The sequence below is a fragment of the Chryseobacterium sp. HNCC26DJ238 genome, from assembly GCF_057180465.1.
In genome coordinates this window covers 1-169,857 of the sequence record NZ_JBXUGI010000010.1, presented here as the reverse complement: position 1 = coordinate 169,857, position 169,857 = coordinate 1, and the positions used below count along the sequence as shown (strand labels likewise).

At 37.1% G+C, this 169,857-nt stretch carries 147 protein-coding genes; 65 read left to right on the top strand and 82 right to left on the bottom strand.

Translation table 11 applies throughout. The annotated features are described in order from the left end of the window. Nucleotides 1-573 precede the first annotated feature (573 nt). Both AC2A07_RS11460 and AC2A07_RS11455 read right to left on the bottom strand, forming a co-directional pair. Nucleotides 574-1,947, bottom strand: coding sequence for a HAMP domain-containing sensor histidine kinase (locus AC2A07_RS11460; RefSeq protein WP_484050516.1), 1,374 nt, complete (start codon nt 1,945-1,947; stop codon nt 574-576). Next, complete coding sequence (locus AC2A07_RS11455) at nt 1,944-2,633, bottom strand: response regulator transcription factor (protein ID WP_484050515.1); 690 nt, start codon at nt 2,631-2,633, stop codon at nt 1,944-1,946. The genes AC2A07_RS11460 and AC2A07_RS11455 overlap by 4 nt, the downstream gene beginning before the upstream one ends. Before the next feature lie 241 nt (nt 2,634-2,874). Here AC2A07_RS11455 and AC2A07_RS11450 point away from each other — a divergent pair, with 241 nt between their 5' ends. The 3 genes from AC2A07_RS11450 to AC2A07_RS11440 are packed head-to-tail and all read left to right on the top strand — an operon-like array spanning nt 2,875 to nt 5,138. Further along, nucleotides 2,875-4,203 carry a hypothetical protein gene (locus AC2A07_RS11450; protein WP_484050514.1) on the top strand — a complete coding sequence of 443 codons (1,329 nt, stop codon included), beginning with the start codon at nt 2,875-2,877 and terminating at the stop codon, nt 4,201-4,203. A gap of 11 nt (nt 4,204-4,214) precedes the next feature. Next, entirely contained in the window at nt 4,215-4,634 is a 420-nt protein-coding gene (locus AC2A07_RS11445) for a Dabb family protein (RefSeq protein ID WP_484050513.1), read from the top strand. A gap of 15 nt (nt 4,635-4,649) precedes the next feature. Further along, nucleotides 4,650-5,138 (top strand): cupin domain-containing protein, encoded by a 489-nt coding sequence (locus AC2A07_RS11440; protein ID WP_484050512.1) that lies wholly within the window; start codon nt 4,650-4,652, stop codon nt 5,136-5,138. Between the two features lie 205 nt (nt 5,139-5,343). On the opposite strand, the gene AC2A07_RS11435 is transcribed toward AC2A07_RS11440, so the two are convergent. The 5 genes from AC2A07_RS11435 to AC2A07_RS11415 form a co-directional block, all read right to left on the bottom strand. Further along, a complete protein-coding gene (locus AC2A07_RS11435; protein WP_314490272.1) occupies nt 5,344-5,628 on the bottom strand; it encodes a hypothetical protein in 285 nt (94 codons plus the stop codon). Nucleotides 5,629-6,031: 403 nt separating this feature from the next. After that, entirely contained in the window at nt 6,032-7,597 is a 1,566-nt protein-coding gene (locus tag AC2A07_RS11430) for an ABC transporter permease/substrate-binding protein (protein ID WP_484050511.1), read from the bottom strand. Then, a complete protein-coding gene (locus AC2A07_RS11425; protein WP_484050510.1) occupies nt 7,594-8,514 on the bottom strand; it encodes an ABC transporter ATP-binding protein in 921 nt (306 codons plus the stop codon). The genes AC2A07_RS11430 and AC2A07_RS11425 overlap by 4 nt, the downstream gene beginning before the upstream one ends. Nucleotides 8,515-8,519: 5 nt before the next feature. After that, nucleotides 8,520-9,716, bottom strand: coding sequence for an ergothioneine biosynthesis protein EgtB (gene egtB / locus AC2A07_RS11420; protein WP_484050509.1), 1,197 nt, complete (start codon nt 9,714-9,716; stop codon nt 8,520-8,522). Between the two features lie 15 nt (nt 9,717-9,731). Beyond that, nucleotides 9,732-10,715 carry an L-histidine N(alpha)-methyltransferase gene (locus tag AC2A07_RS11415; protein WP_484050508.1) on the bottom strand — a complete coding sequence of 328 codons (984 nt, stop codon included), beginning with the start codon at nt 10,713-10,715 and terminating at the stop codon, nt 9,732-9,734. Nucleotides 10,716-11,094: 379 nt separating this feature from the next. Between AC2A07_RS11415 and AC2A07_RS11410 the strand changes: the two genes are divergently transcribed. The 7 genes from AC2A07_RS11410 (at nt 11,095) to AC2A07_RS11380 (ending at nt 16,531) form a co-directional block, all read left to right on the top strand. Beyond that, nucleotides 11,095-11,754, top strand: a complete 660-nt coding sequence (locus AC2A07_RS11410) for a TetR family transcriptional regulator C-terminal domain-containing protein (protein ID WP_484050507.1) — start codon at nt 11,095-11,097, stop codon at nt 11,752-11,754. An 84-nt stretch (nt 11,755-11,838) separates the two neighbouring features. Continuing rightward, the gene (locus tag AC2A07_RS11405; RefSeq protein ID WP_484050506.1) at nt 11,839-13,161 is read left to right on the top strand and encodes an ABC1 kinase family protein; all 1,323 of its coding nucleotides are present in this window, start codon (nt 11,839-11,841) and stop codon (nt 13,159-13,161) included. A gap of 1 nt (nt 13,162) precedes the next feature. Then, entirely contained in the window at nt 13,163-13,315 is a 153-nt protein-coding gene (locus AC2A07_RS11400) for a DUF2256 domain-containing protein (RefSeq protein WP_484050505.1), read from the top strand. 6 nt (nt 13,316-13,321) lie between these two features. Continuing rightward, a complete protein-coding gene (locus AC2A07_RS11395) occupies nt 13,322-14,797 on the top strand; it encodes a cryptochrome/photolyase family protein (protein WP_484050504.1) in 1,476 nt (491 codons plus the stop codon). Nucleotides 14,798-14,800: 3 nt separating this feature from the next. Next, nucleotides 14,801-15,082: a TIGR03643 family protein gene (locus AC2A07_RS11390; RefSeq protein WP_484050503.1), complete on the top strand. Its 282-nt coding sequence runs from the start codon at nt 14,801-14,803 to the stop codon at nt 15,080-15,082. Between the two features lie 52 nt (nt 15,083-15,134). Then, nucleotides 15,135-15,842 (top strand): SDR family NAD(P)-dependent oxidoreductase, encoded by a 708-nt coding sequence (locus tag AC2A07_RS11385; RefSeq protein WP_484050502.1) that lies wholly within the window; start codon nt 15,135-15,137, stop codon nt 15,840-15,842. 44 nt (nt 15,843-15,886) lie between these two features. Then, nucleotides 15,887-16,531, top strand: coding sequence for a MarR family winged helix-turn-helix transcriptional regulator (locus tag AC2A07_RS11380; protein ID WP_484050501.1), 645 nt, complete (start codon nt 15,887-15,889; stop codon nt 16,529-16,531). A gap of 146 nt (nt 16,532-16,677) precedes the next feature. Here the strand turns inward: AC2A07_RS11380 and AC2A07_RS11375 are convergent, their stop codons facing one another. The 8 genes from AC2A07_RS11375 to AC2A07_RS11340 all read right to left on the bottom strand — a co-directional run bounded on the left by AC2A07_RS11375 (nt 16,678) and on the right by AC2A07_RS11340 (nt 27,620). Next, nucleotides 16,678-18,468 carry a hypothetical protein gene (locus tag AC2A07_RS11375; RefSeq protein ID WP_484050500.1) on the bottom strand — a complete coding sequence of 597 codons (1,791 nt, stop codon included), beginning with the start codon at nt 18,466-18,468 and terminating at the stop codon, nt 16,678-16,680. A 29-nt stretch (nt 18,469-18,497) separates the two neighbouring features. After that, nucleotides 18,498-19,151: a hypothetical protein gene (locus AC2A07_RS11370; protein ID WP_484050499.1), complete on the bottom strand. Its 654-nt coding sequence runs from the start codon at nt 19,149-19,151 to the stop codon at nt 18,498-18,500. Nucleotides 19,152-19,367: 216 nt separating this feature from the next. Next, complete coding sequence (locus AC2A07_RS11365; protein WP_484050498.1) at nt 19,368-20,660, bottom strand: TolC family protein; 1,293 nt, start codon at nt 20,658-20,660, stop codon at nt 19,368-19,370. Between the two features lie 119 nt (nt 20,661-20,779). Further along, on the bottom strand, nt 20,780-23,197 hold the full coding sequence (locus tag AC2A07_RS11360; RefSeq protein WP_484050497.1) for an ABC transporter permease: 2,418 nt from the start codon (nt 23,195-23,197) through the stop codon (nt 20,780-20,782). 108 nt (nt 23,198-23,305) lie between these two features. After that, complete coding sequence (locus tag AC2A07_RS11355) at nt 23,306-24,031, bottom strand: ABC transporter ATP-binding protein (protein WP_484050496.1); 726 nt, start codon at nt 24,029-24,031, stop codon at nt 23,306-23,308. Nucleotides 24,032-24,118: 87 nt separating this feature from the next. Beyond that, nucleotides 24,119-24,892 carry a GIN domain-containing protein gene (locus AC2A07_RS11350; RefSeq protein WP_484050495.1) on the bottom strand — a complete coding sequence of 258 codons (774 nt, stop codon included), beginning with the start codon at nt 24,890-24,892 and terminating at the stop codon, nt 24,119-24,121. Between the two features lie 74 nt (nt 24,893-24,966). Beyond that, the gene (locus tag AC2A07_RS11345) at nt 24,967-26,373 is read right to left on the bottom strand and encodes a S41 family peptidase (protein WP_484050494.1); all 1,407 of its coding nucleotides are present in this window, start codon (nt 26,371-26,373) and stop codon (nt 24,967-24,969) included. Between the two features lie 5 nt (nt 26,374-26,378). Beyond that, nucleotides 26,379-27,620, bottom strand: coding sequence for an efflux RND transporter periplasmic adaptor subunit (locus AC2A07_RS11340; RefSeq protein WP_484050493.1), 1,242 nt, complete (start codon nt 27,618-27,620; stop codon nt 26,379-26,381). 233 nt (nt 27,621-27,853) lie between these two features. Between AC2A07_RS11340 and AC2A07_RS11335 the strand changes: the two genes are divergently transcribed. The 3 genes from AC2A07_RS11335 (at nt 27,854) to AC2A07_RS11325 (ending at nt 31,635) form a co-directional block, all read left to right on the top strand. Then, nucleotides 27,854-28,894: a PDDEXK nuclease domain-containing protein gene (locus AC2A07_RS11335; RefSeq protein WP_484050492.1), complete on the top strand. Its 1,041-nt coding sequence runs from the start codon at nt 27,854-27,856 to the stop codon at nt 28,892-28,894. A gap of 15 nt (nt 28,895-28,909) precedes the next feature. Then, entirely contained in the window at nt 28,910-30,253 is a 1,344-nt protein-coding gene (locus AC2A07_RS11330) for a sigma-54-dependent transcriptional regulator (protein ID WP_484050491.1), read from the top strand. 65 nt (nt 30,254-30,318) lie between these two features. Then, nucleotides 30,319-31,635: a sensor histidine kinase gene (locus AC2A07_RS11325; RefSeq protein ID WP_484050490.1), complete on the top strand. Its 1,317-nt coding sequence runs from the start codon at nt 30,319-30,321 to the stop codon at nt 31,633-31,635. A gap of 108 nt (nt 31,636-31,743) precedes the next feature. On the opposite strand, the gene AC2A07_RS11320 is transcribed toward AC2A07_RS11325, so the two are convergent. From AC2A07_RS11320 to AC2A07_RS11305, 4 genes are all read right to left on the bottom strand, one after another. After that, entirely contained in the window at nt 31,744-33,147 is a 1,404-nt protein-coding gene (locus tag AC2A07_RS11320; RefSeq protein ID WP_484050489.1) for an MFS transporter, read from the bottom strand. A gap of 3 nt (nt 33,148-33,150) precedes the next feature. After that, nucleotides 33,151-33,789, bottom strand: coding sequence for a uridine kinase family protein (locus tag AC2A07_RS11315; protein ID WP_484050488.1), 639 nt, complete (start codon nt 33,787-33,789; stop codon nt 33,151-33,153). A 56-nt stretch (nt 33,790-33,845) separates the two neighbouring features. Then, complete coding sequence (locus AC2A07_RS11310) at nt 33,846-34,967, bottom strand: glycoside hydrolase 100 family protein (protein WP_484050487.1); 1,122 nt, start codon at nt 34,965-34,967, stop codon at nt 33,846-33,848. A gap of 102 nt (nt 34,968-35,069) precedes the next feature. Beyond that, nucleotides 35,070-37,487, bottom strand: coding sequence for a TonB-dependent receptor domain-containing protein (locus tag AC2A07_RS11305; protein ID WP_484050486.1), 2,418 nt, complete (start codon nt 37,485-37,487; stop codon nt 35,070-35,072). Nucleotides 37,488-37,728: 241 nt separating this feature from the next. On the opposite strand from AC2A07_RS11305, the gene AC2A07_RS11300 reads away from it, so the two are divergent. Then, the gene (locus AC2A07_RS11300) at nt 37,729-38,700 is read left to right on the top strand and encodes a LacI family DNA-binding transcriptional regulator (protein WP_484050485.1); all 972 of its coding nucleotides are present in this window, start codon (nt 37,729-37,731) and stop codon (nt 38,698-38,700) included. Nucleotides 38,701-38,707: 7 nt separating this feature from the next. Here the strand turns inward: AC2A07_RS11300 and AC2A07_RS11295 are convergent, their stop codons facing one another. Continuing rightward, a complete protein-coding gene (locus AC2A07_RS11295; RefSeq protein ID WP_314490192.1) occupies nt 38,708-38,926 on the bottom strand; it encodes a hypothetical protein in 219 nt (72 codons plus the stop codon). Nucleotides 38,927-39,190: 264 nt separating this feature from the next. Here AC2A07_RS11295 and AC2A07_RS11290 point away from each other — a divergent pair, with 264 nt between their 5' ends. Next, a complete protein-coding gene (locus AC2A07_RS11290) occupies nt 39,191-39,541 on the top strand; it encodes a hypothetical protein (RefSeq protein WP_484050484.1) in 351 nt (116 codons plus the stop codon). A 131-nt stretch (nt 39,542-39,672) separates the two neighbouring features. Further along, entirely contained in the window at nt 39,673-41,988 is a 2,316-nt protein-coding gene (locus AC2A07_RS11285) for a TonB-dependent siderophore receptor (protein WP_484050483.1), read from the top strand. Nucleotides 41,989-42,127: 139 nt separating this feature from the next. Here the strand turns inward: AC2A07_RS11285 and AC2A07_RS11280 are convergent, their stop codons facing one another. After that, nucleotides 42,128-43,018, bottom strand: coding sequence for an alpha/beta hydrolase family protein (locus AC2A07_RS11280; protein WP_484050482.1), 891 nt, complete (start codon nt 43,016-43,018; stop codon nt 42,128-42,130). 677 nt (nt 43,019-43,695) lie between these two features. Here AC2A07_RS11280 and AC2A07_RS11275 point away from each other — a divergent pair. Then, nucleotides 43,696-44,052, top strand: coding sequence for a response regulator transcription factor (locus tag AC2A07_RS11275; protein WP_484050481.1), 357 nt, complete (start codon nt 43,696-43,698; stop codon nt 44,050-44,052). A gap of 152 nt (nt 44,053-44,204) precedes the next feature. On the opposite strand, the gene AC2A07_RS11270 is transcribed toward AC2A07_RS11275, so the two are convergent. Next, nucleotides 44,205-44,675, bottom strand: coding sequence for a nuclear transport factor 2 family protein (locus AC2A07_RS11270; protein ID WP_314498724.1), 471 nt, complete (start codon nt 44,673-44,675; stop codon nt 44,205-44,207). A gap of 254 nt (nt 44,676-44,929) precedes the next feature. Further along, entirely contained in the window at nt 44,930-45,808 is an 879-nt protein-coding gene (locus AC2A07_RS11265; protein ID WP_484050480.1) for a glycosyltransferase family 32 protein, read from the bottom strand. Between the two features lie 78 nt (nt 45,809-45,886). On the opposite strand from AC2A07_RS11265, the gene AC2A07_RS11260 reads away from it, so the two are divergent. From AC2A07_RS11260 to AC2A07_RS11245, 4 genes are all read left to right on the top strand, one after another. Continuing rightward, nucleotides 45,887-46,030 (top strand): hypothetical protein, encoded by a 144-nt coding sequence (locus AC2A07_RS11260; RefSeq protein ID WP_484050479.1) that lies wholly within the window; start codon nt 45,887-45,889, stop codon nt 46,028-46,030. A 43-nt stretch (nt 46,031-46,073) separates the two neighbouring features. Next, the gene (locus tag AC2A07_RS11255) at nt 46,074-47,438 is read left to right on the top strand and encodes an alpha-amylase family glycosyl hydrolase (RefSeq protein WP_484050478.1); all 1,365 of its coding nucleotides are present in this window, start codon (nt 46,074-46,076) and stop codon (nt 47,436-47,438) included. Between the two features lie 626 nt (nt 47,439-48,064). Further along, a complete protein-coding gene (locus AC2A07_RS11250; RefSeq protein WP_484050477.1) occupies nt 48,065-50,851 on the top strand; it encodes a SusC/RagA family TonB-linked outer membrane protein in 2,787 nt (928 codons plus the stop codon). A gap of 12 nt (nt 50,852-50,863) precedes the next feature. Next, nucleotides 50,864-52,276, top strand: a complete 1,413-nt coding sequence (locus AC2A07_RS11245; protein WP_484050476.1) for a RagB/SusD family nutrient uptake outer membrane protein — start codon at nt 50,864-50,866, stop codon at nt 52,274-52,276. A gap of 58 nt (nt 52,277-52,334) precedes the next feature. Here the strand turns inward: AC2A07_RS11245 and AC2A07_RS11240 are convergent, their stop codons facing one another. Continuing rightward, complete coding sequence (locus AC2A07_RS11240) at nt 52,335-53,354, bottom strand: T9SS type A sorting domain-containing protein (RefSeq protein WP_484050475.1); 1,020 nt, start codon at nt 53,352-53,354, stop codon at nt 52,335-52,337. A 96-nt stretch (nt 53,355-53,450) separates the two neighbouring features. On the opposite strand from AC2A07_RS11240, the gene AC2A07_RS11235 reads away from it, so the two are divergent. Beyond that, on the top strand, nt 53,451-54,617 hold the full coding sequence (locus tag AC2A07_RS11235) for a cytochrome-c peroxidase (RefSeq protein WP_484050474.1): 1,167 nt from the start codon (nt 53,451-53,453) through the stop codon (nt 54,615-54,617). 243 nt (nt 54,618-54,860) lie between these two features. Here the strand turns inward: AC2A07_RS11235 and AC2A07_RS11230 are convergent, their stop codons facing one another. From AC2A07_RS11230 to AC2A07_RS11200, 7 genes are all read right to left on the bottom strand, one after another. Further along, nucleotides 54,861-55,607 (bottom strand): T9SS type A sorting domain-containing protein, encoded by a 747-nt coding sequence (locus AC2A07_RS11230; RefSeq protein ID WP_484050473.1) that lies wholly within the window; start codon nt 55,605-55,607, stop codon nt 54,861-54,863. A 3-nt stretch (nt 55,608-55,610) separates the two neighbouring features. Continuing rightward, nucleotides 55,611-56,138 (bottom strand): ankyrin repeat domain-containing protein, encoded by a 528-nt coding sequence (locus AC2A07_RS11225; protein ID WP_314498739.1) that lies wholly within the window; start codon nt 56,136-56,138, stop codon nt 55,611-55,613. Next, complete coding sequence (locus tag AC2A07_RS11220; protein WP_484050472.1) at nt 56,135-56,680, bottom strand: YceI family protein; 546 nt, start codon at nt 56,678-56,680, stop codon at nt 56,135-56,137. The genes AC2A07_RS11225 and AC2A07_RS11220 overlap by 4 nt, the downstream gene beginning before the upstream one ends. 14 nt (nt 56,681-56,694) lie before the next feature. Further along, a complete protein-coding gene (locus tag AC2A07_RS11215; RefSeq protein ID WP_314498743.1) occupies nt 56,695-57,033 on the bottom strand; it encodes a hypothetical protein in 339 nt (112 codons plus the stop codon). A gap of 1 nt (nt 57,034) precedes the next feature. Then, nucleotides 57,035-57,877 (bottom strand): DUF5777 family beta-barrel protein, encoded by an 843-nt coding sequence (locus AC2A07_RS11210; protein WP_484050471.1) that lies wholly within the window; start codon nt 57,875-57,877, stop codon nt 57,035-57,037. A gap of 113 nt (nt 57,878-57,990) precedes the next feature. Beyond that, nucleotides 57,991-58,632: a Crp/Fnr family transcriptional regulator gene (locus tag AC2A07_RS11205; RefSeq protein ID WP_484050470.1), complete on the bottom strand. Its 642-nt coding sequence runs from the start codon at nt 58,630-58,632 to the stop codon at nt 57,991-57,993. A gap of 551 nt (nt 58,633-59,183) precedes the next feature. Continuing rightward, nucleotides 59,184-61,340, bottom strand: coding sequence for an outer membrane beta-barrel protein (locus AC2A07_RS11200; protein WP_484050469.1), 2,157 nt, complete (start codon nt 61,338-61,340; stop codon nt 59,184-59,186). A gap of 430 nt (nt 61,341-61,770) precedes the next feature. On the opposite strand from AC2A07_RS11200, the gene AC2A07_RS11195 reads away from it, so the two are divergent. From AC2A07_RS11195 to AC2A07_RS11170, 6 genes are all read left to right on the top strand, one after another. Further along, nucleotides 61,771-62,616, top strand: coding sequence for a helix-turn-helix domain-containing protein (locus AC2A07_RS11195; RefSeq protein ID WP_484050468.1), 846 nt, complete (start codon nt 61,771-61,773; stop codon nt 62,614-62,616). Nucleotides 62,617-62,652: 36 nt separating this feature from the next. Beyond that, complete coding sequence (locus tag AC2A07_RS11190) at nt 62,653-63,099, top strand: hypothetical protein (protein ID WP_484050467.1); 447 nt, start codon at nt 62,653-62,655, stop codon at nt 63,097-63,099. Between the two features lie 304 nt (nt 63,100-63,403). Then, a complete protein-coding gene (locus AC2A07_RS11185; protein ID WP_314498754.1) occupies nt 63,404-63,925 on the top strand; it encodes a hypothetical protein in 522 nt (173 codons plus the stop codon). Between the two features lie 72 nt (nt 63,926-63,997). Continuing rightward, entirely contained in the window at nt 63,998-64,801 is an 804-nt protein-coding gene (locus AC2A07_RS11180; protein WP_484050466.1) for a fimbrial biogenesis chaperone, read from the top strand. Then, nucleotides 64,794-65,828, top strand: a complete 1,035-nt coding sequence (locus tag AC2A07_RS11175) for a hypothetical protein (protein ID WP_484050465.1) — start codon at nt 64,794-64,796, stop codon at nt 65,826-65,828. The genes AC2A07_RS11180 and AC2A07_RS11175 overlap by 8 nt, the downstream gene beginning before the upstream one ends. A 35-nt stretch (nt 65,829-65,863) precedes the next feature. Next, complete coding sequence (locus AC2A07_RS11170; protein ID WP_484050464.1) at nt 65,864-68,641, top strand: COG1470 family protein; 2,778 nt, start codon at nt 65,864-65,866, stop codon at nt 68,639-68,641. A 121-nt stretch (nt 68,642-68,762) separates the two neighbouring features. Here AC2A07_RS11170 and AC2A07_RS11165 read toward each other — a convergent pair whose 3' ends face one another. The 5 genes from AC2A07_RS11165 to AC2A07_RS11145 all read right to left on the bottom strand — a co-directional run bounded on the left by AC2A07_RS11165 (nt 68,763) and on the right by AC2A07_RS11145 (nt 77,266). Further along, nucleotides 68,763-70,127, bottom strand: a complete 1,365-nt coding sequence (locus AC2A07_RS11165; protein ID WP_484050463.1) for a hypothetical protein — start codon at nt 70,125-70,127, stop codon at nt 68,763-68,765. A gap of 343 nt (nt 70,128-70,470) precedes the next feature. Next, nucleotides 70,471-71,469 carry a helix-turn-helix transcriptional regulator gene (locus AC2A07_RS11160; protein ID WP_484050462.1) on the bottom strand — a complete coding sequence of 333 codons (999 nt, stop codon included), beginning with the start codon at nt 71,467-71,469 and terminating at the stop codon, nt 70,471-70,473. 823 nt (nt 71,470-72,292) lie between these two features. After that, a complete protein-coding gene (locus tag AC2A07_RS11155) occupies nt 72,293-74,062 on the bottom strand; it encodes a hypothetical protein (RefSeq protein WP_484050461.1) in 1,770 nt (589 codons plus the stop codon). A gap of 845 nt (nt 74,063-74,907) precedes the next feature. Beyond that, nucleotides 74,908-75,906, bottom strand: a complete 999-nt coding sequence (locus AC2A07_RS11150) for a hypothetical protein (protein WP_484050460.1) — start codon at nt 75,904-75,906, stop codon at nt 74,908-74,910. 364 nt (nt 75,907-76,270) lie between these two features. After that, the gene (locus AC2A07_RS11145) at nt 76,271-77,266 is read right to left on the bottom strand and encodes a helix-turn-helix transcriptional regulator (RefSeq protein WP_484050459.1); all 996 of its coding nucleotides are present in this window, start codon (nt 77,264-77,266) and stop codon (nt 76,271-76,273) included. Between the two features lie 453 nt (nt 77,267-77,719). Between AC2A07_RS11145 and AC2A07_RS11140 the strand changes: the two genes are divergently transcribed. Next, nucleotides 77,720-78,181 (top strand): hypothetical protein, encoded by a 462-nt coding sequence (locus tag AC2A07_RS11140; protein ID WP_484050458.1) that lies wholly within the window; start codon nt 77,720-77,722, stop codon nt 78,179-78,181. A gap of 35 nt (nt 78,182-78,216) precedes the next feature. Beyond that, on the top strand, nt 78,217-79,341 hold the full coding sequence (locus tag AC2A07_RS11135; RefSeq protein WP_484050457.1) for a serine hydrolase domain-containing protein: 1,125 nt from the start codon (nt 78,217-78,219) through the stop codon (nt 79,339-79,341). 207 nt (nt 79,342-79,548) lie between these two features. On the opposite strand, the gene AC2A07_RS11130 is transcribed toward AC2A07_RS11135, so the two are convergent. Beyond that, nucleotides 79,549-81,147 carry an ice-binding family protein gene (locus AC2A07_RS11130; protein WP_484050456.1) on the bottom strand — a complete coding sequence of 533 codons (1,599 nt, stop codon included), beginning with the start codon at nt 81,145-81,147 and terminating at the stop codon, nt 79,549-79,551. A 785-nt stretch (nt 81,148-81,932) separates the two neighbouring features. Between AC2A07_RS11130 and AC2A07_RS11125 the strand changes: the two genes are divergently transcribed. After that, complete coding sequence (locus AC2A07_RS11125; RefSeq protein ID WP_484050455.1) at nt 81,933-82,391, top strand: PA2169 family four-helix-bundle protein; 459 nt, start codon at nt 81,933-81,935, stop codon at nt 82,389-82,391. A 42-nt stretch (nt 82,392-82,433) separates the two neighbouring features. After that, a complete protein-coding gene (locus tag AC2A07_RS11120) occupies nt 82,434-83,369 on the top strand; it encodes an SDR family oxidoreductase (protein ID WP_484050454.1) in 936 nt (311 codons plus the stop codon). Between the two features lie 135 nt (nt 83,370-83,504). On the opposite strand, the gene AC2A07_RS11115 is transcribed toward AC2A07_RS11120, so the two are convergent. Continuing rightward, entirely contained in the window at nt 83,505-83,990 is a 486-nt protein-coding gene (locus AC2A07_RS11115; protein ID WP_484050453.1) for a DUF4385 domain-containing protein, read from the bottom strand. 1,557 nt (nt 83,991-85,547) lie between these two features. On the opposite strand from AC2A07_RS11115, the gene AC2A07_RS11110 reads away from it, so the two are divergent. Further along, a complete protein-coding gene (locus AC2A07_RS11110; RefSeq protein WP_484050452.1) occupies nt 85,548-86,006 on the top strand; it encodes a helix-turn-helix domain-containing protein in 459 nt (152 codons plus the stop codon). Nucleotides 86,007-86,912: 906 nt separating this feature from the next. Here the strand turns inward: AC2A07_RS11110 and AC2A07_RS11105 are convergent. Further along, nucleotides 86,913-87,356, bottom strand: a complete 444-nt coding sequence (locus AC2A07_RS11105; RefSeq protein WP_484050451.1) for a ferritin-like domain-containing protein — start codon at nt 87,354-87,356, stop codon at nt 86,913-86,915. A 230-nt stretch (nt 87,357-87,586) separates the two neighbouring features. Here AC2A07_RS11105 and AC2A07_RS11100 point away from each other — a divergent pair, with 230 nt between their 5' ends. Then, the gene (locus AC2A07_RS11100) at nt 87,587-88,273 is read left to right on the top strand and encodes a DUF421 domain-containing protein (protein WP_484050450.1); all 687 of its coding nucleotides are present in this window, start codon (nt 87,587-87,589) and stop codon (nt 88,271-88,273) included. Between the two features lie 142 nt (nt 88,274-88,415). Beyond that, nucleotides 88,416-90,137 (top strand): FAD/NAD(P)-binding protein, encoded by a 1,722-nt coding sequence (locus tag AC2A07_RS11095; RefSeq protein WP_484050449.1) that lies wholly within the window; start codon nt 88,416-88,418, stop codon nt 90,135-90,137. A 16-nt stretch (nt 90,138-90,153) separates the two neighbouring features. On the opposite strand, the gene AC2A07_RS11090 is transcribed toward AC2A07_RS11095, so the two are convergent. Then, nucleotides 90,154-90,750, bottom strand: a complete 597-nt coding sequence (locus tag AC2A07_RS11090; RefSeq protein WP_484050448.1) for a Crp/Fnr family transcriptional regulator — start codon at nt 90,748-90,750, stop codon at nt 90,154-90,156. 379 nt (nt 90,751-91,129) lie between these two features. Here AC2A07_RS11090 and AC2A07_RS11085 point away from each other — a divergent pair, with 379 nt between their 5' ends. From AC2A07_RS11085 to AC2A07_RS11070, 4 genes are all read left to right on the top strand, one after another. Next, nucleotides 91,130-91,726: a Crp/Fnr family transcriptional regulator gene (locus AC2A07_RS11085; protein ID WP_314498798.1), complete on the top strand. Its 597-nt coding sequence runs from the start codon at nt 91,130-91,132 to the stop codon at nt 91,724-91,726. Nucleotides 91,727-91,853: 127 nt separating this feature from the next. Next, the gene (locus tag AC2A07_RS11080) at nt 91,854-92,261 is read left to right on the top strand and encodes a hypothetical protein (RefSeq protein WP_484050447.1); all 408 of its coding nucleotides are present in this window, start codon (nt 91,854-91,856) and stop codon (nt 92,259-92,261) included. A gap of 1,959 nt (nt 92,262-94,220) precedes the next feature. Further along, a complete protein-coding gene (locus AC2A07_RS11075; protein ID WP_314498802.1) occupies nt 94,221-95,486 on the top strand; it encodes an FAD-dependent oxidoreductase in 1,266 nt (421 codons plus the stop codon). A 143-nt stretch (nt 95,487-95,629) separates the two neighbouring features. After that, nucleotides 95,630-96,805: a cysteine desulfurase family protein gene (locus tag AC2A07_RS11070; RefSeq protein ID WP_484050446.1), complete on the top strand. Its 1,176-nt coding sequence runs from the start codon at nt 95,630-95,632 to the stop codon at nt 96,803-96,805. Nucleotides 96,806-96,995: 190 nt separating this feature from the next. Here AC2A07_RS11070 and AC2A07_RS11065 read toward each other — a convergent pair whose 3' ends face one another. The 13 genes from AC2A07_RS11065 to AC2A07_RS11005 form a co-directional block, all read right to left on the bottom strand. Next, entirely contained in the window at nt 96,996-99,233 is a 2,238-nt protein-coding gene (locus tag AC2A07_RS11065) for a xanthine dehydrogenase family protein molybdopterin-binding subunit (RefSeq protein ID WP_484050445.1), read from the bottom strand. Nucleotides 99,234-99,263: 30 nt separating this feature from the next. Continuing rightward, nucleotides 99,264-100,283 carry an FAD binding domain-containing protein gene (locus AC2A07_RS11060; RefSeq protein ID WP_484050444.1) on the bottom strand — a complete coding sequence of 340 codons (1,020 nt, stop codon included), beginning with the start codon at nt 100,281-100,283 and terminating at the stop codon, nt 99,264-99,266. Further along, entirely contained in the window at nt 100,276-100,761 is a 486-nt protein-coding gene (locus AC2A07_RS11055) for a (2Fe-2S)-binding protein (RefSeq protein WP_484050443.1), read from the bottom strand. Before AC2A07_RS11055 ends, AC2A07_RS11060 begins: the two co-directional genes overlap by 8 nt. Nucleotides 100,762-101,908: 1,147 nt before the next feature. Continuing rightward, nucleotides 101,909-102,817, bottom strand: coding sequence for a bifunctional molybdenum cofactor biosynthesis protein MoaC/MoaB (gene moaCB / locus AC2A07_RS11050; protein ID WP_484050442.1), 909 nt, complete (start codon nt 102,815-102,817; stop codon nt 101,909-101,911). Between the two features lies 1 nt (nt 102,818). Further along, nucleotides 102,819-103,259 (bottom strand): molybdenum cofactor biosynthesis protein MoaE, encoded by a 441-nt coding sequence (locus AC2A07_RS11045; RefSeq protein WP_484050441.1) that lies wholly within the window; start codon nt 103,257-103,259, stop codon nt 102,819-102,821. After that, nucleotides 103,256-104,365, bottom strand: coding sequence for a molybdopterin-synthase adenylyltransferase MoeB (gene moeB, locus AC2A07_RS11040; RefSeq protein ID WP_484050440.1), 1,110 nt, complete (start codon nt 104,363-104,365; stop codon nt 103,256-103,258). The genes AC2A07_RS11045 and moeB overlap by 4 nt, the downstream gene beginning before the upstream one ends. 2 nt (nt 104,366-104,367) lie before the next feature. Continuing rightward, nucleotides 104,368-104,595 (bottom strand): MoaD/ThiS family protein, encoded by a 228-nt coding sequence (locus AC2A07_RS11035; RefSeq protein ID WP_484050439.1) that lies wholly within the window; start codon nt 104,593-104,595, stop codon nt 104,368-104,370. Nucleotides 104,596-104,601: 6 nt separating this feature from the next. Then, nucleotides 104,602-105,099: a molybdopterin-binding protein gene (locus AC2A07_RS11030; RefSeq protein ID WP_484050438.1), complete on the bottom strand. Its 498-nt coding sequence runs from the start codon at nt 105,097-105,099 to the stop codon at nt 104,602-104,604. A gap of 1 nt (nt 105,100) precedes the next feature. After that, nucleotides 105,101-105,835: a sulfite exporter TauE/SafE family protein gene (locus AC2A07_RS11025; protein WP_484050437.1), complete on the bottom strand. Its 735-nt coding sequence runs from the start codon at nt 105,833-105,835 to the stop codon at nt 105,101-105,103. Nucleotides 105,836-105,867: 32 nt separating this feature from the next. Further along, nucleotides 105,868-107,046 (bottom strand): molybdopterin molybdotransferase MoeA, encoded by a 1,179-nt coding sequence (locus AC2A07_RS11020; RefSeq protein ID WP_484050436.1) that lies wholly within the window; start codon nt 107,044-107,046, stop codon nt 105,868-105,870. Between the two features lie 2 nt (nt 107,047-107,048). Then, nucleotides 107,049-107,630, bottom strand: a complete 582-nt coding sequence (locus tag AC2A07_RS11015; RefSeq protein WP_484050435.1) for a nucleotidyltransferase family protein — start codon at nt 107,628-107,630, stop codon at nt 107,049-107,051. Further along, nucleotides 107,630-108,610, bottom strand: a complete 981-nt coding sequence (moaA, locus tag AC2A07_RS11010) for a GTP 3',8-cyclase MoaA (RefSeq protein WP_484050434.1) — start codon at nt 108,608-108,610, stop codon at nt 107,630-107,632. Before moaA ends, AC2A07_RS11015 begins: the two co-directional genes overlap by 1 nt. A 24-nt stretch (nt 108,611-108,634) precedes the next feature. Further along, a complete protein-coding gene (locus tag AC2A07_RS11005; protein ID WP_484050433.1) occupies nt 108,635-109,735 on the bottom strand; it encodes an XdhC family protein in 1,101 nt (366 codons plus the stop codon). 1,155 nt (nt 109,736-110,890) lie between these two features. On the opposite strand from AC2A07_RS11005, the gene ccoG reads away from it, so the two are divergent. Further along, entirely contained in the window at nt 110,891-112,345 is a 1,455-nt protein-coding gene (gene ccoG, locus AC2A07_RS11000) for a cytochrome c oxidase accessory protein CcoG (protein ID WP_484050432.1), read from the top strand. Between the two features lie 128 nt (nt 112,346-112,473). After that, nucleotides 112,474-112,836, top strand: a complete 363-nt coding sequence (locus tag AC2A07_RS10995) for a response regulator (protein WP_484050431.1) — start codon at nt 112,474-112,476, stop codon at nt 112,834-112,836. Between the two features lie 77 nt (nt 112,837-112,913). Here AC2A07_RS10995 and AC2A07_RS10990 read toward each other — a convergent pair whose 3' ends face one another. Beyond that, entirely contained in the window at nt 112,914-113,270 is a 357-nt protein-coding gene (locus AC2A07_RS10990; protein WP_484050430.1) for a hypothetical protein, read from the bottom strand. A 461-nt stretch (nt 113,271-113,731) separates the two neighbouring features. Here AC2A07_RS10990 and AC2A07_RS10985 point away from each other — a divergent pair, with 461 nt between their 5' ends. From AC2A07_RS10985 to AC2A07_RS10970, 4 genes are all read left to right on the top strand, one after another. Continuing rightward, nucleotides 113,732-114,220 (top strand): hypothetical protein, encoded by a 489-nt coding sequence (locus AC2A07_RS10985; protein ID WP_484050429.1) that lies wholly within the window; start codon nt 113,732-113,734, stop codon nt 114,218-114,220. Nucleotides 114,221-114,506: 286 nt separating this feature from the next. Next, on the top strand, nt 114,507-114,707 hold the full coding sequence (locus AC2A07_RS10980; RefSeq protein ID WP_314498846.1) for an HVA1 family protein: 201 nt from the start codon (nt 114,507-114,509) through the stop codon (nt 114,705-114,707). Nucleotides 114,708-114,843: 136 nt separating this feature from the next. After that, nucleotides 114,844-115,224, top strand: a complete 381-nt coding sequence (locus AC2A07_RS10975) for a SpoIIAA family protein (protein WP_484050428.1) — start codon at nt 114,844-114,846, stop codon at nt 115,222-115,224. A 1,356-nt stretch (nt 115,225-116,580) separates the two neighbouring features. Then, complete coding sequence (locus tag AC2A07_RS10970) at nt 116,581-117,240, top strand: DUF6766 family protein (protein WP_484050427.1); 660 nt, start codon at nt 116,581-116,583, stop codon at nt 117,238-117,240. 148 nt (nt 117,241-117,388) lie between these two features. Here AC2A07_RS10970 and AC2A07_RS10965 read toward each other — a convergent pair whose 3' ends face one another. From AC2A07_RS10965 to AC2A07_RS10900, 14 genes are all read right to left on the bottom strand, one after another. Further along, nucleotides 117,389-119,536 (bottom strand): DEAD/DEAH box helicase, encoded by a 2,148-nt coding sequence (locus tag AC2A07_RS10965; protein ID WP_484050426.1) that lies wholly within the window; start codon nt 119,534-119,536, stop codon nt 117,389-117,391. Further along, the gene (locus AC2A07_RS10960) at nt 119,533-120,849 is read right to left on the bottom strand and encodes an ATP-binding protein (protein WP_484050425.1); all 1,317 of its coding nucleotides are present in this window, start codon (nt 120,847-120,849) and stop codon (nt 119,533-119,535) included. The genes AC2A07_RS10965 and AC2A07_RS10960 overlap by 4 nt, the downstream gene beginning before the upstream one ends. Then, nucleotides 120,842-122,326 (bottom strand): tellurite resistance TerB C-terminal domain-containing protein, encoded by a 1,485-nt coding sequence (locus AC2A07_RS10955; RefSeq protein WP_484050424.1) that lies wholly within the window; start codon nt 122,324-122,326, stop codon nt 120,842-120,844. The genes AC2A07_RS10960 and AC2A07_RS10955 overlap by 8 nt, the downstream gene beginning before the upstream one ends. A gap of 69 nt (nt 122,327-122,395) precedes the next feature. Further along, nucleotides 122,396-123,415, bottom strand: a complete 1,020-nt coding sequence (locus AC2A07_RS10950) for a TerC/Alx family metal homeostasis membrane protein (RefSeq protein ID WP_484050423.1) — start codon at nt 123,413-123,415, stop codon at nt 122,396-122,398. Nucleotides 123,416-123,423: 8 nt separating this feature from the next. Continuing rightward, the gene (locus AC2A07_RS10945; RefSeq protein ID WP_484050422.1) at nt 123,424-124,935 is read right to left on the bottom strand and encodes a protein kinase domain-containing protein; all 1,512 of its coding nucleotides are present in this window, start codon (nt 124,933-124,935) and stop codon (nt 123,424-123,426) included. Nucleotides 124,936-124,939: 4 nt separating this feature from the next. After that, complete coding sequence (locus AC2A07_RS10940) at nt 124,940-126,421, bottom strand: PP2C family serine/threonine-protein phosphatase (protein ID WP_484050421.1); 1,482 nt, start codon at nt 126,419-126,421, stop codon at nt 124,940-124,942. Then, nucleotides 126,422-127,465: a TerY-C metal binding domain-containing protein gene (locus tag AC2A07_RS10935; RefSeq protein WP_484050420.1), complete on the bottom strand. Its 1,044-nt coding sequence runs from the start codon at nt 127,463-127,465 to the stop codon at nt 126,422-126,424. Between the two features lie 11 nt (nt 127,466-127,476). Further along, on the bottom strand, nt 127,477-128,115 hold the full coding sequence (locus AC2A07_RS10930; RefSeq protein ID WP_484050419.1) for a vWA domain-containing protein: 639 nt from the start codon (nt 128,113-128,115) through the stop codon (nt 127,477-127,479). A gap of 2 nt (nt 128,116-128,117) precedes the next feature. Then, nucleotides 128,118-128,756, bottom strand: a complete 639-nt coding sequence (locus AC2A07_RS10925) for a vWA domain-containing protein (RefSeq protein ID WP_484050418.1) — start codon at nt 128,754-128,756, stop codon at nt 128,118-128,120. A gap of 7 nt (nt 128,757-128,763) precedes the next feature. Further along, nucleotides 128,764-129,438 carry a TerD family protein gene (locus AC2A07_RS10920; RefSeq protein ID WP_484050417.1) on the bottom strand — a complete coding sequence of 225 codons (675 nt, stop codon included), beginning with the start codon at nt 129,436-129,438 and terminating at the stop codon, nt 128,764-128,766. Between the two features lie 6 nt (nt 129,439-129,444). Then, nucleotides 129,445-130,020: a TerD family protein gene (locus AC2A07_RS10915; RefSeq protein ID WP_484050416.1), complete on the bottom strand. Its 576-nt coding sequence runs from the start codon at nt 130,018-130,020 to the stop codon at nt 129,445-129,447. A gap of 278 nt (nt 130,021-130,298) precedes the next feature. Then, on the bottom strand, nt 130,299-131,087 hold the full coding sequence (locus AC2A07_RS10910; protein WP_484050415.1) for a hypothetical protein: 789 nt from the start codon (nt 131,085-131,087) through the stop codon (nt 130,299-130,301). A 421-nt stretch (nt 131,088-131,508) separates the two neighbouring features. Then, nucleotides 131,509-134,148 (bottom strand): hypothetical protein, encoded by a 2,640-nt coding sequence (locus AC2A07_RS10905; protein ID WP_484050414.1) that lies wholly within the window; start codon nt 134,146-134,148, stop codon nt 131,509-131,511. A 79-nt stretch (nt 134,149-134,227) separates the two neighbouring features. Further along, nucleotides 134,228-134,743: a hypothetical protein gene (locus AC2A07_RS10900; RefSeq protein ID WP_484050413.1), complete on the bottom strand. Its 516-nt coding sequence runs from the start codon at nt 134,741-134,743 to the stop codon at nt 134,228-134,230. Between the two features lie 248 nt (nt 134,744-134,991). Between AC2A07_RS10900 and AC2A07_RS10895 the strand changes: the two genes are divergently transcribed. From AC2A07_RS10895 to AC2A07_RS10815, 17 genes are all read left to right on the top strand, one after another. Beyond that, nucleotides 134,992-135,477: a hypothetical protein gene (locus tag AC2A07_RS10895; RefSeq protein ID WP_484050412.1), complete on the top strand. Its 486-nt coding sequence runs from the start codon at nt 134,992-134,994 to the stop codon at nt 135,475-135,477. 166 nt (nt 135,478-135,643) lie between these two features. After that, complete coding sequence (locus AC2A07_RS10890) at nt 135,644-136,525, top strand: AadS family aminoglycoside 6-adenylyltransferase (RefSeq protein WP_484050411.1); 882 nt, start codon at nt 135,644-135,646, stop codon at nt 136,523-136,525. A 113-nt stretch (nt 136,526-136,638) separates the two neighbouring features. Next, entirely contained in the window at nt 136,639-137,610 is a 972-nt protein-coding gene (locus AC2A07_RS10885) for an aldo/keto reductase (RefSeq protein ID WP_484050410.1), read from the top strand. Further along, on the top strand, nt 137,611-138,438 hold the full coding sequence (locus AC2A07_RS10880; RefSeq protein WP_484050409.1) for a helix-turn-helix domain-containing protein: 828 nt from the start codon (nt 137,611-137,613) through the stop codon (nt 138,436-138,438). 117 nt (nt 138,439-138,555) lie between these two features. After that, nucleotides 138,556-139,176: a hypothetical protein gene (locus tag AC2A07_RS10875; protein WP_484050408.1), complete on the top strand. Its 621-nt coding sequence runs from the start codon at nt 138,556-138,558 to the stop codon at nt 139,174-139,176. A gap of 150 nt (nt 139,177-139,326) precedes the next feature. Continuing rightward, nucleotides 139,327-140,028, top strand: coding sequence for an SMI1/KNR4 family protein (locus AC2A07_RS10870; protein ID WP_484050407.1), 702 nt, complete (start codon nt 139,327-139,329; stop codon nt 140,026-140,028). A gap of 105 nt (nt 140,029-140,133) precedes the next feature. Beyond that, nucleotides 140,134-140,238, top strand: coding sequence for a hypothetical protein (locus AC2A07_RS10865; RefSeq protein WP_484050517.1), 105 nt, complete (start codon nt 140,134-140,136; stop codon nt 140,236-140,238). A 10-nt stretch (nt 140,239-140,248) separates the two neighbouring features. Beyond that, the gene (locus AC2A07_RS10860; protein ID WP_484050406.1) at nt 140,249-140,500 is read left to right on the top strand and encodes a hypothetical protein; all 252 of its coding nucleotides are present in this window, start codon (nt 140,249-140,251) and stop codon (nt 140,498-140,500) included. Nucleotides 140,501-141,063: 563 nt separating this feature from the next. Continuing rightward, nucleotides 141,064-141,597: a DUF3575 domain-containing protein gene (locus AC2A07_RS10855; RefSeq protein ID WP_484050405.1), complete on the top strand. Its 534-nt coding sequence runs from the start codon at nt 141,064-141,066 to the stop codon at nt 141,595-141,597. Between the two features lie 37 nt (nt 141,598-141,634). Next, complete coding sequence (locus tag AC2A07_RS10850; RefSeq protein ID WP_484050404.1) at nt 141,635-143,578, top strand: S8 family serine peptidase; 1,944 nt, start codon at nt 141,635-141,637, stop codon at nt 143,576-143,578. Between the two features lie 177 nt (nt 143,579-143,755). Then, nucleotides 143,756-145,282 (top strand): tetratricopeptide repeat protein, encoded by a 1,527-nt coding sequence (locus AC2A07_RS10845; protein ID WP_484050403.1) that lies wholly within the window; start codon nt 143,756-143,758, stop codon nt 145,280-145,282. Nucleotides 145,283-145,545: 263 nt separating this feature from the next. Continuing rightward, the gene (locus AC2A07_RS10840) at nt 145,546-146,562 is read left to right on the top strand and encodes an LLM class flavin-dependent oxidoreductase (RefSeq protein ID WP_484050402.1); all 1,017 of its coding nucleotides are present in this window, start codon (nt 145,546-145,548) and stop codon (nt 146,560-146,562) included. 285 nt (nt 146,563-146,847) lie between these two features. Further along, entirely contained in the window at nt 146,848-147,525 is a 678-nt protein-coding gene (locus tag AC2A07_RS10835) for a GNAT family N-acetyltransferase (RefSeq protein ID WP_484050401.1), read from the top strand. Between the two features lie 131 nt (nt 147,526-147,656). After that, nucleotides 147,657-148,226, top strand: coding sequence for a Crp/Fnr family transcriptional regulator (locus tag AC2A07_RS10830; protein WP_484050400.1), 570 nt, complete (start codon nt 147,657-147,659; stop codon nt 148,224-148,226). Between the two features lie 66 nt (nt 148,227-148,292). After that, complete coding sequence (locus tag AC2A07_RS10825) at nt 148,293-148,820, top strand: heme-binding protein (RefSeq protein WP_484050399.1); 528 nt, start codon at nt 148,293-148,295, stop codon at nt 148,818-148,820. 20 nt (nt 148,821-148,840) lie between these two features. Further along, the gene (uraH, locus tag AC2A07_RS10820) at nt 148,841-149,248 is read left to right on the top strand and encodes a hydroxyisourate hydrolase (protein ID WP_484050398.1); all 408 of its coding nucleotides are present in this window, start codon (nt 148,841-148,843) and stop codon (nt 149,246-149,248) included. Nucleotides 149,249-149,349: 101 nt separating this feature from the next. Then, nucleotides 149,350-150,219, top strand: a complete 870-nt coding sequence (locus AC2A07_RS10815) for a DUF1932 domain-containing protein (protein WP_484050397.1) — start codon at nt 149,350-149,352, stop codon at nt 150,217-150,219. A gap of 284 nt (nt 150,220-150,503) precedes the next feature. Here the strand turns inward: AC2A07_RS10815 and AC2A07_RS10810 are convergent, their stop codons facing one another. The 6 genes from AC2A07_RS10810 to AC2A07_RS10785 all read right to left on the bottom strand — a co-directional run bounded on the left by AC2A07_RS10810 (nt 150,504) and on the right by AC2A07_RS10785 (nt 156,896). After that, a complete protein-coding gene (locus AC2A07_RS10810) occupies nt 150,504-151,340 on the bottom strand; it encodes a sugar phosphate isomerase/epimerase family protein (protein ID WP_484050396.1) in 837 nt (278 codons plus the stop codon). Between the two features lie 28 nt (nt 151,341-151,368). Further along, complete coding sequence (locus AC2A07_RS10805; RefSeq protein ID WP_484050395.1) at nt 151,369-152,778, bottom strand: carbohydrate porin; 1,410 nt, start codon at nt 152,776-152,778, stop codon at nt 151,369-151,371. A gap of 4 nt (nt 152,779-152,782) precedes the next feature. Further along, nucleotides 152,783-154,027, bottom strand: a complete 1,245-nt coding sequence (gene fucP / locus AC2A07_RS10800) for an L-fucose:H+ symporter permease (protein ID WP_484050394.1) — start codon at nt 154,025-154,027, stop codon at nt 152,783-152,785. Nucleotides 154,028-154,032: 5 nt separating this feature from the next. Next, on the bottom strand, nt 154,033-154,950 hold the full coding sequence (locus AC2A07_RS10795) for a carbohydrate kinase family protein (RefSeq protein WP_484050393.1): 918 nt from the start codon (nt 154,948-154,950) through the stop codon (nt 154,033-154,035). Nucleotides 154,951-154,988: 38 nt separating this feature from the next. Further along, the gene (locus AC2A07_RS10790) at nt 154,989-155,996 is read right to left on the bottom strand and encodes a LacI family DNA-binding transcriptional regulator (protein ID WP_484050392.1); all 1,008 of its coding nucleotides are present in this window, start codon (nt 155,994-155,996) and stop codon (nt 154,989-154,991) included. Between the two features lie 699 nt (nt 155,997-156,695). Continuing rightward, nucleotides 156,696-156,896, bottom strand: coding sequence for a hypothetical protein (locus AC2A07_RS10785; protein WP_314499290.1), 201 nt, complete (start codon nt 156,894-156,896; stop codon nt 156,696-156,698). 355 nt (nt 156,897-157,251) lie between these two features. Between AC2A07_RS10785 and AC2A07_RS10780 the strand changes: the two genes are divergently transcribed. Further along, a complete protein-coding gene (locus AC2A07_RS10780) occupies nt 157,252-157,896 on the top strand; it encodes a DUF4272 domain-containing protein (RefSeq protein WP_484050391.1) in 645 nt (214 codons plus the stop codon). Nucleotides 157,897-158,140: 244 nt separating this feature from the next. Here the strand turns inward: AC2A07_RS10780 and AC2A07_RS10775 are convergent, their stop codons facing one another. After that, the gene (locus tag AC2A07_RS10775; RefSeq protein ID WP_484050390.1) at nt 158,141-158,902 is read right to left on the bottom strand and encodes a GEVED domain-containing protein; all 762 of its coding nucleotides are present in this window, start codon (nt 158,900-158,902) and stop codon (nt 158,141-158,143) included. A 414-nt stretch (nt 158,903-159,316) separates the two neighbouring features. Here AC2A07_RS10775 and AC2A07_RS10770 point away from each other — a divergent pair, with 414 nt between their 5' ends. Next, on the top strand, nt 159,317-159,703 hold the full coding sequence (locus AC2A07_RS10770; protein ID WP_484050389.1) for a Fur family transcriptional regulator: 387 nt from the start codon (nt 159,317-159,319) through the stop codon (nt 159,701-159,703). A 145-nt stretch (nt 159,704-159,848) separates the two neighbouring features. Here AC2A07_RS10770 and AC2A07_RS10765 read toward each other — a convergent pair whose 3' ends face one another. Beyond that, nucleotides 159,849-160,181, bottom strand: coding sequence for a hypothetical protein (locus AC2A07_RS10765; RefSeq protein WP_484050388.1), 333 nt, complete (start codon nt 160,179-160,181; stop codon nt 159,849-159,851). A 608-nt stretch (nt 160,182-160,789) separates the two neighbouring features. Between AC2A07_RS10765 and AC2A07_RS10760 the strand changes: the two genes are divergently transcribed. Beyond that, entirely contained in the window at nt 160,790-161,008 is a 219-nt protein-coding gene (locus AC2A07_RS10760; protein WP_484050387.1) for a hypothetical protein, read from the top strand. A 58-nt stretch (nt 161,009-161,066) separates the two neighbouring features. Here AC2A07_RS10760 and AC2A07_RS10755 read toward each other — a convergent pair whose 3' ends face one another. The 6 genes from AC2A07_RS10755 to AC2A07_RS10730 all read right to left on the bottom strand — a co-directional run bounded on the left by AC2A07_RS10755 (nt 161,067) and on the right by AC2A07_RS10730 (nt 169,603). Then, nucleotides 161,067-161,678, bottom strand: coding sequence for an alpha-ketoglutarate-dependent dioxygenase AlkB family protein (locus AC2A07_RS10755; protein ID WP_484050386.1), 612 nt, complete (start codon nt 161,676-161,678; stop codon nt 161,067-161,069). Between the two features lie 106 nt (nt 161,679-161,784). After that, nucleotides 161,785-162,810: a rod shape-determining protein gene (locus tag AC2A07_RS10750; protein ID WP_484050385.1), complete on the bottom strand. Its 1,026-nt coding sequence runs from the start codon at nt 162,808-162,810 to the stop codon at nt 161,785-161,787. Nucleotides 162,811-163,105: 295 nt separating this feature from the next. After that, nucleotides 163,106-163,984 carry a glycerophosphodiester phosphodiesterase family protein gene (locus tag AC2A07_RS10745; RefSeq protein WP_484050384.1) on the bottom strand — a complete coding sequence of 293 codons (879 nt, stop codon included), beginning with the start codon at nt 163,982-163,984 and terminating at the stop codon, nt 163,106-163,108. Nucleotides 163,985-164,001: 17 nt separating this feature from the next. Further along, nucleotides 164,002-165,405, bottom strand: coding sequence for a RagB/SusD family nutrient uptake outer membrane protein (locus AC2A07_RS10740; RefSeq protein WP_484050383.1), 1,404 nt, complete (start codon nt 165,403-165,405; stop codon nt 164,002-164,004). Between the two features lie 92 nt (nt 165,406-165,497). Next, nucleotides 165,498-168,722 carry a SusC/RagA family TonB-linked outer membrane protein gene (locus tag AC2A07_RS10735; RefSeq protein ID WP_484050382.1) on the bottom strand — a complete coding sequence of 1,075 codons (3,225 nt, stop codon included), beginning with the start codon at nt 168,720-168,722 and terminating at the stop codon, nt 165,498-165,500. A 71-nt stretch (nt 168,723-168,793) separates the two neighbouring features. Then, nucleotides 168,794-169,603, bottom strand: coding sequence for a FecR family protein (locus tag AC2A07_RS10730; protein WP_484050381.1), 810 nt, complete (start codon nt 169,601-169,603; stop codon nt 168,794-168,796). Nucleotides 169,604-169,857 lie beyond the last annotated feature (254 nt).

Genomic DNA, 169,857 nt, shown 5'->3' with positions numbered 1-169,857 from the left:
TACCCTAACTTCTCTTTGTTTATTCCTTAAATTTATTGATTTGCAAACATAGGATGACAAACTGTGTGCTGAGAGTTGAGGGTGTTTACTATTTAAATTGATTCTGTTATTTTCAAACGCAAAGTTTATTTAAGTGACACATCATTAAAGGAGCAAAGAAATGGAATCAATAAAATTGATTCTTATAAAGCAAGCTTCATCAGCGGCTACGCCGCCATTCTTCGCTCCTTAAAATTTAGCAGGTTACATCATAAAACTTTGCGTTAAGAAAATTTAATTGTACAATTTCATGATAAACCCCACTTTGAGCAGATAAACACAAAACCTCGCAAATTGCAAGTTTGTAATCTTCCCGCTGCGCAGAGTCTCCCGACTTTGATCAGATAAAGATAACCTTGCAAATTGCGAGGTGTAATATCCCCTAAAAACCGGAAAATTTAAATACAATTTTCAAATTTGAAGTCATTCTGGAAAAAATCAATTTCTGGGATTCCTCATCATCATAATATGATATCTAATATTTAAGAAATACCGAAAAATAAATCAGTTATCAAACGATGAAACACTCCAGTCCTACAAAACCAATGGTAATTTAACGATAAATACACTGCCTTGAGAAGGCTCGGATTCAACTTCCAGAGAGCCCTGATGAATATCAATAATTCTTTTTACAATCGATAAGCCTATTCCGTTTCCTTTACTGAATTTTTTATTGTTCCCCCGAAAAAACAGTTCGAATATCTTTGATTGATCTTCCCGTGAAATCCCTACTCCATAATCTATAAATCTGATTTCCAGATTTTTATTCTGCACCTCTATTTCTACGCGGCAGCTCCGTTCTTCAGAATATTTGCAGGCGTTTTCCATCAGGTTGAGAAAAGCAATCTGCAGCAGGTAGGAATTTCCGTGAAAATCATAATTACTCTCATCTTTGTCTGCTGCATTATCCATGTAGTGAATCCCTATTTTATATGCCGGATTCTGCTGTATCAGTGATACTTTTGCATCTGCCAATACCTCATCTAGACGAAGATCTGCCAGGCTGATCTGGGATACATCATAGCTTGCCCTTGCAAAATCCAGCAGTGCAGATGACAGCTGTGACGCATGATTGGCATCCTGCAGTGCATTATCAATGGACAGTTTATAATCATCCACCGTTACATTAAGGTCCTTTGCCAGCTCAAGTTCGGCAATTAATGTAGAAAGAGGAGTCCTGAATTCATGAGATATGGTAGTCACGAACTGCCTGTGGTTGCTGAATGATTTTTCCAGGCGGTTAAAGGTCGAATTAAAAGTCTCCGTCAGTTCGTAAATTTCATCCTTTGCTTTGGGTATAACAAGTCTTTTATGCAGGTTATGTTCAGAAATATCCCGGATCTGCAGAATGATATCCTTGAGAGGTTTCAGGGTATAATAGGAAAAAAGAAAGCCAATTATAAAGATAATTACAATAGAAATAATATAAATGACAATAATGTCTTTTTTAAATTCAGCAATGTGAGCTCTGCCTGTTATATCTACCGCACTTCCGATAATATAGTAATCGATATCATCAAATTCATATTTGATCGCCATATACTGCCTTTCTCTTCTCAGCCAGGTAATCCTGCTTTTACCGCTTTTAATCAGCTGATCGAGGTATCTCTGATTTTTGGAGGATGGAGGAATATCAGTAAAAAGAAGTTCTTTTTTATCATTATAAACACTGATATCAGCTTCGTTAAGTATCTTTTTATTGCGTAAATGGAGTTCTTTTATTTTTGTACTGTCGATCTTTGCATCAAATATAAACTCTGATCTCCAGGTAATTTTGTAGCCTAGTCGGTCATTGAATTCGTCTTCCCTGTTTTTCTCAGATACATAATACAGTACATAAGCAAAAATAAAGAGGATGCCTGCCGTAAGGACAGCATAGCTGAGTGCAGTTCGGGTGGCAATTTTCATGATCGTTTTGTAAAGATAAATCCTGTTCCGGGTTTCGTATGAATCAGTTTTTCATTAAAATTTCTATCAATTTTTTTTCTGAGATACGCAATATAGACGTCAATATAGTTGGTTCCGGTATCAAAATGGTTTCCCCACACATCTTCTGCGATCTCTTCTCTGCTTAAAATTCTTTCTGCATTGCTAACCAGAAAAACAAGAAGCTTAAATTCCTTTGGAGTGAGATTTATTTCCTGACCATTCCTGAATACCCGGTTAGTGTGTTTATTAATACTCAGATCATCATATTCTAACAGGTTGGATTCTTCTTTTTTTGAGGATGAAATTGATTTTCTCATGATGACGGCTTTTATCCTAGCATACAGTTCCCTGATCTCAAAAGGCTTAACCATATAGTCATCTGCACCGGCATCAAAACCTTCAATCTTCTCATCAATAGTTCCCAAAGCGGTCAGCATGATAATCGGAAGGTCAGGATTTTTCTGCTTTACCAGTCGGCTAAAGTCAATGCCATTCATCTGAGGGAGCATAATATCTGTGATAATCAGGTCAAAATTTATTCGGTCAGCCATTACCAGCCCATCCTCGGCATCTTCCGAGATATAGATCTGGTATCCCTGACTTTCCAATCCCCTTTTTAACAAACCGGAGACGCGCTGATTATCTTCTATGATCAATATTTTCATACAGACTGAATATTTAAATATGAAGTAAAATTAACTGTATTGGAGACCATTGAAAAATAATTTTCACTCGTTCTCAAAGCCTTTACAAAGGTATTGCATATTTTTATTTCTAAGTTACCGATTTATTCTTTTAATGAATTTCTATAGATTTTCTAATAGTTTTCTAACGATGTTCCCGACTTTTCAAAACTAATTTTGTCCTGTTGAAATCAACATACAGAATTAGGAAAAGAACAATATTATGAACAAAAAATCTTTTAAGGCAGTACTCGTTTTAGTGTCAATGTTAGGATTGCAATCGAACGTGAAGGCTCAGAAAAAGAATGACTTTAATAATCCGGGGCTTACCCATTATCTTAATGATGACCATACCCGTTCCATTTCTTTCAGCGGATATGCTGAATTATGGGCAAGATATGCTCAGTTAAACCCCGGAAGTCTGATCAATAATGAAGCAAAATCAGATGTTTCGGATTTATCACTTCGCAGGGTACGTGTGAAAATGACTTATAAGCCGACTGAAAAACTACTGTTTGTTTTGCAGGGCGGAACAACGAATGTCAATGTGAATGCAAAAGGCAGTAATTATTTTGATCTGCTTGATGCGTATGCAGAATATGCATTCAATGATAAGATTGCTTTCGGAGCAGGACGTTCCACATGGAGAGGCTTATCAAGATTTACCACAGGGCCGTTAAACACCCTTCTTTATGATTTACCGGCTTATGCAACCTCCAATGCCGGTGCAACAGATTATACCGTCAGAGAATTAGGGGCTTATATTAAAGGACAGTTAGGCAAATTTGACTATCGCCTGGTTGTCGCTGACCCCTATACCATGTCTACTTCTGATCCTAAATTCAATGTAGCTTCTTTCAGCAAAAATTCTCCAAATAAAGATTTTTCAGGATACTTCAGATACGCGTTTCTGGATAAAGAAAACATTTCTACACCCTTTAATTCAGGAACGTATGCAGGAAAAAAGAATGTCCTTAGTGTGGGAGCCGGTTTCGATTATATCCACAATATCATGTGGCATCAGGACATCAACAAAAATACCGTCAATGATGATATGAAAAGTTTTGCCGTGGATTTATTTTATGATGCTCCCCTTAATAAGGAGAAAGGCACATCGGTAAGTGCTTACGGTATGGCAATGCATAATGATTACGGGCCCAACTATGTACGGTATGTCGGTACCAATAATCCCGCTACTTCTGTGGATGCTGCACAGGCAAGTTTAAACGGAGCGGGAAATGCAATGCCGGTTATCGGAACGGGGAATACCTACTATATTCAGTTGGGAGGCACACTTCCCTACCTGAATAAAGAAAAGAAAAACCTGCAGCTTCAGCCTGCTGTCGGCATGCAGCTGTCTGATCTGAAAGGTCTACACGACAATGCGGTCATTTATGATGCAGGAATTTCCCTGCTTATGAACGGGATGTCTTCCAGGCTGACCTTCGATGCACAGAACAGGCCTGTTTTTACAGGAGATCCCAGTAATAATGCCGTTGTTTCTGACCGGCAGTGGCAGTTTGTTTTAAAATACAGAATTGACTTTAATTAAATCTCTATACAATGGAAAGAAGAAAATTTTTATTCCGGACAGTGCAGGCTTCAGCTTTGCTGCTGGTTTCGGGAAATATGTTTGCATCAGTTCTACCCCTGTTTAATCCAAAAAAAAATAAAAAAGTGTACGCTCACAATTTACTCTTCTGGCTCAGAAAAGATCTTTCAGCAGACGAAGTCAACGACTTTACAAATTTCTTTGAAGGTCTTAAAAAACTTCCGTATCAAAAAAATCTCCGCTATGGAAAACCTGCAGGCTCAAGTCCGAGAAGTGTTTTGGACAGCACCTACAGCTTTAACTGCACAATGGAATTCGACAGCCTCAAAGAACTGGAAGCATACGGAAAACTTCCTGAGCATCTGGCTCTTGTAAAAAAATACAAACCGTCATTCGAAAAAATGCTGGTATACGATACTGTTTACAATTAAAAAATTATATTTAAAATGAAAAATTTCATTAAAGGTGTGTGCCTGATCATGGCATTAGGTTCATTGGGAATGAATGCACAGGAAACGGAAAACAAAAACCTCAGCATTAAGATCAATAAGGAAGAATCAAAGGAATATATTCCTGCAGTAAGACTCCTGAATAATCCTGATGGTTCCTGTACTTTTGAAAAAGGCAGAATCCCTACCCTGAAACATCTGAACACCACCACATTCTGGATGAGTAACAAGACTGAAGAATGGGAAAAGAATGCACATCCGGCTCCGAGAAGACAATATGTGATCACGCTGAAAGGAAACATCAGATTCAAAGTGACCGATGGTTCTACTTTTATCATTAAGCCGGGAACCATACTTTTGGCAGAAGACCTTAAAGGGAAAGGACACAGCTGGAATATGGTAAGAAGTAAAGCCTGGGAAAGACTGTATATTCCCATCGCTGAAAATGCAGACGATTATTTTGTTTCCGATAAAGATCGGGATTAATGAATTAACATCAAGAGATCAGAGGTGACGAAGGTCAACAGTGAATTCACATCTCATCAATAATTAAAAGAAAGAGATTTGCCGGTCTGGTAAATCTCTTTTCTTTTATATATACTTCTATAAGGAATCGCAATCCCTGTTTGGGATAAAATCTTTTCTTCGAAAAGCCTAAGAAAATATAATGATCCCTGTACAAATTTTTTAACTAGACAGACTTTAGCTGTTCATCATAATACAGGATCGCATCATCAATCACAGAGGTTATTTTTGGAAAATTCTGATATCTTTCTCCAAAAACTTCAAGACCTGTAAATTCGGTCGAGACATTGCTAGAAAAAGTACTTGTTCCGTTAATGGTTCTCAGGACCTGCATAACCTGAATCAGGGTGTTGATTTTACGGTCAACCGGCAACTGCGGAGTCAGATGATGTCTTAAATCCTTAAGCTCATCCAGCTGTTCTTTTGTTACCTTCTTTTTTTTCTTTTTCATGCATTAAAAGTACAGCTTTTTAAAAAGCAATCGTGTTTTTTAATGTTAACAAATTGGTTTTGCAAATCCGTTTCGATAGTAATATAACCTCAGTTCGGGAAGGCTCTATAAAACGCAAAGCTAAACAACGATATTAATCACGTGATTTTTCAAATATTTAGGATAGACAAAGGCGTGAAATTTATCAAGGTAATACAAAATCCTTGTATAGCTTTGATAAACGAAGTGGCATTGTTTAACTTGAAAGCGTTTCAAAAGTAGAATTTCTTTGTTTTTCTTTGCGATAAAATAACATTATTTTGAAAATCAATTATTTAAAAAATTTTTTATTCCGAACTCAGGTTAATATAATAATCCAACAGTTTATTGGAAATATTAAGTGTCTGACAATCAATTTTATTATTTATCTGGAATCCATGTATTTTTTAAGATCTGATATCGTCTTTATCGACAGCTCATCAGCCTGTTTTCTTCGCATCATCAAAGCGTAAGAATTATTAAAACCGAGGGGTTTCAGCCATTGAATACCATATTGTTTTAAAAACTGAGCATTCACATAACTGTACGTTTTTTCAGGACTTTTAGAAACCGTTTTGATCGTATCTTCAGAAGGTTGCAGCAATACCAGAAGACCCGTTCCTGTATATTCAGGATAAAAATCGATGGCATCGTTCATGAGTGCATCAAAACAAATTTTTGTTCCTCCCAATCCCGTTTTGGTTTCCACTTTATAATCGGTATAGCCTTCGATGAGCATTTTATAGATTTCTGTAAGGATATACTGCTCTCCGAATATTTTGGATCCGATGCGTACTGTTCCTGAATTTCCATTTCGTGGATTTCTGTATAATTTGTTTTTTACTAAAAAATCCTTTGCTATTTTCTCCGGAGTACGGTTAAGATAATCCGATTGATAATTCAGATCAGTCATCAGGGAATCGGTGAATTTTCTGGCTATTAAATTCAGAGTCTCTTCTAATTCCGGGAACTTCATGAGCGTCTCTGATTTTACAATGGGTGCAGCAAAGTATGGGGGAAATATTTTTTTATCATCGTTGAGAACATACAGATCAAATGCTTTGATCCTGCCATCTGTAGAATATCCGCTGATGAGATCAAGATCACCTTCATAAGCTGCTTTATACATTACTGCATCATTGACGACTTTAGGTTTTATATTCAGTTGATAAACAGATCGCAATCCGAGATCACCGTCCTGTCTTCCCATAAATTCGGGTGTGAAACCCGCCTTTAGATTATTGTGTGAAATGGAAGAAAAAAAATAGGCAAATGCAACAAAAAACAAAATAACAGGAACGATATATTTTATTTTTTTATAGATCTGATATCCGTTTTTCTGAAAGACTGCAATCGTCTGATCCAGGAGAATAGCCAATAAAGCTGCTGGTATGGCACCTGCCAGGATCATATTGGTATTGTTGAGAGAAATCCCGCCAAAAATAAATTCTCCCAATCCTCCTGCTGCTACAAAAGAGGCTAATGTAGCCACTCCTACATTGATCACTGCTGCAGTTCTTACACCTGCAATAATCACAGGCATTGATAACGGAAGCTTAACTTTAAAAAGAAGCTGATTCTTATTCATTCCCATCGCTTCTGCAGCTTCTACGGTTGCCGGATTAACGCCGGTTATTCCAGTATAGGTATTCCGGATGATCGGTAAAAGGGCATAGATCAATAATGCAACGATTGCCGGTGTAGCACCAATCCCAAATGCAGGAATCATAAAACCGAGAAGTGCAATACTGGGAATTGTCTGTAAAATCCCGGCAACGCCTAAAACAGGAGCTGAAAGTCTTTTCTTCCTTGCAATCAGAATTCCCAAAGGAACTCCTATGGCAATAGCGAGAAAAAGGGAAAGAAAGGTCAGTCCGAGATGCTGTACAACCTGGGTCAATAATTTTTCATGCTGTTCGATGACAAACTGCCAGAGATTTTGTTTAGTCATTCAATCTGTAGTTTTCGGTATTCATTAAAGTCCCTGATAAGATCTTCGTAGAGCAAAGCATGCTCCCGCTGTAAGCTTAATTTTTGTAAAGCATCCCAAACTGTTGCGGTGTCGCTAAAATTAAAAGCATTCAATTTATGTTCAATATGAAACGTTGAAGCAACCTTTTTTAAAGGAGCAATCTTGTATTCAAGTAATAACCGGTTTTCTGCAAAAAAATCTCTTACAAATTCATTAATCGGATGATAAAGTATTTCATCAGGAGTTCCGTTCTGAATGATTTTCCCCTGATGCATCAGGCAGATCCGGTTTCCGAGCTCAAATGCCTCCTGTACATCGTGGGTAACGAGGATAATCGTTTTATTTTTAATTTCTTCAATTGATTTGAATTCTTTGTGGATATCAGCTTTGGTAATATTATCAAGCGCTCCGAAGGGCTCATCCATCAGTAAAATGGGTGAATTCGCAATCAATGCCCTTGCAATCCCTACTCTCTGCTGCTGTCCCCCGCTTAATTCATGCGGAAAACGGGAAAGAAGTTCCTGTGATAGATGAAGCTTGTGAAGAAGTTCTTCAGTTCTCTGTCTGATCATTTTTTCATCCCATTTCAATAATTCAGGAACTACTGCAATGTTCTGTCTGACGGTATAATGAGGAAAGAGCCCTGACTGCTGCATAACAAAACCGATTCCCATCCTCAGCTTTTCAACTTTCTGTTCACGAATATTTTTACCATCGATCAAAATCTTTCCGCTGTCGGCTTTTATAAGACGGTTGATCATTTTCAATGTGGTTGTTTTTCCACAACCGCTGGTTCCCAGAAGCACCAGAATTTCCTGATCATGTGCCTGAAAAGAAATATCGTCCACAGCAGGTTTTCCATTGAAATATTTTGAAACGGATTCTACTGTAATCATAAAATTTACTGTGCAAGTCTGATTCCGGTAAACTGCCATTTCAAAGCAGTCTGGAAAAAATTACGGTAGGTCTTTCTGCTGTGCCCTGAAGGCGTTGCTTCTGAGGCTCCGCGCAGAACCATTTGGTTAACCATGAATTTTCCGTTGTATTCTCCTACAGCACCTGCTTCTTTTTTAAATCCGGGATAAGGAAGATAGGCCGAATTGGTCCATTCCCAACGGTTTCCCCAGTTAAAATGATCAGATGCAATTTCCCATTCTTCTTCTGTAGGGAGACGCATCCCTTTCCATGAGGCAAAAGCGGCAGCTTCATAGAAGCTGATATGGCAAACCTCATCCTCAGGATCAAGTTCATGCAGACCATTTAAAGAATAATTCATCCAGTTTCCTTCAATTTCATGCCAGTATAAAGGAGATTTTGCACTGTTCTGCTTTACCCAGTCCCATCCTTCAGCGTGCCAGTAACGGAAATCTTCGTATCCGCCGGCTTTCATAAATTCCAGATATTCCCTATTGGTAACCAAACGGCCTGCAATAGAAAAATCATTTATAAATACTTTATGCCTGCCATGCTCATTGTCGAAACTGAATCCCTCACCTTTGAAACCGATTTCATAAATACCTTCTGAAAATGGAATCATTTCAAAATGGTGAGATGATGATTTTTTCTGGATATACTCCTCATTCAGGTAAGCAGGAAAAAGTGGATTATGACCTAAAATATATTTAATATCTGTTAACAGTAACTCCTGATGTTGCTGTTCATGATTGAGCCCCAATTCTACAAGTGATTCTGTTTCTTGAGTCATCAGTGTGCTTTCAAGAAACAATCTTATATGCTCATCTACATAATCACGGTACTTATAGACATCGGCAACGGAAGGACGGCTGAGATTCCCTCTGTCTGTCCGGATGACGCGCGTACCGATTGTTTCGTAATAGCTGTTAAAAACAAAATTATACTGAACGTCAAAAATTTTATAGTCCGGAAAAAAAGGAATTAGAATAAATGTTTCAAAAAACCATGTTGTATGTCCCAAATGCCACTTTGGCGGACTTACATCAATGATCGGCTGCACGACATAATCTTCGATCTGCAGAGGTCTGCAGATTTCCACAGAATGAGAACGGATCTCAGAAAATCTCTTTTCCCATCCTGTGACCACCCCTGATTCACCTTTTGTTACCCAATTTGTTTTCATTTTAGTTGTTATTAGTTATTTAACCTTCCAGACAGAATCTACAAACCATCTTTTAGAATCCATTATTTCATGATGAATATCAAAACCTGTATCCTCGGCAAGCTCAATAATATCATCGTGAGAAAATTTCTGAGAGATTTCCATATCAATGAATTCATGTTCATTAAAATGGATAATATCACTTCCGATATGTACATCCTGTTCTGCGAGGCTTACAAGAAAACTCCTGCACGCTCCGGACACGGGATCATAGGTTTGATAATGTTCAAATTCCATAACATCAAAATCCGCTTCCAATTCCCGGTTGATCCTGAGAAGAAGATTTAAGTTAAATGAAGCGGTAATACCTGCAGCATCATTATATGCATTCAATATGGTAGCCGGGTTTTTTTTAAGATCAAATCCTATAAGGATGATATCATCTTTACTAAGTTTACGGGACAGTTCTTTACAGAAATGACGGGACTCAGCAGGATCCATATTTCCTATGTTTCCACCTAAAAAAAGAACTACTTTTCTTCTTTTTGAAATTGAAGTTGCTTTGTCAAGCATATCGAAATAGTCTCCTTCTAGAGATACAATATCCAGATCAGTTATCTCATTACTCAGTCTCTCATTGAGTACCGAGAGAATATTTCCTGAAATATCAATAGGCATATAGGTAAACTCTACATTTTTGTCAACAAGATATTTTAAAAGATAGGATGATTTCATCGCATCACCTGCACCTAACTCTATCAGATCAAAAGGTGTTTCATCAGAATGAATATTTTCCGCAAGTTCCTTTGTTTGGTTTTTAAAAATATCCAGTTCACAGTTGGTTAGATAATATTCAGGCATATTCATAATCTGCTGAAACAGTTTATCGCCTGTTTTATCATAAAAATATTTTGATAACAGTTTTTTCGGCCTGCTTTTCAAACCTTCTACTATATCTGACTGAAAAATGTCCAAAACATCATTTTCAACCCTTACTTCGTGATCTAAATTTGAATTCATATTTGTTATTTTTAAAACTTCATAAGTTACTACAACTACCTTGCCGTCAGCATTGCCGTCTTATGGAAATCTGATTTTCTGTCAATCCATTAAATCTAAATTACGTATTTATTTTAAACCATACTTTATCTATTTAAAACTTTAAGCAGAATGGAAGGATCCTTTACATTCGCTTATTCACTGATAATCAAATACTTTAATACAAACGGGTCTACAGATTTGCAGTTTAAAAAATCAGCATTCAGAACTGTTAAAGATGAATTAATGATTTATAAAACTGTACGATTGAAAATATTAATGACCCTTATTGTAAAATGAAATACCTATTATTAAATAAAAGTAAAATATATTACTAATTTTGAATAGATAAAATTTAAAAATGGAAAAAGAAAATAGAATTACAGAGGATAAGATATTTGAATTATATGGTGATTACATTCTCAATCATGGAGAAAGGCCTAAGAACATTTACCGGTTTGCCAAAGATAATGAGTTTGAGGAGAAAGATTTTTACGATTATTTTTCAGGATTTGAGCAAATCGAAAAAATGATGCTGGTCAACCTTTTTGTAAAATCCGTAGAGTTAGCCTCAGAGGTTAATCATTCTGATGAAGTGACGACCAAAGAAAAACTCCTGAATGTTTATTTCATATTTTTTGAAAACCTGACGATGAACAGATCTTTGGTCCTGATGATTCTGGGAAACGACAAATTACATTCCGCTAAAGTTACCCGTCAATTGAAAGAAACTCACCGTGATTACGTTAAAACACTGGATTTTAATGACTGGGAAATGATTAAAAAATCTAAAGATGACGTCAAAAATTTTCATGAAAAAGCGAGAGAAGATGCGCTTTGGATTCACCTTGTCTCTGCTATCGAATTCTGGAAAAAAGATACTTCACCTGCATTTGAAAAAACAGATATTTTTATTGAAAAAACCATTGATACAGGATTTGAACTGATGGATAACGAACCTTTACGTAAAGTGCTGGATCTTGGTAAGTTTTTATGGAAAGAGAAATTCAGAAAAAGTTAGTCATGAAGTCAGGCTTTCAAAACAATAATTTTATAAAGTATATGGATAGGCACTCTATCTGATCTTAATCAACAAAAATTGCAGATGAAAACACTCAATAAAATACCTACAGGAAAATTAGAAAGGACGGGCAGCCTGCTGAAAGCAGGTGCAAAAGTTGGCGTTAATTATATCAAATATTACGGAAATAAAATCACAAAAGATAAAAAAGAAGATGAAGCACTTAAAATTCTGAATGAGGACAATGCCTCTGATATTTATGATTCTCTGAAAGAACTGAAAGGCTCTGCCCTTAAGGTTGCCCAGATGCTGAGTATGGAAAAAAATATTCTTCCTCAGGCGTATGTTGAAAAATTTTCGCTGTCCCAGTTTTCTGTCCCTCCCCTTTCCGTAGCATTGGTCAATAAAACTTTCAGAAAATATTTCGGTAAAAATCCTGAAGAAATCTTTGATGAATTTACACCCGAATCTGTTAATGCTGCAAGCATAGGTCAGGTTCACAAAGCAAAAAAAGGTGATAAAAACTTTGCCGTAAAAATTCAGTATCCCGGAGTAAGGGAAAGCATATCCAGTGATCTTAAAATGGTCAAACCGATTGCCATGAAAATGTTTAACATCAAAAAAGAGGGTTCAGAATCCTATTTCCAAGAAGTTGAAAACAAACTTTTTGAGGAGACAGATTATGATCTTGAGCTTAAAAGAAGTCAGCATATTTCTGAAAAATGCAGCCATCTGCCGAATATCGGTTTTCCTCAATACTATCCTGAATTTTCCTGTGAAAGGATTATCACGATGGACTGGATGAACGGAAAACACTTTTCAGAGTTTACTAAACTCAACAATTCACAGGAAGATCTTAATAAGGTCGGACAGACCCTGTGGGATTTTTATATGTACCAGATGCATGTTCTGAAAGAAGTGCACGCAGATCCACATCCGGGAAATTTTCTGATCTCTGAAGACCTGAGACTGCTTGTCATTGATTTTGGATGTATCAAAGAAATTCCGGAAGATTTCTACAGGCCTTATTTTGAACTTGCTAAAAAGCATAATCTGAATAATCCCGAAATTTTCAGTGAAAAACTGTATCAGCTTGAGATATTACGCCACGATGATTCACCACGGGAGCATGAATTTTTTAATAAACTTTTTTATGAACTCCTTGAGTTATTCACAAGGCCGTTCAATGTAGAAAAGTTTGATTTTTCTGATGAAACTTTTTTCCAGGAAATCGCAGATCTGGGACAGCGTTATGCAAAACTCAGTGATATGAAAGGGATGAATGCCAACAGGGGCTCAAGGCATTTTATCTATCTGAACAGAACGTTTTTCGGACTGTATAATATGATGCATGACCTGAAAGCAAAAGATATCGAAATCAATCATTATAAAAAATACCTTCTCTGAAATGCCTGCCAACCTGCCTTCAAAAATTTGTGAAGCTTGTGGACTACCTTTTAACTGGAGAAAAAAGTGGAAAAAAAACTGGGATGAGGTAAAGTACTGCAGTGAAAAGTGCCGTAAAAACAAAAAAGCATCAGCATCAGTCTCATTAAAATAAAAAAAGATGTCATCAGCAAAAAGGTCTGCCGCACAGTTAATCTTTCCGCATCAGCTTTTCAGAAATACAGAATATCTAGATCAACATCAGCCGGTATTTCTGGTAGAAGAATTTCTGTTTTTTAAACAATATCGGTTTCACAAACAGAAGATTGCTCTTCACAGAGCCAGCATGAAGTTCTATGAAGCGTATTTAATTAAGAATAACTTTACGGTCGAATATATAGAATGCGCTTCTCCACTTTCTGATGTCCGTAAATTAATTGAATATTTAGAAAAGGAAAGTTTTACCAAAGTTCTTATTACTGATGTATGTGATAATTGGCTGGAAAAAAGGATCAGAACAACCCAGCTTGAGCTGGAAGTTTTAGAAAGTCCTCTTTTCATCAATACGAAAGAAGATCTGAAAGATTATTTTGAAGATAAAAAAAGTTATCATCAGACTGATTTTTACAAACAGCAGAGAATCAGCAGGAATATCCTGATGAAAGCAGGAAAACCCATGGGCGGAAAATGGACCTATGATACAGAAAACAGGAAAAAATATCCTAAAAGAAAAAAAGCGCCCTCCATTTATTTTCCTGAAAATAATGAATATTACGAAGAAGCTAAAAAATATACCGAAAAGCATTTCAGCACCCATTATGGAAAACTGACCTCTTACCAGCTGTATCCGGTCACTTTTGATGAAGCTGACCGATGGCTGGCTCAATTTCTGGAAGAGCGTTTTTCAGAATTCGGAGTTTACGAAGACAGTATTGTAGAAAGGGAACATTTTCTTCACCACAGTGTACTGTCTCCCCTCCTTAATATCGGTTTACTTACAGCGGACAAAGTTCTTGAGGAGTCGATCAGCTATGCGACGGAATTTGACGTTCCCATTAATTCTCTGGAAGGTTTTGTACGGCAGATCTTAGGATGGAGAGAATTTGTGAGAGGGATGTATATCTACCAGGGAAGCTTTCAGAGAAATAAAAATTACTGGAAACACCACAACCTGCTTCCAGTATCTTTTTATACTGCTGAAACAGGGATCAGGCCCATTGACAGTACCATTCTTAAAGTTTTGGAAACCGGCTATGCACATCACATCGAACGGCTTATGATCCTGGCTAATTTTATGAATCTCTGCCGGTTCAGTCCCGATGAGGTGTATCAGTGGTTCATGGAAATGTTTATTGATTCGTATGACTGGGTGATGGTTCCGAATGTATATGGAATGAGCAGTTTTTCAGACGGTGGAAAAATGAGTACCAAGCCCTATATCAGCGGGAGCAATTATATTAAAAAAATGAGTGACTATCCTGATGGAGACTGGACAGATCAATGGAATTCGCTTTTCTGGAATTTTGTAAATGTAAACAGGGATTTTTTTAAAACGAATCCCAGGTTGGGAATGATGTTGAATAGACTGGATAAAATGACCGTTGAAAAAAGATCATCTCTTTTTACCGACGCGGTAAAAACGATTAAAAACTTATAAAAAATGCTGAAACAATTTAATTTACAGGAAACTGACAGAATCATAGAGATGGCATGGGAAGACCGTACACCGTTTGAAGCGATTGCGTTTCAGTTTGGAATACAGGAATCAGAAGTCATAGAAGTAATGCGTTCTGAACTGAAGCCTTCCAGCTTCAGACTCTGGCGAAAAAGGGTGAACTCAGGAGTCAGCCGGAAACATCTCAAAAAACGGAATCCGGAAATTGACAGGTTCAGATGCAGCAGACAGAGAACAATCAGCCATAATAAAATATCAAAGCGGTAGGTTCCCTGCTATTTCTCTGAACTGAGGAAACATCAATTATTATTTACAAAATATGTACAAAATAAAAAATATAGTCATCATCGGATGTGGAAAAGGAATTGGATGGGCCTCCGCAAAAATTCTGCCTGAAAACAATCATATTACAGGAATCTCAAGAACACAAACTCCTGAGACTGAAGCGCTCAATATCGATTTTCATCAGATGGATATACTCAGTGGAAATCTTGATGACCTTCATTTTCCTGACGTTGTTGACGGATTGGTCTATGCACCCGGAAGTATTAATCTGAAACCATTCAACAGGCTGACTGCCGATGATTTTAAGAATGATTTCGAAATCAATGTCATAGGCGCAGTAAGATGTATTCAAAAACTGCTTCCGAATTTAAAAAAATCACAGAGTGCATCTGTCGTTTTATTCAGTTCTGTCGCTGCAAAAGTAGGAATGCCTTTTCATGCCTCTATTTCAGCAAGTAAAAATGCTGTTGAGGGTTTAACTAAGAGTTTAGCTGCAGAATTTTCTGCTCTTAAAATAAGGGTGAATGCCATTGCCCCTTCCCTTACCGATACAGGTCTTGCGTCTCAGCTTCTGTCAACACCTGAAAAGCAGGAAGCTTCAGCAAAAAGACATCCGCTGCAAAGAGTAGGAAATGCAGAAGAAATGGCAAAAATGGCTGAATTTTTACTTTCAGATAATTCCTCCTGGATTACCGGACAGATCATAGGAATTGACGGCGGTATGGGTGCAGTTAAATTATAGTTCTGAGAAAAAACACAAAATTAATATCTTTACAAAAATTTATAATGCAAACGGATTTTTTTTTAGATCTTCTCCATCAGGTAAAAGAATTTGAAGACTCAGATACCTGCAGACCCCACTCTACAGTGGAGGATTTCCGTCGGTGGATGAATGATAAAAAATACAGGGAAGAGAGTTCAACCAAGCTTTTTAGAAATGAAAATCAACCGGTTTCTTTTATTGAAAACGAAATATGCAAGCAGGTTATCTTGCTGGGCCGATTTTCTAAACAGCTTATCCGTAAGGGGCTCAATGCTTTTCCCGATCTTGCGAATGAAGAATTCACTTATCTCTACAGGCTTAAAGACGAACCTTTTCTGACTAAAATACAGCTTATTGAAAAAAACGGTCATGAGAAACAGACAGGAACTCAGATTATCAAAAGGTTAAGAGAAGCAGGTCTTGTTGAGGAAAAAAATGACAAAGATGATAAAAGGATGAAACGCCTGAATCTTACAGAAGCGGGTAAAGAAGTATTCAGTAAATCGGTCGCAGATGTTAATGTTACCTCGAAACTTCTTTCATGTCAGATGACAGCTGAAGAAAAAAATGAATTTCTTACTACCCTTAAAAAACTTAATGAATTTCATGCACACCTCTACAGTCAGTATAAAAATTCTGACATCTATAATATCAGCGAAATATTTTAAATTCTTGCCCAGAACTTAAATCAATATCTCACAAAAATGATCACTGCGGACCTATCTGAATCTTTCGTTAATTATGGAAATAAAATAAATCCGCCCCACTAAATGTGAGGCGGACTCTTAAAATAAAAGAATGAACACTCTTTTAATTATTGGGTGTTTATGCCATTAAACTCAGCACGTTTTATTGCCCATGCAAAAGCATTTGCTGTGAAAACTGAATTATAAACATTATCCCTGTATGCTGATCCTCCATTTCCATATGCTGGTTTAGGTATCGGGAAATTAGATGCATTCAATCTGAATGGACAAATTGTGGTCGCCGCTGAATTCTCATTAGAATTGAAACCACCATCACCTACCCAGATGAAATTCAGGTTTCTGTGTCTGAAAGCGGTAACTCTTCCTGCGGTGGAGGAAGGATTCGCTGTCGATAAATTGGTAGCATCTGAATAGATAATTATTTCTGAACCCGGCAGGTTGGTCAGGTAGGTAGTCGAAGAGGCATCTTCACCCCATTTCATTCCCCGTACATCTCCGAATGATCCGTTGAGAATTTCATCATCAGTATATGGTAAACGATACAGAGCACCGGCATTGTTAACACTTGTCGCATTAATGGATGAGTCTGCAAATAAACTTCTGCACAGTCTCTGGATCCCGGAATTACTTTCACTGTAGGCTATTACAACTCCTCCTCTTGCCAGATATCGTGTTAAAACATCTGCATCTGCATCACTCATTGTCCAGCTGTATCCCAATACAACGACATCTACAGGATTTGCACTTAATAGCCAGTTGTTTAACTGTGCTGTGGTCGGAGCGTTTGTTCCGTTGGTAATCTGCCATCCTGCAAATTTCACAACACTGTTGGGCTGTGTCCCATAATTTGTTGCAGTAGTAATCAATCTGTTCGAAGCTGCATTTCCTGAAAAATTATATCCATAACCGTTTTCACTGGTACCTATGGTAAGAAGTCTCTTTGCAGGAATTACGACAACAACATCTACATTACATGATGTAGATACACTCCCCTGGCTGTCTGATGTAATGGTTAGTGTTTTAATTGTTGTAGAAGAAGGCGTTCCTGTACCCTGAAGGGTAATATTCTGGTTACCAATTGATGTAAATGTTCCGAAACCGCTGAAAGAAATTCCCTCTACTGTATTGGTGGTAATCGTATAGCTTCCCAGGACCGATACATTGACCGGTAAAGTAATCGTATTCGCTGCAGCCAGCGCTACGCCAACAGTATAAACACCGTTTACTGTTGCTGTACCGCATGCCATGGTATAAGTACCTGCCGCTGACATAACCGTTACTGTCCTTACAGGATTACAGGTAATATCTATACCGTTAGCATTGACAGACAGGCCGTCTGCCTGAACCAGAACGGGAGTTCCCTGTCCGACCACCTGAATCGTATATGATCCGGTGTTCAGGAAAGTTCCTGAAGTAAAAAAGCTGTAACCATTGGTTGTGGTTACGATTACAGTATACTCTCCTGCTTTGGTAACTGTTACCGGAATTGAAAGGTAATTTGAAGCGGTTAGCTCTCTGCCTTCTACATAGGTCCCTCTTACTTCAATGGCTGCACAATCAAAGGTAAATTGAGATTTTCCCAGTGCACCACAAAGACTTTTCCATTCCTGCTCAATATTATTCCAGTAGTTATAACAGTCTTCAGTTGTATTATAAATCATCAGACTGTGCTGACCTGTATTCATATTTGGAGTAAGCCGGGCATCTCTCTGAGCTTCGGTATAACGCTGGATGATAATCCCGTTATAGACATCAGGATCTGCACTGGAAGGATCTTTCTTTTCTGAAACATGCAGACCTGCCCGGGCATCCGGCTTATCCGTGTTGACCCCTACCTGCGCATTTAGTAATGATGAAAATAGAAAATTCATCACTAGTATTACTATATATTTTTTCATTTGTATTTTATTGAATTATACTCTGCTTTTTAAACGTAATGTATTTTAAAGAACAGACAGGGCGGCGGCCTGATGCTTAAATAGCATCTGTATCTCGATTTATATTGAATAATCTGACCATTCAACGGTAATTGCGGTCTGAAAAAATGATCATCCAGTTTCTTTATAAAAACCGCATAACTGTAGACCATATCGAACCTGAATCTGTGATTAAGTATCTCAAAATCAGGGTCAGATAATCTCAGATTATATTTCCGGTCAGTAGAGGTACAAAAATCAGAATAAGCAGTAATTTTCTCTGTGATTCTTTCCCGAGTTAAAACTTTGGTCTTTTTTGTTGTTTTTGAAGAGGATACTTTTGAAAACTTTTTCCGTCGTTCTGTATTTCTGATTTTTTCAGTAAACCGTAAACGGTCTGAAGATTTATCTGGATTACTCCTTCCCGGTTCAGGATTAATTCCCGAAGTTTTATAAGTGAGAGAGTCTTTTGTATTTAACTGCTGAATGTTATAGACAACCGTTTTTTCGCCGATATAGATTTGAGCATATCCTGTTAAAGAAAAAAACAGAAGCACTGTAAGGATGAATTTTCCCAGACATATATCAATCTTATGCCTGGAAAATATCCTGTCAGTATTTCTGTTTTTATTCATCATTTGTGTTGACTGCAAAATTACAGGCATACGAACAATTGATCAAATTATCAGACCCTTTTTATCCCTCGAAAGTAACTTCAAGGGTCTGTCAAAAAGGAAATTACATGAAAAAACCTAAAAACATATAAGATTTATGAAAAGAGTATTCATTAAGAAAAATGAGTAGACTATCGAGACCGTACAGAGATCTGTTTTATTTCATCAAATAAGCTGACTGTTAAAATTTTTAATTATCAGTTCATTTTAAAAATCAGGATGTGACTGAAGAACTTTTATTAATTCTGTCTGCTGCATGACTTCATTTTTACTGTTGATAAGATTATAATTTGCCTGAAGCCAGTTATTTCTTACTACAAAAAAAGTATAGGCGTCCATCAGTCCTTCTTTATATTTTTCCTCAGATTTCTGAAAAGATAATTTCTGATTTTCAAAGTTAGATTTCAACAAAATATATTTTTTTTCAGAACTCTGAAATTGAGTTTTAATAGAATTGATAGTTTGGATAATCGTATTGATAATAATTTCTTTTTCGTAACGATAATTGATGACATTGAGTTTTGCAATCTCTACATTGTTTTTAACCTGAAGTCTGTTAAATACAGGAATAGAAAGTCCGAAAGAGACCTGTTGGCTTTTATTTCTTTTAAACTGATCAGAGAATTGATCTGCAGGTTGACCTAAGTTTCTGCTGTAAAAACTGGACCAGCTGTATGCACCGTTGATGGTAGGAAGATAAGCTGATCTGGCTATGTTTATATTTTTTTCAGCAGCTTTTATTTCGTTGACTACAGTTTTGTACGCTGGATTCTTTTCCAGAAGGTCTGTTACAAACTGTGGATCATCAAAATTGAAGGACGGCAGATTTTCATCCTCCATTATAAAATCTATGGAATCACTGGTAACAGCCAGTGCACTCAATAAATTTATTTTAGAAAGATCCTTCGAATTCTTTGCCGATACCCACTGTTCCTGCAGGGTTCCGAGATTTGCCTTTATGTCATACACATCACTTTTTGGACGGTTACCTATTTCCACTTCTTTTTCGGTACGCCGGATCTGATCTTCGATTCCTGAAAGCTGTGTCTGCAAAACATCCAACCAGCTCTTACTGTTCTGATAATTGAAAAACATCTGAATGACATTAAGCCTGACCTCATTCTGAGCCTGTTTCATTCTGTAGACTGAACTTTCCCTATTTATTTTTGATAAGGAAATATTAAGATAATTCCGCCAGTTAAACAGTTCCCAACCTGCCTGTACATAGACATTATCATATTGAGTATTTACTGCTTCTCTCTGGTTGCTAGTCTGATTGATCCCCAATCCGAAATTGTAATTATGATTGCCCCCGGCTTCTACGGAAGGCAGCAGCATTCCTTTTGCTGCAGAAATCTGGTGATCATTTTTCCTGATGTTTACAATTGCCTGTTTGATCAGCGGATGATTTCTGTATGCATAATCAAGGCTTTCCTGCAAAGTCCAGTTTTGCTGTGCTGGAAAAAAATTGATTAACAGTATAAAGAATAGTTTTTTCATTTTTTTGATTTTGGTAAAAAACAGAGGTCAGAAGCATGATTTCTAAATCCTGAAATTCTGAATCATATTTAAAGCCCGGATGTAAAATCTTCCGGCATCCGACCCCCTGATTTTCAGCCTTATTCGTATTTCAGATATTTAACAAGATTCACTTTGGTCGCTTTATAGGCTTTTATGCTTACGACAGAGAATGTCAGAAAAAGTAAAATGACAAGACTGAAGATAAAAGGCCAAACCTGCATATCGATCCTGTAAGCAAAATCTTTCAGCCATTCATTCATCAGATAGTAGCTGATCGGAATACTGATCAATACAGCAGTCAGAGTGATCCACAGGAATTGTTTTGTCAGTCCGATAACGAGAATGCTATCTGATGCCCCGAGTGTTTTTCTGATGGCGACATCTTTCAGTTTCTGCTCAATCATTAATGAAGACAGGGCAAATAATCCCAACAGCGCTACCATCAGAACCATTGCATTCAGAATAGTGAAAAGGGTCTGCTGTTTCTGATATTTTTCAAACGTTTTAGCAAATTTCTGATCCAGAAAATAGTAATCGAAAGGATATCCCTGCTCTACATTGTTCTGCCAATAGGTTTTGAGTCTTTTTACAGTTCCATCAATATCATTCGGATCTATTTTCAGCTGGATATTGTAGACATTGAATTTTTTCCATTCCGTTTCCCTGTAATGGAAAAATATGATCGGTTCAACTTCTGTTCTCAGACTTCGCAGATTAAAATCTTTGACGACACCTACAATTTTATACTTTTTGTTATCAAATCCCGGTTTGATCTCGTTTTTCAGAGCATCTTCATCTTTCCAGCCGAATTTTCTTACAAAAGCCTCATTTACCAAAACATTGTTGATGGTATCTGATGACAGATGCGGATCCAGCCAGCGGCCTGTTTTCAGTTTTACATTAATGAATTTAAGATAATTATAATCCATTGATCCGTGCTGTCCCTGGATACTTTTATCCATAAAGTCCATATTGGACGAACTGCTTCTTCCGCTTCCCGGCACGGCTTCACCGTAGGAGACGTCGGTCACGCCCTGAATTGTTCTCATCTCGTTTTTAAGTCTTTCATATTTCAGCCAGGGCTTCGCATTACTTTCATTGAAGTTGATCATCATAATCTGTTTCCCACTGTAGCCAAGGTCTTTATTCATCATATATTTAACCTGCTGATTTACAATTAATCCGCCGATAATGAAAAAGGAAGAGATGATCAACTGTAACGTAAGGATTCCGTTTCTCAACCAGACGCCGTGTTTGCTTCTGGCGAAATTTCCTTTCAGAGTTTCTATTGCTTTGAAGTTTGAAAGATACATGGCAGGAATCAATCCTGAGATCAGCGTTACCATCATGACCATAGCCAGTGAATAAAAGTAGATATGCCAATCATTCATGACCATTTCTTTATCATAGAACTTGTTGAAGCTTGGTAAGAGAAGTTCCGTCAAAGCCAGTGCGAGTATATAGGAAGCGATACAGATCACAAATGTTTCCAGTAAAAACTGAAGGATGAGATTCGATCTGGTACTGCCGATTGCTTTTCTCACTCCAATTTCCTTTGCTCTCTGCGAAGCCTGTGCTGTCTTCAGATTAATAAAATTAATCGCTGACAGTACAACGATCAGAACTGAAAGTATAAACAGAATCATCAGGGTTTTAAAATCCGTATTCTCGAACCATGATGCTTTTGCATGGAGCCTCACTTCATCCAACGGCGTGAGGACACTGTCCGTCGGGCCATAAAGATCAAGATACTGTTGAATGGTCATACCTGAAGAACCTCTGTCAAGACTTGCCCGGTATTCGAAAATGTCTTTTACAAATTTTTTCTGGACCGCTTCAGGATCTGTTCCTTTTTTTAACATAAAAATGCATGCGTAATTGAAGTTCCCCCAGTTTTTTTCATCATCTTTAAATTGTTTTGCAGGAGGATTGATAATGAACTCCGGCTTTATCTGGCTGTTTTCTGTCGGTAATTCGTAAACTGCGGTGACGACGTAATTTTTATTGTCAAATTTCACACTTTCCCCTGCAACATTGGTTGTGCCAAACAGATTTTTGGCGGCTTGTGTAGAAAGTGCGATTGCGCTCTCCCCTTTCAGGGCATCTTTGTAGCTTCCTGCCACCAATCTGAAAGGAAAGAATCTGAAAAAATTTTCCGTGGCTGTCAATCCTTCTTTCTGAAAAACGGTTTTTACTTTTGTGGTCATTTTCAGTCCTATCCCGGATCCGTTGAACAAAACATAATCCTCAATTTCCGGAATTATTTCTTTAGCACGTTTTGCCATGGGAATAGAAATGTTATTTCCATAAGAATTTTGCGGTTTATGATAGGTTTGGAAATAATAGATCTGATCTTTCTTCGGATTCCATTTTTCAAATGATTCCTCATCATTCCAATGCATCATGATCAGCATAAATCCTGTTAAGCCGACAGTCAGTCCAAACAGGTTGATGATCGTGGAAAGCCAGTTTTTTTTATAGTTGATGAAGGCAATTTTGAGCCAGTTGTTTAGCATAATTGATGATTTATGATTAATCAACAGTTTTAAAAACCTCAGGGAAAAGAATACTTCTAAATCCCTGAGATCAGTTAAAAATGGTGAATGAATGTTTTTAATTAAATTTTATAATCCGAAATTCGATGCATCTGCTTTTTCAAAGACATCTTTTCTCTGGGAAGAATGTTCTTCGGAAAAAATTTCGCCGTCTTTCATCGTAACTATTTTTGATGCATAACCCGCATCATAAGAAGAGTGCGTCACCATAGCGATTGTAGATCCTTCTCTGTGAAGTTCTGCCAGAAGATTCATCACTTCGTTTCCGTTTGAGCTGTCAAGATTACCGGTTGGTTCATCGGCAAGAATCAGTTTTGGTTTTGTAACCAATGCTCTTGCAACCGCAGCTCTCTGCTGCTGACCACCCGAAAGCTGTTGCGGATAATGTTTTGCCCTGTGGGAAATGTTGATTTTTTCCATAATTTCTTCCACCTGTTTTTTTCTTTCTGAAGAAGAAATGCCGTTATAAATCAGCGGAAGCTCTATGTTTTCAAAAACCGTCAGTTCATCGATCAGGTTAAAATTCTGAAATATAAAACCTATATTTTTCTTTCTGATGTCTGACTTTTTTCTCTCATTCAGATTGACAGTCTCTGTCTCCTCAAATTGATAGGAACCGGAAGAAGCACTGTCAAGAAGTCCCAGAATATTCAGAAAAGTTGATTTCCCGCAGCCTGAAGGTCCCATAATGGCGACAAATTCTCCTTCTTTTATGTTTAAACTAACATTGTTAAGTGCATTGGTCTGTACATCTTCTGTTTTATATACTTTTGAAAGGTTTTGAATATTGATCATTGTTCTGTTTATTTAAATGGTATGGTTGGGCTTTAATTCAAGTTTTTATGAAAGTTTTATTTTCTGTCAGCAACTGCCGTACTCCAATTATAAAGTATCGATTGTTCCGCCGGAGCTCCTTTTGGCAGAAAGCCTGATTCCTGACAAAGTCCTGTACCTGATCTTAGCAAGGGAACTTGCATTTGCAGTCAGTTCTTCAGATATACTCAAGATAACAGACGAAGTTGCAGAAGCATCTGCTTTTGCAGTTTTTATTTTCATCTGTTTAGCATCCAGTGAACCTGCATTGTCAGCAGTGATCACAGCGTGATCAGCCAATCCGCTGATTTTAACGATCCCTGCAGCGTTGACATTGACTGTAAGGTTTTCTGTTTCAATTTTTCCTGAAAACCCGCCGGCGCTGTTAGTTTTAATATGTACGGATTCAGATTTGGAATCTGCAAAGATCTTTCCTGCTCCCTTACTTTCAAAAATCTGTTTACCGCCGTTAAAAATACTTTTCACTTTTACAATTGATGCCTGATCAGCTTCTACTCTTTTCAGGTCTTTTGCATAGATCACTACTTTCGTATCAGCATTCTGCAGAGAAACATTGGGTCTGTACTGCACATAAAGTATTTTATTTTTCACTTCAATCTTTACATCACTGAGATGATTACTTGTCACGACCGCTTTTTCTTTTTCTGATTTTACAATTTCCACTTCGATTGCCTGAGATGTTTTTACCGCTTCAAAAGGATCTAAATTAATAGTCTCAGTTTCGGTTTTCCGGATTTCATCTGTAAAATGTTGATCTTCTAAAATGGCCGTGTATGATGCACTGCTGATGGTAAGCGTGATTAATAACAGTAGTTTTTTCATGTTTTATCTAATTTTTAGTTTTTTATCAGAATTTAAAGGCATCTGATGGTTTTTCTTTGAAAAAAGAACTGATATTAATTTATTTTTTTCAGATAATTATCTGCTTCTTTTAGTTGAGAATCATATTTTAATGGGTAAAGTATGTCATTCAGATTCCATTGGATCATGAGATGCGGTTTAATTCCGCTTCCTACGAATTCTTCACCATTGGGCAATGTTACTTTTTTAGTGCAGATCCAGGCTGCTGCATTTCCAGGTAATTCAATCTGCAATGGCTGCCCTGTACTGCCATTGGTATAATCCCCGATCCTGGTAATATTTTTTTCACTGTACAGATAGATCAGAAAATCTTCAGCTGCTGATGCAGTATTATTATTCGTCAGGATTACGGTGGGAACCAAAAGCTTAACCTCAGAATGAACAATGGCAGGCTGGTATTCAAAATGATGAAATTTACTTCCGGAATAAGCTTTATATAAGCTGACAGCTTCCTCTTTGGTTATTCCCCACTGCGGTTTACCGCTGACTGTATCCTGGGGAGTAAGGAATGATCCTATAGCCCTTTCCGAAGGAATAATTTCCCGGCTGTAATTTCTTGCTCCGTAAATGGTATCACTTTTTGAAAAATATTTTGCAATGTTCAATGCATTTTTTCCACTTCCGCCCCCGTTATTTCGAATATCCAGAATAATTTTTTTTGCTTTTTTTAATTCTGCAAGTTTTAATTCAAAGTCTTTTACGACTGAGGCATCATCAAAAGTACGCACGGCAATATAGGCAACGCCGTTACTCATCCATTTAAATTCAAAGTTCCCCCGTTTTGGAAGCGGAACAGAACTCAATTCTTTTTCTTCAGTTTTTGAATGGATCCAGTGAAATTTTTTAAGTTCACCTTTCGGTGTTTTAAGTTCTATATCATATTCTTCTCCTTCCAGTCCTGATAATAAATTATATCCCGCCGTACTGTTCAGGTCATTTTGTGTTGAAACAGAAATATAGGGATTGACAAATCTGGTCTGGTATTCCTTCACAGGCATGCCGTTTACTTTAATAATCTCACTTCCGGCAGGAATTTCTTTTTCTTTGCTTTTATTGATATCAAAAACAAAAATTTTACCCTGCAGACTGGTCAGAAAGACCCTGTATTCTCCAAAATTTGTGGTCATTATTTTATTCTGGACAGCATCAGGAAAATACACTTTGGTATGACCGTCTTTCAGAATGGAGCACAGCTTTTGAAGTTCCCTGAAATATTCATAATCATTATCAGTTTTCTGAACATTGGTAATAGCCTCCCTATATGCATTATTCCACTTTTCCTGATCTATTTTGTACATATAGACAAAGTTGTAGTTAGTCTCGCTCCAGAATCTGGAAAGCCCGTATATTTTATCGTTTAAAGAGAGGGTATTCGGAACCTGAGCAGAAACGAAATTACTGATCAGAAAAATACAACTTACAATCAACTGCTTACTTTTCATAATTTTTATTTTTTGATATTCAGAATCTCATATTTTTTAAGCTCAGTATAATCTGAGGTAATTACTTTTTCACCGTTTCTCAAACCCGAAACGACTTCATAATACATGGGATTTTCACGTCCCAGACTGATGTTGCGTTTTTCAGCTTTATTGCCTTTCAGAACAAAGATCCATTTTCCATTCGTATCTTTGTAGAAATTTCCTTTTGGCAGCATCATACTTTGAGTATCCGCAGAAAGTTTCATCTTTACTCCGAAGGTCATCCCTATTTTCAGGTTTTCCGGTTTTGCATCAATAAAAGTCAGTTCTACAGAAAACTGCCCGTCTTTCACCTCAGGAAGAATTTTTGTGATAATAACTTCAAAAAGTTTTGCATTGCTTTCCAGACTTCCTCTGATTCCGTTTCGCAGTTTGTTGATATAATATTCATCTACTTTTGCGATGAGCTTGTACCCACCCATCAGATCTACTTTCCCTATACTTTCGCCACTCGTCAGGTTTTGTCCCAATGAAATACTGAATGATGACAGCCTTCCGGAGACCGGTGACATAATCAGGAAATTGTTTTTGTTGGAACGGAGAATCAGGAGACTTTTCTCCATCTGGCCAATGGAATTATTAATGGCAGAAAGCTGAGCGTTTCTTGAAGATCTTTCACTTACAGAACCTTTTTCTACAATTCCTTTTCTCTGTTTCTGATAGTTGAGATTTTGTAAAGCAACCTCATAATCTGTCTTTTTTCCTATTTCGGCATCATAAAGTCTTTTCTGAAGGTTAAAAGACTGCAGGGCAGTATTATAATCGTTCTGAGACTGCAGCAATTCTTCATCCTGATTAAATTCCTGATTTTTAAGCTCCAGTAACGAACTTCTCATCTGGCTGACCTGCTGCATGATCCCGGTCTCCTGATTCAGGTAATTAAATTCCGTATTCGGATTGTAAACTCTGGCAACAGGCTGTCCCTTTGTCACCATCTGACCGTCTTCTGCGAAAATTTCTTTGACAGCACCTCCCTCCAGAACATTGACTAAAGATGAATTGAGAGATTGGGTTTGTGCGGTCAGCATCAGCATGTCCTCAAATCTTCCTTTCGTCACTTCATCCACCTGAATATCTTCTGCCTTCACATTATAGGTATTTTTCTGATTCATAAAATACCATCCAAAAACTGAAACTGCCAAAGCAGAAACAGCAATGATTAATATTAATTTCAGTTTAGACTTCTTTTTTACTATTTTCGTATCCATATTTGAGATAACTAATTTACTTACAATATATTAGACAAATCAAATACCAGAGATTTAAAACTCTGTAATCAACTGATAATGTGAACTGAAATAATTTCAGTAAATATGAGACTGTTCATTATCGGACACTATTTGTGCGAAAACGGACATTATTACATCAATGTTTGAAAGTATAATAATAATTTAAAGGGTTATATTTGAAACTATAACGACTCAAATGATGATTAAAAAGTATGCTTAAAAAATTAAAAAACACAGAATCTCCTGATGATCCTATACTATTTCCAGACGAAAAACTATGGGTTGATTTATTACAATTAATAGAGAAAAATCGTCATCAGGTAGCAATGCAGGCTAACAGTACATTGACCGTTTTATTCTGGCAGGTTGGAAGACGTATTAACGATGAAATTTTGAAAAATCGACGTGCAGAATATGGAAAACAGATTTTGCCGACACTGTCGGCAAAATTGGAAAATCTTTATGGACGAAATTTTGCAGAAAAGAATATAAGAAGAATGGTCAAATTTTCTGATCAATTTTCCAATATTGAATGGGTTACCGTATTGTCACAAAAATTAAGCTGGTCTCATTTTATAGAACTTTTTTCTTTGAAATCTTACGAAGCTAAACAATTTTATGCACAACTGGCAATCAATGAAAGGCTTGGTGTAAGAGAACTTCGCAAACAAATTTCAAATAAAACTTTTGAACGAACTGAAATTGCCAATTTACAATCATTACCTAACGAAAATTTTCCGGTCAACACATTTAAAGATCCTTATCTGTTAGATTTTTTGGGATTACAGAACGGTTATTTAGAAAAAGATATTGAAACGGCAATTCTCAGTGAACTGGAGAAATTTATTTTAGAATTAGGAAAAGGTTTTGCTTTTGTTGAACGTCAAAAAAGGATGATTATTGACGGGGAAGATTTTTATCTTGACCTTTTATTTTTTAATCGCTCATTAAAAAGACTCATCGCCATAGAATTAAAGTTAGGCAAATTCCAGGCAAAACATAAAGGACAAATGGAACTATACCTCAAATGGCTCAATAAAAACGAACGTCAGGAAGGCGAAGAAACACCAATTGGATTGATACTTTGTGCTGAAAGCAGTAAAGAGCAGATAGAACTTTTGGAAATGCATAAAGACGGAATTATTGTTTCTGAGTATTGGACAGAATTACCACCAAAAAAAGAATTGGAGAAGAAGCTACACAGTGCTCTAATAGAAGCAAAAGAACTTTTTGAACGAAGAAAAATGCTTTAAATTTATTAACTCAAAATGCGAAAAAAAGAAGCTCATATTTTAATTGTTGACGATGACGAGGATATATTATTTTCGGCGAGAGTCTGGCTCAAGAAATTTTTCACTGAGGTCAGCTGTCTGAGTCAGCCGAAAAATATTTTAAAATTCTTAGCCGAACAGCAGGTTGACACCGTACTTCTGGATATGAATTTCAAAAAAGGTTTTGAAAGCGGAAAAGACGGATTATACTGGATGCAGGAAATCAAAATACTGGAACCTCAGCTGCCCATTATCTTGATGACTGCTTACGGCGAAGTGGAGCTGGCGGTGGAAGCATTAAAAAACGGAGCATCAGATTTTATTCTTAAACCGTGGAATAATGAAAAACTCTATGCTTCCGTAAATCTTGCTGTTGATATTTCACGCAAAAACAAAAAACTGAATCAGTGGGAAAACGTCAGCATAAAGACCAATCAGTATCAGCTGGATACCCAATCTTATGCAATGCAGGAAGTGATGGATCAGATTACCAGGGTTGCTCCTACGGATGCAAATGTTTTGCTTCTGGGAGAAAACGGAACGGGAAAATATGTTCTTGCAGAGCATCTGCACGAATTATCTGAAAGAAAAAACCAGCCATTTGTTCACATCGATTTGGGGAGTCTTTCCGAGAATCTGTTTGAAGCTGAATTATTCGGTTATAAAAAAGGGGCTTTTACGGATGCGAATCAGGATTATTCCGGGAAGATTGAGAACGCACAGAACGGCACCGTATTTCTGGATGAGATCGGAAATCTGCCACTCCACCTTCAGACCAAATTATTAAGCCTGATCCAAAACAGGAAATTATCAAGATTAGGCGAAAGCAAAGAGAGGCTGCTGGATGTACGTTTTATTTTTGCCACCAACGAAAACCTGAAAAAAGCGGTATCGGAAAACCGTTTCAGAAAAGATCTCTATTACAGGATCAATACCGTGGAACTGCAGATTCCGAGCTTGAGAGACCGATTGGAAGACATTCCGATGCTGGCCAAGTACTTCCTGGAAAAATACAGGCAGAAATACCACAAAACTGATCTGAATCTGAGCGAATCTCTGATAAACGAACTTACTGTATACAGCTGGCCCGGGAATATCCGTGAACTGGATCACTGCATTGAGAGAAGTGTGATTCTCTCCGGCGAAAAAAATCTTAAATTGCTGATGCCTCAGGATGAAGATTCAGAAAAGACAGTCATGAGCCTTAATATCGAAGAAATGGAGGAAATTCTCATTAAAAAAGCATTGAAAAAAAATAGGGGAAATATTTCTCTTGCTGCTGAAGATCTGGGCTTATCCAGAGCGGCACTTTACCGGAGAATGGAAAAATTTGAACTCTGAAGAACGTAAAGGTTAGATATCTATAATAAAATACCGGATCCGGTATCTCAAAATTTGAATTGCAGATGAACAGACATCAGTTAATCGGTTTACTATTTATTCTCCTGGCTGTTGTCAGCGGTATTTTCGCCTTTGATTTTTATTTACAGAGCAGGTGGATCAACTTTGGATTATTCACAGGTATAGCTGCGGGATGCATCGTTTTAGCGCAAATTTCAGCTTTATCTTTTATTCTGAAAAGCGAAAAAATATTATTGGCAATTCAAAAAAAAGACTTTTCTCTTTACCCGAAATCAGAAAACAATAACCTGTCAGATACTGCTGTAAAACTTTATTATCAAAGTAAAGAAGAACATCTCTCGCTCTCTTCGTACAAACTTCTTTATGAGGAGATTCTGAATCAACTGGAAATAGGTCTGATGATTCTTTCCGAAAAAAATAACGAATGGGAGGTCTTTTACGTGAACCCTGTCTTCCTGGAGATCCTGGAAATCCCAAAATATAATTCGTGGAATTTGTATCAGGCTAAGACGCCGGAATTCTATAAAATTATCCTACAGACAAATTTTGAGAACTCTCAGGAATTTTTCGATATTTCAATCAATGAAAATGTAAAACAGTCATTTTCCCTGAGAACTAAAAAAGTACAGAATATCAAAAACCGTTTCTGCATCATCAGCCTGGAATCTGTTCAGAAAATTATTGAGCAGAAAGAAAAGCTTGCCTGGAATAACCTCATGAAAGTAATCTCTCACGAACTTCTGAATACGCTTACTCCGGTCAACAGCCTGATTCAGAATCTGGAATACATTGCTAATCAGGAAGTGATTGAGAAAGAAGATCAGCAGGATATGAAAGAAAGCCTGACGATCATCAATTCCAAATCAAAACAACTGCTGAATTTCGTGGATGATTACCGGCAGGTTGCAGAGTTGCCGAAACCTGTTTTCAAAATCATCTCCCTGACTGAAATTGTAGAATCTGCCCTAAATTTCCTGAAACCTGAATTCAAAAAAAATAATATTACCCTTATCAATTCACTGGAAAACCACACTGTTTCTGCAGATGAGAAAATGATAGAAAGATGTCTGATAAATCTTTACCTCAATGCAATATGTGCCGTTGCAGATAATTCTGAAAAGATTATTAAAACAGATATCAGAACAGTGAACAGAAGAATTGTGGTCGGCGTTGAGGACAACGGATGCGGGATCTCCAATGAAATCAAAGACAAGATTTTTCTTCCTTTTTTCACTACCAGAATCAGTGGTTCCGGTATAGGTCTTACGCTCAGTAAAAGTATTGTTGAAGCACACAGAGGATACCTCAATTATAAGCCGCTGGAAAATGGAAGTTTATTTGAAATATGGCTGTTGGAATAAAATCAGCTTATATTAAAGCTTAAATAGTCAGGTCTGTTAATGCTTTATTTTAAAAATAATACATTAACAGACCTGACTCTGTATATTGACTAACTTAGATCTACAGAATTAATCTTGTACTCCCCTCTTTACTTTTATCAGCGTCACAGAAACAGATGCCAGTAAAAATAAAACACCTGCCATGATAATTGCATTGGAGGGATCATTCCCCAGAAAATTTTTATAGATAAAACCGAACGATACGGTCTGGATCAGCATCGGAATAACAATCATCATATTGATCACTCCCATATAAACGCCTCTTTTTTCTGCCGGTATAGATGGTGAAACCATTGAATATGGAAGTCCCATCATTGCTGCCCAGCCTATCCCGAAAAGAACCATGGGTAAGAGGATCAGAAATTCATTATGGATGAAAGGTAAGATCAACAATGAAATCCCTGTAGCAAAAAGACAGAAAACGTATACATTTTTGGAGGAATATTTCAGTGCAAAAGGGATGAGCATCAGTGCTGAGATCATGGTGATAAAATTATAAAAACCATTCATCAGTCCCGTCTGACCTACTGCTGTTTCTACTAAATTGAGAATATTCTTCGCCCATGACAGGTCATTTTGAGATACCGAAAGTCCATTTTTTGAAAGTTCGATAAAATGATTTGCTTTCTGCTCATCATTTTCAGAAACATGATAGAGGGTCTGTTTGATCATGGGCGTAGCAAACTGCCAGTAACAGAAGAGCGCATACCACTGAAAAAGATAAACCAATGCCAACTGCCAGAGTATTTTCGGCATTTTGATAATCGCTGTAAAAATATCAGCAAACGGGGTGAAAACCGTATCATTTTCTTTTTCAGCTTTCAGCTTGATGAGTTCTTCTTCTGTCGGAGGAATTTCCGGGGTTTTATAAACCGACCATACTACAGACGCGATCGAACAGAAAGATCCGAGAAAAAACGAATAGTATACCCAGGCAGGGATACCTCCTGCTGCTGAGCTCCCTCCGAAGTATTTCTGAAAAACAAATAAGGAGAGATTAGCGAGCGTGATCCCTCCCCCTACAAAGAGACTCTGCATCTGAAAGCCGTATGTCTGCTGTTCTTCAGGAAGTTTATCCCCGATAAAAGCCCTGTAAGGTTCCATAGCGGTATTGTTCGCTGCATCTAAAATCCACAACAATCCTACTGCCATCCAAATGGAAGAACTGAAAGGGAAAACGAAAAGTGCCAAACTGCAAAAAACAGCGCCAAGCAGGAAGAAAGGTTTCCGGCGCCCCCACTTCACACTCCAGGTCTTATCACTGATGGCTCCGATCAGCGGCTGAATAAGCAGTCCGGTTACGGGTCCTGCGAGATTAAGGATGGGAAGCTGATCTGCATGAGCGCCCAAAAAAGAATACAGCGGATTGACAGCAGTCTGCTGAAGACCAAAACTGTACTGGATTCCGAAGAATCCGACATTCATATTCCAGATCTGCCAAAAGCTGAGCTTAGGAATTATTTTTTTATTCATCACTTACGGCTTAATAATTTGATAATTTTTTCCCAGTATGATATCTGCCTTTTGTTTGAACTGACGGATGATGTTATGTTCGATATCCAACACTTTTTCAACAAAATCACTCTGCTCATCCCGGTTTCTTTCCATGCGTTTTTCATAGGTATCTTTATAATTACGGTCTATGAAAATACTGAAATCAAATTCATCAATACTCAACACATATGTTCCTTCAACAATAAGAACAGCAATATTGTCTGTGTCAACAGTTTCCTCAGTAACCGAATTATCCTGATAATGAACCAAAGGTTTTTTAACCGTCATGCTGCCATCTTTGAAGGCTTTTACATTTTCCTGAATGAGATCTAAATGAACTTCATGCGGTCCCACATTTTCAAAGCTTTTCAGCCGGTTCTCATGGTTACTTTTCGGAGGAAGTTTAAAATAATCATCCATCTGAATCACGAAACTTCTGATCCCGTTTTCATCAAAAACTTTTTTCAGAGCAAAAGCCGTAACTGATTTTCCACTTCCGCTTTCCCCGCAGATGCCTACAGCTATTTTTTCGGGATAAGCATCATTTTGCTTTATAATCCTGTAAATATTTTCTGCAGTATCCAAATGCTTCTGCTCTAAATTAATTACATCTCCAATCATCTTTTAATCTGTTTTAAAAATAAATAGTTTCCGTTAACAATTGATCTGTCCAGAAATTAAATCTTCATCAGAAGATATCCTGAAGCTGAAAAACACAATTGGTCTGTTCCTGACGGGATCAGCAGGTCTGTTGAATAATATTCTCTGAAACCTGAGCCTTTCTCATTGAGAAGTGTCTCATACTGGTTCAGGATTTTTAAAGGAATTTCACGGTATCCTCTTTTCTTCAGTCCCAGGCAAAGCCATCCAAGATAAATTGGCCATGACCCTCCGTTATGAAACTGATAGGGCTGATTTTTGAAATCATAACTGTAATTGTTTTCCAGTAAATTCCAGTCAGCATCCTGTGGAAATATAATGGGATAAAAGACAGGAAGCATCCAATGATTAAATTCTACATTCAACTTATCTAAAAATTGTGTAAAACCTTCCAGGTCTACATCAAATCCCAGAAAAACGGCAAGAGCATTTCCTGCAAGATCGAAACGTTCATCATAGCCGTTGGCATTCAGAGATGCCCACAGATAGGGTTTTTCTTCTGCTTTCTGATAGGCAGCCGGATGGTATTTATTTTCGTCAGAATTATTTTTCCTGAAATTGGTTTCAATCAGTTTTTTGGTGTCTTCAGCAAGATCTATCAGCTTCTTATCATCATATACTTCCGCTGCATTTTTGAAAGCCCAGTAGCGGAGAACATTATCATACAGTACATAACCGGAGGTAACATATTCGTCTGCCCAGTTTCCGCCTAACGGACTGTAAATAAGACCTCTCTGGTTAAATTCCCATGTTTTAAGACATGAAAAAGCTTTGTCTATTTTTTCCTTTAAAGTTTCTTTTAAGACCTCGTCTTTTGTATATATAATATATTCACACGCTCCGATGATCCACCAGACTGTTGCATCTGTTCTCCCGACAAGAGTACCGTAGCTGACCTTTTCCCCATCAACATTGGAAGGGATCTGTCCGTTTTCTGCCTGATAATCTGCCAGTGTTCTTATTGATTTTCCCAAACCATCCACAATCATCTGGTTTTTAATTAGGATCCCGGTAATTCCTGTCATCATAGAATCTCTTGACCAGACTCTCGCATAATTGTCTTTTCTTTCAGAAGATGCAAGAATACCCTGATCTGAAATGGCCTGCTTTATAACGTTTAAGGCTTTTTTAGTAAACATATATTTTATCAATAGGATTAAAGAAAACCAACAGCAAAAAGATGCTGTCAGTTTCTACTATAAATTTATTATTTTTCTAGGTAAGACTTTATTCATGGATGATTAAAAGTCAAACTTCACGCTCGCAGCGAAAGTTCTTCCCGGCAGGGTTCTGGCTCTGACGATTCCGTTGGTCCCCTGTAAAGTTCCTTCTTCTGCCTCTGTTACAGCCAATGCATTGAATACATTGTTTGCATTTACATTAAGTGTCAGATTTTTCAGTAATCTGTACGAGATGTATGGATTAACAATAATATAACCCGGCATGATCAGTTTGTTGCTGTCCTGCGTATATGCTTTTGTAGATCCAACTGCAAAGATACCGAAGCTCAATTTCTCAATATTCACATTCGGGTTGAAAGAATACATGACCTTTGGTGTTCTTCTCGGCATGTTCCCAATAATGGTCTGATCAATTGCATTTTTAATTTCAGCGTTGGTGTAGGTCAGCCCGGCTTTGATATCAAAATTCTTACTGATTTTATAAAAACCGTCAAGCTCTACCCCAAATGATTCATATTTATTTTCTGTTCTGAGCTGGGTGGTTGCTTCGTAATTGGCTTCAATCGTTCTTGCCTGAAATAAGGTGGTATTCAGGAAATAATTTGAACCTCTCAGTTTGTATCCTACTTCGATCTGATTAAGTTTATTCACTTTTACTGCATCTAAAGCCGGATCATCATTATTCGTATAATTATAACCTGCAAAAAGAATTCTGTCGGCAGAAGCACTTCCACCCTGGCTTACCCTTGCGAAAACCGCATTCCGGGAATTAAGGGCGTAATTAGCTCCGAATGAATATCCGAAAATACCGTATTTATAATCGACAGGAACAGTTCCGTCAACAACTGCTACTGCGAGTTCAGGCGTTTCAAGGGTCCCGTTCTGGTTAACATCGATGATCCGTGTTGTATTTTTTGTTCCTGAAAAGCTGCCCGAAACATTACCGAAATCATATCTTGCACCGAGATCAAGGGTAAGATTTTCTACAGGATTGATTTCTACCTGAGCATGCGGAGCAATCACTGAATATTTGGTATCATAATTCCTGTTCACCCCTCCGAAAGCCGGAACTCCGTAGTTAAGAAGCCCGTTATCTGTAATTTTAGTTCCGGTATTGCTTACAACATCCACCAACCGGGCATTATGATCAGACACTTCCATCAGGTAAGTATTCCAGTTCCATGAAAGATTGATGTTCTGGGTACTGTTATAAACACCGGTATTCATCTTCACTTTATTCCATTTTTTACTGATGTTGACATCACTGAAAAAATTGTTCAGATTATTCAGTTTCGTATTAAACAAGACTGTTTTCATATATTTTGCATTGCTGTCAACTGCCGTATTGGTTCCTGCATAGACTGCGCTTCCATATCCCGCAACAGATTCCAAAATTTCAGATTTACTGCCGACTGCGGCAGGAAACGGTGCTAAAAACTGACCGTCATTTGCGGCATATCTTGCTTTGGCATCGATCTTCCAGTCTGCACCAAGATCATAATTAAATTCCAATCCCACTGTTTTTGATACGGAATGCATTCCATCACGGATATCACTTTTCAGGATCTGCCCGTTGTCGCCAAAAGTAACGTCATTTCTAAAATTAGAAGACTGTAGAGCACCTGTCAGAATATTATAACTGCTCAGAGAACTGTAGTCCGGATTTGAATCTGATCCTGAAACCGCTACAGGCATCGGCATATAGGCAGCTGTGCGGTCGTCGAGGTATTTACCATAAACCCGGATACTTCCCCTCTCAAATTTCTTCAGTAAAGACAACCGGAACTGCCCTCCGTTATTGGATGTATATCCTGTTTTTCTAGGACCGTCACCTCCTCTGTAGAAACCGCCTACCCCAATATAAAAATCTTTACCCAGCGGAGTTCCATAATCTATATCTGTCCTGAAATTTTTATAGTTCAATCCTACCTGCTGGGTAATGCTCCCTCCTTCTTTCTCGCCCGTTTTAGTGATAAAATTAATGATCCCTGCCGGTGAGTTTGAGGCAAATACAGATGCAGAGCCTCCTCTCAGCGCTTCCACCCGGGAAACAAAGGAATCAAATCTTGTAAACTGATCCTGGGTTCCGAACGCAATATCTCCAAACTGCATGACCGGAAGACCGTCTTCCTGAATTAAAAGATATCTTGAACCTCCTGCAGAAACAGGAACTCCCCTCACTGTAATATTTGAATTTCCTTCACCTCCGGAAGATTCTGCACGTATCCCGGGAATAGTCCTGAAAATTTCAGCTGTTGTTCGCGGGGCAGCATTGATAATATCTGCTGACTTTAAAGTGGAGATTGAAGTACTGGTTTTAATCGAAGCTTTGGGATTGGAATTCCCGGTAATGACTACTTCATCAATCGTCTTATCTCTTATTGATACGGTATCGGTTACAGCAGTCTGGGAAAACATAAATGCTGCAATATTCATTGTCCCGAAAACCAGTAATTTCTTTACTACCTGTGAGTCCATAATTTTTTGAGTTTTTTGTTATGTCTCAAAAGTATTTTTTTTGTGGTATCAAAAAACAGATTTAAACAAATTGTTAACGGAAAGAAAATATCAAACGTTTGCGCAAACGTTTGCGGTGGATAACTTTTTAAAATTTTAACATTTAATTAAGATAATAACTGTATTTATTTAACAAATATTAACAAAAAAGTAATACCTATTTATTCTTAATTTCTCCCGATAATTGACGCTGTAACTCAAAATGAAAAGAACGACCATAAAAGACCTGGCAGAAATGCTTCAAATAAATATATCAACTGTTTCCAGAGCGTTGAAGGATCATCCTGATATCAGTGATTCTGTGAAAATAAGAGTAAGAGAGGCTGCTGAAACCTTTAATTATGTCCCTAATGACTTTGCGATAAATTTCAGAAAAAAATCATCCAAAGTGATTGGTCTCATTGTTCCTGAAATATCGATGTTTTTCCTTCCATCCATCATCAACGGGATTTCATCTGTTCTCAATAAAGAAGGATATCACTTTTTTATTCTTTCCTCGAATGATTCGTATGAGTCTGAAAAGGATCACATAGAAACCTGTATCAACTCAAGAGTAGACGGAATTCTCATTTCTCTCACAAATGAAACGAAGACCTGTGATCATTTGAATAAACTGGTTGAAATGGAAATTCCGGCAGTTATTTTTGATAAAACGGTACCTCAGACCTTATTTAACTCAGTTGTTTTTGATAATGAAAAAAATTCTGAACTGTCTGCCGAAAAGCTTATCACACATGGCTGCAAAAACGTACTTGGAATTTTTGGTGATGAAAATTTAGAAATTACCCAAAGCAGACTTCAATCTTTCAGCAAAAAAATGAAAGAATTTCCTGAAGTTAAGGCACAGATTATATTTTGTAAGTCGGCTGATCTGGTCAAGGAGAAAGTGGATCAGTTACTGGAAAATCATTCTTTCGATGGTTTTTTTGCCATGAGTGATGAGACCCTTATGGGACTGCACAGCCTGTTAATTAAAAAAAATATGAACAACACTGATAAAAAAGTAGTGGCAATAAGCGGAGGCACGCTTCCGAAATACCTCGATGAAACCTACGAATATCAGATCAATGATGGATATCAGATGGGCAGATTTGCGGCAGAAAAACTTATGAATATATTAAAAAACACTAAAGACTACAGTACGGATACAGATAAAAAGATACATTATGTATAATTTACGGTCATGCAGAATATGCAGCCCTGTTGAGATAAATATTTTTACCCGCTATTGCATTTTTAGATAAACTGTAGATAATTTCTACTGAAAAACTGGAAAATTCGTATAGTACATAACGTGAATTACTTACTACATTCTCATTGATCATTTTTCCCTGGCTTAAAACCATATCGTATTGGGTTTTATCCGGTAAATTTTTAAAGTCGTAATATGAAATATCCATGGCAGTTATTTAATGATTAGAAATATAAGTCTTAACATATTAATCACTTATATGCAATTAGTTGACCAAAAGTTTAAAACATCTTAATAAAATTAAAATATTTTATCTTATTATTTCTAAACTCAAAATTTGACATTATTCAGATTGGGTATTTGTAAGAATCTGTCAGCTTTCTGCGACACCCATACAACCGATAATAACTGAGGCTGTTTAATTCATACTTATATCATTTCAAAATAAATTGTACTTTTGCACATTCTTTTTATGCAGAAAATATTCAGATTCTTTTTTGTATCTACCCTGTTGCTTATATTTTTATATCAGGCGAGCGGAATCGGTGTCTGCATAGAACATACTCAGCATACGCGCAGCCGCAGTATTCTTAACAGAGATCATCATAAAACAAAAGGAGAAACAAAATTTTATCAGGATGACAGATGTCAATGCGCTCTTCACCTCTCAATGAATCATGTACTTTTATCTGAACATCAGTCAATTGATTTTGAAATAAGTACGACCAACAATCATCAGTTAGAGGAACCGAAGACTTTTACCTATCGCTGTACGCTGGATTTTTTCAGCTCAAGGGCACCACCATTCTGCTTTTCTGCATAGCAAAACTTTTGCTGCAATTTCTTCTCTACAGATTATTTTAATCTGCATTATTTTATCATGGAATCCGTACAATATCCATGTGGGGATATCCTTTTATTAATAGGGCTTATGTTGCCTTCAAAACAACTTTCATGTTCATCCGTAATTTTTATACTTTGGAGACCGCTGCGGTTACCTCCAGTAAACTCATAAAGTTTTCAACTTTATTACTGATTACATCACCCTTTTTATGTATTGCTCAGAATATACAGGACTCTGTTGCTGCAACCATACAGACTGTAGAAATTATCGGCAGAAAATCTAAAGATTATACTTCTGATTATTCATATGCAGCTACTAAAACACTGATAAAAAATAAAGATCTACCCCTAACCCTCAATACCGTTACAAAAGAACTCATCACAGACCGCCAGGCTTTCCAGCTGGGTGACGTGATGAAAAATGTAAGTGGCGTTTCTCCTTCAAGCTATTACAATCAGTACAATATCCGTGGGATCAGTCAAAATGAAGAAGGACAGATCATCAACGGAATGCGTACGCGGCAGTATTATTTTTTACAGCCTATGACATCCAATATAGAACGGGTAGAAGTTTTTAAAGGGCCTGCAAGTATTACCATGTCGAGTGTAGATCCGGGCGGAACCATCAATATGGTCACCAAAAAACCTCTACAGAAACCTCACCACAATATCAGCGCATCAGCAGGTAGTTTTGACACTTACAGGATAACAACCGACCTTACAGGACCGCTTAACAAGAGTAAAACCCTGCTCTACCGTTTTAACGGCGCTTATCAGAATGCTGAATCTTTCAGAGATAACGTAACTAACAGCGGAATATTAATTTCTCCTTCTGTAACATTTGTACCCAATGAAAAAACCTCTGTCAATGTTGAGATGATCATTAATAATCTTCATGGAAGTCTTGACAGAGGCCAGCCTATTTTCGGAGCTGTCGCGGGAAAAACAGATCTCTCAAGCACTCCAAAGACCTTAAACCTCGCTGCACCGGACGATTTCTTTAAGACAGGAGAATTTATCATCATGGGTAGTTTTGTACACCGCTTCAATAAATCCATAAATTTTAATGCCTCTTACATGAAGCAGCTTTGGAAAGAAAATCTGCAGGAACACCGTACCACGAATTCTTTTGTTCCGGATATCAATAATAATCCTGTTTCCAATCTTGCAATGATGCAGTTTGCTAAAAGAAAACAGCATTGGGAAGTAGACAACATCAACGCTTATTTTAATTTCAACTTTAAAACGGGAAATGCAGAGCACCAGGCGCTGATCGGTTATGATCAACATCAGTGGGAAAAACGGAAAGGCGGTGAGCAGCAGGCAGCAAGAGGATTTCTTCTGATGGACGGCTCTGCTGTTTCATCATATAATCCTGCCAATTCTGCTCTTTATCAGACAGTGAATTATAACGGAATTTTATTACCCAAACCCAATGCTACTCCCTTTGACCTGAATCCGGGTGCTCAAAATCATGAAGGTATCGGGTTTGATCATATTAATGTGATAACGGCTCTGCCTTCGGCTCTTACAACAACTCACGCTTTATACATCCAGCATTTACTGACCTGGAGAAAATTCAAAATATTATCAGGAATCAGACAGGAATGGTTTGAAGATATTACCGGTTTTAAAGAATCTGATGAATCCTCATTCCGCAATAAAAAACTGCTGTACCGGTTAGGAATCACGTACAGCCTCACGGATTATATGAATATCTACGGAACGTATCTTACCGGATATCAGCCACAATCCAACACTATTTCATTAATGCCGAACACAGCGGGCTTTACAGGATCAAAATCCGCAGCCCTGTTCGAACCGTTAACCTCAAATTTAAAAGAGATCGGTATGAAGGCAAGACTTTTCAGGAATATGTCAGTTAACGTGGCCGTATATGAGATTAACCAAAAAAATATTCTGATCAACGCCAATAATCCGGCACAACCGGACGAACTTACCCAGAGAGGAGCAGACAGAAGCCGGGGATTTGAGGTCGAATTTACCGGGTACATTCTTCCCCAATGGCATATTTACAGCGGTTACAGTTACATAGATGCTAAAATAATCAATGATGCTGACCAGCGACTGATCGGGCAGAGAAAAGAAAATACCTCCAAAAATTCGGTAAATTTCTGGACACGCTATAATTTTTCAAAAATAAATGCAATAAAAGATTTTGGTATCGGTGCCGGGCTTCTCTATCAAAGTTCAAAAATCCCCTGGTTTACCAGAAGTTTCGAACTTCCTGCCTATACGACTCTGGATGCAGCATTTTACTACTCTCCTGCAAAATCAGGTATCCGGGTATCACTTAATGTCAATAATCTGACCAACAAAACCTACTGGATAGGTGCTCAGAATTATCTCAGACTTTTTCCAGGAGCGCCAAGAAATTACGTGATGACGGTTTCTTATCAATTTTAAAATAATGCTTGCCGAAACATAGAATAGATGTGAAAAGAATAAATATAGTTTTCTGAACCTTCTGTTTTGTTAAACAAATTTTTAGCCTTTTCAAATAAATCAAAATTATTTCCCTACCCCTGAATGAAATAATTTTGATTTATTTTTTTCCTACAACAGTTTTAATCCATTCTAGAGCATATAAAATGGGTTCCTGCGATTTGGCAGAGGAAGTATTGTGCCCCAGATCAGGGAATAACTTATATTCATAAATTTTACCTTCAGATTTCAGTGTCTCTAAATGTTCGATTGATAGACCTACAGGAATCTGTATATCTTTACCTCCAAAAAGCCAGAGTCCTTTCGCTGAAGATTTTGAAAGACTTTCTACAGGATCGGTAGCTGCAAATTGATACCGGTCAGGATCATTCCGGACATGCTCACGGGCTTCGGATTCCGTATGAGTATCCCAAAAATCGGCTTTACTGTTTGTATAAAACTGAAATCTCAACTGTTGCAGCGTATTGACAACCGGACCGCTGAAAATCACCATAAAATTCACCTGTTTATTTTTAGATGCCGCTATCGGAATCACCCATCCTGCCTGGCTGAATCCCATCAGACCCAATGGAAGGTTTTTCTGCCTAAGATGGGATTTCAATTCAGAACCTGCTGCATTGGCATCCAGTGCAAGAGCTGTAAGATTGGAAGAATCAATATTGTTTGTTCCTACCTCAGGCCCTCTGTAAATTCCTTCGGATTTTCCAACTCCCCGTTTATCATAGGTAATGACCGCAATACCATTTTCAGCAAGAAATGATGCCATCCCGTCCATCCGTAATTCTTTACCCGAACCGTGCACAAGCACAATACAGGCATGTGGTTTCCCGGGAAGATAAACAGTTCCTGAAAGAGTTATTCCTTCACTTTTAAAATTAATTTCTTCTATAGTAAATGAAGATGTACTATTAAGCGGCTGATCAGATGCCTGACAAAAAAAACAATTGGAGAGGAAGAAGCATAATAAAAGTATGCAATATTTTATGATCATTATAAATGAATTGTTAAGTTTTTGTTGAGACCAATATACAATTAAAACCCCTACTCCTGCAATCTGTAAATTCTACTGATCCGGAACGGAGTCTAACATAGGTAAGATGATCTGAATTTCTAAATTTTCCATGTATTGCCACGCTTAGAAGAAAAACCACACTTCATCCGTCATATTCTATATTTTAAAATCTATTTCAGACTATCTCATTTGCACCTACACAAAACAATATTTTATCTGTTAAACTAAATTTCTGTTAAACTAAAAACAACTTATTTCATACGGTCAGTAAATTACAATACAGCACAATCCATACTAACAGAGACAACAAAAAGTTATTTAGTTAAACAGGCATCCAGCTTCATCTTATCAATCTTAAATTATCTATATTTGAAAACACCTGATTTAAAAGCAGTAACAGCACCAAAATTTATTTTCTCTGTCTCTTAATGATATTTCTTCTATTTAAAATCCTTCTAAAACCGGAATTATGAATGCTGAAAATTCATCAGAATTCAGAAAAATTAACGGTGAAAAATTATGTTGATATCTATAAAAATTCAATAATATGCGTAATATTTCTTTTTATTTAATTTGATATTTATATCGAGAAAATTATTTTGTCATTTATTTTACTGTTTTTTTAAGATTGGCTTTGTTTTTGCGAGGCAAGGGTTATGAAAACAATTTTTATCGTGGAAGATGAGACAGGCATCAGAGATGCATTACAATTGCTCCTGTCATTTGAAAATTATGATGTCCGCTCTTTTTCAAGCGTAGAAACATTCAACAAGCGAGATAAGTCGGTAACTCCTGATATTTTTATTCTTGATGTCATGCTGCCTGACGGCTTAGGTACAGACTTATGTAACCAACTGAAGCAGGAACCGGAAACTTCTAAAATCCCAGTTATGATTATCAGTGCTCATGCAAAAGCTGAGAATGTAATAAAGAGCTGTAACGCAGACGAATTTATTCCCAAACCTTTTGACATTGATGATGTCCTTTTAAAAATTGAAGGCCTGATCAGTTAATAACTGATCAAACATTAGATCAGCAAATCTATCAATCATACATCAACATAATAAAAAATGACTCCCTATCCTATGATTGGGAGTCATTTTTTTATTGTCTTCAGGAATTTTAAAATATATAAAAAATCATGTAACCGGAAAGGGTCAAAATATTATTTTACTGACTCATCAAAATTGTCATAGTAGGTAAAATCCTGGGTTATTTTACCGTCTTCAATCGTAAAAACAGTACAAACAGGCAGTTCAAAAGTTGACTGATCAGCAGCAGTTCCTGAAGAGACAAATTCTACGATAATATTCTTTTCACCGGAAGGATACGTTTTAATCACTTTATCTTTCAGGTCCGGAAATATTTGATTGAGCTCTGCGTACTTTTTTATAAAATCACTTTTCGTCTGTTTGAATATTCCCTGTCCTAAGGATGGATCTTTAAAGTCCGCATCAGGATTGTACATATCTGCCAACCTTTGCCAATCGTGCTGATTGAATAACTGAAAATAGGTTTTCACTATTTTCTCATTTTTGTCTTCAGTTTTATTCACCACTGACGGTTGAGTACAATTGAAAAGAGTAAGAAATACAGAAAGGATCAAAAAGCATTCAGATGTTGTTTTCGTTTTCATAGGTATGATATTTTTATGTTTTGATAAGCATCTCTCTGATAACTGATCATTATTATCTTCCCGGTCACCAGATATCCAATGATTAATTATATAATTTCGTAAAAATAGGTATAATTCATAAATATTTTTTATTGAAATAAGAAATTAATCACGTGCAGTAAAAACATTAGAGCTCTCTTTTAAAAGAGAGCTCTGATGTTCATCAATCTGAAAATATTTCAATATAAAAACAAGAAGATATAAAAAGCTGTATGCTATATACCTTTCCCAATATATTCCCTGATCCTTTCTTTAGGGAATAAATCTAAAACTGCATTAATATCAATAATTTTATGGTCATTAATGATACTGCGTACGGCTTTTTGTGCACCAGGCTCATTAACAAGTCTTTCTAAGAGTCCGTACACAGTAACCATTTTCTTATGGGTATTCTCCTCATCGCCTCCAAACCACGAACCGTTAAAATGATGACTGACATAATTCTTTGGGAGATCCTGTGAAAAATAAACGGAAGGATAAAGGGTTACACCGTACTTCAGTTTCTGTACAGTATCACTATACCGGTCTGCTCCGTATTCCTTTTCAAGCATTTCAGAAAAAATATCTGTATTGATTCGCTCAACGAATCCTTCCTGCCTGTCATAATACGCTGTAAAATCTTCAGAAAGTTTGTGCTTGGGTTCTGCCATCCAGAAAGCAGAATATGGAACTCCTTTTACCTCAAAACCGCATACGGCAATTTCATCCAGAAATTCATCAAGGGGAAGTTTCAGTTCCATATCGGTATCCATATAAATGCCTCCATGTTCATACATCACTTTTGACCGTACATAGTCTGAAACAAATGCCCACTTTTTTTGAGCAAATGCTTCCTTTACATAATTATTATCCTGAAGCGGAGCATTGCTCTCATTCCATTCAACGATTTCAAAATCAGGGTGAATTTTTTTCCATGAAGCAATGCAGTGTTCTGCCAATTTATCCTTTGGATGAACGCCAAACCAACAGTAATGTATTTTTTTCGGAATCATATATTTATTTTTTTGATTAAGTGAGATGATGACAGTTTTGCTGCCGCTTTCCGAATAATTGCAAATATTAAACCTTCTAAGTCTTTTTCTGAAAAATTTCAAAATTTAATAGATACAATAATTATATATCAAGCCTGAAATGAAAACAAACATATCTATTTTTTGTGAAATAAAAAGACAATGGAAAGTAAGGAATTATCAATGAATGCTAAAAACGAAAGTATTCGACGACGTTTAGCTGACATCGAAACAACATTGATAGACTTAATGGTGATCACTACGGTTTCAGTTAATTTTGAAAATATGAAGATTCAAAACGCATAACTGGTATTGATTAATAAAGTGGCACATTTATTCCTTATAAAAAATGAATAGTTTAATCCAATACTCATTTTTACATTCTCTTATGGAAAACCCAACTGAAAATCGTTATCAGCCAAAAAAATTCGTGGAAATCACAACTCCGGACTGGGTGAAAAATGCTACCCTATATGAACTTAACATCCGACAGTTCTCAGAGAAAGGCACTTTTAAAGCTGTAGAAGAACAGCTTCCGCGTCTCAAAAAAATGGGTATTGACATTATCTGGCTGATGCCGGTTCATCCTATAGGAGAAATCCACCGTAAAGGAAATCTCGGAAGTTATTATTCTGTAAAGGATTATATGAAAATCAATTCTGAATTCGGTAACGAAAATGATTTCAGAAATCTTGTGAATGCTATTCATGATGCGGGAATGTACGTGATCCTAGATTGGGTTGCCAACCATACCAGCTGGGATAATGAACTGGTCAGCCAGCATCCTGAGTGGTATATGAAATCAAGAAAGGGAACTTTTCAGTCCACTCGATGGAGGGATTACGATGACATCATTGAGTTTGACTACAGACATCCTGACCTCCGGGAATACATGACCGATGTAATGAAGTTTTGGGTAAAAGAATATAACATCGACGGATACCGATGTGATATTGCTAGTTTTGTACCGATTGATTTCTGGGAAAATATAAGGACTGAACTCGACACTATAAAGCCTGTATTCATGCTGGCTGAAGCTGAAGATAAAGATCTTCACCGACGCGCATTCGATTCTACCTATAACTGGACTCTCTGGAATATTCTTCATCAGATTGCTATGAATGTTGCCAACGCAAAAACACTGGGTGAAGCCTATCTTGCAGAACATGTTTCGATCTTTCCTAAAGAGGGGATTCGAATGAACTTCATTGACAATCATGATAAAAACTCGTGGGAAGGCAATCAATACAGTAATTTTGGCGATGCCTTAAAGGCAGCCACACTTTTTACGTTTTTAATGGATGGTATTCCACTGGTGTACAGCGGACAGGAAGCCGGACTTGATCGCTCACTTGAATTTTTTGAAAAAGATCCGATTGAATGGACCTTGCATGAAAATGAATCTTTCTATACTACTCTATTCAACTTAAAGCACAAAAATCAGGCACTCTGGAATGGCAGCCATGGTGGTGAAATGGTGCGGATCATCAATGACCGTATGGATCAGGTGATCTCGTTTGTCAGAGAAAAAAACGGCGATAAGGTACTAACCTTTATCAATTTAAGTAACGAGACAATCCTTGTACAGTTTGACACTTCTTTTGACACTGGAATCTACACCAACCTGTTTACCGATGATCAAAAATCTGTTTCTGAAACGACGATCCTCACGATGAACCCCTGGGAATACCTTGTTTTGCATCATTCGAAATAATCAATCAGGTCACAGCAAAAACCTCTATAATTTATAGCAGAATAAAATCAGAATTAAAATATCAGGTATTGGAATAGATTGATTTCTTACGATCGATGTGATTTGCTGATTAATCTTTGCATAACCATTTTACACTCTGTTAAGAGAAATATTTTTAAATTAAAACAGAGATTTATTAATTTCAATTATTTAAACAGTTGTCACCATTATCCGTTTTTTATAAAAGATCATAGAAAATGCAATTAACTATTAAAATAGCAATGATCATTTTGATAAACTTTTTTAATAAATGATGAAATATCCAATGATAGGATTTCATATCAGTTTCACTCACCTGATTTTGATGTAATAATTAGGAATAATCTTTTTATAACATTATCTTATTCTGGTTATATAATTAATAATAAAACAATTATTCTCTCATACTTATCAAAATAAATCCTGTATTATTTATAAATAATTTACAAAATTATAAATGTTCTTTCTTTTACAATGTGACAATTATCATAATGATTCACAAAGAATCATAAAGCCTGTTACAATGTAAATAATTATTTTTGTACCTTAATTTTATTAATTCTAAATAAAACACAAAGGTATTCTTATTATGCCCTGTACTATTTTGCATGAAAAAAATTGTAGCCAGTGCTTTGCTGATCTGTGGATTTTATGAGTTAGACGCTCAGACATCCAGACTTGAAATTAACGATTCTTTAAAAACCAAACTGATCGATGAAGTGATTATCACTTCTTCCTATGGAACCCAAAAGCTGAAAGAAGAAGTAGTGGGATCCATTGTGACACTTACTGATAAAGACATCGCAACAACACAGCCTTTTGAAAGTATTGATAAGATGATTGCCGGGTTAGCTCCGGGTGTACAGATTGCCAACAATACAGAATTAGGAAAACCTGTAAGTATTAACATCAGAGGTTTAGGAAGTATGATCCCTATCAGTGGTCTTTCGGGTACCTCTACACAGCCACTAATCGTTGTGGACGGTGTTATCATGAGGGAAGATATGCCATTTAGAGAAGCTTATTTCGACGGAGGTGCTACCGCCGAAATGAATATCAATCCTTTGGCAAGATTCAATTCTGACAACATTGAGAGCATTAATATTTTAAAAGATGCAGCTGCTGTAGCCTTGTATGGAGCAGAATCAGCCAATGGAGTAATTCTCATTACTACAAAAAAAGGAAAAAAAGGAAAGCCTACTTATTCCTTCAGTACTCAGTATGGTGTATCTCAAAGTATTAATAAAATTAAATACCTCAATGGTCAGCAATACTCACAAATATTTAATGATTTCAATAAAAATAACAGTAGCAATGGAAACGGAAGCTATCATTGGAACGGGACTGACGTTGATTGGTTTGAACTGATGAACGGAAACGGAGATTTTTTCAGAAGTAATTTCACAGCAAGTGGCGGCAATAAATATTTTACCTATCGGGTCGGCATTGACTATTCTAAAAATAATGAATCTAAGATAATGAATTCATTGGAAAAAAAAGGGATTGATGCTACCCTGGGATTTAACTATAAAAAGCTTAAAATTAATCTCTACACAGCTTATAATAATCTTTACAAAGAGCAGCCAAATACTTATTTTAATTTTGTGTTGGCACCGGATCGTAAGGCTTACGAGTCCGATGGAAGCTATGCTCTTTCAGGAAACAACGGTATCCCAAATCCTTTAGCGGCTGCAAACCAGAATTTAATCAATGTCAATAACAATTCATTGCTTTCAAGTCTTAATGTTAGCTATGATCTTGCCAAAGGTTTAAAAGTGAGCAGTCTTTTTGGAGTTGATATCTCAAAAAAAAACAATATTGACTGGAGATCAGGACTGAATCAAAGCGGAATGACAAACAACAATTTCGGGAGAAGCCGTTTATTTATTTCAGATGGATTCCGATGGAACTGGAGTGGACATGTTGCTTACGAGAAAAACTTCGGTGAAAAACACCATACGGATATACTTGCAGGAGTGGAACTGAGACAAAATAAAGATTCGAAAGAAGCTAATGTAGGAAGTAATTTTGCTAATTATGAAATATACCAGGATCCCTCATTAGGATCTACTTACACCTATAAAACTCTTACACAGGAAAGTAGTGGAAGAAGTATTTTTGGACAGCTGAATTATGATTACAGAAAAAAATATTTTTTATCCGCCAGCATAAGAAGGGATGAAAGCTCAACTTTCGGACCGGATACCAATGCTTCGTTAAATGGTGCTGTCGGAACATCATGGGTCTTGACCAAAGAAGATTTTCTAAAAGACAATACAGTCATCAACTTCCTTCGATTACGAGCTTCATGGGGAGTGACGGGAAATTCCAGGACTGGAAGTTACCGCTCAACCGGACTTTACAGTGTTTTCCAAAATGGCTTTATTTACGATTATGATTATGCCTACCCCCAATCTTCATCACCTCCCAACAGACTGCTGTCATGGGAAAAAAATGAAAAATGGAATGTAGGACTGGATTTCAGTCTTTTAAAAAAAATAGATTTTACGGTAGAGGTTTTCCGTAATAATATCTCTGATATGATTGTGTCCAGAGATGTGCCTCTGGAAACGGGATATTCTTCTGCAGAGATCAATGGGGCCGCCATGTATAATAAAGGTATTGAGATCTCAATGCGTGGTAACTGGATTTCAGGAAAAAATTTCAAATGGAATACTACTTTTAATATCTCCAGTGTACAGAATAAAGTAACTGACCTTATAGGACTTGAAGATTCTTTTTCTACAGCGGCAGTAGCACGTGCACAAAAAATAGGAGCTTCCACTTCTGCAATATGGGGGTATCAATGGTTAGGAATCAATCCTGCAAACGGACAGGATCTATTTTTAGTCAACGGGGAGGTAAAAGACGGAAATCAGTTCACTCCTGATGTATCTACTTACTCCATAATAGGAAATTCTCAGCCGGATTTAACCGGCGGTTTACGTAATTTTTTAAGTTACAAAAAATTCAGTCTTTCTTTTCAGGTCAATTTTGAAATTGGCGGTGATGTTTTGGTACAGGGAGAACTCATTGATAAGTACAGCATTATTTTTAACAGAAATATGAGTGTAAACGCTTTGGATTATTGGAAAAATCCAGGCGATACAGCTTCTAATCACAGACCGACAAGTAAAACAAACGTTGCAAACAGCAGCAAATATATTTATGACAATACACATATAAAGCTTCAGAATATCAATTTGAGTTATCAGATTCCTTTACAGCATATTAAAAATAGATTCGTCAAAAATGCCAATATTTTTATAGACTGCACCAACGTTTTATATTGGTACAAAGAAAAATCTCCGGCAGGCAGAAACGGTATCAGAGAATTCAGATATCTATATCCTGAAATGAGAACGTTCAGTTTTGGTTTTAAAGCTAATTTTTAATTAATCAGCATTATGAAAAAAATAATTCTTACCGCAATATCTTTGGCAAGCATTCTGGCATGCAGTGATTTTCTTTACAGCGAGCCAGTTGAAAGTATATCGATCACACAGCAATTGGGATCTAAGGAAGGAATGTTAAAATCACTTAATGGCGCTTATTATCAGCTCCGATCAACTTATTTCTCCGAAGCACCGCTTACCTATGGAGATTTAATGTCGGGTAATCTGAAGTTTTCCCCGGCGTCATCAAAAAATATCATAGTCGATGTTACCGTAGCCAATGTATACCAATTTGATGATCAGAAGATCGCAAGTAATTTAGCTCTTTTTTATTCTGATACGTATCAACTGATCAATAATGTAAATCTTATCCTACAGTATGCAGATCAGCTGCCGGACGCTTCTGTTTCTGAAATCAGTGAAATAAAAGCCGAGGCATTGGCATTACGGGCATTCGCTCACTTTCATCTCTTCAAATATTATGCTCAGAATTACACTTACACCGCAGATGCATCCCATCTGGGAATTGTTTACAATACAGAGCCTTTGAAGGTTGGTGTAGACTACCCTTTCAGAAAAACAGCTGCAGAAAATTTCATTTCCCTTCAGAATGATATTGATCAATCAATCTCTCTCTTTCAGCCCAGTCATGCAATACCGGACGGACAAAAGAAAAATTTCATGAATATAGATGCGGCGAGAATACTTGCTGCTGAAATAGCATTATGGAAAAATGACTGGCAGAAAGCCGCTGATTACAGCAATGATGTGATTCAGAATTCGTTGTATCATTTAACTCCGCCTAATGAAGTTTCAGTGAATTGGGCCGTTTCCGAATCAATTTTTGAAATTGCCAATAACAATAATAATGATTTTCCTGCTTCGTTGATTTATAATTTTATAAGTGCATCAAGTAAATCAAGTTATGTGGCAACTGATGATATCTACAGCCTGTACTCTTCAAATGACAACCGTAAGAGTCTTTTTGAGACTAAAAATTTAGAAACCAATACCAATTCAGGGCTTACCAACATTCCTTACCATTTTATAAGAAAGTATAAGATAAATACGGGAAGCTTAATTTACCGCCTGAGTCTGGCCTATTTTATTCATGCAGAAGCTTCTCTGAGATCAGGCAATACTCTACAGGCACTTAACGATATCAATATAATCCGGAACAGAGCGGGTCTTACAAATCTTACTTCTATCAACATGGATATTTTACTTGAAGAGAAAAGAAAAGAGTTTGTTTTTGAGAATCAGTATTTTTTTGATCTGATAAGAAATCACAGGAATATTGTGAGGAATAACGGATGTATTTCCACCAACTGCAGCCCAGCATATCCTAACGACAAATTTGTTCTTCCTATCCCTCAATCAACAATCAGTATCAATTCTGCCATGCAGCAAAATCCCGGGTACTAAGTAAATAAAAAAACCTGCCGCAAGATGCGGCAGGTCTCCATTGCAGAAAAGTGAGTAATTATTTCTTTACTATTTTAACCGTAGAAATATTTTTACCATTACTGATTTTTAAGAAATAAATTCCTGAAGAAAGTTCGGATATATCAACCGTTTCATTGGAATTGTAACTGCCATTCTTAACTAAATTCCCAGTGGTGCTGTAGATTTCTATCTGCGATCTACCTTTTGATAATAATTTGAAACTGTAATCAACTAATGTATTCGATATCAGAAGATCCTTGGAAGCAAAAGATTCACTTGTAGATAATGCTCCTCCCATTACCGAAGCCCATGAAGTTCCAAGTCGCATCTCATCAATCTCCAGGCTTCCCATATTGTTCGCCTGTCTCAAAGCAATACTTGCTACCTGTGACAGTTTTGCTGAAGAACCGAAAGCACTTGAATGATTAGGATTTCCTTCAGATGTCAAAGAAGGATTGATCCACAGACTTGTCTGTCCTGTCGCTCCTGTCATATCATACTTCAAAACAACCAGATACGTAATCCCTACCTGGTAGTCCTGTGGCGCAGCAGTACCGTAAATATCATTCATACTAGCTGCTCCCCCTGAAGTATTCAATATGCCAATATTAAATGTATTGGCAGCAGACCCTTTCCTTAAAGATAATCTTGACACCATACCCGTCGTTCCCAAAGTGCTTCCAGACAATGCAGAAAAATGGAGAAAATATCCCGGAGGAGTTGCGACAGTATTCGCAGCAAGAGAATTTACATCGGTAATTTTCAGTAAAAAGGAGACAAATGCTGTTGTCGTAATGGGCTGCGGCAGCGTAAAATTAACATCTTCTGACTGTGCGGAAGTGAGAAATGCCCTGTTTCCTACAGGAGTTGGAAGACCGGGATGATGTAAACTGTTCCCAAAATCTGATGCGGATGTTAAAGTTGATAACTGCCCCAGCGTTCCGCTGTGTGAAGACCATCCGTTGGAGGATAACGGACCCGAAAAATTAAAGCTTTCATACTGTGCAGATACCAATAATGATCCTGCTAAACTTAAAAAAGTTAATGCTTTTTTCATAATAAGTGTTATTTTAAATTAGTCTAAACGAAAATAACGAAAAAAATTTTAAGATCCAAATACAGAATTACTATTTTTGTCTCAAAATATCAGAAGATGAAGAATGCTTTAAGCTGGATTTTAATTTTAATAGTAAGCTTTTTCTTTTTTAACAATTGTTTACAAACCAATATTCATAAAGAAATATCTCAGAATCAGTCTTTTATTGATAAAATAAGAAAGCTCTATTCATCAGGGGATTCTTCAAGATGGCCAAAACCTATCCTTGACGAGATGGCAGTTCCTCATTTTTCTGAGATCGGACATCTTCCCCCGGTTAAATTTCCGGAAGACAATCCGTACTCTGCCGATAAAGCACTTCTGGGGAAAACACTTTTTTACGACCCGAGACTGTCCGTATCCGATCAGATTGCCTGTGCTTCATGCCACGATCCCGAACTGGGATGGACAGATAACAGAACTCTTTCTTTCGGACACGACCGGCAGCTGGGTTCCAGAAATGCAATGACCATCATGAATGTTGCTTATGCTAAATCACTTTTCTGGGATGGAAGAGCTGAAAGCATTGAAAAGCAGTCGCACATGCCGATCGAAGATCAGAGAGAAATGAATCAACACATTGATATTGCCACAGGGAAGATCGCAAAGATCAAAGGCTATGAAGCACTTTTTGAAAAAGCATTCGGAACTAAAGATGTAACCAAAGATAAAATAGGTAAAGCAATTGCCACTTTTGAGAGAACACTCATCAGTCCTCAGAGTAAATTTGATAAATTCATCGACGGACAGTCTGCACTTTTCACGGATGATGAGGTTATGGGACTACATCTGTTCCGTACAAAGGCACAATGTATGAACTGTCACAATTCAGGTTATTTTTCAAACAATCAATTTGAAAATGACGGTACTTCCCTGTTAGGATCGAGGCAGGAAGATCTTGGAAGGTATCTGGTAACGGGAAACCCTGAGGATGCCGGAAAATTCAGAGTCCCTACCCTTCGTGAGGTTACCCGGACAGGACCATGGATGCACAATGGAGCATTCACTCCCCTCAGGGATGTACTGACTTTTTACAGCAATGGGAATCCTGAACCTCCTAAGAAAAGGTCAACAGTATACAAAGGAATCACTTTAGTCTCTCAAAAGTCTGAAATGCTGAAGTTTTTAGACTTGAGTACTCAGGAAATTGGTCAGTTAGAAGCATTTCTGCATACTTTAAGTACAAAAACGCAGAGAATCACTCCCCCTATTCTTCCTAAATAATCAAAAGAAAACAACCGTCTGTAAAATACATGCCTGCCTTTATAATAGGATAGATACCATTTTTTTGACGTCTTAATATATTCTAAAAAAAACTTGAGATCAATTACAGTATAAAAATGGTGAAAATAATCCGGTACTTTGTAAGAAATAGTACGGCAGATCCGTCAGACAGTAAAAAAGCTTCAGCTTAAGATATCTCAGGCTGAAGCTTTTTTTAAAAAGAGAACTGATGATCCTTCAGTATTAATTTTTTATCAGCTTCTCAACCGATTGAGTCTGATCTTTAAAATTGATTTCCAGATAGTACACACCATTTTCCAGGTTTGAAATATTAATGCTCTCCCCATCCAGATTTACTGATTTAACTTTTCTGCCGGTAGATTCAAAAAATTCAACAGACTGTATTTTATCAGCATTTTTGAAATTTACTGTTTCTTTTGCCGGATTTGGGTAAAGAACAACTTTTTTACTTTCTGCCAGAAGATCACTTGTCCCCAAAGCTGCAGTCATGTTTAAGGTTGCATAGCCCCTGTTGCTTCCACTGTGCTGTGATATTGTAGTAGAGCCCCCACGTGCATAGAAAATATTAATTACCCCTGCACTGTTTGCAATCGCTGCGTCACCTGCTCCACCGGATAATGATCTGGTCGCAATGACCGTTCTCACTCCGCCGGTAGTGGTATTGCTGACCTGCGTCCAGTCCTGAGAGGCGTCCGGTGTAGGTGCAGGACCAATTCCGTTAAAAATATAGTCTCTGTTTGCAGTTGAGTTATAAATAAATCCGTCTGCACCGGATGCCATTCCTGAATTTCCGAAACCAATACCAAGGTAAGAAGTGTCTGCTCCTCTTAATGTGATTGTTACTAAAGAAGAAGAAGTATCCAGCTTTACGGTCATTCCCGTTGATCCTAAACTTACTGTGCCTGAACTGAACTGCGCATGTAATGCAGCTGTCAAAGCTAAACTTGACATAAGTAGAAGTTTTTTCATATACTAATTTTTTAAAAGGTTGATAATTTCTTTATTTTCGGTTTTCAGAGCATATTCAAAGGGGGTCATCCCAGTTGAATCTTTCATTGTCTTGTCAGCTTTATATTTCAACAGCAGTTCAACGAAATCCTTATTCCCTGATTTTACAGCCCAGAAAAGTGGTGTTGTACCGGTAGCATCTGCTATATTGGGATTGGCATTTTTTTTCAGCAATTGCTCTGCCAGATCCCGGTTATAATGCATGGAAAGTCCGGCGAGAGCAGTTCCTTCGCTGCTTTTATAATCCAGATTTTTCACATGATCAATCAGAAAATCTGCAACTTCCGTATTTCCGCGATAGCAGGCTAAAATCAAAGGTGAAAATCCGTTTTCATTGGTTTGATTGATGATATCAGGATTCTGTTTCATCAGATCTTTAAGTTCGGTAAGCGTACCGCTTCTTGCAATATCAAAAACTGATTTTGCCTTTTCCTGAGCAGATATTGATGATAGGCTCAGGAAAAAAACCATGGTCAGGATTAGTTTTCTCATTGTTTTACAAGAGTATATTTATATTCTACATTGACGTTTTCTGCTACTTTTTTCATCACCATTTTCGGAATTGTCACTTTAAAATCCGCAGTCTTTGCAACAAAATTTCCACTCATGAAAATCTTTCCGTCTTTTGAATAAACCGTTGCAGAAGATGAAACATTTTTATCTGTCCCGTGAAAATTCAAAACTCCCTGCACCGTATATTTCTGTGGACTGGCGCCCAGTTTTGATTTATCAAAATTCAGTATCTTTCCTTTAAAAGTAGTTTTCGGATACTTGGCTGATTCTGCGTAACTTTCGTTGAAATGTTCTTCCATCAGTTTAACTTTAAATTTGAAGTTTTTCACCATTGAAACAGAAGCCATCTCTCCGGTATCCGCATTAAGAATCACAACATTATTATCATCCTGTGCAAATACATCTTCAAACATAGGCAGTGAAGCTTCAATCGTTACCTTACCAGTCTTTGAGCTGTATTTCTGAGCAAAGATAAGATTGCTGAACAGCAATGAAATTATTATTAATACTACATTTTTCATATTCAATTATTTTTTTAATTTTCTATAAGACCATCGGCTTTCCATTTGACGAAAAAATTAATCTGATTCTGTGACAGGGAACCGCCCTGAGGCATTCTGAGAGGATCTCCTGCAGGCCTCTGAATCCTGTCAATAATATTATCAATATTGTCTCTTACCTGGGTATAGGTTACCAAAGGTTTGAAACTTGCAGCAGAATGACAGTTGATACAGCTGCTTTCGATGATCGGCTTCAGATCAGATTCATATTTTACCACACTGGTAATCGGCGTATTGTCCGAGATTTCTTCATACGTTCTGCTCTCACAGCCAATTAGAATGGACAGAACAATGATATATGCAAACTTTTTCATTTTAAAATACTCTGTAAAGATTAAACCCAAAGAAAATTTGTCCTTTCTCCCATTTTCCGGTTGCATTGGTCAGGTAACCGATATCGGAATTCAGCTGAGAATTACTGAATAAAAGCTGGAAAACATGACCTCCTGTCTCAATATCCATTCCCAGAGATAAAGGGTTTTTGTAGAAACTGTGATTATCAAAGTTCACAAAATATTCTGCATTGATTGATATTCTTTTAGATATTTTGTAGCGTCCTCCTAATCCGGTTAAGAATTGATTATTATTTTCAACTGACGGATCATAAAGATTTTTATGTACATACGAAGGTGTCAGCTGCAGGGAAAATTTCTCATTGAACCTTCTTGAGATAAGTGCCTGAGTAAGATATGAAAGTCTGTCACCAAACTTCAGGTAAGGATAATTTTCTTTTCTCAGGTCCGTATTCAGTCCCATTACATTATATCCTACAAGATCTACCGGAACATCGTCATTTTGTTTCAGAAGCTTATATTTTGCTCCCAACTCAAATGTCTTCATATTTGTTTCACGGGAAAGACTTAATGATATACCGTCTGTCACACCATAGATCACTCCCAATTTAGTGGAAGCATCATCCAGTCCGAAAAAATTTTTAAAACCCGTGCTTACGTCTCCGAATCTATGGGCAACAACTATATACCATTCATTTTTTGCGGTGAGTTTAGTCGACTGTCCGGTCACTATCTGAAGTGCTTTGAAAGCTGGGGGCGAGATAGAATTTTTGGCTGAAACGGTATCGATATCTTTCAGCAGATCTTCCTGAGAATAGGCAAGAACTGAAGAAATCACCGATAAAAATAAGAGAATTCTTGTCATACTTTTTTATTATTTGATGGCAAATCTACTTCTACTTTTAAAAAGAGAGCGGTGACTAATGTCACCACTCCTTCTTTAAAAAATAATTCACAGTATAGATATAATCTATTGAGCTAAGTCTTCTTTTTTTTGATAATGTCTATCGACTTGTTAGCCTGGATAATCACACCCTCATTTTCATATTTTTTTAAAATCCTGCTAACCACTTCTCTTGCTGTTCCGAGAATATTTGCGATCTCCTTATGTGAAATTCTGATTGGATGTCCTCCGTTTTCATCAATCTTTTTATGGAGTAAATCTAAAATCCTTTTGTCAAGTTTATAAAAAACTGCCTGTGTAACCATTTCCATGATCGCCACATAACGTTTGTCATATTGTTTATAAAAAAAGCGGTTAAGTAAAGGGAAATCTACAATCCAATCCAGTACCTTTGAAACAGGTAATAACAGAACTTCGGACGATTCTTCTGCACAGGCATATATCCTGCTCCTTGCATCACTGAATATGGAAGAAAAAGTCATGGTACAGCTTTCAGAAGGTTTTATATAATAATACAAAAGCTCTTTTCCATCGTTGAGTGCATATACTTTGACAGAACCCTTTAACAAAACAGGAATGTAATGGATTTTTTCTCCCTCACTGATAATTTCTTTTCGTGCCGGAATATCCGCCAGAATACTAAATTCTTCCAATTCCTTTAAAAAATCATCTCCCAGACCTTCAAATATCGTTCTGATATTTTCGTTTGTTTTCATTTATATAATTAAATATTTCTTGCTTTCAATGAAAGAACCCAATCTTACAAATTGTTATTACGGAACCGGTAAACAAACTGTAAGAAATACAACAGATCAGTATCGAAAAATCCACAGCAATATTACAGATATAATTCTCTTTTGAAATTGCAATTATACATTAATTATTTATGTATTTTATGAGTTAGTATAGAGATGAGTAGATAATGAGTATATAAAATGAGCCATCTTGTGGTAGTATTCACAAAACATAAAGTATCTGTATTCAGCAATTTACATATTTGCAGACAAAACCAGCATAAAAGGTATGTTCTGCGATCCCCTTAGATTGAGGATGCCTGATATTGCCGATAATAAAATTGATTATCCCGCTGCAAATCTTAAAAATTGATATTCTGTAAGTCAAATATTGAATATACAATATGATTTATAATCACTTAATTCAGCATCAGCGTATCTGGTTTTTTTGACTAAAGTACAGGAAGCCTTACTGATTTTTCACACTGAGCCTGACTTAGTATAATACATTTTCATTCTGTATCGCTTATTGCTTATTTACCTCCTCCATTATTTTTCTCTACGTCGGTTTTTGTATTTTCTTTCACCTTCTGATTACCAAACCGTTTAACAAATGATAAAGATACTCCATACCAGTCAGAACGGGTTGAATTTCTGAAGCTTCCTACCTGACTGAACGTTGTTGAGTCAAAATCAGGCCTGCTGAATATATTGATCAGCTGTATACTGAATTCCATCTGTGTTTTAGGAAATATTTTTGTTGCCGAAATATTGTGAAAAACATTGGTTCTGTTCGCAAAAGAGTTTCCGTTGTTCTGATTGGAAACTTCCACCCAAGCACTTAAATTGATATTTTTATTTAAAAAATTAGTATAGGACAGATTGGTAGAACCTGCCCAGTAGCTTAGATAATCTACAGCACCTCTGAGCTGATTTCGGCTGTTAAAATCACTGTTATCAAGATAATTCCAGCCAAATCCAAGATTTACACTGAGCCTGTTTTTAAAAAAAGACTGGTTGGTATTGGCATAAACATAATATTTATGAACTTTACCTGAAAAGTTTGTAGGTTCGGAAATAATCTTTTCTCCTTCCGTAATATATGCTGTCCAGTAATCCTGGTCAGTAAAGAGATACCTGGCTGAGAGGAAATACTTTTTTAAAAAACCAAACTTCATATACAGCCTGTCACTGGGATTAGGATCAAGATTGATATTTCCACGGGTATAAAATCCGTCATTGGTCGGCTGCATAAAAGGATTAAATTCTGAGTACCATGGTCTCCATAAATTTCTGTTATAAGTCAGACTCAGATCATATTTATCCGAGAACGAATATTTAACCAGAATATTAGGCATGAATGCTCCGTAGGAATCTTTTCTTGTAGCTCCCGCAAAATCCTGACGCAATCGGTAATCAATATATTCATACCGGATCCCGAATCTGGTTTCCAGTTTTTTGAAAAATGTTTTAGAATAATTTGCATAAACGGAACCGATCATATCTTCATACCTGAAAACATCTTTTGTGCTCAGATCTTTCAGGTTATTTCCATAAAGATCATTGGGAACAATATTGTTATTGAAATCAATCTTTCCTCCTACTTCAAAATTCCCACCTGTTTTACCCAACTGATAGGTATAATCTATTTTCGCATAATAGTTTCTATTCTGCACATCAGACAGCACTCCAATTTCATTCACAGAATTTCCATCTTTAACCGAAGCTGTATTCCTGATAAAATAGTTGTGGTCAGATTCTCCGTCATAATTGACTCCGAAATTCAAATCTAAAATCCTGTTTTTTTCTTTATCATAATATTTATAGAAAACATTAGTCCCTACTGTACGGTTAAGTGATGCTGACTGCTGATGCTGGTCGTAAGACCAATCCAGGACATCATTACTGGTCCTGAGTCCTTCTACTTCAGAAGTATTATTTCTTTTGCCGCGATAGAGCTCAAAAATTACACCCATCGTATTTTTCTCATCAATCTCAAACTCTGACGTAGAGGAAAGCGATGTATGCCTGCCTCTGTAGACATTGTCTGTAATACCGGAAGTGATAACGTTATTTTCATATAACGTATTTACAAATGAGTTTTTCTGAATGAAAACATTGTCACTGTAGCTTCCTATCAACGTTTGCGTAATTTTTTTCCTGTGATAATTTAAATTGAAATTGGTGTATTGTGAATTTTGTGTATTCTGTTTATTATTTAAGGTTACACTCCCCTTAAAACCTTCATCATCACGCTTTTTCAAAACAATATTGATAACAGATCCCGTTGCTTCATATCTTGAAGACGGACTTGTGATAACTTCTATTTTCATCAGATTATCCGCCGGAATCGTCTGCAGATATTCTTTCAGCTCTTTTCCTGTAAAAACAGATTTTCTGTCGTTGATATAAACCGTTACAGATTCTCCTTCCGCTTTCAGGGCATCATTACTATCAACACTCAGCAGAGGAGTCATCCTCAAAACGTCCCAGGTTGTATTTCCTGCAAGAATAGAGCTGTTTGCCACATTAAAAACAGTTCTGTCAACTTTAGATTCAACTGTCGGCTTTCTGTATGTTACGGTTACCGCTTCAATTTCCTTCTCTTTTGACTGAACGGTATCTTTCGCCGTCTGTGAGAAAATAAACCCTCCGCATAAAAGAATGACTGGTGTCACAATGGTTTTCATTAAATATAGTTTTTGATATCTATAAGACACCAAAATGTGAATACCTGTTACATGTAATAACTGTTAAATTTTGTTAAAGCATCAGCGTGGCAGTTAAGTCACTAGCACCTAATCCATTAAATCAATAACGGATGATTAATTATTGTTAAATCATTTATATTAAGCTGTAAAAACTGTTTGCGGCATATTATTATACGCTTAGTAAAATAATACGGTTAAAATCATCTTTTTTTTTCAGATAAAAGAATGTACTGCTATGTTTTAATCTTTTAAAAGCATATTATTTTTAAAAGCAGCAGTAACAACGCTATTCCTAAATCACCAAATTGTTAAATATTTTTGTTTTCCTGTCAATGGTTGCCAATTTATTAAATTATAATATTATTTTTGAAAAAATTAAAACCAATACCATTATTACCGAATCATTATCATGTATCAGATAACCGATCAACTCACCAAAATAGGATTTAGCATTACGCTTCTTAGCAATATTATTCAAAGAAATAATTATCAGAGAAAATTTAACACTTCACAATACTTCTGTATTTTTCTTGTAGAACAGGATCTGGATCTGATCGTTTCCGGAATCCAGCACCATATTAAAGGGGGATACTCTATCTTCATAGGTCCGCAAAAGGAAGTGGAGATCGGCGATACAGATGGTAAATTGGTCTATGTCATTGCATTCTCCTCAGAATTTTATGACAAGACCTCAAAAGACAGTATATTTCTGAACTCCCAGGTTTTCTTCAGCAGCCAGTCTGATATTTTTGCAGCCCCCTATTTTGGAAATACCTCTTTTAACCAGATTATACTTATTGAGAGGCTGATGAGATTTCAGACTAAAAGCGAAAGCCTTTATATTTCAGCGGCTCATAATGTAATTGAAGGGCTAATTTTAGATGCCTACCTATATGTTGAAAATCTTGAAAACAAAAAAGACAGCCGTCTGGATCATGTTTCATATGTCAACAGATTTCGGGTACTCCTCCAACGCGATTTCAAAACAGCAAAAAAAGTTTCTCATTATGCAGATCAATTAAACATCTCCATCAGAAGGCTTACTGAAATGACTGAGCACGCTTACGGTAAATCTGCAAAACAGATCATCATTGAAAAGGTTAAAAATGAATGTGAAAAAGCAATTAAATTTTCCAACTTCACTATGTCAGAAATCGCTTATGATTTGGGTTTCAGTGATGAAGGTAATTTCAGCAATTTCGTAAAAAAACATACCGGAAAAAAACCTTCTGAAATGAGGGAGTATTCAACATAAATTTGTAGCTTTATCTGACCAAGTCATTTATTTATTATGTATGTCAGATATATGCTGCTCCTTTGCCTGTTAGGCATTTCTGCAATTTTATCCGCCCAGGGAACCGATCAGGCCCGTCTGAATATCAGGATTTTTCCTGTGCAGAGTATGTCTGTTTATTCATCACAAGATTCTGCAGAAAATCGGAAACAAACTTCTCCTGAAATCTCCTCTCGTGAAATTACAGTATCGAGTGTTTACGGATACCAGATACAAGTCCGCAGTGAAAATAATCCGGTCTATAAAAAAGAAATGACAGCTTCACAAAAAAACAACAGTAAAAACTGCGAAACCAATCCTCTTTTACTGTATGCGAGCGATCTTGCCGAGATCAACAGAAAACTCCACCTTAAAAATGTCATTTCAGAAAAACACCGTGCTGCGGTTGGCTGCATAACAGACGACGTCAGTAAAATGTATGTTTATACAATTATATCACAGTAGGCTGTTAAGAAAATATGAATTTTTCAATATGCTTTGAATAACAACATTATTTTTCCGGCATTTAAAAATTTCATCAATTACCGAAACTAAATTGTACAATTCGCAATCCAAACACCATAAATGTTAAAATAATTATTCACTATAGTAACATAAGCTTAAATATAGATTAAAATTAATTAGATTTTCAATGATATATTTTTGTTAAATTTCACAAAACATTAGTCTTTTTTCACAATCGATAATTCCTGCAGGCATCATACCTTTGCGCCAGAAACAACGATAAAAACAATATAACTAAACTTTAATGAAAAAACTAATCATTGCATCCCTGGTATTACTAGGTGCAGTAACCATCAATGCTCAGAATGTAACCCTTAATGTGAGACTTAAACCAATCCAGACCCTGATCGTTAACAATCTTCAGAAAACAGTTAACCTTGATTATGTAACAAAAGACGATTACAACAATGGGGTGAGTTCAGTCAACACTGATCATTTGAACATCTACAGTACAGGTGGATTCCAGGTAAAAGTGAAAAGCGCCAATGCAGCACTTCAGAACGGAGCAAAAACCATTCAGTCCAACACGATCCAGATTAAGGCAACTGCAGGATCTGAAGCAGTTAATGGAGCTCAGTACGCACAGAACGTTCAGCTTTCAGCCAATGAAACAACTTTGGTAACTTCTTCAAACGGAGGGGTAAATAAAAAAATCAGCATCGAATACAAAGGAGCAGGAGGTAATGCATACTTAGATAATTATATTGCAGGACAGGATCCGACAGTATATACAACAGAGCTGACATACACCATTGTCTCTCAATAATCTTAAGAAAACATAATTGATATAGAAGTGTTGCATTTTTGTGACACTTCTATTTTCATTAAGCAATTTTATATGAAAAACATTTTTCATCTGCTGGTGTTTTTATTAGTAACCGTATCCGGTATTTCCAATGCCCAGACCGGTATATCAGTATCGCCCCCGCGAGTATATTTTGAGTCTGCTCCTGGAGTAAGCAATACAGAGAAAATAACGGTGACCAACGTCAGCACAAAAAACAGTCTGGATTTAGCACTAAGCCTCGGTGACTGGGAATATGACAGTAAAGGCGAAAATCAGATGTACCCTCCCAATACTTTACCGACCTCCTGCTCCAGCTGGATTACCTTTAAAAAAGAAGACGCTTATTTTTCCCTCAAACCGGGCGAAAGAAAAGACATTGAAGTAGTCATTACTTCACCTAATATACCAAAGGACAGTCTTACCGCTCATACTGCACTGCTGTTTGTCAGCCAGATGAATCCTGTGGATGATGTTGACAGCAAAGGAGCGAACATCAAAGTCAGCATACGGTCAGGAATTAAGATTTTTCACAGAACCACGGGAACAAGTATCAAAAAAGTAGAGATTACTTCCTTAAAATTTGATCCTGTTAAGAAAAGTCTTGTCCTTCATTTTGAAAACCAGTCTGTAATCTGGGTTGACGGTAAAATTTTAACAGATATTTTAAATGTAAAAACCGGGAAAAAGCTGACACTGAACAGTACAATCTTTTACACCATGCCGGGTAATAAGAGAGAATTGGAGATTCCTGTAGACACAGCACTGGATAAAGGCCAATATACAGCTTCAGTACTGATGGATTACGGTGATTCAGCAAACATGGAAATGGGTGAATTAAATTTTAGTTATGATTAAGAAGTCCTGCATCATATTCTTTCTGTTTTGCACGAACCTGTTTCTATACTCCCAGATATCTTTCACATCCTGGACCAACAGTTACCTGCAGATCAACTCTTATCAGGGAAATATTAATCCTGATGCCTATACCGTAACATTTGCGGGCAACGGAAATTTCAATATCCCTAACTGGAGACTGTCAGCCAGATTAAAAGGCAGCATAACCGCCAATAACGGAACATATACTTTCCCCGCTAATATGATTTCCTTTCAGCCTGTATCTTCATCAGGTCAGGCATATCCCAATCCAGTGCCTTCTATTGCAGAGATAGGGATTCCTGCCAATACCATTGTAACGGAAGGAGCAGATTTTCTGCTGGTTCCGAAATCAAATGCAGCATTGTATAATCATCCGAGCCAGCCCAACGGATATTATAACCTGCAGCTGAAATTCAGTCTGAGTGTAGCCGGCGGATCCTATTTGGGAAATTATCCTGCATGGATTACCTTTACAGCTCCTGTGGAATTCACAGCCTATGATCAGAACAATGCTGTCATAGGAAAGGTTGATCATCAGTTTCAGTTCCAGATAGGTGCGCTTTCAGGAAATCCACCTTCTGCTAATGAGCTTTCGTTAAAGGTCAATGCAGCAGCCAGCAACGGACTGCTTGAACTCAGCAGTATCCAGGATTACACCGACGGAAAAAGTGTCACCTACCCCAATGCGCTTTCTGTAAAAACGAATACCAATTATCAGATCACCGTACGTTCCGTTCAGAATAACTTTTCATCAGCCGGTGGAAAAATGATCCCGGTCAACAGTGTTCAGCTTACACTGGTTCCTGTGATGCAGAATTCTGCTACTTTTCTTACTACGGTAGCATTGCAGATGAATTCACAGACTGTAGCCAAAGGACCTTCCACACAAAACTCTTTTATAGACTACAGCATTAAGTACTCCACTCGTCCGAATGACGAAAACCTCATCAATGCAAAATCCGATGAATATTCTGCTACGCTGCAGTATGAAATAACACCACAATAGTACACACCTTGCCTGTTCATAATATTTTAAGATTTTTGACTGCCTGTCTATTCATGATGGTGCAGTCTTCCCTGTACAGTCAAGCTACAAAAGACGGCAAAGAGGTTTTTATAGATATTCAGAAGCAGACTTACAGCCAGGAAGCACGAATCGTTGATCTTGTAGTGTCAGTCACCAATAACAGTCCTGAAAACTTCAAAGGCAGACTGAAAATTTCAGTTCCTAAAGGATTTAAAACCATTCTTACAGAAGATATCAACCTGAATATCAATAAAAATGAAAAAAAATTTATCTCTGTAAAGATCCTGGTAAGCGAAAATGCAGGAGCAGGTGAAAACAGTATCCGAATTTTACTAAATAACGAAAAGGATAAAATAACGGACGAAAAAACAGTGTCCCAAATAATCGCAGAGAACAATATTCTGCAGATGTCAGCTGAAGCTCTTCAGATTTTCAGGAAAGATGGCCGTGATTCTTTACAGCTGAAAGTTAAAGTAAGCAACAGGGGCAATATGCAACAGAAAACAACGTTGGTTTTTAAAATTCCTGATTACAGTGACCACAATCTTTTTATAGAGCAAAATGCTACAATCAGTCCTCAAAAAGACACGATATTTACGCTTCATTTTCTGCCATCGCGTGAAATGATGAGCCGCAACAGTTTTTTAATTTCAGTGACAGGTTTCCGAGAACCTACCAAAGAGATATTCGGGACTGTGGGAATACCTGTACGGAACATCTCAAATACTCAGAAATTCCAGGATGAATCGGGAAATGGTTTTGACAGGCTTACAAAAAATTCCGTTACATCAAGCTACCGTAAGATCGGGCGTGATCTTGACATTTATCAGGTTATTGGCTCGGGAGGCTTTAATGTTCCTTCAGGGTATGTATTTCTCAGCGGAAATTTTTTCATGATGAATTCTCAGACCGATCCGATGGTTAACAATACCTACATCTCTTATCGAAGGGAAAAAAGTGAATTTACGGTCGGAAATATCAGTAAGCTTTTAGAACTGTCCCTGTTCGGGCGGGGAGCTGAATACAGTTTTTTGAACAGTACTCAGGATAAAAAGGTTGAGATCGGGTTTGTAGAACAAAGTTTCAGTTTACTTGAAAAAAACTCATTCCTAAAAAACGGATACGGATTTTACGTCAGAGGTCTCATCAATCCTTTTAACTATACCAGGAATACATCAGCGGTTTATATCTTTAAAAATGATCCTTTTGAAAAAGCCACCCATCATTTGTTGGGAACCGAAATAACCCGTCGCATCAATAATTTCTGGCAGACTTCATCAAAGCTTTACGGTGGATACAGTATATACGAAAAAAGTACTGAATCAAGACCATCGGTAGCTGCAGAATCTCAGTATTCAGGACTTGTCGGTACAGTGAACCTGAACGGAAATTTTTTCTTCAGCTCAGATTATTATCCGGGAAACAGAAGAGGGAGTATTCAGATTCAGCAGAATGCCAATATGTTACTGCTCAAAAAGCACAATATATACAGCAATGTACTGTATTCTGATTTTTCACCAAAATACAATTTATTCAATTCTACTATTTCTTCGAATAACTTCAGATTTGAGTCCGGGATAAATCTTGCAAAGACGAGTACGCTCACCTATTCTTTTGCATATCAGTACCAACTGGAAAGATCCAACTCGTACAATACTTTTTTTTACCCGGTCAATAATAACCGCGAACTTACCATCAAAGCTCACCGGCTTGTAGAAAATACGACATGGCTAAGTGAAAATAAAAAACACTCTGCCAATATCAGCATGGAGATGGGAGCCGCACAATATCCTGAATCCGACGAATACCTTCTTCAGTCAAAACTTTCTGCCAATTACAACTACAGAAGAATTAATTTTACCGCTCAGTATCAGTATGGAGGTTATTACCTTTCCGAATATGCATTTTCAAGAATATCAGGTTCCGAAAAGTATAAGAAGCTAAGTACTTCACTCTTCTATGGTACGAATGCTTTTAAAGAAAAGCTGAATATCAATTCAGGCATTGCTTTTACCGATGATAACATTTATGGGCGGGCACCTTCCGCATTCTGTAACGTAAGATGGAACACCCGTTTCTATGAATTTTTTGTTAATTCGTCATGGTATAATTACAATTCGCTCAGTCTTCAGAATAACATTTTTACGGTAGAGGCAGGAATCACGGTAAACCTTCACAGTAAATCCCTGAGCACCCGGAAAAAATCAAACCTTCAGGCAGTTGCTTTTTACGACATCAATAATAACAATGTGTTTGACATTGGTGAAGAGGTTGCAGCAGACTACCTGATCACCATTAACAATATTGCCTTCACCACAGATGCTGCTGGAAAAATTTTCTATCAGAATATCCCTTTTGGAAGATACACCTTAAAACAGTCGGTGCAGCAGGGCTGGTATTATGATGAACGGATGTTAGACATTGACCGGTACAAAAGCACAGCAGAAATTCCTCTGCATCAGAACGGTACCGTAACAGGAAAGATACAGTATCAGTCAGACAGCAGAACTGCTTTGGATTTTGTGCCTAAAATCAATGGAATACAGTTCAATATTTATCGGAATGATATTCTAATGGAGACCGTATACAGCAATGACAATGCGGAATTTATCTCGTTCTTGCCGGTGGGAAGCTACACGGTCAGGATCAGAGACGAGAGCCTTTCTGCCAATACCTACTGTGAAAATCCTGTGACAGGCTTTATTGTGAAGACCGGTGAAATCAAATCTCTTCCGGCATTCGTGATCAAAGTAAGAGAGAAAAAAGTTCATTCGAAGAAATTTACGAATTAGATTAATGGTCTATATCATACATTGCAGAATGCAGGACATCCCTGCCCTGCATTCTACGACTTTGAGTGCCAAATTTTCAATCTTCTATCCTGAAATTGAAATCTAATGGAGCTGCACTTTTTTAAACACCTGTGATCTGTTCGATTCTTATAAAAACTTTTTGCTTGACAACTTCTGTGTTTGAAGCACTGGGGTCCATTCCTGCCATGACCGTAACAATGTAAGCCACCTTCGACGTAGTAGAGGTGTCAATCCAGCTGTAATATCTATACTCCGGCCCGTTACTGTTTGCATTGTAAATTCCCTGATTTCCCCATGCACCTGTACCTGCTGTAGCTGTTGATAAACTTCTCCAGGTATTTCCGGTTCCTCCTCCCGGTATGCCGGCAGGAATGTTCAGGTTTCCTCCTGCATCTGTAATCTGCCGTCCGTAAAATGTGGAATAATTCCACATGAGGACTTTGTTTGCAGAAGTATTATTTCTGATCAGAACATTATTCTCTGTACCGCTGGTAGTGGGAGTTGTGTTGTTATGCGCCGTGGCAGCAGCAGTCTGTAAAGAATGTCTCATAAAGACCTTTATTGTATAGAGCCCATCGGGAGTTTTAGCATCTACTGAAAAGCCTTTTACCCCTGTATCTGGATCCGTTACAAATTTCATATAGTCCATTACTGCACGTGTTTGTACATCTGCATATACCTGGGTTCCTACGGTGACAGAACTACACCCGGTGAAGCCCGGATTAGCCGCAATAAAAGGAGCGAGATCGAAGCTTATCCCAGCAGGTGATGATTGGGAAGCACTGGGTGTACCCTGTATGGTAAACACCAGATTACCTGAACCTGATTCTAATTTTCCTGATGTAATAGTCGCTGTAATATTCGGATTCCCTACGGAAGTAAGAGTTATACCGTTATACCGACCTCCGTTTGCACCCGAATAATGGATTTTCAAAACCGTTCCTGAAATAATTGGGGTTGGAAGATCACCATCAATCTTTTGTGAGGGATCCAGAACTGCGCTGCTACAATTGATCGTAGTTACAGCTTCTGTACTTGACGAATTATCTATTGTCCTCCATTCTGTACCGTTCCAGAAATAGTACCCCCGTGCCAGGGCAGTTCCTTTATTATAGATTAGAAGTCCGTGTGGCTGATTGCTTATATTATTGTCACCGTCAGAATTGAGGTCCATATTACTTGATGTCAGATTGACCTGTGGAATCAAAATCCCTTTGTCATCGGAACTGATATCCAGCATAGCATAAGTATTGGGCAACGTATTTCCTATACCTACCTGCCCAGATGCCGTCACGACAACATCATCTTTTTGCTGTATTGCCGTCGGAGTTCCAGTCACAGCATTATTTTTTCCGCCATCTACATTAAAGACTCCCTGAGGATTTCCGGTATTTATCCCTACCTGTGCAAAAGTGCTGAATCCTGAATAGAAAAGCATTAATAAAAGTAATTTTGTTTTTTTCATTTGTATAATATCTAAAAGTTGTAGTAAAATATTTTTTGTAATCAGAATGATTTAAATGTGGATGGCGGCAGTCTGATTATCTGCACCATCGAAAACAGCATATATGACCTCTGTGTCATAAAAACATCTATATAATTATTGGAATAAAAAACAAACTCAGATCAATGACGAATGTTGATGGAACAGCAAAGCAATTGTAAATACTGACAATAACAGTCTCTATGTCACGACTGTTTATCATTACATTATTTTGAAACAAAATTATCCAAAGAAAGTACTTTAAGCTAAAAAAAACTACCCTCGTTTACACTCGCGTGAAAGATAGAGGGTAGTTAAAAATAGTCTAAATAGCTGACATCCAAGTTTTTGAATTGCTACCCGAAGAAATTCTAAGTTTTTTTCTCAACCTGTACTTTTTACCTTCCACAGACTTTATTGTAGAGTCTGTATAGATTGCAATCTGTTTTGTAGAGAATCCAAGCTTCAGCATAGCGCAAAATTTAAGGTCAGAAACGGTTAGAGGCACAGAAGCAATATCATGCAGTTCTATGAAAAAATCCGGGAAAAGTTTTTCAAATTTTTCGACAAAAACAACGTCATTGACGTGTATCAATTTGATAACTTCTGCAATTTTGACATCTGAAAAATCTTCTTTCGTCAGTATTTTTTTTAACCTGTTTACTTCAGTATTCAGATGATGAATCCTCTCGCTTTTTAATAAGTTTCTATGATAAATAAAAAAATAGCCTGCTTTTTTCTCAAGAATAAAAAAAAGATTAACAGTCATCAGAAGCAAAATACATGTGATATTCAGAAGCAGTAACTTATGACAATAGTTTCCTAAACTAAGATCCCTCTCCACGATGGTAAAATTGCCGATAGCAGAAGCATAAAGACTGACAATAATTAAAATAAAGAAGAAGCCTAATAAAAATTTATCTTTCTTAAAACTGAATAATACCGGAAGACAGGAAAGTAACGGAAAATAAAAAAGGTACATCCCGCTTTCTAAACCACAGAAAGAAGAATAATAAGTAACAACGCCTGTTAAGATGGTCAGATATAACGATATGAAGTATCTTCTTTCAATATTAGTCGTTAATAAAAACCTGACTAAAAATAAAGATGAAGAAACTGACACTAAAAACAGGCTATCTGTTGTAATACCAAAGAAAAAGAAATTACAAATACTGTGGGATACCAATATCAAAACACATATAACAACATACCTGTTCAGTAAAATTACAGAATCCTTAGCATCCTGTGAATCATTTTTTCTTATTCCATAATACGAAATTAATTCATACAATCTTTGCAAAAACGCAATTAAAAATCTCATCATTTTGTGTTTACATAGAAAACGAATTTAAAATAAATTCATCACCTACATTCTGTTGCAAAAATATAAAACTTAAATTAAATATTAAATTATCTGGATAACCAACCGAAGTATAATGACAATATCCCCTAAAAAAGCTGTCCTGGCAGTGAAAATATCAAATTTTTAAAATTTTCAATACTTTACATTGTTTAATTCAATTGATTTAGATATTGTAAAAATATATATTTCCGTAAGCTAATTTTCTTGATCGTATCAGCACTACCCTAACCGGATGATCTCTGTAAGTTTAATTGATCTTTCAGTGCAATATAAATCAACCCACAAAATCTTCAAAAAAACAATCAGTGATCTCATCATTATTGTATTTAAATCAAAAAATGAATTTATATATCAAACCACAACGAATCAGCATTTCATGACGAATATTTCCCTCTGAAACATTTTCTATTGTCTTACAGCTTCAGAATGTATGACATGGCTGTCCTGTGTTCTGCAGTTTGAGTTTCAGTATTCAAGCCTCAAAACCGCCGAATTCATCTTGGATATATCAAGGATATATTAAGATTAAGATCTCCGTGGTCATTTAAATGCCGGATTATATCTTTTTGCTTATCAATTCCAATTGACTGCTTACTTAAAAACAGAAATATATTGATAATGTCACCTGTCTGTTGGTAATCTTCATATTATCTGCTGAACTGTACAGAAAATAAAAGATGCGGGACATTACTATCCCGCATCTTTAAAATCTTATTTGATCAAGCTTTCAATATTTAATAAGATTTATTAATTACTGTGTATTTATACCTTGAAATTCCGCTTGTTAGATTGCCCACGCCATAACGTTTGCAAACAATACTGAATTATAAACCTGCAAACTTCCTGCTGAATAACCATTCCCGGCAAAACCATAATTTTTTAATAATGGAAAATTATTGGAATCAGTTACAAATGGCTGTACAGTAAATCCGGGGTACTCTCCGTTTGCATAGAAATTTGCCAGGAAACCACCATCACCAATCCAAAATAAATTCAGAGAATTATGCTTAAACATAGTAACACCATTATTAGTCGTTGTCGAGTTAATAGCTGAACCTCCTGAATAGGCAGTTATCGCTGATGACGGAACATTCTGAAGCATAATAGTCGAGGATGAATCTTCACCCCAATGTTTCCCCCTGATATCACCAAACGGGCCATTTAAAATTTTATCATTCTGATTTATCAGAGGATATACCGCACCTGCAGAATATATTGATGAATAAGTGATTGCCGGAGAAGCAAATACATCTCTCAAAACATTCACATGGGGAGTTACTTCACCGGAACCGTTAGCATTATCTGTCATTAAAATCAGAACACCTCCCTGATTAAGATAATTTACCAAAGCTGTTCTTTCTGCGGCATTAATGATATAATGGACAGCTATAATTACAATATCAGGCTTTTCCACCGCATTCAGCTGTGTTAAAAGTCCTCCTGCCGAAGTTACATTTACATGAGTAAATCCCTCTGTCTTGACTAAACTTGTTGCTAATGTCCCGAAGTTTTGAGGAGAATTCAGTAAATTATATGCAGCCTTTTGACCTGCTGCAAAACCATAATCACTATTATAGCTTACGTGAACAATCTTTTTTACAGGTACAGCAACAATGATATTTACATTACAGGTTGTAGATACCGCTCCCTGACTGTCTGATGTAATTGTCAGTACTTTGGTTGAAGTGGAAGAGGGTGTTCCGGTCCCCTGTAGTGTAATATTCTGGACTCCCGCTGCCGTGAAAGTACCTGAAGCACTAAATGAAATTCCATCCACGGTATTTGTTGTAATGGTATAGCTGCCCAACGCCGTTACATTCATAGGTAAAGTAATGGTATTATTTGCTGTAAGTGCTGTACCTACTTTATAAACTCCGTTCACGGTGGCGCGACTACAGCTCATGGTATAGGTACCTGCAGCTGAAAGTACAGTAACAGTTTTTGTCGGTGTACAGATTACATCTAATCCATTTGCATTGATTTCCAGATTATCCGTCTGAACAACTGATGGTGTTCCCTGAGCTACTGCCTGTATTGTATAAGAACCTGTATTCAGGAAAGTACCTGTTACAAAAAAGCTGTAACCGTTGGTAGTTGTTGCTAGAAAAGTATATTCCCCTGCTTTGGTAACAGTTACAGGAATTGAAAGATAATTAGACGCTGTAAGCTCTCTGCCTTCGACGTAAGTTCCTCTTAACTCTATACCTGCACAGTCAAAAGTAAATTGAGATTTACCCAACTGACCACAAAGGCTTTTCCATTCCTGCTCAATATTATTCCAGTAATTATAACAATCTTCTGTTGTATTGTAGATAAGCATACTGTTTTGTGCATTATTCATATTTGGTGTAAGCTGCCCATCCCTCTGGGCTTCTGTATAACGCTGAATCAGGACACCACTGTATTTATCAGGATTTGCACTTGAGGGATCAATTCTTTCGGAAATATGTAGTCCTGAGTATTGAGCCGGTTTATCTGTATTGATACCAACCTGTCCGAATATATTGATATTTATAAGGACTATCAGCAATAAAAAATTATTTATTATTCTCATCAATTTTTTTTTATATGTTAACTATATTGATTTTTTCTAAGTCTAATTATCTGAACTCAGATTGTTATTTTGTGAAGATGCAGAAGCCCGGGCGGCGGGCGTATTATTTGAAAATTTAATTTGAACAAATATAATTTTGAAACAGCGTTTTTATAAAATGCAACACGTTCTTCAAAACCTGCTGAAAAATTGATTTTCGACCTTTTTAAAATGAATAGCTGAAGATCACATTTGGTTGCGTCCTGAATTACAATTATGGGAAATTTACTTGTTAGAGGTAACATTCTATCATCAGTGTAATTTTCAAAAGTAATTTCCAGGTTGACTTCCTCAACTTTTGTATTTACTTCTTTATTTTTTAATATATATTGCTGTTTTTATTCTAGTAGAATTGCGGTCTGCAAAAAAAGAAAATGAGAAAATACACAGAGAGTATCTTCTCTCAAATTTTAATACAATAAATAAATGATTGATTGAACCTTGAATTTATTATCATTAAAATCGTCTTGACCTATCAATTTTCAAAATCTTATTATATGATAAAAGATTGGTACAAAGATATTTTAATGAAACAGAATAATTTCAATTTATCACCCTCTTGTTATCTCTTAAGAGTGAAAGTGAGGGTATTGGTTAATGCTAAGTATCTATATATCAGTTTTTTTTAATTTCACTTAACTCTCATTCAGCCACGGACTGTTTAACGAAAATTAAGTCTGACTCCATGCAAAAACATGCCTCTGCTGTAAGATTTTTTTACAAAATTATTTCAAGGGACTGTTACTTACTAAAAACACATCCTCGAATTCATAATCATGGGTAAATAAAGTATCTGTCCCACCTTATCATAGAGCCGACATCCATGTTTTTGAATCATAATCCGCTGATATCTTAAGTTTTTTTCTCAGCCTGTATTTTTTGCCCTCTACAGACTTAATGGTGGTACCTGTATAAATTGCATTCTGCTTTGTTGAAAAACCAAGTTTCAGCATTGCACAGAATTTAAGATCAGAAATTGTCAGAGGAGCCGAAGTAATATTCTGTAATCCCAAAAAGAAATCAGGAAACAGTTTTTCAAAATTTTCAATAAAGATAACGTCGTTAAGCTGTAATGATCTGATCAGTTCTTCAATTTTCTGTTCCGAAAAATTCTCTTTATTGAGTAATTTCCGAAGTCTTGTAATTTCGCTGTTTAAATGATCTATCTGCTCTCTTCTTAATGTGTTTCTATACAGTACAAAAAAATAATCAGTTCTTTTTTCGTAAATAAAAAACAGATTGACAGCGAGAAGCAGTAAAATATCCGTAATATTCAGTAGCAGCAGTGTGTTATTATAGTCACCTAAGAAAGGATTTCGCTGCACAACAGTAAAGTTTGTGAAAGCCGAAAGATAAAAGCTTAGAAGCATAAAAATGAATAGGAAAATCATTAAAAACCTGTCTTTTTTAAAACCGAAGAAGACAGGTAAGGAGGAAATAAGAGGAAAATAAAAAAGATACATCCCGCTTTCAACGCCGCAAAAGGAAGAATAATAAGTAACGATACCTGTTAAAATCACCAGTGCGCAGGAAATCAGGAATCTGTTTTTTACATTGTTATTTACCAGAAACCGTGCGAAAAAAAGCAGTATTGAAAAAAAAAATAATAGAATACTATCTTTTGTAATTCCTAAAAATATAAGATTACAGAGGCTGTGACTTACAAATATCAGGAAGCATATAACAACATACCTGTTAAGTAAAATAATAAAATCTTTTTTATTTTGTGACTCATCGTCATCCAATCCGTAATAAGAAATTACTTCATACAATCTCCGTAATCGCAAATTTAAAAATTTCATCATAATTGTGTTTTAAAAAATGAATTATTTAAAACTCATTCATTCTAATACTATATTTACAAAAATATAAACAGCACAATATTCAGATATTGATCTATATCAATAAATAGATATCAGCAGAAAAAGTAAAATATTGAGTAGATATTTATGCTGACAACAGAAAGTTTACTTTCTGATCAATGAAAAATTCTTCCGAAATACGGTCCCAGGTTAATTCTCTGCGTGAAAGTATTTCTCAGATCTATGTGCTTCGACAAATAAGAATTTACCGCAAAACTATTTTAAGAAAACATTCCTAACTAAAAACACACCCCCTTATTTACACTCACACGTGTAACCGAGAGATCTGTAAAAACCTATAATAAAATTAAATAGCTGATATCCAGATTTTTGAATCGTCTGTATAAGGAATGTCGATTTTTTTTCTGAGTCTGTATTTTTTACTTTCAACAGATTTGATGGTAGATTTTGTATAAAGCGCAATCTGCTTGGTTGAAAATCCCAATTTCAGCATTGCACAGAATTTAAGATCAGAAGTAGTCAGCGGAACATTGGACAGGCGTTTTAGTTCAATAAAAAAATCAGGAAATAATTTTTCAAAATTTTGAATAAAGATAACATCATTCAACTGTAAGGATTTTATAAGCTCTTCGATTTTTGTTTCTGAAAAATCTTCCTGATTCAGTAATTTCCGGAGCCTGATCACCTCTTTATTGAGATCATCGACCTGCTCCCTCCTCAAAGTGTTCCTGTACAAAATAAAAAAATAATCAGCTCTTTTTTCAGCAATAAAAAAAAAGTTGACTGCAACAAGCAGCAAAATACTGCTGATGTTAATAATAAGTAACTGATGGGCATAAGTTCCTAAAAAAGGATTTTTTTCTACGAGGGTGAAATTTGTGAATGCAGATACATACAGACTTACAATAATCAGAACGAAAATAAAAACTGCTGAAATTTTATCCTTTTTAAAACTGAAGAAAACAGGCAGACATGAAAGAAGAGGAAAATAAAAAAGATACATTCCGCTCTCAACACCACAAAAAGAAGAATAATAGGTTACAACAGCAGTCAAGATGACTAAAACTGCAGAAATAAAGTAGCCTTTCCTTATTATATTACTGAATGAAAACCAACAAAAGAGAAGGATCATAGAGAACACAAATAAAAACACACTGTCTTTTGTAAGTCCTAAAAAAATAATATTGGAAAAACTGTGAAATATGATAATCACGAAACATAAAACAATATACCTGTTAAGTAAAATGACAAAATCTCTGTCATCATGTGACTCATCCTCTCCCAGGCCGTAGTACGAAATCATATCATATGACCTTAGCAAAAACGATTTTAGTAATTTCATAATAATCGTATTTATGTTATAAAAAAATTAATTTTTACAACACGTTTATTCTCATTTTATTTTAACAAAAATATAAAACTTACTCATTATACATTACAATAAACAAATAAATTAAGCAGGTAACTAAGATCAATTAAAATCAAACACAACCTAATTAACTATACAACAGTATCTTAAAACTATTTTATCATATAACCGGCATAAGTATCTGTTTAATTAAACCATAGGAATTTTGTGAAATACTTTCTGTGAAATAAAAAAATAATATTAGTTCATAGTAATTTATGACTGGAATATCCTTAAATAATATATTTTCATCCCTGATGATTTATTCAGTGGAACAGGTAAATTTCAGAATCAAAAACTGACTGAACCTAAAAAAATAACCTCGTATTTCAATCGGATAATATTTTGTAAGTTTAAATGATCTTATTATGCAACCTGAATCAATCCATGAATCAACGAAAAAATAATCCCTGGAACTTTTGCAATACCGAAAAGTCGATGATATCACCAAATGGCCTTTACAAAGCAGTTTATTATAATCTAAATGAAATTGCAATGGGAGCTCCGCTCGGAGGCCCCTGTTGCGTAGAGACATCAGATGGTGTAAAAATAAAACTGCGCGACTGGTGCGGCGGTCCTCCGGTCTGGGAAAAGAACGGATTGTTATTAACAATACCGGTCTGGACAAGAAATGCTTTACAGGGTACATTTCAGCAGATTGCCGTCATGGACATGATAACGGAAAAGCTGACCGTATTTAAAAGAACATTCAGAGTTCTTGATCTCCAATCTTTTGAGGAGTCCATCATTAAAGGCTGCGACAGCCCGGTCTATCATTCTCAAACAGTACATTTCAATACAGAACTGGAACCCATCGACGTTACATCAGATCCTGCAGAGATCCTGTAAAATATTTAAATTTATAAGCATTCACAAGCATCAATATGAAAAAAATATGGGTTGCGATTTTAGCAGGAACAGCTGTTACAGCAATTTACCTTTCAGGATATGGTTACATTTTTAAAGCAATTGGCATTAACCTGAAAAAAGGACCACTGACTCCGTCAACAGATGATGAAGAAAAATTTCCATCTCATACAATCCCTAATGGTGATCCAAAACCATGGGAAAAAGATATGTCCATCAATAACTACCCTCTTCCGGAAGCGGTTATGAAAGATCTTAAAAAAACGAGGGCCTCATCTATTATTGTTACACGCGACAATAAACTGATTTATGAAGAATACTGGAAAGAACACTCCTCTTCTTCACTGATAAATTCTTTCTCTATGGCCAAAGGAATCCTGTGCATCCTGACCGGATTTGCTATAGAAGACGGATATCTTGAATCTGAAAATCAACTGATATCAACCCTGTTTCCTGATTATAAGAAAAGCCGTTACGGAAAATTTCTTACCTTTCGACACCTGATGACGATGCAGGGAGGCTTCGACTGGGAGGAAGAATATCATCATCCGTTTGCAGAAAACTCAAAACAGTATTTCACTGATGATCTGACAGCACAGACTTTTAAGATTGAAGTCAGCGAAATGCCGGGAAAGGAATACAAATACCAGAGCGTTTCCCCGCAGCTTCTGGGATTAGCCTTACGGGAAGCTGTAGGTAAGGATTTAGCTTCGTACCTGTCTGAAAAATTATGGAAACCTTTAAGAATGGAATATCCCGCAAAATGGAGCACCGATGAAAAAGGAGTCGAAAAAGCATTCTGTTGTATACATGCCAGTGCAAGAGATTTTGCAAAAATAGGACAGCTGATTATGCAGGAGGGAAACTGGGAAGGCAGGCAGCTTCTCAGTAAAGATTTTTGCAGGAAATTATATGCACCGACTCAGGAAAACGATGCCTTCTGTTACAATATCTGGGCTGATAATGACCATACTGTTCCACATCGGTTCTTCTACGGATTTTTGGGGCAGTTTATTATTATGGTTCCTGAAAAAAATATGGTTATCGTTAAAACGGGACTTTACAACAAATTAGATGTTGATAAAAAACAACGGCCGATTCAGGTAAAATTACTGGTTGATGAAATGAGTAAAATCTCGTAAAGTCATGAAGTATCAGTAATAGTAATGAACCCAAACAACATTCTGAATCTTCTCTGTTATCTTCTGTATGGTTGCCTTCACTGTCAATCGTTTCGGGCAAACACTCAAAACATCTCCTGCAATAAGAAAAATAAACACTTACTTCTATAAAAAAACAAAAAAGTCTCACCAAGGTGAGACTTTCTGTATATAGATAATAAGTTATCTTTATGGTTTCGATATAAGTTTTCCGGACTGTACCTTTCCGTCTTTACTCTGTATCTGATAAAAGTAAATTCCGGCAGGAAGATTTGTCTGGATTGTATTAGACGTTTCTTTCAATACTTTTCCTAATACTCTTGTTCCGGCAGCATCAAACAGGGTAAAATCTGATCCCGGATTCACCTGGCTGATATTTAAAACTGACGAGAATGGATTAGGGTACACTACGACAGCATCTTTCTTCTGCACAGCTGATCCGACAGCCAAAGAACCTGTAGTACATCCCGGAGTCATCTGGGCATTGATACTTACTGTTGATACCGCACCGGTCGTACTTAGCACACGACCTTCGATGGTCGTACCAATATTTAAGTTGATAGCCCCATTGTTACCAATTACAGTCCCCTTGAAGTTTGTATAATCGTTAAGATTGACCGCACCGTCAACTTTCCAGAATACATTTTTAGCCTGGGCTCCGTTTTGTAAAACTACAGAAGCATAAGTACTTGTTGAAAGGGCTCCATTGATTTTAATTACAAAAACTGCATTGGGATTGTTCTGAGCATTTAAGATCACAGCACCGTTAAGAACAGTAGCCGCATTCAAAAGATACGTATGAGGAGTTAGAACCAGGTTCTGTCCGAAGGCAGCTGGATAAAGCAGCTGAATATCTGTAGGAAGCGTATTCAGATAAGTATATACATTATTCAGATCCAAAGCACATGCTGCGGTAGAAGTATCAGGATTAGAGTGGATCGTTCCGGTTACATTAGCGGCAGCAAACCCTGTTGTAAGACCGGCATTTGAACCAATATCACCGGTAACCAGGGAAATCCCGGTATTCATAACCGTTCCGCTACCCGTAAAAATAGTATAACATGCTACCGAATTAAGTACCGGCTGAGCAGGTCCTGTCAATACAGCACTTCCACACCCGATTGGCTTTCTTACAGTAACTCCGGAGACCGTAACAGCTCCTGTGGTTGACATAGCACGACCTTCTAAAGTAGTTCCTGTGTTCAGGACTATAGCTGCATTATTAGCTATAACAGTACCTTTCATTGAAGTATTGGCGGCCAAATCTACAAGCCCCTCCACTTTCCAGAATACATTACAGGCAAGAGCTCCGTTGGTCAAAACGACCTGTGCACCTGATGCTGAAGAAAAAGCTCCCTGAACCTTAAAGATAAAGACAGAATTGGCATTTCCTCCACCGTCAAGAGTCAGTACATTATTTAAAGTAGCACTCTGCCCTATTAAATAAGTACCTGCAGTCAAAGTCTGACCATTACCTAAAAGAGGAGCAGGAAAAAAGTTGGGAATTGCTGCGTTCAGCTGATTATAGGCTACGGTTAAGGCGGCGGCTGCAATAGCAGTTGCACCGTCCGCATCATGCATTACCCCATCTACGTTTCCGAAATTGGTACTTGATCCGTTATTCGTTCCGACATCGCCGGTAATTTGTGACAATCCCGTATTACTTACTGCACCGTTTGATGAGAAAAGTGCAAAATTTAATGTTGCTCCCAGCACTGGTGCCTGAGCGATTACTGAAGAACTAACCATTATAACCATAATAGATAGTAATTGTAAAATTTTTATCATAATAATATTATTTTATCTAAATATTCAATCATTTAGACAAACAAATATATATAATATATTTAATAAAAAATCTATTAATTTAAATAAATTTCATAAATAAAAATAATTAATTAAAAAAATAATAAAATTTTAATATTTTTTTTATAAAATTATTAATAATTAAAATTTGAAAATTATAAATTTTTATCTCAAAATTTTAAAAAATATATTTTTAAAATAAATAGTTTTTTCTACATTTTCACTAAAAAATACTTCTCTCAAAATTTGCAATACCATCAACTGAAAAATTTCAAAACTGTCATGATCTATAATAATGAAGAAAGAAAAGAAAAGAAAAGAAAAGAAAAGAAAAGAAAAGAAAAGAAAGCAATGTGACAATAATGATTTAAACAAATTCTTCAACTGAAGCATTCAATGTATAATAAAATTGAGTTAATGAGAAATAAAAATCCCCGGACGAATCCGGGGATAAAAACTAATAACCATGAAAACTCAATTAAACATGAGAACAAAACGTTAAGGAAATATCATGCCATTATGAATCTAGATTCATTTTTTAACTAAATTTAACATGAAAAACTATAATTTGTATTATATTGAAGATTGATTACAATAAATCGGATAATAAAATGACAGATAATCAGTATTTATTCAGCAATAGTTTTCAAAATTACAGGTCTAAATTATAATAACAGCTGAAGATACCACACTTTCCATAAACATTTTAATTTCGTTTTGCAGGCATGGTTCTTGTAACTTATTGTTATCATCACAACAAATTTATTATGGAAAATGAAAAAACAATTGCAGTGCTTAACGATCTGTTGCAAATCACCAATGACCGCATTGAAGGATTTGGAAAAGTAGAAGGAAAAGTTTGGGAAAAATATCCGGATATCAAAGACGAATATGACAGGATGATCTCCCAATCCAAAATGATGAAAAATGAACTCATCAATCTCATTACCGAAAACAACGGCACTCCAAACGATTCCACTTCCACTGCAGGATCCCTGCACAGAACATGGATTGATATCAAAAACTCTTTTACCATAGGCAGTGTAGAAGAATCAACCTTATCGAATGTAGTTTTCGGTGAAAAAGCTGCGATGGATGCTTATCAGAAAGTTCTTGATGACGGCTATTTATCGCCGCAGACTTTCGACCTGATCAACGAACAGCTTCACAGCTTAAAACTGTCTTATCATCAGTTTAAAGAAATCGAAGAATACAAAAGCAAATAGGCAATTATCACATTAATAATTAATACGACATCAAATTTTCAGATGGAAAATAAAAATACAGAACAAAACAATCAGTTTACATCCGATAACTCAAAAGTAAACCTTACAGATCCTACTACAAAATACCCAAGACCGCCGTTTGAAAGACAGTTTCAGCCATTCCCAGGTCTGGTCAGCAAGATGATTCCTGTACCCGATCACGGAGAAGAATCTTACAGAGGTTCAGGCAGATTAACCGGTAGAAAAGCTCTGATTACAGGAGGAGATTCAGGAATAGGACGCGCAGCTGCTATTGCATACGCAAGGGAAGGTGCTGATGTCGCAATCAATTATCTGCCTGATGAAGAATCAGACGCACAGGAAGTTGTTCAGCTGATTGAGAAAGAAGGCAGAAAAGCAGTAGCCATTCCCGGTGATCTCCGTGAAGAATCATTCTGTAATGAGCTTATTTCGAAAGCAGTTGAAGCATTAGGCGGTCTGGACATCCTGGTAAATAATGCAGGCCACCAAAAAACGCACGAATCTATTCTTGATATCAGTACGGAAGAATTTGAACGTACAATGAAAACAAATATTTATGCCCCATTCTGGTTAACAAAGGCAGCATTACCCCACTTAAAACCTGGATCATCTATTATAGGACTGTCTTCAGTGCAGGCTTATGATCCTTCACCTGATTTATATGATTACGCACAAACCAAAGCTGCTACCACGAGTTATGTAAAATCTCTGGCAAAACAATTAGGTCCGAAAGGAATCCGTGTCAATGGCGTAGCGCCGGGACCGGTATGGACGGCTTTGGAAATCAGCGGTGGACAGACCCAGGAAAATATAGAAAAATTCGGTGATGACACCCCATTGGGAAGACCAGGACAACCTGCAGAGCTCGCTTCGATATTTGTTCAGCTTGCAGACAATGATGCAAGTTTTGCCAGCGGACAGATTTATGGATCTGCAGGCGGAAGCGGACAGCCATAAAAAATAAAAAGAAAAATACATTTTTAGCAAGAGCCTGATTTCAGATCAGGCTCTTTTTGATGACTGAGATTTTTGAACCATTTCTTTTTAAAAAAATCTGGAAATTATTTTCATTTTTCAACCGGCAACATTTTATCAGCCAATCTCTTTTTTCCATTTTTTCTTCATCTCAGAGTAGACAGGATTTGCCTCTGCCTTTTTCCATTCATCATAAAAAACTGCTGCAGCCAATCCTTTTTCCGGATCTCCGGTTTCACGATCTAAAAGTTGATAATCATTGTCGGCATCATATTTTTTACCTCCCTTATAATTATAATACCTTCGGGCTCTGGTAAAACCCATCTGCAGATATTTCCTTGCCATATCAGCACCTACAAAATCATTCTTATCGAGATAATTTTCAAACAGGCATACAATTTTTGATGAGCTTTCCCTTGCGATGTCCTCAGTTTTAAAACGCCAATATTGCCCGATTTCACTTTTATAAGGTTCACAAATCAGCACACCCTGCTCCCCTTTTCCGACACGGTATAACTCAGGATGTATTCGGTAATCAATATTTGGTTTCCACGGATAATCTGCATGATTAAAATTCAGGTAACCCGGTTTTTTATTTTTCATATACCCATTGTTGTACAAATGGTATGCCCGCTGAGATATTATAATTATCCTCTGCATGTATTCACAGGAAAGTACAATAATCTAAAATTCAAATTTATTTACGACTGTTTATTTATAAATATTTACAATATAACATAAGAACAATAATCCTATTTTGTTTGAATATTTTTATTTAAAATACCATTATAAATACATCTGATTCACCTTCCGTTTATTTTCCTGTACAAATTCATAAATCATTACAACGATGTTTTGCATGATGGAATCAGCATCCCTACATTTGTTACAGAAAATGATCAGAGAATCATTTCTTCAGAATCGCCCGAAGCGATTCAATAAAAAAGACACCATCACTTTATTAATATTGAAAGGCAAAACATTTTATGTTTTGTCTTTTTTCTTTGTAATTCGTAGGTTAGTTTAAGCTTTGCACTTCTTGATGATTGAAAGTTTTTGCTACAGTGAAAACTCCGTCGGTTCGAGTGTTTTTCGCAGCGAAGCGGAGAAAAACATATAAAGAACCCGTGAACCGCACACAAAATTTGTCTTTAAAACAAAAACTTCTCAATACGATTTTTTCAAAACCTTCTCGAAGTGGCGCCCTTTTAACTCAAACCCATGTCGCCTCGTCAGTTCGAGCTCCGTCAGTTCGAGTGTTTTTCGCAGCGAAGCGAAGAAAAATGTATCGAGAACCCGTGAACTACTTACAAATTTGAATCACAAACTTCTCGATACGGTTTTTGCAAAACCTACTCGAAGTGACGCCTTTTCTACACTAAACTAAAGTCACTTCGTCAGTTCGAGTGTTTTTCGCAGCAAAGCGGAGAAAAATGTATCAAGAACCCGTGAACCACGGACAGCCTTTGAATCACAAACTTCTTGATACGGTTTTTGCAAAACCTACTCGAAGTGACGCCCTATTTACACGAAACAAGATCGCACCGTCAGTTCGAGCACCGTCAGTTCGAGTGTTTTTTGCAGCGAAGCGGAGAAAAATGTATCGAGAACCCGTGAACTACTGACAACCATTGAATCACAAGCTTATCAATACGTTTTTTTTCAAAACCTACTCCAAATGACGGGTAGAATCATTGTCTTTCATCGTTAAGTTTACGCCTTTGTTTATCTTAAAAGCGGAAAGCTGTTGAAAAAAACTCTGTCTAGCCTTGCGTTAAAATTTATGTTGAGATTCTTTCAGAATGACAAACTGTACGGTAATTTTAATGTAACTGAAAGATTGAATTTTCACCTTGTCTTTCATGGTTAAGTTTACGCCTTTGTTTATCTTAAAAGCGGAAAGCTGTTGAAAAAAACTTTGTCTAGCCTTGCGTTAATCTCGAATAATTAAAACGTTTCACCGTTGCTGAGTAGAACGCCCTTGAGAACGAAAAATATTTTCAGGATGGTAAAAAAACTTTGCGACCGTAGCGTTAAAAACCCTCCAAAACAACACCCTAAAAAAGTTTACATTAGGATTTTTACCCGATAATTTTTAACTTTACTTTTCGTACAGTTATCAGAATGGCTGTATCTTTATCACTCGGAAAAAATAAATACATGGAACACAAAGTACATCAGGGACGGAACGTCAAAAGATTCAGGGAAATGCTGGGAATTAAACAGGAAGCTTTAGCATTTGACCTTGGTGAAGATTGGAACCAAAGGAAAGTCTCCCTTCTCGAACAAAAAGAAATGATTGACAATTCTTTGCTCCAAAAAATCTCTGAAGTTCTTAAAATACCTGTAGAAGCTTTTCAGAATTTTAATGACCAACAAGCCATTAGTATTATTACCAATACCTTCAATGATGATACTACAGTGGGAGACGATTCCACTATAGGAAATGAGTCAGGAAAGGATTTGGTAATAGGTGATGAATCAGTTGTAGGAAGTACTGCTGAAAATATAAAATGCACATTTAACCCAATCGATAAAATAGTTGAGCTGTATGAGCGTATGCTTTTACAGCAAAAAGAGATGGCTGATAAACTTGAAAACATTATTAAGGATAAGTAGGAATCCTACAGAAGTATTAAAATTATACTAATCATCTTGCCTTTGCTGAGTGAAACGCCTTAGCGAACGGAAAATATTTTCAGGATCGTCAAAAAACTTTGCGATGTTGTTTACGTTAAAAATCCCAAACAATTTTCAAAATATTGGTAAATCAAACTTCTCGATACGGTTTTTTCAAAACCTACTCGAAGTGACGCTTGTCTACCCGAACCAAAGTCGTTCCCTCAGTTCGAACTCCGTCAGTTCGAGTATTTTTCGCAGCGAAGCGGAGAAAAATGTATCGAGAACCCGTGAACCGCATACAAAATTTGTCTTTAAAACAAAAACTTCTCGATACGATTTTTTCAAAACCTACTCGACGTGACGTCCTGTCTACCCGAACCAAAGTCGTTCCCTCAGTTCGAGCTCCGTCAGTTCGAGTGTTTTTCGAAGCGAAGCGGAGAAAAATGTATCGAGAACCCGTAAACCGCACAAAATTTGTCTTTAAAACAAAAACTTCTCGATACGGTTTTTTACAAAACCTACTCGAAGTGACGTCCTATTTATACGAAACAAGATCGCACCGTCAGTTCGAATGTTTTTTGCAGCGAAGCGGAGAAAAATGTATCGAGAACCCGTGAATTACTTACAAATTTGAATCACAAACTTCTCGATATAGTTTTTTACAAAACCTATTCGAAGTGACGAGTAACATCCTCTTTTGCGTATAAACCATCCCGTCAAAAATTCTGACGAATTTTCGCCAACCCCTCCATATGAAGGGAATTTTAATACTTGATTTTTAGGACATCATTACACTTTTTATGTTAACCTATAGGAATAAGTCAAATAAAATAATCCTGAAAGACAAGCCTTCAGGATTATAATATGATAAATAAAGAACAAATTAGCTATTCATTTTTTTATTTATTTCTCTAAACTGTGGAATTTTGCATAAGAAGACTTCAGCTGTTCAAGTTGATCTGCAACAACAACTGTACTTTGAGGGCACAGTTTATCACTTTGTAATGCCTCTTGGTAAGCTGCAATAGCTGATTTTTCACCAAATACTACATTTTCCAATGTCGCTTCAGGGTTATCCCCGCTGAAAGCATTTTTTACGTCGATCCATGTTCTGTGAATTGCCCCTGCTGTTGATGAAGTATCATCCGGTTCACCACCTCTTTCTGTGATTAATCCGATCAAATCTGCTCTCATTTCCTGAGATTCTCTGACCATCTGATCATAATCACTTTTCAGAGGAGAATGGGTTTCCCACACTTTGTCCTCCACTTTACTGAACCCTTCGATTCTGTCATTGGTAATGTTTAATAAATCGTTTAAAACTGAAACTGTTTTAGTACTGTCCATAATAATATGTTTTAAGTTAGTGTATCCTTGTCTTTGCAACAGCCGTACCATTACAGCTGATGAAACCATAATTTATTCTTAATTCTGTTTAAAAAGAAAAATATCTTTTTAAGATTAAAATACAACCAGTGTCAAACCATTTTTATGTCAATGGCTGGAATTTTGTAATCAGTTTTGTTTCTCAACAGACACTCACCTATCTGTAAAATCACTGATTAAATTAAAATATTATGAATTTGGACTGGAATAAAATATTTATCGGCGACCTTGATTTCAGCTTTGCCCTGGAAATTGTGATCCGTACCCTTATTATGTTCAGTATGGTTTTACTGGTCTTACGGCTTTCCGGAAAAAAAGGGGTCCGTCAGCTTTCTCTATTCGAAGTGGCTATTATTATTGCATTAGGTTCTGCGGCAGGCGACCCGATGTTCAACCAGGATGCGCCTTTACTTCCTTCAATTATTGTTTTTGCAGCCATTATTATGCTGTACCGTTCAATTACTTATTTTGCAATCAAGAGTGAAAAGTTCGAAAACATCATTGAAGGGGAACCTATTTATGTCATCGAAAACGGCAACTTCGTATTGGGTGTGAAAAAAGACCATACGTTTGCCAAGGACGAGTTCTTTTCGGAAATGCGACAGGAATCTATAGAACATATCGGACAGGTAAAGACAGCTATCCTCGAAACGACAGGTAATATAAGTTTTTATTATTATGAAAATGATCAGGTCAGTTACGGATTACCAATCCTTCCGAAACGTTATAAAGAAAAGATTAATCGTATCATTACAAAAGATATTTATGCCTGTACCTACTGTGCCCATACCGAAGCATTGGAACCGGGAGAACACACCTGTACAAGATGCGACCATGGGGAATGGGTAAAAGCCATCAATACAACAAGACTGACATAAGACCATATCTGTTCAAATCTCCTCTTTCAGATGACTTATTATCTCACGCTGTGATCGAAATCATAAAAAATTATTTATTTTATGAATATGCAGTAAAATTTAGGTACAGCTTTTGAGATAAATGAGATCAATTATATTTACCATGTCAGATATCGACTCAAAAACTATTGCACTAATCGGCGGAGGTCCTGCCGCTTTATTTTTCCTGAAACATCTGGTCTCAAAAAAGATCAGGCCTACCTCCGTCATCATTTTCGAAAAAAACGAAAATCTGGGTATGGGTATGCCCTACGGACCTTCAGGATCCGGTAAAGAGCATGTAGCCAATGTTTCAGCCAATGAAATTCCTGAACTTTATAATGATATTGAAGAGTTTATCAGTCATCATACTATAGAAGGTTTTGAAGAATACTTTACTGCAGGTAAAATTAACAGAGATCAGGTGATTCCGAGACTTGTACTGGGAAAATATCTTGAAAATCAATTCAATACATATATTAAACTTGCCAGAAAAGCAGGCATTGATGTCATAATTAACACAAATACAGCGGTTGAAGATATTAAAGCAGATCATGGTCATTCATATTCAGTCATAACAGCTTCTGGAAACAGGCACCATGCAGATATCATAGTATTGTGCACCGGGCATCACTGGACTCAGTCTTTCGAAGGAAAGCATAAAGGCTGGTATGATTCACCTTATCCTCCTTCAAAATTCAGCACTCCTACCAATCATCCTGTCGCAGTAAAAGGGGCATCACTTACTGCAGTGGATATTATCAGAACCTTATCGCGTCTCAACGGATCTTTTACAAAGAATCATCATGGTGAGGTGCGGTATACCCTTCATCCGCAATCAGAAAATTTTAAAATTGACCTTTATTCGCTAAGCGGTCTTTTGCCTGCACTCAGGTTTCATTCAGAAGATGAAGCCTACTCCACCCAATGGAAAATGACAATTAAAGAGATTTATAATTATAAAAAGGATCACGGTGGATTTGTAGACCTGGATTATGTATTTGAAAAAAATTTCAAACTGGTCGTTCAGAAAAGAGATCCTCAGTTTTATGATAAGATCAAAGACCTCAGTATTGAACAATTTGTAGAAAAGATGATGAAACTCCGCAGGGAACTGGACAGTTTCGAACTCTTCAAAGCTGAATATGCTGAGGCCGAAAAGTCAATAAGAAGACATCAGTCCATCACCTGGAAAGAAGCCCTGACATCATTCAGTTATGCAATGAATTATCCTGCAAAACATTTTTCTGCAGAAGATATGCTGAGACTTACGACTACCCTCATGCCCCTGATTTCCATTATCATTGCAGCACTTCCCCAGTCATCATACAGGGAAATAATCGCCCTGTATGATGCGGGGGTAATCAATCTCTACAATGTTGATAAAAAAAGTACGGTGGAGCCTTACGCTGAGCAGGGAGCAGTTTACCGATATAAGGATGACGCAGGTAAGTCTCAGGAATATACCTATGAGATGTACGTTGATGCCACAGGTCAGCGTGCCATGAATTTCAACGATCTTCCTTTTGAAGGGTTGAAACAGCAGGGAGCCGTAAGCACCGGCTATCTTAGTTTTAAAAACCCTGAAGAAGCAGTCCAGCTGCAGCAGGAAGGTAATACGATGGTCAAAGCCGGAGAAAATAATCATTATTATCTGCAGGTAAAAGGCCTGAGCATCAATGATAATTTCCAGTCACTTGATTCTTACGGAAATGTCAGAGAAAAACTGTATATCATGTCGGTCGCCTACATCGGAGGACTCAACCCTGACTATTCAGGTCTTGATTTCTGTGATACCGCTGCAGAAACAATTACTGAATCCCTGCTCAATCCCATCTATGCATGATCGCCAGAAAAAAAACTTAGTAAAAGATTTTTCTGTTACTGATTTTCAGAAGTTTCTCTTTCTCCATTTTTTTTATGATCCTGATAACTGTTTCAACCCTCAAACCCGTCAGCGAAGCCATTTCCTGACGGGTGTATGGAACCTGATAGTCATATGGACACGTCTTTTTATGGTATGATTTTAGGCAATCCATTAGACCGATAATCTTCTGAGCGGGGTCTGATGTTGTAATGAGATTCATCATTATGTAACGGTAACGCATACGCTCTGCGGTGTAATGGTACATTTTTTTCAGGATACCGGAATCACTGTCAATCAGTTCAAAAAATTTTGACCGGATGACCCTGATAATTTTACTTTCTTTCATGGCCACTGCATTGACAGGGTAAGGTGATTCAGAAAACAGAAATGTTTCTCCTACACAATGACCCGAAGATGGCAGACTGTGGATAAATTCCTTACCATCCTGCTGGTAATTATTGATCTTGACCTCTCCGCTCAGGATCTGAAAATAAAATTTCGGGGTTTCAAGTTCTCTGAATATAAAATCATTTTTACTGAAATGTAACAGCTCTCCTCCGTAATGAAAGAGTAATTCTTCACTGACTAACATTGATCGAATATATCTCTGGTTCTTAATTAAAAAATAAAGTATTGCACGTTGCGGTGCAATACAATGGATTGATCTCACATCTATGAGATTGATGTGAGATTCAAAGGTAGTTGAAGAAGGGAATGGGATGCTATGATCAGGATCATATGAAGTGAAATATTCTATCAAAAAATAGATTTTTAACCCGCTGAATTGGTATACATTTGGTATATAACATTTTTAATTAAGGACGGTAATATATTTTATAATACATAAATCTTAGACTGGAATTTAGCACCTTATTTAATAGCAATAATGCCTGAAAAATTCCGAAACATCATTAAAATTTCAAAATTATCATATTAATCAGATAAATAACCAAGACTCACATTACAAAACTATGTTAATTGACAGTAAATTACTTATAGAATACGGAGCTACAGAAGATACTTTTTCACCATCAGAAATCATTTTCACAGAAGGCAGTAAGCCGAGATGCTATTATCAGCTGACTTCAGGACGTGTAAAACTGAATCATATAGATGAAAACGGAAAAGAATTTATCCAAACAATTCTGACCACCGGACAGAGTGTATGCGAACTGATGCTTTTCATCGATGAATCTTATCCGGTCAATGCAATATCGCTTACTCCTTCCACTGCATTAAAAATCAAAAAAGAAAATTTTTTCAGACTGCTGGATGACCATCATCAGATTTCTCTTGATATCAACAAATTTTTAGCGGAAAGGCTCTATCAGAAATTCCTGATGCTTCAGAATAATTCATCTCTCGATCCTGAGGTGAGGCTCATCGGAGTTCTCAATTATTTAAAAAGCTTCAATGAAGATAAAACGCCCCATTCGTTTGAAATTTTACTGACCCGTCAGGAGCTTGCTTCGCTGACCGGACTTAGAGTAGAAACAGTGATCCGTACCGTCAAAAAAATGGAGGGAAAGAATATCCTCAAAATTGAAAACAGAAGAATCCGTTTTTAATTTTAAAATGTTTTCAGATACAAAAAAATCAAAATTATAAAAAATGGTATTGGTCTCAATTTTGAAAGACTATATCTGTTTAATTCAGTGAATGCACATCAACTCACCACTATAAAAATATATTATTATGTATAAGAAAATTTTAGCAGGTCTCGGCGGCGCAATTGCCCTGAATATCTTACACGAGACCATCAGAAAAAACTTTGACAACGTACCCCACATTAACGAACTGGGTGAAGAAGCACTGTTAAAGATGACAGATCACACTCCTCTTAATATTACAGGAGAAAACAGTCTTTATGCTGCAACATTGGCAGGTGATATCATCAGTAACGGATTTTATTATGCTACTACTGCCACCAATCATAATTTTACATCTGGTTTGCTGGCAGGTGTAGGAGCTATTGCCCTTCCCAATAAAATGGGTTTAGATGATACCCCTGTAGCAGAAAATAATAAAAAGAAGATTATGACAGTTGGATATTATGTCTTCGGAGCTTGGGTTACAAAACTTATTTATGATAAGATTAAATAAAATTTCTTTATTTGTCTTGTATTTGCTTTCAGATTTATAGTAGAAAACATATCTGTAACAGCCTCGCTAAATTAAGCGAGGTTGTTTGTTATTGTTCTATTTAAAAATTTTAAATGCTCATTTGATGCTATCTATTTTCTATACCTGTTTTATTATTTGGTATTAAAATAAAAATTTGTGTCGGAAAATAACAGAATCAATTTAAATAGTAAAACAGACTCAATTTTTAACGCACAGTTCGTCTTTGATTTCATCGAATCTTCGATTTCCGGAGGAATCTAAACCTAGAGAATACTAGCTTATCATTAATTGCAGAGTTTAATTTTCTTAACGCAAAGTTTTATTATGCAAACTGCTTAGTTTTAAGGAGCAAAGAGGGGCGGCAAAGCCGCTGATGAAGATAGCTTTATAAAAATTAATTTTATTGATTTCATTTCTTTGCTCCTTTAATGATGCGGTCTTTAGGTAAAACTTTGCGTTGAAAAATAACAGAAGCAATTTAAATAGTAAACAGACTCAACTATCAGCGCACAGTTTGTCTTTCCGGAGGAATCTAAACCAATCAAATACTGGCTTATAATTATTTTTTTAACGCAAAGTTTTATTATACATGCTGCTTAGTTTTAAGGAGCAAAGGATGGCGGCAAAGCCGCTGATGAAGCTAGCTTTATAAGAATCAATTTTATTGATTTTATTTCTTTGCTCCTTTAATGATGCGGTATTTAAGTAAAACTTTGCGTTAAAAATTAACAGAATCAACTTGTAATTAAATTTCAAGTATCCACTGAACAGACCTACTGTCAGCGCACAGTTTGTCTTTCCGGAGGAATCTAAACCTAGAGAATACTAGCTTATCATTAATTGCAGAGTTTAATTTTCTTAACGCAAAGTTTTATTATGCAAGCTGCTAAGTTTTAAGGAGCAAAGAGGGGCGGCAAAGCCGCTGATGAAGCTTGCTTTATAAAAATCAATTTCATTGATTTCATTTCTTTGCTCCTTTAATAATGCGTCATTTAAATAAAACTTTGCGTTAGAAAATAACAGAATCAATTTATAGAGTAAGGTTTTTACGCACTGCTTATCATTGATTATTTCCAATGAATCTAACTTTATTAAAAATTTGCTGTTGAGATTCCTCCGAAATGACGGAGAGGCTGTCGGAACTATTGAATGAAAACCTGTAATTTATTTTCAAGTATCAACTGAACAGACCTACTTTCAGCGCACAGTTTGTCTTCCGGAGGAATCTAAACCCAGTAAATCCTGGCTCATAAGTAATTGCAGAATTTAATTTTCTTAACGCAAAGTTTTATCATAAAATCCGCTGAGTTTTAAGGAGCAAAGAAGGGCGGCAAAGCCGCTGATGAAGCTCGCTTTATAAGAATCAATTTTATTGATTCAATTTCTTTGCTCATTTAATGATGCGTTATTTAAATAAAACTTTGCGTTAGAAAATAACAGAATCAATTTATAGAATAAGGTTTTACGCAACGCTAATCACTGACTAATTTATGACGAATCTAACTTTATTAAAATTCGCTGTTGAGATTCCTCCGAAATGACATAGAGGCTGTCAGAATTATTAAAATGAAAACCTGTAATTTATTTTCAAGTATCCACTGAACAGACCTACTGTCAGCGCACAGTTTGTCTTTCCGGAAGAATCTAAACCCAGTAAATCCTGGCTCATAAGTAATTGCAGAGTTTAATTTTCTTAACGCAAAGTTTTATTATGCAGACTGCTTTAGTTTTAAGGAGCAAAGAAGGGCGGCATAGCCGCTGATGAAGCTAGCTTTATAAACTCAATTATTTCTTATTTTAAAAAAACTTTGCTTTTTTAAAAACGACAGGCTGAAATATTTATTTCCCTTAAAAAAAGTTTGCCTGACAGATTATGATCTCCCTTTATTTTGGTCTTATTGTTGAAGAGATAACAGCATCCAATGGAATGTTCTTATTATGAAAAAACATATTATTATCGTGGGTGGCGGATTTGCCGGTATTCATCTAATCCAGTCTCTAAAAAATGACACCCGCTTCAAAATCACTTTAGTCGACAAAAATAATTATCATTTCTTTCCGCCGCTCATTTACCAGGTGGCAACTTCATTCATTCAGGCATCCAATATCAGTTATCCTTTCAGAAAAATGACTGCCGAATATAAAAATGTGCATTTTCATATGGGAAGTCTTGTCAAAGTAGACCCTGAAAAGAAAATAATCGAAACCGATACCGGTGACCTCAGCTACGATTACCTGGTGTTGGGACTGGGAACCGAGTCCAACTTTTTCGGGATGGAAAATGTACAGCGATGCGGTCTTCCCATGAAAAGTATTGAAGAAGCCCTTTATCTCCGAAACCACATGCTTCTGAACCTTGAGGAAGCGGCACGGAATAAGGATCTTAAAACGGCCCAGCGACTTCAGAATGTGGTGATCGCAGGCGGCGGACCTACAGGAGTTGAATTGGCGGGGATGCTTGCAGAAATGGGAAAATATATTGCAGAAAAAGAATATCCTGAAATCAAACTGGGTCTTTCTAATATTTACCTCATTGATGCCCTACCTACTCTGCTGTCCCCTATGAGTAAAATGGCACAGGAAACGGCGTACAATAAACTGAAAAGTTTAGGAGTGAAGATCATTCTGAATGTATCGGTCAAAGATTATCTTGATAAAAAAGTAATTCTTTCTGATGGCAGTTCTATCGATACCGAAACCCTGATCTGGACTTCAGGTGTGATCGGCCGGGAAGTAAAAGGCTTACCTGCGGAAAGTATCGGCAGAGGACGGAGAATAATGGTGGATGCTTTTAACAAAGTGAATGGAGTGAATGACATCTATGCGCTCGGAGACATAAGCCTTCAGCTCAGTGACCCGAATTTTCCAAAAGGTCATCCGCAGCTGGCGCAGGTTGCTATTCAGCATGGTAAAAATCTTGGAGCCAATTTTAAGAAAATGCAAAATTCCGGAGAACTCAAAGCGTTTACCTACAATGATAAGGGAAGCATGGCGATTATCTCAAAGTTCAATGCGGTAGTCGATCTGCCTAAGTTTTCCTTCAACGGATTTTTTGCGTGGCTTACCTGGCTGTTTATTCATGTTATTCCGTTGGTCAGTTTCCGAAGCAAGATCAGGTTAGCACTGGACTGGTTTAGATTATTCATAACCAATAACCCTTCGATCCGTCTTATTTTACTTCCAAAAAGGAATACAGATAAGTAGGATTTCTTCTGTCATCTAATAAAATCAGCTGAGGTTCACTGCATTTTTTATAGTAGAAAATAAATTCGGTAATTTTACTGTGGCTCGCAGAGAAAGTCCTGTACTCTCATATTTTCGTTGTCAGCATCTTTCAGTCAAACAATATGGGGGATCTAAAAAAACTCAATTCATCATCAATCAACATGTCAGAAAATCAAAAAATTTACCTGGACCATAACGCAACTACAAGAACCGATGACCGGGTCGTCCGTGCGATGCTCCCCTACTTTACCGATCTGTTTGAAAATCCGGGAAGCAGCCACCTGGCAGGATTAACCGTCAGTGAGGGGGTAGATGATGCTCTCTGGAATATGGCAGAACTGATCGGTGCGCATCCACAAGAACTGATCATCACCTCAGGTGCAACAGAAGCCATTAATCTCGCTCTGCGCGGAGTGATTAATCAAAACAGAAAACATATCATCACTTCCGTTACCGAACATCGGGCCGTTCTGGATACCTGTATGGCACTTGAAAAGAATGGATATGAAATAACATATCTTGATGTTGACAGCAATGGAGATATCAGGATAGAAGATTTAAAACAGTCGGTTTCACAAAAAACTCTGATGGTCTGCCTGATGATGGTCAATAACGAAACAGGTACTTTGAATGATATCAGCACCATCGGAAAGATTGTCCACGAATCGGGTGCTCTGATGATGAGCGATGCCACTCAGGCGGTTGGAAAAACAGAGGTCGATGTAAAGGAGTTAAACATTGACCTGATGCCGTTTTCAGCCCATAAATTTTACGGTCCCAAAGGAGTGGGCGCACTTTATATATCTAAAAATTCCAAAATTCGGTTAGATCCACAGATTACCGGTGGAGGTCAGCAGGGAAATATGAGAAGCGGAACCCTGAATGTTCCGGGTATAATTGGCTTAGGCACTGCCTGCACAATTGCCAGGGAAGAGATGATTTCCGACCGGAACAGAATTAATCAACTTCGTGACTGGCTTGAGAAAGAACTTTTAAAAATTGAAAACACTGCTGTTAACGGAAATCCTTTCAACCGGGTTTTTAATACTTCAAACATCTGTTTCAAAGGAGTCAACGCTGAGCAGATGATCATCGGACTGCAGAATATTTCCGTATCGAACGGTTCGGCATGTTCTGCGGTGACAAATACTCCTTCACATGTGCTGAAAGCGATAGGATTATCTGACGAAGATGCATTAAGCTCGATCCGCTTTAGCCTGGGAAAATTAACCACTTCTGAAGAAATTGATCTTACTGTTGAGAAAGTAACGGAACTTGTTCAACGGCTTAGAATATAAGAAACAGTAAGTACAGTCTTTTTTATATTAAAATTTGATCAGACATACTAAATTTGCATTTCATCACTTTGTATCATTTTTAAAAATAAACCCCTCCAGCGATTGAACTACGGAAGGGTTTAAAACATACAGAAGGCTGTCCGCAAAGCACGGCCAGCCTCTCAACATTTACTTATATAAAAAAAGACTGTTACAGCAGTTGATCAAAATGAATCGGAAGATCATAAATCCTTTTACCAGTGGCATGGAAAATAGCATTGGTAATTGCAGGAGGCATTCCTACTCCACCGATTTCACCTACTCCTTTAACCCCGAGATCATTCACAAACTGATCATTTTCCTCTACAAACAGTACCTTCAGATCATGGATGTCAGCATGTACCGGAATATGGTATTCCCCTAAATTGGCATTCATATATCTTCCGAGTTCATGGTCAAGAATCGTTTCTTCGTGAAGCGCTTTGCTGATCCCCCAGATCATTCCTCCGAGCACCTGGCTTTCTGCTGTTTTAGGATTGATTATTTTTCCTGCAGCTACTGCAGTAACGGCTCTTTTAACTTCGATGATCCCCAATTCCTCATCTACTTCCACTTCTACAAAAACAGCACTGTGTACCGCTCTCGCTTTTTTACCGTAGGTTAAAGGATTCGGCATGGCTGAATTGGTCGTTTTGACAGACTTGTCTCCGTTTGCATTAAAAATTTCACTGACAGGAACTTTAATCTCAGGATTGTTTTTAAGCATAATAAAATTATTACTGAACATCACATCTTTCATTTTATACTCACTGAAAACAGAATCTTTCATGCCTTTTGCAATTTTAAACAGTTTTTTGTTGAGTGCCTGGCAGGCATTCTGCACTGCAGGCCCTACGGTTGCGGTGGTAAATGATCCTCCCTGAATGGGAGCAAAAGGCATCTTACTGTCTGCATAGGAAAATGTAATATCTTCCATAGGAAGTCCGAGTTCATCAGCAGCGATCTGTGTCATGATCGTCAGTGTTCCAGTTCCGATATCGGTTACGGCACTTTTTATTTCGACTTTTCCGTCAGGGGTCATTATAGCTTCTGCACGTCCGAAAAGGCGGTTCGCATCCCACATTCCGGTAGCCATACCATATCCTACAAATTTATTACCCCGTTTCATGCTCCGGGGTTCAGGATTTCTCTGATCCCAGCCGAATTTTTCCGCTCCCTGGAGATAACAGTTCCTGAGTTCTTTACTCGAAAACTCTTTATCGCTGCTCTTATCCGTTTCAGAATAATTGATCAGCCTCAATTCAACCGGATCAATATTCAGCTGATGAGCAATTTCATCCATCGTTACCTCAACCGCATGCATTCCCGTGCTTCCGCCCGGCGCACGCATATCCAGTGGACTGTATACATCGAGCGGGACGATTTCGTGTTCCAGCAGCGTATTTTCTGCCGGATACAGCATATTAGCCCAATTGACTACTATTTCCACATAATCTTCAAACTGTGAAGTTTCGCCTGTAGCTTTGTGATAGATCGCATTTACTTTTCCGTTTTTGTCAGCACCGAACTTCGTATGCTGCAGGGTCGGCGGCCTGTGACCGATCATGTACATCTGTGCACGGTCAAGGGTCACCCGTACATTTCTTTTAAGTGCCAGCGATGCCATGACCGCCATAAATAACTGATGCTGAGGACGTAAACCTGAACCAAAACCTCCTCCCACAAAGGGAGCTATGATCTGAACATTCTTCATTTTAAGCCCGAAAACATTGGCAACATACATCTGGGAATTAATCGTTCCCTGTGTTTTATCGTAGATTTTCAGTTTATCCTTTCCTTCGTAGATCACGGTCGATGCATACATTTCCATAGGATTGTGGTGCTCTGTTCCGTGACCGAAGTGACTTTCCATCTGCACAAATGAGTTTGCATATTCTTTTTCAAAATCCCCCGTGGGTTTGGGCGGCGGCGGTTTCAGCATCGAAGCCAGTCCCTTTTTAGGATCTCTCGCCTTTTCAAGATTGGATTTCAGGTCAGTTTCAAAGGATTCTTTTTCGTAAACGATGTCCAGTTTTGTAGCGGCGTACCGAGCCATTTCAAAAGTTTCTGCTACTATGAGAGCGACAGGTTGCCCGTTGTAACGGATCTCATTATCTTTCAACGGCTTAAAAACCGTTCCCGGAGGAGCATCCATATCGGCATACTGAAAATCAAACCAAGCAGTGGACGGTCTGTTATCAGGGGTAAAAACTTCAATAACGCCTTCTAATTTTTTTATTTCTGATGTATCAATTGCTTTTATTTTTCCTTTTGTAATGCTGCTGTTGACAACATATCCGTACAGTAAATCAGGGGCATCATATTCTCCTGCATATTTTGCACTTCCGGTTACTTTAAGCTCTCCTTCAAGGCGACTGACCGCAGTTCCGACAGATGGTATATTTTTCATAAATTTTTAGTTAGAATTAAATAATACGATTTATAATGACGGTTTTGCTCCCGGCCGTTGTGATGAGGGATCAAGTGCCATCATACCATTTCTGACGATCGCTTTTTTTGCCAGACCAATCTTAAAATCATTGTAGCCGAAGCCCTGTGCGCCATTCAGAATGATATCTGCTGCTGCACCGAAGCTTTCAGCATCAGGTTTTTTACCTTTCATCAAGTCTTCCGCTTCCTGTATTCTCCAAGGTTTGTGAGAAACCCCTCCCAGAGCAATATGACATTCTTTAATCAGTCCGTTTTCCAGTTGGAGACCCGTGGCTACAGAGATCAGTGCAAATGAATATGAACTTCTGTCTCTCAGTTTCAGATAAGAATAATTTTCAGCAAATCCAATTTCAGGAAGATCGATTCCGGTGATTACTTCTCCTTTTTTCAGATTATTGTCCAGCTCCGGTGTATTTCCCGGAAGCCTGTGAAAATCGGCAAAGGCAAGTGTACGGTCTCCATCCGGTCCGGAAATGTTCACAACGGCATTTAGAGCTGCCAGTGCTACACACATATCAGAAGGAAAGACGGCAATACAGTTTTCACTGTGTCCGAGGATTGCATGAATACGGTTGTATCCTTTCATGGCCGAACATCCTGTGCCAGGTTCCCGTTTGTTGCACGGCGTATGGACGTCATAAAAATAATAGCATCTGGTCCGTTGCAGCAAATTCCCTCCATTCGTTGCCATATTTCTGATCTGAGCCGATGCTCCTGCTAAAATAGCTTTGGATAATAAAGGATATTTTTCTTCAATAACAGGATGGTAAGCGGTTTCTGAATTTCTCATCAGAGCACCGATTCTGATTCCTCCCTCTGACAAATGAGTAATCTCACTGAGTTGAGGGATGGCATTGATATCGACTAATGCATCTGCTTCAGTAACGAAGTATTTCATCAGGTCAATGATATTGGTTCCTCCTGCAATGATTTTATTGTCTTCAGCTCCTTTGGTCAACGCAACAGCATCTGCGATATTCCCTGCTTTGGTATAGGTAAAATTATTCATAAGATCCCAGTTGTTTCACTGCCATGACAGCGTTAATAATTCCTCTGTTTGCCCCGCACCGGCAAAGATTTCCGCTCATGGCATCCTGGACTTCCTCCCGGGTATTTGCTTTTCCTTCAGACAGCATTCCTACAGCACTGCAGATCTGTCCCGGCGTACAGTATCCGCACTGGAAAGCATCATGCTCAATAAAAGCTTTCTGTACCGGATGAAGATTTCCGTTCTCTGCAATTCCTTCAATGGTGGTAATCTCGGTGCCTTCTCTCATCACTGCTAAAGATAAACAGCTCAGGGTTCGTTTCCCATCCACCAAAACAGTACAGGCGCCACACTGTCCGTGATCACATCCTTTTTTTGTTCCGGTAAGATGTATTTTTTCCCGTAAAGCATCCAGAAGGGACACCCAGGGTAAGACTTCAAGATGATGGTCCGTACCATTCACTCTGAGGGTAATCGATTGTTTTTCACTACTTGCCATAATTCAGTAATTTGGTATGACGGAAGTATAACAAATAGAGCACCGTTATGATAGAAGGAAATAAGATGTGGTATTGTTTCCGGCTTATTTATAATCGTACTAATTAGCACATTGATGATCATCAACATTATTATGGTTATCAAAGAACACTTTACCTTTAATACCTAAGTTCTGGAGAATGTTAGAATTTCGGTCTATCTCGAATTTTCGATACGGTTTTTTTCTAAAAACCTACTAGAAGTAACGACTTGTTTACACGAACCAAAGTCATTCCTTTAGTTCGAGCTCCGTCAGTTCGAGTGTTTTTTGCAGCAAAGCGGAGAAAAATGTATCGAGAACCCGTGAACCGCACACAAAATTTGTCTTTAAAACAAAAACTTCTCGATACGGTTTTTTACAAAACCTACTCGAAGTGACGACCTCTTTACACGTACCAAAGTTGCTTTGTCAGTTCGAGCACCGTCAGTTCGAGTGTTTTTCGCAGCGAAGCGGAGAAAAATGTATCGAGAACCAGTGAACCGCGCACAAAATTTGTATTTAAAACAAAAACTTCTCGATACGGTTTTCCAAAACCCTTTTCTATCATCGCTAAGTTTACGCCATTGTTTATCTTAAAAGCATAAAGTTATTTAATAAATTTTGTCTTGCCTTGCGTTAAAATTCTATGTTGAGATTCTTTCAGAATGACAAACGTTGTGGTTATTTTAATATGACTGAAAGATGGGTTTTTCTCTTTGTCTTTCATTGATAAGTCTACGGCTTTGTTTATCTTAAAAGCATAAAGCTCGTAGAAAAACTTTGTCTTGCCTTGCGTTAAAATTTATGTTACTAAAGAACTTCACCGTTGCTGAGTAGAATGCCTTTGCGAACGAAAACATTTTCAGGATATTAAATGAAATTCCTTGCGATCGTAGTGTTAAAAACTTTACACAATTTTCAAAATTCCGATGTAAATAAAAAACTTCTCAATACGGTTTTTGCAAAACCTACTCGAAGTGACGGATATATATTGCATTTTTACGTATAAAACCACCCGTCAAAAATTCTGACGAATTTTCTGCACCCCTCCAAAGGATGGGATATTTATCCACTGATTTTTACCACATTACAGCAATTTCTTCCACCGATAGCAGAATTTTTCAAGTGCTTAATGGATAGGATTGTTATCAAGCTGAAAAACGTGCAGGATCTGCGGAAAAAGAGCTTCCATTGATTCTTCCACGGCTTTTTTGGAGCCCGGTAAAGTTAATACAAGCGTCTGTCCGGCAAATCCGGCTACTCCCCTCGAAAGCATCGCCGTTTTTATTCTCTGCTGACCGTAATTTCTTGCCGTTTCCATAATTCCGGGAATCGCGCGGTCGATCAGAGGAGATACTGCCTCGGGCGTGACATCACGTGCCGAAAGACCGGTTCCGCCAGTAAATATAACAAGATCAAAATTATTTTCACGATAGTTTTTAAGCACAGACTGGATGGTGTCAATATCATCGGGAATCACCTGGTATTCGGAATCCATGATCCTGTATTTCTCAAGCGAAGCAACAATGGCCTTTCCTGAAGTATCTTCCTTTTCTTTTCTGAAAATGCGGTCTGAGCAGACTACCACCGCAGACTTCAGTGTACGGTCAAGATATTTACGGTCGCCGGATTTTCCGCCGTGCTTTTCCAACAGCCTGATATTCCGGATCTCAACATCTTTGTCAATCGGTTTAAGCATATCATACATTACCAATGCCGCTACAGAAGCTCCGTGCATGGCTTCCACCTCCACGCCGGTTTTATAAACGGTGTGAACTTCAACAGAAATAATTACAGAAAGATCTTCTATTCTGAAGGTTACCGAAGTATATTCCACAGGCAGCGGATGGCAGTCGGGAATCACATCACTGGTTTTTTTAACGGCAAATAATGCCGAGGCACGGGAAAATTCAAAAATATCCCCTTTCGGAACTTTACGCTGTTCTATCGCTGCGATTGTTTCAAGAGAAGAGGTCTGTACTGTTGCCGTTGCAACTGCTTTACGAAGTGTGGACGATTTGTGGGTAATGTCAACCATATTATTTATTTACTTTCCACTGATGGGATTCATCATTAAAAATTTCTTTTCCCCAGATCTGGAGTTCTGATTTTATGCGCTCCACAATCTCACTGCAGGCTTCAATTGCTATAGTTCTGTGCCTGGAAGAGGTGAAAACAAAGAGACAAATCTCTCCGGAATTTACAGTGCCGAGGCTGTGATGAACGTGCATACAGGTAAGGTCATATTTCAAAAAAATTTCTTCTCTGATGGTATGCATCTGCTCAAGGACCATTTCTTCATACGCTGTATATTCAATGGCTTTGACGGTTTTACCCTCTATCAGGTCTTCCCGAATCTGACCGAGAAAGATACTGTGGGCACCAATGTCTTTTTTGGAGGCATGCTTGGCTATGCTTTCCGAGATAAACAGAGGACTGACCGGTCCTTCCATAAAAATATTCTTTATTGATCTGCTCATTTTTTTCTTTCCTGTAATGCTGTTATTCCACCTTTTAGATGACTTATATTTTCTGAAGCTCTAAAATATTCTATCAAAATCTCCGCCGCTTTCAGACTTCTTTTACCGCTCTGACAAAATAAAAGGATTTGTTCACCCCTGATTTCCGATATTCTTTCCTTCAGTTCCGAAAGCGGAATCTGAATATGCGGAAAATCAGCAGCAGGGAGTTCTCCGGTTTCTCTGACATCCACTGTAGTGGTAGTCAGTTCTGAATTTTTTGTAATGAACTCATCGCAATTCAATTCGCGGATGACTGTACCGGGAACACCGCAGAAAAAACTGTAATTCATTTTTTCGAATGATTCACGGTCTGCCGGGATCTCCTTAATCTCCGAATCATCACTTAAAATATCCATGACTAATATCTGATAGGTAAGCATATTAAAAGTCAGCAGCTTACCAGCCAACACTTCACCTATTCCTGTAACCAGTTTGATAACCTCACTGGCCTGCATGATACCGATCATCCCTGGAAGAACACCTAAAACTCCTACCTCATTACAGTCCTGAACTTCGTCCGGTTCCGGCGGATTGGGAAAAAGATTTCTGTAATTGACCGGATCAGTGCCTTTGTAATGAACATTGAATACAGATACCTGTCCTTCATATTTATAAATGGCAGCAAATACTAAAGGTTTCCCCAAAAGAACACAGGCATCATTGATCAGATACCGTGAAGTAAAATTATCGGTACAATCGACAACGACATCATAATCTGAAATAAGATTCCATGCATTTTTTGCGGTCAGTTCTACTGCATAGGTATTCACCGTAATTTCAGGATTCAGTTTCTGAAGCTTTTGAGAAGCTGTTCCAGCTTTAGGGCTTCCGATATCACCGGTCGTAAAGAGGATCTGTCGCTGAAGGTTGCTTAATGAAACCTGGTCATGATCTACAATTCCCAGGGTTCCGATCCCAGCTGCTGCGAGATACTGTAGAACGGGACATCCTAAGCCACCGGCACCGATAACCAGTACTTTAGCTCCGGACAGCTTCTGCTGACCTTCAGGTCCAAAATCTGAAAGGCTGTAATGCCTTGCGTATCTTTCGTTGTATTTTTCCATATTTACCCTCCTGAATAAGGCGGCATCAGGGCTACCACATCATCTTGCTGTAAGGTGATATTTCCCTGAACCAGTTTTTTATTGACCGCAAAAATAAATTTTCGTTCTGCAAGCTCGGGAAATTTTTCAATTAAGCCGGTTCTGAGTGAAAACAGATCTGAACTTTCAAACGTTAACTCTTTCCCCGTAATCTCAGAAATCTGTCCGAATGCGATGATTTTTATTTCCATAACGGCTTATTTAACCTGTTGAACGGTTATTTTTGACATATTTTTGACATAACGGCGTCCGGTTGCTCTGTCCGTCGGGGTGACCAACATGATATTTTCTTTCATTGTTCCAGCAGGAGAACCATTCATCTCAGTTATAAGAAGTGCCTGGTCTCCATTGGCACTGTTAAAAATTTCATTCCATGAGAACACCACTTTATAACCGTCTTCGGCGATGCATACGATGTAAAATTCGCTCAACAGCTTGGGAGATGAGGTTTTAAATTCTGCTTTCTCAAGAACATCTTTAAGTGAAACCCCACTGATTTTCCTGAGAGTACTTTTATAATCCATCTTATGGTTGTAGATCACGAGACTGTCCACCGTATACTTTTTGTAATTTTTAAGATCATCATAACGGATTGTTACAGGATGTACAATAGCGCCCGTAACCGCAATGGATTGGGTGGTCTGTGCACTTAGTGTGACACCGAACAGTACAATAAAAAATGAAAGGATTTTCATACTATGCTTTTGTAAATAATAATTTGTAAGATGCCATCAGCAAGACAGTTGCCAATACATATTTTAAGATATTCTGATTGAATTTTTTTGACCCAAGATAAGCACCTAGCAGTCCGCCGGTAAAGGCTACAATAATAAACATCATCATATTGGAGGTGAAGGAAATTCCTTGTGTAATCATTCCGCCCAGACCTGCTATGGAGTTAACGAAGATAAATGCAGCACTGATCGCAGCGGTCTGCTTCTGGTTGGTCCAATGAAGTAACAGTAAAATGGGGGAAAGGATAATTCCTCCACCAATCCCGATCATTCCGGAGAGAAGGCCTACCACTCCACCTGTAATCACAGCGATGACCGTATTATGAGATTTGAGTTCACTGTCATCCACGTTCTTAAAAAAGAAAAAACGGATCACAGGAAACAATAAAAGGATGCCAAGGATGCGTTTGTAGATATTTTCTTCTACGGTGATCATACCTCCGATAAATGCCAGTGGAATCGAAGCTGCAGCAATGGGGATAAATAGTTTCTTTGAAAAATATCCTCCCCTGTAATACTGGATAAAAGAGGTAAGAGAAACAAAAAGGTTAAGCACAAGTGCCGTCGGTTTCATTTCTTCAGGAGCAACACCGTACAAAGCCATCAGAGCCAGGTATCCGCTGGCACCGCCGTGACCTACGGCGGCGTAAAGAAAGGCAACAAAAAACAGGATAACATAAAATAATTCTACAGACATATCTTGATAGAGTTGAGTTTTTTAACAGTGATTTAAACGGGAAGAAGATGTATGGTTACCATGTCGTCTGCTTTGCAGCCGGAAGATTCTTCGGGGAGTACGATGAAACAGTTTGCCTGGGCAAAGGAGTGCAGACGGAACGATTCCTGTGCATGAAGCGGGGTTACTTTTCCGTTGCTGTAAAAAGCCTTTAAAAAGTGGGTGAGCCCTGTTGCTTTTGGATAATCGTGGGTTAAAGTAGCGTGCATTTCCTGAATTCCGTGCGATAATCCCATGGCTTTCTCAAGTGACGGTAAAACATACTCGTAAAAACAGGTAAGCGAAGAGGAAGGATTTCCGGGAAGTCCGAAAATAAGCTGATCCCCTTTTGTTCCGAAAAAAAGAGGTTTTCCCGGTTTTTGCCTGATCCTATGAAATTTCTCCTGAACCCCGCAGGATTGCGCAACAGAGGTGACAAAATCATAGTCTCCTACGCTGACACCTCCATTCAGTAAGACAACATCGTTTTTTTCGAGGGCTTTCTCAAGAACTTTTTTCAGCTTTTCGGGATGATCATCAGCTCTGAAAGTTTCAATATCTTTAATTCCTATCTGATGCAATACTGCCTTCAGCTGGAATGAGTTGGCTTCATAAACCTGTCCAAATTCCAACGGAACTCCGGGCTGCTGCAATTCGTTTCCTGTAAGAATAACTGCAACTTTGGGAGGGGTATAGACAGAAACTTCCACACATCCTATTCCAGCCAGAAAACCGATGGCGGCTGGGGAAAGATACATATTCGCAGCCATGGCAACTTCTCCTTTTTTCACTTCTGCTCCTCTCGGACGGACATTGACTCTGTACTTCAGCTGATCATCTTCAGCAATAAGCAGTTCATTTTCGATGCGGATTTTTTCCTGCATGATCACCGTATCTGCATTTTCCGGAAGAGGGGCTCCGGTAAAGATTCTCGCAGCCTGACCTCTTTGGAGGATTAAAGGCTCTGAAGCTCCCGCAGCCATTTCTCCGGTAATTGTGAGAGGAATGTCTTTATCTGCAAATTGCAGGGCATACCCGTCCATGGAAGACTGGGCGAAATTCGGAATATCGGTACCGGCAGTCACGTCCTCTGAAGTAACCAGACCGAAGGCATCGGCAAGAGGCAATAGGCTGCTTTTGCCAGGCAGCGCCGCCTCAAGGATAATTTGTTTAGCTTCCTGTACAGAAATCATTTTCATTGGATCAGTCGTTCGTAATCTTCTATGGTATCAATATCAACAGCTCCCAGTTCAAAACTGATTTCGGCTGTATCTTCTCTGAAATGATGCAGTAATTTTTTAGCACCTTCCTGTCCGGAAAGACCGGAGAGGTATTTAAAATATTTTTCTGTAAAAAGAGCCGGAGTTCCCGAAGTCCCTGAATAGGCTGATGCCACAATGCCTTTCTGAGAACTTTCCTGTTCACTGATCAGTGCCCTGAATAAAGAGGCTTCAATGAACGGCTGGTCACAGACAGCAACAATACAGTTGGTCATCTCCGGAAATTTATTTAAAAGCCTTTTGAGCCCTATTCTGACAGAGGAACCCATTCCTTCGCCCCAATCTGGATTTTCCACGATGGAAATATTGAGGTCTTCAATTTCTTTTTTGATATGCCTGTGATCGGATCCTGTTACCACTGCTGTAAAAGGAGTGACTTCAAGTGCCTGTGCGGCTACATGCTGTAAGAGACTTTTTCCTTTAAATTTCAGCAGCTGTTTAGGCTGTCCGAGCCGGGAAGAATTCCCTGCGGCTAAAATAAGTATTGCTGTTTTCATTATCCTCCGATTGTAATCATGCTTCTGTTTTCTAACTTTGATGCATCGATGTCTTCAAAAACACCGCTGAACTGTCCACCTAAAGCTTTAGCCTTTGCCATCATTGTGGTTTCGATCAGGGGCAGGACTGCTTCGCCCCGGCGTAACGCTCCCAAAAGGTCTGTTTCATCTTTACTGAACAGACAGTTTTTCAGTTTCCCGTCTGCCGTAAGTCTCATTCGGTTACAGGTATCACAGAATGGCTGGCTCATGGTACTGATAACAGCAAATGATCCGGTATGTCCCTCAATCCTGTACCTGCTTGAGGTATCGTTAGGTTCAGGTTCAACGGGGATCACGTCGTATTCTGTACTGACCTTCATCAGGATCTCATGCAGGGTAAACACCTGGTTTCCAGTCCATTTATTTCCACTGAAAGGCATGAATTCAATAAAACGAACTTCTATATGGTGATCTTTTGTAAGCTCAATAAAATCAAGAATTTCATCATCATTCAGTCCTTTCATCACTACTACATTGATTTTCACGCGCATCCCGTGGCTGAGAAGAAGATTTATATTATTCCGGACCCTTTGAAACAGGTCTCTTCTCGTAATCTTAAAGAATTTTTCAGGCTTCAGGGTATCAAGGCTGATGTTAAAGGATTTGATATTGGCTTCCAGTAATTCTGTCAGCATCTCATCCACTCTGATTCCGTTGGTGGTGATAGCAAGTTCAACGTTCAGTTTTCCCAGCGATCTCAGAATTTTCGGCGCATCTTTTCTTACGAGAGGCTCGCCACCGGTAAGTCTTATTTTCCTGACCCCGTTCGCTACAAAAAGCTTAGCAATGGTTTCAATTTCATCGACCTGCATCAGTTTTGCCGCTGGCGCAAAGGCATATTTTTCTTCCGGCATGCAGTAAAAGCAACGCAGGTTACAGTTATCGGTCAATGAGATCCGCAGATAATCATGCACCCTTCCGAAAGTATCTTTAATCATTTTATTTATTCTGTGGCAAACGGGCTACCCATGGATCTTTTCCGTTTTATAGCGTAGAGAAATCCCTTTCCTGCTTTCCATAACGGCTTTTATTTCAGAAATGACAGACAGTGCAATTTCTTCAGATGTTTCTGCACCAATATCCAGACCAATCGGACCGTAGATCTTCTGAAGATCCTGATCCGTTACTGTTATCCCGTCTTCCTTGAGATCACTGAGCATCCTGTCCATTTTTGTTTTAGGTCCTAAAATCCCTATGTAAGGACTTTCACTCTGTAAAATGAGTTTCAGGACTTCTATATCGTATTGATAATTATGGGTCATCAGTACAAAATAGGTCCGGTCATCAATCATTACGTTTTCAAGCAGTTGTTCAGGTTTTCCAACAAACATATTTTTAGCTTCAGGAAACCTTCTCTGCGTTGCATGGGTTATTCTTCCATCACCGACCGTCACCTCCCAACCCAACAGATCAGCCATTTTCACAACGGGCTGTACATCATTTCCTGCCCCTGCAATCACCAGCGAAACCGGAGGCGCAATAAAGTGCAGCAAAACAGTCTGTCCGATATCCCCCTTTTCTACTTCCCTGATCTCTGTTGAACGGTTAAGAAAAACACTGCTCAACTGCTGCTGCAATGAGTATCTGTCCTGCTCCATTTGATCCCCGGAGCGATATACTGCAACGGTACCAATTTGTTCAGCATTTCTCTTCAGAGAAAACAGGGTGACCACTACAGCGTCAGTGCGCTGTTTTTCTACCTGTTTCAGTATTTCCACCGGATTACAGGGATCCTGATCATCAATATATTCAAAAAGAATATGTACAATTCCGTTACAGCCTAACTGCACACTGAATTCAAGAACACTTTCGTCACTTGTATCATAAGTAATCAGTTTTTTTTGTTTCTGATTGATTGCCAGAAGTGCTTTTCTTAAAGCATCCCCTTCCAGGCATCCTCCACTGATCGCTCCGGTCAGGATTCCGTCTTCATTAACCAGCATTCTTGCTCCCGGCTGACGGTAGGAGGATCCTTCTACCCTTACTACCGTTGCCAGGGCTGTTTTTTTACCTTCGGCAACTGCCTTCTTATAGGAATGTATTATTTTACCGGTTTCAGTCATAGCATATCTTTTATTAGCGAGTCAACGGTTCTCCATTCACTTCTTTAAGCAAATATAATCAACATCTTTTATTATTTTTTATGATCAACGTCTGATTATTATTTTTAGTGAAATTTCAGAAGAAATAATAGATGGAAATTTGCAAGAGCTTTTATTTAAGTAATCAAAAGCTTAATACTCAAAATTTGGTCATGTCGTTATTCTGAATATTTTCACCAGATCCGAAAGCATCAATTTCTATCCGGACTGCCTGTGGAAACAACGAGAAAATCAAAGAGCTTTGTCAGTATTTTAAGTTTTTAATTTATACTCAATCATTTGTATGTTCGAGATGCCGGAAAGGTTTTCCTATATCTGATTTTGGTATCAACAAAGTTAATGAACTGGCTGACCTTAAAAAGATGAACGAATCCGGTTAATCATGACCCTTCGATGTAATATATATTGTCGAATGTAAATTTTAGACCACTATGCGTTCAGTCATAGAATGTTATGGTAATAAAAAGTATTTTTACATCAGTCAAAAGATTACATCTATACCTTGTGGGACAGGATCGTTTAAAATAGAATAGGTCAGGCTTCAGGAAACAGGTATTGTTTTTATATATTTTATAGTTATTATTTGAGTTAATTATTGAGAAGAGAGCAACACATCCTGTTTTGCTCTCTTTTTTGTACCCTTTTATGAAATACAGACAGGGGTAATTGCTGAGTAAAAAACAGATAAACTTTATTACCTCATTATAATTTTTTATTCTCTGTTAATTTTTTTTATCTATATGATTCAACGCACATTGTGATCAGTTTTCATTATATACATTTGTAATTATTGAAGCGTTGAAATACGGTTACAATTTTTTTTCATCATTTGTGTTTTATCCCTCTCTCCGGAGAGGGTTTTTACTGAAGCTCCTGTATATATTCCATAATCCTCCTTTAGCCAAACTTTCATGGAGCTGTTATGACCCTGATCATAGCACTCTCAGGTATTTTACCATACATTTACTATAATACGTCAATACAGGAAAAAGAATATTTTTTTAGATGATGTTTCTTTATCCATGTCAATAATGAAAACACTTGGTACAGGAATTGACATATCTTTCAAAACATTGTGATAAAATCAAACAGTCAGCTGACTAAATATACCAATACATGTCTCAGATAGAAGAAAGTGAAATAAAAGGAGGACAGGGCCAGGTGCTTGAGCCTGAAACCTATCGTGACTCCATCGGTACAATGGAGCAGTCAGGAAAACGAAAATGGGTATTTCCTAAAAAACCGAAAGGAAGATATACCAACTATAGAAACATCGTTGCTTATACTCTATTGGCGTTTTATTTTGCTATTCCATTTGTCTCTGTGAACGGAAATCCTTTTTTGCAGTTTGATCTGATCAACCGCCAGGTTTTTATCGTAGGACAGCCTTTTTACCCACAGGACTTTTTCCTGCTGACGCTGGGTGCAATTGTTTCGCTGATCTGTATCATCCTCTTTACGATTGCTTTTGGAAGGATTTTCTGTGGATGGATCTGTCCACAGACCATTTTTCTTGAAAATGTTTTCAGAAAGATCGAATATGCGATTGAAGGTGACCGGAATAAGCAGATGAAGCTTGACCGCCAGGAATGGAACACGGAAAAAATATGGAAAAGGGGTCTGAAATGGACCATTTACCTGATACTTTCCCTGATCTTTACGCACTTCATGTTTATGTACATTGTTGGATATAAAGAAGTTTTCAGAATTGTATCTGAAGGACCGTTTGCCCATCCCACCAACTTCACAGTGATGATCCTTCTTACCGCTGCATTTTATTTTGTGTTTGCCTGGTTCAGGGAACAGGTATGTACGCTTGTTTGCCCCTATGGCAGACTGCAGGGCGTGCTTATCGACAAAGAAACAATCAATGTTTTTTATGATTTCAACCGTGGCGAAAACCGTTCGAAATGGAGAAAAGGCGAAGACCGCAAGGCCGCAGGAAAGGGAGACTGCATCGACTGTTACCAATGTGTTGTAGTCTGCCCGACCGGAATTGATATTAGGGACGGACAACAGCTGGAGTGTGTGAACTGTACTGCCTGTATTGATGCCTGTGATGAGGTGATGGATAAAGTAGGCCTGCCGCGCGGACTGGTCCGTTATGCCACAGAGAATGAAATTGAAACCCAGAAGCCTGCAAAATTTACGACACGTATGATGAGTTTTGTGGTGATACTTGTTGCTCTTCAGCTTTTCTTAGGTTTTATGTTGTATAACCGAGGGACAATGGAAGCAAAATTTATCAAGCCTGCAGGAAGTACATTCTTCGTGAGAGACGGAAAAATAACAAATACCTACAATTACACCTTCCTGAATAAAAGTAATGAGAAGAGAACCGTAACCATCAAAGTTCTCGAACCGGCCAATGGTGACATCACTTACAGTGCTTCCAGTAAAATTGTTGTTGACCGGGACAAAATTACCAAAGGATCAGTAAATATCAGTTTTCCGGAAAAGGAAATGAAGCTATCCAAACAGAACATCAGTATCGGTGTATTTGATGAGAAAGGCAAAATGCTGGATTCCTATGACACCTATTTTGAAGGCCCTTTCAAACTGCAGTTCTAGAGACCGGAAAATACATGCTACAAGAAAAACATACTATACTAAGAACCAAACCATTCCATAAATCTGAAACAGATAATTCACCGTGAAGGAATATTGATTATATTTGCATTATTATTTTACTATTTTGAATGAAGAAAAAAGTTGTACTCTTACAGGATAATAAAGATATTCTTGAGATTATGGATCATGTACTGGAAGAGGAAGGATTTGACGTAACGGGCTCCCTCACAACAGAACCGATCGAAAATATTGAGGATATCGATCCTGACCTTGTCATTGTCGATGATCATATCAAGGGCACGGTGAAAGGATCTGAGGTAATCAAAGAACTGAAGTCCGATCCTGAAACAGAAGAAATTCCTGCAGTTCTGACATCAACCTCCACTAACCTTGCCGCAGAAGCAGCAGCATGCAGAGCAGATGATTATATTGCAAAACCATTTGGCATTGATGAGATGATTGATGTCGTAAAAAAGAATATTGATAACTGATACTGTTAAGGCCGCAAAAAGAATTGCAGCCTTTTTTATTTTAAAATTGAAATTGCCGATTGATCTGAAAGTAAATATTACTGGTTCAACGTCCTGAACATATCTTCAGTCTTAATAAGCCTGAGATTAATATTGGAAATAATGATGGACAGATAATCCCTTAATGCAATATCATCCTCAATTCTCTCTGAAAAATCAGGAACAATCACCACACTTTTTGAAACTAAATTTTCTGTAAAGATTACCTCGTGACGAAGCTCATAGTCATAGCCGAAATCTTCCGCAACCAAAAATTCCAGATACTGTATTACTAACTTCTTAAATCCCGATGAATCATACATATTGAAGGTTTTTAATTGCTGTCCAACGCTTCCTAAAGGTCTAAAACCATGCCATACATGATGGGGAATCGGGATAATTTTATCGCAATTCATTGATTAATGTTTTTTGGCTCTAAACATCATTTATCAGTAATTGGGATTTTATTCATAACAGGTAATCTATTAACCTTATCGGATCTTAACCACAGACTGTATTTTTCTAATGGGCTTAAAGCTGGTAAATTATATTTTATTTAAATTATCGGTTAAAGACCGAACCGATGAAACAGATTCATGCTCTTTCGCCGGCAGTAAATACCATACTGTATATAAAAGCAGTTGCCAGTCTTATTCCTACAGTCAAAACAATGACTTTTACGCAAAACACAATAATAAGAGATTTATGCTATTTTTGCGTACCTTTTATTAATTAGATTTTGATTTTATATCTTCGTTCAATCATCTAGGGCAAAACCCAATATTAATTTTCCAAACAGCTATTGAGAAATATAACAGCAGCTAAACTCTAAATAACAGTACTAAAATATAAATTCAGACAAAATAAAATCAGTTAAATGGATGAAACCCGTAATAAAGACAGTTATGAAATTTTAGTTTTTGATTTTATCAGAGAAATTTATGTTATTTGTCCAAATTGTGAAAAAAAAGCAATTATAAAATCCGAAAAATTTCAAGACATCAATGTAAAATTAGTATGTCCCAATTGTGGATTTAACAGGAATTCCGATAAAAAATATTTGGGATGCTCAAGTATTAAAAATTCAAGTGATATTATTAAAAACATGATCGTTTTTGGAGGTGGAATTGATCCATACTTTCATATAACTTTGTGGTATACAGCAAATGTTGGAGAAAATTTATTTTGGGCATACAATTATGAACATTTAAATTTTATTAAAAATTTTGTTTCTGCAAAATTAAGAGAAAGAGATATTGAAAATAGGGTTAATAAAAGTTTAGGGAGCAGGCTGCCAAAATGGATAACTTCAAATAAAAACAGAGAAATTATCTTAAAAACCATACTAAAACTTGAGAAGAAATAACCAATACGAAGATTCAGGTCAAGCGCTTAAAACTTCAAAAACCTTAAAAATTTCCTCTTGAAAAAGACAAAATATGCAGTCTAATATTTAAGTGAATTGTAAGTATATCAATGTTTTGTATTCAATACTGTAGTTGTTAAAAGGTAACTGAACTAAAAATATTTAGATAATATCTGAAAAACTGAGATAAACGATTCATTATCTAACAGTCTTACTCATTATTAGTATCATTTTTGTATTTGTTGTTTGAAAACCAATATTTGTACAATCACCAAATCTGATTATTATGCTAAAAAAAGGAGACCATGTAAAATGGCAATTTCAAAACGGAGAAACCCATGGAACGATTATGAAGATCCATACAAAAGATTTTATGTTTATGAACCGCCAAAGAAGAGCATCAGAAAGTGAGCCTCAATACGAGGTCATGAGTGAAAAGACCGGTAAAAAAGCAGTTCACAAAGAATCAGCTTTAAAAAAAATATAAAAGATTTAACTTGTCACTTTAATCTTGCTTCTTCATTATTTTAATTGGAATAAAAGATCTCAGTTATACATACCACATTATTTTTCTTTGGTTTGATAATTGATAAACTTTTCTCACACCATAAAAAATAGAAGATATGATTACCTTACTCAACGATGCTCCGGAAAATGTTGCGGCATTTAATGCCAGCGGTGAAATTAATCAGGAAGATTTTGAAAATATCGTCATCCCCCACGTTAGAAATAAAGTGGAAAAATTTGACGAACTGAATTATCTTCTTTATTTAAATGCAGATACAGAACACACTGATGTAGATGCATGGCTGACCCATTCTCTTTCAAGTCTTAAAAATATCACTCCTTATAACCGGGCAGCGATCATCAGCGATCATGCAGGAACAAAGACAATTAATGATTTGAATAACAGTGAAAATTTCAAGGTCTTTCCAAAAGACAGTGTATATAATGCAATGTACTGGTGCAATAATGGAAATGAGCCCCAGATACCTGAAAATTAAAAATTAATCCTCATCAGAATACCTGCAAATCTTTCTTTTCAATATATAACCAAAGCTCTCCACAGTCTCTGACTCTGGGGAGCTTTTTTTAAAAGCTTTGTGCTTTTAAATAAACGTAGCCATAGATTTAATGATGAAATGTAAGGATTTAGTAATCACTTCGAGTAGGTTTTATAAAAACCGTATCGAGAAGTTTTTGATTAACACCAAAACTCAAAAAGATTTTACTGGATCTTTAACGCTAAGATCGCAAGGAATTTCATTTAATATCATGAAAATATTTTTCGGTCGCAACGGCGTTCCACTCAGCTACGGCGAAGTTCTTTACTAACTTAAATAACACAAGGCGAGACAAGTTTTTATTAGATAGCTTTGTGCTTTTAGGATAAACAAAGACGTAAACTTATTGATGAAAGACAAGGATTCTACCCCCCGTCACTTCGACTAGGTCTTGATATAAAACAGTATCGAGAAGTTTTTGTTTTAAAGACAAATTTTGTGCACGTTTCACAGGTTCTCGATACATTTTTCTCCGCTTCGCTGCGAAAAACACTCGAACTAACGGTGCTCGAACTGACGAGGTGAAATGGATTTGTATAAAAAGGACGTCACTTCGAGTAGATTTTGAAAAAACCGTATCGAGAAGTGTGTGTTTTAACGACAAATTTTGTGTGCGGTTCACGGGTTCTCGATACATTTTTCTCCGCTTCGCTGCGAAAAACACTCGAACTGACGGTGCTCGAACTGACGGGACGACTTTGGTTCGGTAAACAGGACGTCACTTCGAGTAGGTTTTGTAAAAACCATATTGAGAAGTTTTTGTTTTAAAGACAAATTTTGTGTGCGGTTCACGGGTTCTCGATACATTTTTCTCCGCTTCGCTGCGAAAAACACTCGAACTGACGGGACGACTTTGGTTCGGTAAACAGGTCGTCACTTCGAGTAGGTTTTGAAAAAACCGTATCAAGAAGTTTTTGTTTTAAAGACAAATTTTGTGTGCGGTTAATAGGTTCTCGATACATTTTTCTCCGCTTTGCTGCGAAAAACACTCGAACTGACGGTGTTCGAACTGACGGTTTTTTTTACAATAGTAGTGATATTATCTTCAGTCATATCAAAATAACAAAAACGTTTGTCATTCTGAAAGAATCTAAACTTTAATTCTACGGACACAAAGATTTTTTTTGATGATTCTGAAAATATTTCCGATCGCTAAGGCATTCTAAACATGATGAACAAAGTATTTAATTTATCGCAAGGAAAAACAAAGTTTATTTGATAGCTTTATTGCAGGGATTTCTGTATGATTTTTGTTGAAATCCTTTATTAAATTCATAAACAAAAGAAATCCAAATCATGCAAAAAACCCATAATAATTTTTTCTACAAAAACGGACTGAGCATTGTCGTCATGAGCTTATTCATTCTATTTCTAGGCTGCCAGTTCATCACAGGCTGGCACGTAAAGAACAGTGAACTCGCAGAAGTAAAGATGCCTCCCCTATCACTGACTGCGTATTTCTACAGTCCGCATTTTATGCAGGCCACTTTTGAAAATTGGGAAAGTGAATTTCTTCAGATGGGAATGTATGTCCTCCTGACTGTTGCCTTAAGACAAAAAGGCTCTGCCGAATCGAAATCTCTTACAGAGAAAGAAGATGTCGACCGGAAGCCGATTGCCCATCAAAATGCTCCCTGGGCGGTCAAAAAAGGAGGTATCATCCTGGCTGTTTACCAACATTCTCTTTCTATTGCTTTTATAATCTTATTCTTACTTAGCTTTATCTTTCATTTTAAAGGCAGTTTTAATAATTATAATGAAGAGCAGATGGAAAAGCATCTGCAGACCGTGCAATGGACTGATTATCTCACAGACTCCCAGTTCTGGTTTGAGTCTTTTCAAAACTGGCAGAGTGAATTCCTTGCTGTTGGCGCCATTGTGTTGCTTTCCATCTGGTTAAGGGAAAAAGGTTCTCCTCAGTCAAAACCGGTTGATGCACCGTCTGATGATAATTAATTAAAGTTAAGTTCCTAATCTTTAATTTCTCCGTTTCATTCAACTTATATAAAAATATCTTTGTATCAATAAATTCTTAACAAAAAATAATAATAAATTGAATTTCAATATGTTTTTATCTAACCTAAAGTATGTAATCATTCAGAAATTAAGCCTCAGATTCGTTTAAAACATATTCAATTCGATCAAAGAAAGAGAAACACCCATTGAAATCATACAGCTTATTTTTTAATATTTCAGTCTGAAATTTTAAAGGTAAATGAGTACCCCATTTTGAAATATTGATGATACCCGGATTTTTTTTCAGATATATAACTAAAATTCCATTAATCTCTTCATCAGTGAGTTTCATTGTTTTGATATCTTTCAACGAATCAGATTGATGATGACTGACTTTAAATACTGATTTGTTGTCATCATGGATAAATTCTATTCCTTTATGATCAAGCAGTAAACAGATTGTTTTATTGACTTTTGATCCTGCGAAGGAATAAAAAAATATATTATCGTTGCTATTGAGCACCGGCCGTTGTGATCTCACTGTATTTATTTCGAATACTGAGAAATCCTTTCTAAGATCCTGAAGTACAAATTGGCCGGTCTGATCCAAAAATTCGTAAACCTCATTCGAGAAAAGAATTTCCAGCATTTTTTCTCTAATCCTATCTGCGGTATCTGCTGCATCTCCGAGAAAAATGGGTTTCTTGCCATCTTTTGCAGGCATAACTTCGATTTTTTCAGACTCAAAATCGATGTATTTAATCTTCCATATTTTCGCAGACAAAAAGATGTTTTCATCTTCTTTTATCTGAGGACTTAAAGGAAGCTCTCCTATTTTAACACCTTGACTTGAAACCTTAAAGAAAGTAGGTGTATGAAACATACTGTAAAAGTCTTTGTGATTAACTACTTTTTCTCCCTCCACACCAACGATATATTCATGACCTAACTTCTCTAAAAAGTCAATTTCTTGAAGATGATTTATAATTTCTTTGACCTCGTCTTCAGTAATATTGCTAAATGTAGAATTTGCAGATATTTTAGATAGAAGTTCATTCAGATACAAACCAGAACTTCCTTTTACAATAGACAAAATCTGATGTACTAAAACATCATAAGGTTTTTCAATAATCTGAATGGACTCAATATATTGTTCTGAATACAATAACCAGCAGGCAAGAGACTGCAAAAGGCTCCATCGATCAGTCGAGTACAAATAAAGATTGCTGGATTTACCTTCCCTTCTTCCACTTCTTCCAACCCGTTGTATGAGCGATGCAATACTGTGCGTAGCATCAATTTGTACCACTTCGTCAACATTTCCAATATCAATTCCAAGTTCTAATGTTGATGTACAGGAAATACAGAAATTTTCCATCTTTGCGCTTTTTGCAAAAAATTCAATATATTCACGAACTTCTTTATCAACTGATGAATGATGCGAAAAATAATTCTGATGTCCACCAACTCTTTCTGAAATCTTTTTCAGCTTAACAGCAACCTCTTCGACCCGACCTCTGGCATTCGGAAATACCAAGATTTTAGAATCCCGAGTTCTGACATACAAATCCTTTAACAGATCAAGAGGTAACTCCTCGACACTGCCTGCGAAATATTTAAAAAGCGCATTAATGGGTTTTGGCGTATTATCACGAATAATCTTTGTGTTCTCAGAATTCCCTAAATAATCTTTAAGTTCCGCATATTGATTTACATCGCTTACAGTAGCTGATAATCCAACAACACTAAAACGACTGCGATTGACTTGTTGAAGCCTGCTTAAAAGCGACTTTAAATGTAACCCTCTTTCAGAGCCTAAAAAAGAATGAATTTCATCAATAACGATGTAATCAAGTGAGGAAAAAAGATGATGAATATTTTGAGGTCTGTTCACGAACATTGCTTCCAGAGATTCGGGAGTAATCAAAACAATTCCTTCAGGATTTTTAATCAGATGATCTTTTTGAGCTTTTGATGCCTCTCCGTGCCACTTTGTAACTTTTACATCTAAGTAATCGCAAAGCTTCTCTACCCTTACAAATTGGTCATTAATTAAGGCTATAAGTGGAGAAATATACAATACTTTAACTCCCCTGTCTTTAAAGTTCACTTTTGAAAGAATAGGAAGGAAAGCGGCTTCAGTTTTACCTGAAGCGGTTTTTGATATGATAACATAATTATTGTCTGTTTCTAAAATTCTTGGAATCGTTGCCTCCTGAATTTTTCTAAGACTTTCCCAGCGTTGATCTCTGATGTATTTTCTGATGGGCTCAGATAAAAGGTCAAATGCTGTCATAATTCATCAATGTTATCTAAAAGCACAAGATCATTCGGTCTTTCATCGGAAATCTCTATCTCTCCGAAAAGGCGTTTTTTATCCACATCAGGATTTTGTCTGATGATATTCAAGATATTCAGAAAGTCTCTGATAACCTCTCTAGGAGTAAGAAATTCTGATGCTCCAGGTTTGTTGAACATCTCTTCCATAAAGAAAGAAATTTCTTCATCAGTAATATTAAGTTGTGTCTTATAATTGAAATCAAAAATGAGTTTTAATTTTTTGAGCAAAACAAAGATTTCATTATGATTTAAAGGATGCAGTTTAATGACAGGCTGTGCGTAATCTCTGATTTCAAGAGTTTCAAACTTATTGCTCTGGAGTCTTGATTTCAAAGCCTGATAACTGAACAGTCCTCTTCTTTCATTCTCCAGAAACTCTTTAGTACCTGCAAAATTGATAAATAGATTAGAGACTTTACCTTGAAAGCAATCGTTGTAAATGGATAAGATTTTTTCATAATTTTTCTCTCTCACAGCAGAAGTTGAAATTTTATAAAGGTTGATGGCTTCGTCCAGATTGATCATAAATCCACTATAGCCCATGTTCACAAATAGCTTACAGAAATTCTTCAACATATCATAATAATTGGAATCATTAATGATCTCACGAATTCCTAAGTCCTGTCTAGCTTCCGTTTTGGTTTTGTATTCACCTTTTAACCATTTAAGAGAATTTCTTCTCAGTGATTCATCGTTGGTAATGTATCCGTCATAATATTTTACTACAACTGACCCAAAATCAAATCCCCCAACTTCAGTAATTTCGTTTACTGTTCTCATAATAGAGTTTCTGATAAGATCACGATATTGATCATTACGGATATCTACCAATGAAATTTTGTTATCTTCTGCTGTTTTGGAGATTACCTGTTCAATCCATTTTTCCAATAAAGTAGGAAGAGCTCCACCTTCTGGTTTTGTCTGTATAGCAATATTATCCATGATCGCAGAATAGAGAATTACACTTTTCCCGTCATTGGAATAGAGTCTGTTGTCTGGAGTAAAGTCTGCATTGGCCACAACAAATTTCTGCTTCATTGCCACTGTATTGAGTAAATGCAGCATAAAAGATTTTCCGCTCCCGAAATCTCCAATCCAGAATTTGACCACGCTATGACCATTTCTAATCTCCTCTAGTGTAGTGATCGCCGCATCAACTTCTTCAGACCTTCCCACAGTAATATGCTGAACTCCCACTTTGGGTACAACACCACCGGTTAAAGAATTAATGATTGAAGTAGCTTCTTTTGGTTTAATATTATTAATCATGAGTAAGTAGTTTTTTAAAGTATTCGTAGTTTATGGTTAAATATTCGTCTTCTTCTTCGATGAGTATATCATCAAGCATCTCAAAACAAGCCTCGTTAATTGACTCTATCGCTGCTCCAGCAAATAATTGTCTGGTTTTCATGTAATCTGAAAACTCCGAATGAAGAATTGAAAAACTGTTCTTTTCAAATAAATCCAAAATATCTTTTTGAATGTCATTAAAGTCTAAATTTTCAACATACTTAATAATTTCATCGTCCGAAGTATCAATTATGCTAAGAGCAATATTTTTGCTATCACCCTCTACGTTTGATATATATACAGGAATATTTTCTTCCTCTTCGCTTAAAATTTCCCCTAATTTTTGGGCAATTTCGGCGTCGAGCCTTTTTACCTGTTCTATAGCATCGCTGTCTATGATAATCTTTTTTCTTTTAGGTAAATAAATGGTTTTAACTTTTTCGAGACATGAATTAAGATCCCTGTTCTGAACAAATTCATTAACTACAGATTCAAACGCAGCAAATTGATCAGCAGTTGTGAATAAACTTTTTTGTATCGTTTTAGTAAGTTTTCTGTTATCAAACTTTTGAGAATCCAGATCCTTATCTAAATAATGAATGTACAACCGAAGTGATGAATTTTTATCATGAGCAGAGATAAATTTTGAAGCCTCAAAATACAAGTTGTCAACGGATGGATTCTTGACATTTACTTCTGCCAGCCTCGCAATCTCCCTTTCAAAAGCTACTGTATTTGTATAGTCTGATTTAATGAGTTCAAATTTTGTTTTCCATCTGTTCGTATTTGTTTCATTAAGAATCAGATTAGTTCTGTAATCGGCATCTAAGATTTGATGCTTATGATTTTCAAGAAAGGCATCCGCTTTTGATATTATTTTCTTATTAAACTTATCTAAAATTTCCGGCTTTGTATATTTAAAATCAGTATTAATTTTACGTTTTATATCATAAAAATCACGTACATTATTTTCGCACAACTTCAGAATATGATTAAAGATCTCCGATTGGATTGATTCTGATGTATATTTATAATTTAAACTGTCATTTTTATAATTGTATTCTAAAACAATAATAATTTCAGTTAGCTCATCAATAACTGTGTGATATGAACGGTTTACTGGTATACATTCTTTAAATAAAAAGTCTGTAACCCTCAAGAATTGTTTTAAAATCTGAATCCTGCAATATTCTATCTCATTAAAAACATTATTATTAAATGATAACCGATCAAGAAGTTTATATTGATCATCACTGAGAGTCATTTTTTTTCTATACTTACTGCCTAGTTTATAAGAATCATCTTCATGACTATATGATCTATTACTAAGATCTTTATCCGTACTTTCATTTTCTAATGAAGCAAAATCATTATACTGTATAGGAATCTCTTCCATTCCAGATACATCAGTAATAAAATCATTACTACTATTTTGAGATGAGATTTGTCTTTCCATGATTATTAGTTTTGTAATGATGTCCTTTACATTTTTATACAAATGATCAGAACATTACCGAAAATAAGATTATTTTACGATATTATCTTCTTTTTTCTCAGGAAGCAAGACTGATAGTAAAACGGAGATTATCAAAACTCCACCCACAATTCCTAATGAAAGCGGTGAAGAGATGTGATACCACGGTGCAATCAACATTTTGACACCGATAAATGCTAAGATTATTGCTAAACCATAAGGTAATTTACTGAACATGTGAATGAAATTTGCCAAGAGGAAATACAAAGATCTCAATCCTAAAATCGCAAAAATATTAGATGTATAGAGGATAAAAGGATCATTTGAAATCGCAAAAATTGCCGGGATAGAATCTACGGCAAAGAGTACATCAGTAAACTCAATTACTGCAACTACAACCAAAAGTGGAGTTGCCATTTTGATTCCGTTTTGTACCGTGAAGAACTTATCTTTATCGTAATTATCTGAAACTTTCCAAAAGCTTTTAATCAATTTCGCACCTGCAGTATCACTGTAATCTTCATCATCATCATCGCCACCATCACCCCAGGATTTAATTCCCGCATAGATAAGAAATAATCCGAAAAGCGTCATTATCACGTTGATTCTTACTACATGACCCAAAATATTCAGCTCCGGTAAATAGGTAAGGTCAATAAGCTCAACTCCCGCAAAAATAAAGATGGCTCTGAAGATTAAAGCGCCTATGATTCCCCAGAACAAAACCTTATGATGAAGAAATTTAGGAACTTTAAAAAATCCGAAAACCAAGATAAATACGAAAAGATTATCTACTGAAAGTGCTTTTTCTATCCAGTACGCTGCCTGATACTGTGTAAATTTTTCTAATGCCAGAGCATGCCCTTCCGTCTGGTTGAAAACCCAATATACCACTCCAGAAAACACCATAGATAGGGAAATCCAGACGACTGACCAAATGGTTGCTTCTTTTGAAGAAACCTCATGGGCTTTTTTATTGAATACCCCAAGATCCAGTAAAAGCATGATGACTACTACAATTGCAAAACCGATTACCAAACCGGGGTGCAAATCTAAAATATTGTTATTCATTTGTATTTTTATTTGTTTGTTAAAGTAATATACATCAAACGACCTCCTTCTTCATCCGAGAGCATGATTTTTTTACCATCGGTAAGCTCTACCATCGAATTGACAGGTACGATTTTGTCTTCAGTAAGATCTTTCATATTCGGTAAGCTCTGATTGACTAAAACCCATTTATTTTGATAAAATGTAAAATAGCCTACAGGTTTTTTATCCAAAGCAGTCAAACTTTCATTACGAATGACTTTCCTGGAAACATGCCATTTAAAAAGATACTGATTGTGATAGACCATTAATCTGTGGTTTTCAGGTTTCCAGACATTATCTTTAAATTTATAATAAAGATCAACTACAGGTAGCGTCCCCTTGTGTGGAGTTGCGCAGAATGGACATTTTGGTTTTGAAGTATTGTCGAAAACATACCATTTTTCGTCACAGTTGATATTACTGCATGGCTGAATTAAATCAACGGTTTTCAGTAGAGCAGTTTCCCACTCATTAGCAATCGGCCGAAGTATAGGATTGTGCAACCCGTCAATGAAGGCTTTTTTAAACAATTCACTCAGATAAGGACCAGTTACAGTGTAGGGAATTTTGCCAGGATCGCCCCAAAATAAATTCCATTTTTTTAAATGATCTACCTTTACCCGATTGATCTGATCCGTAGGATGTTCTACGAAAACAGCTTTTTCTCCCATCGATAAGACTTCGTCTTTTTCAGATTCTAAATCCCAAACTTTTCCACCTCGTAAAGGATGTCTTCTTAGTAAATACATATAGATAAGAATTGCTAGAGCATGTAAATCAGTCTTCTGATTTGGCAATTTCCTACTAGGATCATGTAGTTTCAAATGTTTTGTGCTTAAAACTTCTGGCGCTATAAAATCAGCTGTACCAATGACTTCTGGAGGATAAAGACCGTGAACCACTAAACCATCTATATCTATAATGTTAGCAGATTTTGTTATTGGATCAATCAATACATTGTTATATGATAAATCAGAATGGGCTAAACCCATTTGATGTAACTTTTTTACTCCTCTGCATAAATTTATACTAATCTGAAAATAACTCAACCAATCACCCAGTTCTGATTTATCTAAAACTAGAGGGTATTGATTATTTCTAAAAGATGGAGCTGTAAACCAAAGTCCCTTTTTTTCGGTTCCTTTAATATTATCACTAGAGCTATACCCCTTGTTAAAGAAAAATTTGGAATCATAAATTGGAACTATGACACCGGTTTTTCCGTCTTTTTCAACAGCGTCGTAAGGCCATCTATACAAAAGACTTAAATAATAATCTGAACTATGTCCATTTTTAATATTTTCAAGATAAATTGTTACAATCTTTTTAATTCGCTCTTTTTGATTAAAGTCTAAAGAATCCCTGAAAAATGCTACTACATATTTTCTGCCTGGAGCGAAATAAACATCTTTCACTCCGCCCCTGATAGGATTTCCATCGTCCACATATTCGTATGTTTTTGAGGAATCTATGATTGATTTAACCTTTACTACACTCATATTTTTAATAAATTACAGCTAAAGTTCTATCGTCATGATTGCCCTTACTCCAAAAATCCATCCATGCGGATAATTGATTTTCGACATCTGAATCTTCAACGAAATCAACTTTCGCTTTATCTTCATTTTCGCCATTTAAATCTCTTAAAAAATTCTTCCATGTCTCAAGATTTTCCAGCTTGCTTTCTACAACAAATTTCGGATCGTAAATTCCATCGGTCATCAGAAATAATTTGGAAAAGTCTGCAAAACAGTTGATTTTAAACCGATCTACCATGATTTCCGGTTTGCTGAAAATTTCAGGCATTGTAATAAAACGGGTTGCGCCGCTACTTTCTCCGACATCTAAAAAATTAAGCAACTGAACTTTCGTATTTTCTTGATCAATCACATTAATAGGGCAGTCTCCAACGCCAAAACTTAAAACGACGTAGCCTAAATCATTTTTTTTAACCAAAGAAAATATCAATGTTGTATGCAAATCTTTTAATGACACTCCTTCTTCACTAGCAAAAACAGCCAACTGATTGTGTAAGTTTTTTACATTTTGATATAATGAATTAATAATAAAACTTTTACTTTTTATTTTTTTGTCTTCTCCCGAAACTTGATCAGGTGAATTTTCTGAGTTGTTTTGTTCCTCCGAAATTTCAACTTCTGACATATTGTTTTGTATTTCATCATCAGTTTTAGACAAAGCTTTCTCCCCAGAGAAATATACAGCAACAGCTTCTGATAATTTATTTAAAAGAGATTCATTGTCAAAACTATTAACGATAAAATCTGTCGCAAACTGAGATCCGGCTCTGGCAAGCCTTGCGGATCCGGCTCCGTCTGCAAGTGAAACGATTGCCCATCCATCTGGTAAATCTTTAACCAAAAAATCATCATCCCTAAAAGTACCTTCATGTGCATGAGATCTACCTCTTTTGGATGCAACCACGATTTTTTTGTCTAAAAATGCAGACTTAAAAGTAATATTATCTTCCTTAGGAAATCTACTGTCCTGTGGACTCGGTTTGTTGAGCCACAAATCTTTCGGATCTGCATTTACAATAAACGGAATCGTTTTGATTTCTTCGCGCAGATTTTCATCGTTTTTGCTGACAAATACAATTTGAATTTCGATCGTATTAGCATGCGTTGGAGTGCCATGAATAGATAAATTTTCTGAATTAAACTGCAATCCTACAGAATCAAGGTTTCTTATTTCTTTAATAGTAATAGAAGAATGAGCTGAAAGATCAAAAGTATAGCTGTATTCCTTTTTGACATTCGCATTGGGAACAGTAAAATAGCTATCTCTGAATTCTTCTTTCTCTTTATACATTGTAAAAATTTGTAATATTTGTGACTTTAGATTTTTTATTGATTTTGATAAATCATAAATTTTTGCGTTATCTGCAAGCTTTTCAATAGTGATGTCAACTATTTTATTACTTTCAATTTGATGTTCTTTCAATACATCCTGTAGTAAACTTCTCATCTAACCTAAAGTTCTATTGATGTCAAAACCTCCTTCAGCCATACCGTATGAACCTGCATTTCCACACCAAGGACATTTCGCAACACCATCACCCTGAATACAGTGAATACCTCCACAAACACAAGTTGCCAGCGCATATCCATTTCCACATGACGGGCAGCTAGGATTTCCGTAGATTTCCTCACTTGATATTTTATTCGTATTAGAACCACCTTCCGAAAATTCTCTGTAAGAATTCTCATCAATTTTATAAGCTCCTTCAATTTTATAAAATCTCGTATCAAAACCTGGAACCCTTGATTCCTCCAGTGATTTTTTAAATTTCAACAAGTATAATTTATCGTTTGTTGAACATTTTCCATTGAGGACAACGAAATTATTATCGGGTAGAGAGTAGTTTTTGCTTAAATCAATCTTTTCAATTAATTCAGGATTTGATTTGCTTAAATTAATACCATCCTCGTTATTACTGTTGATATTTTCACTTGTAGCTCTTATCGAAGCAGTTACCCATTTGAAAAATTCTTTGTAGGAATTGCTATCCGTATTATTAAACATTAAAACCTGATCAGATAACTTGCCTAAAAGATTCATATTCGTATTGTCACCAATTGAAATGACAATCAAGTTAGATTTAGTGCGGTAATCTGCGTTCCATCTGTCAATCGCTTTTGTAGAATCATCGGTTGGGATACCATCTGTAAACAAAAAGATGACAGGTTTCCAGTCTCCTTTTCTTTCGTAAGTCGTTTTTACAATGTCTCTGTCGATAGAATTCATCAGTTCTTCCAAACCTTTAGAAAGAGAAGTTCCGCTCCCTATTGGTATTTTCGGAGGATAAAATGTAATTACATCCTGCAATGGAGTGATTATTTTGCTTTTTCCGGCAAAACCAATAATGGAAACCCAAACAGTTTCTAAAGCGTAAGGATCTGTTTTTAATTCTTTAATGATGGATGCAATTCCTTCCTGAACTTGCTCTATAGGTTCTCCCACCATCGATTCTGACACATCGATGAGGAAATAAATTGGTAATCTTCTCATGTTTTTAGTTTTTAAACAATAATATTCAATTCACTTGGCGGCGGCGGTAAAGTTATACTTTCCCCTGTTCCTTGAGTTTTGCTTCCCATCTCAATAGATGAACTTACCCATTGGAAAAAGGTAGTTGAAGTATTAGCATCAATATTATCCAGCTTTACCACATTGTCTGTGAGCTCCATTAAATCATCAGTCTTCGCATCCGGTCCGGCAGCACATCCTACGATTACTCCAAAATCCAAAGCCTTTATTTTTGAAATATTTTCTTTATATCTGAGCTTGTCTGATGGTTTTCCGTCTGTAAAAATAAATAAGAGCGGCTTCCAGTCTCCTTTTCTGTCTGCTGTACCTGTAATTAATTCTTTTTTGACTAAATCAGCGACTAATGCTAAAGCCAGACCAGTGTGTGTTGGACCACTTTCAGGGCATTTAATTTCTACCGGATGAAAACTTGCGAGATCTGTTAGTGGAACAATATTGCTCGCATCTTTGTCAAAAGTAATAACGCTAATGTGCAGAGAATCCATAGCCTGCGGATCTGAACGAAGCATGCTCACCAAACCATTGAACCCATTATTCAGGGCAGCGATGGGCTCACCTCTCATCGATCCGGAAGTGTCTAATAAAAAATAGGCTAATAATCTTCTGTTCATAATTATGCTACGATTACTAACTCCGATGGTGGAGGTGGAAGTTGATCCAATCCGGTAATTTCTTTTCCTGACTCTTCCACCTTGGTTGAAGTTGTTGAAATTGAATCGGTCACCCATTGAAAAAACTTGCTGATGCTTTCAGAATCAGCATTATCCAATCTGATTACAGATTCTGTAATTTGTTTTAAAATTTTATCGTCAGCACCGCTTCCCACTGCACATCCCACAATTAAACCTTTATTTGCAGATTTTAATTTTGCGAATCCGCTTTGCCAGTCGTCTGTTGGCACACCATCGGTCATGATGAAAGTCATCGGTTTCCAGTCACCTTTCTGATCAAGCGTTGTTTTTGTAATTTCTGTGTTTAATTTATCAGCAAGCAGACTGAGTGCAGCACCTAATGAAGTAGTACTTGAAGCCTTGATATCTACCATTTGAAATGAAGCCAGATCAGTAAGAGGAACAATTTGTTTAGCCTCGCTGTCAAAAGTAATAATGCTTACATAGGCAGTTTCAATAGCTTGAGGGTTTTGACGAAGAGAATGAAGCATCATCTGAACTCCATTCTTAACTGCTTCAATAGGCTCTCCAGTCATTGAACCGGAAGTGTCTAACAATAAGTATACGGGTAATCTTCTCATTTTTTAATTATTTGTTATACGCGTATTTAGCTAAAATATCAACGAAGTTATCAGTCTGGCCAGCCTCTCCAAGCGCACGGAATTTCCAGTCTCCATTATGTCTGTAAGCTTCAGCAAAAACCATTGAACACATTCCGTTCATAGATGCATCTCCGGATAAACTGTATTTGGTAATCTCTTTGCCTCTGGAGTCTACAGCTCGAATGAAAGCGTTTTCAACCATTCCGAAATGCTGATTATTTTTTCTTCCCTGATATATGGTAACTACAAATAATATTTTCTGGTATTTTTGATCTAATTTGTCTAATTGGACAATAATCTGTTCATCATCACCGTCTCCCGCGCCGGTTCTGTTATCTCCTGTAAGCCAAATTTTTCCGCTAGGATGTCTCATTGAATTGAAATAAATTACATCACCTCCGTACAAAGCTACATTTCTGCCTGACACAGATGCTGTTCTTCCAAGATCTGCAACTTTACCATTGGCATCCAGAAGAAATGCAATGGCATCCAAATCATATTCTTCTTCTTTGCCTCCAAACAATTTCCCTAAAAATCCACTCTGTTTTTGACGGACATCCCAACCCAAACCGATGGTTACCTGCGAAAGGTCGTAAATACTTTCTCCCTTATCGTTCTTTCTCAGATCAATAGTCTGACCTTTCTGTAAATTTATAGCCATGTTTAATTATTTGATGATTTGTCCTTTATAATATTTTGATAAGAAAAATGCCAGGTCTTCACGGTATCCGATTCCCGAAGCCTCAAATTTCCACTGATCATTTCTCTTGTACAGCCGTCCAAATTCAACTGCCGTTTCTATAGAAAAATCTTCTCCAAGTTCATATTTGGCAACCTCCTGCCCGTTACTGTCATCTACAATTCTTATGTAGGAATTACGTACCTGACCATAATTTTGTTTACGGTCATTAGCTTCATGAATAGTTACAACAAATAGGATTTCATTGATTCTCGGATCAACTTTAGACAAGTCAACTTCTATACTTTCATCATCACCATCCGCACTGTTACCCCCTGTAGGATCATCACCGGTATGTCTTAAAGAACCGTCAGGCGAATCTGTGTTTCCGTAGAATACAAAAAAAGGTTCAGAAGGAATCTGTCTCTGTTGATCAATCATAAATGCAGAAGCATCAAGATCAAAATCAAATGCAGTTCCTTCACTGGGATCCCATCCCAAGCCAATAGTCAGTTTACTGAGACCTATGTCAATTTTCTGACCTTTCTGTAAATTAATAGCCATGTTTTTTTAATCTGTTTTTTTGGTTATTTAGTTTTAATAAAATTTTTCTAAATATAATTTATTTTTCAATAAGTTTTATATTTTTCAATCATATGTGAACAATTCTTATTAATTTGATATCATTTCCATGATCAATACTACTTATTATTTAAAGTTAACTCCTCTGATCAAAACTTATTTACTGGAATCCATATTACGCTTCCTTCTAATTATCAGGATTGTGATAAAAGAACGATCAAAAATTTTTAATGATGTCTAAAAATCATATTATTAAAAATTTATTTTATGCCGGCATATTTCTCCAGTATATATTCCGATACCGGCCTGAGATCTTTGTCATTTTTAGGATTGGCTCCATCCATTGTAAAAAATTCTATTACATTCTGACACTTTGAGTACCAAACATTATTCATTGCATTATACACATACAATGTATCTGGTCGGGTAATTTTTTTAAAGTATTTAAATTTTATCGTATCCAGTACCATTACTTTATGTTTCGGATTAAAGTCTGTTGCTGTAGTAAGCCTATACTCTGCTTCATCCCAATACATATGATCTTTCTTCTGAAAATTTCCACTAAAATGTACAAAGGAACCTGCTGTTAAAAATAAACCTAAGAAGCCCAATCCCATAGTACTATTTTTATTAAATATTTCTGAAAATTTAAAAGTAGGTGCATGCGTAATTTTAATCATGATACTATTTACTGATTCCGCAAATGCATCAATCCCATTGCCAATTTTTACACTAATGTCATTACCCGAGGATTGCTTACTGAAGAATCCGTTCTTTTCTTTATACTGATTAAAATCCTCATAAGCAAGGTACTTGCTCATAGCATCTAGACTTCTCTTTTTAATAGGCCGATAAGCTTTTTTATTCAGTACTAAACAATCATAATATCCAAGCATTGTCTTATAACTCAAATTAATCTTATGAGTATTAATCAGATCAACGCTTACATCTTTAAAAACTCCACTATCAGAAGTGGCGCCATTTTCGTTTTTTGCTTTTAAATAGATATCTTCCAGCAATTTTTTCTCAATCAGTAATTCTTGTTTCATAGTGATTAGATTTCTTGCAAATTAAAAAATTCGATGAATAAAACATTACGGTTAACCATAATTCGAAACAAATAAAATTTTATAAATTCTCAGATATTCTTTTTGAACTTAATAATCTGACTGGTACATCAAAACTAACCAAAATCAAAAAACAAATTCTGTATCTGAGAAAAACAGGTATTGATCACTATTTGAAAGCAGAAATATCTCTTTTTAATATATATTGAAATCGTCTGATATCATTTTTACAGAAGGTACTATTGAGATTTTATTTTAAATATTATAAAAAGAGCCCGTTTTTCCAATTGTTGAAAACGGACTCTACTAAATGAGCGAATTAGATTATCTTCAATATTTATTCACTCAGATTTTGATTTTACGATCTAAAGAAATATAATTTATCTTCATAAAATTATGCTCTCTACTTCGCTGAAATATTATTTCGATCTGACGGGTAATAATACTTAAACTTATTTTTTGATTCTTCAGCAAAGTTCTTAGGGAGTGCCAGATCGATTAATTTTCTGTTTATTTTTTGTCTGGTTTCACTTAACGAATATGCAGCATCCGTATTAATCATTTTGTTCTCAATAATCGTATTACTGTCAGCAGTTTGCAGACTGATCTTCTGTCCGTTTCTTGTAAACGTTATAAACAGTTTATTACGTGCCTTATCTGAAATAAACTCAATATCATTTACACTGATCATGCGATTGAGATGATCTAGCGCTTGATCATCTGACAAAGCACTTTCAAATAATTTTTTCATTTTTAATGTATCAGTCATTTTAATATTATAGTTTATCAGATGTGTTGAAAAATTAACTGCAAGCAGTTTGTTGCTATTCAAAACTTTTATTGCCATATCACTGTTTTTTTTATCAGATGTATGATCAAACAAGGATGAATAGATTGGATCAAGAAGCATATGTCCTGCTAAAAGTGATTGCTGGGCAATTGCCGATCCTGTTATTGTAAGAAGTTTTAAAAATCTTTTTTCAACAAGATCCTTGTTTATCTTGTTATTGGGATTTTTCAGATAATCGCTTAATTTAAGGGGTTTAAAATCAACGTCTCCGCCTTTTAAGAGGAAAAAATTACTGAATAATAAAGAGAAATTGGTAAACTCATTAATCATATCATAATTAAATAACTCATCAAGTATTTTTTTTTGATCTAAGACCTTTAATCCTTCTATAGCTGATAAATAATAATAATAAGGTTTATTAGAATCTCTTGTTGATGAAAAAGGAAACATAAGAGATTGTACAGCATTTTGCAAATCTTTACCATAAAAAGCATAAAATAAATCTCTTGTTGGAGAATATATTTCTTTTATTTCAAATTCTATTTCACTTTCATTTTCCAAATTTTCATTTGAGGAGACATAAAAGTACACATCGTTGTTTGGAAAATCACTTAGTGACTTTAAACATTGCTGACATTCCTGTATAAAGAAATTCTGATAATCCCTATAAGCAGATATCTGTACGCCAGATACCTTCCAACTTTTCGTCAATTCACTGCATTTTTCATAATCCCTGTATAGAAGAGCAGTTGCTTTCCCATTGAGAACGTCTGTCTTCCATATAATTCTGTCCATCTGATCAAATGTAAATTGAAAAGAAAGTGACATCATTTTATACATACTCAGCGTAGTGTCAGTAAGATTGTCAATTTTTGATTCAATTTTGACGAGATGGTCATCTATTCTGTCAAATCTTTCATTCATAATAACCATCATCTTCTGCAACATTTGCATTTCTGCACTTGGCTTTGATTTACCGGAAAATCCACCTATTCCTGTGACTACGCTTGCTAAACCAGAAGCATCACCTGCATAGATTCTTGCCGCACCCGAGAGAATTGAAACTGCGCTCATAAATTTACCCGCATTTTCTGCATCTTTTCCTTTCAATACACCACTATTTACCAACCCTCCATAAATTGCTGAAGAATACTGCTCTACGTCAGCAGCAACACTGATGATGGTTTCTTTTGTTCTGATTTCTTTAAGCTCATTAATAAGTTTTTCTTTATATTCCGGTGGAAATACCTTGTCAAAATGCCCCTTTGCCAAACCTTCGAGCTTTTGTCTGGTATCTAAATTTTGAAACGCATAACCACTTAGGATATCGATCTGAAATGTGTTCTGTGCAATTAAAGAACTATGCTCTTCCTGCTTGTTTCTGAACAGTGCAACATCGGACTGCATATCCATCATTTCATGTTCCAATTTATTAATTCGGATGTTATTAACCAGGATACGTTGCTGTATATTATCAAGTGTTTGAAAAACTTCGTTTTGATTCTTTGTTAATACAGTAATCGAATTTCCCACTTCTGAAAGATTTTTTGTGACATCCTGAGTAATTTGTAACTGAAATTCTGCAACCTGACTGCTAAGAAGTCTGACACTTTCCCTGTAATTATTTACCCTTACATTGAGAAGTCCCGTATCAGCACGATTTTTTTTTATAAAATCGTAAGCTCTTTTGGTTAATTCTTTATTGAAAATTGCATATTCATCTTTCCTTAACGAGGGGATTTTTTTATGGGCTAAAGAAAATAGATTATTAAAAGCAGTTTCATCATTAGCTGTTGTAATATCAATTCCCTTTGTGTATAAAATATTCGTGAGATTGACAATCATTTTGTCAATTTCCGTTCCATGCTCTGCAATTTTATTTCGAAACTCGTTATCAATATATAACTCATGTGCCTGCTGTATTGCAGGAATTAAAAAATTAGTAACGTGTTTGGATGGCAACATACCTGCATAGTTTGACAGTACATTAACACCATATTTACGCAGTTCATTTTCAGCTCTCCACATTGACTCCTGTATTTCATTCTGCTTTTTGAAAATTTCAAGGCTGTTATTAAAAGAAGAAATGTAACTATCAATTTCCTCTTTGGTTTTTAACGGATACTTGTTTTGCTCTTCGATTTTTAAATCACGGAAATTACTTCCTGTTGGTTTTTGATCTAGTTCCATATTGACCGCATATAAAATTTCAGAAGAACTGTCGGCAATATCAAATTTTTTGTACTCACTCAAAATAGATTGACCCTTTACTATTAATATTGAAGATAACATGCAAACACACAAAACTATTAATACAAAATACTTTTTCATTTCAGTTAATTTTGATATATGTATATAAAGCAATATTTTTTGGTCTGGTTTCAAGTCCGCCATAGTTATCAGAATTATATTCTGTAGGATCCCAAGCAAATTGAGACCATGAACCTTTTCCACTTACTTTGTTTCCCTTTGCAGATTTATATTTATGATTATGACTTTTAAGTGTATCTGATTGGTATTCGCCAGCCAGCCGTTGCCTATGATTTTCATTAAAAAAAAGATCAGCCTTACTATCATTTCGCTTTAAGTTGAGACTTCTGATAAATAAACCTCTAACATCAGGAATTTCTATAATACCGTGCTTCTTATTAAGTGCTGAACCCTTAACAGGTATCTGATCATCCATCAATACCCATCCGTCTCCGTTTTCTTCTATAAATTTTACAGGCGCCAATATCGAATATTTAACATCTCCAATAGCACCGACTGATTTTCGCTCGACCTGGTTAAATGAAATGATCATTAATACCAAGGCTAATAAAATAAATGAATAAATTGTTGTTTTCATAATAAATTAATTAATGGTTATTAAATTGTCTAAATTTCCTATTGCTAAAGTATATATATCCTAATCTGGAAAAAATAACACAAAAGGGTGTTTTTATAAAACAAAAACGGTAATCATGAGTATAGTATAATTCATATTCAAAATGAGCTGTACAGAGTTTACTTTTTGAATACCGGATTCATCTGGTCATTCCCCTTTCAACCATCACTTTTTTTACTTATTTTTACCTCATAACAGATAAGATATCTATGAAAAAAATCGTATTGGGTGGAATCCTGACTTTAGGGGGATTATCAATGGCTCAGGCACAGTGTAAAACAGTATCGACGTTGGTAGAAAATTTTGATACCTGGAAAGAAATGAACAAATGCTGGACTGCTCATCAGGGCAAAGCAATGCTGTACAGCAGTGATAAAAAAGTCGTTTTTTATTCGATGACGAATCCCGGGGAAAATATGTATCTGGTAACGCCGAAAATTAAAGCCGGAAAATATACACTGACCCTTGACATTTCAGACAACGGCGGAGACACCACTCTTGAACTGTTAGCACTCAACAGTCCTTCTGATGTTAAATCATCTGTTACAATCGCCAAAGCTTCAAAAATAGCAGGAGGTAAAAAGACATTTGATCTCTCTTTGAAAAAAGATTCTAACCTGGGTCTGAAAGTAATGCTGAACGGAATACATCAGGCTGTTTACGTAGATAATTTTTCATTGAAGCCCAGAAAATAATTACCTACAACTAACTTTCATATGTTAATCAGGATTGAAAAATCATCCTGCATTTCCGAGAAGATACAAAATCAATAATGTTCTCCACAGCCTCTTGGCCTTGGAGAATTTTTTTTTCAGGTAATTTTATATATTTGATTATTCTGATCAAGAATCCCTTAAACCAATGAAAGCAAGAGAAGATAAATTAAAATCCATATTGAAATGGGCTGAATTGAACGAATCGGTAAGAGCAGTTCTTCTGACCAGTTCACTCGTCAATCCTTTGGCCCCTGTCGACGAATTGAGTGATCTCGATCTTGAACTTATTTTCGATAGCAACACCTACTATATTAACAACAAAGACTGGATCAGCTATTTTGGAAAGCCCATCGCCATGATCGAAGAAGATGAACATTTTTTTGATCATATTCACGCAATGAAAATGATTCTGTATGAGGACGGTGTGAAAGTTGACTTCAAATTATACAGCAAATTCAGATTTCTTGAACAGGTTAAACTGAATGAACTACCAGAAGACTGGGATATCGGATATCAGGTGATGATAGATAAGGACGGCATCACCTCGCAGATGCAGAAACCGACTTATCAGGTTTCCCTGATTAAAAAGCCTTCCGAAAAAAATTTCCGGCAATTGCTGAATGATTTTTGGTGGGACACTACCTATGTGGCAAAAGGTCTTGAGAGGGATGAGATATTTTATGCGAAATGGATGTCTGAAACAAATATCCGGACTGATTATTTAATCCCTTTAATTGAATGGTATATTGCCAGCCTACACCATTGGAATATAACAACCAATAAGTACGGAAGGCTTTTTAAAAAATATCTGCCTGCGGAACTTTGGACGAAAACCGAACAGACATTTTCAGGAAGCAGCATTGAAGATAATTGGAATGCATTGTATGCCATGGCAGATCTGGTTTCAGAGATCGGAACTCAGCTTGCATATAACTTACATTATGAATATCCTGAAAAATTAGAAACGGATATCAGAAATTATTTGGAGACTGTAAAAATGAAAGCAAAATGCGGCATTATGAAATGAATTTCAGAAAAATGAAATTTCAAAATGGTGATGAATGATTACTGAGCCGTACAGACATTTTATTTGAGCCTCAGACGCAACAGAACTGTTCTCTCAACCTCTACATTTGCTGTATGAAAAATATTACAAAAATTCAGCTGGGCAAAAATGGCCCGTTAGTATCCGGACTTGGTTTGGGCTGTATGCGCATGTCACCGATTTGGGGAGGTTCTGCCCCGGACGAGGCAGAAAGTATTGCAACGATACGGGAAGCGCTTGATCAGGGAATAAATTTTTTAAATACAGGAGACTTTTACGGTGCCGGTCATAATGAGATGCTGATCGGTAAGGCTGTCAAAGGAAGGCGTGATGACGCTTTTATCAGCGTGAAATTCGGTGCTGTCTTTCACAACGGTCAGTGGCTGGGAATGGATCTGCGTCCTGTCTCCATAAAAAATTTCATCAATTATTCGCTGACGCGTCTGGGGATAGAGGCCATTGATCTTTATCAGCCCAGCAGAATGGATGACAGTGTACCCGTTGAAGACATCATCGGAACCGTTGCAGATCTGATCAAAGAAGGGAAAGTGCGTCACCTCGGTGTTTCTGAAATTACTGCTGACCAGCTTCGTAAAGCTGACAGCATCTATCCTGTCAGTGCACTTGAGATCGGCTATTCACTTGCCGACCGTCAGATAGAAAATGAACTTCTTCCTGCAGCAAAGGAGTTAGGTATTGCGGTGGTGGCATTTGCCAATACTGCTGAAGGACTGCTGACCGGTGAAATGAAAGCACCGCTTGCTGAAAACGATTACCGCAATCACTTCTCCCGTTTTCAGGGTGACAACTTATTGAGCAACCTGGAGAAAGTTGAAGTTTTAAAAGAACTTGCAGCCCGTAAAGGAATAACCCCGACCCAGACCGCAATTGCGTGGGTTAAAAATCAGGGTGATTACATTATGCCTCTTGTAAGTATGAGCCGACGGTCACGTTTGCCGGAAAACACCGCAGCAATGGATATTGTATTTACCCCGGAAGAAATGAACATCTTAAACACTACCTTTGCTTCAGGCGCCATTAAAGGCGGCACTTATTTACAACGTTAAATGGAAAGTCCAGCAGAAATACTTCCGGGAGTGATCTTTTATTCTTACCTCTCTGCCGAGCGGAAAGAGAAAGTCTGTTTCTGGAACCATCACACTTTAGTATTGCAGGTTTCGGGTCAGCTGATTCTTGAAACCTCAGCACAGACAATTTCACTCATCGGAGGTGAACTGCTGCTGATCGGCAGAAATCAGCTGGGCACGCTTACAAAAACACCGCTGCCAGGCGGAAATTATGAAACAATTGTCATTTCCCTGCAGGAAGATCTGCTTCGTAAGATCGTACTGGAAGAAAAGCTTGAATCAGACCGGAAATACATGGGTCCGCCCAATCTCTTAATTCCATCCAATGAATTCCTGCAGGGATATTTTCAGTCTATTATTCCCTATGCAAGAAGATCCGGAGCTGAAATGACTGATGAGATGGGAATCCTGAAAGTAAAGGAAGGAATTAAATTGTTGCTGCTTGCAATGCCTGAACTCCGGAACTTTTTGTTTGACTTTTCAGAACCTTACAAGATTGATCTTGAAAAATTTATGCTGAGTAATTTTCATTTCAATGTTGCTGTAGAAAGGTTTGCACAGCTTACCGGACGGAGCCTTGCAGGCTTCAAGCGTGATTTCCAGAAGATTTTTGGGATGCCACCCCGCCAGTGGCTGCAACAAAAAAGACTGAGCGCAGCAAAATATCTGATCGAAACAAAACACCTGAAACCATCTGAAATCTATCTTGATCTGGGGTTTCAGAGCCTCTCTCATTTTTCCCATTCTTTTAAGAAAAAGTTTGGACATTCCCCCGGAGTATTTCTGAAGCAGGAAACAATCAGGTAAGGCACAGTTTATTGATTTCAGTAAATTTTGTATTTTTAGACGAACATACTCATTATAAAACAGAGTGATTACATAAAAAAGACAGATGAATTAGTGTGAAAAAACCTGACAACTGCTATGGAAAGAACGATTCATGATGAAATACAAATTTTAAAAAACTTTGTTGAAGGAAAAATTTCTGCCGGAGATTTTGAACAGCAGATTTATACCAATCATGCATTGGAAAAGCTGCTTTCTGACGCTGTCATTGACTGGCACGGGACTTATCTGCAAAATACCAATGTATTCTTATATGTATGTGAACAGAATTTCAGCACTGCTGCCGGAGTACTCAATATTCACGGTGCTATTCAGCTCTTTTTATCAAAAACAGGTGAACAGGCCTTACCATCTGACAAATATGCTGACGACTATGAAATTATTACAGGAATCAGTCCTAAGTATATTGATGCAGATCCTGAATTTATTAAAAAACACATTGTACCTGCAAACCGTACTCTTTCAAAAGCAGATCGGAAAAAATATATCAGACAACGCTATTCCGAACTTTTTAAGTATCAGAGCAAACCGCCTCACTGGATACAAAATCCTGAGTGGCCTGTAAAAAATGAAAAACCATTATTCTTTCTGGGACAGATTGAGATTAAAAGTCATGGATTATTTCACGATAACGGAGCGGTGTACTTATTTGCAGATACTGATACCAAAGATATAGAAACTATAAAACAGTTTTATTAAAAATCCCCGGTCTCAACTGTATTTACTTCGATAAACTGTGAAATTTGAGCTGAATTTCTGTGGAAATTTTATATTTTAGATAAACATTTTCAGCCCCAGAAGTTTTCGATGGTAAAAGCTGTAACCGTAACGATCTAAAATCACAGAATTATGACCCTTACTGATATTGAAAAAGAATACCACTTCAAATATCCTGAATTATATAAAAAACTGGAACAGGACGGAATGCTTGACGTTGGAGAATATGGCCCCGATTGGTATGCAACCGTTTATCCTAAACTTCAAGACCGTCCTACTCTTCTGCTTCATTCCTATGATTTTGAACTGCTGAGCGTGAACGCTGTTGATGAAGCCATCAGAGAATTGTCTGATCCTGAAGGATACAGAGAGATCAAACCGGAATTGAAATTAATCCCATTCGGACAGACAGGAGGCGGAGACCATTATTGTTTCTTCATCACAAAACAGCAACAACAGGACTACCCCATCGTATTGGTCTGGCACGACTGTAATGAAGTGAACTATCTTGCTAAAAATCTACAGGATTATATTTTCAGGGCTGTCCTGACCGATATGTCTGAACAGGATACCTATAATGATGTTGACGATGATGAGTTCAGAGAAAACCTTACTCATATTCTGAAAACGCACACTCAATATCTTGCCGCAAAACAGACTGATACTTTACAGGACATACTCTCAAGAGAAATAATCGATTACGATATTGAATTGCCAAAAGGAAGAAAAGAAACGCACCGCGGCCTTTTAACCGATCAAGAACTAAAGGAGATACTGAATGACATTATTCCTTTTGAAAAAATGGATGCTTCGTTTCCCTATGCTGACGAGTAGATAAACAGGAAATATAATAGCTGTACTGTAAACGCTGATGCACTTACTGAATCCCAAGCTCAATAAATATGAAAAACCAATGTGCTTTGAAGCTCTCATTAAAGCATATGTTTCTGGCAAGATGACAGAACTGATGATTTTGATGATCATAGTGTCAGCGGACCCAATCATATGATACTACGGAGAAAGGATAATTTTTCAGGAAGCTAAAAGAAAAGTTATGGAAACAGAATTTAGCAACAATATCTTAATTGCAGAGTTAAAAAACAGTTTTTCAGAAATTGACAGCCTGATCAGTAAAGATCACCACCCCGAAACGGTACTCCGGCAACAGGATTTAATAATTGATTTATTGATTAAAAACAGGATCAGCGGATTGGGGAATTATTCAGCCAATAAACGGGCTGAGAAAATCTCACCAATGTTTATGGAATACCAACTGTTTCAGGTAGATTCATCTTTACTTCTTTAGCAATAAAGTTTAAAAATATCATTGTCTTATCCATTAAGATGCTTCACCATATTTTACTCTTTACAGTAATTATTTTATATTCATATTAAAATTATCTATTGTCATTCCATTTCCCTGTACAGCAAATTGTGGCATAACCTTACGGAACTGTCTTATGAATTTGAGAATCATAACAGCAACTTATCATTTCAAAATTTAATTTTTTCTACAAAATCAATCTCTTAAAATAATGATCATCTTTTAAAGAAAATACTTTTTGAATAGTATAAATCTGAACTGATTTTGTCTCCTTCCATTACAGCCTCAAAATGATATTCTCAGGGAAAATCATTTACCCAAACGATTACCCTACCCTTCATCTTAAGAAGTCATTCTCTGCAATTCAAGGGAAAAATGTCTGAATCACCAAAACATAACACGTTGAAATTCATATTTTTAAACAGAAAAGTACCTTGATGGTACTTCAATTTTTCGATACTTTTTTTCATATATCCCTTTATTTGCAAACGTTATTTCTGCCAACATCATGGCAGATCATCTATTAATAATTAAAATTTAAAAAAATGAAAAAACAGTTAATTGCAGTTTGCTTGATTCTTTTTGTAACGGCTACAGCACAGCAGAAAAACTCGATTAAGGTTAATCCTCTATCCGTTTTATTCGGAGGCGGAAGTGATCTTGTGTCTTACGAACGTGCAGTGAGTAAACATTCAAGTGTTGGATTAAGTGCCGGTTACGGAACATTTAAAATTGATGAATACAAATACAACTTTGTAGGGGGGAATGCTTTTTACAGATACTATACGAAGGAAGCACTGAGAGGATTATATTTTTCAGGATCAGCTGGCTTCGGAGGGGGACGCACTAAATATAATGCAAATAAAAAAGAAATGAAAGATTCTTATTCTGCATTTGATCTCAGTGCACTCATCGGTTATCAGTGGCTGTTTAAAAGCGGATTTACGATCGATGTAAATGGTGGTGTTTCTTATTTATCACTTGATTACAAGGAAGACCATCAAATGCCTAAACCTAATAATGCAAAAGCAAATGCTGTTTTACCAAATTTAGGAGTAGGGCTTGGATATTCTTTTTAAAACCATAATTCAGATACTTTAAAGACAATAATTTTGTATGAAACTAAGAATAATTTTTATTGTACAGCTTATAAGCATCACAATCAACGCCCAGACAGGAGAAGATCGTGAAATTATTAAAAAGTCTTATGACCTGAATATGCTGAATGCAATTAAACGAAACAGTGAAATAAAATATCTTGAACAGCAGTCTAAAATCAATTCTTATTTACTAAGTAATCCTGAAAAGAAAAGACAGTTTAACAAGAATGGAAACTTTTATTTTTTGCACCACATCAGCGATGATGGAATTCCTATTTACATCAATACCAAGGATACTCAACAAATTCTGAATGCTAAAACCCATCAGCTTTATCAGGGTGGAAGTCTCGGGATAAATATTACAGGTACCGGTATGGTAGCCGGCGTGTGGGACGGCGGTCAGGTAAGTACAACCCACGAGCTGCTACAGGGGAAAGTACAAATGCAAAACGCACAGACATTGACGGATATTGCAGGTGATTTTCATATGAGTGCTGTTTCTGGCATACTTGTAGGAAGAGATCTCTCTTCCGGTAATTTTAGCACACTTGCTGCCGGTGCCAAAGGTATAGCTTACGATGCTACTACAAAAAACTATGACTGGGATAATGACATTTCGGAAATGGTCAATTTTGCTTCTGATGGCTATCTGATTTCCAATCATTCTTACGGATACGATAATCTGACTACCGTTCCGACATGGGTATTCGGCGCATATGATGCTACTTCCAGAGAATGGGATGAATTGTTGAAACAGACCCCTTATTATCTTCCGTTTGTAGCAGTAGGTAATGAACAAAGCGATCCCGAAAGTGGAAATCTTGCAGATGGAGGTTTTGATATGATTACAGGATCCAGTGCTGCTAAGAATGTATTAACCGTAGGGTCTATCGATACAAACAACTCTATGACATCGTACAGTAATTGGGGACCGACGGACGACGGAAGGGTAAAACCCGATCTGGTCACATTGGGAAGTAATGTAAATACTGCAGACAGTTCTTCGGGCAGTAATGATTACACGGGAAACATTGACGATTCATCAGGTACCTCATATGCTTCTCCTGTTGCCGCCGCAACAGCGCTGCTCTTACAGCAATATTATCATTCAATCTTCGGATCATACATGAAGGCATCATCTTTAAAGGCACTCATGCTTCACACAGCTGATGATTCAGGAAATGCAGGTCCGGATGCCAAATTCGGATGGGGTATCCTGAATGCTGCGAAAGCGGCGGAAACGATACGTCAGATGCAGCCGGGAGGCAGTGCAAAACTGATTGAATCTGTTACAAACCCATTAAATAATGATTCAGACTTTTTATCAGTGAATGGAATCAGCGGTCAACAGGCACTGAGGGTATCTGTATGCTGGACGGATGATCAGGGGACCGAACAGACTTCATCCGATGTTGCAGACAATACTAATTCCAGACTTGTCTACAGATTCGGTGCTTCCTTAAAGGTTCAGCCGGCAGGTGTCGGATCTGTAACAAAATATCCTTTCAAACCATTAAGTATTCTTAATCCGCAGGCGGTTGCCGTAGAAGGTTCAGGAATATGGGATAATCATGTAGACAATTACCAGCAAATCAACGCAGCCGGTATCGCTGATGCTGATGTAACGGTAAATGTTTACAAACATTCTTCTTCACCAGCTACATTGAAACCCTACTCCCTGCTGATAACAGGCCTTAAAGCAACGAATGCATCACTAGCAACTTCTGAAATTAAGCGAAAAGAAAAAATTGTTTTTTATGATTCCAAAGAAGGTGCTGTTAAAATGATATCCAATGATATCAATGAAGTTTTCGGAGACTATAAAATTCTGGACATATCAGGAAGAATCATACAGTCCGGGAAAGAAAACTCAAAACAGATTGTTGTTAAAAATCTTTCAAAAGGTGTATATATTGTTCTATATGGTAACTTTAAGCAAGTATTTAAATTTAAACTCTGATTGCTGACTGACTAAATAGTTGATAAATAATTGTCTTTCAACCCACAAATCGTTTTTTTAATTATTGGATGAGCCGTTCAGATTTATTGAGCGGCTTTTTTTATATTAATGTATAATAATATAATTATCTTTAGTTGACAGAAACATTGAGGCAAACAATAAAATTTAACTGATCCTGTGAAATCTAAAATTTATTTAAAAAGTAACACATTTTTAAAAATTCTCTGCATCAGATTAGTTTATCTTCTGACTGTTTTTGTGTCAGCTCAACTCTATTGTAAAAACAGTGATAAAAAAACAGACAGTCTTTTGATGCTGGCTGACCGTTTCATCCACAAAGATTATCAAAAATCTTTACTGTACTCGACAGAAGCAAGCCGGATTGCCGAAAAAGATTCCGATTCTGAAAAAAAAGCCTGGTCTTATTTTTACATGGCAAAATCGATGGCCTTATTAAGTAAATTTCGCGAGAGTGCTCTTTACATCGATAAGGGATTGAAGGAAAAATCCATAGAAGAAATTCCTATTCTAAAAGCACTCCTTAAACTCCTTAAAACGAGCCTTTACAGCCGTTTAGGTATGAAAAGTCTTATGATAGAGGACAGTAATAATGTACTGGAAATTTTAGAAAATGATTCATCTTTAGAATCCCGCCTGGTAAAAGCCCGGACCCTTTACAGCTTAAGCCTTGCTGTCAGTAACCGGAAACAGTCAGATCATTATGCATATCAATGTCAAAATATTTTAAACCAGATTTCTGAAAAACAATATGATGATGTCAGAACGATTTTTAAATTCAAATCTTACTTTTATAATATCAGAGGTGAAATTCTGTTAGAAAGAAAAAATCTGGATTCAGCTCAATACTATTTTTTTAAAGCCTACCACGATAGCTTTAATGATGGTTATGCTAGCAAGAGTACTTTCCTGAATTCAATAGGAAACCTTTACAGTAAAAAAGGTGACCAAAGGAAAGCTTTGGAATATTACCTTAAAACTTTGGCTGACATCAAACAAAATGACACTAATGCTTTTGCAAGAGACGGTCCAGGTTTGTTAAAAGAAATTTACACTATATACAAATTATCAGGTGACGATAAGAATTATAAGTTATATTACGAACAGTATAAAAGTGCACATGAAGGTTTTTCGCAGCACCTCAACAATGAAATATTAAGTACAACCAATACACTTTTAGATAAAAAAATAGCTGAACATGCCGAGGAGAAACAAGATATAACTGTTTTGTTAGCGATTATAATATTTTCTACAATAGCTATTTTGATTTTTTTCTTGTATTACCATTCAAAAATACGACGCAAAAAAGATCTTCTCCTTGAACAAAAAGAAATTGTTCTTTTAAAAACAGAACAGGATGCATCTACACTATCAATGAAAGTAGATGATACTCTTCAAGAGGTTGTAGAAGCAGCAAAAAAAAATCTTCCCGAATTCTGGTCTCTCTTTCAAAAACTGTATCCTGATTTCAGTAAAAAATTATTAATTCTAAATCCTGATATGAAAACCTCGGAACTTATCTTGTGTGCGTATGCTTTTTTAGGATTTACATCGAAAGATATTGCCGTTTATACTTTTAAAGCAGTACAGACCGTTAAAAACAATAAACATAATGTAAGAAAAAGGCTTAGTATTCCAGCTAAACAAGACCTTAATATCTGGTTAAGGGAGTTTTATGATAGATAACTTTTTACGGAGTTCTATGATACTGAATCTCAGATGAGATTAAAATTAATTATCAGCTTCACCAATTAGTAATGAATCTGTTGTTTAAAAATAGAATTGAGTTAAAAGATGCGGTCATATATTTCATTTAGCTTATGAGATTATTCCTCTATTAAAAAAGTTAAAATGTAACCTGTCTTTCGAATGCATCCACAAATATGCCTTGTATAATAGTTACATTTTGTAACTTTGTACTCTATTCATATTAAATACTCAAAACTCCAATGAAGAACGGTATATCCTACTCCATTTTAGAACTTGCTATCGTATCAGAAGGAAGTACATTTAAACAGACTTTAAATAATTCGCTGGCATTAGCCAAAACAGCGGAAAAATATCATTATAAGCGGTATTGGTTTGCAGAACATCATAACTCGGAATCTGTAGGGAGCAGTGCTACTTCTATTCTGATTGGTTATGTTGCCGAAAATACAGAATCTATCAGAGTCGGTTCCGGTGGTATTATGCTTCCCAACCATTCCCCTCTGATTATTGCCGAACAGTTTGGAACGCTTGCTCATTTATATCCCAACCGGATTGATCTGGGTCTGGGCAGGGCTCCTGGAACGGATACTTTGACAGCACAGGCGATCCGGATCGATTTTATGAAAGCAGCCCATTCTTTTCCTGCAGAAGTTGAAAAAATTGAAAACTACTTTTCATCTGCCAATAAAAACTCAAAAGTACGGGCAGCCATTGCGGAAGGAACAGAAGTTCCGATTTATATCCTCGGCTCAAGCACCGACAGTGCACATCTTGCTGCTGCGAAAGGACTTCCCTATGCATTTGCAAGCCATTTTGCCTCTACCCATTTGATGAATGCCCTGAATATTTACAGAGAGGAATTTCAGCCTTCAGAATTTCAGAAAGAACCATATACGATTGCAGGAGTAAATATTGTCATCGCAGATACTGAGGAAAAGGCACAGCGCTTATATACCTCACTGATCCGTATGTTTTTCAATATTTTAACCGGAAATTCACAGCCTCTCCATCCACCGACAGAGATGACTGAGGATTTAAAAGAAGTGGTGAAACATCCAAGCCTGCATCAGATGCTTAAATATTCATTTGTCGGTACTGAAGAAACTGTTAAAAAGCAGCTGAAAGCATTTATCGATGAAACAAAAGTTGATGAACTTATTATGGTATCAACCATTTATTCTATTGAAGACAGAATCAGATCTGCTGAGTTATTTGCGAAAATTATGCAGGAAATCAACAGTGAGCAAACGCTTTAATCGTATTTCCTCTTGTTTCAAAAATCTCTGTTTATTATGAACCTGAAATTCAAGGTTGATGAAAACCATAGGGTAAGTAAGGGAATAAACTTTAATCAACAAGTTGTAAACCTCAGCACAATTCAAAAAAATGAATATCTCACAGAATCATTTCTACTCTTTGACAACAGGCAAGGGAAACATAGAATATAATTTTAGTAAAATGACAATACGGTATTATCCTTAGCTCAATACAGTCAGAAAAAACAGACGATCACAACAGATATTAAAAAATAAGACAATCCTATGCAGACAGATAAATTAGACAATCCGGCATGGCATTCCCTGAATGAAAACCACCGTGACTTTGCTGTCAGGTATCACGACATACATTTTTATCATCCTGACTACTGTCCATTCGGAGGATTTTTAAATTCTACCGAAACAGAGAAAGGAATTCAGTTATATGCTTCACTGACGGATAACTTTTTTATCGTTGGTGACAAGCCATCTGTAAGTCGGACGTTATATATAAAACATGAATTAGTGTGTCATCAGATGATCCTCGATAAAGAAACAAATGTTGAGATCACTGAAAATATTACAGATCTACAGACGGATATTCAGAGAAAAAATCTTTTTACATTGGTCAATCTCGTTCAGCCAGGCTATTTTAAAGAGAAAACAGCAGATCTTGGAAATTACTATGGCATTTACAAAGACAATGTCTTAGCTGCCGTTGCAGGAGAAAGGATGAAAATGAATGGGTACACAGAACTGAGTGCGATTATCACTCATCCTGAACATTCTGGAAGGGGTTTTGCAAAACAGCTGATTTCCCATGCAGCGAAAAAAATTTCTGACAGAGGAAATATTCCCTATTTACATGTTGCCCGTAACAATCTACACGCAGTAAAATTATATGATAAACTGGGCTTTGTAACAAGAAAGGACATCAGTTTCTGGAATATAGGAATCACGTAAAGATATTTTTAACCCGTGGCTTCTTTATTGTAATGGGAATATACAGTCCTGTAAAGTTTAATACTTTGTATGATATAATATGATTAAAAAATCTTCAAACCCAATGATTAACGGTAGCGGTGCATCATTCCATGTATAAAATTCTGGAAAAATTCTTATACAGTAAAAGTAATATTGATCCACGGACGGTCGATAAGATTACTTCATGCTTCACCCCATTAACGACAAAACGGAACCAGATCCTTCTGGAGTATGACCAGATCTGCAGGCATTATTATTTTATCAACAGGGGATGTATCCGTTTATTCACGACCAGTAAAGAGGGAACAGAAAACTCAAGATATTTTGCCTTTGAAGGAAATTTTGCCACAGCCCTACCAAGTTTCATAGACCAAAACCCCGCTCAGGAATATCTGCAGACCATTGAAAAATCCGAACTCCTCTGTATTTCAAGAAGCGATTTTTATCACCTGACCAAGACAATACCAGAATTTGCCGCAGTATATACAGAGATTCTTGAACTCGGATTTATTACAGCACAGAAGAGAATCTATGGTTTTCAGGGTTTCGATGCATTCGATAAAGTAAAATGGATCATTGAACATCAGCCGCAGTTTCTCCTTCGGGTATCCAATAAAATGGCAGCTTCGTATTTAGGAATATCCCCTTCCACATTAAGCAGAATAAAATCGAAACTCTGAAAACGTTGACATAGCACAACGTTTTTGATTTTTTCAGTATTTACCTTTACCTAAAAAATAAAGGAGATGAAAATACAATACTTATTGTTCCTGTTGAGTCCGGTTCTGTTCGTAGCACAAATAAAGAATTCGGTCCCGGATCAATTTTTGCCGAAGCAACAGTATGTAAAAGCAGTGAATACTTTAACCCCTGAAGCCGCACTGGAATTAGCAGGTCGTGTAAATACTGCAGCAGCGGAACTCGGTAAACACGTCTCTTTAGCATTTTTAGATGCTTCCGGTACAACACTGTTGATTCTGAGAGGTAATGGTGCAGGTCCGCATAATACAGAAGCTGCAAGGAGAAAAGCGTATACTGCGTTATCTACAAAAACATCCACGCTTCAATTATTAAGAAACTCAGAACTGAATACGGATACTAAAAATCTGAATACACTCCCGGAATTGCTTCTGCTGAGCGGAGGAGTACCTATTCTGTACCGGGGTGACATTATCGGGAGTATTGGAGTCGCAGGTGGTGGCAGCCCTGAAAATGATAACAGTATTGCCATGGCTGCATCGATCCCCGAACTGGGCATCGCCACAAAAAAATAATTTAACTTAAAATAAAAAGAATGAAAAAATTAATCTTTGTAATGTTTTTTGCATTATGGTCAACATTCTCACTGGCTCAGAGTAATCGGTACCAGCTTTCAAGCCATATACTGGATGTCTCCAAAGGGATGCCTGCTGCAGGAGTGCAGATTAAACTCGAAAAATACAACGGTCAGTCAAAGACCTGGACCTTTGTTGACGAAAAAGTGACGGATACCAACGGAAGGATCTCAGACTTTCTGCCTTCAGAAAAATCCAACAACGGTATTTACCGGTTAACCTATTACACCAGTGAGTATTTTAAAAAGAATAACACCGAAAGTTTTTATCCTTTTATTGAAGTGGTATTTCAGATTAAGGATGGTAATCATTACCATGTTCCGATCACGCTATCCGCTTACGGCTATTCAACGTACAGAGGTAACTGATACAGGATTTAGAAGATATAGGTATCAGTGACTCAATATTGATTTAATCCTTATTAAAGGAAAAAGTCACACTTTTGCAGGATAATGTTTACATTTAAATAATGAAAAAAGAAATCACCATAGGCCTGCTGTTTCCCGGAGATATGGGAATTGCCATTCCGGAAGTGCTGCTCAGCAAAAACTTCCGTGTGGTAACCGCAGGAGAAGGAAGATCAGGAAAAACAGTGGCTAATATTCAGAAATCAGCTATTGAAGATCTCATTTCCCTAAAAAAAGTGGTACTGCATTCGGATATCATCCTGTCAGTGAACAGCCCTAACAAGAGTGTTGAAATTGCTGAAGAAGTCTGCCAATATATCGCCAAAAGCAAAAACAAACCTGTCTTTGCCGATCTTAATTCAAATACCCCTGAATCTGCACTGATCCTCGACGGGCTTTTTTCTTCAAATAACATCATCTTCATTAATGGTGCCGTATTGGGATCATCAAAAGATATGAAAAAAGATGCTGTTATTATTCTGAGCGGGGAAAACAGAAAAATACTGACCGATCTGTTCGATGGAATATTCAACACAAAAGATGCCGGCTTCAAAATAGAATCTGCATCCGCCTACAAACTGCTTTTCTCTCTTGTAAACAAAGGCATCAATGCTGTTTTCTTTGAAGCAATGGCCGGAGCAGCACACTATGGAATCATTGATGAGCTGAACAGCAGCCTGCAACTTTATTTACCCGGCACTTATCAGGATCTGGTTAAGACGACCCCTACCTATGCCCATCATATCGACCGACGGATGCACGAAATGCAGGGACTTTCAGCAATGCAGAAAACCGAAGACTTGCCCAGTTACATTTCTTCGGCGGCGGCCAAAATTTTTGAAACAGTCAGTAAAAGTGGTGTTTTTCAGGGAACCGAACCGTCTGATGTTGCTGAAACTTTCCGGCTTTTTAAACATTTTAAAACGGATTAAATAATACATACTGAAACAGGCTCTCTGCATCTTAAAAAATAACCTCTTTATTTTCTTCCAGGCTTAGATTCTACCAGTAAAGAATTCAGGAGACTCTCTGTCATTCCACAGAAATCTCAACAGCAGATTCATAACAAAGTTCAGATCAGATTCTTCAGAAATGACAACCTATATGTAAAAATCAGGTTTAGAAAGGAGTACCGAAGGCATATTTAAATCAACAACACCAATTATTTTATATTATTCTTCATTGAAACTGTAACACTGCTTTTTCCTTTCTCTGCTTAAAAATGATCCCTCAGAAATTTTAAACTTTTTATCGCCAGCTCTTCAGCATTATAAGAGGAAGTCTGCCAGAGAGATACCATCTGCTGCATTCCCGGGATCGATGATGAGAAGTTTTCCAGAACCAGATTGCCTGTAAAATCAATCTTTTTCAGTGCATCAGACAGTTGCTGCCAGTTAACGGTTCCTTCTCCCGGCATTCCGCGATGGGACTCTGTGATATGAAGATGCTTCAGTTTTTGATCTGCCAGAAGAACCGGATCATAGAAATTACTCTCTTCGATATTCATGTGGAAAGTATCCAGATGTACAAAAAGATTATTCTTCCCTGTTTTTTTGATCAGATCCAGAACATTCTGCGCTGTGTTGCATACATAAGATTCATAACGGTTGACCGGCTCAATGGCTATGTCAATATTTCTCGTCTGCGCATAATCTGCCACTGAGGACCACACTTCAGCAATTACCTCTTTTTCATTCTCACTCAGAGGATCACCGGAAAAAACACCAATTCCGCCATGCAGTACGCCACATAGAAGATTGGCTTCCAGTGCTTCAACCTGATCCAACGCCTTTTTTATCAGTATTTCAGCCTGTTTCGGATAAAATGCGATATGGGCCTCTTTCGGAAGGTTCAATGAACAGACGACATCAAGATGATGATTTCTGAGCTGTTGTCTGACTTCTTTTGCATTAAACTCCATGGAATTCGGAAGAAGAATTTCGATCAGATCAAAACCGGTTTCTGCGGTTTTTTCAATAGCATATTTTCCTGCTTCAGGAGTCCAGACGGGAGTGATCCATGATAAAAGTGATGCCCCTAATTTTACATTCATAATACGATACTTTAAAGCTGTTTATATTTTAAAAAATCCACCATTCCGTTCTTACTCCGAGGTAAGTCCCAAATCGCTTACCTCCGCTTTGCTGCAGAAAAGGAGAATAAAGGGTGGAGAGTGCATGGTCGTTATACCTTGATACCTCTGCGATCAGACGGATATGAGGTCTTCCCCAGACACTTCTTTCCCCGGTTGGAACAATTGTAGGTGCCAAAGCGAATTTAACCATCGATGAAGGATCCTGCGTGCCGTCTTTTCTCTGTGCATAATGCAGTTCAGAGAGGATATGAAACCAGTCGTTGAGATAATAAGTTGTTCTTATACCGGTGTTGAATTCAGATTTCCTGTTGAAAATCTCACGCTGGTAATAGTCCATAGCCTGATCATTATTCTGTGCACCTCCTTTGCTCTGAGTATAGACTGCATATGCATTGAATGACAATTTTTCTGAAAGGTTTAATAGAATATGCTCAACGGCAGTCAGTGAATAGGCGCCTCTGTAGGTTTTTGACAATTCATCGGGAGCTCCGTAGGTTCTCCACGTCTGGGTATTCCCGGCATCTCCCCCATTGGCGATTCCGCTTCCGTATCGCAGTGAAATCTGGTTGAAAGATCCCGGAAGTTTTGTTTTTAATACGCTGTTCAGCTTTGCTCCCAAAACCCATCCCTGATCTGACGGATACTGCTCAACAGAATTTTTCCCGGATTTGTCTACATAATGGAATTCTGCAAGCAGTTTCAGCTGGTGAGCTTTATTTTTGAATGGAATCACCTGCTCAAGGATCATGACTTCTCTCTGTCTGTAGATCAGGCTCTTTGTCCCGCTAATGACATTGGTGTAAGAATAGGGTGATGAATTGGTCGCCGCCGTATCAATCGCCGCAGGAAAAAACATTGAAAATCTTGTGTTTTTATGTCTCAGTCCCCATCCCGTTGCGGAATGATCATCAAAATAAAAGTAATCTGCAATGTGGACATCATCATAGCGCAGCCAACGGGATCCTGCCCAGACATCCCAGTCGCTTCCCATCAGGTTTCTTGCTTCCACAAAAGCTTCCGGGAGGGCAATGATCATTCCCTTATTTGATTTGGAATCAACATTACCAAGAAAAGTTCCGCCGGAATAAAAACTTAATCTGGCCTGCATATCAATCTTTGTTTTTTTTGTACTGTCCCCTTTCATCACCGGGGTGAAGTGAAATGCAGGTAAAAAGTCAACATAGTCTCCCTGATCCAGCCTTCCGCCCAAGGATCCCTGGTTATTAAGATTAAGCTGCCTTCCTGTTCTTCCGTCTGCATTCGGTGAGTATCCTGCGCCAATCCTTCCGGTTGTTCCCATCGAAAAATCTTTATTGGTGATCACAATCTGGGCAAAGAAAGTACTGCCGGCACACAGGAGAAACGTGCACCAGAAATATAAAAATCTCGTTTTCATTGATTTACTTCAGGGTTTTAGGTTGGTAAAATTTTAAAGCAAATAACAGAATGACAACATAACAGATGATAGGTAACAAATAGGCATGTGCAATATCGGTCTCCGCTATTTTACCCATCAGAGGAGGAAATACAGCACCCCCGAACATTGCCATCACCAAAAAAGAAGATGCCTGCGGAACTTTGCTTCCCAATCTTTTTAATCCGAGACTGAAAATCGTAGGATACATGACGCTCAGGAACAGATTCAGTAAAATAAGACTGATAAAAGAGGTCCAGCCCAGGCTCTGCGAAATGATCAGGCAAAGGACAATGTTACATCCTGTGAACAGCGCAAGAAGTTTGTTCGGCGCAATATATTTCATTAAAAAAGTTCCGGCAAACCTTCCGATCATCATCATGGCCATACTGAGTGAGAAATAATAGGAAGCCTGTATTTCGGGAAGATGCATCTTTTCTACGCCATAGTTGATGAAATAGGCCCACGTTCCGCCCTGTGCTGCAATATTGAAAAACTGGGCAACCACTGCAAAAATAAAGTGTCTCTGCTTCCACAGTGGTGCATCGGGATCAGACAGTGCAGCATCAGTTTTTTCTTCATTTTCTGAATGGTGAGCTTCTTCTGCATGCGGATCTTTCAGGCCTGGGACTTTTACCAGTGAGAAAACAATGGTAATGATCAGGATAATCACCCCGATCCAGGTATAAAGGTCTTTGACAGAATCAAGCGACCGATCATCTGTTCCCGAAGTTCCGAAAATAAAATATCCTCCCAGAAGCGGTCCGATGATGGCACCTAAACCATTGAATGACTGCGCAAAATTAACACGCTGATCACTCGTTCTTTCATCTCCCAAAGCAGCAACGAACGGATGGGCAACTGTCTCAAGTGTTGCCATTCCCATTGCCAGAACAAACAGTGCAAATCTGAAAAAATTAAATGACACCTGATTGGCTGCCGGGATGAAAAGAAATGACCCAAACGCAAAAAGTGACAGTCCCAGTATCACTCCTTTCTTGTAACCGAATTTTTTCATAAACAGACCGGCAGGAATTCCCATCAGTGCATACGCTCCGAATATGGAGAGCTGTACCAGACCGGATTTTGATTTGGAAATATTCAGTACATTCTGAAAATGCTTGTTGAGGACATCTCCCATCGTCAGGGCAACTGCCCAGAAGAAAAAAAGTGAAATAACAAAGGCCAATACAATGTAATATTTCTTTTCCGTAAATTTTGCAGTGCTCATAGCCGTTATTTTAAAATGGTGTTGGAAAATTGCTCATCTCTGAATGCGATGAATTCTTCGTAAGTATAATCCGGACAGGCACCGGACTTTGAAGTGATAAAGGCGCCTAATGATACCGCCTGTTTCATAATTTCTTCGGGTGAGGCTCCAAGGATTCTTTTTGACAGAAATCCCGCAAGAAAAGAATCTCCGCTTCCTACCGTATCATTGATCTCTATGGGTATTGCTGAGAAAGAATAATCTTTGTCTCCGATAAAATATCTTGCTCCTTTGCTTCCTTTGGTCAGGACAATTTCGTTGATGCTGAAATACTTTTGAATATGCTGCACACTGGCTTCTTCATCGATGTATGCTTCACCAAGGAATTCAATAATCTGTCTCAGTTCAGCTTTATTCATTTTCACAAGATCAGTTTTGTGAAGCAATTCTTTAATAAGATCAAAATCGATAAACGGAGGACGGAAATTGACATCGAAAACCCTGAACTTTGCCTGATCGATTAACTGAAGCAAAGTTTTCTTTGATTCAGTATTCCTGGCAATGAGACTTCCGAAAACAAATGCTTCAGAATTTCTGATGAGTTCACTGTGTTCTGGTAAACATTCTATATGATCCCATGCTACGTCATTGATAATGTCATAGTGTGCTTCTCCCTGTTCGTCAAAAGTGGCTGTAACAGTTCCCGTTGGTTTCTGATCATCTGTCTGTATGTTTTCAGTAGAAATCCCCCAGCTTTTTATCTGTGTTAAAAGATCATTTCCCAGTCCGTCTTTTCCGATCTTACTGATCATCTGAACGTCGGTATTCATTTTACTGAGATTATAGGCGACATTGAAAGGTGCACCTCCTGCTCTCGCACCGGAAGGAAAAAGGTCCCAGAGTACTTCTCCGAAACAGACGATATAAGGTTTATTGGTATCCATATAATTAGATTAAACGTTTAAGTATTTTGATAAAAAAATTATTTTGTCGAGTTTTTTATGATTAATTCTCCGGAGAGATTAATTCTTTTTGCTGTTGAACTGTATTGATTGATCTGCAGGTCCAGCAACTGTATTGCTTCATCTGCCATCTGTTCCAGAGGCTGCCTGATATAGGTAATTTCTGCAGGGAACAGCTGATACGCTTCTGTCTCATCAAAAGCTACAACTGAAACCTGTTCCGGCACTTTGATATTATTTTTGACCAGATAGGCAAGACCGGCAACAGCAAGTTTGTTACTGGAAAAATACAGGGCTGTATTTTTAGGATCCTTACCTAAAACATCCGCAAGCCGGCTGTGAATTTCGTTGGTGATGTTATCTAAACCTACCTTGATAAAGCTTACAGCCGTTTTCTTATCAGAGCCTGTGATTCCGTCTTCAAAACCGTGCTGACGATCCAGCAGATGAGGAAGCTGAGTCTCATAGCCTATATAAATAAGACGATCAAAATCCTTTTCAAGAAGATAAGAAGTGGTATTTTCAGAGATTTCCCGGTTATTCAGAAGTACTCCCGGAATATTGATTCCTTTTAAATAGCGGTCAATCGTAACAAGAGGATAATTTTTATCTAACAGTTTCTGTAAAACATTTTCTGAACCTGTCACAGGCGCGACGATCATTCCATCGACCTGCTGCTGAGAGAACAGCTCAATCAGTTTTCCAAATTTCTCCGCATTTTCATCAGAACTCCCGATAATTAAAGTGTAACCAAGCTTTAATGCCCGGTCTTCAAGATTTCTGGCAATACCTGAATAAAAATCGTTGGAGATATCTGCAACGATAAGGCCTAATAATTTACTCCGGTTATTCTGAAGGCTTTGGGCTATTCTGTTGGGCGTGTAGTTAATCGTTTCAGCAATTTCGAAAATTTTCTCTCTCGTTTTTTCATTAATTCTCTGTCCTTCTTTTTTATTGAGCACATAGGAAACAGTTGCCACGGAAACACCGGCAATTCTGGCAATATCTTTAATAGATGCTCGTTTCATAGTTCTGATTAACCGTGCAAAGTATTTAATAATAAATTAAAAAAACAATAGTTAGTTTTTTTTGTGTAATTCAGAAAAAAATGTAATTTGGCAAATTTTTTATACTCAAAAACAAATCCATTAAGATATTCATTATCAAACATTTAAATATCACAATGAAATTAATTATAATTTTCCATGAACAAATAATTACATTAAGGTTAATTTTTGGTTAAACGTTTAATCAATTTTAGTGCAAAGTTTCTTTAAGTATAATTATTGAATTGTAAAACAGATCATTTGGAAACACTGGAAGGGTTGAGTAGGGCAATACTAATGTACACCTGTCAAAAGTCCCTACTCTACTGACAGTCCAACACCTAAATGTCCTGAGGACTGCTCAATATTAGCTGGAATTCAGAATTATTTCAATGTACGTGGAAAAACATGGAAAAGGTTCATGGAAGGATGCTTATACATTAACCCCTAAAGGCATTTTAGAAAAAAGCGGATATGAGAATTAATTTTATCTGGATCATTCCCACAGCAACGAGATTCCTGGAACGTACCTGTTTAAAGACATCATGGATTAGTGATGATATAATCCCTTAGAAACCAGAAGGATGATCCGTGAAACATATAGACATTTACATTCAATTTCTGAAAATTTCCTGTCCAACCTTCCTAATCGTCAGATATGGTACTTTGCACTTTTATCTATTATTTGGGCATCATGATCATTTTGGCGTTTGCCCCATCTCTGATCTGAATTTTCTTTTCATCTGCCATCCGCTGCAGAAATGCATTCCGGTCTTCCAGACTCATCTGCAAGATATGGTCAAAATCACCAAAACCGCTGCCGTTATTCCCTCCCGACTGCTTATGTTTTGCCTTTACAAGCTCAAGAATTTTCAGTTCCATCTCATTCATTTCACAAAGATACAATCAATAAATTTCTCACAGTCATATTTCGTTTTTTTTTCAAATTTTTGCCTATTATGAAAGTTTATGATGCCATTTAAGTACTAAAATCACTAAAGAAATTTAATAAAGTACTGCGTATATCATTGATTATAAATGACTGTTTGGCTTATCAGTTTTGAAAGACTTAGTTTTATCACTGAAGCTAACTGTACCTAACTTTTCAATGGTATGACCTCTGAATAGATTTCAACAGGTTATACTTTCACTGCTATAAGGTCTTAAAAAATATTCCTGTAGATTATTGGTTTGATTTTAGCTGATCTGATTGTGAATTAACCATTGCTATTAACTGATGATGACAGACCAACAAAAACGACAGATCAAAACTGATAATGACAGGATAATCAAACAAAAAGGATATCGTGTGAATGAGTGGCTGCCTATCCTGGAGACAACTTCTTTACGGACTACAGAAGAAATAAAGGGCAGAATGTCTGTGATGAATGCAATGATCAACATTGCTTTTGAAGCTCCTGTCGAGCTTATAAAAGAATGGATTGAAAACCAAAATTTGACCCGATTTCTTTCATCTTCTGAAAAAGAAATTCTTAAGAAAAGCAATGAAGAACTTACAGACGTTGAGTTACATTCACTTCGCTGGTATCTGGAAGCGTTATGGGCACTGATGTGGGTAACCGGCATGACTGACGACCTGGAAGCTGAAAAATATGTCAGCGATGAGATGTCTTCGCTTTTACCGGATCTTGAACAGGGTGACAATAACGACAAAATCAACTGTTTAACAAATATGCGACAGCCACAGGAGATTTATACGATGCTGGACTACTACTACAGACTTCACTGGTACTGCGTAAATGAGCGGCTGAACGGAAGACCGTCTGAATTAAACGAAGGACTTGTATATGAAAGACGTAAGTCTCTGGAATGGGCTTACAGCCGTGAAAATGATTGGGATAATGTCGAAATGAGTACCTGAAAACGTCCGATCATAAAATACCTGTCATTAAAGTTAGATATTACCTGGCTATTATGTACGGCCACTAGGATGATAACATTACAGTAAAAAAATATCCTGATGTTCTCTCAAATAAATCGCAGCTAAAGATACTTTAAAAACCGACCAATTCCATCCGAAACATCATAAAGCGGATGACAGGAATAATTCCTGCCATCTGCCTGTATTTACCGGATGTTATTATTTCAAACATTCTGTTATGTTCTTACTCTTTGACAATCTTAATATTTTCAGATCTATTTTTCATGAACAGGGTTATAATGTAGTTCCCTGGCTTCAGATTACCCAGATCAACCGTTTTCTTTTTACTTTTTATTTCCTTTTCAAAAATCTTTCTGCCGGAGAAATCACTGACGGTTAGGGATTCTATCTGATCATGCCCCTGTATTGTAAACTGATCTTTCACAGGATTCGGATAATATTCTGAAAAGACCTCTTTAGACCAATCTGCAGTGGATAATGAGTTGCTGACGATATTTACCGTGTAGTCTCTTGTTTCTCCAGAACCAAAACTGCTGCAGGCATCGGATGCAGTTAAAGCGCTGCCGTAAGCTCTTGATCGGATTCTCATTTTCACAGGTCCGGCAGCTGCCGTGAGTGGAATCTGAAATGAGGATGAATTTTGAGTATTCATTGAATTCGCTAACAGTACATATTCACTTGCTTCAAATATCCCGTTATTATTGTAATCAAGCCATAAAGCAGAAATAGCCTCTGAAGAAGTTGATGCATAAAGACTGTAATTCTGTCCGGCTGTAAGATCTGCTGTTGTCTGTCCTGATGCAGGATAGAGGTGATAATAAGATGACAGGGCAGCATAAGTAAGATGATTAAAAGCGGTTCCTGAAATATTGATTTCAATGAACTGAGGATCTGTCTCACCGCCAAGATTTGAAGTACATAAAACAGTCTGTGCATGTACGAAACCAGCAGCGAACAGGCTTAAAAAAATTGATTTTGTTTTCATAAAATTTATTGAAATTATTGAATTATTGAATTATTGAATTATGATTAGCGTAAAAATCCGGAATGGATATATTTTTTAATAAGAACTGCAGTAACAGATTTCCTTATGATCTGCCAGTAGACAAATTCAGATCAGAACAGATAAACCGGATAAAGACGACAGATTTTTTCAGCGGGTATATAAATAATGTATTTACCAATCAGAAGGAAGATAAATAAGAGTGTCAATGATAAGAATCTAAAAACAAAAAGATCAACAGAGGATAAATCATAAAGCAGATCAAAAGGAGTGCTGCAGAAAATATTACCGTGACATCTAAAAACTTGATTTTCATAAAATGCTGTCAAATTATTGTAACTTTGTTGCAAAGCTAAATAAACTAAATTTAAAAAGCAACCAAGTTGCATTAATAAAATGAAACAGATCAGAAATACCAGTGCAAAGACCGAAATACTAAACATTATTAACAGTTCAAAAACCGCCCTTTCTCACTCTGATATTCAGAAGATGACGGGTGATTTGTGCAACCGGGTAACAATTTACCGGGTACTGGACAGGCTAGAAAAAGAAGGGGAAGTGCATAAAATCACCAATATCGACGGGGTAGTCAATTTCGCTAAATGCTCAGATTCCTGCAATAAGGCAAGCCATATGCACAATCATCTTCACTTTAACTGTGAAATCTGTAAATCGGTTATCTGCATTGAAAATGTCATTCCAACAGTAGAACTGCCAAAAGGTTTTAAGGCAAATGAATATAATTTTGTTGTCAGCGGAATCTGTCCGCAATGCTCAAAATAATCTTAGTGTATAATATGCAGAATAATAGTATAGTAATCCTATTTTCATTCATTTAAGTAAATAAACGGAATAAATAAGGCTAAATCGGAAGCTTTGTTGAGGACTGACAGTACCGGCACTTTTACAACATTACCTGATAAAAATTTTAAAGTACTGATTTTTTATCCGGATTTCCTGATATTTTCAAAAATTTAAGAATTAACATAAAAAAGCCGATAATAAAAATGATACTTCCGATAAAGCTTATGCCTCCTAAAACTGCATAATAAACGGACATTTCTGCGAAAGGCATACTTCGACTCTGTAAGTAATAAGGCATAAAACTGTAAACAAGCGACGTTACAAAAGTGATACCTGATCCTGTTATCAGTAATACGGCCTCCGTATCCATTCTTTTTGCAGCATAATAAATACTGACAAGAAGCATAAGAGCAGGGGCAATCAAAGCAATAAGACTTAATAATGAGAAATTTTCCATGATTTTTTTAGAATATGATTTACAATTATTCTGCCACTTATTGAAAACCACGGGAATCATAATATAACACTTTTCCATGATAAGTATTCATTCCAGTTCCGTTCAAAATACTGACCCATCAGAGTATTCTTAATCAGCAACGAATTGTCTATACGGCCTGTACTGATCTGACAGGTTCAGAATTTTTATACTCAACATATCTTCAGAAAAACAAGGATTTCTCTCAATTCGAGTGAAATTCTGAAATAATTTTGTATCGGGAATTTGATTTATTCCGAAATTCTAAAGATTCTGTAAGATCTTTAACGCTACGGTCGCAATTTTTTTTATGATCCTGAAAATATTTTTCGGTCGCCAGGGCGTTACACTCAGCAACGGCGATGTGTTTTAGTTATCTAAATTTAACCTTCTGCATAACTACACCGTCTTCTTCCCATGAAAGAATCTACTCTATAGGAGGGGAATTACTGTCTAGTCCGGAGTAATTGCTATCCTGCTGTTTCTGCTGATATACGTACTAAATGGCGTATGATTTGCAGTCAATCCTGCCAACAATACAATTGCAGAATATGGTAATAACGGCTGATATCAGGAACAACATTATTGAAATGACAAAATCAATTGAACAGATTGAAGTTGTATATAAAAAGAATAAGAGGTTTAGCGGAGCATTATCCTATGTAACCGAAGCACCCTTTACAGTTGCCATTTTAGCAAAAGCTGATAAGGAGAACTCCGAACATCTTATTGATTTTGAGTCAGCTCAACAGATGACCATCAGTTTTTCCGATGGTACGGTCAAAACTTTTATGGATGAAATTGTGTAAAAGTTTCTACAGACCAGAATCCTGAATACAAACCATCAGGTTATCTTTACATACATTTTCACACGTTATGAACCAACCGAAAAGTCAGATTGATACGTTCTTTCATGGGCAGGGAAGATTTGGCAATCCGGTGCTCCCAATGCTCCTGCAGATCACCTTTCATGATGAGTAATGAACCATGTGGCAAAGGAAGGCTGTACTTGTTCTGATGATGGTCTAACTTCCGAAAGTCAAAATTTCTCGTCTCGCCAAGGCTGACCGAGGCAATGACAGGCCGGCTGCCATACCTGCTCTTTGTATCCCGGTGCCAGGTTACAGAATCGTTGTTATTACGGTATAGATTGAGCAAAACTCCATTAAACTGATAGCCGAATTTGTTTTCGATCTTTTCTTTTAGGGAAAGCAGTTCGGGAGTCCAGGGATTTACCTTTTTCTGATCATTTTCTGATTCACAGGAAGTTTCGTCCCCGCCATACCAGGCAGTCAGGCGCGGAGTCAGAACCGTTTTGTCATACATCTTCTGCGTGCGTTGCTGCCATGGAACAGTCCGAAGCAGATGTTCCTTCAACCGGTCTGCCTCTGCCCTTCTCAGAAAATGTTCCCTGTATTCCAAAAGGTCTTTTGGAAATTCGTAAAATTCTTCCGCATCAAATAAACTAAGCTGGTTCATTTTATATCGTTTAGAATTATTTAAGAATAAAAGTAGTTTAGTCTTTAAATGTAATTAATAAAACAGGAGCCTGCTGTTGATTGAGCAGAGACTTTTACTTCTTCTTTTATTTCATCAGAAATCTGAATTTATTAATATTTTTAAGAGCAATACCTGTTCCCCGAACGACTGCTCTCAGAGGATCTTCAGCAACAAAAACGGGTAAACCTGTTTTTTTGTGAATCCGTTCAGACAATCCGTTGAGCAAGGCACCACCGCCTGCAAGAAAAATTCCTGTTTTATAAATGTCTGTGGCCAGTTCCGGAGGAGTAATTGAAAGGGTCTCCAATATGGCATCTTCAATTCTCATAATCGATTTGTCCAATGCTTTGAAAATCTCCTTGTAGTTCACGGTGATTTCCTTTGGCTTACCTGTCAAAAGGTCTTTTCCCTGAACGGTAATATCTTCTAAGACAAAATCCAGTTCTTCCAGTGCAGAACCGATCTCAATCTTAATCCTTTCCGCAGTCCGTTCACCAATGTCCAGATTATGCTGTGACCGTATGAAATAAGAAATATCATTGGTAAAGACATCACCGGCTAACTTCAGCGATCGGTCAACAACGATTCCTCCAAGAGCAATTACAGCTATCTCAGTGGTTCCTCCACCTATATCAACAATCATGTTGCCTTCAGGGCTTTCAACATCAATCCCTGCTCCGATTGCTGCTGCCATCGGTTCATATATCAGGATGACTTCCTTGGCATTGACCTTTTGGGCAGAGTCACGCACAGCTCTCTTTTCAACTTCCGTTATTCCTGAAGGAATACAGATCATTATTCTGAGGGCTGGCTGTACAAACCTGCCTTTAATATCGGAAATCTGCTTGATAAACTCTTTGATCATATGCTCAGAAGCATGAAAATCTGCAATGACCCCGTCTTTCAGCGGACGAATAACTTTAATGTCTTCATGGGTCTTCCCCTGCATCATTTTTGCCTGAGTCCCCACAGCAATTGCCTTCCCTGTCAAACGGTCAATCGCAACAATTGACGGCTCGTCAATAATAATTTTGTTATTATGGATTATTAGGGTATTAGCAGTTCCAAGATCAATTGCAATCTCTTCCGTAAACATATCAAATATCCCCATCTTTCATTAATTTTTAAGGGGATAAATGTACGTCTATTCGCTGTATATTTCTGCCAAAATAAACTGATGCCGGAGTTAAAAATACGTTAAAGTGACAAGTATAGAACAATGTGATAGTCAGATGTAGAAATAAAATCTGCCACGATGCCGGATCTGAAATCCGGATCTGTATCCGAATAAAAAGTATTCATTATTGCCAGCTCTGATAAGCTTAAAAATGAAAAATCCCGGCTGTTTTAAAACCGGGATTATAACTTACTAACTTATTAACCTATTGCCTGCCTGAAGCTTTCTTCTAATTGTAAAGGTTTTTAGCTTTCAGATACCGGATCAGCTGTTGTGGGCGGTCTGTCTGAATGATATTGATTCCTTTACTGATATACCAGTCATAGACATTGGGATTATCCAGGACCTTATCATCGTTATTTCCGGCATTATGATGAGGCCACAATGAATTTACCCAGATTTTTACTTTATTTTCTCTCAGCGTCTTAAAATCAATCAGGTTCTTTTCAGTGTTACCGACCGTAAACTCAAAACCGTATACTCTGTAATTTTTAAGATATTCAGAAATGTTTTTCAGGTCTTCCGCCTGTCCCAAGCGAATGATTGGCATATAATGGATCTCTTTTTTAATATCAGCATATTTCCCGTTAAATTCAGAATAGGATTCATGACCTTTAAACAGAATCTGATCAAACATATTCCGTTTTTTGATCAATGGATATACCATTTTTATATAATCAAATCCTTTATCAAGATTTACCAGAATTTTACCGTCGGTAATGTCAAGAATTTCTTCTAAAGTAGGGACTTTCATTTGGGTCTCTACCCCCAATCCGTCTCTGAGATTAAAATTTCTGATTTCTTTCAGCGTGAATTCAGAAGGTTTACCTTTTCCGGTAGTCGTTCTGTCGATCGTATTGTCATGCATGATGATCAGGATACTGTCTTTGGTCATGGCAAGATCGATTTCCACCATATCCACGCCTTTTTCTATCGCTTTTCTGACTGCCCACACTGAGTTTTCAGGTGCTTCCCTCCAGTCTCCACGATGAGCGACTACCATTACTTTGTCATCAGGAAATTTTGAGAGAGAAACCTGTTTTTTCTGTGCAAATGCCAGTGATGAAACAGCGATGAAGAATAACTGTATAATTTTACTTTTAAGCATGTTTTTTAATTTTAAATTTAATATCCGGGATTTTGTTTAATGGCAGGATCAGTATTGATCTGTCCCTGAGGTACAGGCATCAGAAGATGATGAGCATCGATCTGCGCAGTACTGTACCCTTGGTTATTGGTAAAATGAGCGGTCATTACAGAGATCGCTTTTCCTGTTCTGATCAGATCAAACCAACGGTGACCCTCTCCCACTAATTCAAGCCTTCTTTCGCGGTCTATTTCATTCAGCAGAAGGTCTTTTGTTGAAATATTTACCGTCGCGATTCCTGCTCTTGATTTGATCTTATTGATATATATATTGGCACTGACCGGGTTATTCTGTTCTGCATAACATTCAGACATCATCAGAAATACGTCTGCCAGCCTCAGCACAACAAAATTACTTCCTCCGTCTGCAATGGTATTGGAAGTCTTAACCAGTTTTTTACTGAATGGAATTCCGCTGGAAGTTAAACCGATGTAGGCAGATCGTCTTGTATCTCCGGCTGAATAAAGATTGTAAACTTCTTTGGTCGGAAGATTATGTCCCTTTGCACCTGAAACAGATCCTGACGGACTAAACATTTGGAATGCCGTACTTCCTTCCGAATTTCCATTTAAACCTGAAGCAAACTGCACGTCAAAAATAATTTCGGCATTGTTTTCATTGGTGATATCAAAAATCTTCGTCGTGTCGGTCAGCAGCTGATACCCTAAGGATTCGATCTGGCTTAAATAAGTCAGTGATTCAGAATATTTTTTCTGGGTTAAAAGCACTTTCCCCATTATCCCAAGTGCGGCGCCTTTTGTTGCTCTTCCTTTTTGCGTGGTGGTAACGGGTAAAAGCGAAATAGCTTCTTTCAGATCTGTCTCAATTGCTGAATAAACTTCTGCAACTGGAGTTCTCGGCTGCCCGAAATAATCATTAACATTCGTCGTTTCTTTTAAAACCAGAGGAACATCCCCAAAGATCCTGATCAGATTAAAGTACATTAAAGCCCTCAGGAATTTCATTTCTCCAATTCTCGAAGCTTTCAGACCGTCTGTCATATCCTGGATCTTCCCAATTCTTGCCAGAATGATATTAGCCTGCTGGATCCCGATGTAATTATCTTTCCAGGCACTGGCAATCAGGCTGTTGTTGGGCTGAATGGTAAAAAAATCCAGTTCACCATAGGTAAAGGCATCATTGGCAGGAACTTCGTCATAGGTATTATCAGAAGGCAGTTCGCCCAATGCAGGCATTCCCAGCTGATACTGCCCTGTGTATTGGAGCGAACCGTAAACTGATACGATACCCTGCTCTATCTCAGATGCATTATTATAAAATTGTGAAGAGACTTTCTGTGCTTCAGGATTGATGTCTAAAAGATCTGATGAACACGAAGTAATGACTGAAACACTCAACAGAGTTATGAATATTTTTTTCATTGGTAAATTATTTATTATTTTCTTAAAGCCAAAAAGAAGTACCTGATTAATGTCTGTAGATACCTTTAAATTTTTAACTTGCGATTTCATGATTAAAATTTAAGATTAAAACCCACTGAATAAATTTTGGCTACAGGATAGTTGGCACTGTCATATCCCTGGGTAAGAACATTGTTAGATGTAGCATCGATATTCATCCCCTTATATTTTGAAAGCGTCAACAGGTTGTTTCCGACAAGATAAATCTGCGCGCTCTCCACTCCTATATTTTTAAGTACGGACTGAGGTAAATTAAATGCTAAACGAAGTGATCTGAGTCTTACATAATCTGCATTTTTGAAATAAAGGTTTGAGGTTCTCGCTTCTTTTCTGTTGTTGGAAAAGTTCATATTGGGCATCCCGAAAAAACCATCCGGATTGGTTACTGCATTGTAGCGGTTATCAAAATAATACTGCGAAGCCATTCCAAAACCTTCACCGGATTCAAGGGTAGTTACTGCATCTGCATTGTAAATTTTCTTTCCTATCTCGCTGTATAAAGTAAAACTCATTTCAAAAAGCCCGTACCTGAAATTATTATTGAAGCCGAGAATATATTTCGGAACTCCGCTTCCGAAACTTCTTTTATCATTCACATCAATTTTTCCGTCACGATTTAAATCTTCCATGATATAGTCGCCCACCATTGTACCGGTGATATGAGGAGAACTGTTAATTTCTGACTGGTTTTTGTAAATCCCGATAATGTTGTAACCGTACATTTCACCGATAGATCCACCCACTTTGGTTACAGAGAAATTATTTTCCCCTGTGATGATCTGATTCTGACCGTTGGCCAGGGCAACAACTTCATTTTTATTGGTTGAAAAATTGAAACTTCCTGAATAGGTAAGATCAGAAGCAACAGTAAAAGTCTTGGAGGCAATCTGTAATTCAAAACCTGAATTTTTAATTTTTCCGATATTCTGAAGGGAGGTACTGAATCCCGATTGCTGAGGCACCGGAACATCCAGTAACAGGCCGTTCCTGTTGAGAATATAATAATCCGCAGAAATATTTAAAATGTTTTTGAACAAAGAAATATCTACCCCGAAATTATTTGATCTTGATTTTTCCCATGAAATATTCGGGTTTGGAGCTGTTGCGGTTGTATAACCGGGCGCCAGTGTATTACCGAAAGTATAATTATCCGGATTCATCAGAGAAAGTGAGCCGAAATTCGGAATCTGATTATTTCCGTTACTTCCAAGGCTGTACCGTAATTTCATATCGGTCAGGATCCTGTTTTCAGGAAAGAAGTTTTCATTACTCACAGTCCATCCTGCTGACAAAGCATAAAAATCTCCCCACTTAGAATTTTTACCAAAACGGGAAGACCCGTCCCGACGGTAAGAAGCCATAAGATTATACTTGTTATCATATGTATAGTTGACTCTGGAGAAATAAGACAGCAATCTCCATTGATACTGCGTTAAAGTATTTTTAAAAGAGGTTCCGCCGGCAATATTTCTGATGCTGTTATCCGGAAATGAAGTTGCTTCTGTGAAAAGCTGGGTATTGTCTTCCTGCTGAAAGGACTGTCCGGCTATGGCATCCACCTTATGGGAACCCCAGTTTCTGTCAAAAGAAACCAGATTTTCAACCAGATAATTCTTACGGATATAATCCGTTCTGTTGGCAAAAGTAACGTCAGGAGCAGCGGCCCGGTAAGCGCCTACCGTAGAAGGATCAAAGAAATTGTAATTGTAGTTTGAATAATCACCCCCTACAGAAAATCTATATTTCAGGCCTTTAAATAATTCAAGCTCAGTGAAAATATTTCCGAAGACCTTAAATAAAGTATATTTTCGGTTGGTCATTTCCTGGACAGCAACAGGATTTTCAACCAAGGCTCCGTCTGTGGCAGTATTGGCTAAAATTTGTTGAGAAACAGCAAGGCTTCCGTCATCATTGTATACTTTAAAAAAAGGATACATCGTTGTTGACATCTGCAGCGGATTATAACTCCTGGAGTTTTCTGAGGCATTGATGGTTCCCGTAGCATAAGAAGGCGTCATCGTTACCCCGACTTTCCATCGGTCTGTAAGGTTAGTAGATAAGTTAAGGCTTGTTGAAAATTTTTCATAATCAGTGCCGGTCACCAACCCTTTCTGACTGAAATAGCTGGTAGTAAAAGCATACTTGCTTTTATCTCCTCCTCCTGTAATATTCAGTGAGGTCTGGCTAATAGGTGCAGGTTTCATAACGGTATTTAACCAGTCGGTATCCGTCAGTCCCGGCTGTTTTGCCAGATAAGGTGCAAGATAATCAGGGATCAGTTCTCTCAGAGAAGCACCTTTGCTTACTCTTGTGGCATTGTTATCAGCAGCACTTCTGTTGCTGCCTTTGGACAGATAATTATTATCCCTGGCTTCTTTAAGGAAAGTTGCCATATCATATGCATTCACCAGTTTCACATTGTCACTTCTCATCTGCATCCCGTAGTAGGTATCAAAAGTGATGTTCATCCTTCCTTTTTTCCCCTGTTTGGTTTCGATAATGATGACTCCGTTGGCACCTCTTGAACCGTAAATAGCTGCAGAAGCGGCATCTTTTAAAATATCGATTTTAGCAATGGAATTAGGGTCGATGGCATTGAGATTTGAACCTTCTGTCAAAGGGAGCCCGTCGACAACGATTAAAGGGTTTGATCCTGCTGTCAGTGTTCCTATCCCTCTTACCCTGATGGATGGTGAACCGCCGGGATTGGCGTTAGCCTGTGTGATCTGCACTCCGGTGGCTTTTCCTGCGATAATATCTCCGAAATTGCTGGAAGCAATGCCTTTCAACTGTTTCTCGTCGATGGATGAAATAGAACCCGAATTGTTCTTTTTGCTTTGTTTCCCATATCCGACAAGCACCACTTCATCAATTGCTTTTTCTCTTGATTTCATAGTATCCTGTACAAAATTGGCATATTCTGCCGACTGAACAGCAGATGCATTCCTAATTCTTGAAAGGGCTTTCTGGTTAAGCCTTACGGTAACCGTTTTACGATCCACATTAAAATCAAGCCCCACATTTTTCTTCAGGTAATCTAAAGATTGTGAGAAAGACTGATAATTCATCTTTGAATCATCAACCATGACTTCCTTAAGGTCTGAAACAGAATAAAAGAACTGTACCCCATGTGTTTTTGACAGTTTTTCAAAAACTTTGCTTAAAGGAGTTTTCCTTTGATTGACAGATTGTTGAAAACATTTGTTAGCGGTTGCAAAGGAAAATTGTGGTGCACACAAAAGCCCTAACAACATCATGCTAATTGTTGTTTTTTTCATAGCTTTGCTGAAATTAGTTGTTATTTGACTGATTGATATTCAATGCATCGGTAACCCCCATTACCGTTGCATTATTTTTTTAGGATAATTTGATTCTCTGTATTTTTCTCAATAGTAAGATTAAATGGAAAACTTACCGTCCGAAGTACCTTATCGAGATTTCCGGTAATATCTCCATCAATAATATTATTTTTAAATTCCTGCGGATATTCGATCCTGATGTTATAAGTTTCTTCAAGTTGCGTAACGGCTTCACTAAATTTCAGATCATTAAAATCAAACTTCTTTTCAACATCCTCATCACAGAAATGTTTTTCGATTCCGTTTTTGTCCGCCAGCCATGTTTCTTTCGGTAAGAGGAAGGTAGAATGACCTTTATAATCAACTTTTACTTTTCCTTCCTTCAGATAGACTTTATTATTTTCTTTCTGATCCAAAATAAACTGTGTTCCAAGTACCTGAACTTTAAATCCTCCTGCATTTACGATAAATGGAAGGTTTTTATTTTTAGCCACACTGAAATATGCTTTTCCCGTAAAAGAGACGGATCTGGTTTTTGATCCGAAATCTCCCGCTAAGATCAATTTACTTTGAGGTTCCAGAATAATGGTACTTCCATCATACAAAACAAATTCTTTTTTTATATCTGAAGTGGTAAAGACCAATTCCCTCCTGTTGGTAAAAGCATTTCCGTTTTCAAAAAAATACAATCCCATAATGGCAAAAAGCGGAATAAGAACTGCGGCAACCGATAAAAATTTCCTGCTTTTTTTTCTAAACTGAATTTTCCGCTCCAGACCGTTCCAGATCCTCTCATCTGAAGAACTTTTCATTGTGCGGTTTTCTTTCTTTACCGACTTCCATTGATTTTCAAAATCCATATTCTTTGATCTATACTCATGAATACGCAGGAAAGATAAAATCGTCAACCACTTTTTATTGTATTTAATGATTTGTTCATATTCATTCACATTGGGTTAAAATATGATAAAACTTTGCGTTTATAAAAAATGTGCAATTTCTTTAAGAACTATATTAGGATTTTTCTATGTTTAGATTCCTCCGGAAATCGAAGATTCGATGAAATCAAAGATAAACTGTGTGCTGAGAGTTGAGTATGTTTAGTGAATACTTG

Coding starts and splice junctions, on each gene's coding strand:
- moaCB (WP_484050442.1), bottom strand. CDS start 102,817: ATGGTTGACATTACCCACAAATCGTCCACACTTCGTAAAGCAGTTGCA.
- AC2A07_RS10965 (WP_484050426.1), bottom strand. CDS start 119,536: ATGACAGCATTTGACCTTTTATCTGAGCCCATCAGAAAATACATCAGA.
- AC2A07_RS10975 (WP_484050428.1), top strand. CDS start 114,844: ATGATTACCTTACTCAACGATGCTCCGGAAAATGTTGCGGCATTTAAT.
- AC2A07_RS10925 (WP_484050418.1), bottom strand. CDS start 128,756: ATGAGAAGATTACCCGTATACTTATTGTTAGACACTTCCGGTTCAATG.
- AC2A07_RS11045 (WP_484050441.1), bottom strand. CDS start 103,259: ATGAGCAGATCAATAAAGAATATTTTTATGGAAGGACCGGTCAGTCCT.
- AC2A07_RS11165 (WP_484050463.1), bottom strand. CDS start 70,127: ATGAAAAAAACAAAATTACTTTTATTAATGCTTTTCTATTCAGGATTC.
- AC2A07_RS11075 (WP_314498802.1), top strand. CDS start 94,221: ATGAAAAAACATATTATTATCGTGGGTGGCGGATTTGCCGGTATTCAT.
- AC2A07_RS10950 (WP_484050423.1), bottom strand. CDS start 123,415: ATGAATAACAATATTTTAGATTTGCACCCCGGTTTGGTAATCGGTTTT.
- AC2A07_RS11125 (WP_484050455.1), top strand. CDS start 81,933: ATGGAAAATGAAAAAACAATTGCAGTGCTTAACGATCTGTTGCAAATC.
- AC2A07_RS11380 (WP_484050501.1), top strand. CDS start 15,887: ATGCAAACGGATTTTTTTTTAGATCTTCTCCATCAGGTAAAAGAATTT.
- AC2A07_RS10885 (WP_484050410.1), top strand. CDS start 136,639: ATGAAAAATATTACAAAAATTCAGCTGGGCAAAAATGGCCCGTTAGTA.
- AC2A07_RS10980 (WP_314498846.1), top strand. CDS start 114,507: ATGCTAAAAAAAGGAGACCATGTAAAATGGCAATTTCAAAACGGAGAA.
- AC2A07_RS11285 (WP_484050483.1), top strand. CDS start 39,673: ATGTTCATCCGTAATTTTTATACTTTGGAGACCGCTGCGGTTACCTCC.
- AC2A07_RS11020 (WP_484050436.1), bottom strand. CDS start 107,046: ATGATTTCTGTACAGGAAGCTAAACAAATTATCCTTGAGGCGGCGCTG.
- AC2A07_RS11410 (WP_484050507.1), top strand. CDS start 11,095: ATGGAAAAAGAAAATAGAATTACAGAGGATAAGATATTTGAATTATAT.
- AC2A07_RS11445 (WP_484050513.1), top strand. CDS start 4,215: ATGGAAAGAAGAAAATTTTTATTCCGGACAGTGCAGGCTTCAGCTTTG.
- AC2A07_RS11390 (WP_484050503.1), top strand. CDS start 14,801: ATGCTGAAACAATTTAATTTACAGGAAACTGACAGAATCATAGAGATG.
- AC2A07_RS11330 (WP_484050491.1), top strand. CDS start 28,910: ATGCGAAAAAAAGAAGCTCATATTTTAATTGTTGACGATGACGAGGAT.
- AC2A07_RS11150 (WP_484050460.1), bottom strand. CDS start 75,906: ATGATGAAATTTTTAAATTTGCGATTACGGAGATTGTATGAAGTAATT.
- AC2A07_RS10795 (WP_484050393.1), bottom strand. CDS start 154,950: ATGGATACCAATAAACCTTATATCGTCTGTTTCGGAGAAGTACTCTGG.
- AC2A07_RS11160 (WP_484050462.1), bottom strand. CDS start 71,469: ATGATGAGATTTTTAATTGCGTTTTTGCAAAGATTGTATGAATTAATT.
- AC2A07_RS10775 (WP_484050390.1), bottom strand. CDS start 158,902: ATGAAAACAAAATCAATTTTTTTAAGCCTGTTCGCTGCTGGTTTCGTA.
- AC2A07_RS11095 (WP_484050449.1), top strand. CDS start 88,416: ATGTCAGATATCGACTCAAAAACTATTGCACTAATCGGCGGAGGTCCT.
- AC2A07_RS11235 (WP_484050474.1), top strand. CDS start 53,451: ATGAAGAATGCTTTAAGCTGGATTTTAATTTTAATAGTAAGCTTTTTC.
- AC2A07_RS11370 (WP_484050499.1), bottom strand. CDS start 19,151: ATGCCTGTAATTTTGCAGTCAACACAAATGATGAATAAAAACAGAAAT.
- AC2A07_RS11220 (WP_484050472.1), bottom strand. CDS start 56,680: ATGAAAAATGTAGTATTAATAATAATTTCATTGCTGTTCAGCAATCTT.
- AC2A07_RS11360 (WP_484050497.1), bottom strand. CDS start 23,197: ATGCTAAACAACTGGCTCAAAATTGCCTTCATCAACTATAAAAAAAAC.
- AC2A07_RS11230 (WP_484050473.1), bottom strand. CDS start 55,607: ATGAAAAAACTTCTACTTATGTCAAGTTTAGCTTTGACAGCTGCATTA.
- AC2A07_RS11185 (WP_314498754.1), top strand. CDS start 63,404: ATGAAAAAACTAATCATTGCATCCCTGGTATTACTAGGTGCAGTAACC.
- AC2A07_RS11120 (WP_484050454.1), top strand. CDS start 82,434: ATGGAAAATAAAAATACAGAACAAAACAATCAGTTTACATCCGATAAC.
- AC2A07_RS10990 (WP_484050430.1), bottom strand. CDS start 113,270: ATGAATTGCGATAAAATTATCCCGATTCCCCATCATGTATGGCATGGT.
- moaA (WP_484050434.1), bottom strand. CDS start 108,610: ATGATTAAAGATACTTTCGGAAGGGTGCATGATTATCTGCGGATCTCA.
- AC2A07_RS11060 (WP_484050444.1), bottom strand. CDS start 100,283: ATGAATAATTTTACCTATACCAAAGCAGGGAATATCGCAGATGCTGTT.
- AC2A07_RS11275 (WP_484050481.1), top strand. CDS start 43,696: ATGAAAACAATTTTTATCGTGGAAGATGAGACAGGCATCAGAGATGCA.
- AC2A07_RS10875 (WP_484050408.1), top strand. CDS start 138,556: ATGGAAAGAACGATTCATGATGAAATACAAATTTTAAAAAACTTTGTT.
- AC2A07_RS11025 (WP_484050437.1), bottom strand. CDS start 105,835: ATGTCTGTAGAATTATTTTATGTTATCCTGTTTTTTGTTGCCTTTCTT.
- AC2A07_RS11280 (WP_484050482.1), bottom strand. CDS start 43,018: ATGATCATAAAATATTGCATACTTTTATTATGCTTCTTCCTCTCCAAT.
- AC2A07_RS11175 (WP_484050465.1), top strand. CDS start 64,794: ATGATTAAGAAGTCCTGCATCATATTCTTTCTGTTTTGCACGAACCTG.
- AC2A07_RS10805 (WP_484050395.1), bottom strand. CDS start 152,778: ATGAAAACGAGATTTTTATATTTCTGGTGCACGTTTCTCCTGTGTGCC.
- AC2A07_RS10900 (WP_484050413.1), bottom strand. CDS start 134,743: ATGAAAACAACAATTTATTCATTTATTTTATTAGCCTTGGTATTAATG.
- AC2A07_RS10740 (WP_484050383.1), bottom strand. CDS start 165,405: ATGAAAAAAATATTCATAACTCTGTTGAGTGTTTCAGTCATTACTTCG.
- AC2A07_RS11305 (WP_484050486.1), bottom strand. CDS start 37,487: ATGGACTCACAGGTAGTAAAGAAATTACTGGTTTTCGGGACAATGAAT.
- AC2A07_RS11325 (WP_484050490.1), top strand. CDS start 30,319: ATGAACAGACATCAGTTAATCGGTTTACTATTTATTCTCCTGGCTGTT.
- AC2A07_RS10730 (WP_484050381.1), bottom strand. CDS start 169,603: ATGGATTTTGAAAATCAATGGAAGTCGGTAAAGAAAGAAAACCGCACA.
- AC2A07_RS11395 (WP_484050504.1), top strand. CDS start 13,322: ATGTCATCAGCAAAAAGGTCTGCCGCACAGTTAATCTTTCCGCATCAG.
- AC2A07_RS10830 (WP_484050400.1), top strand. CDS start 147,657: ATGTATAAAATTCTGGAAAAATTCTTATACAGTAAAAGTAATATTGAT.
- AC2A07_RS11215 (WP_314498743.1), bottom strand. CDS start 57,033: ATGAAAAAGTTTGCATATATCATTGTTCTGTCCATTCTAATTGGCTGT.
- AC2A07_RS10840 (WP_484050402.1), top strand. CDS start 145,546: ATGAAGAACGGTATATCCTACTCCATTTTAGAACTTGCTATCGTATCA.
- AC2A07_RS11320 (WP_484050489.1), bottom strand. CDS start 33,147: ATGAATAAAAAAATAATTCCTAAGCTCAGCTTTTGGCAGATCTGGAAT.
- AC2A07_RS11295 (WP_314490192.1), bottom strand. CDS start 38,926: ATGGATATTTCATATTACGACTTTAAAAATTTACCGGATAAAACCCAA.
- AC2A07_RS11260 (WP_484050479.1), top strand. CDS start 45,887: ATGGAAAGTAAGGAATTATCAATGAATGCTAAAAACGAAAGTATTCGA.
- AC2A07_RS10895 (WP_484050412.1), top strand. CDS start 134,992: ATGAAAAAAATCGTATTGGGTGGAATCCTGACTTTAGGGGGATTATCA.
- AC2A07_RS11180 (WP_484050466.1), top strand. CDS start 63,998: ATGAAAAACATTTTTCATCTGCTGGTGTTTTTATTAGTAACCGTATCC.
- AC2A07_RS11440 (WP_484050512.1), top strand. CDS start 4,650: ATGAAAAATTTCATTAAAGGTGTGTGCCTGATCATGGCATTAGGTTCA.
- AC2A07_RS11105 (WP_484050451.1), bottom strand. CDS start 87,356: ATGGACAGTACTAAAACAGTTTCAGTTTTAAACGATTTATTAAACATT.
- AC2A07_RS11210 (WP_484050471.1), bottom strand. CDS start 57,877: ATGACAAGAATTCTCTTATTTTTATCGGTGATTTCTTCAGTTCTTGCC.
- AC2A07_RS10750 (WP_484050385.1), bottom strand. CDS start 162,810: ATGGGGATATTTGATATGTTTACGGAAGAGATTGCAATTGATCTTGGA.
- AC2A07_RS10745 (WP_484050384.1), bottom strand. CDS start 163,984: ATGCTTAAAAGTAAAATTATACAGTTATTCTTCATCGCTGTTTCATCA.
- AC2A07_RS10770 (WP_484050389.1), top strand. CDS start 159,317: ATGAAACAGATCAGAAATACCAGTGCAAAGACCGAAATACTAAACATT.
- AC2A07_RS11065 (WP_484050445.1), bottom strand. CDS start 99,233: ATGAAAAATATACCATCTGTCGGAACTGCGGTCAGTCGCCTTGAAGGA.
- AC2A07_RS10810 (WP_484050396.1), bottom strand. CDS start 151,340: ATGAATGTAAAATTAGGGGCATCACTTTTATCATGGATCACTCCCGTC.
- AC2A07_RS11055 (WP_484050443.1), bottom strand. CDS start 100,761: ATGGCAAGTAGTGAAAAACAATCGATTACCCTCAGAGTGAATGGTACG.
- AC2A07_RS11035 (WP_484050439.1), bottom strand. CDS start 104,595: ATGGAAATAAAAATCATCGCATTCGGACAGATTTCTGAGATTACGGGG.
- AC2A07_RS10935 (WP_484050420.1), bottom strand. CDS start 127,465: ATGAGAAGATTACCAATTTATTTCCTCATCGATGTGTCAGAATCGATG.
- AC2A07_RS11355 (WP_484050496.1), bottom strand. CDS start 24,031: ATGATCAATATTCAAAACCTTTCAAAAGTATATAAAACAGAAGATGTA.
- AC2A07_RS11455 (WP_484050515.1), bottom strand. CDS start 2,633: ATGAAAATATTGATCATAGAAGATAATCAGCGCGTCTCCGGTTTGTTA.
- AC2A07_RS10785 (WP_314499290.1), bottom strand. CDS start 156,896: ATGGAACTGAAAATTCTTGAGCTTGTAAAGGCAAAACATAAGCAGTCG.
- AC2A07_RS11115 (WP_484050453.1), bottom strand. CDS start 83,990: ATGAAAAATAAAAAACCGGGTTACCTGAATTTTAATCATGCAGATTAT.
- AC2A07_RS11195 (WP_484050468.1), top strand. CDS start 61,771: ATGTATCAGATAACCGATCAACTCACCAAAATAGGATTTAGCATTACG.
- AC2A07_RS10910 (WP_484050415.1), bottom strand. CDS start 131,087: ATGAAACAAGAATTACTGATTGAGAAAAAATTGCTGGAAGATATCTAT.
- AC2A07_RS11300 (WP_484050485.1), top strand. CDS start 37,729: ATGAAAAGAACGACCATAAAAGACCTGGCAGAAATGCTTCAAATAAAT.
- AC2A07_RS11375 (WP_484050500.1), bottom strand. CDS start 18,468: ATGAAAAAATATATAGTAATACTAGTGATGAATTTTCTATTTTCATCA.
- AC2A07_RS11085 (WP_314498798.1), top strand. CDS start 91,130: ATGTTAATTGACAGTAAATTACTTATAGAATACGGAGCTACAGAAGAT.
- AC2A07_RS11205 (WP_484050470.1), bottom strand. CDS start 58,632: ATGAAAACAAACGAAAATATCAGAACGATATTTGAAGGTCTGGGAGAT.
- AC2A07_RS11030 (WP_484050438.1), bottom strand. CDS start 105,099: ATGAAAATCCTTTCATTTTTTATTGTACTGTTCGGTGTCACACTAAGT.
- AC2A07_RS11245 (WP_484050476.1), top strand. CDS start 50,864: ATGAAAAAAATAATTCTTACCGCAATATCTTTGGCAAGCATTCTGGCA.
- AC2A07_RS10860 (WP_484050406.1), top strand. CDS start 140,249: ATGGAAACAGAATTTAGCAACAATATCTTAATTGCAGAGTTAAAAAAC.
- AC2A07_RS10945 (WP_484050422.1), bottom strand. CDS start 124,935: ATGAGTGTAGTAAAGGTTAAATCAATCATAGATTCCTCAAAAACATAC.
- AC2A07_RS10825 (WP_484050399.1), top strand. CDS start 148,293: ATGAAAATACAATACTTATTGTTCCTGTTGAGTCCGGTTCTGTTCGTA.
- ccoG (WP_484050432.1), top strand. CDS start 110,891: ATGTCTCAGATAGAAGAAAGTGAAATAAAAGGAGGACAGGGCCAGGTG.
- AC2A07_RS11430 (WP_484050511.1), bottom strand. CDS start 7,597: ATGACTAAACAAAATCTCTGGCAGTTTGTCATCGAACAGCATGAAAAA.
- AC2A07_RS11460 (WP_484050516.1), bottom strand. CDS start 1,947: ATGAAAATTGCCACCCGAACTGCACTCAGCTATGCTGTCCTTACGGCA.
- AC2A07_RS11315 (WP_484050488.1), bottom strand. CDS start 33,789: ATGATTGGAGATGTAATTAATTTAGAGCAGAAGCATTTGGATACTGCA.
- AC2A07_RS11250 (WP_484050477.1), top strand. CDS start 48,065: ATGAAAAAAATTGTAGCCAGTGCTTTGCTGATCTGTGGATTTTATGAG.
- AC2A07_RS11080 (WP_484050447.1), top strand. CDS start 91,854: ATGTATAAGAAAATTTTAGCAGGTCTCGGCGGCGCAATTGCCCTGAAT.
- fucP (WP_484050394.1), bottom strand. CDS start 154,027: ATGAGCACTGCAAAATTTACGGAAAAGAAATATTACATTGTATTGGCC.
- AC2A07_RS11385 (WP_484050502.1), top strand. CDS start 15,135: ATGTACAAAATAAAAAATATAGTCATCATCGGATGTGGAAAAGGAATT.
- AC2A07_RS11140 (WP_484050458.1), top strand. CDS start 77,720: ATGAATCAACGAAAAAATAATCCCTGGAACTTTTGCAATACCGAAAAG.
- moeB (WP_484050440.1), bottom strand. CDS start 104,365: ATGGAAAAATACAACGAAAGATACGCAAGGCATTACAGCCTTTCAGAT.
- AC2A07_RS10880 (WP_484050409.1), top strand. CDS start 137,611: ATGGAAAGTCCAGCAGAAATACTTCCGGGAGTGATCTTTTATTCTTAC.
- AC2A07_RS11145 (WP_484050459.1), bottom strand. CDS start 77,266: ATGAAATTACTAAAATCGTTTTTGCTAAGGTCATATGATATGATTTCG.
- AC2A07_RS11340 (WP_484050493.1), bottom strand. CDS start 27,620: ATGGATACGAAAATAGTAAAAAAGAAGTCTAAACTGAAATTAATATTA.
- AC2A07_RS10755 (WP_484050386.1), bottom strand. CDS start 161,678: ATGAACCAGCTTAGTTTATTTGATGCGGAAGAATTTTACGAATTTCCA.
- AC2A07_RS11415 (WP_484050508.1), bottom strand. CDS start 10,715: ATGAATTCAAATTTAGATCACGAAGTAAGGGTTGAAAATGATGTTTTG.
- AC2A07_RS11155 (WP_484050461.1), bottom strand. CDS start 74,062: ATGAGAATAATAAATAATTTTTTATTGCTGATAGTCCTTATAAATATC.
- AC2A07_RS11200 (WP_484050469.1), bottom strand. CDS start 61,340: ATGAAAACCATTGTGACACCAGTCATTCTTTTATGCGGAGGGTTTATT.
- AC2A07_RS11255 (WP_484050478.1), top strand. CDS start 46,074: ATGAATAGTTTAATCCAATACTCATTTTTACATTCTCTTATGGAAAAC.
- AC2A07_RS10960 (WP_484050425.1), bottom strand. CDS start 120,849: ATGATTAATAATATTAAACCAAAAGAAGCTACTTCAATCATTAATTCT.
- AC2A07_RS10790 (WP_484050392.1), bottom strand. CDS start 155,996: ATGAAACGAGCATCTATTAAAGATATTGCCAGAATTGCCGGTGTTTCC.
- AC2A07_RS10930 (WP_484050419.1), bottom strand. CDS start 128,115: ATGAACAGAAGATTATTAGCCTATTTTTTATTAGACACTTCCGGATCG.
- AC2A07_RS11350 (WP_484050495.1), bottom strand. CDS start 24,892: ATGAAAAAACTACTGTTATTAATCACGCTTACCATCAGCAGTGCATCA.
- AC2A07_RS11070 (WP_484050446.1), top strand. CDS start 95,630: ATGGGGGATCTAAAAAAACTCAATTCATCATCAATCAACATGTCAGAA.
- AC2A07_RS10760 (WP_484050387.1), top strand. CDS start 160,790: ATGACAAAATCAATTGAACAGATTGAAGTTGTATATAAAAAGAATAAG.
- AC2A07_RS11435 (WP_314490272.1), bottom strand. CDS start 5,628: ATGAAAAAGAAAAAAAAGAAGGTAACAAAAGAACAGCTGGATGAGCTT.
- AC2A07_RS10850 (WP_484050404.1), top strand. CDS start 141,635: ATGAAACTAAGAATAATTTTTATTGTACAGCTTATAAGCATCACAATC.
- AC2A07_RS11090 (WP_484050448.1), bottom strand. CDS start 90,750: ATGTTAGTCAGTGAAGAATTACTCTTTCATTACGGAGGAGAGCTGTTA.
- AC2A07_RS10870 (WP_484050407.1), top strand. CDS start 139,327: ATGACCCTTACTGATATTGAAAAAGAATACCACTTCAAATATCCTGAA.
- AC2A07_RS11405 (WP_484050506.1), top strand. CDS start 11,839: ATGAAAACACTCAATAAAATACCTACAGGAAAATTAGAAAGGACGGGC.
- AC2A07_RS11015 (WP_484050435.1), bottom strand. CDS start 107,630: ATGAAAACAGCAATACTTATTTTAGCCGCAGGGAATTCTTCCCGGCTC.
- AC2A07_RS11130 (WP_484050456.1), bottom strand. CDS start 81,147: ATGATAAAAATTTTACAATTACTATCTATTATGGTTATAATGGTTAGT.
- AC2A07_RS11100 (WP_484050450.1), top strand. CDS start 87,587: ATGAATTTGGACTGGAATAAAATATTTATCGGCGACCTTGATTTCAGC.
- AC2A07_RS11240 (WP_484050475.1), bottom strand. CDS start 53,354: ATGAAAAAAGCATTAACTTTTTTAAGTTTAGCAGGATCATTATTGGTA.
- AC2A07_RS10765 (WP_484050388.1), bottom strand. CDS start 160,181: ATGGAAAATTTCTCATTATTAAGTCTTATTGCTTTGATTGCCCCTGCT.
- AC2A07_RS11450 (WP_484050514.1), top strand. CDS start 2,875: ATGAACAAAAAATCTTTTAAGGCAGTACTCGTTTTAGTGTCAATGTTA.
- AC2A07_RS11005 (WP_484050433.1), bottom strand. CDS start 109,735: ATGACTGAAACCGGTAAAATAATACATTCCTATAAGAAGGCAGTTGCC.
- AC2A07_RS10940 (WP_484050421.1), bottom strand. CDS start 126,421: ATGAGAAGTTTACTACAGGATGTATTGAAAGAACATCAAATTGAAAGT.
- AC2A07_RS10780 (WP_484050391.1), top strand. CDS start 157,252: ATGATGACAGACCAACAAAAACGACAGATCAAAACTGATAATGACAGG.
- AC2A07_RS10915 (WP_484050416.1), bottom strand. CDS start 130,020: ATGGCTATTAATTTACAGAAAGGTCAGAAAATTGACATAGGTCTCAGT.
- AC2A07_RS10735 (WP_484050382.1), bottom strand. CDS start 168,722: ATGAAAAAAACAACAATTAGCATGATGTTGTTAGGGCTTTTGTGTGCA.
- AC2A07_RS11110 (WP_484050452.1), top strand. CDS start 85,548: ATGGAACACAAAGTACATCAGGGACGGAACGTCAAAAGATTCAGGGAA.
- AC2A07_RS11365 (WP_484050498.1), bottom strand. CDS start 20,660: ATGAAAAAACTATTCTTTATACTGTTAATCAATTTTTTTCCAGCACAG.
- egtB (WP_484050509.1), bottom strand. CDS start 9,716: ATGAAAACAAATTGGGTAACAAAAGGTGAATCAGGGGTGGTCACAGGA.
- AC2A07_RS10815 (WP_484050397.1), top strand. CDS start 149,350: ATGAAAAAAGAAATCACCATAGGCCTGCTGTTTCCCGGAGATATGGGA.
- AC2A07_RS11225 (WP_314498739.1), bottom strand. CDS start 56,138: ATGAGAAAACTAATCCTGACCATGGTTTTTTTCCTGAGCCTATCATCA.
- AC2A07_RS11400 (WP_484050505.1), top strand. CDS start 13,163: ATGCCTGCCAACCTGCCTTCAAAAATTTGTGAAGCTTGTGGACTACCT.
- AC2A07_RS11135 (WP_484050457.1), top strand. CDS start 78,217: ATGAAAAAAATATGGGTTGCGATTTTAGCAGGAACAGCTGTTACAGCA.
- AC2A07_RS11425 (WP_484050510.1), bottom strand. CDS start 8,514: ATGATTACAGTAGAATCCGTTTCAAAATATTTCAATGGAAAACCTGCT.
- AC2A07_RS10855 (WP_484050405.1), top strand. CDS start 141,064: ATGAAAAAACAGTTAATTGCAGTTTGCTTGATTCTTTTTGTAACGGCT.
- AC2A07_RS10985 (WP_484050429.1), top strand. CDS start 113,732: ATGGATGAAACCCGTAATAAAGACAGTTATGAAATTTTAGTTTTTGAT.
- AC2A07_RS10955 (WP_484050424.1), bottom strand. CDS start 122,326: ATGGAAAGACAAATCTCATCTCAAAATAGTAGTAATGATTTTATTACT.
- AC2A07_RS11335 (WP_484050492.1), top strand. CDS start 27,854: ATGCTTAAAAAATTAAAAAACACAGAATCTCCTGATGATCCTATACTA.
- AC2A07_RS11190 (WP_484050467.1), top strand. CDS start 62,653: ATGTATGTCAGATATATGCTGCTCCTTTGCCTGTTAGGCATTTCTGCA.
- AC2A07_RS10995 (WP_484050431.1), top strand. CDS start 112,474: ATGAAGAAAAAAGTTGTACTCTTACAGGATAATAAAGATATTCTTGAG.
- AC2A07_RS10920 (WP_484050417.1), bottom strand. CDS start 129,438: ATGGCTATAAATTTACAGAAAGGTCAGACTATTGATCTGAGAAAGAAC.
- AC2A07_RS10835 (WP_484050401.1), top strand. CDS start 146,848: ATGCAGACAGATAAATTAGACAATCCGGCATGGCATTCCCTGAATGAA.
- AC2A07_RS11345 (WP_484050494.1), bottom strand. CDS start 26,373: ATGAAAAGTAAGCAGTTGATTGTAAGTTGTATTTTTCTGATCAGTAAT.
- AC2A07_RS10890 (WP_484050411.1), top strand. CDS start 135,644: ATGAAAGCAAGAGAAGATAAATTAAAATCCATATTGAAATGGGCTGAA.
- AC2A07_RS11290 (WP_484050484.1), top strand. CDS start 39,191: ATGCAGAAAATATTCAGATTCTTTTTTGTATCTACCCTGTTGCTTATA.
- AC2A07_RS10970 (WP_484050427.1), top strand. CDS start 116,581: ATGCAAAAAACCCATAATAATTTTTTCTACAAAAACGGACTGAGCATT.
- AC2A07_RS11270 (WP_314498724.1), bottom strand. CDS start 44,675: ATGAAAACGAAAACAACATCTGAATGCTTTTTGATCCTTTCTGTATTT.
- AC2A07_RS11310 (WP_484050487.1), bottom strand. CDS start 34,967: ATGTTTACTAAAAAAGCCTTAAACGTTATAAAGCAGGCCATTTCAGAT.
- uraH (WP_484050398.1), top strand. CDS start 148,841: ATGAAAAAATTAATCTTTGTAATGTTTTTTGCATTATGGTCAACATTC.